Genomic DNA, 230,686 nt, shown 5'->3' on the forward strand with positions numbered 1-230,686 from the left:
CATACACAATTTCACGACCGCGAAAACGCATGGTTACCTTTACCTTGTTTTTCTGGGCGAGAAACTGTTTGATTTTCCTGATCTTGAAATTAAGGTCATGCTCTTCCGTCTTGGGCCGGAACTTAATTTCCTTGGTTTCTATAACCGTCTGTTTTTTCTTTGCTTCTTGCTGCTTCTTCTTCAGTTCGTAGCGGTACTTGTCGTAATTCATAACCCGACAAACGGGCGGATCCGCCTTGTCGGCAACCTCAACCAGGTCAAGCCCCTGGTCATATGCAATATCTATTGCTTCTTTTGAACTTACAACACCGCGTTGTGACCCATCAGCATCTATTAGCCGTACCTTAGGGTAGGTGATGGCCTCGTTGATCTTTACCTTAATTTCCTGCTGCTGTGGAAGTCTTCTGCCTCGCTTCTTAATGTCCGTTCCTCCAATTAAATTATTCTGTCATGCCAAGGTATCAGGCTTTTACCTCTTCGCATTCCTTGTGTACAAAATCAACAAACTGTTGGGGCTGCATCGGCGGAAGGTTTTTCCCGTTGCGCATACGCACGGTGATCGTTCCTTCCTCTTTTTCCCTTTCGCCGACAATGAGCATATAGGCAATTTTTTTCAGCTGTGCTTCGCGTATTTTGTAATTCAGTTTCTCGTTCCGCAGATCCTTGCCAATGCGAATGCCTGCTTTACGCAACTGATTAAACACCCGTTCACAGTACTCACCCTGGTCATCGGTAATATTCATTATCCTGGCTTGCTCAGGAGCCATCCACAGCGGGAAAGCACCCGCATAATGCTCAATAAGAATGCCAATAAAGCGCTCCAGTGAACCCATCAACGCCCGGTGAATCATGATCGGCTGATGCTCTGCCCCATCTTCTCCAGTGTAGGTCATCTCAAAACGTTCAGGCAGATTGAAGTCAACCTGAATGGTGGAGCATTGCCAGGAGCGGCCAAGCTGATCCTTGATCTTGATGTCAATCTTGGGACCGTAAAAAACACCCTCTCCCGGGTCGATGGAATACTGGAGTCCTTTCTTTTCCAGTGCCTGTTTAAGTGCATCAGTGGAGAGCTCCCAGTGTTCATCGGAGCCCACATATTTTTCAGGCCGCGTTGAAAGGTATACATCGTATTCATCAAAGCCAAACGTTTGAAGAATACGCAGATTGAGGTCGATTATATTGAAGATTTCCTCTTCGAGCTGATCGGGCCTGCAGAAAATATGCGCGTCATCCTGGGTGAAGCCCCGCACCCGCATAAGGCCGTGAAGCGCGCCGGTTCGCTCATATCGGTATACCGTCCCGAGCTCACACCAGCGTATGGGGAATTCTCTGTAGCTATGCTTGTTGGAATTGTACACACCGATATGAAACGGACAGTTCATCGGCTTCAGCTGGTACTTGACCTCGTCAATCTCCATGGCTGAGTACATATTCTCGCCGTAGAAATCGAGGTGACCGGAGGTTTTCCACAGATCCTGACGGGCGATGTGCGGTGTATAGAGCAGTTCATAGCCATGGCGATAATGCTCTTCCTTCCAGTAATCTTCGATCAGCTTTCGCAGCAAGGCACCTTTGGGCTGCCACAGGATAAGGCCGGGACCGATCTGGTCCTGAATAGTGAACAGTCCGAGTTCCTTGCCAAGTTTTCGGTGGTCCCGTTTTTTTGCTTCCTCCAGCTGGTTCAGGTACCGTTTTAGCTCTTTCTTGTCGGTAAAGGCCGTACCATATATACGGGTGAGCATCTGCTTGTGTTCGTCACCTCGCCAGTACGAGCCGGCAACACGCAGCAGTTTAAACACTTTCAACCAGGACGAGTCCGGTATGTGCGGTCCCCGACAGAGGTCAACAAAAACATCCTGCCGGTAGATGGAGACGGTATCCTCTTCCATCTCTTCGAGCAGTTCAACCTTATATTGCTCCCCCATTTCCTTGAAGAGCTCGATGGCCTGTTGCCGGGATATCACTTCGCGGGTGAATGGCAGTCGTTCGGCCACGATGGAGGCCATTTGTTGCTCGATGGCCTCGAAATCTTCGGGGGAGAAGGCTTTCTCTTTGTCGAAATCGTAATAGAAGCCGTCTTCAATGGCAGGCCCGATGGCCACTTTCACCTCATTGCCGTAAATCCGTTTGACGGCCAGGGCCATGATATGGGCGGCTGAATGGCGAAGAATATCCAATCCCTGTTCAGAATTCACGATGATCGGTTCGAGCGAGGCATCGCTGGTCAGCGAAGTGTGCAGGTCGGTCGGTTGACCGTTGCATAGGGCAGCTATGGCCTGTTTGCGCTGCTTATTGGAAATCAGGTCTTTCAGGGCGTCCGCAATGGTTACTCCCTGATCGAAATGTTTCTGCTCTCCGTCTGAAACCGAGACTGCTATCTGTGTCATTCTTGCCTTTAAATAGGAAAGGCTAATGATCAGGGGACATATCTATCCTCTGCATCCTAGCCTTTATTATTTTGGTAGGCGCGGGCGGGGTCGAACCGCCGACTTCTACCACGTCAAGGTAGCGCTCTCCCACTGAGCTACGCGCCTACATCAAAAAGTATGTTTTAGGGCTTAGATCCAAGCCATCTGAGAAAAACTGTAAATAAATACCTGCAATCATATGGTCTGTCAAGAAAAAATACTTTTAAATATCATCTCCAGGTATTTTCCTCTCCCCTGTTCACCGCCTGCGCAGGCCGGTGGTGAGGGTCAGTCTAGAAGGATTGCCGTGTCTCAATCGCCCTGCCAAGAGTGTGCATATCCGCATACTTGATATCCATGCCCATTGGTATCCCGCAAGCGAGCCGGCTCACCTGTACCTTTCTGTCCCTGAGCTGCTCGGCAAGGTAGGCGGCGGTTGCCTCGCCGGGCACTGTCGAACTGGTGGCGATCATCACCTCTTGAATAGCACCGGTGTCGATTCTCGCCAATAACTCCCGTACCTTTAACTCATCAGGCCCGATGCCGTCCATAGGGGACAGGGAGCCGTGCAGAATGTGGTACACTCCTTTAAACGCCGCGGTCTTTTCAATGGCTAACAGGTCACCGGGCTCTTCCACCACGCAGACCATATCATTTTTTCGTCGTACATCGCTGCAGATATCACACGGATCTTTTTCCGAAAAGGTATAGCAGACGCTGCACAACCGGATGGATCGATGCAGTTCATGCAGTACCTCTGCCAATCGACGGGCATCGGCGGCTGGTTTTCTGAGGATATAGAGTGCGAGCCGGGTGGCGGTTTTTTCCCCTATTCCGGGAAACCGCCCCAATTCCTTGATCAGCCTTTCGAGTGCCGGCGGTACGACGTGCATATCCGCTGCCTAGAGCAGACCGGGGATGTTGACCCCGCCGGTCAATTTAGCCATTTCCGCCTTGGCAGCTTCCTTTGCCTTCTGCAACCCGTCGTTCACTGCAGCGGCCACCAGGTCTTGCAGCATCTGCACGTCGTCGGGATTGACTATGCCCGGCTCGATCTGTATGTTCACCAGTTCGCTGTTCCCGTTGATTACAGCCGTCACCATGCCGGCTCCGGCTACACCGGTAACAGTCGTTTTGCCAAGTTCTTGTTGGACCTCGTTTAATCTGGACTGAAACTGCTGGGCCTGTTTCATCAGGTCGCTCATATTCATGGTACTCAATACCTCCTACTCTTCTGGCGATGATTCTGCCGCGGCGTTCTTCCCGCCGGGCGATTCATCGGTTTTTTTCCGGAAACGCGGCCCGATTCGAATATCACCAACCTGACCGTTAAATATCTCCACTGCGGTCAATACCAACGGATCATTGGCCAGTGCCCGGCGTTCCAGCTGGGGCTTTTTTCCATTCTCCGAGGAAATATCACATTCCTGTCCTTCTGGGACATCAAAACGAAGGGTAAGGTTTTCCTGGAAGAAATCAAGCACGTATTCGGCCAGCGGCTTAATATATTTTTTCTGCCGGAGCAGGCTGCAGTCAATGGAGTCCTCAAACTGGACAACCAGCTCCTCTGCGACCTTTTTCGCTCCTGCCGCGCGCTGCAGCGAAGCGGCCATCCACGGCTGGCGGTCCCGCACATAGGCAATGAACCCGTCCCAGTCCCGCCGTACATCCTTTTTCCTTGCCAACGGTCCAGGCCGGACATCATCATGACCAGCCGCATCCCCCGGCTGATCCTGCTCCACCCGACCCTGTTCCGGCTTGACGTCCTCTGGCGGTGGGTCGAGGGGCTGCCGGACAATTTCCGTCTCTGCCGGCGGCGGTGTTTCTGGCTGACTCGCAGGAGCAGCAGTGTCTTGCGGTCTCTCCACAGACCTGGTCGCCCCGGATTGAGGCGCAGATGGTTGCTCGGGCGCTGGCGGGGCAGTGGGTGGCTGGGGCGACGACAAAGGTGGGGGTGGTGAAGGAACTGTCACCTCCCGGGGCAAAGGCGCTGGAGGGTCGTCCGGAACGTATCCGTCGATCATGCGGTCCAGACGGACAAGGAGATCACCCACCGGCGTGATGGCGCCTACCTGAAAAATCCTGATGAACGTCAGTTCAAGTGCAAGGCGAGGGTGGGCAGAAAAATGGGCCTGTTCAATTCCTTCCAGAAGAAGGTTGAAGATGGCGGTAAGCGTTTCCAGGCTCTGCTCGGCCACACTGTGTCGCATACGCTCGAGATCGTCTTCCGGCAGATCAAAAAAATCCTCTCCAGGGTTGATCTTGTAGATGACCAGGTTCCTGAACCAGGCAAGGAGTTCATTGCTCAGGCGCTTGAAATCCATGCCCTGGGTGTAGATATTTTCCAGTTGGGCAAAAACGGCCCCGAGGTCGCGCTGCAGCATGGCATCGGTCAAGTCAGCGATGGTCTGGTTTTGCACCAGGCCAAGCACTTCGACCACATCCTCGACCCGCACCTGGGTCCCGCAGTAACTGAACACCTGATCGAGCAGGCTCAATCCGTCGCGCACGCTGCCTTCCGCTTCACGAACAATCATCTCCAGGGCGGCCGGTTCGATCTCAGTCTCTTCTTGTCGGGCCAGTCGTTGAAAATGTTCGCTCAGCTCGACCCGGCTGATACGCTTGAGTTCATAGCGCTGACAACGGGATAAAATAGTCAGCGGCACCTTGTGCAGCTCGGTGGTCGCAAACATGAAATACACATGTTCAGGGGGCTCTTCCAAGGTCTTCAACAGCGCGTTGAAGGCCTCGGTGGTCAGCATGTGTACTTCATCGATGATGATGATCTTGTAACGGGAACTTGTCGGTAGAAAACGAATCTTATCCTTGAGTTCGCGGATCTCCTGGATACCGCGGTTGGAGGCTCCGTCGACCTCTTGCAGGTCAACACTGCCGCCTTCGTTTATCTGCAGGCAGGAAGTGCAGCTGTTGCATGGCTCCGTGTCACCCTCACGGTTCTCACAGTTCAACGCCTTGGCCATGATACGGGCCAGGGTGGTCTTGCCGGTGCCTCGTACACCGCTGAAAATCAGGGCATGGGCAACTCTGTTCTGCGCAAGGGCGTTTTGTAACGTCCGCACAATCGGCTGTTGGCCGACAACTTCGCTGAATAATCGAGGGCGATACTTTCTGGCAAGAACGAGGTAGGACAAATCGACTTCCTGGATAATATGATCATTACCAAGCCATCAAAAAAAAGATAGCCAGGCACCCCTGTAACACACAAAGAGTTTCACTACCGCTGCTTCCTCCCGGACCTGACGGAGTTCGTGAGTCTTTGTTGCACAGGACCCGGCTATCAAACCTGCGATCATATGACTGGCGAAGAGAATTGAGAATGGAATAGCTAGGGCACTCGATGGCAGAAGTTCTGCGCCCCGCTTTTCTCTTCGAGTCTGGGCTATATACTATTCACATACCGTGTCGTCAAGGAAATTCACACATTCTGATGGATTTCCAGGTTGCCGCTTCAGGAAAAAATGCTCGTGCCACAGCATCTCCGTTGAGACTGACGACTCCTGTGAACAGCAAAGGCCCTTCAGCGAAAACGACTGAAGGGCCTTGTGTTTGGCGGAGAGGGTGAGATTCGAACTCACGGTACTTGCGTACACACGCGTTCCAGGCGTGCACCTTAAGCCACTCGGTCACCTCTCCATATTTTTTGCGAGCATCTCTATGCTCGCCTTCACTCGATCAAACGGTGCCCTTATCTATACTGTGCGGGAAAAATTTACAACAGAAATTAACGGCGCTTTCGAAAAAAATTCGTTAACAGCGCCCCGCATTCCCTGGCCATCACTCCTGATGTAACCGAAAAAACGTGGTTAAGCTTTCCATCTGTACCAATGGTGTAACGGGAGTGAAGCGCACCCGCTTTGGGGTCAGTCGCGCCGTATACCACCCTTTTCACCCGCGCATGCACCAGTGCAGCCGCACACATGGCGCACGGCTCCAGAGTGACATACATGGTCATGCCCGGAAAACGGTAATTACCGACACGTCGGGCTGCCTCGCGGAGGGTGCGGATCTCGGCATGACCGACAGGGTCAAGCGCAGATACGCAATTGTTGCCGCATGCAGCAACAATGCGGCCATGAGCATCTATCAGCACAGCTCCAACAGGCACTTCATCCATATTTGCAGCCGCTTGAGCGCAGACAATAGCCTCCTGCATGAATTTCCTGTCTATGATGTCGGCGGTATTTTGCATAAAAATATCCCAAACGGAGAAACATTCCTTTACTTTTCCACAGGGCTGACCTTATAATTACAAAAAAGATATTACGAATACAAAACTGAAACAGACAGAAGGCACCGGACATGAACAAACAGAAAGTATCTGTACTCGCCTACGAAGAACATTCCGGAGTGAAGGACAACATTATCGAGGCCTTGGCTTCCACCTCCAACATCACGTTTCAGTACGATCAGCATTCCTTTCAGAGGGAGATAGCCAAAAAACAGTATGATGTCATTTTTATGGATGTCATCCCTTCCAACGGCTACACCTTCGAGTTACTGAAAACAACTCAGTCCCAGACTCCCTATACCCCGATAATCATCACCTCCACCGAAGAGAAAGCAGAACTGATTGTCGAGGCTATACGCCAGGGGGCCTATGATTTTATCGCTCCTCCGTTTTCCAAAACCAGAATACAGCTGGTCGTGGAAAAGGCAATCAAACAACGGGAACTGGAAAACGAAATAGCCTATCTGCGTAGAAAGCAAGATATCATCTATAACTTTGATGCCATTATCGCCGAATCACCGAGCTTCCAATCGGTGATTACCAGCCTCAAAAAATTCGCCCTTGCCGACTCCACCATTTTAATTACCGGTGATACCGGAACCGGCAAGAGTTTTCTCTCCGGTACTATTCATTACAATTCTCCTCGCCGGCAGCACCCGTTCATAAAAATCAACTGTGCAAACATACCCGAGTCACTGCTGGAAAGCGAACTGTTCGGCCATGAAAAGGGTGCCTTCACCAGTGCGGAAAAACAGCGGATAGGAAGATTTGAACAGGCAAACGGCGGGACCATCTTTCTCGATGAAATAGGAGAAATTCCTCTTGAAATCCAAGCCAAACTGCTGCGGGTCATAGAGGAAAAATCTTTTGAGCGCGTTGGCGGCAACAAAACCATAAAAGTCGATGTGCGGGTTATAGCCGCCACCAACAAAAACTTGCCGGAGCAGGTTGCGGAAAACAAGTTTCGTGAAGACCTCTACTACCGGATCAATGTCCTGCCGGTTAAACTCCCTCCATTACGTGAACGGCCGTTATGCATAATTCCAATTGCGGAAAAATTGCTGAGCAAGGCAGCGGCCTCTATGAAACGGACAGTCAAGGGATTTTCACCCGATGCCCTCGACCTCCTGAAAAACTACGATTGGCCTGGCAATATCCGTCAACTTGCCAACACCATCGAACGAGCCCTGATCCTGGAGGAAACTGATGTTATCAACCTTCAGTCCATCCAGCTACCTGATGCAAATGGTTTTCAACCGCGGAATACCCGATCCGGCGAGTCCTTGGAAGATCAGGAAAAAGAGATCATTCTTCAGGCACTGGAAGATAATCTGTGGGTGCAGAAAAACGCAGCCAGGAGTCTTGGCATCAGTCCACGCGCCCTTAACTACAAGGTGAAGAAATTTGCGATTACTCATCCCAACTGGCGCAGGAACAAGAGCGGGCCTGATACTCAGGTCAGGTGACCGCCGGTGCTGGACATGGTCAGATTCCCATCTTTCACCCCTTTCAACGCCATGAGACGGGCTGCAAGCTCTTTGACCGTTGAGGCCTTGCCCTTGACGATGGTGACCTCAAGACAGTTATGGTGATCCATGTGTACGTGGGTCGTCGATGTAATGAGGTTATAATAGTCGTGTTGCAGCTCGGTAATCTTTTCCTGCAGCTGTGATTTATGGTGGTTGAAAACCAGGGTGACCACCCCTACCACTTCACTGTCTTTTTTCCACTCCTCGCTGACCTGAGTCTTGCGAATCAAATCCCGAATGGCCTCTGACCGGTTGGAATAACCTCGCTCCTCAATATAAGTATCAAACCGGGCAAGGAGTTCCTCTTCAAGCGATATCGAAAAACGTTTCAACATGATGGTGGGGCTCAATTGTCTTTTTCAAGCTCTTTTAAGCGTTCCAGGAGCGAAAGAGCTTCATTGCGGATTTTTTCCGGCACATCGGTTTGCATGGAGACATCTTTAAAATATTGTTTGGCGCTTTTTACTTTCCCCTTGTACAGGGAGTATTTACCCAGGTAGAAGCGGCTCACATGCGGCTGTCCCAGCTCGGCATACACGCGACCGAGCTCGTAGTATATCTGTGCACTCTGCGGCATTGCCCCGGCCACCCGGGTAAAAAGATCCTTTGCTGTTCGCGGATTTCCCAGCCGGTGTTCCACTTGGGCAAGCTGCCACACCCCGTACATGTCAAGAGGATTTCTCTCGACGATGGGAATGAGGACATCCCTGGCTTGTTTATAATGTCCGTTTTCGGCAAGGATTGCGGCGCGGTCGATATCGAGAATGGTCCGGCCAGGGAACGCCTCCTCCACCTTTGCCAGCGACTCCAGCGCCCTTTCGGGGTTATGCTCATCTGAGGCGAGCAGAGCCAGGCCGTAATTGGCCATGACTCTCTGAATTTCCACTTTGCTGGTGGCCAGCGTGTTGGCGCAATAAATTCGTAGCTTTTCCGGTTCCTTGGTCTGCTGTAACACGCGATATTTAAAGCGAAGAAAGGCAAAATTATCAGTGTTCGTGTAATAATCATCCCGCTGGTGCTCATCCATTGCAACCAATGACTGCACATAATCGAGACGCGCCTCAGGATTGGGGTGCGTCAGCAGGTACTGCGGCAGTTGACCTGATCGGTAGCGTGCAATACGCCGCATGGTGCGCAGCATTCCCTCCATCGCCCCGGGGTTGCGCTGCATGCGCTGCATCCACTCAAAAGAGAGCCTATCGGCCTGCTCTTCGTCGTTCCTGCTGTACTGCAGCTGCAATGCCTGGCCGGCAGCCAGAGAACCAGTCAAAAGACCTTGGGAAAGAGCGGGAATGCCTAAGGCTAAGCTTGCAACCCCCAAGGCTAAGGTCGCCGCGCTGATCTTTCCCCCTTTGTCAAGACGCTGGGCGATATGCCTGCTTACCACATGCCCGATCTCATGCGCCAGCACACTGAGCAGTTCGTCCTCATTCTGCATGGTTTCGATCAGCCCTGTATAGAAAAAGACAAGCCCGGCCGGCGCAGCAAAGGCATTAAACTGCGAACTTTCAACAACAAAAAAATGATAGTTGAAATACTGGGGACCCACTATATCAAGCACCGATTTACCAAGCGAATTGATGTAGTGATGAATATCAGGGTCATCAAGGATGGTGAATTCGCCCCGCACCGAAAACAGCAGCTTCTCCCCAATGCGGCGCTCTTCACCAATGGTCAAAGCCGAGGCGCGCAGAGGTACAGCGGCCAGCATGGTCATACACAGTAGTGAGACTATAATTTTTTTCAATCGCAGACGTACATCCATAGTTTGCTGGAGGGCGTTAAACAGAAGATGACCACACGGTAATTGCTCTTCAACAGCAGTGCAACCGCAATCGTGCTCAACCAGAGGTGCGACTATAGCGTTGTTCCAGTCGATGAACAGCGGCCGAGCAGGGAAAAGTCAGCAGAAGATACATGCAGGCCACCGTCACCCATACCTCAATGGTCAGGTAGGTAGAGGCCATCAACTGTGTCCCCTGATAGGTGAGCTCCTGAATCGAGATGACCGAAACAATGGCAGAATCCTTAATCAAGGAGATCACCTGTCCAGCCAGGGGGGGTAATACCCGCCTGATTGCCTGGGGAAGGATGATATGGTACAGGGTCTGCCACCTTTTCAACCCCAGGGCATGGGCCGCCTCCCACTGATGCCGGGAAATGGATTCTATGCCGGAACGGATAATTTCTGCCACATAGGCACTCTCAAACACCGCCAGAGTCAACAGGGCTGAAAGAAAAGCGACAAACGAAGCACGTGGGCCAAAGCAGAACTCGAGCAAACCCTGCATGACCGGCGGCGCATCTTCCATCAGGCGTTCGACTCCCAGTATCGGCAGGATCTGATCGGCAAGAAAAAAATAAAAGATAAAAATAATGACCAAAGGCGGGAGGTTGCGCATCAGCTCGATATAACAGCGGGAGAGCAACTGCAAAAACAGACTTTTGCTGGTGCGGGCAAGGGCCATAAGCAAGCCCAGTGCCAGAGCCAGCACACTGCCCAGCAGGCTGAGACGAATGGTTACCAACAGACCGTGGGCCAGGTAATTGGACACCCACCTCCCCTGCTCCGCATCATAGCGAAAAATATACCTGGGGATAACTCCCCAGTTCCAATTATATTCAAGGCCAACGGTTATCCTGTAAACAATAAACCCTGCTGCTCCAAGCAGCAGGGCGACAAGCAGGCCGTCCAGCGGACCGATGGCAGATCGTCTGGAACGCATGGCGTTCAATTACCTATTCATTATTGCAGTTCTTTCTTCCATTGGGTTGTTTCGAACCAGTAATGATAGCGCTCGTCAATCCAGCCTTTGGAGCGCACGATCTCAATCCAATTGTTGAAAAAATTAAGGGTATCGAAATCCCCTTTGCGTACCCCGAAGCAAATGGGTTCTTTCATCAACTGCTCATTGAAGGCATGGAGAGTATCCGGCGATTCGGCGGCCATATGAGCGGGAAGCGGCTGACCACCGACCATGGCATGCACCCTGCCGTTTTTCACTTCCTGAACCGCTGCCGGTTCGTCGTCAAACAGACGCATGGTGGCCTTGGGGAAATTTGCCTTGGCAGCAACCGAGGCAGTGGATCCCAAGCGGGCGGCAATGGTTACCTCGGGCCGATTGAAATCATTGATGCTAAAGCCTTCGGTCATTTTTTTGTTCGCGAGCAGCCCCTGACTGGTGTAGTAGTAAGGCCTGGAAAAATTGATCTTCATATTCCGTTTCGGAGTCACCGTCATTCCACCAATAATCACGTCAAACTTACCAGCGACCAGCGAGGGGATGATGCCGGACCATTTGGTGGGGACAAATTCAACTTTGACCCCCATGTCCTCGGCCAGCTGACGGGCGACATCGATTTCCAATCCGACGAGTTCGCCGTTTTTATCCCGCATGGCCCAGGGTACAAAAATATCCATCCCAACCCTGATCGTGCCCCGTTGAATGATCTGCTCAATGGTACTTTCTTCGATCAACTTCTTCTGCAGTTCTCCGGCTGTTGCCGTGTACCCTGTCAGGGCCACCACACAAAAAACGATCAGCACGCCGAGAATTCCGGTTAGATGTTTCATACTCTTACCTCCTTTGTTGAGAGAGACGCGGGGATTCCCCATTTTGCCCAGTCCTTATCACCTTGCTGTATAACTTACAGAATTTGCCGAAGAAATTCATTGGTTCTTTCCTCTTTTGGCGAAGAAAAGAAGGAAGTGGTATCATTTTCCTCAACCAGACGGCCATCTTCCATAAAGACCACCCGGTCACTGACTTCCTTGGCAAATCCCATTTCATGGGTGACCACCACCATGGTCATCCCTTCGGCAGCGAGGTTGCGCATAACATCCAGCACTTCCCCAATCATTTCCGGGTCAAGCGCGCTGGTTGCTTCGTCAAACAGCATCACCTTGGGTTTAAGGGCCAATGCCCTGGCTATGGCAACGCGTTGCTGTTGTCCACCGGAAAGGCGGTCGGGATAACTGTCTATTTTCTCGCTGACCCCGACCTTTTCCAGCAGGGAAAGGGTAACAGCCGTTGCTTTCTGCTTACTGCTTTTCCGCACCAGCTGCTGGGCCAGGTTGACGTTTTCCCTCACGGTCAGGTGCGGAAACAGGTTAAATGCCTGGAATACCATTCCAACCTCACGCCGAATCTCCAACCGATGCTGTTCGTTATCATCGAGGGGGATACCATCAACGATGATCCGCCCGGAGTCGATTTCCTCCAACCCGTTCAAACAGCGAAGAAACGTTGATTTACCGGAACCGGAAGGGCCGATAACCACCACCACCTCCCCCTTTCTCACCTTCACGGTAAAGTCATCCAGCGCCTTGGTCAGACCGTCAAAGGTCTTATTCAGGTGTTCGGCAATAATGAAATATTCGTCGCTGTTGGAATCCGTTGGCTGTTGCATATCCTGGCGTAACTATGTCCGTTGGGGAAAAATATTCTCCAGCAGGGAGACCAGGCTGGAGAGCAGTAGAGTAATCAGCAGATAGATTGCCGCCACTGTAAACCATATTTCAAAGGTCATGAAGGTCTCGGCAATAATAGTTCGACCTTCCATGGTTAGATCATACACAGCGATGGTACTGACCAGGGCGGAATCTTTGATCAGGGATATTGCCTGACTGGTCAGGGGTGGCAGAATGCGTCGAATCGCCTGGGGAAGAATAATTTTGCGATAGGTATCATAAGAGGAAAGTCCCAGGCTGTAGGCAGCTTCCCACTGCCCTCTGGCCAAGGAGGTGATCCCCGCCCGGATGATTTCTGAGGCATAGGCCCCTTCAAAAAGGCTCAAGGCCAGTACAGCAGTGGCAAAACGCCCAATATCAAGGATTGGCGCCATGACAAAGTAGAGAAAGAAAATCTGCACCAGCAAAGGGGTGTTGCGTATGATTTCCAGATATACTCTGGCAACCACCCTGCCGACAGGGGACGACGACATACGCAGCAGAGCGGTAACAAGTCCGATGGCACCGGCAAGAAACAGGCTGACAAAGGTAATCTTCAACGTTACCCACAGCCCTTTTAGCAGAGGCCCGGCAACAAAACTCCCTTCCTCTACCTGTCCGATGTACTGGGGTACCTGGTTCCAGTGCCAGCTGTACGTTATGGAGTCGCCGCCTCGTATAACAAACCAAAGGGCGAGAGCGGCAACGATCAGAAAGCCGACTACATCACGGCTGATTCGTTTAAACGAACGAGAATGTTTCATCACTTTGGCAGGGCAGAAAACAGTTCAGGTAGAAGCAGGGTGAACAGACGCAGTCCATCGAACCACAACGGGCCGACCAGGTGCAGATTGTCGACAGTAGTGGGGGGCAGTAGAAAGGAACAAAGCTAACGCAGTACGGCTCCTGCCTGTTCGTATTCCAACCCGAGGTGCTGCATTGAACACCCATACTAATAATTTTCTCCTCATTTTCAAGCCCTTGTGAAAAAAAAGAGTACACTGCGCCCCATATCTTCCTGTTGCCGTCTGAATCACTGTAGAGTAGAGTGGGCTACTTGTCCGTCCATGACCGATCACATTTTATTGTATGCAATCACTGCTTTCCATACACAATCTCTCTCTGCGCTTTACCAGTGCCACAGGTATCAGCGGGGATCAATTTGCGCTGAAAAATATCTCCCTGGAAATCAAACAGGGAGAGACCCATGCTCTTGTCGGTGAGTCCGGATCAGGTAAATCCGTCACAGCCCTTTCCATCCTGCGTCTGCTCGAGGATGTCAGCAGTGTGACCAGCAGCGGACAGATTATTTTCGATGGTACGCGGATTGATACGCTGCCAACCAACCAGGTCAGGTCCTTGCGCGGCAATAAGATCGCCATGATCTTTCAGGAGCCGATGACCTCGCTCAACCCGGTCTATACAGTTGGTAACCAGCTGCTCGAGCCGTTGATGCAGCATCAGCAGCAGTCAAAAGCTGAAGCCTATCAGCGAGCCGTGCGCCTGCTGGACCGAACCGGTATCCACGATCCGGCAGGCCGGTTCAACAGTTACCCTCACCAACTCTCTGGCGGTCAGCGACAGCGGGTTATGATTGCCATGGCCCTTGCCTGTCGGCCCAAACTGCTCATAGCCGACGAACCGACCACCGCCCTGGACATAACCATCCAGGAACAAATTCTCGACCTCATTCAGGATCTGCAGCAGGAATACAACATGGCGGTGCTGCTGATCACCCATGATTTGCCGATGGTCAAACAGCGAGCTGATACGGTATCCATCATGCATCGAGGAGAAATTGTTGAGCAGGGGGGGACCAATACTATTTTTCAACACCCAGAAAAATCCTACACCCAACACCTGCTGCAGGCTATTCCAACGGCAAAGCGTGAGCAGCGCCCTGCTACCGAGCCTTTGGTTGAACTCAAAAAAATAACCTGTCATTTTTCCCTTAACACGGGATGGCGTGATCGACTGAAGCGAAAGCGAAACGTTATCACAGCGGTTGACGGTGTCGACCTGACCGTTGAGCGGAAGAAAACCCTGGGCATCGTCGGCGAATCGGGTTCAGGTAAATCGACCCTGGCCCTTTGCCTGCTGGGGCTGCATCGATTTACCGGTTCGGTCACCTATCATACACAACAGGGGAGCGTGGATCTGGCCAATCTCTCCAGCCACCGTTTTCGCCCCTATCGCAAAGAGTTGCAAATTGTCTTCCAGGATCCGTTTTCCTCTCTGTCGCCGCGCATGTCTATTGAGCAGATTGTCGGTGAAGGGCTTCGCGTGCATCGCATAGGCAACAATGCCGCTGATCGGGAGGCCAGAATACGTGATGCGCTCTCTGCCGTTGAGTTGGATCCTGCTGTTGCCGATCGCTTTCCCCATGAATTCTCCGGTGGACAACGCCAGCGGATCGCTATTGCCAGGGCATTGATTTTACGCCCTAAACTCCTTATTCTAGACGAACCGACCAGTGCACTGGATATGACCATCCAGCGGCAGATACTGGAGCTGCTGCAAAAATTACAAACCCAGCTCGGCATGACTTACATATTCATTACCCATGACCTGCGGACCGTTCGTGCCATAGCCGACAACATCGTCGTCATGCAGGAAGGACGAATTGTTGAAGCCGGAGCTGCTGAGGAGATTTTCACCCACCCGAAACGACGCTACACCCAGGCCCTGTTTGCCGCTGCATTTCACCAGCAGGCCCCATCCCATGGACATGCAGCATCGACAGCATCCTGTTGAGGACATCGCTGAAAACACCGCAAACACGATGAGTATTCAACACCAACACCCTACCAAGGAGGAGACATGATCTATAAAGCTGTTTTCCATATTAATATGGATGATGAGAAAGCGCTCGCTATTGCCCTGGTCAACGTGACCAACCTGTTGAAAAATGTCAATGGCAAGCCCTATGATCTGGTGGTGTTGTTTAACGGACCGGCAGTAAACGCCATGGTGGAAAAAAACTGTGTGAATCACTCAACAAAGATACTGGAGCTGCAAAAAGAATCGGTTAGCTTCAAAGTCTGCAATATTGCACTGGAAAAGTTTGAAATCAACACCCAAGAACTGGTAGCCGGTTGCGAGGTGATTGCTGCCGGCATTGTCCACCTGATAGATTTACAGAACGAAGGGTATGCCTACATCAAACCATGACGATCAACCTTCACCGGAGAGGGAATCTCCCCTTTCCGGTGATTTTCTCACCACGGTGAGTACCGGGCCGGGTGTGTACCTGATGCTCGGAAAAAACGAAGTGCTTTATGTGGGCAAGGCGATCAATCTGCGCAAGCGATTAGCGCAGTATGCCCATTTTTCCGGACCGCCGCATGCCAAAACCAGGGTTATGCTCTCCCACCTCCGACGTGCGGAAACCATTCTGACCACCACGGAAAAGGAAGCGCTTATCCTGGAAGCCTCCCTGATCAAAAAACACCGGCCGCGGTACAATGTTATCCTCAGAGATGACAAAAACTATCCGCTGATCATGGTGTCGACCGCTGAGGAGTGGCCCCGCATCAGTGTAACCCGTAAACGGCTTCGCGACGGTAACCGCTATTTCGGGCCCTATGCCTCCACCTCTGCCATGCGCTCGACCCTGAAGCTGCTCTACTCCCTCTTTCCCTTGCGTCGCTGTAAAACCTTTCGTCCCCGGGAAAGGGCCTGTCTCAATTTTCAAATGGGCCGCTGCCTGGCCCCCTGTGCCGGCAAGGTGTCGCATGCGGAATATATGCAGTCTGTTGCGGCGGTGTTGCGCATTCTCGAGGGCAAGGCAGACCAGGTTGCCACCGAACTCCAGCAGCAGATGGAAAAGGCATCAACAAACCTCTGCTTTGAAAAAGCCGCCCTTTACCGCGACCAGCTGCGGGGACTCAAACGCACCCTGGAACACCAGGCTGTGGTTGCCGAGCACCATATCGACCAGGATATTTACGGATTTTTTCGTCAGGATGCGGCCGTTGGCCTGGCGTTGCTTTTTGTCCGCTCCGGTATTATAACCGGTGTACAGACTTTTTTCATCGCCGACCCTATTGGCGACGACAGTGCGGTCGTAACAGAGGCGATGCTCCAGTATTATTCGTTCCAACGTATTCCTCCCAGGGAAATTCTGCTCCCCTTCCCTATTGAGGACAGTGAACTCGTTCGAGACCATTTTATAGACCTGCGGGGCAGTACGGTGACTCTTTCGGTCCCCCGCAGAGGCAAGCGAATGCAACTCATGCGCATGGCGGCAAGCAATGCGGAAAAACTGTTTTCCGAACAGGCAAAAAAAGAAAAAAGTTGGAACGCGCTGGCCACCACCATGCAAAAAAAGCTGCACCTGCACAACGTTCCGGAAACCATCGAATGTCTTGATATCTCCAATCTGCATGGCAAGCAGGCTGTCGGCTCCCTGGTCTGCTTCAAGAACGGAGAAAAGGCAGCCAAGGACTATCGCCATTACCGCATTCGCGGTCTTGACACCCCAGATGATTATGCCATGATGGAAGAAGTCCTCCAGCGGCGATTTGCAGCGCGCAAAAATGACCGTCCCTTGCCGGACATGCTGCTTCTGGACGGCGGAAAAGGCCAACTTGCCCGCGCCTGCGACGTGCTTGCCAAGGCAGACCTCCTTCATGCCATCGACCTGGTCGCCATTGCCAAGGAAAAACAGGAGGAAGGGGAAAAGCTCTTTCGTCCCGGCCGCAAAAACCCCATTCTGCTACCGGCCAATTCTCCGGCCCTGCTTTACCTGATGCGCATTCGCGACGAATCCCATCGTTTCGGCATCACCTTTCACCGAAAGCTCCGCAATAAGCAAACCCTTCATTCCCGACTGGATGAACTCAAAGGCGTTGGTGAAAAACGAAAAAAACAGCTTATCAGATCCTTTGGCAGTGTAAAGCGGGTTGCCGCAGCGCAGCTCGAGGAACTCGAAGCCGTTCCGGGCATCGGTCCGGAGCTGGCACAAACAATCTATACCCAGCTGCGCGAGCCCAACCATGAAACCTGACCAGAAAACAATGGCCCGCCTCAAGCCTGGCTGCATCTGCAAAGGAATTAAGCTGATCGCTCTGCTCAATGCCATCGAGGCAGGGGCGGCAACAGTTGACGAGGTGACCGCGGCAGCAGGTATTGGCGATGGCGATTGTGGTGGAAAACGATGCCGAAAAAAAGTAGCCGAGCTGCTCGCAAACCGAGAGCAGGATGATGCCTGAACCGCGCCTGGACATATTGCTCTACGCCCACGACGGCAGAGGTATTGGGCACGCCAGCCGAACCATCGCCATCGGCATGGCCCTGCGGAGGCTACACCCCGGGCTGAGGGTGCTTTTCATCTCCGGGACCCCTCACGCTCAGGAACTGCGGGGAGCCTCGCCTCTGGACTGGATCAAACTTCCCGGATACGAAACGGTGATTCGCGAGGGTATATCACGCGGCAGCAGAGGGATGTCCAACTTTGAAGACCGGGAACTGGGAACTTTGCGGGCAACCATGCTTAAACAGGTGGTCACACTCTATCGACCACGCTTGATCCTGGCCGATCATTCACCCTATGGCAAACACCGGGAACTGCTTCCTGCGTTGGAGGCTTCTCTCCCCTACGGAACCGAATGGATCCTTGGAGTACGGGGCGTTGTCGGCAATGTCCGTCAGGTTCATTCGGCTTCGGCCACCGAGATATTCAGCAAGTACTATCGAGGATTGCTCTGGTACGGCGACAGCAACGTCCTTGGTACTGACCACCGGCAACGGGTGGCAAAAGGATTTGGCTGCGATCCGGTGGAAACCGGCTATGTTGCCCGAATGGCCGAACTCGAACACAGCGCGTCCATTCCCCCATCCCGCGCCCTCTATACGGGCACTTTGGCCATCCCCTGGCTCGGTGAAAAGCCTGATGAGCTGTTTACCCTCCTGAGTAAAGTACTGCCTCGGCTGGAGGCAGGAAACGGACGATGGAAAATTTTTCTCCCCCGGAAAAGGCTTTACGCCTATGCAGGCATCGGACTGGGGGGATTGGAGGCCATTCCCGGGTGCGAACTCGCACCTTTTGGGCCGGAATATCACAAGGTACTGCTCAGCTCCAGGGTGGCGGTTATTTTCGGTGGCTACAATTCGTTAACCGATGTCCTCTATGCCGGCCTTCCTACGGTCGTACTTGAGCGAAACATGGAGGACGCGGAACAGCAGCTTCACCTCCAACGCTTGGCCCGATTTACCGACAATTACATCCTTTCCCTCCCGGAAAGAGACCTCCAGGCCGAAACCCTCTACTCCATGCTGCGCCAACAGCTCCAAAAATCGACCAGCCAGCGGCCTTTATTCCGGGTTAATCTGCACGGAGCAGGCATTGCCGCCGATTATCTGGCAACTCTCCTCTGAGCAGTATCCGCGTCCAAAGCGATCCTGGCACAGCGCTCAAGGTGCACCCACGCCCGAAGCATCCGGCACCCAGAAGGCGACGCACCATTGATTCGCTGTCATTCCCCCTCGGTCATCAGGCAAGGCATAAGGCCGGGATGTTGTGCAGCGCCTGCTATCGGGGGAGCAGGCGGTCCTGAATCCAGCTCGAAATATGATAGATCTGTTCCTGGCACACATTATGTTCCATGGGATAGGTACGATACTGCACCGAGTAGCCAAGATCGGTCAGTTCTTCGGCTGCCTGTTGCCCCAGAGCAATAGGCACCACCGGGTCCTGTATCCCGTGATGGATTTCAATGGGTATCCCTGCATTGACGGGGTTACGTTCGATGGTAGCGCTGGTTGCAAAATAGGTGGACATGGCCAGCAGTCCGCCCAGGGGCTTCGGGTAGGTTAAGGCCAACTGATAAGCAACAGCACCGCCCTGGGAAAAACCGGCCAGCAGGATACGCTCACTGGCGATCCCCCGTTCAATTTCCGCATCAATAAATGCCTGGATATGTCCAGCCGAGGTCATCAGCTGATCTGTATCCACTTTTCGATCGATATCCATGGTGAAGATATCAAACCAGGCCGGCATCACAAAACCGCCGTTCACGGTTACCGGGATCTTTGGTGCGTGAGGAAAAAGAAACCGGATTTTCAGCTCCGGGGGTAAACGCAGCTCAGGGACAATTGGTGCAAAATCACTGCCGTCCGCACCAAGGCCGTGAAGCCAGATGATGGCTGCATCGGGGTGGGCGTCGGTGGTCTGCTCGATAGCGGGCAACAAGGTCATGGATAGCCTCTCTCGTAAGGGTTGTACAGTATATTCGTTGCAAAGCTCTATTCATCGTCGTCCTGCAGGCGATATCGTCTTTTCTGCAGATGGTGCTGGAGTTCGCTGCCAGCAACCTCCTGGCGCTCACCGATTTTTTTGGCCGGATTACCGGCCCAGATCTCCCAGGCTCCGGGATTCCTTGTCAGCACTGAACCGGCGCCGATAACCACGCCGTCAGGGATGTGGGTTACCTGGTAAAGGACGAGGCTGCCGTCATGAATCCAGACGTCGCTGCCAATCCATTTATCCTGCCAGATGACGCCATGCTGCTCTTCCACGGCCAGGAGCGGTTCCCGACCCAAATGGATATGGTCGTGCGTATACACCCGGACCCTTGCGCCGATATTACACCACGGACCAACCCGGATGGAGCCGGTACAGTCGATCAGGGCGAACCGGCTGATCATCACATTGGTCTCCCTGCCAGGCGTTGTGAACACCTCCGGGGCAAGGATCAGCCGGCCGGCATGAATATGCTTGTGCGGCAACCTGACGGCCACCTCAAGAGAGCTGTCCAGTTGGGCCCGGGTGAGGGTTGTCGGTCGGAACTCCATCACTCCTGCTTAGGTGGCGGCAACCTGTAGGGATCGCTTCACAATTTCCCCCAGGTCACCGGATAAATCAGGAGAGTGGGCAAGCCGCTCAAGCTGGGCGCGGATCAATTCCTGCCGGCGCTGGCCATAGCGGCGCCACTGGGTAAAAGGTGCTGCCAATCTTGCGGCAATCATGGGATTGAGCCGGTCGAGTTCGAGCAGCACCTCGCCGAGAAAGGTATAGCCGCTGCCGTCTTCGGCATGAAACTGGGCCTGGTTAAGGCTGGAGAAGGCGCCGATCAGCGAACGGACCTTGTTGGGATTTTTCAAACTAAACACCTGATGGTTCATTAAGCCCTGCACACGGTCCAGGGTTCCCGGCAGGATACAGGCGGCCTGCAGGGTCAGCCATTTATCCATCACTAACGGGTCCTGGTGCCACTGGTCGTAAAAATCAGTGAGCAGCGCCTGTCCGTGATCATGATCACTGTTCACCACATTCTGCAGGGCCGCGATCCGGTCAGTCATGTTATCGGCTTTCCTGTACTGCTCCATTCCGGTCTGCAGATGTGCGCCGCCTTCCACCGCAAGCAGGTAACCCAAGCAGCAGTTCTTGAGTGCTCTTTTCCCGATCTGTTGGGGGGTAAACGCATACGGCTCGCTGGACTGCAGGGTTAGGTACCGGGTCCCGAATTCTTCGGCAAGTGCATCGGCGATCTGCCGGCGAAAGGTATCGCGTACAGTGAAGATGGCCACTGGGTCAACCACCTCCAGTTGCTGCCCTATCCAGTTCTCCGACGGCAGCACCAGCGCCATTGCCAGCAGGGCTGGGTCACCAGCGGAATCGTTGATCAGCGATCGCATACCTTCAATCAATGCATCATCCACGACAATCGCCTTGCCGTCTCCATAGTTCCTCAACTGCTCGAGGATGCAGGTCAACCCGAACTGCTGCGCTGCATCCCACCGCTGGAAAGGATCGGTATCGCAGGCCATCAGGAACGCTAACTCGCTGGCTGTTCGGGGGTAATCGACCAGAACCGGTGCGGAAAAATTGCGCAAAAAAGACAGCACCGGCTGTTCCTGGATTCCTTCAAAGAGAAATTCCTGCTCCTCTTCAGCAAGCGTCAGTACCACTGTGCCACTCGCATCCGCCTGTTCGCCGGAGCGGAGGCGGGGTATCATTGCCTGTCCTTTGGAGTCAAGCAAACCCATGGCCAGCGGCAGAAAAAATGGCTGCTTTTTCTTGGTTTCCGGTGTGGGAGGACAGGACTGGCGTACACGCACGGTAAAGGTTCCGGTATCAGCGGCATAGGTGGTGTCCACGTGCAGTTGCGGCGTGCCGGCCTGACTGTACCACCGCTTAAAGCGGCTGAAATCCACGTCGTTGGCATCGGCCATGGCTTGAACAAAGTCATCGCAGGTAACGGCCTGCCCGTCATGGCGGGTAAAATAGAGATCCATTCCCTTTCTGAATCCACTGCGGCCAAGCAGGGTATGGAGCATACGAATGACCTCGGCTCCCTTGTTATACACGGTAAGGGTGTAAAAGTTGTTGATCTCCACAAAGGAGGGAGGACGCACCGGATGCGCCATGGGACCGCTGTCTTCCTTGAACTGGAGGGAGCGGATGATGTTGACATCCTGAATCCGCTGTACTGCCCGAGAGCCCATGTCTGCGGAAAATTCCTGATCGCGAAACACGGTCAGGCCTTCCTTGAGGCTCAGCTGGAACCAGTCCCTGCAGGTAATCCGGTTGCCGGTCCAGTTATGAAAATACTCGTGAGCAATGACCCCTTCAATGCCATCGAAATCGATGTCCGTCGCACTCTCCGGGGTAGCCAAAACATACTTGGAGTTAAAGATGTTGAGTCCTTTATTTTCCATGGCGCCCATATTGAAATCGTCAACCGCCACGATCATGTAAGTATCGAGATCGTACTCGCGGCCAAAAACCTCTTCATCCCACTGCATGGCCTTTTTCAGGGATTGCATGGCATGGGCGCATTTATCCCGATTTCTGTCCTCCACGTAGATACGTAGCGCAACCTGACGGCCGCTGGCGGTGGTGTAGCTGTCTTCAATGCACACCAGGTCACCTGCCACGAGGGCAAAAAGATAGCAGGGTTTTTTATAGGGGTCGTTCCAGGTCGCATAATGGCGCCCGTCCTCCATTGTACCGGAATCGATCAGGTTGCCGTTGGAGAGCAGTACCGGACACTCCCTCTTGTCAGCTACAATCGTGGTAGTAAAAACACTCATCACGTCGGGCCGGTCGGGAAAACAGGTAATTCGACGAAAACCCTCGGCCTCGCATTGGGTGCAGTAATTGTCGGAAGAACGATACAGTCCTTCCAGCGCGGTATTGGCGGCAGGGTTGATGGTGTTGGTTATTTCCACGGTGAACGGCTCCTGAGGCACTTCTGGAAGAGTGAGGATACCGTTTTCAAAGGTATACGCAGTACTATCAAGGACTTTTCCCTGCAGCATCACCTGCTCAAGGGTCATCTGTTCACCGTTAAGCTGCAAAGACTGGTTGTCGCTGGAATCGGGCCTGACCATCAGCCGTGATCGTACCCGAGTCTGCTGCGGATCAAGTTCAACATGAAGATGCACCTCATCGACGAGGTAGGGTGGCTTGGTATAATCTTGCAGAAATATTTCTTTTTTTTGGGTGGTCATAAATTCGTCCTGTGTGGTGATAGGCAACATATTGATAACGCTAGACCATGATCATTTTTTACAAAAAAGGCAATGAATAGTCAGCAGGTATCTGGTATCACTAGCCCGTGGGCAACAATCGCCCGAACCGGCAAGGTGCGGCCGCAGATCGTTGTCTGGAGAACGTATTGCAATCTACCCGCGAGATCCATCCCCCTTCAAAACCCTGCGTATGACTTCGAGTTGTGACCAACGAGCGGATGTGGTGATTATCGGCGGAGGCCCCGGCGGCCTGGCCTGCGCCCGCGAACTGGCGGGACACGGCAAGCAGGTGGTCCTTTTGGAACGCAAACCGGTTATTGGTCCCAAAGTCTGTGCCGGCGGCATTACCTGGAGCGGCCTGTTGCAGCACGTACCGCCTGCACTTATTGAGCGTTCCTTTCCGGTCCAGCATATATATACCCAACTGCAGCATATTCAGGTAACCGAGCCTCAGCCCATTATCGCCACCATCAGCCGTCGTAAAACCGGCCAATGGATGGCTGAAAGGGCCCGTACGGCCGGCGCTGAAATTTTTACCTCCTCCCGGGTACGGCATGTTTCCGACAAGGTCGTCACTGTTCGACGCGGAGCGGAGCAGATCACCATCGGCTATGGCCACCTGGTTGGCGCAGATGGAGCAAATTCCCTTGTTCGTCGCTTTCTGCAACTGCCCTCCACCCGTATGGGCATCGGACTCAACTGTACCCTGCCCCTGCGCCGTCAGGAAATGGAGTGGCACCTTCTCCCAGGCCTGTTCGGTTCGGGGTATGCCTGGATATTCCCCCACCAGGAGACTATTTCCATAGGTGCTTACGTCGATAAATCAGAAATTTCAGTTAAAAAGCTGAAGCAAAACCTCGTCACCTGGGCCGCTGCCAGAGGGGTCGTTGTTCCCGAGGATCGCATCCGAGCCGGGCTGGTCAACTACGACTACCGTGGATATGCCTTTGACAACTGCTGGCTCGTGGGAGAGGCGGCAGGGCTCGTCTCGGGTCTCACCGGGGAGGGCATCTATCCAGCCATCGTCTCGGGACAGGCAGTGGCCAGGAAAATTCTCGATCCCGACTATCCTGCCGCAGAGGTGGAACAGATGGTGCGCAAGCAGCAGCGCCACCACCGGGTTATTGATCTTGCTCAGAGAGCGCCCGTGCTTTGCGGCCTGCTGATGAACCTGCTGGTCCTGCTTTTGCGGTGGAAATTACTTGATTTCCGTATGCTTGAAATGGCAGATTAAGGCTTTTACCCCTGTCTCATTTGGCTTTTCTCGAATACTGCAGTTACATATGAAACCTGGAAAAAATACAATCATCTACAACCTGCTCTTCGTACTGGTGTGCGGAGGACTCTTCCTCTTTCTTTATGCCGCACCGCCGGAGACCACTCCGCACCTTCCGACAGACGATGCTCATGCACCATTTATGACCATGGATAAAAAGGCCGCGGAAAAACAATGCGGCGCCTGCCATTCCCCTGATGCCACGGCTCCGTTGCCGGAGGACCACCCGCCGACATACCGGTGTCTTTTCTGCCATAAGCGTACCAGCAACTAACCCCATGGAAACACGAAACGTCTACTATATTTCCGGTTCCACCGCCCTCCTGGCAGAAGACATGGGACGTGCGCTCCTGGCTCAATTTCGTGATCTTCGCTTCAAAGAGGAACGCATTCCCTTCATCCACACCCCGGAAGAGGCAAAGGAAACACTCCAGAAAATTCTGAGCCAGTCACAGGGCAGCAAGCCACTGGTCTTCTGCACCATCATGGATCCGGCAACTCGTGACATTTTCGATACCGACCAGGTTATCTACTTTGATATTTTCCTGGAAAAACTGGAACAGCTGGAAAATGTCCTGCAAAGCAAGGCACGGCGAGAACCTGGATATTCCCGCCATTTTACCATCTCACGCATGAATAAGCGGGTGGATGCCATACACTACTCTCTGGACCACGACGACGGCACCAAGACCAAGGAATATGACAAGGCGGAAATTATCCTGGTCGGCGTGTCGAGAACAGGGAAAACGCCGGTCAGCATCTATATTGCCACCCATATGGAGATGAAGGCGGCAAATTTTCCCCTTACCGCCGACCACCTTAATCAACACGAGCTGCCCAAGGACATCGTGCGCAACCGTAAACGGGTCATCGGATTGACCTCATCACCACGCTACCTGCACCAGATTCGGGAAAAACGCTACCAGGGTTCGAGTTATGCCAGCCTGGAAAACTGCACCAAAGAACTGCAGCAGGCACGCCAACTGTTCACCCGCTACAACATAAGGTCGATCAATGTCGAAGGCCGTTCCATCGAGGAGCTGGCCGTGCAGGCGGTACAGAACATCGGCAAGGCGAAACGCAACCAGCGAGGCTCACGCCTCAAGCCGATCCCATAAGGCGGCTGTCCGTATGTTTAGCCTGATCAACACAATACCCTGGTTACCGCTCTGCCTGTTCTGTATCCTCGTCGGTTGTGCACCCTTTACCCCTGAACCGCACCTGGTGGAAAAGCTCAGGATGCTCCTGGAAGGAAACCTGCACAAACCATTGGATATTTTTGACTTACTTTTTCATAGCGCACCTTTTCTTCTGCTTGCGCTCAAAGGTGTTGGTACGCTCCGATCATCCAAAAAATGATTGCGGTACCGCCCCACATCTACCTTGAGGAACTTTCATGTTTGCCTGGATAACCAGTCCTGAAGCCTGGGTAGCATTGGCGACCCTGACATTGCTGGAAATCGTTCTCGGGATCGACAACATCATCTTTATCACCATCCTGGTGAGCAAGCTCCCGGAGGCCCAGCGTGCCTTTGCCCGCAACCTCGGCCTGAGCCTGGCAATGCTTACCCGCCTGGCACTGCTCTTTTCCATCGCCTGGGTAATGGGCCTGACCGACCCCCTGTTTACGATCTTTCAACAATCCATTTCCGGCCGTGACCTTATCCTTGTCGGTGGCGGCCTGTTTCTGTTGTTCAAAGCAACACACGAAATCCACAGCAGCCTGGAAGGTCCCGACGAACGTAGCGGACTGACCGGAACAGCCACTCTCGGTTCCATGCTGATACAGATCGCCCTGCTGGATATTGTCTTTTCTCTGGATTCGGTTATCACAGCCGTGGGCCTTGCTGACCATGTCTCGATTATGGCTATTGCCATTGTCGTAGCCGTGGGAGTGATGCTCCTCTCGGCACGACGCATCGGTGAATTTGTCGACGCCCACCCGACCATCAAGATTCTGGCCCTTTCCTTTCTCCTGCTGGTAGGGGTTACCCTGATTGTCGAAGGCTTCGACATCCATGTGCCCAAGGGATATATTTATTTTGCCATGGCTTTTTCGGTGGGAGTGGAGATGCTCAACCTGCGGATGCGAAAAAAGAAGCAGCAACCGGTCAAGCTGCACAAACAGCTCAGCGAATAATTGCTGCTTCCACTCCGCTCTTGGCAGCTGCTTATTTGACCATTTTCCACGGATCAATTATGATGATCGCCGCCAAAGGCAACCGGGAGGCAAATCACAGACCGCACAGAGGTAGAGTATTGTCCGCTGTTTTCGCCGGCCTGCTCCTTTCAGCCTGTCTGGCCTGCGGCTGCAACTGTCAACAATCAACATTGGAGAAATCTGTGTCGTATTCACCAGAACTATTGGCCCTGCTTGATGACCCCAAGATCGTCAACATGCTTTTTCACCCACGTACCGTTGCCGAAACCGCCCCTCCGGGCAATGCCATCAACTTCAATGCCGAGGTGGAGGAAAACCTGCGCATCGGCTGTCGCATTTTTCCGGTTGCCAAGGATGCCCCGATCATTATTTTCTTTCACGGCAACGGCGAGATCGTTCCCGATTACAACGATATCGGTCCCATGTACCAGCAGCAGGGCCTGAATTTTGCGATTGCCGATTACCGCGGGTACGGCTGGAGCGACGGTACGCCCCTGCTCAGTACCTTTCTTGACGATGCAAATACCGTCTTTGTCCAGCTGTCTCGCTGGTTTCGAGAAAACGGATACACCGGCGAGCTTTTTGTTATGGGACGTTCCATGGGCAGTGCCTGCGCCATTGATATCGGCATCAATCACGGTGACGACCTTTCCGGGATGATTATTGAGTCTGGGTTCGCCTTGCCCCTGCCGCTGACCAAAACCCTGGGCATCGATCTGGAAGCACTGGGCATCCACGAGGGCCAGACCTTTGACAATGCTGGTAAAATAGAGCAATTCGAAAAACCGACCCTGATTCTCCACGGTCAGCTTGACCAGCTCATACCTGTGTGGCAGGCAGAAAAACTCCATTCCCTGTGCGGCGCGAAAACCAAAGAGCTGCGTATGGTGCCGGGCGCTGACCACAACACCCTGATGGCCGTTTCCGGTGTACTCTACTTCCAGGAAATCAAAAGATTTATTGATAAGCTGACCGGCGCTACCCCGGACTGGCGCGAACGAAGAAAGGCGTTTAAAGCCGCACAGCAGGCAGCGAAATAAGATGGCGCCGAAAAGGAAAGATTATCTCTCGTGGGATGAGTATTTTATGGCAGTGGCCCTGTTGTCGGGGCTGCGCTCCAAAGATCCCAATACCCAGGTCGGCGCCTGCGTGGCCAACTCGGAGAACAAGATTGTCGGCGTGGGGTATAACGGTTTTCCCTGGGGCTGCTCAGATGATGAGCTGCCCTGGGACCGCGAGGGAAATTTTCTGGACACCAAATACCCCTACGTATGCCACGCCGAGCTCAACGCCGTGCTCAACTCCATAACCCGAGATCTGCGCAACTGCCGAATATACGTCGCCCTTTTCCCTTGCAATGAGTGCACCAAAGTCATCATACAGGCGGGTATCCGAGAGATTATCTACATGTCAGATAAGTACCGGGATACAGAGTCGGTGAGAGCCTCAAAAATCATGCTGGAAAAATCCAATACCCACTACCGGCAATTCGTGCCCGAGCGCAACTCCATCCTGCTGAACTTCAGCTACGACGAGTAGAAAACCACGGCAGCAAGAAGGTTCGCCGCCTCCCCTGATTCCCTTTTCCGTATGGTTCGACATGCCCCACAGCCCAGCTCAGTCCACCACCATCTCTACTCCTTATATCGAACTCTATAAACTGCTCAAACGGGAAAACCTGGCAGCGAGCGGCGGCGAGGCCAAATTCCTCATCAGTGAGGGCATGGTGCTGGTGAACGGCGAGGTAGAAACCAGGAAGCGAAAAAAAATCATTCCCGGTGATACGGTGACGTGCCACGGCGAGACCTTCGCCGTCAGGCAGGCGGGAACCTCTGCCTGACATCCTGGGGATGACCGGCAGAGGCGGTACAACGCGCTGAACTCAGGTGGTGAGCTTTCGCTGAGCTTCCAGGTAGCGCGCTTCTGTCCTTTCAAGAATTTCCGCAGGCAGCCTGGGCGGAGGCGGCTGCTTGTTCCAGTCCAGGGTGGAGAGGTAGTCGCGAAGGTACTGCTTGTCAAAACTCGGCTGGCCTTTTCCTTCCGCATATTCATCCAGCGGCCAGAATCGAGACGAATCCGGGGTCAGAACCTCATCGATCAGGATCAGTTCCTCGCCGTCCATGCCCAGCTCAAATTTGGTATCTGCGATGATTATGCCTTTACTCCGGGCATACTCCGCCGCCTTTTCGTAGAGTTCGGTGCTGACGACCGCCATCTTTTCTGCGATTTCCTTTCCCACGATTTCCTCCATCTGCTCCAGGGAAATGTTCTCGTCATGCAGCCCCTGTTCGGCTTTGGTGGAGGGCGTAAATAACGGCTTGGGGAACTTGCCCGACTCAACCATTCCTTCAGGCAGGGCAAAACCGCACACGGTTGTGTCCTGCTGGTAGGCCTTCCAGAATGAGCCGGAGAGGTAGCCCCGTACGATGCATTCTATGGGCAACACTTTGGTGCGTTTGACCAGCATGGAGCGGCCTTCCAACTGATCCCGGTACTGGTGGCATACCTGTGGGTATTCGTCCACTTCGGCGGAAAGCAGGTGGTTGGGAACAATATCCCCCAGCAGCTTGAACCAGAAGAGGGAAATTTGGGTCAGGACCTTGCCCTTGCCGGGAATGGGATCGTCCATGATGACGTCATAGGCGGAAATTCGGTCTGTAGCCACCATCAGCAATTTATCCGGGTGACCTGGAATTTCATACATATCCCTGACTTTTCCTCGATGAAGCAGAGAAAGCTCCGGACAGTCGGTGGTAATAATGGCGTTGCGCATGCGTATACTCCTACGTGAAAATTGAATTCAAAACAGACCAAACGAGTAATACTGTTTTGCAAAAAGAAAAGAGCCAGGCCCGTCTTTTCCGCACGGTCAGGAAAAATATATCTCCAACCTCCAGGGCTCAGATTTTTTCTTTAAAAAGCTCTCCCTGGGATCGCTTGACAAGCAAACATAGCAGCTTATCTTACCCTTTAAAAGGAAAACCCATGTCGAATAAAGGAGATACCGATGCCTATCATACGTTTTGCAGAGCGTCCCCCCTTCAGAAATCCCTGGGCAGAATTCGAGCGCATTCGCCAGGGGCTTGATGAGCTATCACGAAATTACGGCGACCGGAGCCCAACACAGGACAGCTCCAATGTCTATCCTGCACTGAACATCTACGAACAGACCAACAAGCTGGTGCTCACTGCCGAGATACCCGGTGTTTCTCCCGATGATCTTGACCTCTCGGTGGAAGGCGAGACCCTGACCATCAAAGGCAAGCGAAGCGAACACCCAACAGACAAACCGGTATCATTTCACCGTCGGGAAATCGAAGCCGGTACCTTCAGCAGGGCCGTGTCGCTGCCGGTAAAAGTTGACCTGGAAAACCTGACGGCCCGCCTGGTGGACGGCATACTCACCATCACCCTGCAGAAAGCCACCCAGGCAACCCCCAAGAAAATTCAAATTGTCGCGGAATAAGGAGGGGACCATGGCCAGTTCCGATCTCAAGATGCAAAGCAAAACGCCAAGTGCAACGCAGGGAGAAACAACCAAGTCAGAAAACTATTTCTCTCCGCTCGTCAATATCTACGAAACGCCTGAGGCCGTGACCGTTGTCGCGGATATACCGGGCGTGCAAAAGGAGGATGTTGAGATCGCCCTTGACGAGAACATCCTCACCATTCATGGACAAATGAAAACCCCGGCGCCAGAGGGCCGATTATTGTTGAAAGAATATGAAATCGGGCACTTCATGCGTCGATTTACTGTCGCAGAAACCATTGATCAGGGAAATATTCAGGCCTCGCTGGCCAATGGGGTGCTCAAGGTGATCCTGCCCAAGGTCCTGCCGGCCAAGCCGAGAAAAATCGAAGTGCAGATGGGCTGACCAGCCGTCTGCAGCCGGTGTGGCAACGCACAGCGAGGTGTCTCTAATGCCGCTTGCGTTGCCGCCGCGCATTAGTTCTACCGTTTTTCTCCGACCCTGCTTATACAGATCAGCGAGAGGGGCTGCTGGCAGGAATGGTTCGTTCTGGGCAGCGGGTATTGGAATATTCGACCAGTTCGGCATTCAGCGAACCAATGAGAATCTTTGACTCAATCTCCACCGGAATGCGGCATTGGTCGTCCGTCAGCCAAAATACCGTATCGCCGTCTTTATCGTACAGTCCCTTGAATTCCATGGCCGGCTTGACCTTGAGGGTTGGCACCTCTCCGAAGATTGATCGTCTCGGCTCCCTGCTCAGCAGCGAAACAGCGACCTGGTGCCGTTTTTTGTCGACAAAGGCGGGAACGATCCGGTCACGCCCACGCTCAAGCCGCAGGGCGCGGGTGATAAAAAAGGCGGAAAATTCATTGTAGACCGTGCCGTCAACCTGGAACATCTCTTCGGGTTGCTCGTTTTTCCGGTAGACCACCTGCAGCGCCTCCTGGTTGTACACTGTCAGCCGCCTGGTTTCCCGTTTGCTTCCGTGACCTTCCTGCTGGAGGACCTCGTACCTGGTGGGTAATTTGCGCTCTCCGGCAATGGAGGTGGTAAAGGTGTCGTCTACAGGATATATAAGCTTGAACAGTCCATAATCCGTCACCCGTACCCGGACAACGTAACCGTCGCCCTGCTTCTCGACCGCAATATACAGGTCGCCTATCTTGGGCCCGCCGCTCCAGGAGACAGTAAAACGCATACGTTCACTGCCTTCAAAGATAGTGTTCAGGATCTCTGGATGAAGGTCGTGCATCTGTGTTTCAACTGGTTTGTTCTCTGCGTCCGCTGCGATGGCCGGCCCACTGGTGGCTGGAAGCGCCAGAGTACAGACAAGCAAGAGCCAGATTACCCGGAGGTAGCCAGTGAGAGCCATGTCGCAACAAAAAGGGTCAGAGAAATAATTCCATTCATCGAAAAAAATGACATCCGTATGCGGGACAAATCCGTCGGACTGACAATCGCATGCTGGTAGAAAAGGGCAAGTCCGGTGGCCCCGATTCCCGCATAATAGAATATGTTGAGCCCTGTTTGTATGCCTGTCAAGGTAAACAGGACAAATGCCAGGAAATGAAAGAGCACGGCAATACGAAAACTGTTCTTTCGCCCGAAAATTGAGGGCATGGAAAAGAGCCCGACCGATTTGTCGAAATCAGCGTCCAGGCAGGCATAGATACAGTCAAAACCGGCTACCCAAAACAGCACGCCCAGGCTGAGCACCCACGGGTATCCGCTGAGATTTCCGGAGACCGCCACCCACCCGCCAAGAGGCGAGAAAGCCAGCGCAACGCCGAGCACCACATGACAGAGCCAGGTAAAACGCTTGGTCAATGAATAAAACAGTGTCAGTCCCAGAGCAACCGGGGAGATCAGCAGCGCAGTGGTATTGAGCATGGCGCAGGCGAAAAAAAACAGACCGCCGGAGGCAATGACCATGGCCCACGATTCAGTGAGCGATACTTCACCTGCAGGAATGGCCCGCTCCGCGGTTCGGGGATTGGCGGCATCAAAGCGTCGATCCGCAATCCGATTGAACCCCATGGCGCAGGTACGCGCTCCGACCATGGCGATGACCACCCACAACAAGGTCCACCACCCGGGAACGCCTCGTCCGGCGAGAAAGGCGCCGATCAGGGCAAAAGGCATGGCAAACACCGTGTGCTTGAACTTGATCATCTCAAGCAAAACAGTAAGCTTTTTCAGCATCACTCCTCTCCTTGCCACCGCGAGTAGGTGTGTTCGGCCAGGCCGAGCAGATCGCAGATTCGGCCGGTATAATTATCAGCCATCTCGGCAAAGGTGGCGGGCTTGGCGTAAAAGGCGGGCATCGGCGGACACAGAATTGCGCCGGCATCATGCACCTTCAGCATATTGTGCAGATGGGTCCGGTTAAACGGGGTCTCGCGTACCGCCAGAATGAGCGGGCGTCGCTCTTTGAGGGTAACGTCGGCGGCCCGATGAATCAGATGCGTTGAATGTCCGGCAGCAATGGCTGCCAAGGTGCCCATGGTGCAGGGCAAGACCACCATGGCGTCATAGCGGGCTGAACCCGAGGAGGGGGTGGCAGCAAAATTATCGGCTGAAAACCACTTGCCGACCCACGGCAGCTCCTGCGGTTCCTTGCCCAGCTCGTGGCGCAGCACCTGCTCACCGGCGGGGGAGATCACGCCATGTACCTGCACCTGCTGCCGCTGGAGCTGCTGCAACAGGCTCGGGACATACAACATCCCGCTGGCGCCTGTTATTCCCAGCAGAATACGCTCGATGTGCATTTCAGTTCTTTATACCTATATAGATGGAAACAATACCAAAGGTGAGCGGCTTGCGGACAACCTCGCTGAATCCTGCTTCTCGCATCATGGAGAGCAATTCTTCCGGCTCATAAAAAGCGGCAATGGATGAAGCCAGGTATTCATAGGCCTCTTTATCGCCGGATACCAGGCCGGCCACCGCCGGCAACACCTTATTGAGGTAGAAACTGTATACCGGTTTGACGACCGGGTTGCTCGGCCGGGAAAACTCGAGAATAAGGAGTTTACCCGTTGGCTTGAGCACCCGGTGCATCTCTTTGAGTCCTTTCAGGGTCTGGGAAAGGTTGCGCACTCCAAAGGCCACCGTGCATCCCCAGAAGGCATTGTCAGCGGCTGGAATCTCCTCGCCATCTCCGCAGACCGGGGTTATGCGCTCCTTGCGCTTGTCAGCGGGCAGGGCTTTTTTCCCTGCAAGCAGCATGTCCCTGCAGAAATCGATGGAGACCACTTCCCTGGCAGGCGCCTGGCGGGCAAGCTCAAGCGATAGCGGCAAAGTACCAGCGCACAGGTCCAGGACCGCACCATCGGGAAACTCGCTGAGCAGCCGGGTTGTTTTCCAACGCCAGTACCTGTCGATCTGGAAAGAGAGCAGGGAGTTGAGCAGATCGTAACGGCTGCTGATCGAGGAAAATTTTTCCCTGACAAACTTTTTCTTCTCCTCTGGAGCATCAATATTCTGCATAAACTGTTAGACGTATAGTATTGAAGTTAAGCGCTAATCAGCTGAAAAGCTGAAGCGGCAGCGCTGCCGGGGAGGCTTCCTTACGCTGTATAAGGTAGGAAAAAAACAGTTCCAGCCCTTCCCGCTTGGAGGGGGAAAGATCATGCTGGATACCACGAAGGTACCCTGAGCAGAGTTCGCAGTCCATGGGGATGCGCATTGCCACCCGATTGCAGATTTCAGCCATTCGCTGCTGTCCGCGGCGGCGGCAATCAATAAAGGTTTCCCTGATGGCTCGGGCTTCCTCCGGCTGCCGCTCAAGGTACTCCCGCCGAACCGCACACACGGAAAAGACAAAGGGCAGTCCGGTTTTTTTAAACCAGGCGTCCGAGAGATCAAGCTGGATGGGGTATCGGTTTTCATAGCGCAGGCGCAGGGCGTCGTCGCCGATGGCCAGCACAGCGGCAATGTTGTCCTGAGAGGTGTAAACGCTCAGGGCATCGCCGGTAACATACAGGGGCCGTACCCCGTAAAATTCCTCGAGAATAATCTGGTTCAGCCGTACTGAGGTGGCCGACTGTCCGGTGAGGACAATCCGTTTACCGCCGAGCTGTTCAGGCTGCATGGTGGAAAAGAGGTACACACTGCCGACCGGGCCGGTGGCGCTGATGGAAAGGTCATCCAGGATACGGTAAGACTGCGGGCGAACAGCATACTCGTAGCAGCTGACAAAGCCCATATCGATCTGTCCAGCCTCCAGCATGGCGTTGAGCTCGCTGGGCTGCCCCTCGATGATCTGCCAGGAGGCGGGACAGTCTGTTTCTTTCCACATTTCGTACAACGGCGCGGTATTGATATAGTTGACCATGCCAATGCGAGCCATTACTTGCCTCCCCTCTCGTCTATGCGTGTCGGGTTTATCCGGCTGCCCATGCCTACCAGGTGTCGATAGACAGCAGCAGCGTCCTTCATTTCTCCGGGCAGCGGCACGGCCAGCAGTTCGGCTTTCCTTCCCTCGGCAAGGGTGCCTGTCAGCCGATCAACGCCTAGGGCCTCTGCCCCGCCACGGGTGGCCATGGCAAAGATATCCTGGGGATCAAGGAACGGATGATCCCGCTGGAGCAGCTGCATCTCCCTCCAGATGGAAAGTTCAGGGTTGCTTGCCAGGCTGTCCGTGCCAAGGGCCGGTAGTATTCCGGCATCCAGATAGTGCTGCACCGGCGCGCGGCCCACGCCGAGAAAACGATTGCTCCCGGGGCACAGGCATACCTTGGCTCCGGCAGCGGCCAAAAGAGCGGTCTCCTCTTTACTGACATGCACGCCATGGACGCACAGGGTACGTTCATTGAGCAGGTCCAACCGGGCAAGGTAGGTTACGACGCCGCCTTCAACGGTTGCAATCTCCTGGAGAAAACCTTCCTCCCAAAATCCCCGCTGGACAAGGAAATCCACTATTTCGCCGCTGCCATGGGTAATCATTTCGATTTCTGCGACAGTCTCGGCAACATGGATAGGCAGTACTGCGCCCTGCCTTTCAGCCCGCTGTTTCAAGTGGCGAAGCAGATCTCTATGGGTTGAATAGACAGCATGCGCAGCGCACAGGGTTGACGCTGTTTCGGCATCTAGGCGTGCCAGGTTTGCCGCCAGAAATTCGTCGCTGAATCCAAGATACTCCCGGTAGGCCAGCAGGGTACCGCCAAAAGAAGACTGCAATCCATTGCCGATGGCGGTATTGCCGATATCAGCGACCACGCTCACTCCTGATGCGTATTGCGCGTCAAGCACCTGTGCGGCAGCCTTGCTGACATCCTCGCCAACCGCTCCGAGCCGGTCGCGCAGGGTAATCAGATCAAGGATCCAGCCGGTAAAGGAAGCCGGCGGGGTCCCCTGGCCAAGCTCGGCCAGATGGGAAAGCTCCAGATGAATGTGGGCATTGACCAACGGCGGGGTGATGGCCATTGCCCCATGGTTGGTCCTTTTTGCTGCAGGATAATCCGCAACCAGGCGTTCCTGTGTGCCGACGGCAACGATACGGCCTTCACTGCAGGCAACGCCTCCCCTTGCAAACGGTTTGCCTGCTACCGGAACAACCCAGTCGGCTACATGGATATGTACAGGAACCTGTGCCACCCGTCAAACCGGTGTATAGTCCATCAGCCGTTGTTGCGGAGTAAATCCGGCATCCTTGACCAGGTGGATGATCTCCTGCTCGGAGAGCCGGAAATGCACACCCGCCGCGGCAACGACGTTCTCTTCAATCATGGTCGAGCCAAAATCATTGGCACCGAAAAACAGGGAGACCTGGGCGATTTTCGGCCCCTGAGTCACCCACGACGCCTGAATGTTGGCAAAATTATCCAGGTAAATCCGACTGAGTGCCAACATCCGCAGGTAGGTGAAGGAGGAGGCCTTGTCGATCCGCCTGGTTTCCGCCAGGGGCGTGTTATCCGGCTGAAAGGTCCAGGGAATAAAGGCGGTAAATCCGCCGGTCTCGTCCTGAAGGTCACGCAGACGGCGCAGATGCTCGAGCCGTTCTTCAGCGGTCTCCACATGGCCGAACATCATGGTAGCGGTGGTCCGTAATCCAAGCCGGTGCGCAGTAGCCATCACCTCGATCCACTGGTCGGCATCGCATTTTTGCGGAGCCAGCTCTCGCCGAACCCGATTGGAGAGTATTTCCGCCCCTCCGCCGGGAATGGAGTCCAGCCCGGCAGCCATCAATCGCCGAATAACCTGTTCAATGGAAAGTCCGGACAGCTGGGCAAAATGATACACTTCGGGCGGGGAAAAACCGTGGACATGAATACCGGTCTGCTTCATGACCTGCAGCATCGCTTCATAATATTCAAGCGATTTGTCCGGATGCAGCCCCCCCTGGAGCAGGACCTGGGTTCCGCCCAGCGCCTGGGTCTCCTTGATCTTCTCGGTCAGTTCGTCAAAGGAGAGCAGCTGACCGCCCTCTTCCTCAGGGGCTTTGAAAAAAGCGCAGAATTTACAGGCCGAGACGCAGATATCGGTATAGTTGATGTTCCTGTCAATGACATAGGTAACCACCGGTGCAGGGTGCAACCGCTTCCTGACGCAGGTAGCCAAAAAACCGAGCTGATGGAGGTCCGCCTTCTGGTCAAGCAGTTGAAAGTCCGCATCGCTGATGCGTTCGCCATGTTCGATTTTGTGCTGGATGGTCGACAACATAACGGTCCCCACGATTAAAAGGTGGCCAGCACCTTGTACAAGGTGTCGCGCTCGATGGGGGTTCGCCCGGCCTCCTGAATAAGACGAATCAGGGTCTTATGACCAAGGGCCTGGGCGGTTTCCGCACCGGCCATATGGGTAATAACCTCTTCCTTGACGGTCCCGTCCATGTCGTCCGCTCCAAAGGAAAGGGCGACCTGGGCCAGTTTGGGACCGATCATCACCCAGTAGGCCTTGATGTGGGGAAAGTTATCCAGCATCAGCCGGCTGACGGCAATGTTTTTCAGGTCATTGATGCCGGTGGTGTTGCTATGCTCGGACATGGCGGTATTCTTCGGATGAAAAGCAAGAGGAATAAAGGCCAGAAAACCGCCCGTATCATCCTGAAGCCTGCGCAGCGCGTCGAGGTGCTCCAACCGTTCATCAATTGTCTCGATATGGCCATACAGCATGGTGGCGTTGGTACGCAGTCCGTGCTGATGGGCGGTCCGGGCAACCTCCAACCACTCGTCGCCAGGCAGCTTATGCTCACAGGTAAGGGTGCGAATGCGGGGGCTGAAGACCTCTGCGCCGCCTCCGGGCAGAGAACCAAGACCGGCATCCTTAAGGATTTCCAGGGTCTCGCCCACGGATTTTCCGGCCAGGGTCGCCAAATGGTGGATCTCCACACAGGTGAACGCCTGGATATGCACCTCCGGCCTGACCTCCTTGATCGCCTGCAGCAGTTCCAGGTAGTAGCTGAACGGCAAATCAGGATGGATGCCGCCCACCATGTGAATCTCGGTAATGGGTTCGTCCAGCCGCTCCCTCACCTTTTCCCGCACATCCTCGGCGGTCATCTCATAGGCCAGCGAATGACCCTTTTCCCTGCCAAAAGCACAAAACTTGCAGAGATTGGTACAGACGTTGGAGTAGTTGACATGCTGGTTGTAGATGAAAAAGGCGTCGTTGCCGTTTTTGCGCTCACGGACGATATTTGCCAGATAGCCCAGGGCAAGGATATCAGGGGACTGGTACAGCTCTTGTCCGTCCTCCAGGGTTAATCGTTCCTGATTCCGGACCTTTGCCAAGATCCGCCCCAAACCCGCTTGTTCAATATAGGCGTCCATTTTCTTTTCCTGATGGCAAGCCATCTCCATTTTTTCCAAAAAATAAGCCCCTTGACAGTGGCAAGGGGCTCAAATTTCACGATATGCAGCGATGGTTAGTCGAGGAAGTAACGTAATTTCTCCCTGCGGCTGGAGTGTCGCAACCTGTTGAGCGCTTTCTTTTCTATCTGGCGTATCCTTTCTCGGGACACATTAAAGCGCTTTCCTATCTCTTCCAGGGTATATTCCGCCTTTTCCCCGATGCCGAAGCGCAGGCGAATGATTTTTTCTTCCCGCTCTGTCAGGGTGGACAACACCTCAGTCACCCGGTGGGCGAGTTCTCTGTTCTGCACAGCATCGTAAGGAGATTCCGATTCCTGGTTCTCAAGAAAATCGCCCAGCGTGGAATCATCATCACCAACCGGCGTCTCCAGCGAGATCGGTTCCCGCGAAGCCTCGAGAATGGCCAGGATCTTGTCCATGGGCAGATCGGTCATCTTGGAGATTTCCACCGGGGTCGGCTCACGGCCCAGCTCTTTTAACAACGAATAAAAGGCCTTGAAAAATTGGCTGCGCAGCTCAAGGAAATGGACGGGCAGCCGAATGGTCCTGGTTTTATCCAGGATGGCCCGGGTGATGGCCTGCCTGATCCACCAGGAGGCATAAGTGGAAAACTTGTTCCCCTTCTTGTAGTCAAAACGGAAGACCGCACGCATCAACCCCAGGTTGCCTTCCTGAATGAGATCGGCAAGGGTCAGGCCCTGGTGCATATACCGCTTGGCAATGGAAACCACCAGCCGCAGGTTTGCCCGGATCATACAATCCTTGGCCACCTCAATGGACCGGTTGTAGGCCTCCAGCTTGGTATTCAGCTCAAACAGTTCACGCACTTCCTGGTGGTTGCGACTGGCAACGTTCACGCAGTGGCGCATGTAGTTGAGCTGTTGCTTCTTTGGTTTGAGCGTCGGGTCGCGTCGCTGCCAGAGGTCTATCCGCTCCACCAGCATCTGGATTTCCTTAGTGCCGGAGGTGTCCTCGCGGATGGCGGCGATAATGGCGTCAAAGCCTTCGCGGATGGTTTTGGAATACTTCGCTTCCTCCTCCGGAGTAAGCAGGTCGAACTGCCCCATTTCCCGGAGATAGGTAGTGGTGGTTTCTTCCGACTCGTGTTCTTCGCTTTCAGGAAGCGAAGTGTCGTTTGCGTTATCGTCTTCAGCGGATTTCTTGCCAGTCCACTCTTCCCCGGAAAGGGTCTTTTTCTTGCCTGAATCTTCCTGGGTAACGATTTCTATATTGTTTTCCCCTAGAAAATCGAATAATTCTTCAATGGCCCCCGGATCTTTTATTTTTTCAGGAAGTAATTCGTTGAGGTGCTGAAAAGTTATACAGCCCTCGTCCTTACCAGCTTCAAGAAGGTCATTTTTGATACCTGCGAGCACCTGCCTTCTCCCTCCACAACGGATATATAGAAATGATGATCATCGAAAAAAGCACAAAGAAAATGCTAATCTAATACCATGCCACAAAAAAATCAATCCCTGATGCCACAGATTCCGATCTTTTCGTGATTGCCTGCGCCAACAGGGCAAATTCACGGAATAAAACCTGCCTCTCAAGGAGACGCAATGCACAGAAAATCAGACACCGACCATGCCAGTCACTCTCCGGTCATGAGCCGAAGGGCGAGCGGTTTATTGCTGCCGATCTTTTCCCTGCCGGCCGAGCATGGCATCGGCGACCTGGGCACGGCCGCTTTTCGCTTCATTGATTTTCTTCATCAGGCAGGACAGAGCTACTGGCAGATATTGCCCACAGGCGCAACCGATCCTGCCTGCGCCAACTCACCCTACATGAGCCCCTCGGCCTTTGCCGGCAATCCGCTCCTCATCAGCATCGAATCACTGGTTGCCGACGGCCTGCTTTCAGCTGCCGATGTTCCTACTATAGGCACTTCCGAATACATTGTCGACTACGACCAGGCAACCCGTTTCAAACGGCCGCTGCTGCGCCTGGCCTGGGAACGCTTTTCCAGTGAGGCCCCGGCTACCGTTCTCAAAAATTTTACCCGCCAGCATCCGTGGGTCACGTCCTACAGCCTCTTCCAGGTGCTCAAGCAGCATTACGACCATGCCCCATGGTTCCAGTGGCCTCACGATGTGCGCAAGGCCGAGCCACAAACCCTGGCAGCCGTCACCGCTGAAAACGCAACAGCAATCGGGTACCACACCTTTGAACAGTACCTCTTTTTCCGGCAATGGGAACAGTTGCACACCTACGCTGCCAGCCGGGGAGTACAGATCATTGGCGATATCCCCATCTATGTAGCCGAAGACAGCGCCGATGTCTGGGCCAACCAGTCCATCTTCCAGCTTGACCCGCGTACTTCGCGGCCTACTCATGTTGCCGGTGTGCCGCCGGATTATTTCAGCGATACCGGCCAGCACTGGGGCAACCCGCTCTACCGTTGGAAAACCACCGACCGTGCAGCCAAAACAGCCCTGTGGCAGTGGTGGGAGGCACGGCTCCGCCACAACTTCAGCCTGACGGATATCATCCGCATCGACCATTTCCGAGGTTTTGAAGCGTACTGGTCGATACCGGCCGACGAAAAAACCGCCATCAACGGCAAATGGGTCAATGGGCCCGGGGTAGAGTTTTTCAAGGACATGGAACGTGCCATCGGCTCCATGCCCATCATCGCCGAAGACCTGGGGGTCATCACGCCGGCCGTGGAAAAGCTCAGAAAAGACCTGGGCTTTCCCGGCATGCGCATCCTGCTCTTTGCCTTTGACGGCAACACCGACAACAGCTACCTGCCCCACAACCACACCCGGGACAGCGTGGTTTTTACCGGCACCCACGACAACGATACCGCTGTCGGCTGGTTCCTGAGCCCGGATGTCCCTGAGCAGAACAAACGGCAGGCCAAACAGTATGCCAACCAGAGCGATCCGCAGGCCGGCATCTTTCATCGCGACATGATCCACCTGGCCCTCTCCTCGGTGGCTGATACCGTGATCATTCCCCTGCAGGATGTCCTCGGCTTTGGCAACGACTGCCGCATGAACACCCCCGGCACCAGCGAAGGCAACTGGCAATGGCGCTGCGCCCCGCGTTTTCTTACCCAGGAACTGGCCGCGTGGCTGCACGAACAGACCAGTGCTTTCGGTCGTCTCGCCCTTTCCTCCTCTACCAGCAAAAAAGCATGAATATCCTCCTGCTCAACGGCAGCCCACGCACCCAAGGCAACACAGCCGCCCTGCTCGACGCCGTCCTTCAGGGCATAAACAGCAGTGGACGCACAGGCGAGCTACTCTCCCTGGCCCATCTTAAGATTAACCCCTGCATTGGCTGCGGCAACTGCGAACAAACCGGAGAGTGCATCTTTGACGACGACATGCAATCCCTGTATCGCACCATTGCCGAGAGTCAACGGATTGTGATCGGTTCGCCTATCTATTTCTATTCGGTAACCGCCCAGGCCAAGGCCTTTATTGACCGTTGCCAGGTCTTCTGGAGTCGCAAGTACCTCCTGGGCCGGTCAATCAACGGGCCGGATGCACGCAAAGGGTACTTCCTCAGCGTAGCCGCAACCGGCGGAAGCAAAATCTTTGACGGAGCCCAGCTCACGGTCCGCTACCTTTTCGATGCCATGGACTGCAGCTATGCAGGCGAGGTTTTTGTCAAAGGAGTGGATGCAAAGGGGGCGGTGCATCAGCAACAGGACAAGCTCGACCGGGCCTTTGAGCTGGGGCAGCAGCTGTGCCTGAAATAAATACCTCCTGCCACTGAAATCCACTTGACAAAGAACAACGAATTCTTTAAATAAGCCCAACTTTCTTTCACGCCACAACGGCCCCATCGTCTAGTGGCCTAGGACTCCGGCCTCTCACGCCGGCAACAGGGGTTCGAGTCCCCTTGGGGTCACCACATAGCGAAAAAGGAGAAAGCCTGGCTTTCTCCTTTTTTTTATTTCCGCACCTCCTTCCCCGCCCCACCTCTGGGAACAAACAACTTTTTACTAACGCCCTCTTTTCCTAAATAAATCCATACTATTACAGAAAAAAAGCCTTGGAATGATCGAAGGATATCTGCTATCGATGAGGGAGCATAAAGAAGAGGGCTAACTGCCTTGACTCTCTCTGATTGAAAGTTGTGCAGAATGAAACTGGAGTCTGTCCCCTAATAACGTAACACCGCAAGCCTATAGTGAATTGCCGGTTAAATGTTTCCAAGGGCAATGAGAATTAACAAGCAAGTACAACGAGCTGAACTTGCCCCTGTCCATCGCCGAACTTGCCCCATCGAAGCGGCAGTCACCACTAGAATCCTGACCTCTGAAAAGCAACAGAAAGCATCTGTATATGGATTTAATAATTATAATTCAGCACTGCCGCTAGGTATATATACCCACTAATAAATGGGTACAGTTGTCAATTGACGTGCCGCAAAGTGGTACTATTTTTTTCTTAGTGGCCACAGTTCTATAAGTGCTTCTTGATTAGATATTAAAAACTTAAACGCCAATTTACAGTGTAAACATCTTATTAATGTTTAAGTGATAACATATCAGTTGCCTCATAGAAGTGTGTGGTCGGCTAAAGCATTGTAAAGGATATTTCCAAAAGGATGATAGGCTACATAGTCGAGCCGTGAATTGAGAATTCCCCTGACCAGCGACCAGCAAGGGTAGAAATTAGTTTTATGGTAATAATTAGCCAGGAAGTATCCTTCCAAGTTCTGTAACTATGACAAGGCCCATATTATTAAAGGTGAATACCTTTGATTTTTGGAGGTAAACATGAAGAGTGCATCGCTTGTTTTTGCTTTTTTAGCAACATTACTGGTATATCAAATTGTATTTGCGCGAACTGAAATAGTAGGATCCTATGAAAACGGATCACATGGAGGGAATAAAGAAGTTCGATATTTTGCGGTATTATTTAATGGTGACTTTACGAGAGAGAACATGAAAAATGCAGCCCTCGAAGGAGCACGCTATGTTGATCATCAAAACAAGACCCATTCAATTAATTTTCACCGTACGGTTAGTGTTGACTCATACAATCATTTGGTGATTGGTTATACCTCTGCTCCTAAAACGTGGAACTGGACTGCAATAAAAATAATAGGTTGCTGTAATAGCGAATGGAGAAACGACAGGGGCGAGACAGGTTATAGCGATGGCTGGGTGGTAAAAGGCGGAAAATATCGTTATCAGTACGCAGATAACGATGGTGGTGATGTTGTATATGTTATGAAACATTATAATAGAGACTGACTATCACTAAGAACTAACTGAACCTACGTCCAAAATTGGTGATACCATTTCGGCACTACCATATCAAATATAAAGAGCCAGATACTTCTGTGATACCGATGCTGCCCAGTAACGAGAATTAATACGTCACAAAAACCTAACATTAAACAGGCAGCCTGCGACCATACCTTCTCCAAGAGCATCTCAATATGGTGAGGCTCGCGTAGATTTGATGCATCTATCCCGCTGAAATAGGATAGAAATGGTAAGGTCAACCACCCCAGAAATCCTAAAACTTAGGACCATTCCTGTTCAGGTGAAGCCAGCATAAAATGAGAAAAATCTTTACGGGCCGCACACGGGCCCGAGATGTGTTCCCTGGGCACCTGAAATGTCCTCTAATGTCTCAAGTCGACCCAATCAGGCCTAAATTCACCTGAAAGGTAGCATCCGGTGCGGCCGATCACGCCGGCAACTGGGGTCGAGTCCCCCTGGCTCACAAAATAAAAAAGAGGAAGCCAGGCTTCCTCTTTTTTATTGCTTTCCCCTCCCCTATCCTCCCTCTTTGCCTGCAATCCTTCCTGGAACAGACAACTTGCCCTAACACACATATTTCCCCCTATTAAACGGTTCATTTACAGAATCAACACTGAGACCTATCCCCTCTCATTACTGTCTTTTTTTGTCGGTTAACGAGGGGCGTCTGCGCAGCCGAAGCTGCACAGACGCTCTGACCATCAGGAAACAGGAACCGAGGTTACCATGCCCATGAGTGGCCAGATCACCGTAACGGCAAGCCAGGTTATCAGCATCAACAGAATACTTGCCGGTATGCCATACAGTAAGAATTCACCTGTGGTAAACTGGTTGGAGTTGTACGCAATGGCGTTTGGTGCCGCCCCGACCAGGAGCAGAAACGGCATCCCAGCAGTAATCAGGGATGCAAACAGGATCACTTCTCCGGATACGCCAAGATAAGGTGCGATCACCAGGGCCACAGGAAGAGAGATAGCGATCGCCGCCACGTTCATGATAAAGTTGGTCATTATCATCACGAAAAAGGCCATGCCGAGGATAAAGATAATCCCGGGAGAGTTCTTGAAAAGCTGCAGCCAGTTTACTGCCATCCATTTGGCCGCACCGGTTTCCCACAAACAAAACCCGATGGACATGGCGCCGGCAAAGAGAAGGATAATATTCCAGGGAATCTCTTCCAGGTCATCGATATCCAGAATTTTGAAAGCAAAAAAGATGATAGTGGAACTGAGCATAATCGCGGTCTTATTAAACCCTGCAAAGGCGGGAACAAAGTTTTTAAGCGCGATAACCAATATGGTTGCCACCACGATAACCACGGTGCCGATTTCGTCTCGAGACCAGGCCCCAAGTTCGCTGTACATACGCTTTGAGCGTTCTTTTAACCCCTTGATACGCGCCTTTTCCGGTTTGCAAAAGATCATAAAGAATCCCCAAAGCAAGGCAACCATAAGAGAAAAGGGGACAGAACTATTTAATAAAGGCAAGATCTCTCCTATAGATCATGACTATCAAAATTATTCTTGGAAAAAGATAATTCCAGACAATCTCAGCGATGTTCAGGAATAATCTTGGACTGTGGATGGACAGGAATAGTTACAAGCTACTCATCTCACACAAAAGTTAACCTTGGCAATGCCTATTTCTCTATAAATAGGCATTTTTACCCATAGGCAAGCCTGTCTTTCAGTGGTAACTATATAGAACAAAAAAATATTTTAGCTGGGGGGAAATAAAAAATGAAAAGGATTGTTATAACTGCAGGATTCTTTTTTCTTTTGGCACCAATAGCAGAGGCTGATATTGTAATGTATGAGTTTAGTGGTGTAGGGGACAGGTTGTATGAATATACGTATGATGAAAATGGAGTCTCCCAAACGTCCGTAAACAGTTCTTCAAGGTTTGGAGTAACTATTAACAAAACAGATACTTTTCACGGGATCTTCACTTACAACACTGACGCACAAGTAACAAAAATCGTCAATGGTGATACCTACGCATCGTTCGACACTTCCGGCTCACGCCTAGATATCAATTTTGACTTTGGCCACTACTCTACAGAAGAATTAGAAAACAAACATTTTCTTATTGGTAATAATATTACATCTCTTCCTCTATTAGGCGAACCTGATATGCTCAAGTTTGGTGGAAATAATAAATTTTCTGAACCTGACCAAATTTGGCATTCTATGGGAGTTTCTTTTTTCGATAGGTCAGCTAAAGTTTTTGACAACTACAATAATGTGCCATCAGAAATATCATTAGATTCTTTTAGTGACGCATATGTAGAGTTTAGAATTTTTGAAAAAAGCATAGGTAGTACGGGTGATAATTACTTTAGAGGCAATATAACATCACTTGAAGAGATATTCTCAGTAACTGAATCTAAAGATTATCTAACTGACGTCATTACCCTTGGTAGTACCTTCTCTTTTGACTACTTGTGGGAAATGGGAACAGAACCTACTGAGTGGAATTTTGATTTCCTTGTATTCAATGGTACTGAATGGGAAACTCTTGGCTGGAATCTCAATTTTGAAGGTAGTAGTGAGGGGTGGCAATCAGCGTCGTTTTACGTCCCCACATGGGCACGCGGAGAAAATGCACAAATAAAATTTCAGGTTTTTGATTGGGGACAAAACACTGACCCAACTGTTTACTTGAAAAATATTGAAAGTATACCCACCCCCGAACCAACTACCATGCTTCTCTTCGGAATAGGTATTGCTAGTCTGGCTGCAGTAGGCAGAAAAAGAAAGTAATTTTTTCCGTTTAACTGGAATCGAGAGGCAGGGCTTAGCGGCTCTGCCTTTTTTATTGCCCGTGACAAGGTCAAGGAAGCCTAAGGACTCGGCAATTTAGGACTATTCCTGTCCATCGCTGAATTTGACCCAGCGAATCGGCAACCGCCACTCCTGCTCTCACCTTCTGAAGAGCAACAGGAACAAGGTAAACCCCGATTAAATTTTCCTTTCGAAGGCTTGCCAAGGGAAATCTTTCTATATCGGCTACCACCGTCCACAATGGGTCAGCATTGGTTCTTGGTTAATATGAACCACCAAGTTTGGTGCATATGCACCACATTCTCCACTTCCTCGTCAACTTGTTTAACTTGCAGCTTTACCGGTTGCATGGACAAGTCTCTGAATTTACTAACAGGCCTACTGCTACAATTTATATTTTCAGCACAGGTGTATTTTTTGCCTGTTGTAACATTGGAACAGTTGAAATGTTCTAACTGTACAATCAAAAAATTTCGTATCTGTAGAATTTACTAGACATGTTCTATCAACAAAAGGAGGAAGACATGAAAAGTATATTTCGACTAGCGGTAGCTTGTATAGCGGTGCTGGGAGCCACAACTGTGCAAGTACAGGCAAAGAGCATCACCACGTTATATGATTGTGATAATGTAGGGAATACCGGGGGCAACGTTTACTTTGACATAGAAGTCTTGAACCCTGCGGGTATTACAATTGAGAAGTTGTTTGTAAACACTTCAACTACATCCCAGACAGGAGAAATTAATGTCTACGCTCGACCTGGGACTTATTCTGGATTCGAGAGGGATGAAACAGGATGGAGAAAGGTCAGTTTCGGTACCGGATCGTTAATGGGCTACAATAATCCATCCGAGTTTGATGTCTCGGACTTTTTTCTTAGACCTGGTGTTGTTGGCGTTGCTATCGAATCTGAACGTGACGTTTGGGCGCATCATTATACAGATGGAGATGGTTCGAACCAATTTTACAGTAACTCCGACCTTTCATTAACTTTAGGTAGCGCCTCGAATATTGGTTTTGCATATGGAGATCTTTCATTTTTTTCCCCTCGAGTTTGGAACGGAACCATCGAATATAGGGCTGGGACGATTCCCGAACCCTCCACCATGCTCCTTTTTGGTACAGGTATTGCCGGACTCGCTGCAGTGGGTAGAAGAAGACGTAAGTGATATAATTCTACATGTTCTGAATCATTCAAGGCAGGGCTTCGGCTCTGCTTTTTTATTGCTCTTGGCAAGGTCAAGGGTTTCTAGGAACTCGGTAATTTGACCTTATTCCTGTCCATTTCGGAAATAACTCCTGATGAAGGTAAATTGAACCGGATTTCAGTGCCGAAAACGGCAGTAAATAGGCCTTTTGCGGTGTGACTTAACCTTACTAGCATTTCTTGCAAAACATTAAACTGGTCCTGCAGCCTCTATTTTCCTGCTTGTTTTCAAATGATAGAGGGGCATCGTCCTCTTCTTTTCTTTTTTCTCGTTGATACGGCAATATTGCCAGCCAGAGCGCCTCACCACATGCTTTTGTGTTAGAAGCATATCGGCGAGCCGACCAAAGGCCTAGGAAATCGAGTTATATTTGTCGAAGATGTAGAGCCGAAGACGTACCTACCTGTCTCAGTCATGGACAGGAAGCATCATAAGTTTCATGATTGCTGAATTGATAAGGATTGCCAGTTCGAACATCTGCCAAAGCGGTGAAAGGAATCACTACGTGACATAGTAGACGCACTAAATCTATGTGTAGCTTGGCCATATTGAGATGGTCATGGATAGTCTCAACCCATAAATATCGTTTTCGATGGTAAGATTTGGAGCTAACCGTGTGTCGGGGTACAGAGTATACCTTGGGGTAAGCTTAACTCTTGCAATTCAGCGAAAAATCTTATTTTTATAATTTGGCGGGAGCCTTTTGCTTCGTAGATACAGGAAATTTGCGTAAAAATCCTGCTTTTTGAAGTGATTGACCTTGCCAATTTTAGTCTCTACCAACGGCAGTAAATGCATCCCTATTTTACCATATGATAAACACATCAATTCTGCGCGAGCTTCACAATATTGAACTGCTCAAAAACACGGCCTCGTCGCGAATTATATGCTTGTTGTTAGACAGTGTTTGATTGCTAAAGATAAGCCGAAATTGAGTTTCGGTAATTAAATTCGACAAGAACCCATTAAACTCGTAAAATTAACATAGTATTAATTTTTTGATTCCTCTTCCCTAAAGTGGCCACATGAAAGCTATTGCCTCATTTTTGATTATAGGATTTTTTTTCTTTTGTACTCCTAACGTACATGCAAGCCTTTTTGATGAGTTGAGTGGTGATCAGCAGCAGGCCGTTCTGCAGAAATTAAAAGGTCATTTACCTGGAATGATTGAGTCAGATTCAGGTCTAAAAGGTTATGCAGATGCAATGGTTACTCATATCCCTGATCTAGCAACCAGTTTGGGTGCTTTAAGTGGCGGGCATTATGACCCCATCATAACTCAATCCCTTACCTTCGGTGTAGATAGTCTAGCCTCAGCATGGGCCGGCACTTTTGATGAAGGCCTAGGCCAAGATACTTTTAAATATATCTACAGCAAAAAGAGCAGTGTTAAAAATGTAGTCCTAGCCATGATGGACGAAAAAAATAGCTGGGGTGATGTCAAGGATGTTGTTTGGGTAGAAATAAAAAATAACCTGCGAGATGATTTAAATGCATTTGCAGTAGATGCTGCTAAAGGAGCTTTTAACTGGGTTATCGGTGGGGGAAAGACACTTGGGTTTACTCCTGCAGATTTGTACATCTTGGCAATACAAGCTGAAATGATCTTTATTGATGTCGAAACAAGAAGATTTAAAGAAAAGACATTTCATGAAATTTATTATCCTTATTATGAGGCTAGAGAAACTGGTGCTAATCCATACTCAGCTTGGGAAACAATCATTTATGATAAAAAAGCAAACACCACAGGATGGAGAACCACTTTTGTCTTAGGAGATATGCCAGATAGTGATATCAAAGCCCTTTTTGAGAAGTGTTACAATTCTGGCGTTTACAATGATAATTTGTATCAATTTATGAAATATTCTCTTGAGAAAGATATACAAAAAAAGCAAGCAGATCTGGCTAAAAATCTTGAGAAGTCGGGCAGTAAATTCAAAAATGATTTGAACGGCTTTTATGACAAAGTTAAGGGGAAATTAAATGAACTTGTAAGTGAAGAAGTAGAAAAAATTACTAAGCAAATAGATAAAGAAATAGAAAATGATAAAGAACTAAAGAAACGTTACGAAGAATCACTTGAAAAAGCAGGTATACTACTTGATAAAATTGAAATTGATGATGATAAACGCCAACCAGCTTGTGAAAGTTACGCTAAACAGCAGGAAAGAAAAAACGACGCAACACGTTCTAAAAATGAAAATGAGTGGGCCATAGATGATCTCGAAAAGAATCTAAACAACCTAGAGCAGTGCCAGGAAATTAATACTGAAAGTCAATCGATTAACAACGATCTAGATAAACTGAAAGCTTTATTGAACAAGTCTGCTCAATCGTGGGAAGAATTGAAACAAGCTGTAACAGAAGTCTGTGCTGAGGCAAGTCTTGTTTCAAAAAGTCGAGAAAAGAGCAAAGCAAGACAGGCGCTCAACAATGCCATCAAGCTTAGAAAATCCGCTGAACAACTAGTGAGATCAAAGAGGCAGCAGGAGCAGAATATCGCAGAACAGTTAGGTTCATTATCTTTTCGTATATCACGGTTTGATAAAAAATATCGAGGGAAAGGGAGTAACGTAAAAGAGAATCTCGAGGAAAAATTGCATGAAGCTCGGGAGGCTTTCAACCTTATAACTAAATGGGAAGAGGCGGAAAAACAGTATCAGGATGCAGAAAAAAGGATGGAAAATAATCGTACTAAAGCGGTGAACCTAAGCCTTTCGATTGATAAGAACTACATAGAAATTAACGACATTTTAAATGAAGGCGGTTTATCTGACTCTCTATTTTCTTTATTTTCATCTGAGTCAAGTACATTCAAGTGGGGGAGTAAAGCCCAATCGTTACTTACAAAAGCTAGGATAAGACAACAACATCTTGCTTCCTGTGACGAGGTCATTCAACTCCTTGTTACTCAAGAGAGGAAGCAATTACGTGGTCGACACTCACTAACACACACAATTCAAGAGCTTTTTCCCGATATCCTCGATTCCTCGACCAGTCGATCAAAAAAAAATGAGGAAGAGGATGATGAGTGGACGTTGTCAGATACTCAAGACTTAAAGAAAAGATACAAGAGAGCGAGTGCTAAATGCAACTATACTAAGAATGCTGTTGATAGCATTGCAATGTTAACTGATCTCAGCGAACTGCAAAAGAAGCAGACGGATATCACTTATATTGATTTGTTTCTGGGCAAGATAAATACTTGTATTGCCGGTGCATTGGCAGCTTTTGATAGGAAGTTTTTAGACAAAGAGAAAAGCGGGGAGGAGCAAGACGCTTCTGATAAGCCAGACAAAAAACAAGAAGCAGAAAAATACTGTAAAGAGAGATTACCTGGAAGTGTTCCTGCTGTTGATAACAAAGGGAATTTGCTTCTTTCATCAACCGCTTCATTTCGGTGTAAATGTCCTGATGACGCAATAAAGCATAATAATAAGTGCGTTCGTTGCAGCGTGTTAAAACAAAATTTTGATAATGCGATAAGGGCTAAGCGAACGGAAAATGCCTTGGAAATTTTAAAGGAATCTTTTCATTGTGATTGGGTCCAAAAACGAAATGATAAAACAAGTCTGACAGAGAGGGAACTTTGTCCAGACATGAATACTGTTTATCTCCTTGATGAAGATGATAATGCGCAATGTGTTCCATGTAGTCAACTTGAGGTTGATTTTGAAAATGCACTAGATGGAAATGATTATGAATATGCAAATACCCTGGCATCTTTAGCAACACAATGTAGTTGGTCAAACAACGCTGAAGATAAAATATCACAGGACAAATCTCAAAAGCAGTGTAAGCAGAGCCTGCCTGGCAGTGTGGTGGTTCGATCCGGCGGAGTTGAAACGTGTCGATGTCCTGCAGGGACAGTAAAGTTGAGCGATCAGAATAATCACAATGCTTGTGTTTCCTGTAGTGATCTGGAGCGTGACTTTAATGCCATCCTCGCTGAGGGTGACTTGGAGTACGCAGAGACAATCTTAGAGTTTGCAGACGGTTGTGGTTACTGGGTAACTAATGGTTGGTCAAAGCTTAAAAAGGTCAAAGGGTGTCCACCAGGTAGTATTAAACTCAGTGATGAGCACGGCAATAATCAATGTGTTTCTTGCGAAACACTGAAGCAGGATTTTCAGGCAACACTTAGTCAGGGTGATTTTCTATATGCTGAAGAATTACTCGATCTATCATCGGATTGCGGCTGGGTTGGCTACGGAAAGGAAGCCTTACGAAATGCCCAAAAATGCCCTCAAAATACCGTCAAATTAAGTGATGGAAGTGGATCAAACCAATGTGTACCATGTGATACACTCTACGCTGATTACAAGGTCGCTCGCGGACAGGGCGATCATCAATATGCTGATTCCTTACTTGATTTGGCATCAGAATGTGGCTGGAGTAAGCAAGCAGCTCAGCAAATCGGACAGGCACAACTTCAAGCAGAGCTGAATCAGAAGTGCAATCAACAGATGCAAGGGAGTCATGCCGTAATAAATGGTGATCGTTATAATTGTTACTGTGATGAAGGCATGCTTGAACTTACGTATGGTAATGGCACCAAAGTTTGTAAAAGCTGTGAACAAATACGGTTGATGGTCAACGATGCCTTAAGGAAAAATGATGCCAATACTGTAAGGGGTTTGATTCAAGGGGCAAGACATTGTGACTGGTATGATCAGGCAGTAGGAATCGTTGCAGGAGTGCAAAACAGTCAACCTGCGCCATATCAACAGCAACAACAACCTTCTAAACAGAGTAGTCCTCTTACTGGTACATGGGATGTCATCACTAAAGATCTTACTCCTTATCAAGGGCCAGCGTGGAAGAATATGGATGGAAGTATATCCAGCAAAGGTGTGACATTAGATTTTTCAGGACCAGCTGGGATCATTATTTTAAGTCAAAGTGGTAATTCAGTCCGAGGTCAATGGCGTTCTCATGGTAAGAGTTCGCAAATCAGCGGTAACTTGAATGGTAGCAATCTCACATTATGTTTTCACATGCCAGATGGAAAAACATGTGTTGGCTTAAGAGTTGATTTTAACAATTTGACGATGAGTGGCATAGGCAGTAATGGTAGTCATCAGATTCGGTGGACACTTAACAAAAGAAAATAAAAGGCTTTGCCTGATACCGACTATTTTTTGGAGAATGATCTTGAAACAGAAATAATTGAAAGCACTACCATTTATATTACTAGGAATTACTTTATGCTTCTTAATCGTCGGATGTCAACCGGTAAATACGACAGTAGTTGGTACAACACGTACGCAAATAAATTCCAAAGATGTGGTCGTGTATTCAACAGCACCACCAAATTATGAAGTTATAGCATTGATTGAAGCATCAGATGATACTGGATGGACAGCTGCTGGTTCTCAGGAAAATGCGATTAATAAAATGAAAACACAGGCCGCTAAAGTCGGCGCTAATGGTGTAATCCTAGAAAAAATAGACACAAGACACCCTACGTTTAATGGCGTGACATGGGCAGTGAAGACTGCCATAGGAAAAGCTATTTATGTTCATCCGGGAAGAATTTATAATGAGTTGCCGGTCGCCCCGCAGGCCGTTTCCTCCCCGTCTAGTACTTCTAGCAAGCCAGTGCGAAGGTGGAAAAAACCCGTTTATTAATGATTTTAGGTCAACTCAAGATCAAATAACGATAGTGAGTTGAAATCCTGCAAGAACAAGCACACAACATATAGCTGTCAACAAGACCAAAACTTACGGAAAAGGGTGATGAAAATATCAAGAGCAACCTCAATAATTATTGTGAAACAACTCACATCCGTCTGTATAACAGTGTCAATTGTGTTCGTAGCAGTACATGCCTTTGCGCTGACTGCTCAAGAGCAATATGAGCGTGCCCAGCAATTCCATGAACAGGGGAATGATGTGCAAGGGTGCGCATGGCTTGAAAAAGCCGCAAATCAAGGTCATAGAGACGCACAAAACAAAATTGGCGTATGCTATCAGAATGGTTACGGCGGAACAAAAAGTTTGCAAAAAGCAGCGTTTTGGTATGCTAAGGCTGCGGAACAGGGTGACTATTCGTCCATGAGCAATCTAGCAGGAATGCTCGCCTCAGGCGACGGAGTCCCTCGAGACTGTCGCCTGGCCGAACAGTACTTCCGCCGGTCGGCAGACAAAATCGGCCAATCTTCTTTCGGACTAGGGTTGATGTACCAGCAGGGGTGCGATTCGATCGCCCCGAATATCAACCAAATGGCAAAATATTACGAAAAATCGGCGGAACAGGGATATAGCGACGGCCAATCGAATATTGCATATCTCTATGCAAATGGCCGGGGAGTCCCCAAAAATTTCGAAAAGGCCTGCTTTTGGGCAACGGTAGCCGCGTTGCAGGGAAACCGGCAGGGATCGGCGAATGCTGACGTTTTCTGTGCGCAGCTGTCAAGTGGCCAGGCCGCAGATGCGAAACGGCGTGCCGCACAATTCGGTATGGGAGGGACATCGTTAGGTCAAGCTCCGGCTCAGAGTTACTCCGGGGCTGAAACCAGCACGCCGGCATCCGGCGGATCGTCTTTCAAACGTCGGTGGAAAAAAGCTGAATGATAATTTTATAGTAATCTCCAACAGACAATGTGAGGTTCAATTTCATGAGATATCTCATTTTATCAGCGCTGTTTCTGGCTCTCTCAACCAAGGCATACGCCGCCAGTTGCGTTTCCGGTAACTGCGTGAATGGTCACGGCACCTATGTCTGGGACAGCGGAGCGCAATACTCCGGGGATTGGCAGAATCAGAAACGGCATGGCCGGGGAACATTCACCTACGGTAGCGGTGAGACCTATACCGGCGATTGGGTCAACAATCAAAAACACGGGCAAGGAACCTATGTCTGGCCGGGAGGTTCTCAGTTTACCGGTGGCTGGAAGAATAACAAAGCGCATGGTGAAGGTATCTACACGTTTGCAAACGGCCAGCGTGCAGCCCAAGTACTCAATATGGGGCAGCTGGTGTCTGAGAGGGCATTGAATCAGCAGGGTAGTGGCTCCCGACAGTCATCTGCCCAGCCGGCTCAGGCATCGAGTTTACCTTCGGGGAGGAAATGGAAAAGAGCTGAATAAATGTAAATGCCAATAATCATGTATCTTAAAACAACCAACTTGGGAAAAGGCACTTCCATGCACTGCTCAAAATCTCATCTGACCCAATTTGCTTTATCGACTTTATTCGTTGTTCTGTTTCTTTTTGTCTTGGTGGAAACCGGCTGACATCAAAGAGGCTGCGTTAACGTGAAAACCCTGTCGATTGTATTATTCAGCTTTGGTTCAATTATCTGCTGTTTCAACATGTACCTTTCCTATGTCGGACCTTATCTGTTTTTCCTTTTAAAAGGCCCAGACAAAGAATTGAGAATAGGATCCGGAATTCCTATGCTCGGTTCGGTCGCTATAATCATAGCACTCCTATGCTGGAGGACGACAACCTGGTTATGGGCTGGCATTTTTATGCTACTTATCGATACACTAGGCCCTTTGTGGCTAGCCGCAACAATACTCGAAGAGAAAATGAGAGGGAAAAATAGCCGGGATGACAGACAGTTATAACACTATTTCTATTTGAAGATAGCGAATCTGGTCACATGGACCAACTTGATATGTTTTCTTGTTCGAAGCTTACCTTTCAAGACGTTGCACGATTTTCAATCAATACTAAGCAGGTTTACGATTTCTAATCGAATGTTATGATTGCACGTTGACATCTCAAATTTCTGCATGCACTCCAATGCAAGAGATCTCTTATATGTAGCGAGACCCCAAATAATCCATGTGCCACCAAGTGGTATTCTTTTGGACTGTCAGCCAGTTTAATATTTTATGGTGAGCAGAGACTTTCCAATTTCAAAATAACTGACCCAAAATTGAGTAACCTCAACCTGAACGTTACCAAAGATTCTCTACTTCAGTGGAGTTGAAGCACAGCTATTTTTTCGATCATAAAACAATTTCAGTGACAGAGTTTTGTGGTTAACATTGGCATATCGAAGATCACGCATATGGTCAAAGATCCCAGCTTGAGGTGTTTCCTGTTGCTCTCAAGCGCGAGGGACTTTCCCCGCCCCTTTATGGGAAACCTACCCGTAAAGTGTTTCTATCCACTTGATGACTACAGTATTATTGACCTTTCCGAGATACCTCTGAGTTGTGGAGAGGTCAACATGGCGCACAATGACCATACTGACGATCTCTATTGGCGTGCCTGAGCGTGACGCATACGTGGTGGCATAAGAGATGGGAAAGATCCGGTCGTTCTCGCTGACGCCGATGGCCTGGACATATTGACTTAACCTTCCCAGGATTTTTCGTGGAACATAAACCGTCTCAGATTTCCTCCCATCCTTGTTGTTCTGAAGTGCCAGAGAACACTCCTGAACCTCTTGAGGGGTGAGCTTCAAGACCTCCCCAGCCATAAGTTCAAGCGTAAGACGGTTACGCTTTTCTGTGGTCCAGAAGATAGTCTCACCAATGGTGTCCTTTTTAACGATCTGCAACAGAATGGATGGATGATATTGATATGCCGTTTGAAGAAATGAAAAGAGATTGAATCGTACTAGTTCAGATAGAATAATTCAGATAAACTTACAGGTGCCAGTCTTGCTCAGGCACCTGTCAAAGCTTACCTGGACTAACAGCCTCAAGCAGCAACCGCCTTAAACCCTCTATAAATACAAGAAAAAATGTCTAGCCAGTTCTGAAAAGTCCAGCTATTGATCGCAAACGTGGGTCTCTTCATATTTCCTTTCATCGAAATCGCCGACTCCTTCCAGCATCGGCATAGTTCCCTGCATCATCTCGCCGCATTTACGCATCTGTTTCATAGCCGGATTTTTTACGATCTCCCGAGCGAATGTTATCGCCTTACTCTGGGCTTCATCACGTTTACCAGCCGCACACAGCGCTTCGACCTCTTTGCTCAACTTTTCGGACGACACCTGGATTTCCTGCAGCTGGGCCTGGTCAACCTGTTCCATACATTCCTGCATCTGCTGCATTGAATGCATCATGTTCTGCATATTACCCTGATTTATGGCTGGGGGATCAGCTGCCAAAACGGTGATTGGAATCAGAAGAAAAAAAGGGCAAGTAACGTTCTCATGGTCAACTCCTGTAGTTTGTTTTCCTACTTTGTTTTCGTCAATTAGTAGAAGGCCTCCCTGTTGGTTCTCGAGCACCCAGAGCCATCACAAATAGTGCTATTGCCGGAACCAGCAACTCCGCATAGAGGATAAGATCTGTACGTACCTCTACTTAAAATGAAGATATTATAGCTAAACTCTCTTTCCATAATCATACAATATAATGTCAAATTGTCGCCTGTATATGATACATACGTAAAATAAAAGCCACCCCTTGTATTAGGCCGCTTCAAATGCCAATACTTGTTTTGATATATCTCCACTTGTTTTTGGGGAAGGATAGCTCGACAATAAAAAAGGGTGATGAACACCATGTTTTTTCCAAAACTCTACTCTATTTTTTTGGTATTCTAAAATGTGTTCAAAAAATGGATGCTTTGATATCTCTGGTGAATAGTTAGCGTCAGAGCTTAAAAAAATTATTTTAGCATTTTCTGGTTTTTACCCCTGAAAGGGCTTTTCACGAAACAATTGGACCAGCTTACCTGAGAAATGCTTTTTAAAAGTCATGGATTTTTGAAGACTTTCCCCTCCCCTACCCTCCCTCTTTGCCCGCAATCCTTCCTGGAACAGACAACTTGCCCTAACACACATATTTCCCCCTATTAAACGGTTCATTTACAGAATCAACACTGAGACCTATCCCCTCTCATTACTGTCTTTTTTTGTCGGTTAATGAGGAGCGTCTGTGCAGCCGAAGCTGCACAGACGCTCTGACCATCAGGAAACAGGAACCGAGGTTACCATGCCCATCAGCGGCCAGATCACCGTAACGGCAAGCCAGGTTATCAGCATCAACAGAATACTTGCCGGTATGCCATACAGTAAGAATTCACCTGTGGTAAACTGTTTGGAGTTGTACGCAATGGCATTTGGTGCCGCCCCGACCAGGAGCAGAAACGGCATCCCAGCAGTAATCAGGGATGCAAACAGGATCACTTCTCCGGATACGCCAAGATAAGGTGCGATCACCAGGGCCACAGGAAGGGAGATAGCGATCGCCGCCACGTTCATGATAAAGTTGGTCATTATCATCACGAAAAAGGCCATGCCGAGGATAAAGATAATCCCGGGAGAGTTCTTGAAAAGCTGCAGCCAGTTTACTGCCATCCATTTGGCCGCACCGGTTTCCCACAAACAAAACCCGATGGACATGGCGCCGGCAAAGAGAAGGATAATATTCCAGGGAATCTCTTCCAGGTCATCGATATCCAGAATTTTGAAAGCAAAAAAGATGATAGTGGAACTGAGCATAATCGCGGTCTTATTAAACCCTGCAAAGGCGGGAACAAAGTTTTTAAGCGCGATAACCAATATGGTTGCCACCACGATAACCACGGTGCCGATTTCGTCTCGAGACCAGGCCCCAAGTTCGCTGTACATACGCTTTGAGCGTTCTTTCAACCCCTTGATACGTGCCTTTTCCGGTTTGCAAAAGATCATAAAGAATCCCCAAAGCAAGGCAACCATCAACCAGCCAATGGGAAACATGTACATGGTTAACTGGAAAAAGCTGATTTCCACGCCAACGATATCTTTATAAAATCCTATGGCAACCGCTCCACGGGCAGCTCCCAACAGGGTAATAATACTCCCGGCTCCTGCCACATAGGCCATGCCGATAAAGAGTCCTTTACCGAATCGGGTTGGTTCACCGTCTTCACTGTACAGTGCATGGATCGCCATCAGCAGGGGAAACATGGTTGCTGCCACAGCTGTATGCGCCATAAGGTGGGTCAGTGCCGCGGTCATGACAAAACAGCCCAGGTAAATCATACTGGTTTGTTCCCCGACAATGGAGAGCATTTTATACGCCAGCCGTTTGGTCAACCCGGTTTTGGTGAACACCATGCCGATAACAATGGAACCAAAAATAAAGAGTACTGATGGATCCATAAAATCCTTAAATGCTGCAGCTGGATTCCTGATCATAAACAATGCCTGCAGGGTACCGATGGCGATGGAGGTAATCCCGATGGGGACCACTTCAAAAACCCACCAGATTGCCGCCAGCCCAAAAACCGCCAGCGCCCCTTTGGCCTCGCGGGTCAACTCAAAATGCTCCCCCATCGGATCCACGGCATCAGGCCACGGTGGACACCAGTAGACAAAGGAGAATACCGCTACCCCCAACAGAATAAAAAAGATTCTCTTCCAATCCATGTGAATGCTCTTTTTCCGACTTTCCTCTGCAACCACAAGCTCACTGCTTTCAAGCACTGTTGTATCTTTTGTATGGGACATGATTATACACCTCGTTGTATTGCCCAGTGTATGGACACGCCTCTCCTGTTGCAGCACGCCCAGGGAGGGATGCCCTTTTACCGGCTTGATCGACGCCTGATTATTCAGGGACTTTTTTGCCTATAACTGCCTGGCACTACCAGGCCTTAGCTTTGAGGATTTCTTCTATCTCCTCCATGGTCTGCCGCTGTAGAATCAAGACATGTTTATCTCTGGCCTCATGGATTTTCTGTAAAAGCTCACCCATCTCCACCGGTTTTTCCAGATAGTCCTCTGCCCCGAGTTTCATGGCTTCCACACTGGATTTTACAGAACCATGCCCCGTGAGCATGATAATCTCTGCATCAGGGTGGTTTGCACGTATCCGGCGCAAGGTTTCCAGTCCATCCATACCAGGCATGGACAGGTCGAGGATGATGGCGTCAAACTGCTCGTTATCGGTCAACCGTATGGCTTCAGGCCCCTGGGTTGCAGACTTGACGGTCAGCCCGCGTAAGCTCAGCCGCTCAGAAAGGCTCTTGACAAAATCTTCTTCGTCATCAACAAGTAACACTTTTGCTTTTAATTCATTTTCCATGGTTTCTCCCTGCTGGTACCTGTCTGCTGTTAAGCAACTTTAAGTTGCGCTTTTTCATTTGCAGCTTTGATGGTTGCTGAAAGCTCCTCAATATCTACGGGCTTGTTCATGTAGGCATATGCCCCAAGGTCCATGCAGTCCTGCATATCCTGGCTTGTGCCGTGACCGGTAAGAACAATAACCTCAACATCGGGTGCTATCTCCTTGGTCCGACGCAACACCTCCACCCCATGCAGGCCCGGCATCTTCAGGTCAAGAACCATAACATCAGGCTTATCCTGCACCACCAACTCGAGGGCATCCTCACCGTTATACACGCCATAGGTTCCCACATCCCGACTGATCAACCGTTCGGAAACGGTGCGTACAAACTCTTTCTCATCGTCAACAAACAGTACCTTGGAGGGCAGCTCAAACCGTTGGCGGCGATAAATGGATTCGCTGTATTCAGGGTTTTTTTTCACCTCGACCTCCTTAACCCCTGAAACCTTTTTGGCAATGGTGCTCAACTCGCGCGATAATCTGGTAAAACTGAGCACATTGTCTTGAGCAACAAGGGTAAGTTTCCCCTCTGCGGCGTATACTTTTAACTTATGCCCATTATTGAGCAGTTGTCGTTCAACCCTGTTTTCAAGCCGCATGTCAGCCACTGCCTGTTTCGAACTGGTGGTGTGCAGCACTGCGGTCTTTCTAAATGCCTCTGTAATTTCAGCAGCAATCTGCTCCCCCTGTCTGTTAGCAACAGGAATAACCAGGTCATAAAGATCCTTATCGTAAGCCTCTTTTTGAAAGAGAAAGTCAGCACAGTTGTAGGCACAAACATCTGCAGCGTGCACTGCTTTTTTGGCCTCACGTTGAGACATTCCCAGTCCAATACCTGCATTTATGCGATTCTTTTTGCTCTCAGCGACCAATACCTTGAGCACGTGGGTGACTCGATCTGGAATAAGCAGGGTATGTACCCCTTGAAAAAGCCATTTTTCAGGCTCTGTAAGCCTGTCTGCTAACACTGAGCGAAACATGTTAAAGGCGCCTTCACGCTCTAAGGTAAACGGATTAAATACAGATGCGCGCCCATAGAGCATTCTCTTTAGTTTTTCAACATCAACACCATATTTTATGGAGGTGTCTGTCAACATATTTTCGTCCAGATATGGCTTAAGCCTCAAACGATCAACAAGTATACCTGCTACTTGCTCATAAGGAACAAACAGGCATGGAAACAGTGCAATAGACGACATGATTAATCTCCTTAAATTGAGGGAAAAACGTCTACAAAACAACTTGCTTCATCACACACATTTTATGCTGCAGTCACCATGCCCAAATGCACAATATATTATTTTCTTATTGTTATTAATCTGTTACACCTTATCCAGTCTGCCTTTCCGTTTCCGGAAGTGTAACGTATTATTTTGTAACACCATGCGGTTTTGCGCCATTTCGTATCGTTTTGTATTGCATTTTTAGCCTGCACGTACCTGACGGTATATCTCCTCAAGGGCTCCCTATTGCTACGATGATCGAAGATTCAACAAGTTGCCCGCTTCCACAAAAACACGGGGATCTCCTCTACGCCTGGCACGGTTCATGCTTGATTAATAGCATGCCCCCTTACCAACGCTCTTTTCACAACCTGGGAAAACTACCATGAGCAAACCTTTTGAACCTACAGTCGCAACCATGCTTGAAGGCATCCCCCACTCCTGCATGTTGCTGGATGCCTCGTATCGTTTGGTAGCCATGAACCGGCTGATGGAAGCGATGACAGGTTTTGGGATTGACCGGGTCAAAGGCCTACACGGTGAGTTGATACTTCGCAGCAACACTGGCAATCACAGAGGCCAGCTGTATCAGCAGGTCATGAAAGATGGAGAGGCCATCTCCGTCAGCGGCGATATCCTCAACTGTTATCGTCGAAAAATACCGGTGAGATACACGGTTTCCAGAGTGAGCGAGCCAGGAGAACAACGCAAAGGCTTGATGGTCATTGCTGAAAAGCAGGAACAGTGTGAGTGTATGGACAAGCACAGTGCCATGGAATATCAATCCAGTGAGCTAGTCGGTCACAGCCCCAAGATGCAAAAGGTTTTAGACATGCTCCCGCTCCTGTCCCAGACCGATGCCTCTGTGCTGCTGACAGGAGAAACCGGCACTGGCAAGGATAAGATAGCCGAGGTCATCCACCAGAAATCTGCCCGCAGCCGGTTGCCTTTTATCAAGGTTAACTGCGGTGCTCTTCCCGCAGGACTCCTCGAATCAGAACTTTTTGGTCATGTTAAAGGTGCCTTTACCGGCGCCACCAGAAATAAGCCAGGCATGTTCAAACTCGCTGACCGCGGCACCCTGTTTCTGACCGAAATCGGCGATATGCCGCTGCCCCTGCAGGTGAAGCTGTTAACCTTTCTTGATGACAGGAAATTCACCCCGGTAGGCGGCGACGAGGCGGTCAGCGTCGATCTGCGAATCATAGCGGCCACACACAGGCCATTACGTCAGCAGGTCAAGCAAAATACCTTCAGGGAAGACCTGTTTTACCGTCTTAATGTATTGCACCTGCACTTACCCCCGTTGCGGGATCGAGGCAGCGACATCCCCTACCTGCTTGATCATTTCCTGAAAAAAATTACCACACGGCTCAACAAAGATATCGTCGGTTTTTCTCCAGCGGCAACCCAAACCCTTCTCGCCTACTCCTTTCCAGGCAATATTAGGGAACTCAGCAATATTGTTGAGTATGCGGTCAATATCTGTCGCAAAAAAAAGATCACCATCCGGCAGTTGCCCCCCTATATCGTAGAAGCAGAGAAAATAGCCACTGCAGCTGTTCCTGAAAAAGACACAGCACCCAAACAGGCACCAGCCCCAGATATAGGAGGACAAAGCGATACCACGGCAAAGCCTTCTGCTGCCCAACCCGGCGTGACAGCGCCAGTAAGTTGGGCAAATATTGAGCGGGATTTGATTATCGAAGAACTCAAAAATAACGGTGGCAACAAAACAAAAACTGCACTGAGTCTGGGATGGGGAAGGATGAAATTATGGCGAAAAATGAAACAGTACCAATTGATTTCCTAGGAACTCCTTATGCGCAAATTATTGATGCCTATTCAAGGCGATTTTATCGCGCCCAGGTTTGACCTGGCCACTGAAGTGCTTATCGCACGCTTTGCCAATGGCAAGGTAAGCGGGAAGCCAAAATCAATTATCATGGAGCGCCCTTCAGACGAAGGGCTATGCCAGATGGCAGTGGAGGAGCACATCACGGACCTGGTTTGCAGCGGCATAGAGGAACTCCATTATAACTTTCTCGTCTGGAAACAGATTACGGTGGTTGACGGGGTCATTGGCGACTGGAAAACCGCAATGGACAAGGTCCTTCATGGTTCACTCAGGCAGGGCGATATTCTCATTAACCAGGAAACAGAGGGCCTGTCACTATGAAAGCCGTAGCGTTACAGCTGCCCAGGATGTTGCCCAAGTCCTTGAGTACCTCTCTGGACTTGGGACTCACCAATCGGAGCTACAAACAACTCCGTCTTATCCTCTTTACCATTATGCTGCTCATTTCCATGGGGCCGGTTCTGCTGGTTGGGATACTCAGTTACCGCAATTATGACCGGTTGATAAAAAATGAGGAGCATGCCCAACTGGAATGGCAGCTGGAGGGCGCCATCAAATCCATTGAACAGATGGTAGACAGCCTCAAATCAGTCGTTTTGTTTGCTGCCCGGCGAGACAGGTACACCGAATTGACAAACAGCAACAACCTCGAACAGCTCTTTGTCCGTCTCAAGCGCCAGTACCCCTATTTTGCAGACCTTGGGGTGATTGATCAGGAAGGAGTGCAGCAGGCGTATTTTGGCCCATACAACCTCGAGGGGGCGGATTATCGCGATACAGAGTGGTTCAAGGTCGTTTTTGACAGCGGCGTATACATCAGCAAAGTCTACACTGGGTACAGGCAGGTGCCACATTTCGCGATTGCTGTCAGCAACCTGGACCCGAAAACCAAAAAACTGTGGATACTCAGAGCAACCATTGACGCCAACCCGCTACAGCAGTTTGTCAACAGCACCTCAACCAGCGGTGTTGACGATCTTTTCCTGATTGACCAAGAGGGGATTTTACAGACCTCATCCAGCCTTTTTGGAGCACCGCTTTCTCTGTTTAATACCCAGTGGCAAAATAATCACCAATCCGTGCTGACGTGGAATAACGAGGAATATTTGCATACCATTAACCGTATCAGCAACACCCCCTGGTCGCTGGTGATGATGCGCAAGCATTACATGCATCAGGCAGACTGGCAGGCATTTCGTCGCCACCTCTCCTTGATTATGTTCACGTGCGCGGTGATAGCGGTAGTTGTTGTATACAGCCTGGTCACCCTCCTTTCTGCTCTGATTAAAAAAGCTGACGAGGTCCAACTGGCCATGCTCAAGGATGCCGAACACACAGACAAACTGGCCTCTGTGGGCAGGCTTGCTGCTGGTGTTGGCCACGAGATAAACAACCCCCTGGCTATCATTAACCAAAAAACAGGGCTGATAGAAGACCTGTTGTCCATGGCTGAACAGTTTGAACACAAAGACACCATTGAACAGTGTTTACAGGTTGTTAACCAGAGCGTTGAGCGTTGCAGGGCCATTACTCACCGGTTACTCGGGTTTGCCAGACGGACGGAGGTCTGCTCGGAAAAAGTTGACATCAATGATACCATCAAGGAAGTGCTCCAATTTTTGGAAAACTGTATGACCTACAGCAGAATCAAACTCGAGCTTAAACTCGGAGATCATCTGCCAGCTATAACCAGCGACAGGCTGCAGTTACAGCAGATCCTGCTCAACATCATTAACAACGCCATAGATGCCATAGGAAAGGATGGAGAGATATCCATTGTCACCTACCTGGTTGCTGGAGATATCCGGGTTGTTATCCAGGATAACGGGCCAGGAATTGACGAGAAGGCCCTTCCCCATATTTTCGAACCTTTTTACACCACCAAGGAAACAGGCAAAGGCACTGGCCTCGGCCTCTCAATAACCTATGGTTTGATTAAAAAACTTGGGGGGGACATTACGGTCCGATCCAAAATAAACGCTGGAACAGCCTTTACCCTTACCCTACCCCTGGAGAACAAGGACAATGACCAATAGTTCCATCCCCCCGATCAAAGTACTTATCGCCGATGACGAAGTGGAGTTTGCCTCCACCCTCGTCACCCGGCTTCAGCTGAGAAAATTTGACGCAACCATGGCCACCTCTGGTCAGGCCGCGCTGGATAGTGTTGCACAAGAGCACCCGGATGTGCTTGTGCTGGACCTGAAAATGCCTGACCTGGACGGTTTGGAAGTGTTAGCGCAGCTCCAGGAGCTTGAGCCAAACACCAAAGTGATCATCCTTACCGGGCATGGGTCTTTTGAGGTCGGGCTTGAAGGCATGAAGCTGGGAGCGTTTGACTATCTCATGAAGCCGATCAACCTCAACCTGCTCATAGATAAAATTGAGCAGGCTTTTGCAAGCAGCAGCTCCTCTGCTCTGCCAGCCACGAAAAAAGACCATGCAAAACAATGACTCGAACCAGTCGCGTTGCTTTGATGGTCTTTCCAGTGTGACCGCAGCGGTCACCCATGGTATGAAAAATTCTCTGTCTGTAATCAAAGAGACAGGTAGGCTTTTGGGTGAGATGGCTGGGTGGTTAGGTGAGTACACCATACCCGTTGGGGAGGCCCACAATTCATCGACCAGCAGTAATACGGAGCTGTATGCTTATCAAATCAAAAACCTTGTGCATCCCGAGATGCTCGAAAAAACGTGCAGAGCCATAAATGACCTTCCATCTGGTTCTATCAATATCAAAATGAGCTTCCACCTGTAAGACATCATCAGCCAGATTCACTGTCATATCAAAATCAAGCGTAGCGCTAATTCCCCGTAACGTTAGTTCTCCCCGCACATGAAAGTTTGGAGACGTCTGCCACTGAGGATCTAAGGGAATCACCTCGTTGAGGGTAAGAACAGCCTTGGGAAACATAGAGGTGAAGAAAAAATCATCTGATTTCAGATGCGCCTCCAGTACCGGCTGTAATGCATCTCCTTCCAGGTTGATATTGTGGATTGAGCTCATATCGACTTCAATCATGCCGCTGACAATCCCATCCTTAACGCGCAGTTCACCTTGTGATACCCCCACAGTGCCAAAATGACTGGTGGTGGGATTACGCCCCTCCCATTGTATACTACTCAGCTCATTATCGACGATAAACGTACCATCAGTGAGTGACAAAGTGGTTTGCGCATTAGCTTCCTGATCAATGCTATTACCGTCACAGGCATACCCGGCTTCTCGCCAAGCCTCAATGCCTCCTTCAAGGGCATAGACTTCCTGGTACCCAGCCCTTTGCATTTTATCAACCGCCATTTTGGCATCATAACTCCTGCTGCTTGAACCATACACCACGACTCGTGCCTGTTTATCTGGGAGAATTCTGGTTAAATCTTCCACAAAAGATACATAAAAGACACACGCATTGAGAGCTCCTGGAATATGAACCAATGCAAAATGTTCCGGAGGCAGAACATCGAGTAAAAACGCATCGGAGCGCTCTTTATCCATGGCGTGCAGATAGGATATGGGCACTGTCTTGATTATATTTTCATTTGTCATATCAAGTTCCTTTTTTTGCAGACATTCATAACAGCAAACTGCAACAGAGTCAGAGTGGCAACACGCATAGGCGCAGCACCTGCGCCTGTACTCCCCATCCTGAGGCGACATGGTGTTGTGCAGCAAATAGAGTGGTGTTGCAAGCATCCTCGATGACAATTACATTATACCCTTCATCAAAGAGATCAAGGTTTGATCAGACCACACATACCTCTGTCCAGGGATTTGGGACCTGTCCTGGTGAAAATAGAGGTAGTCTGGCTTCTTCCTCTTTTTCTGATCCTCCTTGCCCTTACGCCCTAAATCACGTGCCGCACCATATGCGGACAACGGTTCTCCAACACCTGTCTTTTCGTCATGCCACCAGAATCTACCACAGAGAAACCTTTTGAATGATTACTGTTCATCTGTTATCGAAGGAGGCGGGCGTAAACAGGATACCTGCATTTTTCGCGGCATTGTCGAGGAGGCCATGAAGGGGAAAGTTGCGCTGTCCGCGACAAACGAAATGGCCTGGTGCGGGCAATTGGTTTGCGTCACATAACCGACCTGTAACGTTCTTTTAATATACAGGGGATATATAATGAGCTGTTTGCTGTTGGAATATCGTAACAAAAGGAGAAAAGAGTGAAAAAAACATATCGACATGTAGTTGTGGTGGCTTTAACCGCTGGTTTGACTCTAACCGCCGGTTTCCCTCAGCCTGACGCGCTTGGTCAGGATTTGGAAAAACTGGTGCAAAACCAACAACAACAGCTGGATGCGCAGGCAGCTGAAATACAGCTGCTCAAGGAGCAGCTATCCCTGCTGCTGGGGAAAACAGCGCAAAACACCGAAGCGATCGCCACCAAGGCTGACAAAAAGGATGTGGAAGAGGTGGAAACCGCTAAAATGGTGGTATCAAAGAACTCAGCCGTTGATGTCACCCTCTATGGACAGCTTGACAGGGCCGGACTATGGGCCGACAATGGTGATGCCAGTAAGGTATATTTTGTTGACAACGCGAATTCAACCACACGGTTGGGGGTGACCGCCAATGCACCGGCCACCGAAGACCTGAGCATTGGCGGTAAAATTGAGTATGAAATTGTTTCCAATGCTTCGACTGCCGTTAATCAGCTCGAAGAAAGTACAGGTGCGGACATCAATGTCCGCCATACAGACGCATGGTTTGCAAGTAAACGATTTGGTACGCTGTATATAGGACGAGGTGATACAGCCACCAATGGAACCGCTGAGGTTGATCTGTCCGGTACATCGGTGATCACCTATTCGGCAATTGATGATTTCGCCGGTGGCCAGCTATGGTATGACAGCAGCACCAATGCACTCAGCGAATTGACGGTCGGTGATGTGATCGATAATATGGACGGCTTAAGCCGGCGCAATCGTTTCCGATACGACACGCCATCCTTTGCCGGGTTTGCCCTTTCCGGATCAGCCATCGAATCGGGGGCATTTGACCTTGCAGCCCGTTATGAACGAAAATTCGACGGAATAAAGCTTGCTGCAGCTGTAGGGTATGCAACCCCTGGCGACTTGAAAAGCTGGGATAAACAGTACAGTGGTTCTTTTTCCGTTCTCCATGATTCCGGACTCAACCTCACTGTTGCCGGCGGTAATCAAGACTTGAAAGAAGATAATCGTGATGACCCGACTTTCTGGTACGCCAAACTGGGGTACAGGGCAGATCTTTTTCCTGTGGGCCCATCTGCCTTTTCCGTGGACTATGGGCTCTTTAACGATTTTCAACAGAACAATGATGAAAATCAGTCTTTTTCCCTTGCCTATGTACAGAGCCTGAAGGAGTGGGGAACGGAACTGTATCTCGCCTATCGCCTCTACACCCTGGATAGGGATGATACGGATTTTGATGATGTGAATGCGGTCATGGCCGGGGCCCGACTTAAATTTTAAGGGTGGAAAAAGACATGGTCAGCATACGATATATCCTGCTGTTGGCTTGTTCAGTCGTTATCCTGGGTGGATGCGCGGGCGAGGAGTATACCTACGTGTCTGAGCGGGAGCTTAAGCCCGGTCCTGGTGTGTTTTCCGGTAAAGATGGAGGATTCACCCTGTATCGAGGCAAAGAAAGATCGGAGAATGAACAGGATAATGACCAGTTGAAGGATACAGTTGAGCAGTGACAGCACCTGGGCAGCAGTCCCTTTGCACCAATGTGCGGCGACCTGTTCTCCACCGTCTGTTTCCTATCCTAACACCATATTGTAACAGGTAAAAAATCTTTTGAATGATTGCGGGTTATCTGCTAACCATGAGAGGGCATGACCAAGGGCAATAGAACTGCATGCCCGGGAAACCGGTGGATCAGCGATCCTGATCGATCCGCTGACCAGGGAATATACGAAAGGATGTGTTTCACGCTCTCGCTCCCGTGGGTGTTTGCACGTGACTGGTATTCAGCTAAAAAACGAAGGAGGTCAAAATGGCTAATTGTTGTGACATGAAAGAAGGCGATGTGTTTGTCTGTGAGAAATGCGGACTGGAACTCAGTGTAAAAAAACCCTGCACATGTGACTCCAGCGCACCGGATAAGTGTACTGTTCCGCTGCAGTGCTGCGGTCAGGAAATGACAAAAAAATAAGTACGCCGTGCACTGCAAGGGCAAAGGCTGCAATAGTCGGACCTTTGCCCTTACTCGCAGGGAAAAGATGAACACTCTCCCTACAGTTGGATGAATAGCAATGCCTAAACGTGGTGCTCCGCCACCATTACCCACCTATGTACACCCAACTGAGGAGTCGGAGAGTGAGATTTTTTCCAATTCCCTTGGGCTTACCATAGGGATTCTCTTTTTAGTTTTTTGCTTTTTTTTCTTTCTTGCCGGAAATTCCCAGAATCAAAATCTTGCCGCCTTTCTCGGTGTTTTTTCTATTAACTTTACTTCGATAGTCCTTGAAGCTGTGCCTTTTATGCTCATTGGCACCCTTGTGGGCGGAGCTATTGAAATATTTGTGCCCATAGCGCTTACTGACCGTTTCCTTGGAAAAGGAAAGACTTACGGTGTCTTCCTGGCAGGTGGCCTGGGGTTGCTGTTTCCAACCTGTGAATGCGCCATAGTTCCCATCGTTCGGCGACTTATTCTCAAAGGAATTTCCATTCCAGCTGCTGTTTGCTTCATGCTCAGCGGTCCGATTGTGAATGTAATCGTTGCCTGGTCTACCGCCGTGGCATACACCTATAATTGGAAAATGGTTTTCCTGAGAATGGGCTGTGGTTATCTGGTGGCGGTCCTCATCGGGTTGTTGCTTACCCGTTTTTCCACCCCTGAAAAAATGATTCTGGAGAATCTTGCTGCGCAATCCTCTCGGCAATGCGGCTGCAGCAGTGATGCATTCCACCAAAGTGGGATATGGTCCAAATTGCTCCATGCCATAGGCCATGCTCGAGACGATTTTCTTCAGGTCGGAAAATACCTTGTTATTGGCGCCTTTATCGCTGCCTTTATACGAACATCTACTCCGGTTACAGATTTTGCAAACTTGTCGACGTCCCCAGGAATCCTGATCTTTCTGATGATGGTCATGGCCGTGGTCATGAATCTATGCAGTGAAGCCGATGCCTTTATTGCTGCAAGTTTCCGATGGCTTATACCGGGCAGTGCTCAACTGAGTTTTTTGGTATTGGGACCGATGCTGGATCTTAAACTCATGATGATGTACCTCAGCGTCTTTCGGAAACGAACTATTGTATTGTTATCTGTCTTAACCTTTGGTGTTGTTTACCTCCTGATGCTGCTGATAGATGCCTATCTGCCGCCATTTATCTGATGCTATTAAGAGCACTGAACATAGTACTGCTGGGTACATGGACAGCCTTTCTTGGATGGTTGCTCACTTACGGCAGAGCAGACCTGACCCGTTTACTTCACCCGCGATTATGGTGGGTTCTCGGGGTTGCTGTAGTCGTCCTGCTGGTATTTGTTGTCTCTCTCGTCCTCCCCGGTGGACAAACAGAGAAAAAACGATCTCTGGCGCTTGAGCTTCCCGGTGCCCTCATTTTGCTTACTCCGCTCATCTATTTTCTCATCGCCAAGGATGCAAGACTTGACGGCACTGCGCTGCACAACAGGATCATTCAAAATGACAGTGGTATCTTCCTTAATAACCTTCCTGCTTTTGAACTCTTTGATGATGCTTCCTCACCTGCCATGGCCTTTTCAAGAATCCTTCGAGATCCTGAAAAATATGCAGGTGAGGATGTCGAACTTATATGCCAAAGTTTTGTGAGTGAGGAACTTCCGCAAAATACCGCTATGTGTTACCGCTACATGATTACCTGTTGTGCCGCGGACGCCCTTCCTGCATTTATTTTCCTTCAACATCCACAGGAATTGACAATTGAAAATGATCGATGGATAAAGGTGAATGGACAGCTCTCCATTATCAGCAACAACAATATGGTTTTTCCCTCGGTTGAAGTGAGCGGATTTGAGTATGTTGAAGAGCCGGCCTTCCCATGGGCCATGTAGACAATTTCGAATACCTCCTTTTTTCACTGGTGCCCTGCAGGGGCAAACATTACGCCACGATACGTAGGCGAATGATCATTGAACCGTAAGCAACCTATGATCCGGATTAAGAGAGTGTACGAAAAACCAGATAAGGCTGATGGGCGCCGCATTCTTGTTGACCGATTGTGGGCGCGCGGGCTTTCCAAGGAGAAGGCAAAGGTAGACGTCTGGGCAAAAGAGATCGCTCCTTCCACAGCGTTGCGGCGCTGGTATGGACATGACCCGAACAAGTGGACCGAGTTCAAAAGCCGTTATGCTGAAGAATTACAAGCACGAACCGACCTCGTTGAGGCATTGTTGCAGGAGGTTCGAGGGAGCATGGTGACCTTGCTCTATAGTGCAAAAGAAGAGCAACGGAACAATGCGGTGGCGCTGAAGGAGTATTTGGAATCCATCATGCATGATAAGGCCTAATAACGCTCCCTTGAGCAGAAATGGTCTCCGCTTGGTTGTTCATGCACAGGGGACGTTGAGTATGAGCGCAACCCTATACGGCGAGAACAAAGGAAAAAATGCCTCTTTGAGCAAAGCAAACAGTATGATGGTTTGGAGTACCTGCGAGCTCGAGTTTCACTGCTTTTTCTGTCCTGGCTGCAGCGCTGAGGCGGTTTTTCTTGTGTGAGGCCCGGTAGAACAAGTGAAAAAAAATAGCGGTAATAGCTTTGTCCCTCTGTGCATAATCCTCTCTGCGCTTTTTCCGCAAATAACCTGGGGAAACCATGCAAACCAGAATGGATGCTACAGTGAAGCTGTTGCGTGGATTAATGCAATAGACGCTGAAGAGGACAAACTGTTGACAAGGTATGCAAAAAACATATGCACCTCCTCTTTGGAATGGATCCATACCTTCGGGCATGAGGGACCGAGCCGAGAGAGGGTGTGTAATGACCTTGTTTTGCTACGAACACATAAGGAATGTATCTATTTTCGAGACTATGTCACTTACACAGCGTACGAACCTTGCAAAGCATGGTCGCGAGAGATGTACAAACGATGTATCAGTGGAGAGGATACATGGTTTACCCATTGAAGGCAGGAGCGGAGGAGAATTTCCCGGTCACTCCTTTTTTGCAATTTTGACCTCGCAGGCCAAACTTCGCCCCCCTCTTCCTGTCCACATTGGGTCGGTCCCCTTTTACCTGCTGCGTACTGGTGTACTGTAATGCTGCTTAATCGTCACCAGCGAGGTCTGGCTATCGCTCTTTACGTGCCAGGCAGAGAAAATCAACCGTGCCTGGTGCACTGAGCAATCTGCCATGTTCAAGCGGTTCTCCCCCAGACCAACAAAGGCGGAACGCGGCGTCATAACCCGGAGCGATACCTCCGGAAAAGAAACAAAAGATGACAGGCAGGACGCACAATCATGACCATGCCGATTGACGACGCCTTTATTGCGCCAACGCTCTGTATCGTTGGTTCTATGGCAGCGCTTGAGTGAAAACCGCACTAAATTGGCCAAAGTCCTCTATGTGCGGCAGGTGCCCCAACCCCTCAAGTTCATAGAGAGAAATGGAGCTATTGCGTTTCTGGATGCGCTGCCCCAGCATGTCGTAGCGGCCAAGCTCATAGTCAACACCTGCTTTCATCCAGTTGCGGCCGGGGCCGGTTCGATCACGGGTGCCAAGGATAAGCACGGTTTGCACCTTGAGGTCTTTAAACTCCTCTACCACCGGCTGGGTAAAAATCATATCGTAGGTTAAAGCGTTTACAAAGGCCAGGGTATTCCAATCCGGCCCGTTTATCTGCCCTACAAGCGGCATGGTCAAAGCATCGTAGCGTGCATTCCATTCTCCGTCGTAATAGTTTTTTCGCTGATAGTCTTTGATCTTTTCCGATGTCCTTTTCAACTCATTGGCGTAGAAAAATCCCACATCCCTGTACTCCACGAATTGCAGGTAGTTTTCAAGACCAATGGGATTTACAAGAATCAGCTTTTCGGCAGCTTCAGGATAATCCAGGGCAAAGCGTGTGGCCAGCATCCCACCCATTGAATGGCCAACGATAACAGCCTGCTTGATGCGTAAGGATGCCATCAACATCCGGGTGTTATGGGCAAGGGCTGAAAAGGAATACTGATAATCGAGAGGTTTGGAGGATTTCCCAAATCCAATCTGATCAGGCATAAGGACGCTGTACCCCTTTTGCATTAACAGCCGGGCAGTATCCTCCCAATACGCGCCATTGAAATTTTTCCCGTGAAAAAGGACGGCCACCTTGCCGGTATTCTTTCCCGGTAGATGCATATACACCATCTCAAGCGGCTTGTTCTGCGATTGAAACCGAAAAACATTTGCTTTAAAGGGGTACGAATAACCGGTTAGGCGCGCATCATAGACTGGCTCTTCAGGAGCAGGCGTTTGGCTTTGCGCACAGCCACTGGATGCGCAGCACAACGAAAATATGGCCATTATGGCATAAAAATATTTCATTTTCCCTTTCCCGTTCTTTCACGGACAATGGGGAAGCGTTGGCCTACCCATTACCCCTGAACTATCTTTTCCATACGGGTCGCACGGTCTGTTTGCCCGGCACCTAACCATGGAGCGCAAAAGGCAGAGTGACGATCTGCCTCAACATCGGTGCCCTGCCAGAACAACCAACTCCTTCACCTACCATTTTCCCGGTTCAAACCACCCGGTATCAATAACTGAGTATCTTGGTATCCTTTTGCAGCAGCTTCTCGGCAACCAGCGGCGGTTTGGCAACCGATACCCCGTTTATCAGGTCTGTCGCTGTTTTTTCATTGTTCGGCAAATATGGTGGACATATCTCCACACTGACCCCACTGTTGACCAGGTTTTTCAGCAACATCTGCGGAGACTTGTTGTTGGGCTTCAACAGAACCTCCGAAGAGTCTTTGATAGCCAGTGAACCTGCCTTGCCACATAGAAGAACATCCACGCTAGCGCCTTGCTTCATTGTCTGGGTAGCCAACACCATGGACATCAACTGGGTAACCGGATCATCGGTTGTTACAATAACAAACAGTTTTTTCGCACTCTCGGAACCAGAGGCCAAGGCAGGCAAAGCGAGCAAACAAGTAAAAATCAACACCCTGAAATAATTATACATTTTTTACCTCACTGGAATAGGTTCGCTGAATGTTTTAGCTTAATTGCTACTAATTTCAGTACGATACCCTACGTTGTCAAGTTGAAATACACAGTCGACAACCTGGGAGAAGATGTAATACACGACATGCTCTGCAGCTCATGGCGGGAAACCAAAAAATGGACCGGATTAGATGGGGCATCACGCGGACAGCTCGTCCTAAATAGAATTTGACCTTTACCTGCATAGCTGGTCTATTGGCGGCTCGCAGGAGGTTGTGCATGCGGCCGCTTTCAAGCGTTATGCATGTCATGCATAAAGGGATGGAGCGATGATGACCAAGGTGCCTGTTTTTTAACCATGGAAAGATACCTGTTGCATCGCTGAATGTCAGACTGGGCAAGGACACGATGAGGATTTCCCGTTCGATTACAAAAAGATTGACGCTCACCACATGGGAGCGGCTGATGCGGGTGGGCACCCAGCAGCTGATGATCAGCCTTGGGGCGGTGCTTTCCGCGCTTGCGCTGGTTATTTTTCAGTTGCCGTATAATATTGCAGCGGGTGGGGTCTCGGGAATTGCGATTATTGTCAATCACGTTGTTGACCTGCCAGTCGGTCTTTTCATCCTGCTCTGCAATGTTCCCCTGTTCATTCTTGGTTTTTTCCAGCTGGGCAGATGGCGATTCATCTGGTCAAGCCTGCTGGCCACCCTCCTCTTTTCCCTGGCTGTGGAATATTTCGCTGCCGTCATGCCGGCCTGGAACTCCCAATTCCCGTTGACCGACAATTCTCTGCTCGCCTCTCTCTATGCCGGGGTACTTTTTGGCGTCGGATCAGGACTCATCTATCGCTTCGGCGGCACCATTGGGGGTACATCCATACCGGCGCGAATCATCCAGGTAAAAACCGGTTTTCCCATGAGTCAGTCGTTTCTCTTTACTGACCTGGGGATCATCCTGGTTTCTGGTTTTGTGTTCTCCATGGAGACAGCAATGCTGGCGCTGATCACCCTCTTTTTGACCGGTGTTTTCTCTGATTACATTCTCGAGGGGACAGCGCAGACAAGAACGGTGACGATTGTCAGCAATAATGGTGATCGGATCCGTCAGGCCATTGTCCACGAGTTGCACCGGGGGGTAAGCTACTGGGAGGTGGTCGGCGGCTACTCACAAGAACACCGGACCATGCTCTTTTTCACCGTACTGCGCTCACGGGTCTATGACGTCAAGTTTATCGTCTCGCGTATCGACCCGGATGCATTCATGGTCGTTGGCGTCTCTCAGCAGACCTGGGGCGGTTTCAATGCCCGACGGCTTGGGAGTTCATGAGCACGGCGGTCGAATTAGCCTGCAGCAACGACGCTGAATTTTTCCTATACAACGGTTAGATGCAGTGAAAACGTCAGGTAAAGCTGAAAGGTGTCAACCTGACGTTGCTCCTGCTTATCGCTGCTCTCCAATACGCAGAGCCCAGGTTAAGACAGCAAAATCCCCGCTCATCACCCCTTACCAGAGGCAAGGTGAATCCCCCTCTCCCAGAATGGACAACTCCTGCTTCAGGGATCTTACTCCTTCAACCCACCGATAACGCGGTTGAGTTGGGTCGATCTTTAGAGCTCCTGGGCATTTTTTCCAACGCCCTGACTGCTGTCCGAAATTTTCTGTGAAATACTTGAAACAATGGAAATGTTCTCAGTGATCCCGGCAGCAACAGTGGAACTCTGGGACACGTTTTCATTTACCTTCTGAGTACCCTGGCTGGCTCGCGCTATGTTCTCGGCAATTTCACGAGTTGTGGTAGTTTGCTTTTCTACTGCGGTGGCAATGGTACCGACGGCTTCATTTACTACAATAATGACTTGAGTGATACCGCTGATCCCGTTTCCGGTTTTCTCTGAAGTGGTCTGCACCCGATCTGCGAAAAACTTCATTGATGATATATTCGGGCGAGAGCCGCTACCATAGACGTGTCAGGACGATAGGCAGTCGAAGAAAAATGGGCGCGCTTTTCTCAACTTTTCAGGAATGATCCCTCAATGGTGACCTACCCAAAACATCATGCATTTATCCGTTCACCCAGCCCCTCTTCGTTAGGATAGTTTCGACCATCTTGCCAAAGAAACACATGAGGCTTATTTTTTCTTTATACCTCCTGTGGAATCCCCAACTCCTTTTCCAGGTTTTGCTCAATCATTTGACCTCTCCTGAGTACACAATCCGTTGGAGATAGCGCTGACAATCCTGTATTAAGCGGCAACAGGATGGCATTTTTCAAAAAAATGACCGAGACAATATATGGGTCACTTGCATTGGCAAAAATTGGCGGCAGGTATAACGTAAAAATTCCTCGGGTTTTGTCTTGGCCATGAAACAAGAGGAGAACGACCATGAGTACTGCAGGCAAACACATTTTTTTTCGCACTCTTCCGTCTCTGTTTTTTTTGATCCTTTTTTTTCTTGCAGGCACACCTGCCTTGTCCCAGGAGTATGAAGCCTTAGATAGCCTCAAAGGGCTCAATACGGTTTTTGACTACACCCATGCTTCCCCGGAGGAAGCCCTGGTGATATTCCCTGCTATCCGCGAAGTTTATCAGTCGGAGAGTGTAACATCTCTGCCCAATCCCCCTTCTGCTGTTATCGTTTTTCATGACGCAGCGGTTAAGTTTTTAACCACGGAACAGATAGGGAGTGAGCAAGAAAAGGCTACACAGAGCAAGATTAGCGAGGCTATTCGCCAATTTAAAAGAGATGGTGTCAAAATGAAGGTTTGTATGTACGCCGTCAAACTCTATGGCGTAAATCCGGACACCATCATGCCGGAGATCGAGAAGGTCAGCAATGGTTGGATTACTGCTTCAGGATACCAAGCACAAGGGTATTCCCTGATTGCGATCCCATAAAGAATATCATCTAAGTAATCCAGGTGGAGGGAACCGTGCATGAGGGAGCACATCTCCCCCCCCTGCATTCCTGCCTGATCGGCACATTCTGACAGCGCGTTCCTAAGCAGAATCAACACACCTCCTGCTCAGCAATACACAGTCGATTCCTGCCGTTCCTTTTGGCTCGATACAAGGCGGTGTCTGCCTCTTTCAACAGCGCTTCACTTGATTGGCTCTGTTCCATACGGCACGCCACACCAATGCTCACGGTCAGCGCAAGCACCGTGGAATCATCCACATAAACCGGAGCACGAGGTATCGCATCAAGCATACGTCGGGCTAAGGAGACCGCATCATCCTGAGAGGTGTGCGGAGCGAGGACAAGGAATTCTTCTCCTCCGATTCGGCCAACCATATCTGACTCCCGCAGTGTCGCCCGAAGTGTATCAGAAACGACTTGCAGAGCGCGATCTCCGACACTGTGTCCATAGGTATCGTTGACCTGCTTAAAGTGATCGATATCGAGCAGCAGAATGGATAATGGTTGCTCATAGCGGTCGGCAACCTTCAGGCAATAGTCCATCCGCTCCTCAATTGCACCTCGGTTATACAATCGGGTGAGATGATCACGAGTTGCTGTGTAATCAATCTTGTTCAATAGTTTTACCGCAACCCGGTCAGACAGCAGTATTGCCAGGAGACCGGAACACCAAATCATGAAATAGGTTACTCTGACCCGTTCGGTCAAAGTTTGAAATTCCAAATCAGCACTGGTCCTGTCGACAGAGATACTCAAACCACCCACAACCTTTTCCCTATCACCACGTCCAAAGGTATGGCAGCGGATACATTTTGGCTGGCTTTTAATGGGGTACATCATGCGAAACAGCGTCTTCTCCCCATCATTGACTTTCTCCTGGAACAATTTTCCGCCCTTTTGCAAGCTATCGAGACTCTTTTTTTCCCAAGAGTCCGGTTTTCCAGATGAGTTCACCGGGGCATAAGCCACCAACCTGATCCTGTCCTCCGATGTCCCTTCAAATTCGCTGAACAGTTTCCGCAGTACAGTAGGCGAATTAAGTAAAGTCAGCTTACGTCCTTGAGGGGTCAGCACGTCCCGATCTGGAACATCGGCCAGTTGCGGATTCGAGCGAATATCCCCTCCCTCCTCAACATAGATCCCGCCATGTCCACCGATCCAGCGACGCAGTACCTGGGTCTGATTGGCCAGTTCCTTGGCCCTAAAGGCGATAAGGTTTTCATGGTGGGCAGTCTGCTCCTTTATGGACCACACATACAAACCGGCCAGGATCGCTGACCACAGCAAAAACGCAGCGCCAAGCGATAAATGGAGCATTAACAGCTTATTCGGAGGAGAGATGAACTTCACAGGAAAAAGACAGAGAGGGGAAATAAAGAGGCCAGACATCAACCTCAGGTAGCTGTTATAACATCTTAGCCGCCGAGATATTGTTTTTCAAGCCCGGAGCAAATAAAGAGGTAATCGGGGCAGGAAAGAAGGTACCCACCGCAGCAGTACCTCCTGATGGAGAGCCCATAACCGAAAACCTGGGTAAGCTTTTGTCGAGGTCTTTTCCTGTTCATGGGGAATCCCGGGTTGCGTTGAGCGTTAATCAGGGTGTTCGCCTTTTTACACAGAAAGAAGTAACGCTGCCAACCCGGGGTATGGCATTTATTCCGGCATATTGGGCCATGTTGTTCTGACCCCTTTATAGTTTTCCAGGGTGTACTCTTTTTCATTTTTCCCTTTGATGTAGTAATCGGGCATCAAGGGTATTTTACCGATACTCGTGGCCACCACATACATGGGCTGCGCAAGGCCCGTGGTATGCCCCCGGATAGCATCGCGGATGAGTTCCGCACCTTTTTCCACGGTGGTTCTGAAATGATCGATACCTGGCGCCGGTTCGCAGTAAAATACATAATAGGGGCGAATTCGTACCTGGAGTAATTTCTGATGCAGTTCCCTGAATGTCTCAACATCGTCATTTATCCCTTTGAGCAGTACGGCCTGGTTGCCCACATTGACGCCGCAACAAAGCAAATCAAACACAGCTTTAGCTGTCTTTTCTGTAATTTCCTTTGGATGATTGCACTGGGTGTTAATCCAGATTGGGATTTTGTGGTACGGGCTCAATATTTTTTTTAAACCCGGTGTGATTCTGTGGGGCAAAACTATAGGGGTTCGCGTTCCAAATCGAATCATTTGGAGATGGGGAATTTCCCGTAATTTTTGAATAATGTATTCAATTTTTTGATCTGAAAGAATAAACGGGTCGCCGCCGGTCACCAAGACATCCCGAATCTCGTTATGCTCCCTGATCCATTCTAAGCCTTCATCCACATCCATACGAAGCTGAAGCTCCCTGTCGACAACGACCTCTTTTCTGAAACAGTGGCGGCAGTAATTGACACAGACATCTGTTACTGTAAAGGCCACCCTGTCGTGATATTGACGGGCGATGCTGTCAGGTCGAATTTCGTCTGTATCCCTATTCTCCTTCCATACCAGATAATTTTCTACGCCGAATTCATTGACAGTCTCCTCCATGGAGGGAAGAACCTGTCTGCGAATAGGGCAATTGGGGTCGTCCCGATCCATCAGGGAGGCAAAATAGGGGGATGTCCCCCACTTGGTGTTCAACGTTTCAATCGCCCGCCGTTCATCAGGGGTGAGAGTGATGAACTCTGACAGTCTTTCCAGTGTGTTGACGCTGTTTTGCAGTTGTTCAATCCATTCTTCCATCTGACGTACCCTCCCAGTATGTAGTTGTTTTGCCCTTTATCTGTCGAGATACATTGATAATTCGCGTTCGCTGACGTGGGTTCGATGTTCTTCCCATTCCTGGGTTTTTAGCGTCATGTAATTCTGATACGTTTCCTCTCCAAGGGTTTGCTGAAGAAATGAGCTGTGTTCAGCCTCAGCCAGTGCTTCAAACATGCTTTTGGGTAGAAATCGATTATCCCAAATTTTTGTTGATAGATCTTTGCTGGATATGTCGCCTGTAGCTTCTTCTCCGCAGACAATGTTCCTCCGGATCCCTTCCAGGCCCATTGCGATTAAAGTAGCCACCTGAAAATACACATTTCCAGCTGGATCCGGATTTCTGAGCTCAAGCCTGGCGCTCTGCGGGTTCGGACAGTAAGGAATCCTTACCATGGAACTACGGTTTTTCAACCCCCAGTTACAGATTATGGGAGCTTCCCGTTCGATCACATATGCTTTGTAGGAGTTGAAGGTGGAAGCCATTATTATTGATGTCTCTCTGGCATATTGCAGTATACCGCCGATAAACTGCCTGGCTACGGTGCTTAAATTGTGGGCAGCGTTCTGATCATAGAAAACATTATTCCCTTCCAGATCCTGAGCAGAAAGATGGAGGTGAAAAGCGTTTCGATTATAGCCGTCAAAGGGCTTTGGCATAAAGGTGGCTCGATATCCGAACGCTGCGGCAGTTTGCTGGGTGACATAATTAAAAAGCACAGTACGGTCTGCACCACGCAGGGGATCGGTGGGTTCCAGGTTTATTTCGTGCTGGGATGGCGTAACCTCGTGGTGAGCTTTTTCAAAGGCAATTCCGCAGTCTTTCAAGGTAGCAACGATGCTTTTTCTGACAGTTTCTCCTTTATCATGGGGACTTGACTGAAAGTAGAGGCCTTGATCTGTATGCAGGTTATGCTGACTTTTTCCGTTTTTGAGCAGAAAAAACTCATGTTCCGGTCCCAGAAGAAACCGGAGTCCAAACTCCTGCTGCGCCTCAGCTACAATATTTTTCAATATCGCTCTCGGGTCAGCCTGAGCAGGCGTATCTTTTTCATTGTAGATGTTGGCAATGAAAAACCCGATAGTTTCATCTGAAAATTTCAACACCTTAAAACTATCGGGATCTGGAAACAAAAGACGGTCACTGCTATCCACAGTCCCGTAGCCTGCAATAGAGCTGCCATCAAATCCGATACCGTTTTCAAGGATGGATTCAATATTATCTGGATTAACAGGCAGGCTCATGACCCTCCCGTTGAAATCCATGAAAAATATTTTTGTGCTATCAACCGTGGCAAGTCTTTTTTTCATCTCTTTCAGGTCAACCATAATCTGGGCATCCTTCGCGTACTTTGATTTTTTGTGTATATCCCGCAATCATTATCTCTACCTAACAGAGAATGTGTAGTGCGTAATTCTCTGGCATGGCTGAGTTGTCATCCTGTCGGTTCCCCTCCCCACCACTTCCTCTATACAATTTTTCTGGTTGAATCATCCATGAAATCATCATTCCCCAACTCCTCGTGGTGATCAAACCGCCTCGTGTTCAACGGCTTCTCGTGTGCAGTCTCGATTGCAGAGTAGAAAAAGAACTGCATTCGTAAGCCTTCACGCAACAGGTACCTGTAAAAGAAGTGGGTAAGGTCGCGGGCCAAGCCAAACAGGCATCAACGGTACTGTCTGATCCTGTTAAGTTCCTGAACAAAAAGGTCAGACCGAACAAAATGTGGGTGGTGTCCCGTGTCAGGAATCATGGTAGATTTGGCATGGGGTACCTGGTACATAAATCCCCCGGCATGGGAAAACTGGTATATAACCTGGTCTTGAGCACCATAGAGCATACTGACGGGGAGGCGTATATTGTTGAACCCTGGGTATGAATGATCAAGAAATGATCGGATCTGGTTCAAATCAGAGGCATTGGCCAAAAAACGGTCGGGAAGGAAGAGCAGATCAACGCAGGTCGACTCAGTGTAGTCATCGGCCACCGGATTCGGCGCAAACGTCGATGCCACCATTGACGGCGCAATCAACGGAGCAAAGAGCGGGACAGCCGCATAGCGGAAAACATGACCGAGTACTGGGGTGGTGGCCAGCCTGGTATACCATGAAGCACCGGAGCCGACCGGATAGACGACCCCGGCAACGAGCACGAGCCCACGATACTGCGAAGGGTAGTCGTTGATCAGCCGTGCACCGATAGCCCCGGCAAGAGAGTGGACAACAAGGATGGGGCGCTCCAGTTCAAGACGGACGATGGCCTTATGGATCAGCCGGGTCTGTTCCAGCAGCGACATGGGACCATGCCGCTCGCTATGCCCGAGCCCGGGACGATCCAGGGCGATGAGGCGATATGAGGCTGGAAGACGGGGAAAGAGGGAATGTTGCCATTGCAGTGCATTGCTCGATGCACCGTGGAGGAGGACGACGTCCTGGCTATCATTGCCCCCGGGTCTTTCCAGATAATGGAGCGCATGGCCATCGACCTCGATAAATGCTCCTTGAGGCTGACATTTTTTACGTATTTCGTGTATCTTGAACTGACTCAGTAACGCCGCTGCAGCCAATACACCAGCCGCTACTACACACAACGAGATGGCGAGCAGCTTCATCATCTCCCTCTATTGCGAATGCCTTGCTATGGAAATCACCTTGCTCCCCGACGACATATAGTCAGCAAACATCCCGATTACGCTCCACTGATGGTGGTTGTGTACTGCCCTTTTGCCCCTCATCTCCCTTCTTGTGTCCAACACTCCCACAATATACTCCGACTCCAAAATCCACCGTGCCATGCAGCACTTTATCCCACGCCTGCAGTGGATATCCCTTGCCAACGACCGATGAAGTGACTGATTGAGCGCTGCAATACCTGTCTCTGCAACAGGGAAAAGCCCATGAAACATCCATAAAAAGAATGTATGGATGGTGTTAGATTATGGCTAGGATTTTTCTTCAATATTGACATGCAGATAATAGAACGTTTAAGGTGCGTCTTTTACTTTCAAAAAACCTGATTCAATATTCATATGCCACAACCATCCTACAGCGAACTCAAGCAACGAGTTGTTGCCCTGGAAAACGAGCTCAGTGAGTTGAAAGATGTTGAAAGTCAATTTAACGCACTTTTTGAAAATAGTCCTATAGGTGTAGCCTATCATCGTATGGTTTATGACAAAAATGGCGAGCCCGTTGATTTCTACTACATTTCAGCAAACAGCAGATTTAAAGAGTACACCGGTCAGGATCCTACTGGTCGCCTGGTAACGGAAGTTTTTCCTGGTATAGAACACGATGAGAATTTCGATTGGATCGGCACCTGTGGAAAAGTTGCCCGTACCGGTGAACCGATAAGGTTCCAACAGCACTTACCCCCGGTTGATCGCTGGTATGACATCATGGTGTTTCAAGACAAACCAGACCACTTCGTTGTCTCCTTTCTGGAAATAACAGAGCAGAAGCAGGCGGAAATAGCCATGCATCAGAGCCAAAAACTGGACGCTATAGGTCAGTTGGCCGGAGGCGTGGCTCACGATTTCAACAATATGCTTGGTGGTATCATTGGTGCTGCTGAATTACTCAATCACTACTTGCCAGAGGAATCTACCCCGAAAAAATATCACCGAATAATTCTTGAATCTGCCACAAGGGCGGCTAACCTGACAGAGCAATTACTCACTTTCTCCCGCCATTACGACCCTGCCTCTACCGTCATTAACCTCCACGAGATTATTGAAGATGTGGTTTTATTGCTCATCAATACGATTGATAAACGTATTGATATTCATCAAAATCTTACAGCTGCCTCCAGTACCGTCATAGGCGACCCTGCGTTGCTGCAAAATATCTTTCTTAATCTCGGCATCAACAGTACCCAGGCTATGCCGGAGGGGGGCACGCTCAGCATCCAATCTCAGGTTACCCTGCTCGATACTGTTTATTGCGAAACATCGTCGTTTGATCTTCAGCCGGGGTCCTTTGTTGAGGTAGAGATTCGTGATACCGGCTGCGGTATTTCCTCCGATCATCTAGACAAAATATTTGAGCCTTTTTTTACAACCAAAGAACAGGGCGAAGGTACAGGGCTGGGTCTCTCGTCAACCTACGGATCAATAGTAAAACATAAAGGGGCCATCACCGTCTATTCGGAGATAGGACACGGCACGATATTTCGGGTGTATCTGCCATTAGTGGTTGTTGATGTTGCCACGCAAACGCGCTTGAAAAAACCCATTTCCGGAACCGGTAAGATTCTCGTTGTAGACGATGAGGAAGTTATGCGCCTGACGGCTAAGGCAATTCTTGAACGTCTCGGCTATGAGATAATCCTGGCTGAAAATGGTCAGGAGGCACTGCAGCTGTTTCAGGAGGATGCCGCTTCTTACAGCCTGGTCCTTTTAGACATGGTTATGCCGGTGATGAGCGGCCGCGACTGTTTTTTTGCTCTCAAAAAACTTGATCCTAAAATTCCCGTTTTACTTTCATCAGGCTTTTCCCATGAAGAAGATCTCGCAGCATTAAAAGCAAACGGGCTCGATGGATTCATCAAAAAGCCCTATCTCAGCAACAGCCTCAGTCACGCTGTAAGCAAAATAAAGCGATAGGGTGTTCCCCCCCACAGGCTACGGATCAGGAGCTGAAGCTCTGCAGCCGTGCCCCCATCAGTGCATAGAAAAACAGCAAACGCAATAGAACACAACCAACTCCTGGAAGGCAAACCGCCCTGCCGAGCATCCCTTATTGTCCCTCCTGGTTCAGGTTACCGAGGGCACTCCCTATTAATACCACCCTATTTTTCTCTCATTGTGCTCTTGGTTTCCAGCTATATAATTACCTTAGTTTAAAAAGGGTGTGCTGTGCGATGCACATGCCTTTACGCTTACCCCTGGTGAGGGAATTGAGCCTTTCCAATTGTTTTCCCTGTTATACAAGGCTGATATTGTGGATAATCCAACACCGAGCACCCCCCGAAGAAACAGCGGCAACAACGCGGATGGCCAGAGAGCCAATGTATTACGGCTTCCCCTGTCCCTCCTCTCTGCATATGGTTTTATGGCCTTTCCGTTGGCAGCGGGTTTTATTGTTCTTCAGGTAATGGTGCCGACGCATTATGCGGAAACAACCGCCTTGAGTCTCTCCACCATTGGAACGATTATGCTGCTTGCCCGGCTCTGGGACACGGTAACCGATCCGCTCATTGGCTATCTTTCTGATAAGACCCCGCAAAAGCTTGGCCGCCGCAGAATCTGGATTGTCGGCAGTGTCCCATTGATCTGCCTGTCGATCTATTACCTGTTCAACCCCAGGCCTGATGTGGGCATTGGCTACCTGATCTGCTGGACTCTGATAATTTATGCGGCTGGCACCATGGCCATTGTGCCGATGAACGCATGGGGGGCCGAGCTTTCTCCCGATTACCGCCAACGCAGCAGGATCACTGGAGTCCGCGCTGCCTTTGGCCTGACGGGGACCATGGCGGCCCTCATGGTTCCGGCACTGCTGGGCCAGGAGGGCTCTGGAGATTTGGAACTCACCCTGCAGATTAATTCCTGGCTGGCAATCGGAACCCTGCTAGTTGCCTCCGTAGTGCTCTTTTTGGTCCCTGATAATAATCCTACCTTTTTACCCAAAACCCAGGTGAAGGACGCCTTCCTGCTGATAGCGCGGCCATCGCCGTTTCGCCAACTGATTATCAGTTTTCTGAACAACAGTGCTGCAAATGCGGTGCCTGCCACCCTGTTTCTGTTCTACGTTACCTATGTCCTGAAAGTTCCCGACATGGCTGGTCCGTTGCTTTTTCTCTATTTTATCTGTGCGGCGGTCTCTGTACCGTTCTGGATCTGGATATCGGGATATTTTGGTAAACATCGGACCTGGCATTGGTCAATAATCATTGCCTGCCTGCTCTTTTTCTGGACGCCTTTTCTAGGTGAAGGCGACCTTTTAGTCTACATGCTCATCGTGATAGGAACCGGCATTACCACAGGTTGCGACCTTATTATCCCCTCATCAATGAATGGTGACCTGGTTGAGTGGGATACCGCTCAACATGGCTGTCGAAGACCAGGCATGCTCTTTGCAATTTGGGGGACAACCACCAAGCTGTCCTATGCGCTGGCCATAGGCATTGCCTTTCCGCTGCTGGATTTTTTTGGTTTCTCCGCAGGGATTGACAACACCCCCGGAGCAATAACCGCTCTGGCAATCTTGTATGGCGGACCTTGCATCGGCTTCAAAATGCTGGCTTTGTATGCTATGCGCGATTACCCCATTACGGAGGCGGTGTATCAAAAAATACTTCAAAAAAACCAGACCAACTCCTGAACCATGGACCTCCCAGTTCACCACTGCAAAAAAAGCTGCACCCCTTTCAACCTGATTAAAGGTCTATGCATCGGCTGTGTGCTCAGCTTGCTGTATGGATGTTCTCCCCTACAAATGGTCAATGTCCTGACGCCAGACGGTGCGGAGAAGGTGCAACGCAATATTGCCTATGGAATGAAGGCCAGACAACAGCTTGATATCTACCTCCCTGCTCAGCCGGATGAGGACAGCCCAGTGCTGGTCTTTTTCTATGGCGGAAGTTGGCGCAGTGGAGCGCGAGGCGATTACCAGTTTGTCGCTCAAAGTTTAGCCTTGGGTGGCTATACGACAGTAATCCCGGATTACCGTACATATCCGGAGGTGCGGTTCCCCGTCTTTATGGAGGACGGAGCCATGGCTGTGGCCTGGGTTCTCGACAATATAGGGAAACCGGAGGAAGGTGTCATCCTCATCGGTCACTCTGCCGGGGCCCACTTGGCTTCACTCCTGGCACTTGATCCGCAGTACCTGCAGGCCTACGACGTGAACACCACTCACATCAAAGGTGTTATCGGGCTCGCCGGTCCCTATGCATTTGACCCGCTTGCCTACCGAAAGACCCGACCGATATTCAGCGGCCTGGCCGATGTTGACAACTCCAAGCCGATAACACACGCCTGCGGCAATAACCTGCCGCTGCTGCTGCTCCATGGGGAGGATGATGGCCTCGTTGTTCCGGAAAATTCACTCCAGCTACACAGGGCGCGAGAGCAATGCGGTATGGACTCCACCTATATCGAACTTGAGAAAGTTGGTCATTTCGATATACTCCTGGGCTTATCGGCTTCCTTCGCTGATCGGGCTCCGGTGCTGGAACCGATACAACACTTCATTGGGAGTCTACGATAGGCCTTTTACCAGTTCCCCTCCCCACTTTTCACCTCTACCCCGGGATTGTCTCGAAGACAGGGAAATATGCAAATTCTTTTTCTACTCCCCCCCTCCGGAAATCTTGCCGTTACCGACAAAAAACTTTGAGTGATTGCAGATTATCTGCTATCCAGGGAAGGATAAACCAGCAACAGAACAGCAAAGTGTGCGTTCCCCTAGACCTGCATCGCTGTGCGATACTGTTTCCGGAGAGCAGAAAAATTCATCCATCACAATTCCCACTAGGGTATTACGGACCATGATTACTTCAATAATCTGGAAAAAGCTTCGAGACGCTTTCACCGACCTTTTGCCAATTGTTCTGGTCATCGGCTTTTTCCAGATTGTTGTGCTCAGGCAACCTTTGCCCCAAATGGGGGAAGTACTTTTTGGAGCGCTCCTGGTGGTAGCCGGGCTCAGTCTGTTTGTTCAGGGATTGGAAATGGGCCTGTTTCCCATCGGTGAATCACTGGCACGAGCCCTCGCCAAAAAGGGGAGTCTTTTCTGGCTCCTCACTTTTGCTTTTGCATTGGGTTTTTCAACTACCGTTGCAGAACCTTCTCTTATTGCTATTGCTGAAGAGGCTGCGGAAATAGCCGGCGAAGGAGGGCTCATTGCCCCGGAAATGGAGTCGCTCGAGCAATACGCTTTCGGACTGCGCATGGCGGTCGCCTTTTCAGTGGGACTTAGTATTCTTATCGGTGTTATGCGTATCCTCCTCGGCTGGCCTCTCCATTACCTGATTATCTGCGGCTACGCATTGGTTATGCTAATGACGGTCATTGCCCCAAAAGAAATCATTGGCATTGCCTACGATGCCGGCGGGGTGACAACCTCAACCATTACGGTACCACTGGTCGCCGCTTTAGGAGTAGGTCTTGCGTCTTCGATTAAGGGGCGCAGTCCCCTGCTCGATGGTTTCGGCCTGATTGCGCTGGCGTCTCTGCTGCCGATGATTTTTGTCATGGGCTATGGGCTTATTGTTTTTTGAAAAGAGCCCCTGACCACGGAGCGTGTTGACATGGATTTTCTTGTTGATTTTGGAACGACCTTTTTAAGCACCTGCAGAGATGTCCTTCCTATTGTTGTCCTTATCGTCGGGTTCCAGGTGCTGGTCCTTCGCGTACCGATTCCACGCTTGCGCCGTCTCATTGTCGGCGGTGTTTTTGTTGTTATCGGCCTTGCGCTCTTTTTGGAAGGTCTTGAAAAAGCACTTTTTCCGCTGGGCGAAATCATGGCTACCCAGCTCTCTGATCCAGACTTTATTTACGGTGTAGGCGCGGTATTTACCGAGGCTGACTGGAAGAAATACGGATGGGTATATCTTTTTGCTGCCATGATCGGTTTTGCAACAACCATTGCCGAGCCATCCTTGATTGCTGTGGCCTACAAGGCGAATGAAGCTTCGGCAGGAACAATCAGTCAATGGGGGTTGCGCATCACTGTCGCCTTAGGGGTGGCCTTTGGCATCAGTCTTGGGTGTTTTCGTATTATTACCGGCACTCCACTCTATATGTACATCCTGGCCGGTTACCTGATCGTTGTGGTGCAGACCCTTTTTGCTCCTAAAAACATTATCCCGCTCGCCTATGATTCCGGCGGGGTGACCACCTCGACAGTTACAGTTCCGCTGGTGGCCGCTCTTGGTCTTGGTCTTGCCTCTACCGTACCGGGGCGAAATCCTGCCCTGGACGGTTTCGGCCTGATTGCTTTTGCGAGTTTATTCCCGATTATAAGCGTTATGGGCTACGCTCAGCTGATGGAGTGGTCCGTTAAACGAAAAAAAGTGAAAACAATTAATGGAGAGAGCTGATGCGCTTTAAACTTATTTTAGCCTCAGTCAAAACGGATATAACCGACCAGGTTGTTGATGCAGGAAAAGAGGCCGGTGCCACCGGGGCAACCATAATCCCGGCAAGAGGGACTGGCATCCATGAGGCAAAAACATTTTTCGGCCTTTCACTGGAGGCACAGACTGACATCATTATGATGCTGGTTGAGGAGCATCTTGTTGCCACCATTCTCGATGCAGTAAAAAAAGCAGGCGAGTTTGGTGAACCGGGAACAGGTATAGCCTTTGTGCTTCCTGTGGAGCATGTAGTCGGACTTGAGAGCCAGATGGAGAAATTCAAAGAAAGAGTGCGTAACAGCTATTTCTAACTTTTAGGAATCTTTTACTACGTGGAGAAACGCAAGATGGAAAGCAAACCCCCAATAGTTCGGGCCAAAGACGTCATGCAAAAGAAAATTGTCTCGATCGACGGGATGGCAACGGCAAAAGAAGCCGCAGCGATGATGCGTTCGCAAAACGTCTATGCCCTTTTGGTCAACAAGCGAAACGATGACGACGCCTGGGGAATAGTTGTGTACCAGGATTTTATAAAGGGTGTGATGATACCGGGACGAACCTCGGAAGAGGTGAATGTCTATGAAATTATGTCAAAACCTGTCATTACGGTGCCTGCCGACATGGATGTCCGTTATGTTGCCAGGTTACTGTATAGAGCCGGTATCAGGAGAGCTCCTGTGGAAGAAAAGGGGGAAATGGTCGGTGTTATCTCTCTCTCTTCGCTGATCCTTGACAATGAACTGTTCTGATTCACACACCAGGCTTAATCAGTGGACAGTGTGAATGCCCGGGCACGATACACAGGTGCGCCAGTTTTTTACAGGGATCTTTTTTTGATCAGGCAAAAAGTAACACACGGAAGAAATCAAGGGCAGAGGTGACGGTTACCAGGAAGGGGAAAGGAAACGAACATACCGGCCGGTGTCCGGAAGAAGGATGCCGTCAGCAAGAGAGTACACAGGACCTGTCCTCCATCGCTTTAATTTGCAGAGGAGCTGATTGTACCTATATTCTACTGGTAAGAATCCCTGCAACACCATACCTGGGAGGCACAGGTTGATCTATCGTGCGTTAATTTTTGATGATGATCGAATAGTTAGAAGGTTGCTATGGCATTACTTTGATAAACGCGAGTATGAAGTCTTCACCTTTCCACACCCGAAGGCCTGTCCACTGATTGACACGGCATCTTGTACATGCCCCCTCAACACTTCATGTGCGGACATTATCCTGACAGATTTGGAAATGCCCTACATTAAGGGCTTGGCATTTCTAAAGCATCAGATTCATAAAGGGTGCAAGGTTAACAACTTGGCCCTTATGTCCGGCAATCTTGATGAGTCCAGCTATCATCAGGCCACAACAAACGGAATAAAAATATTCCACAAGCCTTTCTCCATCAATGAAATTGACGCCTGGGTGAAAGAGCGTGAAGCGGCAATCGATTTGCATCGCCGCCTCATTGACTTCCATGAAATAGTATAAAATATCAGTGGAACAGATAAACACGGTGGAAAAGCATCGTATTCAGTTTTTTTCCGCTTGCCCTACAGTGACACCACCACTGCACACCTGATTCGGTGACTCCTCAAAACCGTATCTGGTGGCTGTGGTTTTTTTCGCGGCACCACCCCATCGAGCTTTTCAGCAGCCCAGAGGTGGCCAAACAGATATAGGTTGAAACAGTGTCGTGATTGCCTTGAAACAGTACGCCCCTTTCAAGCGAGAAGAAAGGAAAATGCGTATAGTATAACCAGACTTAGCTGCCATGTCCCCTGAACAACCGAATAAAATTTCATCAACCGCAAGGAGCAAGGACATGTTTGAATCTGCAGAATTGGGACATAAAATAAAAAAATCAGATTACAAAAAAGAGGTCCCTGCACTGCGGGAGGCCCTTCTCAACGTGCAGTTGGAATTGACTGAATCGGCCGATTTCCAGGTGATTATTCTGGTGGGAGGCTTGGACGGTGCAGGTCGCAGTGCCACCGTGAACCTGTTGAACGAATGGATGGATCCTCGCCACATTCAGACCCACGGTATGGGCGAACCAACAGACGAAGAACTGGATCGACCCATGATGTGGCGGTTCTGGAGAGCATTGCCGCCAAAAGGCAAAATCGGTCTTTTCCTGGGGTCGTGGTACACCTGGCCAATGCTCAACAGGGCTTTCGGCAGAACCGATGATGCGGATTTGGCGCAAAGCCTGGACCGGGCAAAAAAACTGGAAAAAATGCTGGTGGATGAGGGGGCACTGCTTATTAAACTATGGTTTCACCTTTCCAAGGAAAAACAGAAAAAACGTCTGAAATCCCTGGAAAAGAATCCAATCACACGTTGGAAGGTCACCAAAAGGGATTGGAAGCATTTTAAAATGTACGACCAATTCCGTGAAGTACATGAGCAGGTTATTCGTCATACCTCTACCGCAGAAGCCCCGTGGTTGATCATTGAAGGAGAGGATGCACGCTATCGCAACCTGACAGTAGGGAAGCTTCTCCTCAGCGCTATACGCGATCGGCTGAACCACAAGACTCACCCTCCACAAAAAATCCTCGCACCGCCCCTTTTGCCCCCCATTGATAACCTGCATGTGCTGAAAACATTGGATATGTCGCAGACCCTCATCAAAGCAGACTACAGGGAGGAACTGAAAAAGTACCAGAGGAAACTCAATCTGTTGACCAGGGATCCAAAGTTCAAATACACCTCTGTACTGATTGTTTTCGAAGGCAATGACGCGGCAGGCAAGGGAGGTGCTACACGTCGCATTACCGGGGCGCTTGATGCACGCATGTATCAGGTTATTCCCATTGCGGCCCCCACAGAAGAAGAACGCGCCCAACCCTACCTCTGGAGGTTCTGGCGGCACCTGCCCCGAAAAGGAAGGGTAACCATCTTTGATCGGTCGTGGTATGGCCGTGTCCTGGTGGAACGGGTGGAGCAGTTCTGCGCTGAAGCCGACTGGATGAGGGCATACGGGGAAATCAACGAGTTTGAAGCTCAACTTGTCCGACATCGTCTCGTTGTGGTCAAATTCTGGCTGGCCATTTCCAATGAAGAGCAGTTGCGAAGATTTAAGGACAGGGAGCAGACGGGCTTCAAGCGATATAAGATCACCGAGGAGGACTGGCGTAATCGGGAGAAATGGGGCGAGTATGAACTGGCGGTTTCCGATATGGTTGATCGGACAAGTACACTCCACGCCCCCTGGACCCTGGTGGAGGCCAACAGTAAATATTTTGCCCGCATCAAAGTACTGAAGACCCTGTGCGAAAGAATAGAGGTCAAGCTCAAGGAGTTGTACGAAGAAGGCGTTGATTACCTGGAAAAGCCGAAAAAAGGCAAGTAAGCGGACAGGACAGAGCGCAGCGGTTGCGGTATATTGTGCGGTTGGCAGCTGTGAACCGGGGTCCCCTTGAGAGGAGGTAATTATGCAAGAGTACCATCATGATTCCTTTTCACCGGACATGCTCGCTTTTTCGTTCTGCTCCCTGCGAGAGGGAATATATACTGTAATCCGCTTTTTGATCCGATGGAACCCCCGCACATACAACCATGTGAGCAGGAGGGAAACACTGACATTGAAGCTAAAAACAACGCCAAAAAGGGCAGTGTTTGATAATCCATTGAAATAAATAACAAAATAAGTGGGAAGTGAACATACTGCGCCTTGAAAAAGGTACAGAATATACGAGTGTCTTCCTGACCACGCCAGAGGCTTCAACAGCTCGTTTACCCAGCTATTTTCAACGAAGCGCCAAAGAGGTTTTATAAGAGCAAAGAGATGCAGCAGCGGGAGGCTGTAGACCATATACTGATAGGTAGGCGGAAATTTGTATCCACTTAAGCGTAAGGCGTTACCGTCAAGATGAAAGACCAGGCCGCAAAGCAAACAGGTAATGGCGAAAGACAGCAGTAGCTCTCTTGGCTTGATGTTGTGTTCTTCAATCTGAAAAATTGCTCCGAGTAAAAAAAATATGGTGTAAAAAGCAACATGTCCATAATCGGAGAAAATGTAGGTGGTGTCTGGATAATGATAAATGGTGAGCGAATAGAAGATGAGCATAAAAACCAGGAAAAATATCCTCATGCGCACAAAGAATCGATGGGCCATCATAAAGGGCAAAAACAGGATCATTGAAAAATAGACCCGCATATACCACAGGCTGCCGTTGTAGCCGTATATGTAGTCCCACAGGTTGCCCTGAAGATGCACATCTTTGATAGTGCTCAGGCTTACGCCAACATCAGGAACAGGTCGATTGCCAGTGAAGAAAAACCAGCAGTATACCGCAAAGAGCAGTAGAAGGCTCACTGCGACATAGTGGGAATAGAGCCGGATAAATTGAAAAATGATCTTTTTTGAGGTTCCGATAAACCCTGACAGATGGAGCAGGTAGCCTGAAAGAAAGAAGAAAATGGGAATATCTACAAAGTATGCCAGCTGCCGCACAATATCCGGCGTAAACTTGGCCAGCGACCAGTACACCGTATGGATATTGATAACGGAAATCATCATCAACCCCTTGACCACATCTATATAGCTGTCCCGTTTTTTCATAGACAATGCTGATTCAGTGCAGGTGGAAACCGCGCACCCTTACAGGTACCTCCTTGGCTGATGGGGTGAAAGCACGTACGTAAGCTCTACTGAGAAATCGAGCAAAGCTCACCAGAGAATGGTCCTATTGTCCCGGAAACGAATACCACTCAAGCCCATTGTAAGCAGCCAGCTCAAAACAGCAACGTCTTTGCCGCGTGAATCGGTAAGATTCAAAACGCTCTGTTTCGGTTGAATAATAGGAGTGTTGAAGAACAGATGAATACCGATATCCGGTGACAATCCGGGTAGTTTGACCTATAATATACGAAACTGTCACTTGCGGTTAACAAAGAAAACGTGACGTTTTCTCAGAAATTTTCCCACAACAATAACGCTTAATTTCGCTGATTGAACAGGGGGAGTGCAGACATGCAATCAATAGAGATAAAAGATATCATTGTCCCGATAGATGAATACGCCACAGTTTCTCAGGATGCCACATTGTATGACGCCATACAAGCTTTGTCCAAGGCAAAGCTCGAATTTGACCAGTCAAGGGACAAGCACAGGGCTATTCTCGTTTTGGATGATGATAAAAATGTTATAGGAAAACTCAGCCAAATAGATGTTATTCGCGGCCTGGAGCCGGGCTACAAGAATCTGGCACAATTCCCTAAAATTAAACACTGGGCATTAAGCAAGGAAACGGCATCCAACATCCTGAAGGACCTGCAGCTTTGGCAAGAACCACTGACGGACCTCTGTAAAAAATCCGCCTCCATCCATGTAAGCGATATCATGCACACTCCCAAATCCGGGGAGTATGTCAGCCAACATGCAACCCTTGATGAGGCCATGCATCAGCTGGTCATGGGACAGCATCAGTCACTACTCGTTGTAAATGTTGAAAACCAAAAAGTTATCGGTATACTCCGCTTGACGGATGTGTTCAGTACTGTCGCCGGCATCATCAACCAGTGTGCAACCTGAGCGGGTGCCATTATACCTCGCTGTGCGCCCTGCACGGTGAGGTATAATGGAACAACAGGGAAACAGGGCAGCTTAGCCTTTGACACAAGAGTGCGGGCACCCCTTCCCCGCCCCTCCAAGACGCCCCATCGGGGCCCCTTTAGCTGTGGCGGCAACGTCTTTGAGATACTGCGGCGGTATTACCACCAGCGTTTCCGCCTTAGTCTGTGCCATTCCAAAACGCTCGCAGGTGCAGTAGAAGGTCACAAAATGAACCCCATGTGATAGCGATTTCCGTCCAATCTGCCAAGGGATAACCGTCTACCCTTCCACTTGTTTTTCCATACCTTTCTGATTGCAATCATTCATAAGCTGCTTATTTTTGTATCTGCGGATTGCCTTTTCCTGTAATACAAAACTTGGGAGCGCAAAATGTTTGAACTAAAAAAAATAGCGGCAGATACAGTACCATCAGCTCTTGAAATGGCGCAGCGATACCGGTTGTTGAATGAACCTCAAGCGGCAGAAAGCATTTGTCGCGACATTCTGGAGGTTGAGCCGGAAAATCAACAGGCGGCGATAACCCTGCTCCTCGCCTTAACGGATAACTTTGTTAATGCAATAACGCCTGCCTTTACTCAAGCCAAAGAAGTTGCAGAGGGACTTACCGAACCCTCTGCGAAAGCGTATTATAAAGGCATTATCTATGAGCGAAGAGCCAAGGCACACTTGAAGATTGGCGGTCACAATGCTGGGGAAATGGCGTATTCATGGCTGGAAAAAGCCATGCAGGCCTTTGACGAAGCAATGAGCGGTCCCAATCAGGAAAACAGAGACGCTGTTTTGCGTTGGAATGCCTGCGCGCGTATCATGAATGAGTATCAAAACGAGCAGCAAGGGGCAACAGCTGAGCGGGAAGGCCTGCTTGACAGTTACGAAACGCCTCATTGACAAGGGCCGTTTTCAGTCCGCTCCCTTGTCGGAGGGAATGAGAGCCCTTTTCACCTTCCGACAAGGGGGCAGCTGGCTTGTGCTCGTGTTTGCGCCAGAACAGGCCGGAAAAAAAATATTGCTCAGCTCTCACCATCCCCCGATTGCCCATAAAAGAAACAGCACTCAGCCGGTTCCACCACCCCGGTTGAGTGCATCCCGTGTACACCCTGGGCCTGACCAAGGGCCGTCTCCTTTGGGCAAAAGCGGCCGGACCTCAACCTCACACTCCCTTTTTTTCAAAAACAACAAACATAGCCAGGCCCACAGCTATAAAGGCAAGTATGACGACCCAGGGGGAGAGACCAAGAACTTCAGGGAGACGCAACTTGCCGTAATCGCCCCAGGCTAGCACAGTCCTGGATAAAAACGGAAAGGCTTCGGCGTACGCAGCTGCCCCGAAAAGCATACCCACAATCGCCCACAAGGCATGGAGACGGCCTTCGGCAAGGGCACCCACAGAGGTACCAGGGCAGAATCCGGCAATTGCCCAACCTATGCCGAAAAGGGTCCCGCCAACGGCAATGGCTCCGATACGGGTCGCCTTGACACTGAAGCTGATTAACCCCAAGCTGTGGCAGGCATAGATGCCAACCATGCCGACGAGAACCGCACTAAACATAAACTTAATAATGGTCATATCCCGAAACAGCATAAAACCTACTTGCCGCTCAAAACGCAGTACCTCGCCTTTCTGAAGAAGAAAGCCAAACACAACGCCTGTCAGTAACCCCAGTAGCAATTCCATGCTTCACCTCCTTTTCCTGTACACCAAACGGGCAGATACTACGCCAGAAAGAATAAAAAATACCAGAGCGACCAAGCCGCTGACAGCCAGCTGCATATTCCCCGACAGACCATGGCCGCTTGGACAGCCTCCGGCGAGCCGGGCACCGAAAAGGAGTATGGCCCCCCCAGCGAACGCCCCGACAGCGCGTATAAATGCACTATCGCCAAAACGCTCCCTCCAGATCGGGGGGACGGTTTCGTACTTGACGCTCTTCCCGAGACGCGCAGAAAGCAAGGCGCCGAAAAAAATGCCAACCACCACCATCATTTGCCAGTCCACCTTGATCCTGGTTTTTAAGAAATAAGCATTGTCAGCAGTATGCTCGGGCACTACTGCCTGTTCTGCCAGACCGGCAAGACGTACAAAAGTGGTTGAGGCTCCCAGGTATTTGGGTTTTTCCAGAACCATCGTGGTGACCAGCACGGTCAGGGTTGCCAAGACGCCAACCAGGGCGCCGGCCAGGTAGGGGCTCCAGCGTCCTGCTGATAGTAGGGATCTCATCTTCCCTCCTCCTGCATGAAAGTAATTGTTTCTTTGCATCCTGTGGACACTTATGCATTCAAGGATACAGGGTTCGGTTCGGCAAAGGGCAATCAGGCTGCTTACCAATCAGCAGACTGCTCCTCTGTTGCTAAGGGTATTGCATGCCCTTCAACAGTCAAGAGCTACAGCGTGGTGCATCCTGCAGGCCAGGCTGCCAAGCTGAGCAAACAAAGAACTTCTCTCTACTGAAATAGCGCAGCCCCAGCCTAGGCATAATCGTACTCTTGCGCCGCCCACCTTTTACTTCATTTTCTGCTGCTCATCAGGCGCGTCCCCAAAAATCGCTGTTGGTAGAGGAACCTGGTTACCATCTGCCGGTGGGCGGGCATCGGTTGCCAAAAAAGGAGGCGATCTCTATGGATTTATCTGCATGGAAATGGTAACAACCATCTTGGTGAACCTCTTTTTTTACCGAAAAATCACCTATCAGGAGGCATACATGCGCACACTACTGTTGTTCATTGCCTTGACCGCGGCCGTTCCGGTTCCCCTTCTGGCCGGAATAATCAGTGATGACACCGAGGGATGTCTTGGCTGCCACGAACTGGTAACCCCGGGAATTGTGGCTGACTGGAAAAAAAGCCGGCACTCACACATAAGCCCGGCTGAGGGCATGGCCAAACAGCCCCAGGAAAGAAGGATATCTGCAGAAAAAGTAAGCGATACCCTCATGCCAACGGTGGTCGGCTGCGCCGAATGCCATACCATGAACGCAGAAGCACACCCAGGAAGCTTCGAGCACAACGGCTACATAGTGCATGCGGTGGTATCGCCTGCCGATTGTGCTACCTGCCATCCGGTTGAGGTCAATGAGTACGACGATAACCTTATGAGCCAGGCCTATGGCAACCTCATGCACAATCCGCTTTACCTGAAGATGGTCGATGTGGCCAACGGACTGCACGAATACAGTGACGGTGTCTTCACCTACCACGGAAGCGATGAAGCCAACAATGCCGATTCCTGCCTCTCCTGTCATGGTACCGACGTCAAGATCACCGGAACCGCAACCCGGGAAACCATCATGGGCGAAATGGATTTTCCAATCCTGACAAACTGGCCGAACATCGGCGTCGGACGGCTGAATCCCGATGGCACGGTCGGATCCTGTTCCCCCTGCCATGCCCGGCATCACTATTCAATCGAGGTTGCCCGTAAACCCTACACCTGTGCACAGTGCCATAAAGGCCCGGATGTTCCGGCCTATAAGGTCTACTCGGTCAGCGTACATGGCAATATCCAGAAATCCATTGATAAGCAGTGGAATTATGAAACGGTACCGTGGACAGTGGGCACCGATTTTACCGCCCCCACCTGTGCCACCTGCCATATTTCCCTGGTGGTTGACGAAGAAGGCGAGGTGTTGGTTGAACGGTCACACCGGATGAATAATCGGCTGCCATGGCGCATTTTCGGGCTGCCTTACGCTCACCCCCACCCGATTGAAGCTGATACCAGCTCCATCATCAACCAGGCCGGACTCCAGCTGCCCACAGAACTCACCGGCGAGCCGGTGAGCAAATTTCTCATCACTGCCGAGGAAATGGCTGAACGACAGGAGACCATGGCTCGAGTCTGTCTTGGCTGTCATGGCCGCCAATGGGTTGACGGCCATTTCGACCGACTCGAAACCTCCATTGCCAGCACCAACCATATGACCCTCCAGGCGACGAATATGATCACCGAGGCCTGGGAAGATGGCCTGGCCGGACAAAATAATCCCTTTGACGAGGCCATCGAGGTCGAGTGGACGGAACAGTGGCTGTTTTTCGGAAATTCGACCCGGCTGGCCAGCGCTATGGGTGGTACCGATTACGGCGTATTTGACCGAGGGCGCTGGTGGCAGCATAAAAACCTGCAAAACATGCGGGAACGACTGCTGCAACTGCGTGACCGAAAAAAAAGATCGGCTGCGGAGTAAGTTGATTTGTCGAACAGCAAGGGGGGCGTTCTGTAGGACAGCCCCCTTGCTGCTTTTACGGAGCTGGTCGTAAACTTGCTTTTCCTGATACACGCGCATGTGGAGGAAAAACACTTATCGGCCAGAACATCGGACAAAGGGAGCATCTTCGACATATATCTGTGTTTGATGGTTCGGTCCTGCCCTATCATGCCGATCAAGCTCGAGCGAGCAAGGTGCATCCTGCAGACTTTGTTCGCCCATGTGCGTTTACGGGTTCTGCTCTCGCTCTGGCTCATCCCCAGCAGGCAAGCCGTATCCGCTGTCCTTGCTGTCCGCAAGACTGCATTAAATCTGCAACTGTGAGCCGACGTCATCTGCGGTGATGCTGTCTTCGCGTTATGGCGCACCGCTTCCCCTCGAATGCCCTCAAAAAAGGTTCCAACAGAACAATTTTCCCTCTTGACCCTCTTTTTTACAGGCCTCTTTCAATTTTTCATCTAAGATGGACAAGCAGTAGCTGCCCATTCCTGAAAGATGAATAATCACCATATGGCCCGTCGCTTTGAGACGGCAGCCTGCCGGTAATACTGATAAACCCACGGATAATTCCTTACTATGCACTCCTCAAACAAAAGAAACTCTTTTCTCTGTCCGAATTGCAGAAAATTAATCAGCCGCTCAGCAAAGGTATGCCCCACTTGCGGGCTAAAACACCCGGGTTCGTGGTGGACAAACAATATATTCACCCGAAAGACCTACGAGAATGAGCAGTTGCTGAAGACAGTTCTTGCGATCAATATTGCCATGTTTATTCTTTCCCTGGTTATCGATCTTCAACCAGGAGCTTTTTCCGGCAGCCCCTTCCGTTTTCTTTCCCCAAGCAACAAAAGTCTGCTTATTCTCGGCTCTTCGGGAACGATCCCGCTGTTTGAGCTCCACCGCTGGTGGTCGCTGGTTTCAGCCAATTATCTGCACGGCAGCCTGATGCATATTCTTTTCAACATGATCGCATTCCATCAGCTTGGCCCGCTGATAATTCGTGAATACGGCACCAGCAGAATGGTTGCTATCTACACCCTGAGCGGTGTTGGCGGGTACCTTGTTTCCGCTCTCTTTGGCGTGCCTTTCACCATCGGGGCCTCTGCATCGGTATGCGGACTGATAGGCGCGGCACTCTACTATGGAAAGAGTCGGGGGGGAACATACGGTAAAGCCATATACAGTCAGATCGGCGGCTGGGCAGTGGGCATATTTATTTTTGGCTTCCTGGTGCCGGGGATCAACAACTCCGGTCATGCCGGAGGAATGGCGTTTGGCGCCTTAATCGGCTTGCTGCTTGGCTACAGGGAACGTCTACCGGAAAAGCCTGTACATATGCTGCTCAGCATGCTCTGTGTTGTCGTGACCGGCATGGTGTTGGCGTGGTCGCTGCTCAACGGCCTTGTATATGTGCTGAGTTAACCCCTCGCCAGCCCGAGTCTTCTTTCATATCTTACGCGTTCTCCCCTGCACATGCGAATCAGCTGCGGATTCAAGGTAGGGAAAAACAAACCTTCAGGGTAAAGCCAAAATGATATATGCTCGTTCTCTTCCCCAGCCCAAATCGCTACATGGGAGGCAGTGGCATGTTCTGCACCGGATCATTTTCTCCATTTTTCTCCTTTCTGTCATTTTTTTGACCCTGCCCCACACCGCTTCCACTGCCCAATGCAGCAGCAGTACTCATGCAACCCCTTTTCAAGGAGAACCGCAAACCAGCTTTATGGCAGAAGCAGAAATATACTGCATTGTGGCATGTAATGATTTGACAATACAGAAAAATATACTGGTGATAGACTGGATCGACCCCACAGGTGTGCTCCGCGGACAAACCGTGGATGACAATATAGCTCCTGACAGCTCTGGAAAAATACAAAAAACATACCGACTGAATTTGCCTAAAAAAGGGCACGTTTCTCGCATGTTGACTGGTTCACGCTACGGTGACGAAATGTATGGTACCTGGACCTACCGCATCCTGCTTAATGGTACCGACATGGGAGAAAACCACTTTGTGATTCATTAACCAGACAGGAGAAGAATGAAAAGATTAGCCTTCACTCTATTAGCGACAAGCTGCTTATTGGCAGCAGGTGGGTGCAGCGATGGAAATGTAACCACCGAGGAGGTGTTATCCGCCTGCGGAGGCATTGCAGGAACCTACAGCGGCTCATACAGCGATAATTCCTGCCATGGCGACCACACCCAGGGCTCTATTTCCAATTTTCAGATCAGTGACGGCTGCACATCAGAGATTCAAGGATTTATCATCAGTGCCAACGGGAGCATTACCGGTATCGACGAAACCGGCAACTCATTTGACGTCCGCGCTGAAACTCCGCCGGGTTCCACCTGCGGCGGCCTGAGCGGAAGCTGTACCCGCACCGGCGAAAAATCATACCACTGCAACTACACCTGGGATCAGGGAGGAGGCGGCTCGCTTGACGTCAGCCGCTTGTAAGCGATGAACGGCAATCAGTCATGTCCCTTCGCCTTGAGGATGGCTGGTTGCCGTTTCCCTAAACACCGGTTAAACACTACTCCGTATGGTCACCCTGTGAAGATCAACTGGTGATCTGTGCAGTCTGTTGTCACCCCAGTTCATTCTCCCCAGTGACGCCCCTCAAGTCTGCCAAAAAGCTGATAATGTTCCCTGGGACCGAGTACTCCCATGGTTCCCTGCCTTCCCCATAGGGGGGAGGCGGCCACATCCGGATACCTGTTCCAGTAGGCACCTGCCAGCTCCTCTTCCCGGTCCATGTTTTCAGGCCAAGTCCACTCTATTTCTGCATAAATACGGCCTTCCTGATGTCCATGGTTGCGATAATGATCAGCCGGTCCCTTGATGCCGAGCACTCCATCCTCACCCCATAGTTGATTTTCCCGAACATCAGGATAACGTCGCCAGTAGGCCTGGGCCAGTCGTCGCTCTTTTTGCAGGTCCGGTGCCAGCTTATCGTACATTGCGCGCACATAGGCCTCGGTTCGCCGTGTGTCCGGGTTAAAAGCGGGAGATTGTACCGCATGCACCCACCAGATAACCACGCTGAACAGACACACCAGAAACACGAACAATGGCTTCACCCTTTTCACGGCATGGCCTCCAGTTCCAGCCACTTGCTCCACCCACCTCGATCAATCCTGCGGACTCGAACGCGCACCGGACTTGCCGGGACCACCCAGGTTTGCCAAAACCGCTTACTGAGGTTGCCAAAATCTTTTCTTGCCCCGCGAACCTCGAGTTCGCCATCAAGTACATTATCGCCGCTGCCTGCCCGGTACTGCACAACATACTCAGCGTCGCCTGTGCCCTGCCACTCGAGATAAAACCGACCGGCGAGCTCTTCATAGCTGTAGGCACCACTGGCGGGTGGGAAGAGCCACTGCGGGCCGCTGCCGACGAGGTTTTCCCGGGCATCCTCACGCACCGGTCGCTGTACGGCTGATTGAATTTTTGCACCAAGGGCAGCTTCCAGCCCTGCAATCTGCTCTTGCAACAGTGGATACAGGTCATTGGTCTCCAAGGGATCATCGCGTAGATCATAGAGCCGTAGAGCGTTCCGGCCATCCTGATTAGTTCGCCACAGCAGTTTCACATCCCCCTGGATCGCCCCATATTCAAAATAACTGATAGCGGCGGGATCCTCTTCGCTGAATCCTCCGCCTGAAGTCATGCCGAACCATGTACCGGTGCTGGGGTTATCCAACACATTTTGGCCCTCAAGGTATGCAGGGGGAGCAATTCCCAACAGCGAAAGGATCGTGACCATTACATCGGTATGGTTGGAGCCCGAAATTTCGTTGGGCCATTCTTTTTCAGTCAATGCCTTCGGAATCCACATGAACAAGGGAACCCGGACGATTTCCTCATAGAGGTGCCCTCCCAGGTTAGTGGACGCGTGGCCGACACTTCCCCGCTCACCATGCTCATCGCCATGGTCGGCAGTGACAATAAGCAGACACCTTTTGCGTAACCCACTCTTGGTATACAGCTCCCAGAATCGTGCGAACCAGTCGTCGAACTCCCTGACGTTTGCCGCATGCAATGCACGGATGGCCTCTACATCCTGAGGTTGGAAATCGATACTCCCGGATTTGATGTGAGTAGTGGTTCGGACTGTGTCAATTCGCTGCAGGGCCGTACTGTCAGCCACCATTCCTTCAAGATCCACACCATACCCATTGCCGGGTCGATACGGCAGGTGGGTATGAAGATAGTGCTCCCACAGAAAAAAGGGGGTATGGTCCCGAGCTCTTTGAATAAGCCAAAAATACGGATCAGTGCCCACATTATCAATGCCGAGTCCCAGGTTACGATAGAGGTCCATGGTCATAAACCCCTGCAACCCCTCCACCAGATAGCCTTTATCGGCGAGCATCTCCAGGGGTAAAACCAGCTTGCGGTCAACCGACTGACCGCGTGTATGTACTCCAGCCTGAAACGGGGTCAGGCCGGAGAGCAAAGAAATCATATTGGTGCCCGTCCAGCCGCTGACAGCGCGATGCTCAATGGATCGGTGGCTGCTTTTTGCTGCCTGCAGAAGGTTAGGCGTTATGGTCTCGTTCACCAGGTCGTGGCGCAGGCTCTCCACGGTCAGAAGAATAACGCTGATACGGTTTTCCCTCTGGTACTGCAGGATCCCTTGGATCGCCAGCGTGCAAAAGAGAAGCAAGGCAAGACTAATGAAAAGATAGCGAAACCGCATTAATCGCAACCGGATAGCAAAAGATGGAAAAAACCAGGCAACTCAAAACCAAACAGCCATACCGCGCCCTTCCCACCAGCTCTACATGATACACTGCCCAAAATACTAAGGCAGCTGAAAGGGGCAGCAGCAGCCAGAAAGGAATGACAACGTTTCTATACCCTGCAAGGGGGATGATAAAAGCAAGGGTGCTCACAACCAACCAGAACAGGTAGACAAGTGCTAATCCCCAGCGCTCCATATGCCCCTCAACCAATTGGCCGTCTCCCTTCCGTTCAAATAACATTCCACCATGCCAGATAAGTCCTCCGCCAAGCGAAGCGACGGCATTGACACTCATATCCCTCAGTCCATACGTTCGCTGTGGGTGTATTCCCTGAAGTAATTCATCATGAATACCAAAGACCATAGTGGCAAGTACGGAAAAGAACAGCAGAGCCGCGCCACCAAGTCTCCAAGACATGGTATAGCGAACCAGGCAGGAAAGGGCCATGTATTCTGCCACATGGATTCTCTTCACCGGGTAGCGGCCATCAGGAATAATCAGGGCAACCAGACACAGCAGAACTCCTGTCGTTACGAGGCCCCACGTAACCTGCCTTTCTTTGGCCAGCGTATTCAACGTACGGGGAAGGAACGCAAATACCAGCAGCACCGCAGCAATAGGGAAAATCACCATAAACGAAGCAGGAAATATGCTATCGAGCAGAGAAAACAAACCAAAAAGTTGGACAAAAATAACCACAGAAATACAGCAACATGCATACAGCACAAGTTGAAAAGATAAGCTGCCTTTATTCATCAACATGCCGTTTCAGTTCAAAAAAGAGGGTATGGTGGTTTGCTCCGGCCAGGATATTTTTTCCCTGTATCGGTGACCGGTGAAGAAGTGGATTCGACTCTTTCATTGGCCCACGACGCTGGTCATAATCCAGTACAAATTACCGTGAAGGTCAGGGAGAAGACAAGGTTTCTTTTTCCTCGAACATCACATCAACTGCTCTCGCCTTCTGCATAAAATCGCAGAACAGTGAGTGCTTGCCGATTGCTTCAATCGCCTTGACTGATTTTTGGTCTCTCCTAAACACCGCTATGCGTAAAACACCAGAGTTTGACACCATGGACGATACAGCATCACATTTCCCGGCATTTCTTCACTTTCTTTTAAACCAATTTTAACCAGCTGCTAATCAATGGCTGGTAATTTTCCACTCTTCACAGGCAAACAGAAGTCCATAAAAATTCATATTGACGACATAGAAATGATTTCAAGGAGATGCTACATGAAAAAACAGATTTCAGCCGCAGTATGTTTTGGTGTTATGTTGCTGGCAACTTCGTCCACCTTTGCCGGTGAGGCGACGAAAACCACCTCAACTGAAGTGGCTTTTGAAGGCGTCGCCTTCCCTGTCACCGATGAAGAGAAGCGTCAGGTACTTGCCAGTTCGAAGGTCACGGTTAATGGAAAGAACTACCCCATTGGCTATAATGTTATTCTGCGCAGTGGTGATAAATCCGGCAACGGTACGTTTGGCCTGTTACTTGATCAATACGGCAAGCCCATAAAAAACAAAGACGGATCTGAACATGTTTCTGTCGATAATGATTTTACCTCCCTGCTGCCCATAGACAATAAACTTTTCGCTGTTTCCCATTTTGAGAGCCGGCCGGGAGCAATGTATGTCACCGAGCTTTCCCAGGATGCGGTTACCGGTAAGTTAAAAGCCGTCAGTACCAAAAACATCGATTTTTCCTCCTACGGCGGCCTCTGGGTACCCTGCGCAGGCAGCGTTACTCCATGGAATACCCACCTGGGCAGTGAGGAATACCCCAACGATGCCCGCGCCACAGAATCAGCAGCATCCATGAAGGAAATTGAGGACTACGACAAACCTATGGCCAGGTATTTCGGGGTCGACCCATACGCCGAATCCACTACAGTGGATACCTTTCGGTCGGTCTTCAAGCCCTATCGCTACGGCTATCCTACCGAAGTCACGGTAACAGCGGATGGTTCCGCAACCCCGGTCAAACATTTTTCCATGGGCCGTGTGGCCGTGGAGCTTGCCTATGTGATGCCGGACAACCGAACCACCTATATATCGGATGACGGTACCAATGTCGGCTTTTTCATGTTCGTTACCGACAAGCCACAAGATCTCTCTGCGGGCACCTTGTATGCCGCCAAATGGAATCAGGTGCACAACGGATCCGGTGGCTATGCAGAGCTGGACTGGATTGATCTTGGCCATGCAAACAACCAGGAAATCCAGGATGCCATCGAGTCAGGCATTATCTTTTCCGATATCTTCAACGTCTCTCCCCCCAAAGAAGACGGAAGCTGTGAGGCTGGTTTCACTTCAGTAAACACAACCACAGGGCATGAATGCCTGCAGATCAAGCCGGGTCAGGAAAAAGTTGCCTCCCGCCTGGAGACCAGGAGATATGCGGCCATGAAAGGTGCCACCACCGAGTTCCGTAAAGAAGAGGGCATCACCTTCAATCCGGCCACCTCCACCCTGTACGTGGCCATGTCCGAAATCGCCAAAGGCATGGAGGACAATGCAAAAGAGGACTCAGGCGGTCCCAACCACATTCGTCTGCCTAAAAACAAGTGCGGTGTGGTGTATGGCCTGACTATCAGCCCGGATGATACAATCGCCAGTGAATACGTTGCCCAAAATATGTATGGTGTGGTGAACGGTATCATGCGCGCGTATCCCAAAGATGGGGACTACGCCAACAATACATGCGATATCAACGGCATATCCAACCCAGACAATGTAACCTACATGACTGGTACCGATATCCTTATCATTGGTGAAGATACCGGTTCCGGCCACCAGAATGATGTTATCTGGGCCTATGATACCACCACCCAGGCACTTACCCGTATTCAGACCACGCCCTATGGTTCGGAAACCACCTCACCCTACTTTTATTCCAATATCAACGGGCATGCCTATCTGATGAGTGTCATCCAGCACCCATATGTTGAATCGGACATGGATAAGTTGAAAGATCCGGCCGAAGCTGCCGCATATACCGGCTATATCGGTCCACTTCCAGCAATACAGTAATACAAACAACCTATTTAGCCACGCTTGTCCCCACCCTGCTCCCCGTTGCCCTGCTGAGGCTTCGGGGAGCAGTCATTTCCACGGAGAGATCCAATGTCGCTATCATCACCTGCTGCTATTCGCCTGTGCCCTCTCGTAATCTGGGTATTGTATCTGTTCGCGTCCTGTGCAGCTTTTGCCTCCCAATGGACTGCGGAGAACGAAACCGCTTACATTCCCCCGCAATGCTATACCGATACCAAGGGGAAAGAACAGCTACGCTACAACCCCTGCTATGTCTGTCATACCCGGTCTACAGAACCCAACTACCTCAATGATCAGGACCTGCAGTTGTCCTATTCTTTTCCGGATCAGGCCCTGCGCAATCCTTGGACCAACCTTTTCAGGGACTGGCGTTCGGCAGCAGATGCAATCACCGATGCTGCTATTCTCGCTTATACAGGCACTGACAATTACCGGTCTGACGAGGGTCAATTGCTCCTTAGGGCCCAGTTGGCCACTCTCCCTCCGGAGTGGGATGCCAACAGCAACGGTCAATGGGATGGATATGTACCGGATTGTTATTTTCGATTTAACAATGAAGGATTTGACCAAACTCCCTCCGGCAAGATGAGCGGTTGGCGGGTTTACTCCGCCTATCCCCTGCCGACTGCTTCATGGCCCACCAATGGGGGACTTCAGGAGTTGGCTATCCGTCTTCCCAAAGCCTTCCGACTGGATAGGGACGGCAAAGAAAATATGGAGGTATACGCGATCAACCTGGCCATCCTCGAAGCACTGATCAGTAAGAGGGACACTATGATTGCCCCTGTGGACGAAACCCACTACCAGGTGGATCTGGACAAGGATGGTCGGCTGGCCGTGGCCAGACATATCCACTATGACTGGAATCCCCTTGCCGGTAAACAGATGACCTGGGTTGGACTGGCCGGCGTAGAGCAACAGCAAGGCAAAATCCGGCTGGCGGCTGGACTCTATCCCAAGGGGACTGAGTTCCTCCAGGCACTCCATTATCTCCAGCCAGAAAAAGAGGGCCTCCAGCTGTCGCCGAGAATGAAAGAACTGCGCTACATGGTCAAAAAGACCTGGCAGACCTATGCTGACCTAGAAGAAAGCACCCTTGCGGAGGTAAAGGAACGTGATGATTTTCCTGACCGGTTGACCCAGTTCATCGGCACTATGGAAGAAGGTGTATACAATGGCAACGGCTGGCTGCTCCAAGGGTTTATTGAAAATAGTGAAGGTGACCTCCGCCCCCAGACGTATGAAGAGACGCTCAGCTGCACAGGGTGCCACGGAGGGGTGGGTGCGCCTACGGATAGCGTTTATTCCTTTTCGAGAAAATTCACTGGCCGTAATGAACACAACGGCTGGATTGGACATAATCAACACCGGTACCAACAGGTTAAAGAGCCCAAGATCATGCTTGAAAACGGGGCGCTCTACTACGAATACAGCTACTACCTGATGTACAATGGTTCAGCGTCCGAATACAGGCTCAACAGCGAGGCCGATGCCTTATTTTTCAATGACCAAGGGCCAGTGCAACCGCAGATGCTGACCAAGCTCCATGATGACATATCCACCCTGCTTGTCCCTTCGTACAGGAGAGCGCTGCAACTTAACAAGGCTTACCTCGCTCTTGTTCGTGAGCAGAGTTTTACCCGGGGGAGGCTCGCACCTTTGGAATCGTTGAAGCCCACTGTTCTCAGTGAGGTCGAACAGGATGCAGCCACTGGCCTGCAACAGGAAACCAGTATTGCTGGCGTCTTTGGCAGGTATCTGCCTCCCGGCACGCCTGCCGGCTCTGATACGGCCCCCAGTGTGGTTGAATCATCGGTCCGGGGTGCAGCAATGGGTGGGCCGGATGGCAAGGCTTATGAAACAGATGAACATGGTATTATCCACAAAAGCCGCTATGCCTCGCCTTTTGATCATGTACACCATAGCTTTCCCCATCGTTTAACCCTGCCCACCAGAGTGATTGTTCCTCTGGGCAACAACCCGAGCTGCTACTCCTGTCACCGCCTCGATGCACCGGTTCCAGGACCGAATGTGCACATCACCGAACCGGTGAATTTCATCAGCGGGGAGGCGTCGGAAGCACTGCCTATGTCGAGAATTACCCAGAGCAGCGGACGCGACATCGGGGGGAAATGGAGTCCCGACGGCGATCGCATCGCTTTTGTGTCCAACCGGAGTGGCCGTGACCAGGTGTGGCTCATGGATGCAGATGGCAGCAACCAGGTACAACTCACCCTAGGGAGAGCCAGCCACGGATGGCCGGAATGGGACCGAAGTGGAGAGCGCATTGTCTGCTGGGGATATGATGCGGACGCAGATGAAAACCTAATAAAAATTATCAACCTTAAAAATGATACCCGGCGCATCGTCTTGCGCTCGCCCGCCCTGCTCGACCGACCGGTTTTTAGCCCCGATGGAAAAACCATCACCTGGGCCGCCAACCGTCAAAACAACTGGGACCTCTGGTTGTTGGAACTGGATAGCGGAAAAAAATTTCGCCTCACCACTGACAACAGCATGGATTCCAACCCCCTTTGGAGTCCGGACGGCAAGATACTTGCCTATAAAACCGCCCCTGCCGGCGGGGGATACAACCTCACCGGCCAGAACTTCCTGACTTTTCCTGATGGATGGGCGAATCCGGTTACCCACACCTGGAAGGGACCGGAATCGGTACAGATGAATGGATGGAGTCCGGATGGCAGCAAAATTGTATATACCGCTGAAATCGTCACCGACAGCCCCGGGTATGATCGGGTCAGTTACCTGGCAATCGCTTCCGACCTCCAGCTGCAAGATGGTGTGGCGATAGCGTTGAACCATGTCTTCCTCACTGAAGGTCATACCCTTGGCGACCGTGGCCCCCTCTTTTCTCCGGACGGCAAGCGAGCAGTCTGTTGGGCCTGGAATCAATCTTCCCGGGCAACCTTGTGGCTGTATGATTTTACCACGAAAACAACCAGGGAACTGACCCTTAACGGACCGGACATGTATCCGGTATGGTCGCCTGACGGAAGACGCCTCCTGTTTGAGTCAGCTCGAGAGGGTAACTCTGACCTGTGGGTCATGGAGGTCGATCCCGCGCAGGGATGAGCAGATACAGTTCGTTCCCCTGCACTCTTTGCATATCTCCCCGCTTACGAATCGTCCTTTGCTATGGTCCATAAGCGGGGAGGCCTTTCCTCCCCTTGCCTCTGCTCTGATAACCACCATTGCCGGCCCCTGTCTGGAAACATCTCATTATTTATTGCCTGTCACCATTGCCCACCCGCACATACCGTAGGGCATGATCAATTTCAGCAAAAAGGACCACTCTCCCTGCCCTATTGCCTCTTGCATCTGTACAGGTCAGAGCGTACTATACAGTGAGAAACGGTAATGCATCTTCGTCAGTAATCTGTCGTTCTTTTTATGCATTCTGTTGTTTTCCTAGGAGGTCTGGCCGGTGCAACATGCAAAAAATTCCTCTCGCCTCTTGAATAGCCCCAACCTGCAGCAGTATGCCCAGACCTGCGCCACTTTTTCCTGGGAAAACATTCGCACGGAGTTACTGGAACACAGCACTGCTGGCAACTGCAACATGGCGTGGCTTGCTGTCGATCGCCATGCAGTTGGCAGTGCGGGTGAAAGACCAGCCATCTGCTGGTGTGGATCCAAGGGGGAGCGCGAGGAAATTACCTACCGCAGTCTCAGCCTGGACTCTAGCCGATTCGCCAACGTCCTTGAAACGCTCCAGATAGCGGCTGGAGAGATTGTTTGCACCTTAGCCGGAAGATCGCCGCTGCTGTACACAGTCTGTTTTGGTACCTTTAAGCATCGAAATGTTTTCTGCCCGCTTTTCGCAACCTTCGGGCCTGAGCCGGTATATCAACGACTGCATCAGGGCAGCATCACAGTTCTTGTCACCACCAACGCCCTGTACAACAGAACAGTCAAACACCAGAGGGGTGCCCTTTCGGAACTCCGCCATATACTCCTTCTTGATGCAGACCAACATCAGCAGTACAATGTATGGTCGTTGCCCCGATTACTCGAATCTGCTTCACCTTCGTGGACCATCCCACCGACATCCTGGGATGATCCGGCCCTGCTCCATTTCACCAGCGGGACCACAGCCATGCCCAAGGGAGCCTTACATGTCCATGAGGCTGCCCTTACCCACTATATGACAGGGAAATATGTGCTTGATTTTCATCCGGAAGACCGATTCTGGTGCACCGCTGACCCTGGCTGGGTACTGGGAACCACCTATGCCGTCATTGCTCCCCTGCTCCATGGAATAACCACCATTTTCGATCAGGGGGAGTTTGACGCAGGGCGATGGCTGGATATCCTTCATACGGAACAGGTAGCAGTACTCTACACTTCACCAAGCGCATTGCGCCGCCTTCAGCGGGTTGATGAATCCAATTGGCAGACCAGAAATTTTCCCTATTTGCGGGCAGTGCATTGTGCCGGCGAACCACTTGCTCCAGAAACGGTCAAATGGGGGAGAGACCACTTCCACTGCAGTATCCATGATAATTGGTGGCAAACCGAAACCGGTGGGATCATGGTTGCCAACACTCCAGGCCAGCCCATTAAACCTGGTTCCATGGGAAGACCGGTTCCCGGTATAAAAGCTGCCATAGTATCGGATTCAGGAGAAGATATCTCGTCCACAGGCCGGGTTGGCATGCTTGCAATCGAAGCAGGCTGGCCTTCGATGTTCAGGGGCTATATTCACGACAGCAAACGATATGACCGATGTTTTTGCGGCCAATGGTACCTGAGCGGTGACCTGGCAGCCATAGACCTGGACGGATACTTTTGGTTCAAGGGACGCGTTGACGACATCATCAAAACGGCAGGGCATATGGTCGGTCCGTTTGAGGTGGAAGCAGTACTCGTCTCGCACCCGGCGGTTGCGGAAGCAGCGGTGTACGGTATCCCTGATGCGCTGCTCGGTGAACGGGTAGCGGCCGCGGTAGTCCTTGAACAGGGCAGTGATGCCAACGATCAATTACAGGCAGAGTTAATAGGCTATGCCAGACAACATCTTGGGCCTGCCATTGCCCCTCGAACTATCGTTTTTGTCAGGAAACTCCCTAAAAACAACGCTGGAAAAATAATGCGACGGCTGTTGCGCACGCCTGTTGGGCATGGCCCGTAATGTGCGTATGGAACAGCTTTCCCCAGGCGATCTTCCCTGCAGCAAGTGGTGCAGCTGCATTCCACCAGAGGCAAAAAAATGTCGATACGAAATCTTGATGCCCTGTTCAAGCCCTCATCGATAGCCCTTATTGGTGCAGGAAAAACCCCGCACAGTGTGGGTGCGGTGCTGGCTCGGAACCTGTTGGCCGGCGGTTTTAGCGGTAAAATATTTCCGGTAAATCCAAAGTACGAGGAGATTGAAGGATACCGGTGCTATCCTGAAATCGACAGCCTTCCGGCAGCTCCGGATCTCGCTGTTCTGGCCACTCCGCCCCATTTGCTGCCGAAAATGATAGAAAATCTCGGCAAAGCCGGTACCCGGGCAGCCGTGATAATAACCGCTGGCTACGGTCGTTCTGCAGATAACCGGGACCGTTTATGGAAAGAATCGCTCCAGCAGAGCGCCCGCCCCTCCCTGCTCCGCATGGTGGGGCCCAATTGCCTTGGCATCATGGTGCCGGGCAGCCGGCTGAATGCAAGTTTTGGTCAGATTACCCCACGCAGCGGCAACCTCGCATTTGTCGCGCAATCAGGGGCAGTCCTCACCTCGGTGCTGGACTGGGCCACTGCACGGGAAATCGGATTTTCCCATTTTGTTTCTCTGGGCGACATGGTGGATGTAGATTTTGGCGATATGCTCGATTACCTGAGCATGGATTATACGACCAAAGCGATCCTGCTGTATATCGAAGCCATTACCCACTCCAGAAAATTTATGTCTGCGGCCCGAGCGGCAGCCCGCATTAAGCCGGTGATCGTGGTCAAAAGCGGACGTTATGCAAAGAGTGCCCAGGCCGCAACAACCCACTCGGGTGCAATGGCCGGGGTAGACGCAGTATATGACGCCGCCTTCCGACGAACCGGTGTTTTGAGGGTTATGGACCTGGAGGCCCTGTTCAACTCAGTGGAAACTCTCGCTCTGGGTCAGCCGCCCAAAGGTGAGCGGCTTGCGATCCTTTCCAACGGCGGCGGCATAGGGGTACTGGCGACAGATAAACTCATCGAAAAAGAGGGACGTCTGGCTGAACTTTCCCCGGCAACCATCCAGCAGCTTGACCAGGTACTACCCTCCACCTGGTCGAGAACCAACCCCATTGATATTATTGGTGATGCCGATGGCACCCGTTATGGCAAAGCCCTGGCAGTACTCCTTGCCGACAGAGGCGTTGACGGAATATTGGTCATGAACTGTCCTACCGCGATCACCTCCAGCGAGGAAGCCGCGCAAACGGTTATCAAAGAGGTGGAGCAAAGGGCTGGCGGGGCATCGCGACCGGTTGTACTGGCAAGCTGGCTGGGTAACGGATCTGCGGAAAAGGCCAGGCAGCTCTTTCGCAGGAGCCGTATCCCCTGTTATTCAACTCCGGAAGATGGTGTTCGAGGCTTCATGCAGATGGTTCGCCACCGCCACAGTCAGGAAATGTTGATGGAAACCGTACCCGACATTTCCTCCCGTTTTACCCCGGATCGGACAGCGGCACGCACCATCATTTCTCAGGCCCTCGCCTCAGGAGAGGAATGGCTCAGTGCAACAGACGCAAAAAAAATGCTCACTGCCTACGGCATACCGGTAGTTGAGAGCCATACGGCTGCAACTGCCGAGGGGGCAGGAGAACTCACTGCCATTCTTGGTTGCCCGGTTGCATTAAAGATACTCTCCCCAGACATACAGCATAAGTCGGACGTTGCAGGGGTGCGGCTCAATCTTGAAAGCCGCGAAACAGTGACAGCAGCGGCCACAACCATGCTGAACCACATTTCCAGTCAATTTCCCCAGGCCGATATTCACGGGGTAACGGTTGAACCCATGGTGAACAGACCACATGCCCGCGAACTGCTCATCGGGGCCTTTGAAGATGAACAGTTTGGCCCGGTCATCGTTTTTGGACATGGGGGGACAGCGGTCGAAGTGATTAATGACACCGCCATCTGCTTTCCACCGCTCAATATGCGCCTTGCCCGGGAAGTGATGAGCTGCACGAGGGTATACCGATTACTGCAGGGGTACCGCAACACTGCGGCAGCGGACCTTGACGAGCTCGCTCTCACCCTGATCAAGGTATCGCACCTGATCTCCGATGTGGCAGAAATCAAGGAACTGGATCTCAATCCGCTGCTTGCAGATGAAAACGGGGTGATTGCCCTTGATGCCCGACTGCGAATCAGTGGTGTGCCCGCGGGCTCCAGCGCGCGGCTGGCCATACAGCCTTACCCCCATGAACTGGAGGAAAACATTTGTCTACCTGATGGAAAAAAGCTGTTGTTGCGTCCTGTTCGGCCGGAAGACGAAAACGGTTTTCATCGCATTTTTGCCGCTCTATCGCCAGAGGAAATACGTATGCGCTTTCTGCATCCCATGCGCAGCCTGTCACACCAACTAGCCGCCCGATTAACCCAGATAGACTATGACCGTGAAATGGCCCTGGTGCTCGAAGGGCAAAACACCTACAATATGGGCGAACTCTATGGCGGGGTACGAATTGCGGCCGATCCGGACAATGAGGCGGCCGAAATATCTATTCTTCTGCGCCAGGATATGACCGGTTCAGGGCTCGGCCCGATGCTGATGCGAAAAATCATTGAGCATGCACGGAAAAAAAAGATAGGTTGCTTGTTTGGTGAAGTGCTCACCGACAACACACCAATGCTGCGCCTGGCATCAGCCTTCGGCTTTCAGGTAAAGCCCGACCCTGAAGATGGTGGGATCAGACGGATAGAACTTGTGCTCTAGGCTTACCCAAATTATTCATGAGCATTTTAGTTATGTCGATAGCTGATTGGTTTTAATGGCATCAGTATGAAATTACAATTTTTCACTGAAAAGGACAAAATGCTCATGAGCAACCCGGGCTAGCCCAGGAGATAGCGGATGCACCCATTCAGGGTGGAGAGCTGCGGGTAATCCACTTCAGGGATGGTAACGTCAAGTTCCTTGGCAAACATATTCATCAGGTTCATGCAATCTACGGAGTCAAATGGGAACTGATCCCTGAAGCGGACGTCCGGCTGCAGTGAAGCAAGGTCTGCTTCAGGCGCTATCTTTCCGATACAGGTGAAAACCAATTCTTTCAGCTGCTGCTCATTCATCAACGCTTCCTCCCTTTGAGTGATGGGGAAACAAGTGCATGGTAAGGGTCGATCCCTGCCGTTCTGGTGTGCACCTCGGTTCCCACAGGATAATGACCTGCTCAGATTATACCTTGTTGCCGAACATGGATCCACAGATCATCATTGCATCCGGACAGGCAAACGGGGCAGCATGAGGTGCTACTCTTCCGATAACGTTCCCACCTGCCTGTTTGCCGGGGAAAATGTACCACACAGGGAAAAATCAGGCCATCTTCCTGGTGGTATCAATGTGCTGCAAGTCTTCGAGGTAGGCTTTTGATCGGTCCAGATAGAACGAAAGAGCCTTGGAAAAATTTCTGCCGACCAAGCCGTCGACAAAGACCTGGCTTATTTCCCGGTGTCTACTGAGGACCAGCTGAGAGCGATAAAAAATCAACCACTCCTCTCTGGACATTTCCTCGAGGATACCCTCAAGCGCTTTGCGGGCACGGGGACGGTACATCCAGAAATACATCAGGTCCAGCGCGTTGACGATCAGAAGTTTCTCCTGCTCGGCGGCCTGTTCACCAAGAGTTGCCATCAGCTTTTCCGGCGACTCCAGCAGCGTGAGCACCTCCTGTTCCGGAAAAAGCAGGTCCAAGCGAGAGAACACGGCAAACAGCTGGACGATTTTCACCCGGTAGGCTGCCATTTGCTGCCTGACATTCACCTGACGGTCAGCCAAGCCCTCTATCACCCCGGCCACGCAATCAGAGGCGAATTTGGAAATAATGGCCGCCCACTTCTGCAGCATTGCCGCAGGATCGGGGCTCCCGCCGAGCACAAGAAAAGAGCCAACTAATGAATTCAGCAATATGGCCAGAGGAATGGCCAGGATTGAGCGGAAAAAATTCCCTGCCGCAGCTGAACGGGGTAAGCCTCTGAAGAGATTATGGCTGGATATGTAGAGCCCGTTTGCCAGCCCCATGACAGCATAAAGCAGGACAGGGTTGGTTGAAGTGGTTATTCCCATACCTTTATCCAGCAGGAGCGTTTTGACCAGAAAATCAAGCAATGGAACAGAAAAACCTGTATACAGCAGAGAGTCCGCAATTCTGCTCCAGCTGACGAGTGAATTCCAAGGAAGAAGCGGCGATCTCCTTATCCCACCTCCGCCCAGGACCGATTGAATAATGTTTCGTGATCCGGTAATGGCAAACCAGATAACCGCCCCCAAATAGGCAAGCACCCACCAGTCCTTGGTCAGATAAAAGGTACAAAAGGCGGGAAGAAATCCCAACAGGACCTTGAGGGTGTTTCGCAGGTGCGTATTCAAATACCTCCATGAATGCTGCTGACGCTCCTTTTGGGCATGAGTGGTCAGCAGCTTGTTCAGTTCGCCATTTTCGGTCAAACCACCCAGGGTAGCAATATTAGCGGAAAGCTGTGGGTTGAAGACAAATCCGTCCAAAGTCCAGTCATGTTGCCGATTGCTGATCAGTCCTGCTATATGAGCAAAACGTGTCGTTTTTCTCCGGCCTTTGTTGATGGTCAAGGCCTGATGAAACCGTGTGTAGCTGACCCTGGTCAACAATGCCGATACCGGAAGCAGCGTCCTTCTTCCTTCTCCTGCGGCCTGCGCAAAAGCCCGCCTGGCTCGTTGAGGGAGGGTGTCCAGCACAACCAACCCCATCCCATGTCGGTGCTCTGCCTGCCCGGTTGAACCGGAACCGATACACGATTTCAAGGTACTTTTTCGATAGTAGTGATGAAATCTTTCCAAGCTGGAAAGGATACGCATCAGCCGTTCCTTTCGGTCCACCATTACCAGCAGTTCTTTTGCCCGCAGTTTTTTCTCCGGTTTTTGGTCAGGCAAGAGTTCAATGTGCTTCTTCAGGCGCAGAAGCTGCTCCTCAAAATCCCAGATAATTTCCCGAATAACCTTTTTCAAGCTAATCACATTGTCATCGGTGAGCGCCCGTTGCAGATCGCTGATCAGACGATAATGATGCCCCGGACTTTTCAAGGCAACCGATTCGGCGCCTGTAGCAGAATCAGAACGCATTCCATGAACAGCGTCTTTGAGATTGTACGATTCGATGTGGCTTATCATTCCCTCACCGACAAAGAGCAACTCCATTGTATCCTGCACCGAAAGATTACTGAGGCTGAGCACGAGAGAAGAACTAGAGTGGAGGGAGAGCAGGCGAGAAAGCAACTGGTATGGGGTGGATCGAAGCAGCGCTGGAACGCGTTCATCCGTGGATGGCTGACCAGGATTATGGATGCCCGGGTTATTCGAAGAAGTGAGAAATCGATCAACGATCGACTCCACAGTGACCCTTCGCAGTCTCTCCAGGCGCAGGCTTGCCGCCTCTCGATCAGCCTTCACCTGGCTGCCAAGCTGATCAAGCAGTGCCGGCAGGTGTTCCTTCACCCGCTGAAGATAGAGATTGTGAATAAAGCGGGAAAGGTGAACAATAGTCGGTTGCCCAGTACCGATAAATTCGAGGAACTCTACCCGTGAAAGGTGGGCAATCTCCACTCCGGATTCGCTGTTCAGGGTATGGCGGTGGGTAGCATTAAAATTTTCCAGGACGTCAAAGACGTATTGTTGCTGGTAACGGGACACCTCTTGCCCCGCCTCCATCAGCGTCTTGACCGATGGATCATCAAGAAAGGAGAGAAACGTTCGAGTATCCTTAAAGCCGTGCGGCACCCAGGTAAAGCGAGCGTATTTGTCCTGGAAATGGGCCCAGTATTCAATCCCGACCCGAACATGCACGTTGAGAATGGAAGCGGCCTCGAGCAGTTCCTCAACGACAGCCGGGGCAACATGGTTGTAGTATACCACCGTAAGGTGTCGGATACCCTTTATCCAGGCATCCATGACCAGATGGGTTGGAGACTTTCTGCCTTTGGAATTGGCGTCGTGGACCCGGTCATCAAAGGCATACTGATTCCATGCTTCCGGCATTTCCAGCAGGTGATAACGGGCAAGTTCAGCCCGTACCTTGCGGGGATTACCAGTTGAGACCATTCTGAAATCATGCGCCAGTCTCACCTGCTGCAGTTTGTCCTCCCGACAGCGCAGCAGTTCTTTCATAATCTGGAGCTGCACCCGGGCGGTATTCTTTTGTAGTGTCCCTGCCGATGAGAGAAACACCTCATCACGCAGTGATTGCAGCGCCCTCAGCCGGTCCGGGGCTTTGCCTTTATCAAACGATCCGAGAAGAACGGCAACAGCATATGCTATCCGCAGTCCCTGCGGTGCAGCCATTTCCTTAATCCCCCGTGGATGCATATTTTCGGCAAACATTGAATGCAGGGATCGGGATTGCTCGCCGCGTTCAAGCACATCGTGGACGATGTCAAGCAGTCGGTAATCCTGCTTATCAAAAAAAAGAGGGGAAAATGTCCGTTTCTTCGTCATCAGCCGTCTGTGGTTCACTGAAGTCGTCTACAAATGGAAGGGGTTCCACTGGTATACTGTTCAACCGAAGCAGGAAAAAAGCAATATCCGGGTGAAACCCAACATCTTGTTCATGGGTGGTCTATACCATTTTTCTTCGGATGTTGAAGTAAATCCTCAAGCATTGGCAACACCCTCTGCTGCTTTAAAAAAACCAGCGGAGCCGCAGTTCCAGCCGGTTACTGTTCTGCTTTTCGCCATATTCAGTACATCCCCCCCCACCCAAAAAGCTCCACCGCAATCGCAGCTCCCAGTTGGTAAATCCGGTATAGATACACTCGGGTGTGAACGAATAACTCCGGTCATCGAGGTTGATGATGGCAGTCACAGCAGGAGTGAAGTAAAGCAGGTCAAACGGCTCCTTCTGATTTAAACGTACATACAGATAATTACGTCCAGGCTGAGGGCGTCCGTACCCCTTGAGACTCGCCTCCCTGCTCCGTTCCAGTAGTTGACGGCCCAGAGCCTGCTGTAGATTGTCTCCCGCCTCTCCGACAAGCTGATAGAACCAATCCATCTCCTCTTCGCTGTAGCCGCCGCCATTATGATAATATTCGATGATGGAGGTGATATTCTGTTGCGAAAGATGACGCAGCCCAACAAGCCATGCCATTGCATCTTCCTCACTACGCTTGAGCATGCCTTCGGTGTTCAGGGTCAGGCGGGGCTGGTTTTCCGTCCAGGCCAGTTCGCCATGGATTTCGATATTGGAGGCCAGGTTTTTGGAAAAATCGATACCATACCCCGTAGGTCGACTACCGCCGGTGAGCAGGAGCAGATCGATATCGGTATCTTTCACCAGAAGATACAACTTGGCTGCCAGATTGAGCCTGTTTGCCGAGCCGAAATCGTCGTTGAGGTCGCCGGATACCGGAAGCAGCACCCCGGTCAGCGCTGTTGTCTGGAAAAGCGTGCCGCTGCTCCGGACCAGGTCGGCCTCAGCAGTGACGTATCCCTCCAGGGCGTCATCCGGGTTATTGGGATCTTTTCGACGATTAATAAAACCGACCGGATTCCAGGCATAGCCCTTGCCCCAACGATAGCTCTTTTTCCCCAGGCTCAAGCGAAGCCGTTCCGATGGAGCGACCTCGGCATAGGCAGTGAAAATATCCGCAGTATCGCTCCAGCCAAAGGTATCCTGTTGACCTGCCGCCTTGAGCAGCCACTGCAGCTTGAGCATCTCCCGGGTATAGCGGCCCTCCAGCTGCAGGCCGCCATAAAGTCGATCCAGGGTGGATTCCGAATCATCAGCCAGATTGAGCAGGCTGAATGCCGACCCCTGATTGATATGCATATGATCCCAGCGTATTTCAGCAAATCCGCCCCACTCCAGGGTCTTTTTTTCGATTTCTTCCAACTCGAAACTGAATTCCTCGGCCCTCAGACAACCGGCAGATGCCGACACGAGCAGCATAAATGCCAGGAAAGGATACAGCCAGATACCATTAACGAAGCGCATCAATCGTGGGCAGGCCATTGAGGGTAAAAACTTCGTCGCTGAACGCTCTTGGTTGCAGCTTGGCAAAAAGCATTATTGAACGGTAACCTTTATGCAACGGGCTGTCGGTCTCCAGCATGGATGGCCGAACATGCCCATTGCCGAAGTCCTTGATTTTTGAATAGTGCAGGGTCTTGATCAGCATACCGCTCACCGCGTAGCATTCGATGGTGGTCGGCAGGGTTGTCTGCTTGTCAACCAGCATCACCAATCGATCATAGGCCACCGCCGTCGACTTGGCCTTGAGTTCAAGCAGATAATGATCTCCTTTATCCTCGATGGAGGTGGCTGCATATTCCACACTGAAGTCGAGACGAAGGATATCGGAATTATTGAAAACCCCACCAACCACAGACTGGAGACTGGTGATCCGCAACGGCTTACCGACACTGGGAATGTAGAGCCACATGTTATCCCCCAGACGGAGCGTGGCCCGCCCCTTTTCGCTGGCTGGGGAGAGAAAAAGTGCCACCATTTTATCCTGGCCTTTTTTTACCGTATACAGAACAAATTCCTTTTTACTCCCATCGGGTTCTACATTGATCAACTTGCGATACATCTCGTAGGATGCGGGCTGCATTTTTTCGTCCACCTGCCGCAAAACTTCGTTGCCGTCCAGGGCGAAACCGTTCCCGGCCAGCAACAACAAGGAGCCAAGCAAATAAGCAACAAGAGATACGCTCTTCATGAAAATTCTCCTCCCAAAGGTGCTACACATGACGCAGTGCGTTGATGGGGTCCATTTTGGCCGCCTTCCATGCCGGCTGCAAACTACCGACGACTGCCACCGCAATTACAATGGCCACCACCATCACCACATCGCTCATGGCGATGGTGGGGGCGAGGAGCAGGTCCTTCTGGCGGCCGAAATCAAAACTGATACCCGAGAGATTCATTCCCGCAATGGCCGCCAGGCTGACGGCCAGACCAATCGCCGTGCCCAATATGCCGAGGAGTAACCCCTCAGTCATGAACAGGGCCATAATTCGTCCTGGTTGGGTGCCGATAGCGGCGATCGTACCTATTTCATTGATGCGCTCGTAGACCGACATGATCATCACGTTCATAATGGAGACCAAAACGATGGCCACCAGCATTACTTTGATAAAGAGGGTCATCAGGTCGATCATGTTGGCGATCTTGGAAAAGGGAGAAAGTTTTTCCCAGGAATGGATTTCAAACACCGGTTTATTCTGCTTGTTGCGCAAACTACCGAGGCTGTGCTGCAGGTCACTGAAGACCGGTTCCAGCTGGTTCATTCCCGTGAGGCGGATGGCTATCTCACTCACCTCCTTTCCTTCGATACGTAAGAGCGTTTGGGCATCCTCCATATGGATGTAGCCGTCACGCCCGCCTGGCCCGGAAATCCCTTCCAAAATCCCGCGCACCACGAAAGGCTGCCCATTTACCGAGCCGTCCTTGTTGGTCGCCACCAGAACAATGGTATCCCCCAGTCGAACCTTCATTCCCCGGGCGATAAGCTCAGGCACCAGAATTTCCCCCTTGGCCAGCAGCCCCTGCGGATCGCCTTCGATCATTCGGTCAGCCAGCATGGGAGAAGTTTGCAGTTCCTGATCAGGATACACAGCATTAAGCCGAATATTCGTGGTTTCGTTGAAATTGCTGAACATTGCCCCCAGTTTGATCCGCATGGAATAGGCTTCTATGGCGGGATTGGCATCCAATGCCTGGCGAGCCTTCTCCACCTGCTGCGCTTTCAGATTTCGATTGAGAGGGAGGCTGTCGATGGAGGCAAGATAGCCCTTGCGGTGCACCTGCAGGTGACCGAGCATGGAATCGGTGATTTGACCGATCATCAAGGCCTTGAATGACCCGGAGACAGCAACGAATAACAGGACCGCAACCACGCCCAGGGTAATAAGAATTGAAGTGAGCAGGGTACGCCGTTTATAGCGCTGCAGATTCCTGGCTGCAATTTTTATAACCTTATACATGACTTCCTCCATCACCGAATTGACCGCTGCGAAATTGCCCATCTTCCAGGGTGTAGATGATTTCCGCATTTTTCACCACCTTGGGGTCATGGGTGGAAAAAATGAAGGTGGTGGAAAACTCATCCCGCATCTGTTTCATCAGACCAATGATGCGATTGGCAGTCTCCCGGTCCAGGTTGGCGGTTGGTTCATCGGCAAGAACCAGTTGAGCGTTGGTAACCAGGGCGCGGGCAACGGCAACCCGCTGCTTCTGGCCGCCAGAAATCTGCCCGGGATACTTGTGGGCCTGGTCTGTCATGCCCACCGCTGCCAACAACCGCTCCACCTGCTCCCTGCGTTTGACGCCAGACCAATTCTGCACCATGATGAGTGGATATTCGATATTCTCAAACACGGTTAATACCGGGATCAGGTTGAAGTCCTGAAAGATAAAGCCAATGTTTTCTCCGCGGAACCTGGCCGAAGCCTTGGCATTGAGCGTAGTGATATCCTCTCCCGCAACTTCAAGTTTGCCAGTGGTTGGGCTATCGAGACAGCCGATCATGTTGAGCAGTGTGGACTTGCCGCTGCCCGATGGGCCGACAAAGGAAACAAACGAGCCCGGTTCGATGACAAAATCCACCCCGCGAATTGCTTCGACAGTGATATCACCGCTACGGTAGATTTTTGTGAGCTGCTGTGCAGCAACAATGGCCATGGGATATTCTCCTTTGCTGATTCGATAGTATGTCTTGTCCTACCTCGTTTCACGCCGATACAAACCTTTCAGGCAATAACCATCATGTTTACATCATTTTTTCAATCTTATCCTTCCTATAGAATATCAGGGAGTTGCAGACAAACCCAAGGAATGATATACCACTAGTGGTGGTACAGGTCCAGAGGTATATTGAGGAAAAAGAGGGCGCTTGCAGCAGGCACAATCGGCGGTTAAAGCCTGCCGCGAACAATTGCAACGAGGAGTGATGGAGGAAAACCCATGCAGGCAAAAGAACGGGCTGCGATCGAATTCGGGCTGCGATGGAGCAGTGCCCAGGCAAATCACCATGACCGGGTGCATATGGAAACAGTCGATTTCTGGCGCGACATCCTCCCCGGGGAACTCGAGCGGAACCTGGCAGGATTGGATGCCGGTGAGTCCTGCCGAATGCATTTCGGGGCAGGTGAACTGGTGCCGCCGCAGGAGAAAAAACAGGTACGCACCTTTGACCAAGCCCTGTTTGACAGTTCCTCCATGGGCCGAATGGTTGTACCCCGATTGGGAAGGTTCTATCCGCAGGGTATCGCCCATGGGGGACTGGGCTGTTTTCGCCAGACACTCACTCCTTTTCGGGTGATTGACAGTACAGGCAGCACCATCACAGTTGATACCAACCACCCGTTGGCCCCCTACCCCCTTACCCTGGAGGCACGGGTACTCGTGAGAAAACGCTCAAGGACCGAGCGTGGCGGCAGCTGCAACGATCTGGCCGAGGGGCTCACAGCTGACGGACCGGGCATGCAGGCGGCTTATCCGGAAATTGCCACTGATTTCTATTCCCACTACCCTTTTTCCCGAGCCAACGAAGCACCAGATGCCCAGTTTTACCACCGCCCGCGCCTGGTTAATCACCTCGATGACATCGCGATCAACCAGATACGGCAACTCTACGGCAGACACCTCGGCCACCACACCGACATCCTGGACCTGATGAGCAGCTGGGTTTCGCATCTTCCCGATTCTCTGCACTCCCTGCGCGTGACCGGGCTGGGTATGAACAGGGAAGAACTCGAAGCCAACGTCCGCCTGGAAACACGAATTGTCCATGACCTGAATAACACCCCGATCCTGCCTTTTGCCGCGGACAGTTTTAATGCCGTCATCTGCACTGCTTCCATCGAATACCTCACCCGGCCAATAGAGGTGCTGACAGAGGTTGCCCGGGTCATCCGACCGGGAGGGATCTGCATCATCACCTTCTCCGATCGCTGGTTCCCCGGCAAGGAGATCGCCCCCTGGTCGGACCTGCATCCTTTTGAACGTTTAGGATTGGTCCTCGATTTCTTTGTGCAGACCCAAGCTTTTACCGATTTGCATACTGAAACGATCCGCGGTCTTCCTCGTCCGCACTCGGATAAATACTTCCCTGAACGAAGTACCGCTGATCCGGTTTTTGCGGTGTGGGGTACTGCTATCTGACTGCAGACTGTAATGCATTATTCTTGCCGCCGAGATAGTCGTCAATCACAGGAGGAAGAAAATGTTGAAACACCAGACAAGGACTAAAAAGTACAGGGGAGTGCACTATATTATTGATAGTGACGACAGGCCCAGACGCTATCGGCCCTGGCTGGGTGATGCTTTTTCCTTTTTCTATGATCGCATGATGCGCAAGTCCATATTTCCTAAAAAATTTCAAGCAGACATGAACAAACATTTTCAGGTGCTGACAAAGGAACTGGACGATGTACATGGGCAACGCGTCCTTGAGCTTGCCACCGGTAGCGGCAGTGTAACTGCTTTTCTCAGCAAAGATAATCATTATGTTGGCACCGACATCAGTGCAGGCTTGCTCAAGCAGGCAGCCAGGCGATTACGCCATGCAGGGTTTGCTGATGCCACACTGTACTTGGCCAATGCTGAAGATCTGCCCTTTGAGGATGCCTCCTTCACCCATTGCCTCTGTGTGTTGTCGCTCAATTTCTTCGCTGACCTGGAATCGGTCATCCAGGAAGTAAAAAGGGTACTCACCGCTAACGGCGTCTTTGTCTGTGTAACACCAATACCCGAACGCCAGCTCACCGACAGCGTGATCAGAGGGACACTGTACAGTGAGGAAACATTACAAAGCACCTTCCATCGACACGGTTTTGTTTTTATGCCCATCGCCTGCAATAACGGCGCGTTACTGTACTTTAAGGCATTCAAGCGGAATAACGGGTAAACAAGCGCATCTTGTTTCCTCTTCTGCCCTCTTCAATGCACTCCTGAGACAACTCCATCAGGCCACCTTGCAAAACATTCAAGATACCCGGCATATTTTTTTCTTTCAGGCAATTCCTCACCGAACAACTGTGGATGGCTGCTGGTGGGAACGATTTACATGTGACATTTAAACATATCCTGGGTGATGGAGGCGGAAACGGTATGCTGACACAGCAGTTTCTTCCCTGTTTTTCTCGTCTCCACGCTGCATGCAGAGCAAATGCGCCACTGTCTGCCCTGGCATTCATATGGCGCTCCCAGCTCGGGCACAAAACCGTCAGTCCTGCCGTGCCCGACCACTCCAGTCAAACCATACATCTCACCCTTCCTCGTCGTCCTTATCCGGCGCATAGAGTTCGTGAAAAGTAGCTGCCCGCATGCAGTAGCCGTCGGTGCCATCCCGGCTGTTATAGACGATATAATCTCCTGGCTGGTACGCGGATGATCCCTCTTTGGTGATGATACGTCCTGGTTGGGTTGCCTTTTCCGCCCATACCGGGGTGGTCTTCACGTATTGCCCCGGTTGCACCTGACGATAGGTCCTGGCAAAGACCTCACGGTCAACCGTGTATGTATCACCAGCGTTATGGACCAGCCAGTCTCCAGGCTTACAGGTCTGTTCGCCTCCCCATTTATGGTAGGTAAACCCTGTAGTATTCAGGTCTAGCTGGACAGCGACAACAATGGAGTGCTCTTTTTTTCGGTAACGTCGGAGGGTCTTCATTGATTGCACTCCTGGAAAAACTTGTTTTTCACTTTTTACCCATTTGATGCAGGAAGAACCACTAACGGCCCAACGGCTGTATCGCTTCGCAGATGCAGCGTGAACAGAGAGCTAAGAAAAGATCCCGCTGCAGGTCAATTCTATACAAAATATATTTCCTCCTGACGCATATGCATCTCTTTTTTATTCCCCCGCATCATTCACGCTTTCGTTCGCCCTGGAGAGCTGACAGGATATCCCACAAGGCGTACGCTGCCATCATTGCAGGATTGCAATGATGGCTTTTGAACCAGCACCACCATAAAACTATATAACAACTTTGAATAATTAGATAAAACTAAATAACATTGCATTGGCATGCAATATGCTCACTCAATAATACAGGCAGCAGTTCTGCAAGAGATAACATCCTCCAGGCTGCACATAGGATAGCCGATGTATTACACAGGTGATGCGGCTAAAGCGATTCAATTCTTCCAAGGAGATCAGTCATGAGCCAATGGTTAATTTTTCTAGCAATCATTCCCCTCTCAGCATTCCATCTTACCAAACACTTTCAATGTAAAAACAGGTGGTTGATCAATGGAATCGCCTTTGGGGCCGTGGTTGCTCCCGTCAGCTTTGGCTTTTTGCAGATGACCTATATTCCTCTTCTGGGCAAACTGCTGGGATTAATCGGTTTGATTGCCAATCTGACTCATGGATCAATCGGTTACCTCTGTCTGCTTGGCAGCGGCGTGCTTGAACTGCACACCGTTATCAGTCCCATGGAACTGGTAATGATCAACCTGGTGAATGGTGTCCTGTTTGCCCATTGCTATGGCCTGATCGGATATTCCATTGATCGTCGTCTCGAGAGCGAAGGCACAGGAGAGCATATTGTGACAGCCTGAAGTTGCTTGGCAGCCACCCTCCTCCATAGGGGTGTCTTGCTGCGCAGGCATGCAATATTCACTACTCTTTCCTGTTCCTTGCAGGTTTATTGTCGAGGTCTGCCGACAATAAGCCTGCTTTTCTTTTTTCCTCTTTCCCGCCCTTCCCTTACATTGCACCAATGACTGACGATTAAATGCCGGAAAATCAACGGAATCGCACATCGCTGTTCATCTTTACGTTTCTCCACGTACACCCTTCCAGTCTCCACTCCTGTAGCCTGCCAGGCTTTTTGAGCCATTGATTGCATTTCTGCAATGACTCCTCGGACGCATCATTGCATCCGTGCAATCCTCAGTACAGAACAAACTCCTTAATATGCTGAAATACCAACTAATATTTAATGGCACACCAAGTGCAATAAACACCTACAGCAACATGACAAAAAAGTGCGTCGAGATGATGACAATTATTATGGCCGCTAGGAGGCAGTTACCGTGACCGATTCAAACAAGGACGCAGCGGCCAAATCACAATGCTTCAGCAAGGAGGCTTATTCATGTCCGGCAAACCTATCAACCCGGAACAAATAAAAGTGTATAAGCAGGCGCGTAAAGAGGGGAAAACACAAAAAACAGCAGCGGCCATTGCCGGTATTTCCGAACGGTCAGGCCGAAGAATCGAGAAAGGTGATTTTCATACCAACGGCGCAAAAAAACGTTGCTGGAAAACACACCCGGACGCCTTTGCCGGTGTATGGAGTCATGAGGTCGTCCCGCTCTTGGAGAACAACCCGACCCTGACGGCAAGGGGACTCTTTACCAAACTGCAAAAAGAGTATCCCGGACGTTTTTCCGACAGCCAGCTCCGGACCTTTCAACGGAGGGTCAGTCAATGGAAAGCCGTTCACTATCAGTAAACGACGAGGGTTCAACAAAGGTGGCAACGACAGTTATCAACCTGACAAACGACCGGGCAAGCTTTTTGTCATCGACCGGACAAAATAAGCGGCACCTGCCAAAAACGGGCACTCCTTACCCATTCATTCTTTTCCTCCCCCTGAGGAGGTCTACTCGGAGAAGTATTCCCATGAAAAAAGAAATTCGATACGCAGTATGCATTGGCTTCGTTCTTCTCCTTACGACGTGTCTACGACCGACATTGCTCACCGCCATGGAAAACGCGGAATGTTTCGAATGTCACGCCGATGAAACATTGACAAGCGAGAGCATGGACAACGTATTGCAGGTACCTATGGAAAAATCACTCTTTGTTGACGAGGAGGAGTTTTCCGTTTCTACCCATCACCAAAACGACATCACCTGCGTGGATTGCCATTCAGATATCGACGAGCTCAACTGGGACGAAGAAATACCCCACGCCGCCGACCTCAAACCCGTGGCCTGTGGCGAATGTCACGATGAATCCACCGCTGAGTTTCAAAAAAGCGTCCACGTGCAGATGCAAGAAAAGGGTGTGTCCATGAAATGCACCGCCTGCCATGGGTACCACAATACACGGCATATGGAGGGAGCCTCTGTTATTGAACGGGAAAACAGTATCTGCCTCAAATGCCACACACCTGGGCATTATCACGACTGGCTTCCTGCAGGAGACTCTCACTTTGCCTTTGTGGAATGTGTTGTCTGCCATGCACCCGAAGTGCCACGCTATATTAATCTTCGTTTTTACGATCTGGTTACCAACACCTTTTTCGACGGGGACAAGTTATTGAAAACTTTAGGCCTCGATGCCGCAACCTTTCTGTCCACTGTCGATACCAATAACAACCAGCTCATCGATACGGATGAATTCGAGGACCTGGTCTTTATGTTGAAGCAAAAAAATATCCGTGCCATCCTCCGGGCAGAGCTGGTCGCAGATATCAATCCATTGGCGCATGCTGTCATCGGAGAGGGTGCAATAAAGGATTGTGCCACCTGCCACACAGGCAATTCCCCGTTTTTCAGCGAGGTATCCATCATTTTAAATCATCAGGATGGAACGGTGGACAGATATGGGGTCAACCGTGATGTGCTGGAAAGCTACCATGTCAACCATTTTTACCTGCTTGGCGGTACCCGAGTAAAACTCCTGGACAAGATCGGCATCTTGATTCTTGCCGCAGGGGCAATGGGTGCAGGGCTCCACCTCTTTGGCCGGCTGGCGACCATAAGATTGCGCCGTAAAAACAAGCAAAATCATTAATTCAAATCTTTCAACCTACACATACATGGAGGGAGTACCATGCATCAACCAGGAACCATCTATATACATCCTCTCCCGGTAAGACTCTGGCACTGGATCAATGCGGCCTGCTTTGTGATCTTGATCATCACCGGCTGTCAAATCAGGTATGCCGAACAACTCAATTTCATGACGTTGAGTAATGCCATCAGCATTCATAATTATGTTGGCTTCGTCCTGATAGCCAACTACTTCATTTGGCTTATCTACTATCTTGGATCCGGCAAGGTGAAGATCTATATTCCAGACCCCCGTACCCTGCTCACCCTGGCTATCCGCCAGGTTCAATACTATGGTTATGGGTTCTTTGTAGGAAAGCCCAACCCACATACCATGACAGAGGACAATAAATTCAATGCACTGCAGCAACAGGCTTACCTGGTTATCATGCTGGTTCTTCTTCCAGCGCAAATGATGTCTGGGGTGTTCCTGTGGAGGGTCAAAGGTTACGAAGAATATGCAATTCTTTTAGGCGGCATCAAGATTATTGATTCCATCCATGTGCTGCTGTTCTTCTTCTTTATCTCGTTTTTATTCATTCATTGCTACCTGGCCTCCCTTGGACACACCCCCACTGCTCACTTCAAGGCCATGGTAACCGGGTACGAGGAACATTTTCCGGCAGAACACAAATCCAGTGCCCAACCGTAAGCAAAAAAGAGAGGGAAAAGGCGGTTCTGGCAGTACCCGTTTGAGGAGAACCGCCTTGGCTGAAGGGCGGATAACTCGGGTAAACGCTTGACTTCAAATGCAAGCTCTATATATTGAAGAGAGGAGCGTTGAGGAGAAACACTCGAGATTATCTGCAGAAATAACCATACGCAGCGCCAACCGGGCACCACACCCCAGTGGGAAAGGCTGCAGTTCCCCTGAAAGCAGCTGCTGCACCCTTGAATGGCACCTGCCGGCCGTCGCGTTAGATCTGACGATGCAGAGCGTTTTGCCAAGAGGGTAACAGGCTTGCGGAGAACAATGTAAGAACCGGACACGGTTGGCACATATGCTCTGGAGGTATTTCTGATGCAGAAGAATCGATTGCCAGTTCAACACAAACGGTCAGCTTCCACTGACCCTGAAGTTTTGCCTTCCCGGGCTGAAACGCCATCCCAAGACAGTTCACGGGTCAAGCCTTCAGCTGACCAAAAAACGGCGTATCCATCGCAAGCACCGCAATTATCACAACCACAGGCTGGAAGCTGCCCGGATTCGTGTCCCAGTAATTACCACAGGAACGACAATGCGCTAAGTGCCTGCATCCTGGAATCGATTACGGATGGTGCCTTTACCGTCAACCACCATTTCGAGATAACCTCCTTTAATCGGGCGGCAGAAATAATCACCGGTTTCAGGCGCGAAGAGGTCATAGGCAGAAAATGCTATACTCTTTTCGGAGCGACCATTTCTCCACCAAACTGTGCCTTGAAAAGGTCGCTGGAAACGGGCAGGCAATACCTGGATCAAAAAACCATCATTAAAAATATTGACGGTGATGACCTCCAGCTTGCTGTCAGTACTGCCGTGCTGCGCAGTGATGATGATACCGTTATCGGTGGGGTGGAAACATTCCGCAGTATCGGAAAGCGGTGCACACCAGCGGCAAAGGTGCCACAAAAATACTGTTTTCAGAATATCATCAGTAAGAACAAACGTATTCAAAAAATATTCTCCACCCTACCGACAATTGCCGCCAGCACCAGCACCGTACTAATTGAAGGGGAAAGCGGTTCTGGAAAGGAACTCTTTGCCCGAGCGATTCATACGCTCAGCTCCAGAAAAGGGCCTTTTGTAGCGATCAACTGCGCTGCGCTCCCGGAAACCCTGTTGGAATCGGAATTGTTCGGTTATAAAAAAGGGGCCTTCACCGGCGCGGCAGGCGACAAACCGGGACGGTTTGCTCTTGCTGAGCATGGGACTCTTTTTCTCGATGAAATCGGCGATATCTCTCCGGCTCTGCAGGCAAAGCTGCTGCGGGTGCTCCAGGAAAAGGAGTATGAACCCTTGGGCGGAACCACCACTGTCAAAGCAGATGTACGAACCATCGCCGCCACCAATAAAAATCTCAAACAGCTGGTTAAGCAGAACGTATTTCGCAGCGACCTCTACTTTCGGCTGAATGTGATCCATATCGCCTTACCGCCATTTTGCAAGCGACGCGAGGACCTGCCGCTGCTGGTTCAGCACTTTATCGATAAATTTCGCCTCTCACAAAACAAGGATATTAGCGGTGCCAGCCCGGAGGTAATCCGCATACTCATGCGCTATGATTTTCCGGGAAACATCAGAGAACTGGAAAATATCATCGAACACTGTTTTGTTATGTGCCAGGATACCACGATCAATGTGGAGTGCCTGCCTGAAGATCTGCTGGCGGCTGTTAAACAAACCGAAGACCTGGAACCAACGGAGGCTGATCCTCTTTCCAATGCCGAGGCAAATGCTATCTGGGCTGCGCTCTATAAGTTCAATGGCCATCGAGGGAAAACTGCCGAACACCTCAACATTGACAAAACAACGCTGTGGCGGAAGATGAAAAAATACGAGATTCACTACCGACCTAACAAAAAAGGAAAAAGCGCGCGCCCGGAGCTGATCGAAAATACAGGCTAAGTCAGGTAGTTCCGCAGTAGCATCCACCTCCATAGCGCCTTAATTGCTCTTGGCTGGGCTCGATGGATCCATTTGGTATTTATTGAGTTCTTCCCGCAGCCATTCTCCACTGTCTTTTTCCCCATGGGGACAGCGAACGGTATATGGCCTTCCGGAAATACTGCTGCGCGATGCGATCCGTTCGATAAAGGCCTCAACGGTTGTGATTCTGCTTTTTACCCGCTCATACTTCATCGCCAGGTGTTGTTCGGCCTTGCTTGCCGAATACTCGGTTCCGTTGCGGATAAAACTGCACTCACTTGCTTTCACCCGGTCGAGGAGAAAGCGAATCCGGTCGACATCATCCGCAAGCGTCGTTCCCGGTAGCATAATGAGAAAAACAACGAAAAGCTGGCGTAGACCCATCCTTATTTCCCCTCCTGCATAGCAGCAGATGACAGATACTCTGCTTCAACCATGGTCAGACGAAACGAGGCAAACAGCGGATTGTGATCAGAGGAATCAACAGGATGAACGGTAGCGGCCAGCAATTCCAAGCCACGATAATACATATGATCAATCGGTCGATTGAAAAAAGTTGTCCGCTGGGAAAGGGCAAAAGGCACTGGCGACAGGCCAAGGTCTTCCATCAATGCCTTCAGTGCAGCAGTCCGCCCTTTGCTCCAGTCATTGAAATCGCCGGCAACTATCATCGGTCCGGAGTGGCTACGCAAAACATTGGCCAACCCGGTTAACTGCCGGCGATAGGCCGCCGTCCCAAGAGTAAAATTAATGCCATGGACATTGGCCACCACCAGCTCATCGGCTGATCCATTGAGGGCATACCTGGTAATCAATGCGGTTTTGGGTAAACTGATAAGAGGCTCGGGATGGCGTAATCCGCAGCTTTTCAGCGGAGGGACAGTTGAGGCCATAAGTACGCCGCACTCGACCCCATTGTAGCTGAAGGCGCTATTCATTCCCCAAAAGCGATGCGCACCGGCGAGCAGTTGCCTGAGCTCGCTGCCCAAAGGGGCCTCCTGCAATAACACAATATCTGCCTGACCAGTATACCGGCGAAAATCTCTGGCCCATCCGGTTTTGGTACCTTTGTATATATTCCAATTCAAGACGGAAATGCTTTCCGGATCCAGTGCCTGAGTCCTGTGAACAGGTGCGGAAAATCCGTGGGAAGGTTGCTCACAGTCACCGTCTGTACGAACCTCAACACCCGGCGCCATCCTCATTACCAGCATCTCTTCCTGAGGGATGATGGAGCAGTTGGTAAAAAGCAGACTCCCTAGCCAGAGGAGAAGGGAAATGGAAAAAAACGGTAAACGTCGTATCATTTTCAACAGTGCTCTACAATCAACAGGGACACATGCGTTGCAACGATTTGTCATTGAAAAGACCAATAGACAACAGTGCTACTATAAGGGTGCCCGCACCATTGGACAAGAGACCGTTTGCCAGGGAGTACCTTTTTCAGCACAACACCCTGAAAGAAATTTCTGGGTAGGCATGGGGTCGGTGCCCGGTGTATGATGAATATCCGCATATCACACCAAAAGACGAAGGGGAGGCTTTCCCTACAACCAACTATCTTTAAGGAGAAATAATGAATATCCTCGTACTGGAAGGCGGCGCCAGGAAAAAAGGAAACACTGCCACCCTGGTCGGATGGGTTACCGAAGAACTGATGGCCATGGGCCATACGGTACGCTCGGAGTACCTGCAGAGCAAAACCATTAAAGGCTGTCTGGGATGCGGCGAATGCAAAAAGGTCTCCGACCGGGTTGCCTGCATTCAACAGGATGATGCCCTTGCCATTTTAGACCGGATCGTCCAGTCAGACCTGGTTATCCTTACCTCGCCCCTCTATTTCTGGGGCCTTGCCGGCCCGCTCAAAAGCCTGATCGATCGGACATACAGCCTCTACACCGGCTATCACCAACCTGATCACGACTCACTGGTGAAAAACCAGCGACAGGCACTGGTCATGACCGGCGGCGGGCCCTATGAAAACAATGCTGAACCGGTCTTTGAAGCATTCAGGAAAATGCAAGCTCCCCACATGGCCCGCAATGTTGGTGAGCTCTATATCGGCGGTTGCAAGGCACCTGGCGTTCTGGACGAAACCGCCAGGGAAAAGGCTATTGCCTTTGCCCGCGAGGCAGTCAGATAAAGACCACCCCTCTCCTCTCCCCTGACCGCTTACTCGCTTACTGCGTGGCAGGAACTGGCAGTGGTGCCGCTCTCAACCAAGCCACGCCAAAAGGGAGCAGCCATTTTTTTCTGCAGTCGTGCCCTATTCCCGTTGGGTCTAGCATTGCACCAGCAAACAAATTGGTATCTTGGTAATATCAATATTTATAATATATAAAATATTAATATATATATACAAAAAAATACTGAATCGCAGAAAAAAGTACCAATTTTCCATTTCCCGCTTCTTTTTCCTGGATTTTTCCTCCTCACCGTCCTATTGTAATGAGAATTATTCCCAAAACATGTGAGGTTTTCAATGCTCCCCGGCAACTACAAGCTTTTTCATAATCGCATAAAAAAGGCCATTGAACCGGAAAAAATCATCACCGATCCGCTGCAGACCATCACTTTTGGTACTGATGCCAGCTTTTACCGCTTAATACCGAAAATTGTCATTAACGTGGAAACCGAACGAGAAGTGCAGTTGATTATCCGCGAGGCTGGCAAGCTCAAGCTGCCGATCACGTTCAGAGCTGCCGGAACCAGCCTGTCCGGCCAGGCCATTTCAGATTCGATTTTGGTCAGGCTGGGCAAAGGGTGGGACAACTACCGGGTTTTTGATGGTGCCCGAAAAATACAACTTCAACCTGGAATTATAGGTGGCCATGCCAACCAGATTCTCGCTGAATTCGGAAAAAAGATCGGTCCCGACCCTGCCTCCATTGACAGCGCCAAGATTGGCGGCATCCTGGCCAACAATGCCAGTGGGATGTGTTGCGGGGTTGAAGAAAACAGCTATCAGACGCTTCACACCATGCGAATAATCACCGCGGACGGTACCATTGTCGATACCGCCGATGACAAGAGCAAAGCTGCCTTCTGCAGGAGTCACGGGCACCTGCTCAATGCACTCACTGAGCTACGGCAAAACGTTCTCGAAGATGAGCAACTTGCCGAGCGCATCCGGTATAAATTTAAAATAAAAAATACCACTGGGTACAGCCTCAACGCTTTGCTTGATTTCTCCGATCCCTTTGAGATCATGCAGCACCTGATGATCGGTTCCGAAGGGACCCTGGGGTTTATCAGCGATGTGGTATATACAACCGTGATTGAGCATGCCCATAAGGCCAGCGCACTCATCCTCTACCCGGACGTCAACACTGCCTGCCAGGCAATCCCCATACTGCAGAAGCAACCGGTTTCAGCGGCTGAACTCATGGATCGGGCCGGCCTGGCCTCGGTTTCCGGGAAACCAGGTATGCCCGATTACCTTGAGGATCTCGGGCCGACAGTTACCGCTCTGCTGGTAGAGACCAGGGCCGAAACAGAGGTGGAACTCACGGCGCAGATACAACAGGTTACTGCCAGCATCAAGGATCTGGAGACCGTGATGCCGACGACCTTTACCTCCATCCCCGAGGAATACGGAAAACTCTGGACTATCCGCAAAGGGCTCTTCCCTGCAGTGGGTGCGGTGCGGGAAACCGGCACAACGGTTATCATCGAAGACGTTGCCTTTCCCGGAGCACACCTGGCTGATGCGGCGCTTGATCTCCAGGCATTGTTCAAGAAGTACCGCTACGATGAGGCCATCATTTTCGGGCATGCGCTGGACGGAAACCTGCATTTTGTCTTTACCCAGGATTTTTCCATTGAAAGTGAAGTGGTCCGCTACCGCCAGTTCATGGACGAAGTTGTGGAGATGGTCGTTGAAAAGTATGATGGATCGCTCAAAGCCGAGCATGGAACAGGGCGCAACATGGCCCCTTTCGTTGAAAAAGAGTGGGGTGATGCGGCGTTTGCCCTGATGAAGGATATCAAAGCCATCTTTGATCCCCACGGACTGCTCAATCCGGGAGTGATTCTCAATGATGACCTGGAAACCCACATCAAGAACCTCAAGCCCTTACCCCCTACCCATGAGTTGGTGGACAAATGTATTGAGTGCGGTTTCTGCGAACCGATCTGTCCATCCAAGAACATCACCTTCACCCCGCGCCAAAGGATAGCCGGTCGTCGCGAGATCAGTCGGCAAATGGCAGCAAATGAAAAACCGACACGGGTCAATAACCTGGTCAAATTATACCGGTATCCGGGAAAGGATACCTGTGCCGCGGACAGCCTCTGTGCCACCAGGTGTCCAGTGGGCATAGATACCGGCAAGCTGGTGAAAACGCTTCGCAGCGAGGCCAACGGAGCCTTAGCCGACAAGGTGGCGGATTGGGTGGCCGGCAACTTCGGTCTCATTGCCAAGGGCATTGATACGACCCTTGCCGGGGTGGACGCCATCCACAAGCTCACTGGCACAGAATTCATGCAGGTGGTCGCAGCAGCAATGAGAAAGGGCTCGCTGGATAAGCTGCCTCTCTGGAATAAAGAGATGCCAACCGGATCCCCCAAGCTGAAACCAGAACAGATCGACCCGAACAACCCGCTCAAGGTTGTCTATTTTCCCAGCTGCGCCAGTCGCGCAATGGGTGGTCCCGCCCGCGAGGAAACCCAACGGGATCCGCTGCCACAGAAGACATTTTCACTTCTGAAAAAAGGTGGCTACGCAGTTATTCTTCCCGAAAACTTGGGGCGGCTCTGTTGCGGGCAGGCCTTTGAAAGCAAGGGATTTATGGAGCAGGCCGACCACAAGGCAGAAGAACTCAACCAGGCTTTACTGCAGGCAAGCAACAACGGTGAACTTCCCATTTTATGCGATACCAGTCCGTGCCTGATGCGAATGCGAAACACCCTGGACAAACGGCTGCAGCTCTTCGAACCGATAGAATTTGTCCTCACCTTCCTGATGGACCGGCTGACTTTTCACCGGAAAACCGCCAAGGTTGCGGTTCACCCGACCTGCAGTACCCGTAAAATGGGATTGGAGCATCGCCTCAAGGAGTTGGCGCAACGATGCGCCACTGAGGTTGTCTGGCCCGAGCATATTTACTGCTGTGGATTTGCCGGTGACCGGGGATTTAATTTCCCAGAACTCAACAGCTCAGCGTTGGAAGGACTGCATGAGCATGTCTGCGAATGCGACGCTGGCTATTCAACCAGCAAGACGTGTGAAATTGGTCTTTCACTCCATGGCGATATCCCCTATCGCTCGATATTGTATTTGGTTGATGAGGCAACCGAACCGACCGCGTAAACCAACAACGGGCACCTTCAAGGTGCCCGTTATTCGATCTCTCAACGTCTTTTCCGCTACATCAGCAGCTCAAGACCAGCAAAAAAATAATCAATCTCAAACGCTGCAGTTTCAGGCGCATCAGAACCGTGGGTGGCATTGGCCTCCAACGAATCACCGAACTCTTTGCGAAGAGTTCCCTCGGCAGCGTCGGCCGGGTTGGTGGCGCCCATCAGATCACGCCACTTCTGAATTGCGTTGTCTGCTTCAAGCACCATCACAATGCAGGGGCCACTGGACATGAAGTCCGTGAGTTCACCGAAAAATGGTCGTTCTCGGTGTACATGATAAAACCCCTCCGCCTCTTTCTTGCTGAGCAGCAGTTTTTTCAACCCCACGATGGTAAACCCTTCCGCATAGATACGATCAATTATCTTTCCGGCATTGCCGGCGGCAAAAGCGTTTGGCTTGATAATGGCAAATGTTTTTTCCATGGGTAAGATCCTCTTATAGCTCCGGTTATCAATTCAATGTGCAAACAACCTCTCATTTACGATCGAGAGCTATACCATGATCTTTGCGATTGTGGCAACAGTGGATCAACAATTGATTCGCCGCTGGCCTGCAAAACCGTTTCCTACTCCTGGTCACCCAACAGCGCGAACTGCCCATCCTTGACCGTCAGCATGAAAAAGTCATCCAGCGCGAGGCCACTGTGATCTTCAGGGGAAAAATTAAAAATACCGGCAGTCCCTATCATGCCGCGTATGGATTCAATAGCCGCCCTCACTTTTTCACGATCATCGCCACCCTGCTCCATGGCCTTGGCAAGGATAGTCATGGCGTCATAGGTATGTCCGCCAAAGGTGGATACCGGTTCATTGAACTTCTCCACATAGGCTCTGGTATATTTCAATAGAAAATCCCGCTGCGGGCCTTCAGGCAGGCTTTCGGCGACCATCAGCTTGCTTGCCGGAAAAATAATCCCCTCGGCTGCAGCACCTGCGGCCTCGACATACTTGATGTTGGCAAAGCCATGGCTCTGAAACAGGGGAACATCCCAGCCTGCCTGCCGGATGTTCCTGGCTACAATGGATTGGGCCGGAACGATGGACCAGTTGATGACGGCCTGGATCGCGGAGTTAGCTTTTAACTTTGCAACCGCTGCCGAAAGGTCGGTGGCCTTTTTGTCGTAGACCTCCATGGCAACAATTTCGATCCCATATTCCGGAGCAATCATTTCCAGTTGCTTTTTACCGGCCTTGCCAAAGCCTGTGTTGCCGGCCAGCACAGCAATGGTAGAAATGCCCATGTCCTTCATGGTCATATAGATCCGACGCGCTGCCAAACTGTCACTGGGTGCAGTCTTGAACACATAAGACGCTACCGGATTAACAATCAGCTCGGCCGAAGCGCAGGAAATAAGAATCGTCTTTCCCTGCTGACAGATCTTTTTAATTTTCAGGGTTTCTCCGCTGGTCGAAGGCCCGATAATGGCAAAAACCTTTTCCTCTTCAATAAGCTGGCGCGCAAAAGATATGGCTTTTTCCGGACTTCCTCCGGAATCTTTCACGATCAACTCGATCTGCTTGCCGTTGATGCCGCCGTTGGCATTAATTTCATCCACCAGCATCCGCAGCGAACGGCTCTCCGGGCCACCTAAAAAAGATGCCGGACCGGTTTCAGCGAGAATTGCTCCGATTTTATACGTCCCGGCAGCCATCGCCCCACCCGCCCATACCATGGCACACAGGAATACCAGGCAGACTCCCAGAAAAACCAATTTTCGTCCCTTTATTCGCATCACTTGCCTCCTCTTTACGCTTGTTTGCTCGTCACTGCAGAAGCTGCAGAGACGCCAACCCGCCAATGGCTGACGGCCTTAACCAATTTGATTCTACTGCCTGCCCCTGAAGACCGATTGAAGATCAGCAACTCAACCATCTGGCAAACAACATAAATCCAACCATTTATTCCAGAAAGCTCCACGCAAGTCAACCTTTCCCGCTTGCCGGCGCTTTTTGATGCTTTTCAGCAAACAGCGCATTGCAATGTAGGGAGGAGGAATATTTATTGCCAATGTGGTAGATTGCCAGCTAATGGTGACCTTTTTTTCCTTGTTCCTGAAGCAGTAAAGGTCCAGCGTCACTGACTCCAGTCCTGCTGCAGAGGTAGACTCATGCTCTTTCCCCGCCGCTCAACCAGACAGTTTATTCGCGAAGCATGGCGAACGCCGTCTTTTTCTCTAGGCAACTGGATCCACGGTTATGTGTATGGCCGCTGGGTATACCAGTATATCAGCATAGGCAAAGGCACCCATCCGCTTGCTCGACTCATCTGGCCAACGACTGTTTTCTTTTCTCGCCTGAAATCACTGTTTCCGAAAAGAAAAAGGGGGCAACCGGAGATCACCTTCAGCGACACCTACCATGGCAAAGTCATTGCAGTGGAAGAGGCAAAAAAACTGGTCACCGTCAACCAGACGATAACGGTCACCGATTTGGAGCAGGTGATCCCCTACCAAAGAGCACGTAGTATCATTTTGCATAACCCCGAACAGATTGTTGTTCTTGATTGCCCATGCAGGATGGCGAGTTCCTCCCCCTGTTCTCCGATCGATGTCTGCCTGATCATCGGCGAACCCTTTGCCTCCTTTGTCGCAGAACACCACCCCCACAGATCCAGAAGAATAAACCGGGCTGATGCCCTTGATATTCTTGAGCAGGAACACCGACGGGGACATGTGCAGCACGCCTTCTTCAAGGAAGCGATGCTTAACCGCTTCTATGCCATCTGCAACTGCTGCAGTTGCTGCTGTGGAGCTATTTCTGCATGGAAAAACGATATCCCGATGCTGGCTCCCTCAGGCTACGCGGCCTCAATAGATGGGGAGCAGTGCACGAGTTGCGGCACCTGCATCGACCACTGTCCATTTGAAGCAATATCCTTTACCGCAGGATCAGTTGCCCAGATAGCGTTCGATCGCTGCCTGGGCTGCGGCGTATGTGTCGACGCCTGTTGCTTCAACGCTATCAGCCTGAAAAAAGATCCGGAAAAAGGAGAGCCATTGGTGATTGACGCGCTCCTGGGACATTCAGTAAAACGGGTATAACCATCACCGTTCATTGCGCCTGGACAAGTTCAACCAGCCAGGGCAGCGTATCGGTCACATCCCCCTGAAAACAATAGTCCACCCCACTGTCTCTGGAAGAAGACAGCAGATTGGTCAGGGCGTGTTCCTGGTTGAATTCGAAAACCATCCCCCCCTGCCGCTTAACCAGTACCGGAATGTCGGCTGCTGGATACACTTGGGCGGAAGTGCCGATAACCAGCAGCAGATCGGTTTTTCGGGCGATAGCCATGATCCGCCTATATTCGCGCACATCCTCTCCATAGAGTACCACGTTGGGCTTTAGAGGAAAAGTGCACTTGGGACAGGCTACATAGCTGCTTGCCTGATAATGTTTTTCCTCAACCGGCACCTGGAAACGACAATGCAGGCAATGCAGGTGTTGGTGATCCCCATGCATTTCGATGACCTGGCTGCTCCCGGCCTGCTGATGCAGGCGATCAACATTCTGGGTAATGATCGCTTTGAGCACACCAATCTGCTCCAATTGTGCCAGGGCAGAATGCGCAGGATTCGGTTCTTTTCCCCAAATGGTCCGCCCGAGTTCGCGGTAGAGTTTCCATGCTTTTTCAGGGTGCCGCTCAAAGACATCCAGGGTTGCATATTCTTCCGGAGCAAATATGCTCCACAGTCCGCCAGGGCTACGAAAATCCGGAATGCCGGATGGTACGGATATTCCGGCACCGGTAAGGGCAACCGGGTACGTAGCCGAACAGAGGGCGGTTACGGCCGCTTCCTGGTGACTACTTCGGGTAAATGGAAAAATCCTTTGCATAATCCTGCCTCCTTTGCAGGCTATAAGCGACAAAACGGGGCATCCAGGAGCTAAAAAATACATTTTTACGAAAAAAAAGAATATTTTTTTCCTTTTCTCTGGAAAAAATGCGCGTTGTTTCGTTCACTGTAGGAAAAACATATTCATTTTCAACATATTACACCGCATAAAAAAATGGAACACTTCCTGCTAGGGTAATAATAAAATATGTATGGAGGTAATTCTATGATAGTTTTCGCATGCACTCCCTATTTCAAGGAGTTGATTCACAGCTCTGATAAACGATCAACCACGCTGCTTTTTCAGACCGCCTGTCAGGTACTGGCACCGCAATTGGACAAGGTAGATGGCGCAGAATTCTGCAAGGCGCTTGGGGTGACGGATGATTATATCCCGCTGTTTTACAGCTACACCAAAAGTCGTCAACATCCACATGAAAGGGAAGCACGACGTTCTGTTTCTCAACATTGAGTGCGCCGCCTCTCTATAAATCTTTACAAGAAGCAGTACACTCCGCCCACCGTGTGAACACACCAGATATGGCCTGTTGATCAGGCAAAAAAAAAGCGTTTCAAGACCAGGTCTTGAAACGCTTTTTTTCGATTTGTGGGGTGAGCGATGGGACTTGAACCCACGACCTCCGAGGCCACAACCCGGTGCTACCACCAGCTGAGCTACGCTCACCACTGAACGTCAGGCTATATACCCTTAAGCAGCCTTTTTGGCAAGCAGAAAGTAACGCTCACACCTCTTTCTGGCAATGTTTACAGACCTTGGCCCGACTTTTTATCAGTTCAGCACAGTATGGGCACTCCCGTAAAAAATGACTGCCCAGAATCCTACTAATAGCCAGATTCACGCTCTGTTCAAGGTCAGTGTCCCGAAAAGAAAAATTGCGTAAAGGTTCAATACATTCAGTATCATTGAGGGCAACCAGCAGATCGGCTGCGCGCTGACGATCTTCCTTTTTCGCCTGTTCATCGAGCAGCAGAGTTAATACCGGCTGCAGATCACCTTTCTCCACACAGGTTTCAAGAGCGGCAACGGCCTCTCGCTCCGCCTGGTATCGAGCGCTCTGCTGCTTCATTCCCTCTACATCAACGATGCTTCCTTTAAAGGCATTATTACCGGCAACCATCATGTTGTAGGTTTCCTTGGAGTTGGGAATCTCCATATAGCGATAGGAGCCGACATGTCCATACTGGTCTTCGATGTACTTCCAGCCTTTGACAAAGAGTGGACACTCATCATTGAGGCAGATAAACAGGTATTCCGATCCCCAGCCAAGCCCGTCACCAACATGTACAGGTGGAGCATGACAGAGTTTCAGCTCCTCTTTACAATGAGGACAGGTGTGTTTTTCCTTAAGATATTTCAATGCAGTAGACAACATGGAGAATAACGCTCCTTGATCAAAGAATGGTTAGCTTCCTATCCGACGGCGTCACGGAGAACCGATTTTCTCTGGATGACCTTCAACTCCGGGCAACAGGTTTGCCTGACACCGGTTGGCGTATAGGGTTTAACAACACACAAGAATGACTTGCGGATCAAAGTAACCATTGGCTTTCGGTTGGTCAACAAGGCAGATCAAATCATTTTGCCCAGGACCTTGTCCACCGCTTTTGCCTGCTCCATCCTTGCGCGCAGAAAAGAGTCGCTGAAATGTCGGGCGTTGCCGGTAATCATAGAACATAAACTGTCGATGTCTCCTTCATCGGCCAGTGCCATCGTTTGCTGCAGGTTGCGGAGAAAATCTATCACAATCTTGTTCCCCGCCCCTGATGTAGACAGTATTTCAGCGTAGGTTCGAGGATTTTGTGAGTGAACCCTGGCCATGGCCAGAATGGGATAGAGCGAGGTCAGGGTACTGTGGCTGGCAATTTCTTCACTGCTGATGGCATTTTCCTGCAGGGTCATGGCCAGAGCAACGGAAATGGCAGTGGGTAACTTTTGACCGACCCCCATCAAAAGATCATGCTTGTTGGGCGAATCATGATAGATATCTGCCCCGTGTTTATAGAGAAAGGCCTCAAATTCGCTGCAAAACAGCCCACTTCTGGATGTCCGAACCACCACTGCATTCTTATCCTTCATCGTAGCGGCCTGGGGCCCCCACAGATTATGCACCAGCATAACCTCAACGGTCTCCGAGGTTGTCTCCAGGGCCGTATTGACGGTTTTTTCCGATTCGCCTGCCAAAAGGATCAGGGCTTTGTTGGGAGCGATCATCGGTCCGTACCTGCGGACCGTTGCCGTGGTAACGGATATGGGGACGCAAATAACCACCACATCCACATAGCGAATCATTTCCTCTGGACGGAGCGACGTTGAACGACCGCTTAAAAAGACCTTGTACCCTTCGCTCTCAAGACGATCGGCAAACCACTTGCTCATTGCGCCGGTTCCGATAAAGCCGAAGGAACGGATGTGTTTGGTTCGCATGTCTATTCTGGGAAAACTTCCCAGCACCCGAATAGCACCGGGTTGTTGAATAACCCTGGTTTCTATATGCTGCAGTGCACTGCTCATCGCATCGGTGCTGACATGCCCTTCGGCTTCAATATATATCTGCAGCTTCTGGGTTTTTATGTCGTTTTCCGAGCGCATGTCAAGGATGTTAATTCCACGCTGGGAAAGTTCCTGGAGGATATCGACAAGCAAACCGACACGATCATCAAGGGGGACGGTGACAAATGTCGTTGCATCATACCCGGTTGGTTTGGCCAGCTGATGAGCAAAAACAGCAAAGCGTGTACGATTGTGGGGCGCAACCTCGCGTTCGAGAATATGCAGGCCGTTTGCCGTCAGATTGTCCACTGTATCAATAAATCCCACATCACTCCGCTGCTCACGAAGCATTGTTTCCATGATGGCGTGGGTATCGCCGACCTGCATCCGGTCAACATCAGGGAGGAACCGGTCGATAAAATCCGCACACTGGCTGAAAACCTCGCTTCTCCCTACCAGCAACGTGAGGGAGTTAATCGCGGTATCCGGTTGGACGGTCCCCAGCGACAGGTCAGAATGAATAATCACATTGTCCACCCAGTACCCTGCCTGCAGAAGGTCGAAAATCCGAAAGGAATGTTTATTCTCTCCCTCACGGGTGTTATAAATGGGCAATATAGCGCAATCCACATCGTGATTGACGAAAGAGGAGATCACTTTCACCGCACTTGAATGGATACGCAAGACGGCGTCATCAGCATATTTTTTTGCTGCTTTCCAGGATAGGGATTGACGGGGGCCAAGGGTGGCAATGGTGAGCATGGAAGAACCCTATAAAATGTACATGGCGAACAGACGTCCCGGCAAAGGGCGCGCCCTGCGAGAGTAGAATCCGGAGAAGGATCCGGCACCGGCATGGATAACACTGGTCTAGTCTCCAGCCTGGTGCAGGCTACAACTGGATCATAGTATAAGATTTTCTAAAAATAACAAACCCTATTAGTTCCACATGGCACGCCCTTCCCAACCTTCGACGGTTACAGAATATCTTTCCGCACTCAAACAATCGGAGCAATTCGGCCCGCAGGTTGTTGCCCACCAGACCAGCCCGGCATGCGAGGGGAAGTATGTCAAACCGACAATTCTCTCTTCACCCCTCCAGCGCATGCTCGAAGCCGATGGTATCACAGCTCTCTATTCCCATCAGACCGAGGCGATCCAACACGTTCTGAACGGACGTGATGTGATTGTCTCAACCGCCACGGCATCCGGCAAAAGCCTAATCTACACCCTGCCGGTCTTTGAGCGCATCCTCACCGACCCAGAGGCCAAGGGTCTTTTCCTGTTTCCTCTGAAGGCCCTGGCACAGGACCAGTTGAAGACCGTAACCGGCCTGTACACCAACCTGAGCTCCCCGCCCCTGCCAAAGGACAAGATCGCTGCCATCTACGACGGGGATACCTCCAGCTATCGCCGCAAAAAAATACGAGAATTGCCACCGGGGATCGTGATTACCAATCCGGATATGCTGCATCTCTCGCTGCTCCCCTACCATGATTCCTGGGCTCACTTTCTCTCCCGCCTTGCCTATATCGTCATTGACGAGGTACACACCTACAGGGGCATTTTCGGCTCCCATATCGCCTGGGTACTGCGTCGGCTCAACAGGCTCTGTGCACGCTATGACTGCCACCCGACCTACATCATGACCTCGGCCACCGTCGGCAACCCCGCAGAACTGGCACGCAACCTGACCGGAAAAAATTGTCTCTGCATAGAGGCTTCAGGGGCGGCACAGGCTACCAAGCATACCCTGCTGCTTAATCCGTTCGACTCAGCAGCTGGCGCTGCAACTTCCCTGCTTGAGGCGGCCGCGCACAGAAAACTTCGAACCATTATTTACACCCAATCAAGGAAAATGACGGAGTTGATCACGGTCTGGACAGCACGCCGTTTAGCAGATCAGCAGCAGCGAATTGCCTCCTACCGGGCGGGCTTTCTCCCCGAAGATCGCCGGCAGATTGAAAAAAAGCTGGTTTCCGGCGAATTACTGGGCGTGATATCCACCTCTGCTCTGGAGTTGGGAATCGATATCGGATCGCTCGATATCTGTATAATGGTCGGCTATCCGGGATCAATTATGGCAGCGCGGCAACGTGCGGGAAGAGTGGGCAGAAACCATCGTGATTCACTGGTCATCCTCATCGGCCATGAAGATGCCATGGATCAATTCTTTATGCGTCACCCGGAAGAGTATTTTGACCGCGACGTTGAATCAGTTACCCTCAACCCGAGCAACCACCTGATCACGCAGCAGCACCTTGTCTGCGCTGCTGCCGAGTTCCCGCTTCATCATGACGAAAAGTTTCTCCAGGAATTTGCACTCCACGGTATCCTGGACACGCTGACGGCAGAGGGTGCATTGCTGCAGTCCGCAGACGGCAACACCTGGTTTGCAGCCCTGAAATACCCGCAACGTCGGGTAAATATCAGAGGCGGCGGCACGCCGTTTCGCATCCTGCTGTCTTCCAGCGGGGAAACACTGGGGGAGATTGATGGGTTCAGGGCCGCCAAGGAGTGTCACCAGGGCGCCATTTATCTCCACATGGCGCGAAGCTACCTGGTTGATCGATTGGACTGGGAAGAAAAATGTGTGCAGGTCACTGCCAAAAACGTCAACTATTTCACCCGGGTGCTGACCACCAAGTCCACAGAAATCCTGGAAACGCTCTTACACGATCGGGTAGGCGGCATCGAGGTCGGGTTTGGGCGATTACGGGTAACCGAACATATCACCGGCTTTCTTCGTATCCTTTCCGGGAGCATGCAGGTCATTGGCAAACACCCGCTGGAACTTCCACCTCAGATTTTTGAAACAGAAGGATTCTGGCTTGTGCTGCCTCCGCATATTCAACGGGAATGTGAACATCAACGCCTGCATTTCATGGGCGGTATTCATGCCATGGAACACGCCTTGATCGGGATGATGCCGCTTTTCGTACTCTGCGACCGCAATGATATCGGAGGGATTTCCCATCCATGGCATGACCAGCTCCAACACTCGGCTGTATTTGTTTATGATGGCCATGCGGGTGGTATGGGACTTAGCCGGGAGGCCTTTTCCCTGATGAAAAAACTGCTGCTGCAGACCAGCAGGGCCGTGAAGTCCTGCGCCTGCGAGGCTGGCTGCCCCAGTTGCGTCCACTCGCCAAAATGCGGTTCCGGCAACCGTCCCATTGACAAGCATGCCTGCATAACGATCATGGAGGCCATTCTCCATCCCGCAGCGAGCTTCTTGCCAAGCGTCGCCCCCCTGCAGTGTGTTGTTCCGTTCCCTGTTAGCGGCGGTGGTGATGAGCCGGCATGTCCGCTGCCGAAAAATTACTGTGTTTTTGACGTGGAGACCAGACGATCCGCCCAAGAGGTTGGCGGATGGCATCGAGCAGCCGGCATGGGCTTAAGCGTTGGCGTGGTCTACGACAGCAGAAAAGACGTGTTCCTCCATTTTACCGAAGACAACGTAAGTGACCTGGTGGAGTCCCTGTTTACCTACGACCTGGTTGTGGGATTCAACAACAAGCGCTTTGATAACAAGGTCCTGTCTGCCTATACTTCAAAAAGCCTGGCCAGACTTCCCTCTTTCGACATCCTGGAAGTAATATACAACCAGCTTGGTTATCGTCTCAGCCTCGATCACCTGGCCGAACAGACACTGGGAAGGCACAAACAGGGCAGTGGACTACAGGCACTGAAGTGGTTCAAGCAAGGGGAAATGAAAAAACTGGCTGCCTATTGCCAGGAAGATGTGCAGCTCACCAACGATCTGTTTCTCTTTGGGTTCCGGCAGCAGTACCTGCTCTTTCAAAACAAAGCTAAACAATCGGTACGGCTGCCGGTGAATTTTCAGCGGGTGGTGCTCAAGCTCCTCGGCCAGTCTCCGCAGGAAGATTATGGCCAGACAAGGTTTCCATAAATCCACCCCTGTAATTTGGGATGACTTACCTGGATCCATTCTCCCTTGGTGCTCACCTTTTTCAGGATTACATCACGAAAGACCGACCCTGCCTTCTCGAAATTGGTGCCAGGGCCAGTGCGTACATTTCCTTCCTCAACCTTGACAATCACATACGAAGAGCTGGATATCAGGGTATCGAAAATCCACCCTTTGTCGCCTTCAAAATCCTCGACTTTGACCCACTGGCCTTTCCTGGATAAAACCTGCAACGGGTAATTGGCAGGCAGCTGGTAGATCACCTCATAATTCGTTCCAGGGCCGGAGCGCAGATTGACGCCATCCTTGGCAACACTCACAAAATCTGCTGCTATACCGATGGCAACCGTTGCCCCTACAAATATAAAGGCCATGAAGGCCGACAGGAACGTTTTTGCGACAACTTTGTGTTTCATTGTACTCTCCTTTTAATCTATCACCTGTTCATCAGTGCGATGCATCACATCCTTTCCGCTCAGCAGAATAAAAAATTCCTGGTTACCTTTGGTCCCACACACTGGAGAAGGAACGACGTTGACGGTTTCCAGTCCGAGTGCGGCAGCATGGTCAATGACCATGTCAATAGCCTCCTGATGCAGAGCCTGGTCTACCACCACGCCACCAGGGGCAATTTTTTCCTGAGCAAGTTGAAATTGCGGTTTTATGAGTGCCAGAATCATGACCGAATCCTGAAAAAATTGCAAAATCGGGGCCAGCAAGGCATTGAGCGAGATAAAGGAAGCATCAATGACGCATAGATCCACAGATTCGGGGATCTCTCTGCTGGTCAGGAAACGGGCATTGGTCCGTTCAAGCACCACAACCCGTGGATCCTGGCGAATTTTCCAGTCAAGGATACCGTATCCGACATCCACACAGTACACGCGACGGGCATCATTTTGGAGGAGGCAGTCGGTGAATCCCCCGGTTGAGCTGCCAATATCCAGGCAGACATACCCTCCCGGATCGATGCCCAAATGGGCCAAGGTCGGTGCAAGCTTGTCTCCACCTCGGCTGACAAACCTCCTGGTATGAGTACGACTGATCTTTGCCTGTTCCTGGTGCTGGCTGGCGGGATTTTCACGTACAATTCCGTTAACCCTTATTTCACCTGCCAGGATAAGCTGTTGCGCTTCACCCCGGTTTGCTGCCAGATGCCGTTGTACCAGCAGGGTATCAAGTCGTTGTTTTCTTTTTCCCACCTGATCAAGTCCGGCGGCCTTTCCCTGGCTTAAAGGTTGGCAAGTCGACTTTTTGCCTGACCGGCTTCAGGACTGCTGGCGTAATCATTGATAAGCTTTTTATAGATTATCTTGGCCGTCTCATGGTCGGTAAGCTTCTCAAACGACATCCCCTGCTTCAACAGGGCCTGGGGAGTAAGAGCACTTCTGGCATGGTTGGAGATAACTTTTTGGTAATCAAGAATGGCCAGATCATACTCCCCCTGGAAAAAAAGGCTCTCCCCCATGTAAAAAAGGGTTTCCGCAGCCCTGGTTCCCTGCGGATTTTCCGACAGCACCTGCTCAAAGCCCCGGTAAGCGTCCTGATATTTTTTTGCACGATACTGCTGCATGGCCTGAGAAAACGGCTCTGCGGTTGCGTCCGGAACGGCAATGGTTTCCACCTCTGCAGGCGAGGATTGCGGTGCTGGGCTCACGCTGCTGGTGCTGGCCGGCTGGGGAGCAGATCCGCCATCGACAACTGTTGCGTTTCCCACTTTGACTTTCTTTTTCACCGGCCGGACTTGGACACTGGGCATCCCACTACCTGCTGCTGCTGCCACAACCGTCTGCCTTTTGGCCTCTTCAGCCCTGCGCGCGGCTTCTCGGGCTCGTTGCTGTGCTTCTTGAACGCGCTGCTGCTGTTCCTTTTCAAAAGTAGAACGTAAAAAAGCCACCTGCTGCTCCAGAGCCGTAATCTTCATCTCAGTCTCAGCCATTTTCGTCTGTTGCTCTGTTTGCATAGCCTCAATGGCGGCCTGAAGGTTGGCGATATCCTCTTTGGCCTGCTCCTTGTACAGGCTTGTCTGATGCGCACTCTCTTCAATCATCGACTGCAAGCGCAGCGTTTCGCTTTCTACCTGGTCAATCTTGTTTACGGAACTGGCCTGGCGTTTCTGCACCTGGTTGACAGTGGTGTTCTTCACATCATCAACCTTTTGATTCACGGCGCGAAGTTGATAGTTCAGTTCCCGCACCTCATCCTGCGTCGCACATTGAGTCAGCAGCAGCAAAGAACAGCCTGCCACAGTAAGATTTCGAACAATTTTCATGGATGCTCCCTTTCTTTGGCTCTCGATACCGGTTATGGAAAACCACCCGTTTTACTCAGCTGCATTTCAGTGGCCTACTGCCGTAGGAACACTACATGCCTCAGGGGTAAAACCTTGGACAATATTGTTTTGAACACCGTTGTTTCTCGCTGCTATCAGCGGGACTGCGCCTGTAGCTGGACGGTGTTTTCCTCCCTTGCGCGGGGCTCAGCGAACCGCAGGTGACCACCGCGGATAGGCTTTGTTCCCTGTAAACGGAAAAAGAACCCGCAATCCTTTTCCGTTTCTCCCAATTGCACAGATGTCCGACTTACCGTTGCGTTTCCGGGAAAATGCCAGCATTTTTCCGTCCGGTGACCAGGTAGGTGATTCATAATCTCCCCAGGCACTGGTTAACTGACGTACGTTACCTCCCTGCGGATCCATGGTAAACAACTGATTATGTCCGTCAACAAGACCGGAAAAAGCAATAAGGTCACCTTTGGGCGACCATACTGGTTCACTGTTCTCGGAGCCTGCACTGGAAAAGGTCAGCCGCTGCTCTCTGTCGCCGTTGGAATCCATGGTATAAATCTGGGGCCTTCCACTCCGGTCAGAGACAAAAACTATTTTTTTTCCGTCAGGGGCAAATGAAGGAGAGACATTGATCCCGGATCGAGAGGTCAATCGCTTGAGAATTTTTCCTCTCCTGTCGAGACGGTACAGGTCTGGAGCCCCATCCTTGCTCAGTGTGAGGACCATGGATTGGCCATCGGGAGCAAAGGCCGGAGCAAGATTCATCCCTTTTCTTCTGGACAGGGACCTGGTAATCTCACGCTGACGCAGATCAGTAATATAAAGGTCCTGGTTCCCACGGTGGTAGGTGGTATAGGCGAGAAAATTGCCGTCCGGGGTAAAACGCGGTGAAACAGCCAGGTGGCGATGCTTGGTCACCTGTCGTTGATCGCGACCGAGAATATCGGCCACATAGACCTCTTTTCTTCCGGTTGCATCGGAAATGTAGGCAATGGAGGTTCTACTGATACCAGGTTCACCGGTAAACTCTTCGATGAGGGCATCGGCAAGCCGAAGAACCATGTCATCCTGCTGCATGACCGTTCCCCGGTATCGCCTGCCGGCGAGCAGGGCGTTTTCCGTGACATCCAGCAACCGCCCTTCGATGACCATGTCCTCTCCAGATTGCGAATATTTGCCGACTACCGTATAGTCGACCCCCAGTGCGCGCCAATCAACATTCTCCATCCCTGCATAGCGACTGGAGTCGACCAGTTCAATAAAACCATGAATTTCCAGCGCCCGACCAATCAGTTCGGCCATCTCCATCCCCTGTTTCCGCCCTGCAGCCCCCCCTGCTTCAGCAAAAGGCGGTACAGCAACGACTACTTTGCGCACGTCAGCAGCGGTAATATCAAGGTAAACCCGCTCAGCATGGACATTTGCAGAGAACCAACAGAGGATAAACAGCAGGGTGACAACGGTTGAAATCGAATGGTATAAACGGTGCATATCTCTTTTTACGGGGGATAGAATTACATTTCAAGGTTGCCTGGACGAAAACGCAGGCCAACCTCAATGGTACGTTCCTTCATCAGATTGGGAAACCTCGGCATGGGCGCCGCACTATGCAGGGTTTTTACCACGAGTTGGTTAAAAAACGCATCTTTGGATTTTTTCTCCACAGTAGTGCTCAGCACCTGGCCGTTCTGGTTGATGACCACCACTACCCGGGCTTCCAGGCTGGGGTCCCATTTGCGCATTTCCGGCAGCACCCAGAATCCCTGTATGTGCTGATAGAGCGCGGCATAGTACTGCTGCGCAACAACGGATTGCACTTTACTTCGCCCTGAATTTCCAGACTTTCTCGACGGTACAGCGCTTTGTGATTGGGTTACAGCTCCTTGTCGCCGATACATCTCAGCCAGGGCCTGGCGAGCATCGCGCGCTGCCCTATCCGCCTCTTTTCGAGCCTGCTCTGCTCTTGCCAAGGCCGCTGCCTTTCGTTGACGTTCTTGCTCAAGTCGTTCCTGACGCTGCCGTTCCAGGCGTTGCTGTTCCTTCTCACGAAGGGCAGCAGCCCGCTCCTCTCGTGCCTTTTCCTCTGCCAGTCGCGTGTCTGCCGCCTTTTTTATTTTTCTTTTCAGCGGCTTAACCGAAACTGGTTGCGCTGCCACCACCGGTTCAGGCGGAACCTCAGGTTCCAGGGGAACGGCAACAGGCTCAAGAGCCTCTTCCACCGGTTCAGGCTCAGGCGGGAGGGAAGGCTCTTGTTCCACCGGAGGTTGCTGCTGAACGGCGGGCGCATCCTGGGTTTGCGCAGGCGGCTCCGGAAGCGAAACCAGGTCAACAATCACCGCCTCATCAAGCAAGGGTCGCTGGCTGAGCAGGTCGGGGGCTATCAGCGACCACCCAAGAACACCCAGGTGGAGTCCAACGGCAACCAGTACAGCAAAACGCCAACGATTGTCGTCCTTTTGCTGATGGGAATAAAAATCAGATTCCGTGATGTTAACAGCCATTTGGCAGCCGGATCAGTCTTTCTTGTCAGCAGGAACGGTAATCATCCCCAACTTGGTGAAACCAGCCGATCGAATATCCGCCATGGTCGCGACGACAAAACCATAGGGAACGCTTTTATCGGCACGAAGATATACTGGCTGCTCCCGTTTTTCTTCCGGGAGCTGCGACAGCTGCTGCACCAATAGTCCCTGGTTGACCTTCACCTTACCCAGGTATAACTCGCCCTGCTCATTAATGGAAACCAAAACCGGTTCTTCCTGCTGGCGGAGCGCCTTGGCTGTGGTCGCCGGCAGATCCACCTCCAGCCCCTGGGTCATCATGGGTGCGGTAACCATAAAAATAATCAGCAGCACCAGCATGACATCAACCAGGGGGGTCACATTGATTTCTGCGACAAAGCCCCTTTTGTTTTTAGATCCTACAGGTCCCATTCCCATGTCAGCCCCGTGCAAAAATGTCGCGTTCGATGAGGTTGAGAAAATCGGAACTGAAATGTTCAATACATGATTCCGACTCGGCAAGTTTGTTGGAATAATAATTATAAAAAATAACTGCCGGTATAGCCACAGCCAATCCGGCAGCAGTGGCCACGAGAGCCTCGGATATACCCGGTGCGACAACTGCCAGTGAGGCGGAGCCGCGTTCGCCGATATCCTTGAACGATGTCATGATTCCCCAGACCGTACCGAACAGACCGATAAATGGAGTGGCAGAGCCGGTGGTCGCCAGAAAGGAAAGAAATCTCGACATCCGGTCACTTTCCATCAGTTGCGCCTTTCGCACCGAGCGCTTCAGGTTCTCCATGGTGGCCATCTGCATATCAAGGGTTGCAGCACCCTCTCCAGCGGCCTGAGCCTCACTGATTTTTTTCAGCTCGGCATAGCCGGTAATAAATACTGCAGCTTCGGGACTTTGCGGAAAAGTCTGTGCTGAGTTGTAGGCCTCGTTCAGGGTTTTGCAGTTCCAAAATACGTCGAGAAAATCAAGTGATGCGTTATGAGACCGTTTGAACATCAGGTGTTTCATAATGATAATCGACCAGGAAACAACGGAAAAAATGAGCAGGGTTATCATGACAAGCTTGACCATGAGGCCCGCATTCAGCATCATTTCAATAATTGACAAAGTCACAGCGTACCTATTTTTAAATTCACTAAGGATTAAACACTCAAGATCACGAACCGGCGAGTTTCTCCGATCCTTCTTTTCAGGCAAAGAGTGTGCCTGAAAAATGAGGGCAGCTCATGACCGATGGATTGACAGTACAGCCTGCTGTCCTCTTGCGGGCGGTTTACTCGATACGGGTAACTACAGGTTAAACAAGGAATAATCAGCACCAGCCATCATTAAAAACACAAGATCAAATTATAAATGAAAACAATAATTCTGTCGACCTCGTTCTAAGGATGGTGTAGAAATATTTTCCAGGTGCGTCAGCATGACCAGTACCCTGCGGCATATATGCTTCCAGGGTTTTATCATACACTCACAGGAGGAATCAACAATGCCTGAATCCCTTTTCGATGTCGTGATTATTGGAGCCGGACCTGCAGGAATACAGGCAGCTATTCATGCATCGAGAAAAAAAACCCGGGTACTTATGCTCGGTCGCATAGAAAATTCTGCTCTCTACGGCGCACACATAGAAAACTATGCCTTTGTTCCGGGAGTGTCCGATGGCTGCGACATTCTGCGCGCCGGTGTGAAACAAGCCCTCTCCTTTGGCACGGAAACCTCGCACGAAGACGTATTGAAAATCTCCCGCAGGGACGATGAATGCTTTGATGTGGAGCTGGAAACCGGACGAACGGTCACCAGCCGCAGCTTGATTTTCGCCATGGGTGTCGCAAAGAAGAAACTGAACGTTCCCGGGGAAAAGGATTTTTCCGGACGCGGAGTCAGCTATTGTGTTGACTGCGACGCCAACTTCTACCGCGGAGCGACCGTGGCGGTTACCGGCGACAGAAGCGCTGCTGTTGACGGGGCCTTGACCCTGCTGGATTATGCTGCAAAGGTGTACCTGATAGCCGGCGACCTCGATGTTTCCAAGGAACTCGCAGATAAACTGCATGCAAGCGACGTCGAGTTTATCGATAGTGCCATTCAAGAAATCAATGGAGAGCACGCCGTAGGCTCAGTCAGCCTGGAAAACGGCCAAACCCTTGATACCGAGGGCGTATTTATTGAGCTCGGCTCCAAGGGGGCCCTTGAACTGGCCACTCAGGTGGATGTGCAGCTTGATCTGGAGACATTCAAGTATATCGCAACCAACAAGCAACAGGAAACCAACATTGCCGGAATCTATGCGGCCGGCGACATTGTCGGTCCTCCATACCAGATGGCAAAGGCTGTCGGTGAAGGATGCGTGGCCGGTATGGCAGCCGCTACCTATGCCCGGGCACAGAAAAGAAAGGAAACTGCTTAGCCCTGCACATATTTCCCTCTTCGGCATGCCGCCCTATAGCGGTTGCGGACTGTCGAAGAGGGCGTGTTTTTCCCCCTGCTGCGGAATCCTTTCGCCCGCTTCCCCTATTTCTCCATTTGCTGCTGTTCCTTTAAAGCCATCAGGTATCGAAAAATCTCCCTGCTATGGCGGGGGTTTCTGGTTTGAACGAAAAGATAGGCCAGCCTGAGCACCAGTGAACGATCCACATCAGGCAACGTATGGGCTATATCGTCTATCAGCTGGGAGTGCCACTGCTCTGACCACTCCATTGCTTCAGCTTGGCAACGTTTCTTTTCTGCAAGCGCTTCGTTAATCAGGCTATCGCGCCAATACTCCACCTCATGCAGCTGTTTGTTTTTTGCCAACGCGGCCCCTTTCTGAGCAGAGAGGAAGGCATACGTATCCTCAAGAGGGACATCTCTGAGCAACTTGGTGATATATTTAAGCTGCCTTTTTTTTGCCCCTCCCTTCAACGCTCCGGCTTCCTTGAGCAGCACACGTACCTCCTCCGAAACGGGACATCGGTCAATGAGCGGCAGCGGCAAGGTAGCCAATTCACCTACCAGTTTTTCCACTTCCTTTATCCGCCGCTTTTGCTCCGATCTGCTTATCTGCACTACTATCCCTCCGTCAATGTGCCTTTCGGCCGGCAGAGCTGCTGCGCCAAGAGCCGCGTCTCTGCGAACCAACCATGTTTTTTCTCAGCAAAAGCGTCGCTCGTTACTGCCCTTGCAGGAGGTGAACCACCCTGTTCAATATCTGATTGGCGGTCCCCTCTTTAGAGAGCAGTGGCACTCCTGTACACCCGGTACGATCAATAAGGGTAACCTGGTTGGTATCGACATCGAATCCTGTTGTTTTACCAAGAATGTCATTCACCACGATCAGGTCCAGGTTTTTCTGTCGTAATTTGCGTTCTCCCTCTGCCTGATGGTTTTCGCTCTCCGCCGCAAATCCGACCAGGAGCTTCTGCCCGGCCATTTCTTTGCCCAGCCGTGCAAGAATGTCGGTATTCCGGACCAACTCAAGAACAAAATCATCAGCATGTTTTTTGATCTTATGTTCTCTGGCTGTTGCGGGCCGATAATCTGCCACTGCTGCCGCTTTGATAATGACCGTTGCCTCGGCGGCATGGTGGAATACAGCCTTTTCCATTTCTGATGCGGAGCGTACGTTGATGCACTCCACCTCTGGAGGGACCGACAAATTAACCGGGCCACTAATTAAAGTAACCCGCGCTCCTCTTCGTACGGCTGCTCTGGCCAACGCGTAGCCCATCTTACCGCTGGATCGATTGGTCAAATAACGGGCCGGATCAATTGCTTCCTGTGTTGGACCGGCAGTGATGAGCAGATGCTGCCCATGCAGATCGTCAGGGGAAAGCGCCTGAAGCAGCTTTTCCCTTGCGGACTGCCAATCGGGCAGTCTGCCGTCACCAATTTCACCGCAAGCCAGCGAACCGCTGTCAGGGGCTACAACATGGTAGCCATAGACCTTCAGCCGGGTGATATTTGCCTGGGTTGCAGGATGCATAAACATGTTGGTATTCATCGCCGGACAGACGACCACCGGTTTTTGCGCAGCCAACACGGTGGTGGAAACAAGGTCATCGGCCACCCCATGACTCAAACGGAAAATGGTCTGAGCGGTTGCCGGGGCAATCAGCAGAATATCATGATCCCTTGAGAGGTTGATATGGGACATGACCCCCTCGGGATCCTCTTCATACATGTCGTGGTAGACCCGATTGCCGGACAATGCGGAAAAAGTGAGCGGTGAGATGAACTGCCGCCCGGCATCGGTCATCATTACCGTTACCAGTGCCTCTTCCTTGACCAGTTCACGTACCCATTCAGCCGCCTTGTATGCAGCAATGGATCCGGTAACGCCCAGCAGAACGCGTATGCCATGAAGGCCGGGATTGTTGAGGCTCACTAATTCCATCATAGCCATTTACTGTAGTGATATGTCAATAAAGGTTCGCTGTTATCTCCTCAACAGCCTGAAGAGATGTCAACGGGAGGAGGATGTCAGGTTGTTTCTAGCGCAGCACCAAGCGCAAAGAGCACTACCGTACCACCCCAGCCAGTTGGGAGTGGTACGGTACGATGCAACCGGATCGGCAGGGACAGTCCTGACGATGCTATTGGGTCACGGCCTCGCCAAAGGGATTGAGGGAGGAAGCTGCCGTTTCGTCTATAGTCACATAAAAGGTCAGCTTGGTTTTGGAAAGCGGTCCCCCTTCACTAATGACCATCATGCAGGTCTTGTTTGGTTTCACAAAGGCAAGCATGATATCCTTGGAAGAGGTTTCTCCAACCTGCTTCCATTTATTATCCTGCATGGATTCTACCATGTAGTCTCTCAAGGAAAGGACGGCCACCTTGCCGGTGTACACATACACACCACCCCTGAACGACTCAGTTTTGATCCCCATGGAACTTTTTCGGTCCCACTCAAGTTCGGTCGGTAAAACAATGTCCTGAATGTCGCCGGCAAACCCCGGAACCGGGGGAAGGGTATCCGGACTTTGCCCCTCTGTTGAGGTCACCGGAGCTTTGTTCGTAGCACAACCGGTCATTGAGAAAACAGACAACAGCCCTGCCATAAGCAAAATGCCAATAAGTAGACTTTTCTTCATTCAGTCAATTCCTCCGCTCAAAAGATGAAAATCGGGCCTGCCTCGCAATCGGGTCGAAGAGGCAAGCTGCCATGGGCAACGTAGTACATGAAAATATTTGGTTCTAAAAAAATAAGGTTTTAATGTCAATAAACATTCACTATGCTAAATAGGTCTTTTTTATTTGAGACCGCTCTGATATCGTAGCGCACGATCACCGCTACTGGTAATCCGGCACCCACTCCAGCACATTTTAACGCTTAAAGACGAACACAGCCTTCCTACGCCCAAGCCTCCAACTGTTGACACTTCATCGATGCAATCTTCCCCGACTACCGATAATGCCTTACCGGCAGACCTTGCCCTCATTGACACTCACTGCCATCTGGACATGAACGCCTATGCCCACGATTTGGACAACGTTCTTGCAGAAGCCGAAAAAAACGGTGTGCGAAGAATTGTCACTATCGGCATAGACCTTGCCAGCTCAATCGCCGCGGTTGAGTTGACGAAAAAATATGCCCAGGTGTATGCAACTGTAGGTGTTCACCCGCATGAAGCTGCTTCGGTCAGTACCGGCGTACTCGACAAACTGGCACAGCTTGCCGATTCTCCAAAAGTCGTCGGCTATGGAGAAATCGGCCTGGATTACGTCAAGAATTACGCTCCACGAAAAATCCAGCAACAGGCCTTTAGTGCTCAGTTGGATCTTGCCGTGCAGCTCAACCTACCGGTCATTATCCATGACCGAGAAGCACATGGTGACACCATGGGCCTGCTGGCGGCTCACGGGCCCTATCCGCGCAGGGGGATCATGCACTGCTTTTCCGGAGATGTTACTTTGGCACGTCAGGTAATAGAGATGGGATTCCTCATCTCCATCCCGGGTATCGTCACCTTTAAAAACGCCACAACGCTGCAAGAGGTCGTTCGTCAAACCAGCATCGAGCACCTGATACTGGAAACAGATGGACCCTTTCTCGCTCCGGTCCCTTTCCGCGGCAAACGCAATACCCCTGGAAAAATGCTTCACACTGCACGAATGATTGCAAAGCTGAAAAATATGCCGCTGGAATCGGTGGCAGAAATCACCACCGGCAATGCAGTTTCCCTTTTTCGCCTGCCGGACGAAGAGCAAACAAATGATTAAACAGAACCTTGAAGCGATACGGCAGCGGATTGATGCGTACGCACGTGCTTGCAACCGTGATCCGCATTCCATTGAACTGGTGGCTGTCTCCAAGCGAAAAGACAGTTCGCTTATCCGCCAGGCCTATGATAGCGGCCAACATATTTTTGGAGAAAATTACCTGCAGGAGGCTGCTGAAAAAATACCGCACCTGCCGGCAGAGGCCCGGTGGCACTTTATCGGCCACCTGCAGAGCAACAAAGCCAAACAGGCCGTTGCCCTCTTTGACGTGATTGAAACAGTCGACCGACTGAAATTGGCCACCCTGATCGACAAGCATGCCCGTGCGCTAGGCCGAAAGATTGGCATACTCCTGCAAGTAAATATCGGACGGGAACCTCAAAAAGCCGGAGTTCTGCCAGAAGATGCCGAATCCCTGCTGCGGGAGATCAACAGCTCCACCCAACTAGGTGTACTGGGGCTGATGGTAATCCCACCCTGGGCGCCCGACCCTGAAGCGAGTCGCCCTTTTTTCCAGGCGACCAGGGAACTCGCCTTGAACCTTGCTGCAAAGCAGCTTTTTTCAGACAATACCCGCGTTGCACTCTCCATGGGCATGTCGGCCGACTACCACATTGCCATTGAAGAGGGAGCGACACTCATTCGCATAGGAACAGCGCTCTTCGGTGCAAGAGACGCCAACAAGGAGAAGTAGATGAACATTACCATGATTGGGACAGGCTATGTCGGTTTAGTCACCGGCACCTGTTTTGCTGAATTCGGTCACACGGTAACCTGTGTAGACAATGTAGAAGAAAAAATCGAAAACCTCAAACAGGGAAAAATCCCCATTTATGAACCGGGGCTAGATACCCTTGTAAAGAAAAATGTCGAAGAGAAGCGCCTTCGTTTCACTACCGACCTGGCGACTGCAGTTCCTGAAGCTGACGCGGTTTTTCTTGCCGTAGGCACCCCCAGCTCCCGGCGAGGCGACGGCTATGCTGACCTTACCTATATCTACCAGGCCGCCAAAGACGTAGCCGCCCACCTCCAGGGCTATACGATTGTGGTTGATAAAAGTACGGTACCCGTCGGAACCGCCCGCCAGGTCAACCGTGTTATCCGGGAAGCAAACCCAACGGCCGACTTTGACGTTGCCTCCAATCCTGAATTCCTGCGAGAGGGCGCTGCCATTGCCGATTTTATGCGCCCAGACCGGGTTGTGATCGGCGTTGAAACCGAGCGCGCTGAAGAAACCCTGCGAGAAATTTACAAACCTCTCTATATTCGAGATACGCCGATTGTCAGTACCACCATCGAGACCGCCGAGCTGGCAAAATATGCTGCCAATGCCTTTCTCGCGGTGAAGATCAGCTTTATCAATGAAATTGCTAATGTCTGTGAAGCGGTCAATGCCAATGTTACCGATATCGCCAAAGCTATCGGCATGGACGGGCGGATCGGCAGTAAGTTCCTCCACCCGGGACCAGGTTATGGCGGCTCCTGCTTTCCCAAAGATACCCTGGCACTGATGCGTATCGTCCAGGAACATGGAGAAAACGTCAGGGTTGTTGAAGCGGCGGTTGAGGTCAATTCCGCGCAAAAAGCGAGGATGGTCAAAAAAATACGGGAAATGGTCGGCGGCTCAGAGGCAGGCAAGACCATAGCCGTACTCGGCCTTACCTTTAAACCGGAAACCGATGATATGCGCGATGCACCTGCCGCGACCATCCTTCCAGCTCTGCTGGAAAAGGGGGCCAGAATAAAAGCGCATGACCCGAAAGGGATGGAGGAGGCAAAGCAGTATCTGCCATCTGGTATTGAATATGTGGACAATGCCTATGCGGCTGCTGATAAGGCTGACTGCGTAGTCCTGATGACCGAGTGGAACCAGTACAGAGCTCTTGACCTGGAGAGAATAAAGGAAACTATGAACGCACCGGTATTTGTCGACCTGCGCAATGTCTATGAACCGGAAAAAATGCGGGAAATGGGCTTCCAGTACATTGGCGTAGGGAAAAAATAGTTTGTTCTCTCTCTTTCCCTAGTCTATAAAAAAAGGCCTTCTCGCAAAGAGAAGGCCTTTATACTTCTACATGGCTACATGGCGTAACGCCCTGCAAAAACCCTTTTCGACAGGAGTACTGCTTGCCAGCAATGCTCCTCAATGGTGCGGAGAGGTTTTATCCCCGACGTCGCGAAGCCCTCTTGGCGGCCTTCAGCGGGTTGATTCGAACCTTCACGACCTTTACTTCAGGTTTTGAGTGGGTTGCGAAATTACAGATGCCAAGGCGCCATTTTGCACCAGGATGAGCATATGTATTGCAAAATTTATTATCTTCCACCTCAACGATCCGCTCGCACCCTTCACACTGTTCAACAATCGGCTCAAACATGTCGCTGCTGAACTTGGCTGTATTATTTGTCTGCATATTGCCAACTCCTGAAAAAATATAAACTTTTTCTTGAACCAAGAAAAAAACTTACCTACAATATCATTAGATGTGACCTGTGGTCACCTATCCGACCGAAATTAGATTTTATAAAGGCAATTCCGCTTTCTGTCAACACCATAAGTTGATCAACCTTAAAAAATACCAAGATGTAGTCCGGAGAGCAATCAATGCCCATTTATGTTTGGAAAGGAACTAACAGTTACGGGGAGAAACGGAAAGGCGAGTTGGAGGCTCCCGACGAAAACTCAGCATTGGCACAACTCAGGCGCCTGCGTATCGATAATGTCAAAATTAAAGAAAAACCAAAGGACCTGCTGGAAAGCATCCCGATCTTTCAACCAAAGGTTACTGGAAAGGATGTTGTTATATTCACCAGGCAGCTCTCAACCATGATCGATGCCGGTCTTCCCCTGGTGCAATGCCTGCAGATTTTAGGAAAACAGCAAAGCAATACAACTTTTAAAAGAATTATCAATGAAATCCAGGTGGATGTGGAAACCGGTACCACACTGGCCGATTCCATGCGGAAGCACCCCAAGGTTTTTGACAATCTTTATTCCAACATGATTGAAGCCGGAGAGCTGGGCGGTATCCTGGACACCATCCTCTCCCGTCTCGCCGTCTTCAAGGAAAAGGCCATGGCCCTCCAGAAAAAAATCAAAGGGGCGATGACCTACCCTGCTATCTGTCTGGGTATTTCGCTGATCATCCTGGTGGTCATCCTGGTGTTTGTTGTACCGGTATTTGACAAGATGTTCCAGGAATTCGGCTCCGCCCTCCCGGCTCCGACCCAGATGGTTGTGAACATGAGTAATTTTTTCAAGAGTAACTTTTTCCTCATAGTCATTGTTGCTGTGGTCATAAGCTGGATTGTGAAACGGATTTACAATACGGAAAAAGGGCGCCTGAAGATTGACGCGCTCCTACTCAAGTCGCCGGTGATCGGCACCCTGCTTCGACGGGTCGCGGTCTCAAAATTCACCCGAACCCTCAGCACCATGCTCCAGAGCGGGGTACCCATTCTCGAAGCACTGCAGGTCGTAGGCCGGACATCAGGTAACAAGGTTATTGAACGAGCGGTTTTTCGTGTGGCTGACAGTATTGCCGAAGGACGCCCCATTGCCGAACCGCTTGAAGAGTCCGGAGTCTTTCCCAACATGGTGGTGCAGATGATCAATGTGGGTGAATCCGTAGGAGCACTTGACACCATGCTGGAGAAAATTGCTGATTTTTATGATGAGGAAGTGGATCAGGCGGTGGAAAACCTTACAGCAATGATCGAACCGTTTATGATGGTCTTTCTCGGCGGCATGATCGGTGGTCTGGTCGTGGCCATGTACCTGCCTATTTTCAAGATGGCCAGCGTTGTGTAATCAGGGGCATGGTGGAAGCCAACACATTGTACCTTCTCGTTTCTGCAAAGAGGTTTTTTACTGGTCAGCCCGAAAACCACCTGTTTTTCTTCGGGAAAGGGGGTATACAATCAACTCGCTGTTTGCCTGCACAGGAAACAGTTTTTTTACAGATACGGCGTTGACGCTATGATCGTAGCTTTCAAGTGCATTGGTGTTCATCGTCTGCTTATTTAACCATTTGGAGAATGCTTTCATGGGAGAGATTGTCGATATAGTCGCTCGGGAAATATTGGACTCACGAGGGAACCCAACAGTAGAGGTAGAAGTGTATTTAGCGACCGGCGCCGTCGGTCGCGCTGCAGTCCCATCCGGGGCCTCCACAGGAACACGGGAAGCATTGGAACTGCGAGATACCAAGAAAAAACGCTATGGCGGCAAAGGGGTACTGCAGGCGGTTCAGAATGTCAACTCCACCATCGCTCCGGCACTGCTGGGATATGAATCTTCCAACCAGGTGCTGATCGATTCGATTATGATTAATCAGGACAACACCGCCTACAAAAAGAAACTCGGAGCCAATGCCATACTGGGGGTAAGCCTGGCAGTCGCCAAGGCTACCGCCGCCGAACTGGAACTCCCCTTATACAACTATCTTGGCGGCGTTAATGCAAAAGTGCTCCCCGTACCAATGATGAATATTCTTAATGGTGGGGAACATGCAGACAACAACGTCGACATTCAGGAATTCATGATCCTCCCTGCGGGAGCGAAAAATTTCGCTCAGGCCCTGCGCATGGGCACGGAAACCTTTCACGCGCTGAAAGCCGTGCTGAAAAAGAAGGGATTGCAGACCGCTGTCGGCGATGAGGGAGGGTTTGCACCTAATCTTCGCTCCAACGAAGAGGCAATGGAAGTAATCCTGGAAGGGATCGTTCAGGCCGGGTACAAACCCGGCAAAGACATCTACATCGGCATTGACGCTGCAGCTAGTGAATTTTATAACGCTGACGAAAAAAAATATATCCTGGCAGCAGAAAAAAAGTCTAAAAAAACGTCTGAGCAGATGATCGAGTTCTATAGCAAGTGGGTAAAAAAATATCCGCTGATTTCCATTGAAGACGGCCTGGATGAATCCGATTGGGACGGCTGGAAACTGCTAACTCAAGAGCTTGGTGACCGCATCCAGCTGGTGGGTGATGACATTTTTGTAACCAACACGACCATTCTGAAAAAAGGAATTGACCTCGGGGTGTGCAATTCCATCCTGGTTAAACTCAACCAGATCGGTTCCCTGACCGAAACCATTGATGCAGTCGACATGGCGCATCGGGCATCCTACACGGCTGTCATCTCGCATCGATCCGGTGAAACGGAAGATGCCACCATCGCCGATCTGGCGGTTGCTCTCAATGCGGGACAAATCAAAACCGGCGCCCCTTCCCGAAGTGATCGCGTGGCCAAATACAACCAACTGCTGCGCATTGAGGAAGAGCTTGGGGATGCCGCCCAATTTGCTGGAATATCGGCTTTTCATTTTCTTGCAGATTGAGGATTGACAAGTACGGGTAGGCCTGCCTACTATATAAGAAGCACCTACAGATTAACTTAACTTATTGTATATTCGCTTCATTTGGGGGTGAAAAATGACATTAACCAAGGCCGATTTAGTACAGCAGGTATATAAGTCGCATCCGTCTCTGACAAAATCACAGTCCACAGCTTCGGTAGAGGCTTTTCTCAAGTTATCTAAATCATCACTCATTGGTGGCCAGGACCTTCTGTTGAGTGGGTTTGGCAAATTCAACATTAAAGATAAAAAGTCAAGACGAGGAAGAAACCCTCAGACCGGGAACGAACTCATTCTCGACGCACGCCGGGTTGTCACCTTTAAACCGTCGGGAATATTGCGCTCGCGAATTAATTCCGCGTAGTACTTTTTCTGGCGGTAACACCAGTTCGGCCATGGTTGATTATGGGGCATCACTCCTGATGCCCCATTTCTTTGTCTTTCCTATTGCTCCTACAGTACAGCGTGCATTCCACACTTGAATATACAGTTATAGCCACCGCAGATCTCGCTTTTCAGTCTTCACCACTGCAGCACCTGCTTGCCGATCCCATCGATGAGGCCCTCTGCCAATCGATTAAGGAATATGGGCTTATACAACCGTTGTTGGTACAGGCTGACAACAGTGGTCGCACCTGGATAGTGCTCTGCGGCACTAGACAATTGCGTGCTGCCAGGAAGGCGGGAATCTCGCAACTCCCCTGTATGGTTCTGGATGCGAATGCGCTGCCATGGCAGAAATATGCACTCATCGCCCTCCATGCTCATCAGGGAAGCATTGTTGCCAGTCCAGTTGAGGACGCCTTGCTGATAGCCGAAGCCCAACAAACCCTGCCTGAAACCGAACAGTTTTCTTTATTGAAATTATTGGGCTACAAACCCAATCGACATCAGCTCAATGACCTGCTTGCTCTGCTGGATATGGACGATACCGCCATCGAGGCACTGCATGCAGGGCTGATATCAGTCAAAACAGCGAAAAAAATCCGTCTCCTTTCTCATCCCGACCAGGCAACCCTGATCGATGTCATCACCACCTTTCACTTTGGCGGATCCAAGCAGCAGCAGTGCGTGCAAATGGTGGTTGAGTTGAGTCGACGCAGAGGTTGTTCCACTCAGGAAGTCATCGACAGTGTAAAAACGGAAAAGAGCAGGGATGCCAAAAATATCCCCCAGCAAGGAAACAAGCTGCTAGAACGACTGCAACAGGAGTATGCACCAGCCTACTCCGCTGCTGAAAAATCTTTTCAAGAATTTGTCAACTCACTCAACCTGCCTGAACATTTTCAACTGCGTCATAGCCCGGCGTTTGAAAAGGATAGCTGTGAGTTGATCATTACCTTTGCCAACACCTCGGCACTCCAAGCCTCTATCAAGGACCTGCAGAGGAGAATCCCTGCACCGAATTACCCCTCAAGGAAGCCGACGAATTCCATGAAAAAGGAAATCTCCTCCCACCCGGTCGATTGACCATTCTGCAAAAAAATCCTCCACACGCTCGTCTACTGAAAAGCCAGTGAGCAAGGGGGTGCCGGCATCACCAATAAAAAAGGGTGCGTAGAAAAGAAAGACCTCATCAACCATGTTGGTCTGGAGCATTGCCCCGTGAATAGTTGCCCCGCCCTCCACCAGCACAGAGGTTATGCCTGAGCGGCCCAGATGATTAAGCACAGCCTCAATCTCCACTCGTTCATTTCCCTCTTCCCCCACAGGAATGACTCTGACGCCCTGTTGCGCAAGCACTCGCCTTTTGTTGTCAGCAACGCCGTGACAACAATATACCCAGGTTTCTGCCGCTGACTGTTGGTGAACGACCGTAGCCCTATCGGATATGCGCAGCGTGGAATCCAGGATCACTCTTAGGGGGTCTCTCCCATCCGCGCCGGCTCGACGCGTTGTCAGGCTCGGGTCATCAACTACGACCGTATCGATACCGACCAGGATCGCATCATAACGGTCGCGTAGGCAATGAACCCTCACTTGAGCATCATCCCCGGTTACTTTGCCGCCACTTCCTGCCTTGTAGGAAATACGTCCGTCAAGGCTTAGCCCTGCCTTCATCACCACCCAGGGGAGACCGGAAACAACATGTTTAAGGAAGGGATAATTCAACGCCCTGCACTCTCTTTCCAATACCCCGCAGGACACCTCAATGCCGGCTTCACGAAGCCTGTCTATCCCATTGCCGGCCACATTCGGATTGGGGTCCTGCATACCGATAACGACCCTGCCTATAGCACCGCTGTGCACAATTGCTTCCGTACATGGCGGTGTTTTTCCGGTGTGATTGCACGGTTCCAGGGTCACATACATGGTGGCGCCTGTAACCTTTTCCGTCATGGCCTGCAGGGCGTTGACCTCTGCATGGGGAGAACCAGCGCGCCGGTGATAGCCCCTGCTGACAATGGCTCCATTGCTGACAATCACAGCACCGACAGCGGGGTTGGGGGCAGTCCTTCCCCACCCTCTTTTTGCTTCCTCAATGGCATGAGCCATAAAAAAGGTATCTTTCTCCTGCATGGCAAACCTCTTGGCAAGAAATCCAAAAAAGCAGATCAGTCCTGTTCCCTGCTGTTTCCAAGAAAATGTTTCAACTCTTCCATAAACTCGTTCACATCCTTGAATTGCCGATATACCGAAGCAAAGCGGACATAGGCGACTTCGTCTAACGCAGGCAGGGCTTCCATCACCCACTCACCGATCTGGCTGGTTGGCACTTCTTTACCTCCTGCGTCCTGGAGCCGAAGTTCAATGGCATCAACAAAGACGTCGATATCCGTCATACTGACAGGCAGCTTTTCACACGCTTTTTCCAGCCCGGCAACAATTTTTCCCCGATTCCAGGGTTCGCGTCTCCCGTCCTTTTTCACGAGCATAGGCAACATGAGTTCTATACGCTCATAGGTTGTAAACCGTTGTTCACAGGAAAGACAGGCCCTTCTTCTCCGGATGATGGTCTTATCCTTGTTGACCCGCGAATCAATAACTCTGTTTTCCAAATGACCACAATAGGGACATTTCATGGTACCCTCATCAGTAAGCTGGAACGAAAAAACCGGTAGCTTGATAAAGCATACCGGTTGGAGGAATCAAAAACGATGAAATGCGGACAACCGCTCAGGACTACTCCAGCATTTCTACACGACGCAGGTGACGTCCACCGCTAAAAGGGGTCTTGATCCATATGTCTACAATATCAAGCGCAAGGGACATCCCCGTCACTCTGCCGCCCAAACAGAGAACATTCGCATCATTATGCTCCCGGCTCATACGTGCGGAAAAGGGATCAGTGCACAATGCCGCACGGATTCCAGGAAGACGATTGGCGGCGATGGACATGCCGATACCTGTTCCACAGACCAAAATTCCTTTCTCGGCATCACCACTATCGACGGCTCTGCAAACTGCTTTGGCAAAATCGGGGTAATCTACGGACTCGGTCGAATAACAGCCAGCATCGATCAATTGAAGGCCGTTGTCCATGAGGTGAGTCATGATTTCCTGTTTGAGCTCATACCCACCGTGGTCGCAGCCAATGATAATTTTCACAGCGTTCTCCCCGGCTTGTGATCAGCCTGTAAAGGCCTTCATGGCGACAACGCCATTGGTTCCGCCAAAACCAAAGGAATTGGAAAGAGCGATCTGCGGTTTGGCCTCACGAGCAGTCAAAGGCACATAGTCAAGATCACATTCTGGCGAAGGCTCATGCAGATTTATGGTTGGCGGGATAATACCGGTATGCAGCGTCAACGCTGTGAACACCGACTCTACTCCCCCGGCACCGCCAAGCATGTGGCCAGTCATGGATTTGGTCGAACTGATAGCCAATTTATAGGCGTGTTCTTGAAAAACAGTTTTGATGGCCAGGGTTTCACACCGATCATTCAATGGAGTGGATGTTCCGTGAGCATTGATGTAATCAATGTCCTGAGGGCGCAGGCCAGCGTCTCTGAGCGCCATGGCCATGCAACGGGCAGCCCCTTCACCATCTTCGGGTGGTGCTGCAATATGGTAGGCATCACTGGTCTGCCCATAGCCAATAATCTCGGCATAGATTCGTGCACCGCGGCGAATGGCAGACTCCATGTCCTCAAGCATCAACATGCCAGCCCCCTCAGAGATGATAAAACCGTCTCGATCCTTATCAAAAGGACGGGAGGCAGCGGCTGGATCATCATTTCGCGTTGACAGAGCTTTCATCGCACTGAATCCGCCAACTGCGAGCGGGCAGATAACCGATTCCGCACCTCCGGTTATTGCAGCATCACAGTCACCATAGGCTATGTGGCGAAAGGCCTCGCCAACGGCATGAGTACCGGCGGCGCAAGCTGTAGTCTGCGTCAGATTCGGTCCCTTACTCCCGAGCCGCATGGAAATATGACCAGAGGGCATATTGGGTATAACCCTCGGGATAAAAAACGGGGTGATTTTGCGTGGTCCGCGATCAAGCAATACCTGATGGTACTGTTCAATGGTGGGCAAGCCCCCCATGCCGCAACCGGTAATCACCCCGATTTTTTCACAATTTTCGTCGGTAATAGAAAGGCCGCTGTCCTTCCAGGCCATCTCCGCAGCAGCTACGGCGTATTGAACAAACAGATCAAGATTCTTGACCTGTTTTTTCTCAAACCATTTCTCTGCTTGAAAATCCGTCACTTCCGCAGCAATCTGCGATGCTTGATCGCTCGCATCAAAACGGGTAATGGGACCAATACCTCCTTTCCCATTAATCAGTGACTCCCAGGTTTTTTCAGTACCTGTTCCGAGCGGGGTGACGAGACCAACACCTGTAACAACGACCCTTCTTTTCACTACCTTGTCCTTCCTAGCTTTGAATCTTTGCTACAAAATCAATAGCATTTTGTACGGTGACGATCTTCTCTGCTTCTTCATCAGGAATTTCTACATCAAATTCTTCTTCCATGGCCATGATCAACTCAACCAGATCAAGGGAATCGGCGCCAAGATCATCAACAAAGGATGCACCGGGCACAACCTTTTCCTTGTCAACGCTTAACTGTTCAACAATGATATCAATCATTTTTGCTTCAACTGCCATTGTATTCTCCTAAATGAAATTTTCTTGTAGTATAAATTTAAAACAAATAGTAACTGTTTACGCAGAGTCAATAGCGGGCAGTCACTAATTACCCATATACATGCCGCCGTTAACATGAAGCGTTTGGCCGGTAAAGTAATCGCCTCCTTGGGATACAAGAAAGACAACGGCTGCAGCGACATCTTCCGGTTGGCCAAGACGGCCGAGCGGAATCTGCGCCTTTATGGCATCCTGCACTTCACTTTCCAAGTCGTCAGTCATATCGGTTACAATGTATCCGGGTGCCACACAATTCACAGTTACATTTCGTGCAGCCAGTTCCCTGGCCATGGACTTGGTCAACCCGATAAGCCCGGCTTTAGCCGCACCATAGTTGACCTGACCGCCATTGCCAAGAAATCCTATAACAGAGCTGATGTTGACAATTCGCCCCCATCTTTTTTTCATCATGGGCCGCATGGCGGCCTTACTGCAATGAAAGGCCCCTTTCAGATTGGTGTCGAGTACGTCGTCCCAATCCGACGCCTTCATTCGCGCCATCAACCCGTCTCGCGTGATACCGGCATTATTCACCAGTACGTCGAGACTACCATAGTCGTCGATCAACGCTTTTATACTTGATTGAGCAGCCGCCGCATCCGCCACATTGAAACCGGTTATGAATCCCTGTCCACCTGCTTCGGTAACTCGTGCAAGGGTCTCTTCAGCTGCAGCGGGATTGGCAACATAGTTGATACCAACAGTAGCTCCCTGGCGAGCAAGTTCGATGCATATGGCACGCCCGATGCCTCGACTCCCGCCGGTGACAAGGGCTATTTTCCCTTTAAGACTCACTTTTCACCTCCCGAATGCGTTGAATGAGCGCTGGTAGGACTTCATAGAGATCGCCGACAATACCATAAGTGGCAAAATCAAAAATCGGTGCTTTCTCGTCGCGGTTGATGGCAACCACGATATCTGAAGACTGCATCCCGACGGCGTGCTGTACCGCCCCGGAAATACCGCAGGCGATATACACTTTGGGATTTACCGTTTTTCCGGTCTGGCCCACCTGGTGCGGATACGGAATCCATCCTGAATCAACGGCTGCTCGACTGGCTGCGACAGCACCGCCAAGTTCCTCAGCCAATTCTCTTATCAGTTCAAACCCTTTTGCGGAATCAAGCCCCCTCCCGCCGGCAACGAGGGTTTCCACCTCCTGGATATTAGCCTGTTCGTCCTTGCTGACAACAGTCTCAATAACCTCAATTGTGGAAACACGGGCAGCCTGTGGGATTTCTACCCGTTCAACCGTACCGGTCCGGCCGGTATCAGGCTCCAGCGCAGCCATGACTTTCGGCCGCACCGTTGCCATTTGCGGTCGAGTATCGGGGCATTCGATAGTCGCCATGATATTTCCGCCGAATGCAGGTCGGGTCTGCAGAAGCATACCGTCACTTTCTCTGATCTCAAGACGGGTGCAATCGGCAGTTAGGCCGGCATCGATCAGGGTGGCGACAAAAGGTATGACCGAGCGGCCTATGGCTGTTGCTCCGGCGAGGACGATTTCCGGTTTAACCTTGCGAATGACCTCTTCAAGGACGTACCCGTACACATCTTCACGGAATTCTTCGAGGGACGCATCTTCGGCAAGCAAAACCCTGTCAGCACCGCCGGCAATGAGTGAATCCGTGCTGGCTTCAATATCTTTTCCCAGGACGATCACGCTTAGTTCTACGCCGCGGGCATCGGCGAGCTTACGGCCAATACCGAGCAATTCATAGGTGACAGGAGCGATGGTTCCATGACGAAACTCGCCAAACACCATTACGCCTGACCACTGGGCAAAATCGGCTTGCACCTTTTTGTCCGCAACCTCGATGGAAAGCGCCTCAACTTCACAATTCTCAACGCATGCCCCGCAGAGGGTGCAATTTTCATCGACAACCACACAGTCGTCTTCAACATGGATTGCGTTGAACGGACAGGTTGACTCACAGATTCCGCAAACTATGCATTTATCGCAGTCTATCTTCAGCATGGGATTGTAATGGGTATAAGTAAAGACCGGAATCGGTCAGATTGCGATGCTAGAAATGAGCCTTTAATCGCTGCACCAGCTGATCCACTTGTTCGTCAACCGTACCAGAGAAAATGGTACGATCCCCCCGGGCTTCAGGTGAAAAAACGCGGACAACTTTGGTAGGTGAACCAGCCAGACCTATATTTTCGGGCTCGGCATGAATGGCCTCGGCCGAGAGGGTGGTGATCCCTGCTTTTTTCGCCTTCATTTTTCCCTTGAGCGACGCTACACGGGGCTCATTGATATCCTTGACAACTGTTAACAGGGCTGGCAAGGGTACTTTGACCACGTCAAATCCGTCATCCATCATGCGTTCAACGGTAATGGATTCTGTTGACGACTCACGAGTTTTCTGCACACAGGTAACAAATGGGACACCAAGCCTGCAGGCAATGCCCGGCCCTACCTGCGCGGTATCGCCATCAATAGCTTGTTTGCCGCACAGGACAAGGTCTACATCTCCGAGAGTGGCGATAGCCTTGGCCAAAGTATAGGCGGTTGCCCAGGTATCAGCACCGGCAAAAGCACGGTCGGAAACGAGTACAGCGTTATCTGCTCCGCAGGCAATTGCCTCACGCAGCATTTCTTCGGCCTGCGGGGGGCCCATGGTGATGACATGCACACTGCCGCCATGTTGCTCCTTGATAGCAACGGCCTCTTCGAGTGCATGCCGATCGTACGGGTTCATTATCGATTCGATCCCCTCCCTTGCCAGGGTATTGGTCTCGGGATCGAGTCGGACATCCTTGGCGTCAGGGACCTGCTTGATACAGACTACTATGTTCATGAGCTTACTATGCGGAATATTCTTTGTTCAGTTCCTGGCCTACCACATTACGCTGAATCTGGTTGGTCCCCTCGTAAATCTGGAGGATTTTAGCGTCACGCATCATCTTCTCCACCGGATACTCCTTCATATACCCGTATCCACCGAGTACCTGAACCGCATCTGTGGTCACCTTCATTGCCATGTCGGTTGCAAAGACCTTGCACATGGAGGAAGCTTTGGACATATCTTTGGGATTACTGTCAATATGGCGGGCAGCTGCATATACAAGCGCGCGAGCGGCCTCCAGTTGGATGGCCATGTCAGCGAGGATATGCTGCACAGCCTGAAAAGAAACGATTGGTTTACCGAACTGCACCCGCTGCTTGGCATACACTACAGCTTCATCAAGAGCTGCCTGTGCAAGCCCTACGCCAAGAGCAGCGATACCTGGTCTGGAAATATCCAGCGTCTTCATGACAGTGATGAAACCAGTGCCCTTCCTGCCCACAAGACGATCCTTGGGTATCCTGCAATCCTTGAGGATCAGCTCCCTGGTTGCGGAAGAGCGAATCCCCATTTTATCTTCCTTTTTCCCGTAAGAAAACCCGGGATCTCCGTCTTCCACAACAAAGATGGAAGCACCTCGAGCACCTTTTCCAGGATCTGTCAGCGCAATAATGGTATAGATTTCGGCTTCTCCGCCATTGGTAATCCATTGTTTGGTGCCATTGAGTACCCACTCGTCACCGTCAAGCACTGCCGTTGTCTGGATACCGGAGGCATCACTCCCAGCATTAGCCTCGGTCAGGCCAAAAGCGGCATAGCGTTCCCCAGTGGCTATGGAGGGAAGGTACTTTTGCTTGAGTTCTTCACTTCCGGATATGAGTACAGGAAAAATACCCAGCGCACTGGCGGCAAAACTAGTGGCGACCCCGACACATCCCCTGGCCAGCTCTTCCATAGCCAAGGCAATATCAAAACATCCGCCGCCAAATCCGCCATATTCTTCAGGAACAAAGATGCTGAACAGATCAGCTTTGGCTATATCCTTTAGAATCTCGCGAGGAAATTCATTTTTTTCGTCAAGTTCAGCACGAACAGGGATTATTTTCTCGTTGGTAATTTCCCTGGCGGTATCAACGATCATCTGTTGTTCTTCAGTTAAAAAATACTCCACGAGTTTCTCCTTGATATGTTACCAGCGCATAAGTAATGATGCCCACGTCAAGCCGGCACCAAAAGTACACAGCAGGACAACGTCATCTTGTTTGATCCGTCCCTGCCTGTTGGCTTCGTCCAGTGCTATAGGAATGCTGGCGGCAGAGGTGTTACCATATTTTTCTACATTGATAAATATTCGTTCATCAGCAATCCCCAATCTGCTCTGCAATTTGTTCAGAATACGGATATTCGCCTGATGAGGAATAAGCAGATCGACGTCATCGATGGTCAGCTGATTTTGTCGCAGGACTTCGTCAACAACATCATTCATTGCACGAACGGCATGTTTGAAAATATCGCTGCCGTTCATTCGTATCAATGCTCCCTCCCAGTCCTCTGGCTGCAGGTTTGTATTCTGGCTTTCCGGACCGTCCATATGCAGCAGGTGCCACAGGTTGCCGTCGGAATGCAGCTTACTGCCGAATATACCCCGGCCGTTGGTATCCCCGCCAAGTACGGCCGCACCTGCCCCGTCGCCGAAGAGCACACAGGTATTTCTGTCGTTCCAGTCCACTCGGGTTGACAGTGTCTCCGACCCAATAACAAGCACCTTCATTTGCGGGTTGCTCTGGATATATTTACTTGCCAGATCGACTCCATAGGTGAACCCTGTGCAAGCGGCGTTGATATCATAGGCAAAGGCATTGACCGCTCCGATTTCTGCCTGAACAAAACAGGCCGTAGAAGGCATTATCTTCTGCGGAGACAGAGTGGCAACGACAATCATATCGAGATCCGAGGCGTCAACCCCGGCCATGGCGAGGGCTCGTTCACCGGCTTTAGCGGCGATTCGATAATTTTCTTCTCCCTTGCCGGATATTCTTCGTGTTTTTATACCCGTTCTGGTGGTAATCCATTCATCAGAGGTATCCACCATCTGCTCAAGCTCTGTATTGCTCAGTTGCTTTTCCGGCAGACAGGATCCCGTGCCCAGTATTACAGCTCTATTCATTCTTGTGCCTCAGTCAGACCTTGGAGCTGCCAAGTGCCTGTACGATTACATCATTGACTCGGTGGCCCACCATTTCGGAAGCAACCTTGATTGCGTTTCTGATGGCTGTGGCATTGGAAGAACCATGACAGATGATTCCGGTCCCATTGATACCGAGCAGGGGTGCGCCGCCGTATTCGGCATAATCCACCTGTTTTTTAAAGGCTGCGAACGCTTTGCGGATAAGCAGGTAGCCTATTTTTGCTCGCAGGGTCCTCATAATTTCTTTTTTCAGCATCTGCATGGCTGCATCTGCGAGCCCTTCACTGATCTTCAGCGAAATATTCCCCACAAAGCCGTCGCACACGATAACATCAACATCCCCTTTGTAGACATCCCGGCCTTCAACATTGCCGACAAAGTTCAAAGGCCCATGCTGCAGCAGTTCGTAGGTTTCCTTGACAAGAGCATTGCCTTTACCGGTTTCTTCACCGATACTGAGCAGGCCCACTCTCGGGGAGTGAATATCAAGCAATAAACTGGAACAGGATGAGGCCATGACGGCAAACTGGTAGAGATGCTGAGGACGGCAATCCACATTAGCCCCGATATCCATCAACATGACCGGCCGTTGCAACGTTGGGAAAAAACTGGCAATTCCTGGCCGGGATACTCCCCTGAGCCTGCCGAGTTTACGTACTCCTGCAGCAAGTGTTGCCCCGGAATTGCCAGCCGATACTACCGCATCAGCCTCGCCTGATCTGACCAGATCAAAGGCGACCATCACACTGGCATCTTTTTTCTTTCGGACAGCATCAACAGGCGATTCATCCATACCGATGACACTGGGGGCATGGATAACCGACAACTTGTCGGCGGCGTCGCTGTTTTTGCCTGCCACCTTTTCGATTTCCTGCTGCAGGTAGTCTTCTGCACCTACCAGGACAACCTTCAGGCCTTGGTGCTCCTTGGTGGCTGCAATTGCTCCTTGAATGAGCATTTCCGGACCATGGTCGCCTCCCATGGCATCAAGGGCTATACGCACAAATATCGCCTAGTTGAGTTCATCCTCTAACTGAATAATTTGCTTCCCTTTGTACACCCCGCAGCCACCACAGAGCTGGTGGAGCATTTTTGGTTCTCCACACTCAGGGCAGGTGCTGACAGAAGGACGATTCAGTCCATCATGTGCTCTTCGTTGACGGGTACGGGATCGAGAATGTCTTCTTTTCGGTAAGGCCATGGTTATTCTCCTTAAACAATATACACTATTTTTTTCAGCTGAAGGCTGGAGCCGACAGCTGAATATCACTTGTTTTTTTTAAGGCGGGAAAGCACCGCAAACGGCGAGTCGGCAAACTCTCGCTTACAATCGCACGGGGTACTATTATTCAAGGACGCACCGCACTGACTGCATATCCCTTTACATCGCGGGGAGCAGAGTTTCTTCAGCGGCAACGCCAGCAACAGCTGTTGACGCAACACATCATCCACATCAATGACTGGTTCGTCCAGAATGACCGTATCCATTTCCTGAGCGGTACATTCCATCTCCTTCACCTGCCACCTGTCGTTGTCGCCCGCCTCAAATAGTATCTGAAAAGACAGATCAATGGGATAGGGAAACGCATTGAGGCAGCGGTCACACTCGACAACCGGTGTGGCCTGCAGAGTGCCCTGCATTTCCACTTGAAAATCATTCTTCTTTTTCAGCAGCAGATGAACGTGGCTCTCCCCCTGAAAAGATCGGATTTCCGGCTGTTGTAAACCCTTAATTTCTTGTAGTTCAAACTGATTTCCATGGGGCGAAATCTCGTTGAAGCGAAGGCGCATGATACACTACCCCGTGGCAACAAAGGTATTTTTCGTCAAAACCGATTTATATACACGAAAAACGACGAGAAAGCTAACGAAAAATAAGGAAAAGTGATGTACTTCCTTTGGTGGCAACGTCCCTACTCGGCTGTATCGATGGCTATTCTTCTTCAGCGACGGCAGATGGCCGAACCTGCCAGGGGATACCTGGTGGCAGGCGAGCTGATGGTGCTAAGGAGTGGCAGGAGAAGGCTCGACTTCGATTTCACTGATTTTTTTCTCAATGTCCTTCACCAGTTGTTCATACCCATCAGCCTGTATGATCTGTTCAAACTGTTCTTTGTAGTTGCGCACCAGGCTGACCCCTTCAACAACCACATCATAGACCATCCACTGATTGCCATTAAGGATCATGATATAGGAGACAGGTATAGTGGTTCCCTGATCGATGAGCACGGTCTGCACTTCGGCGCGACTGCCGCGAATGCGCTGTTTTACATACTCAACCTGCTGGCCGGCATACTCTTCGATCTTGCCGATATAGGCATGCTGCAACAGCCGGGTAAAAACATCTTCAAACTCATGACGCTGCTCACTGGTCAACGGTTGCCAGTGCCTTCCCAGGACCCGTTTAGACATCTCTTCAAAATCAAATCGTTCCCTGGCCACATCGATAATACGCTGACAGATATCGCATTTGGCTGCATTCTGCTCCTGCCCGTCGCGAAGTATCGCTGTCACTTTTTCAATAAACGGCCGCAGTTGTTCGGTTGGGTCTGGATCCTCTGCAGCAAAGCAAGACGTAACAAAGATAGCACCACAGGCAAGCACTCCAAGAAGGAAAAGGCACATGCGCTGGCCAGTAAATCCGCGCACCACTCCACGGAGCTGACCAATCATTCTCCTCAGGTCATGTTTTAGTTCGTTCATGGCAGATCGTTTGCTAGAAGTTGAGGTCCACATTAAAATCGGAATGGTCACGAAGCTTGAGACGATTTTGAAAGTAACTGTTGCGCAGCGCTACATAGGGATCAAAACTCAGCCGCCGCAGATCCTCATACGCATTAAGGAAGAGGGACAGTTTATTGATCTCCTTGACACCGTAAATGGTAGCCAGAGTCCAGAAATCATCTGACCAGAAATAATAGGGTGCCAGAGTGAATGCATCGACTACGGTCCCGGTAAAATCGCGCAGCGTCGAAGGTCCGTAAAAAGGAATAACCACATAAAATCCATCGCCAACACCCCATAAGGCAAGTGTTTCGCCCAGCGATGATTCAATCATCGGTATGCCAAACTCCCTGGTCGCAGGGTCGCCAAGGCCAAAAACACCGGCAACGGTGTTTATCAGAAATCGAGACACTACCCACATCGACTCCTCAAAGCGTCCCTGGAGGATACAGTTGACAAATCGAATGGGTTCTTCGAGGTTTCGAAAGAAATTCCATATACACCCTCGGATATCAGCAGGAAGCACGGTACTGTACCCGCTCGCCACCGGCTTGAGCAGGTAGGTGTAGGCTGAATCGTTGAATTCAAACATCAACCGATTAAAGGGTTCAATAGGATCAGCTACCTGGGTGATTGCAAAGTCATCCTCATAGAATTCGTCATCAAGAAAATCGACCTCCTTAGCTCCTGCCGCTGGTATCGAACAAGAAAGAAAAGCGAGCATCGCAACTGCGCCGATGAGTGAAAGGATACGGTTGCCCATGCCAGTTATTTCACCTGCCCGAATGCAAATTTAGAGATTAGGGATTCAAGGTCCACCGAGGATTCCGTATCCACTATTACGTCACCGGGTTGATACAGCTCCTCATCGCCGCCAAGGGAGATCTGCAGATACTTGTCGCCGATAATCCCTTGGGATTTGACGGAAACGATAGAATCCATGGGAACTTTGATGGCGTTGTCCAACTGCATTGTCACGACAGCCAAACCGTCCTTGCTGAGCCGCATTCCTTTCACTGACCCGACGCTCACTCCGGAAATCTGCACGTCTGCTCCTGCTTTGACCCCCGAAACATTATGAAACTCGGCATCAATATCGTATCGCTGGACACCGGCAAGCAATGGCACCTCTCCCAGTTGCAAAGCCAGCCAGCCAAAAGCCACGAAACCGATGACGAGAAACACACCTACCAGTATATCAAACCGAGAATATCTCATTGGTCCTACCTCGCTGTATTGTCTACTGTAACACCCAGGGTTTTCATGGCAAATTCCTGGATAAAGGGTTTGGTGGAAGATGCGATCTCCTCCACATCGCTAAACACGTCAACTTGCCCTTTGTTCAACAAAATAATCTGATCTGCCAGCTCAAAAACCTGAGGGATATCATGGCTCACAATAATAGCAGTATACTTCAGCCGTTGCTGAACGCTGGAAAACAGGTCATAAATTTCTCGGGTCATAACCGGATCAAGACCTGTTGTCGGCTCATCGTATAATACAATCTCGGGCTCAAGCTGCAAGGCCCTGGCAAGGCCGACCCGTTTTTTCATCCCTCCGCTAAGCTGAGCGGGAAACTTCATTTCATGTCCTGTCAACTCAAGCTGCGCGAGGGTTGTTTCTATTTTCTCGCGAATCTCTTCCTCTGTCATGCTGGTACGCTCACGCAACGGCAAGGCGATGTTTTCGTACACGGACAGTGAATCAAAGAGAGCGGCCCCTTGAAACAGCACCCCAAACTGCATCCGCAACTGTTGAAGCGCCTTGTACCCCATCCTGGTTACGTCCTTGCCGCCGATGAGAATCGAGCCGCTATCAGGCCGCAGCAGACCGAGTATCAGCTTTAAGATGACACTTTTCCCCTGCCCGCTCCCCCCGGCTATGACAGTCGTTTTTGCGGTGGGAATGGAAAAATTGACACGGTCAAGGACAAAATGTCTTCGATCGCGCGAGCCAAAACTCTTGACCACATTCTCAAATCTGATGGCATGCTCATTTACAACAGTGGTGGGGTTATCCATGGCTCCTATTACTCAAAGAAGAATGGCAGTAAGCAGGTAATCAAAAATAAGTATGGAGATAGAGGACATGACCACGGCCTGGGTCGTTACTTTACTGACACTCTCAGCACCAAATCCTGCGTCACGGATCTGTTGAACAAAATAGCCTCTGCCTGCGCATATCCACACAACCAGCAGGGCAAAGACAAAAGACTTGATAACCCCAAGTCGAATATCGTGATTGGTTACACTCTGCTCCATTCCAGAAAAATACGAACCTGCATTAACACCCATGAGCTGTACACCCGCAAGATACCCACCGAAAATGCCGACCACATCAAACACTGCGGTCAGCAATGGAACCGTAATGATCGTGGCCAGCACCTTGGGAGCGACAAGGTAGCGAAAGGGATCGATAGCCATACACTCCAGGGCGTCGATCTGCTCGGAAATCCGCATGATGCCTATCTCGGCACACATGGCTGAACCTGCTCTTCCTGTTACCATTAGTGCCGTCAACACCGGGCCCAACTCCATAATCAGGGTAAGCGATACCGCTGAACCGAGCATTCCTTCTGCACCAAACTTGCTGAGAGAATATACTCCCTGGAGTCCCAGGACCATTCCGGAGGACAGGGCTGTAAAAAAAATAACCGTGAGTGACCCAGCGCCAATAAATCGCATCTGCTTCACCAGCTCCCTGGCCCTAAACGGTCGTTGCCAGATGCTTGCCAGTGAAAAGAAAAGAAAAAGCCCCATCCTGCCGAGGTCTCGAAGCAGGTATATGCACCTATCTCCGATGGTTCCAAAAAAAGACCAGAAGAGCGTCGTCGGCGGTGATGCTGGATTATCTCTATTGTCCATAAGCGTATTGTCGCACAGGAGAAGGTCTGGAAAAATATGAATCAGAGGTCCAAGATACAGGAAAAGAAATTTTATGCACTCTGTTTGTGCACAGGATGGAGGTTACCCATTAGCAGTGTCAACTTTATCTGCCTGGGCAACAAGCGAGAATTGTTCAAGAAAATCTTCAGCAACCCCAATAGGGTCATCGGAAGCATACAGCACCATTGTCTGGAGAAACATAAAACTGTCATCTTCCATGTCGGTAAACTCAACAGCAACCCCGTGGTCTTCCACCCGTATGATTTTTGCACAAATTCTGAGTATAAGACTGGAGTGGAGCCCCTGCTCGCGCAACTCAATCAGACATTTGGTGTTGACCGCTAGAGCAAGCCCCTCACATTCGACAAACAATCCCCCCATACTGAGGTTGCGGGCAATATACTCGCCTACAACCACCTCATCAACGACCAGCTTTACGGTGCGGGAAAAAACCACACGGGTAAAGCGACGTTTTTCTGGGCGAAGCGTCAATGGAAGGGAATTTTTCATAAGGGGTTTCTCTGCACGAACAAAGTTTCACCTAAACTTAATATAAACAGCTGCAAAGAAAAAGCGATAATTAGTGCACCCTACCATACAATGCACAGAAAAACACGGGCAGCCGATAGCCTCCCGATGTTTCTCCCCCATGCCTTCATTCAGGCATATTGCTTACCATTTATTGCGAAACCACTCCTGCACGTAATGGATATGTTCGCGCATGGCCTCTTCGGCCGCGTCAGGCTGCCTGTTGGCAATGGCTTCATAGACCTTGGTGTGCGCTGCAAGAACAATATCTATATTATTGGGGTCATCCCACAAGTGGCTCAGATTACGTTTGATCCCCAAAAAGAGCAGGTCGTAAAAATTACGCATCAGGTGTATCTGCACAGGATTTTTGGTGGCAAAAGTCACGGCCATATGAAATGCAGCGTCAGCCTCATTCCCCAACTCCCCGGTCTTTACGTTCTCTTCCATCTCCTTGAGCGCTCTTGAGAGGCTGAGAACGTCTTGAGGAGTTGCCCGCAATGCCGCCATTCTGGCGGCATTGCACTCCAGGCCCAGCCGAACCTCAAGCAGATCATGAATTGTGACATCATCCACTTCGAGAATAGTCGCCAGGGGATTTTTTTTGTCCCCGTCCGGAATCGTTACAAAAGTGCCCTGCCCCTGGCGGTGTTCAAGCAGCCCGAGGGTCACCAACTTATTTATTGCATTGCGAACAGTGGTTCTGCTGACCTCCAGGCTACTGGCCAACTCTCTTTCCGGAAGCAGCTGCTCCCCAGGTTTCAACTCCCCACGATAAATAAGTTCTCGTATCTGTTCAAAAACCTGATCAGATATCCGTTTAGGTTTAATCGGGCGTAGATTCATAGGTTCCTCAGGATAACGATTCTGCATACAGTTCTATAAAGTGTCGCACCGGCACGGCATCACCCTGCTGCGACAACATATCTGAAATCTGGATCATACAGGCCGGACATCCAGTGGCTACCACATCACAGTCGGTTGCTGCAATGGCATTTCTTTTTTTCAAGCCTATACTGCGCGAAATATCATAGTATTGCACATTAAAGCTCCCTCCCATGCCACAGCATATGTCAGCCCCGGCCATCTCCACCAACTGGTACCCTGCAGTCGCTCCAATCAGTTGCCGTGGTTCCTTGAACACCCCGAGCGACTTTTTCAAGTGACACGGATCATGGTACGTCACCAGTTTTCCCGACCCATCGGTTTCAGCGGAGTCGCTGACCCCAAGCTTGTGAACAAGAAGTTCACTGATATCCATGGTTTTAGCAACCATGTCTTCAAGTAGTTCCTGATCAGCGGGCTCCAGGTCAGTGAGCATCTCCGGCCAGATCTCCTTTATGGTCGAGGTGCAGGTACCACAGGCGGTAACCAATACATCAAACTGCTGCCCCCTGTAAAGATCGAGGGTATGCAGGGCCAGTTTTTTCATCGTGGCGACGTCACCTGAGGCGATAGCCGGAATCCCGCAACAGCCCTGCCCTTTGGGAAGGTAAATACCAACCCCGTGGTGATCGAGCACCTTGAGTGTCGCCCTTGCTATCTCGGGAAACACCTTGTCAATCACACATCCGGTAAAGATTGCAGCCCGTAAACCGGATGCACCTGCAGACGTTGACAACTGCGGCACCTCTTTGTGGAACGGTTTGTCCGCAAGGGTCCGAAAATGCCGGTCACCAATGAGCGGCGAACCGATGGTTGCACAGGAGGTGCCGACAACCTCGCTCGCCTTGCGGGTAAATATCCGCTGAAACTTTGCCCCCCACTCCAGTAAGCTGTCAAAAAGCCCAGGCTTGGCAAGCAACGCGCGAAAAATCACCTTTTTTATCGGCGAAAGACCGGAATATCCCGTCAATATGGTACGGGCCTTGAGAAAAATTTCTGAAAGTTCAACTCCTGAAGGGCAATTGGCCTGGCACGATCCGCAAAGAAGGCATTTTTGCAGCCTCTCCCTGGCGCCATCGATATCGGTCAACATCGCCTCCATGAGGCCATCGACCAGGGCGAGTTTTCCACGAGCAACATCCGCTTCCTTACCTGTCTGCGCGTACACCGGACAGACCGCCTGACACATTCCGCATCGCATGCAGACCACCACCTGATCTTCCAACTCTTTCATCAGGCGGGCAAGTTTATTAATTTCCGACATGACTACCTCCCCAGCACCTTGCCCGGATTGAGTATGTTTTTAGGATCCAGGGCAGCTTTAATCTTCTTGGAGTAGGCGATGGTTGCTGCGGATGTTTCCTGAACCAGATATTTGGATTTCATCGTCCCGGTACCATGTTCGCCGGAGATGGTGCCATCCAGATCCAGGGCTTTCTCAAAAATCTTGTCAATGGCCTGCTCGACCCGCTCCCACTCCTTGCGATCACGTTTATCAGTGAGAATGGTCGGATGCAGGTTGCCGTCGCCCGCATGACCAAAGGTGCCTATCAACAAGTCGTAATCAGCGGCAATTTGATCTACCGCCTGCACCATAGCGGGAATTTTAGAGCGCGGAACCGTGGCATCCTCCAGCACCAGTGTCGGCCGTAATTTTGCCAGCGAGGAAAGCGCTGCGCGCCGTGCCGCCCAGATGGAATCACGCTCACTGTCATCGGTCGCCACTTTCAAATCGTTAGCCCCCATTTCATCGCAAATACGCCGCACGGTTTCTGCATCATCCGCAACCTGACCGGGATGGCCATCCACCTCTATCAGCAGCATAGCTGCCGCATCTACCGGCAGCCCAACCTTGCTGAAGTCCTCAACAGCCCTGATGGTCACGTTATCCATGAACTCAAGGGTAGCAGGCACCACCTTGGAAGCGATTATGCGTGAGACAGTTTCCGAGGCGCGATGAATACTATCAAATACCGCCAGCATGGAACGGCGATCCTGCGGCGGTGGGATAAGTTTAAGGGTGATGGTGTTATACACACCCAGCGTCCCTTCTGATCCGACCAGCAGCCCACCCAGGTTATATCCGGAGGCACATTTTACCGTCCGGGCACCGGTCTTGATCAACTTTCCTGTAGTATCAAAGAAATCCATGGCCATTACATAATCAATGGTCACCCCGTATTTTAGTCCCCGCAATCCGCCAGCGTTTTCCGCCACGTTACCGCCAAGGGTTGAAATGGCCTGACTCCCGGGATCTGGCGGATAAAACAGACCGGCTTTTTCCACCTCGGCCGCAAACTGGGCGGTAATCACTCCGGGCTGCACCACGGCAAGCAGATCTTCCTGGTTCAACTCAATGATTTTGTTGAGCCCGGTGGTCAGGAGCACAACACCCCCTGGATCAGGTACAGTCCCACCGCTGAGATTACTCCCTGCGCCGCGGACGGTAATCGGCAGGCTGTTTTCGTTGCACAACGCAACCGCCTTTCCCAACGATTCGCTATCAACAGGACGCAGCACATAATCCGGCATTACCTGCTCGGTGGGGGCTGAATCATACGAATAGGTAAGCAGGTCAGCCTCCTCATGAAAAACATTTTCGCTGCCCAGTACCTCTTGAAACTTTTTCACAACACTCTGCCGGCTCATACGCGGCTCCTCCTCGTTCTCTTGTCAAATAATTGGACTAAGGGGTGCAATTAATTGGTATTACCAATTATTAAATTTCAACCAACATCCCGACAAATAGCCGGCACGGAAAAACAGAATTACCGTACTAATATCACGTTATTTTTATTTATCAAGTTTTTTCTTGACGCACAACAAACAGGATGATAGTAAATTGGTTATACCAATAGAGGCCCTGTTTTTTCAGGTCCTCTGCACCTGAAATCCGAGGAGGGATTTCATTTTATTTCCTTTCCTAACTCCAGGAGGTTGTTCAATGAAACGGATATTTATGGCCATGTTAACCTTTGGTTTGGCATTAGGCTTAGCCGCCAATGCCGCGGACGCCGCCAAGCGTGAGAAGTTCGGCATTGATGAAAGGCACAAAGAAGCCAAACGGGTAAATTTCAAACCTTCCGAGGAAAAAATCCGCTGGAAGATGGTTATGCCCTGGTCCAAAGGACTGCTTTTCTACGATATTGCCGTCCATTTTGCAGACAGCGTTCGTCTGGCTTCTGCAGGAAGGCTGGACATCAAGCCGTTTTCGGCGGGTGAACTTGTTCCTGCAGGCCAGGTTTTCGATGCCGTAAGTAAAGGTTCCGTACAGATGGCCCACGCCTCTCCGCTGTACTGGAAGGGAAAAAACGAAGCCTTTGTCGCTTTTGCTTCAGTTCCGTTCGGAATGGACGCAGAGGCATATAATATCTGGATGACCCAGCGCGGCGGCCAGGAAATGCTCAATGAACTGTACAAACCATATGGGCTGGTAGCCTTCCCCGCAGGGCAGACCGGCCAGGAGATGGGTCTCTTCTCCAATAAGCGCGCTACCAAGATGGAAGATTTCAAAGGTATGCGAATTCGTACTCCGGGCTGGTATATGGACATCATGAATAACCTCGGCGCTTCCGTCAGTCCCCTTCCCGGCGGTGAAGTCTATCTTGCCCTTGAGCGTGGCGTAATCGACGCAGCTGAATATTCAACTCCGGCAATCAACTATCCAATGGGCTTTGATGAAATCACCAAGTACGCTCTTCAGCCTGGAGCCCACCAGACTGCTTTCCAGTGCGATGTCATTATCAATGAAGAGGCGTGGAATGAACTGCCGGAAGACCTGCAGTGGATTGTCAAAATGGCTGCTGCTGAAACGCATGCCTGGGCCTATGACTGGATTAACTCGCTGAACGCCGATGCCATGAAGAAATTTAAGGAAAAGGTGGAAATCGTCAAGCTTGAGCCGGAAACCCTGATTGAGTTCCGCAAGACCACCAAGACCTATCTTGATGAACTCAAGAGCAAGTACCCGGATGTCAAGAAAGTTCTTGAATCCCAGGAAGCCTTCCTGGAAGATTATGCCGAATGGCGCGATGCTCGCAGCGGCGTAACTCCCTGGCCGTACGAAACGTACATCTCCGGTAGGACAACTGAATAAACCGGGCTCTGCAACTCCCCTTGCCTCCAGTCTTCGAGGCAAGGGGAGATATCCGCCGAACCCATAGCCCCCGTGTATTGAGGTGCGTTATGTTACAACGGTTATCACGATGGATAGACAGAGGCATCACCCTGCAGGGGGAGTGGACATCGCTGCTCATCCTGCCGCTGCTGCTTGTTGTCATATACGAAGTACTCATGCGGTATGGTTTCAACGCACCAACAGTTTGGGGTTTTGAGGCCACTACCTTTCTTTACGGTCTCCACTTCATGTTTGGTGTTTCCTATACCGATGTCACCGGAGGCCATGTGCGGGTCGACATCTTTACCCAGTCAGCCCCTAAAAAAATCCAGGCCCTGCTCGGCGCATTGACCACCCTGTTGTTTTTCCTGCCGGTCATGGCTTGCCTTACCTGGTATTCCATTGAGTTTGCCACGGCATCGGTCATGGACTTGGAAAAAAATCCGACTAGCTGGGCGCCGCCCATCTATCCCATAAAAGTCATCATGGCAATATGCCTACTTTTCCTGCTGCTCCAGGGCATCTCCAACCTTATCCGTGATCTCTCCACCCTCATGGGAAAGAGCGATGCTGAAACCAAGGAGGCATAAATGAGCCCTGAATTTCTCACCATTGCCATGTTCTGCACCCTTATCGGTGCCATTATTCTCGGCCACCCCCTGGCATACACCCTGGCTGCCGTGGCCACGCTCTTTGGCCTGATCGACAACGGATTTGATATCTCCGGCCTTTTCTTGATGTTTGCCAACAATACATGGGGGTTGATGAACAATTACGTGCTGGTGGCTATCCCTCTGTTTATCCTCATGGCGCAATTGCTTGACCGTTCCAAGGTATCAGATTCGCTTTTTGAAGCACTCTACATTGTTCTCGGTTCCATCAAAGGCGGACTGGGACTGGCTGTAGTTGTCGTCTGCACCGTGTTTGCCGCCACCACCGGCATCATCGGCGCATCGGTTGTTGCCATGGGCCTTTTGGCAACTCCCGCCTTGTTGCGCAAAGGCTATCAGAAAGATCTCACCTCAGGCATTATCTGTGCGGCCGGAACACTTGGCATCCTTATTCCTCCAAGTATCATGATGGTTGTATACGGCGGGTTGACCGGCCTGAAAGAAACCAGCGTGGGCAACCTGTTTGCCGGCGCAATTTTACCGGGTTTACTGCTTGCCAGTCTCTATTTTTTCTATATTTTCGTCCTCTGTAACCTCAAACCGGAGCTTGGTCCACCAATCTCCAAGGAAGAGGCCGGTCAATGGTCGGCAGCCCAAAAATGGGGTATGACCCTGAAGTCGTTGATTCCTCCACTGGCATTGATCCTGGCCGTCATGGGGACCATCCTGGCCGGCGTGGCGACCCCTACGGAAGCTGCCGGACTTGGAGCCCTCGGCGCCATGGTGCTCGCCCTGCTGAACCGCAAACTGAATTGGACAGTCATCAAAGAATCAAGTCATGCCACGCTGAAAACAACAGCAATGGTCATGATGCTCTTTATCGGCGGTAAATTTTTCAGCACGGTATTCCTCTCCATGGGCGGAGGGGACGTTGTAGCCGACCTGCTGATAGGCAGTGGACTCAACCGGTGGACGGTGCTCCTGATCATGATGGCCATTGTCTTTCTGATGGGCATGTTCATTGACTGGGCCGCAATTCTGCTGGTAACGGTTCCAATCTTTATGCCCATCGCCATGGAGCTTGAATTTGATCCGCTCTGGTTTTCAATCCTGATGTGTGTCAACCTGCAGACATCCTTCCTGACCCCGCCTTTCGGCTATGCCCTGTTCTATTTTAAAGGTGTTGCTCCAGCAGGATATTCCATGATGCACATTTATAAGGGCATTCTCCCTTTTGTCCTTCTGCAGATTTTGGGATTAATCACCCTCTGCCTATTCCCAAGCATCGTTACCTATCTGCCCGACCTGTTTTTCGGTAACTAGCTGCTCACCTGTTGCTGGGGTAAAAAAGGGAGGTTTTCCACAACCTCCCTTTTTTTCACTCACTTCGGCTCCCCACCAAGAAGATTTCGTTGGACCAGGCCCAAACCTTACATCTACAGCAAATTACCGCACGTGACCTACAACACTCCTCCTTTTCTGCACGTTGACCCCACTACCAGCTTCAACCTGGGATTTTAGCTCCCTCGCCGAGGCCGTAAGCCAACTTCCTCAGCTCAGGAAATGCCAGTACGCTGTGATTGTTGATAGCATTCACCCGATCGTGCCTTTTTAGCGGGCAATCCACCTTAGGCCATGGCAGGGAAATCTGGTGTACCCTGCATGCAGGCAGCTCCTGAACAAGAGCGCAGGTAGGTCACCTTCCTTTTAAGAGGGATCAATCAAGGCAAGGGATGAGAGGCATCTTTGCAAGGCTCTTGGGAGCTACGACTTTTCCGAAGCCAAACCTGTTGAGCGTGCCTCCCCTGAGTCAGGATCGAAAATGGTCAAACCCCTGATAGGCTATGGCCTGCTCGGTTTGCCGACCAAACTCATCTTCGGAAAGGAGCACAACTCCATCACCGGAACGAATATTTCCGATTCGAAAAAGTTGAACTCCGCATTGGCGACCGACCTTTTCTATGGTCGGCAAAGCCTCCGCAGGAGCAGTAAACAGTAACTCATAATCTTCCCCTCCACTCAGGGCAAAGGAAAGCGGACGAGCATTGAGGATGTCGGCAGCCTTGGCAAGCGCCTCGCTGACGGGTAGCCTGGCGGCAATGATTTCACCCCTGACACCGGAGCGCTGGCAAAGATGGGCCAGATCTGTCGCCAGTCCGTCGGAGAGATCCATCATTGCATTCACCTGCCCGGTTGCAGCCAGTTGCTGTCCGAGCTTCACCCGGGCTTGGGGATCAAGATGAGCCGCCAGCAACGAAGCAAACGCTTTGTCGGTTTCGGCGAGTCCTCTGGAAAACAGCGCCAGTCCAGCAGCAGCCTGTCCGAGGTACCCGCTGACCCAGAGATCGTCATCATTCTGTGCATTGCTGCGGTAGAGTACCCGCTCACGCAGGATCTCGCCGATGACTGTTACCGTAAAGCTGAATCCTCCTGGGCAACGGACCGTGTCCCCGCCAACCAACAGTGCACCATAGTCTCTGCACCCCTGAGCCACCCCATTGGAAAAAGCCGTAAACCACTCTTGGTCGAAAGATTCCGGTAAACCTGCAGAAAGAAGTATAAAACGCGGTGCACCACCCATAGCGGCGATATCACTTACATTGACGGCGATCGATTTACGCCCGACCTGCTCAGGCGGGTGCCATCGGCGATCGAAATGAACTCCCTCCACCAGGGTATCCATGGTCAACAACCATACTGTCTGTCCATCTTTCTCAATAACGGCACAATCATCGCCTACACCCAGCACCACGCCTTCGCCCTGATGGGGCGCATTGCTGGTGATGTGGGCAATAATATCTCGCTCATTCACAAGGACTCTCCTGACATGGGTAATTATCCTGAAAGTAGGACTGTACGAAACGTTTGGTCTGCCGCCCGTCAACGCACGACAACAGCTCATCCCCCAGTTGCTGAAGCTGCCGGAAAGAGGAATGCCTGAGGAGCCACTTTATGGTGGGAATGACTGCCGGGCGCATGGACAGTTCATCGACTCCCAGGCCGAGCAAAACCAAGGCGCACAGGGTATCGCCCGCCATCTCTCCGCAAACAGAGACAGGAATTCCCTGGGCATGCCCGGAATCGACGGTCTGCTTAATCATGCGCACTACCGCCGGATGATAAGGATCATACATATGGGCTACATGTTGGTTACTGCGATCAATGGCCAGGGAGTATTGAATAAGATCGTTTGTCCCAATGGCCAGGAAATCGACCTCCCGGGCAAATACATCGGCCAAGATGACTGCGCTGGGCACCTCCACCATCACCCCAAGTTCAATGGCTTCATCAACCGCCACTCCTTGCTGGAGCAGCTCTTGTTGCACCTCACGCAAAACGGTTTTAACCTGAAGCAATTCTGACAACGAAGAGACCAGCGGCAACATTATTCGCAGTCGTCCGTACACCGAGGCCCGTAAAAGAGCCCGCAACTGCAGAGTAAACAGCTCCATTTCATACAGCGAAAACCGAATTGATCGCAGACCGAGAGCAGGATTACGCTCCGGATCAAGTTGTTCATGATGCTCGCGGAGATGGTCGAGGAACTTATCCCCGCCGACATCGAGCGTCCTTACCGTTACCGGATGCGGGGCCGTGGTCTCCAGCAATTGACGGTAGGTGCGAAACAGGTCTTCTTCATCGGGTTGTTGCTGATGTCGAAAATAATCAAACTCACTGCGGAACAAACCGATCCCTTCACCACCATAGCGAAACACTGACTCCATTTCCTCGGTCATTTCAATATTCGCACTGAGGCGAACGCTGTAACCATCGAGGGTCTCTGCAGAAAGGTGCACATAAGGGGCGAGGGCATCAACGACGCTTCCGCTGAGTCGGGCTTTCTGCTCGTAGGCCTCTATCTGTTCCGGATATGGCTGAAGGATGACTCTTCCGGAGTTACCATCAAGAATAATCCTGTCGCCAGTGGCAACGGAACCGGTAATATGGGTCAGCCCGATAACTGCGGGAATATTGAGCGACCGGGCAACGATAGCGGTATGCGAGGTAATACCGCCCCTTTCAGAGAGAAAACCAAGAATTTTCTCTGAATGGAGCTGCATGGTATCCTCGGGAGAAAAGTCATTAGCCACAACGATAACCGGTTCCTGTGCGTTGACCAGTTGATATGGCTGACGTCCAAAAAGAATGCCGAACACCCTGTCCGCGACATGCTTGATATCGGCATACCGCTCCTTGATATACGGATCGGCGATTTGGTCAAATCGGTTCTTTATATGATTGAGTGATTGAGCAAGAGCCCACTCGGCATTGACATTGTTAGAGCGGATAAAATCAATGGTCTGATCATATATCATCCGGTCCTTGAGCATGAGGATGTGTGAATCTATAATCGACAGGGCATCGGCCAGGTCGTCGGCAAAATCTTCGCGCAACCTGATAAGCTCAGCTTCGGCCTGAGAGACCGCCTGGTGAAATCTGGAGACTTCTTGCGGAATGTGGTCCGGGGGAAGATGATAACGGCCAGCCCGGCATGTTTGTCGTTTAATGACCACCACCCTGCCGCTGGCAATACCCGGGGATACGCCAATCCCTTGAAGAATGTTGGTACGGTCTGCTGGCTTTGGGCTGCTCGGCTTGTCAGCTCTTGAATTGTTCATCTGTATCAAGGATCTTTTTCAGCTGTGAGTACATCGCCTACAACCTGCAGGGCAGCTTCAGACCGGCCACCGATCAGTCGTACTTCAACCACGCTGCCTTTCACCAGCGCCATACTGAGAACATCAAGGATTGAAGCACAGTCGGCTTCTCGCCCCTGATAAACGAGCCGTATCTCCACCTCATACTGCAGGGCGATCTCTGCCAGACGGGTTGCAACTCTCCCATGTACTCCTTTGGCGTTGGCGACCTTATACTCAGCGGTTACCAGCTTCATTTTATTCTGCGAATGCCGGGCCGATTTTCGGTATGTTTGTTCAGCTTATTTTCCGTTTCAGGCAAGGGGGGGACCTCTCCACTCGTTTCCGGTGCAAAATCGAGAGCCTGTATAAATCGTCCGTTGCCGCCCATGGTAAATGTTTCCTCTCCTGTGAACTGTGGCGTCCGCAGGGTCCAGGTCACTTGCTGCGGAGGTACACTCAAAAACTGCATGGTCAGATGCCACCATTCCTGCTTGCGGGTATCGTCTCTTTCTATCTTGGTCACCACAGCATAGGTGACAAACTGCGGCTCTTCTCCGGCAACGATGACGATATCCCCTACCGCTGTTGTCGACTTGAGCGGCAGGATTTTTTTCAATTCAGCAACGAGCTTTTCCATAACTGTAACGGTTGGGTAATGCCGGTTTCCAGGAAGACGGGGAATCTAGTCTTGCCGGGGATGGCAGTAATTGATATCAGGATTAATTATCGGATGGACTGTACAATAAATCAAGTTCCAGCACCAGGTCTTGTTCCCGGGCAAAAAGTCGTATTCCCTGCGAACGAACCCCGTCCAGGCTTGCAAAAGCAGGGGTTATCAACCGCTTGATAAGCAGATCCTGCTGGGTGGGATTCAATCCATAGGTTTCACCTAAAGCTCGGACCCCCCAGGTAAGCAGATGATTCAACCCCTGATTAACTTTGTCGATGCGGGCATAGAGCACCAGGTTATTGTTCTGGGAAAATCCATTATCCACTTTCATAAAAGCAGCGTCCCGCACCAGCGCTTTTTTTCTGGTATCGAGGAACTGACGAATCTGTTTGATATGATCGGCAATAATCAACCACTCTCCCACCACCGCATAGGTCGGTTGAATAAGGCCTCTGGCCATGATGAGAGACACCGCCTCCACCTCGCCCAGTCGGGTCACGGTTGTCGGCACCTGTCCCAACTGCTGTCTGAGCAGTTTTTTCATCTCCTGTGGTTCCCGCAACTGCAGCTGCAGGCAGATCATCGGAACGGTAGCAAAAGAGGCTGACGGCACTTCGTTAATGTAAAAACCGAATTGGCTGCCTAGCAGAGAGGTAAAGCCTACAAAATCTACCCCGGTGTGTTCATAGAACTTTTGCGCCACGAAGAACATGGCAGTTGCTCTCTTCAGGGTCGGTGCCTGGGAAAGGACAGTCCAGATGGTGGAAACATCCAACCAGTTGGTCCAAAAATAAACCGCTGCCCCGGAGACGACCTGCCGCAAATGGGGGCTAGGTTCAGGAGGAGCCAGTCGATACTGTTGGAGGATGCTGTCAGGCTTGCCGGCATAGCCCTTGAGCACCATGCGCAGCGTAGAATGTTTTCCGGTTCGGCGCTGAGCGATGATCAACCGCTCCTGGTGCCGATAGGACCACGTTCCGGCCGATTGACTGGTCACCCCCTCCCAGGTCGACAGCACGCCGGGCAGGTTGAGATAGAGCAAGAGATCATCAGCGCCTCCCCGCTGCCTACGGAACTGCCGGTATCCCTGATCCTGGTCGAGGGTGAGTCCTGGACGCAGCAGCCTGTCCTTGCTCAGGCGGACGCACCGCTCCACCGCTGAAGCGGAGAAAGCACACACCAGGCTTCTTTCCAGCGCAGCATAATAAATTGTCCGGCCATTCTCCATTCGTCCTGCAGTGATGGTTTCCCCATGATAGGTACTGTGGCTGAATGTCACCTTGCCTGGTAGAATTCCGGCAAAAAAAGTTCCCGGCGCCACCGGCACTTTCGACTGCGCGACAAATACCAGATTACGCAGGATAAATGCCTCAGGACTCAAGGATATCGCATCGTCTGCGGGCAGCAGCGCCAATGCCGACTGACGGCTGAGAACGAGGCGAGTTAGCGGATGACTTGCCAGGGAATTAAATATTTCCACCCCCTGAAGAATCTGTACCTCCAGTTGCCGGTCCAATTCAAACTGACCTAGCGCATCCGCTACCTCCGCATCAGTCAGCTGTTGCCCAAAGGGAGAACCTTTAAAGGTCCTGATGGTTTTTGCCAGGTTTTTGACCTTGAGCAGGGCAAGACTGTCACAGGGGACAAGTTCCGCAGGGTCGGGGAGCGACCGTAAATTGGAGGTCAGCAAATAGGTTGCACCACTCAGGGCCAGCAACAGCAGGAAGGCAACCAACACATTTCGAGGCACAAGTCGGTTATTTAACGACATGATTTTTGCTTTCAACCAATGGAGCCGTCCGCTGCCTGTAAAAGACATCGGGTACAAACGTGAAATACCTGCAGCAAAGAGACATGAACCGGCCATGCAGGCCGCACCGCACGGAATCAGTGATCATACTGCATTCTCCGGTACTGCACGGCCTCAGCAACATGGGCAACTTCAAGCTGTTTTTTTCCTTCGAGATCAGCAATGGTTCGGGCAATTTTCACTATCCTGTAATAGGCACGGGCAGATAAACCGAGTCGGGTTATGGCACCCTCTAACAGGTTACGGGAAGAATCGTCAAGACTGCAGTATGTTTTTATATGCCGTGTCTGCATTTGAGCATTGCAGTAGATGCCTCGTTCGCTCTCAAGCCGTTCAAGTTGGATTGCACGTGCACCGTTGACCCTTTTCCTGATCTGTGCCGAAGTTTCACCGGGGATTTCTCTGGTGAGCTTATCCATGTCCACTGCCGGAACATCCACATGCATGTCAATACGGTCCAGAAGCGGACCAGACAGACGGCTTCGATAGCGCTGTACCTGCTGTGGAGTACAGGAGCAATCGCGAACCGGATCACCCAAATGACCGCACGGGCAGGGGTTCATCGCTGCTACAAGCATAAATCTTGCAGGAAAATGGAGACTCATGGTGGCACGAGAAATGGTTACATGCCCGTCTTCCATTGGCTGCCGCAACACCTCGATCACGTTCTTACGAAATTCAGGCAGCTCATCTAAAAAAAGAACCCCGTTGTGCGCCAACGATACCTCGCCGGGCCGCGGTACATTGCCCCCACCTATCAAGCCGGCATCAGAAACCGTGTGATGGGGAGCCCGGAAGGGTCGACTGGCCATGAGCGGCACCTCTGGCGGCAGGTTTCCGGCAGAGGAATAGACTTTGGTTGTTTCCAGGGCTTCTTCCAGGGTGAGGTCTGGCAGGATGGCCGGAAGCCTTCTCGCCATCATTGTTTTGCCGGTCCCAGGAACGCCGCTGAGCAGGATGTTGTGCCCTCCTGCAGCGGCAACCTCCAGGGCCCGCTTGACATGTTCCTGTCCCCTCACTTCACTGAAGTCGGCTTCATAGCGGTCGGGAGCAGTAAAAAACTGCTCCAGATTCACCGCTGCAGGGGCAATATCCAGTGCACCGGTCAGAAACTCCACGGCCTGATCGATGCGCTCGATCCCTATGACCTGGAGGTCGCCTACTACCGCCGCCTCCGCAGCATTGGCAGCAGGAACCAGAAACCGCCGAATTCCTCTATCCCTTGCAGCAAGCGCCATGGACAATATACCCCGAACCGCCTTTACCGAACCATCAAGGGAGAGTTCTCCGACAACAGCTGTTCCGGAAAGGACATCGCCCTGGAGCAGCCCGGCAGAGGCAAGAATACCCAAAGCTATCGGCAGATCATATCCGGCGCCCTCTTTCTTGATCGAAGCCGGGGCCAGGTTGACGGTTATCTTCCGTGGAGGAAAATCATATCCACCGTTCTTGATTGCCGCTTTCACTCGATCTTTGGCCTCCCTCACCGCCCCCTCGGGAAGTCCCACCGTGGAAAAAGCTGGCAGGCCCTGCGCGAGGTCCACCTCTACCTCAACCAACAGGCCGTTTACCCCGACCACCGCACCACTCATTACCTTGGCAAGCATCTCATCCCCTGTACTTCGCCTCCATTGCTGGTGTATACTCCCCGTTTTTGCGGGCATAAATATAAAAAGGAGGCAGCAGATCGCACTGTTCTCCCCCGTTTTTGACCGCTTCCATCAAAACCAGCCGGGCACTCTGTTCTCCGGGGTACGAGTAGACCGGTTGTATCCGTTTGACCGTCAATCGCTGACGGGCAAGCTCGGCCAGCAACTTGCCGGTGTAGATCGCCGGATAGATAAAAGCGACCCTTTTCCTGTTTTTGACTGCAAAAGCGGCAGCGCGAACAAAATCCCGTAATTTCCCATTGACCTCATGACGGGCAATGCTCACGGTCTGGTGCCGATTTTGTCTGCCACCCGATCGTTTGCCGTAGGGAGGATTACATACCACCAGATCAAATGACTCAGGCTGGAGATACTGCCCTATCTGCACGGCATTGCCAGCGATCACGGAAAAACGATCCTTATACCCGTTAATGGCGACATTTTCCTCGACCAGTTCGACCATCGAGGGCTGCAGTTCCAGACCCCATACCCGAACAGCGGCATGACGATAGGCTATAATCAGTCCGATAACGCCGCAACCGCAGCAGAGATCAAGCACCCGCAGGTCGCTTTTGGTGAACTGACAAAAATGTGCCAACAGCACCGCATCTATGGAAAAACGATACCCCTGCTCATACTGGTTGCATTGTAAATGCCCATGAAATAGAGTGTCGCAAGTTTTTTTCATCTATCTAGTCTATACTGAATCAGCTGCGGCAAGGTGTGCCATCTTCCTGTCACCAGCTTTATTCTATACCGCATTGCGCAAGGAACAAAGGCTCCAATGGATATTTTTATCAAAACTCACTTCTCCGGTGGTCATCACCTCCGCGATTATCCGGGCTCCTGCGAAAAACCCCATGGCCATAACTGGAAGGTCAAAGTAACGGTGCGTGCGGACCAACTGGACAAGCTCGGCATGGGCATTGATTTTACAATCCTGAAGCAGCACGTGAACACCGTCATCGACACCCTCGACCATTGCGATCTCAATGCGCACCCTGCGTTTGCCGAGCACAACCCTTCCTCGGAACATATTGCCATGTACATATTCAGAGAACTCAAACCTACATTGCAAACCGACAGATACCGACTGCATGCGGTTGAAGTCAGTGAGACCGATACCAGCGGGGTGATTTACTACGGCGATTAACCCCAACCCTTGTATCAGTGACAGTCTGAATGCTGTTTTTTTACCATTCCCTGTTCTGCAACGATACATCCGGACAGGGAGGGAAAGACGCAGGCGCGCTCAAAGGCTCTGGGCTGCGCACCAAGGTGGGACACCTGCTCAAATGGCAAGGTACTGCTCCACACTCTTTTTATCATTGCCTTGCCGTCATACATTTGTGTACCAATCGTGAACCTTGATTAATTCAGGTCCAAAGCCACACAAGAAAGCATCATCACCACTTTTCTCATAATCAACCAGGATAAGGAGCACCCCAATGCCCGATATACACTCTGCACGCATTGCCGTCATCGGCCTTGGTTATGTTGGCCTGCCGTTGGCGGTCGAATTCAGTAAGCGGTATGCCACCGTGGGATTTGACCTCAAACAGGAACGGATTGATGAACTCAAGCGCGGCATTGATTCCACCCTGGAGGTGCCCAGCGAAGAATTGCAGCAGGCGGGTGGACTCAGCTACACGGCCACGATTGATGACCTGCGAGACTGCAACGTATACATCGTCGCCGTCCCCACCCCCATTGACAGCAATAAACGGCCCGATCTGAGCCCGCTCCAAGGTGCCTCAAAAACCGTTGCCGCCGTGTTGGCCAAGGGAGATGTGGTCGTCTATGAATCAACTGTCTATCCAGGTGCAACAGAAGAGGTATGCATCCCGTTGCTCGAACAACTTTCAGGGTTGGAATATAACCGCGACTTTTTTGCCGGCTACAGCCCGGAGCGTATCAATCCTGGAGACCATGAGCACCGGCTACCGACCATTATGAAGGTAACCTCCGGATCCACCCCGGCAATTGCCGAATTTGTCGATGACCTCTACGCTTCGATTATCACTGCCGGGACGTTCAAAGCAAGCTCCATCAGGGTTGCCGAGGCGGCCAAGGTCATTGAAAATACCCAACGCGACGTCAACATCGCCCTGATCAATGAGCTGGCGCTCATTTTCAATAAACTTGACATCGATACGCTGGAGGTACTGGAAGCAGCCGGAACAAAATGGAACTTCCTCCCTTTCCGTCCTGGCTTGGTCGGCGGTCACTGCATTGGCGTAGACCCCTACTATTTGACCCATAAGGCTCAGGAGGTGGGATACCACCCGGAAATGATTCTGGCCGGCCGCCGTCTGAATGATGGCATGGGCAGATACATTGCCTCCGAAGTTATCAAGCTGATGCTCAAAAAACGTATTCACGTGGCCAATGCAAAAATACTGGTACTCGGACTGACCTTTAAGGAAAACTGCCCTGACCTGCGCAACACCAAGGTAACGGACATCGTTTACGAGCTGGAAAGTTACGGCGCGGAAGTGGATGTTCATGACCCGTGGGCTGACAATGGAGAAGCAAGTGCCCGCTACAGGATCTCGATGATCGATCACCTGCAGGCGGAACACTACGACGCGGTTGTCCTGGCCGTGGCCCATCGTCAATACACGGAACTCTCCGCTGATGCTGTGCAAGGCCTGTGCAAACAGAACGCCGTTATCTACGATGTCAAGCACGCCCTCCCCACTTCAATCGTCGACGGCGCCCTTTAGGCAGTCGACTTGCGGTCACCCCATTTGGCGGCAGCCCATACTGCGGGCTGCCGTCGAATAAGTTATATTCCACAGCGCCTGCAGAATCTGTATCTGCACGGGGCAACGTAATCGGTCTATCTCGGCCTCACATCCGCACTCAAAAATAAGAACAGGGATCTCTTGCCATCTCGCTTGTCGGACAATTGAAAGCGGTACCGGCTTTTTTCCTGTGTTGGTCACATGCCAGGGAAATTCGCCCCCCCTCTCCGAGGTAAAGTCCCCTGTCCAAGGGGCTTAGCACAAGAGAAAATATTATCTTTCAACGTCATATTTTTTTAACATTCTCTCCTTATTTTTTACACATTTCTATGCGACTATATACGGACATGAGAGGGCAGACAGGGGAGCCCGCCGCTCACGCACGCAGGCAGTGCCCTGAGAACTGCCTGCTGTCACTGATGCAGATAAAAAAAACACCCTTTGCCAGACGTTCGCCTAATTGAGCAACACATCCTCGAAAGAATGCTGCAGTTGTTAAGCACTTTTCTGCCACACACCCTTTTTACCGACAGATTACCTCCTCAATGAGCACACCAAACGAAACGCATCATCGTAACATTTACCTCTTTTTACTTCTCTCTTTGCTGGCGGCTTTTCCCCCCTTGTCTACCGACATGTACCTTCCTGCGCTCCCCCTGTTGCAGGATACCTGGCAGCAACCCATGACCGTCATCAACATGACTCTGGCGGGTTTCTTTATCGGTTACTGTATCAGCCTGCTCCTGTATGGCCCTCTTTCAGACCAATTTGGACGAAGACCGCCACTGCTGGCGGGGATAGCACTCTATATCGGAGCAAGCGTGTTGTGTGCCTTTTCCGGTAATGCCATACTCTTGATTATTTTTCGCATTCTTCAGGGGGTGGGTTCGGCATCTGCCTCGGTTATTGCGATGGCCATTACCAAGGATGTGTATCAGGGCAACGAACGGCAGCGAATTCTCGCCTATATGGGAATTATCATGGCTTTGGCACCGATGCTGTCGCCAATTTTTGGCGGCTGGATCATGACCTGGCTGTCCTGGCACTGGGTATTCATCACCCAGGCAGCAATTGGCGCAATTGCCTGGATGGGCGTATTTCGTCTGGAAGAACCGATGCAAAAGCGCTCAGCGGGGAGTCTTGCCAAATCTCTTGGAATGTATGGAGCGCTGCTGAACAATAAAAAATATTTCGGACTGGTCCTGCTCTTTTCCATGGCGGCCTTGCCCCATTTTTCATTCATCGGTTCAGCTGCAGATATTTACATAGGCAGGTTTGGTCTTTCTGAGCAGATGTTCGGCTATTTTTTCGCGTTGAACGCCATGGCTATCATGGCCGGTTCTTTTGCCTGTACCAGGCTGCAGAAACTGATCGATGCGAGAGGGTTGCTGACTGTCAGTTTCGCCGGTTTGCTGACTGCAGGAACACTCATGTTTGCCAATATTATCTCAGGTCCGTGGGGTTTGACCATTCCCATGGCCCTTGCATCATTTTCATTCGGCCTCAGCCGTCCTCCCAGCAACAACATGGTGCTGGAGCAGGTGGAGCGTGGCGCTGGCGCCGCGTCCTCTCTTTTGATCTTTGTGTACTTCATTGTTGCGGCCTTTTCCATGTGGTTCATATCACTTGAATGGCAGGACAAGGTAATGACCATCGGTGTGCTTGCTATGACCAGCGGTGGGGTAGTGTTAGCCATATGGACATTTCTTCCCCACTTCACCCATCTTTCAAGCAGAAAAATTTCTGTAGAAGGTACAGCGAGCAACCAAAATTAAGTCACTGGATGGTATACCCAAAGGTCCTTTCTGGACGGGAAGGAAAGAGCCAAAACATGACCAGCGTCGCTCCAGGGTATATTTGGTGTACCATATGGTAAATATGAGCATGAAGAAGCAGAACAGATACCTGATTTCAAGAAAGTACAGCTGAAGCTAACCTGTAGCTCTCTTTTGCCGGTGAATCTCAGGCGCGAAATCGTTACACTTCCTTTGCCTACAGGCTCGGCAACAGAATACTGCGTTGACCGGGCTGTGGATTCATTCAAAACCTCATCGGCCAGCGTTCACAGGGCAGCGCACATGACCGCTTTCCTGCCAACCGTCTGCCAGGTAGGCTTCCAGTTCCTCAGCACCGTAGAGCACGGCACTGTGCAGGATGCCATCACTGACCACGTCAGCTGCAATGCCCCAAACCAGGCGAGATTGGCAAGCAACCAGGCGTGCGGAAAAAAATCCCCCTACAGCCGGAGCGGGAGGGTCGGATCGGCTGCACTGTCAAAAAAACATTGCTGCTCATCAGACCAAAAGAGCTCTACCTGCCGCTCAGTCAACTGCGACGCCCATTCCAGCATCAACGGACCCTGCCGCACCTGATAGAGGATCAGCAGCCCGGCCTCGAATCAGTCGATTGACATTTTTCGTCATGGTGCACTTCTCGAGGTTATGGTCCGTCACTCGTCAAACAGCGCCAGTTAAGTGAGAGGCTACGATGACCCTGGAGTCTGAGCCTTGATTCCTCCCGGCTACAGCCACCTTACGCCCTCAATCAACTGGTAATGTGCTCAACACTCCGTGCCAGAAATCGGTCAGGTATATTTGCCCCTCAAGCGATTCGCCACCGTGACAATGGCGCAGATTTTCTCAAAAACATTCATGCCTCAGACAGCGGCTTGACGAGCCTCCTCAAGCCATTTGTCCCAGACGGTGCGATTTTTTTCTATCCACTCCTGGGCATGACGCTCGATGTCTTTTTGCGATTTTTCACCGTCCTGCATTTTCGTGTTTTGCTCATTCACGTCTTTGAGAGGAATGGAAAATACTTCAAAAAATCGTTTAGCAGCAGGATTTTCAGCCATAAATTGTTTATTGGCCACTATGCGAATATCAGCGGCAATAAAACCGAGTTTGACCGGGTCGCTTACAGCACCAGTCACACCACTGGCCACCATACGGTCGGTATCGTTTTTCTGTGCTTCACGGGGAATAATCTCAGGTACGTTTATCCAGACAACATCTTTTCCGGGGAGCAGCTTGAAAATGGTCCAGTTCGGAGCCCAAGTATAGAAAAAAATCGGCTTACCTGCTTTATGGCGGGCAAGGGCGTCAGCCATGCTCGCAGTATATGCGGCCTGCACCTGATTAATGTGATCTTCCAGCTCATACACGTTTAAATGATGATCAATCGTTTCCGCACAGGCCCACCCTGATTCGCACGACATGAGATCGGCCTTGCCATCATTGTTTATATCAAAATGTGCCTTCACTTCCTGGCGTTTAAAATCATCAAGCGAGGTAATGTTGAATTGATCAGCTGCGGCTTTTGAAATCAGGTATCCCTGCATGCCGCCATTTTTCATCACGTAGCCGACAGTATCCGCCTTATCGTAAAAGTTTTTCGGCATCTGAGTATTGTGCATGGGGAACCAGCCGTTGGCCCAATAATCAACGTCGCCAAGGGCGAGGGCCTGGTAGAACATGGTGTTCTGGAGTTCCTTGGGTTTTGCAACGTCGTAGCCCAGCTCCTTGAGACCAGCCCGAACAATAGCCTCCTGAAAGTACCCGGTATTCCAATTTCCTCGAGCAGGAGCGACTTTCACCCCTTTTCCCGGCAAAGTATCCATTGCCACCACCGGTGTACAAAGAAAACTGGCAATAAACAATGCATGCAGCAATGCTTTCATTATTTGTCCTCCATAGTTTGTTATTTTGTTACCTGATAGAGACAGATTTTACACAGCGACCCTTCCTGTTGAATATAATCGGAAACATTTTCTTCCATTAGTTTCCACTCACCCTTATTTTCAACGGCTTGGATAGCCGCGCCGTACTTCTCCTCCTGCCAGGCTTGATCACGCACGGTAAAACAGATATACCCACCGGGTTTGACTACCCGGATCAGCTCGTGAAAGGCCCCTGGTCCAATGTGGCCACACGTAAACGTGCCGACACAAATGGCTGCATCGTAGTGGTCATCCGCCAAATCCAGAACGCTTGTGAGATCCGCATGGATCAGCGAATTATACACCTGCTTTTCTTTCGCCTTGTTGAGCATGGATTTGCAATAATCAATACCATCAATGTTGGCATACCCCAATTCACGCAGACACTCTCCGACCAGACCGGTACCACAACCGGCGTCCAGCAAGCGAGTCGAACTAGGCTCTGTATACCTGTTGAGCATCTTGCTTGCTGCCAATGGTGCGACATAGGCCAATTCATCTATCAGGTCATGGTCGTAATGCTCTGCCCATTCATGATAGGCCGCCATTAACTCTTCCTTGCTCGTAGCTTTAAGTACGCGCTCATGGATATCTTTTCGATTCTTCATAGATTTCTTTCAATAGTGACAAAGTTGGGTGGTCTCTGCGGTTGACACTGAAATGCTGTTAATTTTGTATTGAATAAAACAGTATGTGTAATCATATTTTATACATACTGTTTTGCTCAAAAATGTCAAGACGATCCTGATCAGGTGCTGCTGCCAATGGAGAAAAATCTTTCTGTGATCAAACAAAGAAAAGAACACCGACACCGTCTCGTCGGCAATGCCGACAGCATCTACGTTCTGAGTGAGATATATCTGAAGCGAGAATGTGGTGATGCCTGAAAAAATAGTCCATCGAATAAAACAAGATCACTTCCGGTTACCGGTGTCCAACAAACAAACCAGGTAATCCCAGGTGACTATCGTAGGCATCCACTACCAGTTGCTTAAACTGAAAAAACAGTTTTATGGAAAAAAGTAAATTGTCGAAAATGACTGAAGAGCAGAGAGAGCCTGCACTATCTATCCCGACCTCTGTCAACATCCGTTTTTTACGGGGACTGTCGAACTCCCTGCACACGATCTGCTCACTGACAGCGAACCTTTTCACCAAACACAGACAGATCGTCGATATCCCGGGTTTGCACTCAGGTGTACATATATCAATCCACTTCCACCCAAACCCCGACGCTATTAAAGATGACTGGAGTTAAATCTGCATCTTCAAAGTTTTCACCACCCCATTCTTCAGAAGATGAATTTGCAAATATTTCATGCCACTCTTCTTCGGTTGCCACTCTGCCGGTGTGGGGATTCATTAACATCGTCATGGTCATGCCTCCTCTATTAAACTTGCATCCACGCTCCTAAATCGCATCGACAAAATCATCTGCGGTGAATTGGCTCACTTGGTCTGTAAGAGGTGGCTCTATCGCCAACGTATGCATCATCTCAAGAACTGGAAAAGCCGTTTTTCCCAGGTCCGTGAGGCTATATTTATCCGTGGTGGAACTTCTGGATATACAGTCCTCACCATAAGTGCACTCCGTTCCAATTCCTTCAACTGCTGAGTGAGCATTTATTGTCTCATATCCCCTCACCAGCCGCGGTAAATATCCATTGGACGCGAAGAAAAAGTATTCTTTGAGGCTTTACAATACCATACTCATTTACCGCCCCCCCTTGTATCGTCGAACTGATGTTTTATCATCTTTGACAGAGGGATATCGTTCATACCATATCCAGCTACAGTGATTGGAGGTGTGGCCATGGAGTGTTGTTCGGAGGTATCGTGGTACTCGAACATGCCCGCTCCGGTGAGAAGATGAAGGGATTGGTTTCCTTTCACGGTGGGCTGACGACCATGATACTATGCAAAATACTCATTGTTCACGGAACGGCTGATGCTGCTTTCAGCATGGATGACGTTGCTCCTCTTGCCGAAGAGTAGGAGGATGCTGACATATCCCATTAGATGGTAACCTTCGCCGGTGCTCCCCATGCCTTCACCGTCTTTGACTCACCACTTTACGGAGAAGACCCAGACAAAAAATCATGGCGACAATTCGCCAGCTTTCTTGGAGAAGTGTTCGAATAACTCAGGCCAGTGAAATTGAAGTGTAGTAGTGAAATGCCCTATCTGGATGCAACGGTCGGTACGGGTGATCTTATACCGTACCCAACCATAAATTAAGCCTTAGGGTGTTCTTTTTACCTGCATCCTTCTGAGAAAGCGCAAAATGCGCGCTCCCACTAGTGAGGTGATAGCAACAATGTCATATACATCTAAACCATCTGCCGAATGTCGCGTAACGACCTTTGATGATTTTGTGCAGTTAGTTGATTATTCTTTTATGGATACCTTGAATGCCGACCCAGATGCCGACGGAGATGGCGATGATCACCGTGCCCGTCAGGTGTTTTCCGGTCATTTCGTACCTGTGACACCTACGCCGCTTGCAGATTCGGAATATGTAACCCATAGCAGCACTTTTTTTAATGAACTTGGGTTAAGCGACGAGCTAGCGTTTGACCCTCAATTTCGCCAGGTTTTTTCTGGTGACCTCTCTGCTGTGCATGAGCCTATGCGTCAGGTAGGCTGGGCGACCGGCTATGCATTGTCGATTTACGGCACCGAATATACCCAACAATGTCCATTTGGTACTGGCAATGGTTATGGCGATGGTCGGGCGATATCTGTATTTGAAGGAATAATAAATGGGCAGCGCTGGGAAATGCAATTAAAAGGTGGCGGCTCAACGCCTTATTGCCGTGGTGCCGACGGGCGTGCAGTACTACGTTCAAGTGTGCGTGAGTTTCTAGCGCAAGAGTATATGCAGGCTTTAGGTGTTCCCACATCGCGCTCTTTAACCCTCTATGTTTCTAAATCTGAGACCGTTACCAGGCCTTGGTATTCTCAAAACTCCCACACCACCGATCCTGATATTATGGTGAGCAATCCAGTGGCTATATCAACTCGAGTTGCGCCATCTTTTTTGCGCGTTGGTCAGCTAGAATTATTTGCCCGCCGCGCACGCAGCAATGCTCATCCAAATGCACTAGAAGAGTTGCGCATGATTGTATCGCATTTAATCGAACGAGAATACAAAAGCGACATTAATCAAGACCTTGTTTTTGAAGATCAATTGATTGAGCTGGCCAAGCTATTTCGCCGGCGTCTTACTTTACTTGTGGCCAATTGGATACGGGTCGGTTACTGCCAGGGTAATTATAATAGCGACAATTGCGCTGCTGGTGGCTTTACCCTCGACTATGGACCATTTGGATTCTGTGAAATATTTGACCCTAAGTTTCAACCTTGGACAGGCGGCGGCGAACACTTTTCATTCTTCAATCAGCCACTCGCAGCGGAAGCGAATTACCACATGTTTTGGAAAGCTGTGAGACCCCTACTCACAGAAAATACTGAAGAAATAAAAAATTTCGATCAAGTACGCCATGGCTTTGCAGATTCAATGCAAAAACAACTTCAAAAAATGTGGGTGGCCAAACTTGGTTTGGCTGAATTTAACCCACAGGTATTTAAAAAATTAATGCAGCTAATGACCAACTCAGAGGTGGATTACACTATTTTTTTCCGTGAGTTATCCTATATACCAGAGGATGTTTCAGCATTGAAAAAGAGCTTCTACGTTAAAACTTCACACCAACTCGATGAGCAATGGCAATCTTGGCTAAACAGCTGGCGAGAGCTCGTCGTTAAAGACGGCAATTTGGTGGAGATATCAGCAAATATGAAACAGACGAATCCCAAATACGCATGGCGAGAGTGGTTGATTGTCCCCGCCTACCAGCAAGCCATGCAGGGTGACTATACGTTAGTTAAAGAGTTGCAGGAAGTACTTAGCTATCCATATGATGAGCAATCACAAAAAGTTGAAGATAAATACTATCGCCTAAGGCCTAAGGTGTTTTTTAACGCTGGCGGTGTGTCGCACTATAGCTGTTCATCTTGATTTTGAAAAAAACTGAAAAAGTGGAATATAGTTTGCCCTGCCGGCATGGTTAACAAGTCAACGCTGCCGGACTCGCTAACGCGCCTGAACCTCTGCTTGGTAATGTTAGCATATCGAAGGTCAGAACATCTTACCAGTGGCTCTATTTGATCTTATTCCATCGCCGAGTTTGATCCACCGAGTCGGCAACCACCACGTTGACTCCTCCCCTTTGAAGATCATCGTCAACTTACGGTATTGTCTTACTTGCCATTCTGCATAAATAACGGTCTGATTTTAGCCAGCTTCTCAGGTGTGCCGACTACATAAAGAATATCACCTACATAAAATGGGGCATCCACTTCAGGATTGGAAAAGGTTTTAGAATCGTGTCGCACAGCAAGAACCGTCACACCATGTTTTTTTCGTAATTCAAGATCAAGCAGTGTGTTGCCCACCATCGGTGAATTCTTCTCAATGCGGATGGAAGCAACCTCAAACTCAGGGAGGTGGAGATCAATATTAGAGAGCAAGGATGATTTCCCAGGGAGCTTACGGAACATCTCATATCCGTCAGATCTGAGTTGAATGACAAGCTTGTCTATTTCATCCATTGGGACAAGATAATTGGCCAAAACACGTGAAAATATTTCTACCGATGTTTCAAATTCTTCAGGAATCACTTCATTGGCGCCTAAATCATAGAGCGGTTTCATTTCCGTGAGATATCTTGTACGCACAATGAGGTGCGCTTTATCGGTCAGATTTCGGACAGTTTCAACAATTTCTCGGGTGGCGGTAGGGTCGTTGATGGCTACAACAACCACTCTCGCTCCATCAATATCAGCATGCTGAAGGACCTCTTCATGAATGGCATCGCCTTTTTTTAGGTCAAATGGAGAGATATGACTGGTTTCTTCACATAAGTTTTCAAACTCCGCTCACTGTAAAATAAGGAGAAAGATGTAAAACAAACATGTTAAACTCAAAAACAGAAAATGATTGCTCCTGTGAAACCTGGCAATGTTGCGGAGTGTAGTGCTTTTTACTCTTGATAAATGTTTTCAGCATGTTAAAAGCGTGCTCTTCAACCACATGTTCGAGCGAAAAGATCAGGCTGAAATCAGAGCCTATTCCAGGGATCGGTGAACTAATAAGTTCGGTGTATTGATATGAAAAATGAAGTAATTCATAAGCTTGGCCTGCGTCATCTTCAGTTGGAAGATTATAATACTGTTCGGGAACTGGGGCTCAAGGTTTATAAAGGACTCACGGAACCATGGTCATTAGAAGAATTTAGCAATCTTATCAGTCGATTTGGAGAAGGTCAGGTCTGTATTGAAGACAATGGACGTCCCGTTGCTATTGCCCTTTCAGTAATTGTTGACTTTACATTATTAGGAAAAACACATACTTATATTAAAGTGACCGGAAATGGTTCTTTTAAAACACATGATCCTGAAGGCGATTATCTTTATGGTATAGACGTTATAGTTGATCCAGATTACCGGGGCATGCGGCTTGGCAGAAGATTATATGATGCTCGAAAAGATCTTGCAGTAAATCTCAATCTTAAAGGAATTTTATTTGGAGGAAGAATTCCCGGGTATATACAATATGCCGACAAAATGTCGGCTCAGGAATATATTGAAAAGGTCAAGAATCTTGAACTTGTTGACAATGTATTAACTTTTCAACTCTCTAACGATTTTCATGTCAGAAACCTGTTACCCAATTACTGGGCTGAAGATCATCAATCTGGCGGTAACGCGGTTTTGCTTGAATGGTTGAATATTTATTATGAGGAAAAGACAAGGCTGATTGGAGGTACCAAGTCTATCGTTCGTCTTGGGGTGGTGCAGTGGCAGATGCGGCGCTTCTCATCCTTTGATGAATTCATGCAGCAGGCGGAATTTTTCGTTGACACCGTTTCAGATTATCAGGCTGATATCGTCCTTTTCCCCGAGTTGTTTAATGCACCTTTAATTCATATGTACGAAGGGTATAATCCCGCTGATGCCATGCGTATGCTGGCTGAATTTTCTAAAAAGCTCCGCCAGTCTATGACGGAGATGGCTCTTACCTATAATATCAATATAGTTACCGGAAGTGTTCCTGTGCTTGCAGATGACGGTAGGCTAAGTAATGTCAGCTATATGTGCCGCAGAGATGGCACGTGGGATAGTCAGGAGAAAATACATATAACGCCGGATGAGGAAAACCATTGGGGATTTATCGGAGGCGATGAGCTTAAAGTCTTTGATACAGATGTCGGCAAGATTGGGATATTAATATGCTATGATGTGGAATTTCCCGAGCTGGCAAGACTTCAGACAGAAAAAGGCATGAAATTATTGCTTGTCCCTTTCTGGACAGATACTCAAAATGGTTACCTCAGGGTAAGGCGTTGTGCTCAAGCCAGAGCAATTGAGAACGAATGTTATGTAGCCATATCTGGAAGTGTTGGCAATATTCCTAAAGTAGAAACCATGGGGATTCAATATTCCCAGTCTGCAATATTTACACCTTCAGATTTTTCTTTCCCTCATGATGCCGTGGCATCCCAGGCGACTCCCGGCATTGAAACGACACTTATAACAGATCTTGATATTGATCTGTTAAAAGAGCTACGCAAAAAAGGCAGTGTAAGAAATATGGAAAGCCGGAGATCAGATCTTTATAATCTGGTATGGATTAAATAATGAAAAGTGTCATTATTGAAAACACCTTATGGTGTTTTGCTATCTTTTCATCAATACAGATAACTTAGTAAGAATCACCTCAAAAAATTCAGTTATAATGCTAAAACATCCATCGAGATGCTTTTTTTTCATTCATCCGGTAAAAAGGCATAGCTGAAAAAGCTTAGCAAGAGGAGTCTTATGCCGGTACAACTACCGTACGGTGATTGATGGTGTGTAATTCTACACGAAGGCCGTATACATCCTCAATTAATGAAGCTTCAATTTTGTTAATTGCTGTGCAGGCATGTATTTGTCCTTTTTTGAGCAAAATAGCAGTGTCAGCATAACGAAAGGCGGTATTCAGATCATGCATGGTCAGCACAACACTTAAGCGGTGCTCAGTTGCAATCCGATGGATAAGTTTCATTATTTCAGCCTGGTTTTTCAAATCTAGTGCGCTAGTCGGTTCATCTAGAAGCAGCAGTTCTGGTTCCTGAACGATCGCTCTGGCTATGCAGACCTTTTGCAACTCTCCTCCGCTTAACTGATCTATATGGCGCAATGCAAGGTGTTCCAGATCTAGTTGATACAGGGCAGAGGATACTATGCTTAAATCCTTTTTGTCTGGAGAAAATCGAACATGCGGTTTACGTCCAAGCAGAACAGCATCAAATACCGTGAGCCGTGCCACTTCGTTTTTTTGTGCCACATAGCCGATACACTTGGCTCTTTTTTTGGTGTTCATATGCAGAACCTGCTGTTCTTCCACAAGGACCACACCTGTTGCTGGTCTAAGCAATGTCCCAAGGCACTTTAAAAGCGTTGTTTTGCCCACACCGTTTGGCCCTAATATGGCAAGAATTTCCCCGGCTTTTACGGAAAAATTAATATATTGTAAAATATTCTGGCCGTTATATGCAAAAGACAGGTCGTGTACTGCAAGCCGATTCATCCGCGTCCACCTTGAAGAATGAGCCAAAGAAATACCGGCGCGCCGAGAAAGGCAGTAAGCACAGATACGGGCAATATATGAGGTGCCAGAAACATTCGTGCAGCAGTGTCGGCAAGAAGCAAAAGCAGGCCACCCCCAAGTATAGAAGCTGGCAGCAGATAGCGGTGATCTGCACCAATAATACGACGAACAATGTGTGGGACGACCAGGCCGACAAATCCGATGATACCAAGAAAAGCAATGGTGACCGAGGTGAGCAGCGTTGCCGTCAACATACCGATAAGCCGGATTCGTTCAACGCGTACGCCAAGCCCCTGCGCAGTTTCGTCACCAGCCTCCATTGCGTTGTAATTCCAAGCGTTTATACAGAAGTATATGCAGCATACCCCTGAAATCGATGCCATGAAATAGAGTTCCTTCCACGAAGCTCGTGCTGTATCTCCAAAACTCCAAAACACCATTGCTGCAAGTTGCACGTCATCGGCAAAATATTGGAGAAACATGGTTCCGGCTGTAAACAGTGAGCCAAGGGCTACACCTGTGAGGATCATTAATTCCGGTGTTGCTCCGCGCAAGCGGGCTACCCCGATGATGACTCCGGCAGTGGCCATACTGGTGATAAAGGCCATGCCCGTGGTCAGGTATGGATTGGAGATGGCAACTGCCCCCACATTTGATGAACTCATGGTTCCGCCACCCAGCAACATTACCGAGAGTGCTGCACCAAACGCAGCAGCGTGTGAGATGCCAAGGGTGAAAGGGGAACCAAGTGGATTGCGAAGAATTGACTGCATTACTGCCCCGGAAGCTGCGAGTCCTGCGCCCGCAACTAGAGCGCTTAAGGCTTGTGGAAAACGAATATTCCAGATAATCGCATGGAAACGCTGGGAATCAGGAAGTCCGCACAGGGTGCGTGCTACATCTATGAGGGGGAGGTTAGCGCTTCCCAGTGATAAGGCAACAACCAGATTGATACCTAGTCCGAACAGCAGACAGAAGAGGCAGACCAACTTCCATCTGGTATATTTGATATATTCTTCGGGATGCAGGTTGCGGTCTAAATGCATAGGTTATTGCAGAGGTATTTTTGAAAAAACCATACCGCCAAAGGCTTTGTTCAGTTCTGAGTAAACCGGTTTACCCACCAGAAAAGAGTAAATTTCATCTGCTTTCTTTTGAGGATCGACTTCTGCAAATCGTTCAGGGTAGAGCACTGCGCCAATGTAATAGCTGTTGGCTAGGATTGACCCGTAATTCGCTGTATACCAGTTGTAGGGTAGTAATCCGTAAAGTTGCCCTTCTTTTAGTGCGTAAAGCTGCTGATAGGCTGGATCTGTTTTTAGCTCATAAAGGCCGCCGGATTTGCCACCCATTTGCAGTGTGGAAAGGTCCAGAAACAGGACATCAGGATTCCACATCAAAATGCTTTCTTTAGAGACATTAGAATGTGTTAACTCCTTTCCTCCAGGGCCAAAACCGGTGGTAACGTTTTTTGCGCCGACAAAGGAAAAAGGTGGGTAAAGCGGTTCCGTTGATTGATATCCATGGGGACCTTTATGTGCGATCCCACCAACATAAACACTGGGACGTTTTTCTTCAGGGATGTCTTTGGTGCGTTCTGTCAACTCGTTGATCGCTGTCTCACAATAGCTAACAATTGCCTCTGCTCTCGATTTTTTGTCGACAACGTCGGCCATAATTCTCAGTGAGTTATACAGATGGCGACGATTTTTACCTAGATCACCATACTGGAGTACAATCACTGGAATGCCTGTTTTAGCCTGCAGTTCAACTGGATTATATCCCATGGTGGAATAGGTTTTAAAGATTACCTGCGGTTGCGGTTCAAGTCCGAGAATCAATTCTGGATTGTCGTGCCCGCGAAACTCCCCAAAAATAGGTAGTTGTTTAAATTCTGGGTGCGCCAGAGCGTATGGTCTTGCGTCAAATTTGCGGCGTTTGCCTTCCATATCGTCAACGGCAACCGCCATGTGTTGTGCCTGCAAATAGGTCAGCAGACGCAGGCATCCCGGGCCTGAACAGATAACCTTGTCGATCTTATCTGGCAGTGTAACGGTTCTTCCTGAACCGTCGGTGATAGTGCGAGCGGCACCCGCCATTGGCAGGAGAAAATGGAGAACTAGGATCTGGAAGTAAACGAGAAAGCAGTATACTTGTCTCTTTTTCATGGATAAATCCTGTGTGTCATGGGTTGTACTGGGAAAGCAACAGTGTTACGATATTTATAATCGTAATACTGGGCTAACCTTGTCGTCAATATTGAACCATTTTTTTACCCATATTTTTTTACACCACAGATTGTATATCGTGCCACCAAGTGACACTGGAGGAGATCGAATGAAAAGTCAGGACTACCAGGAAATTATCGAATTAGTACCAGTAGGCATAATAAAAAATGCGATAAAAAGCCCTTCTCTTGCAGCAGGAAAAGATGGCCTCAGCCAAACAGAGCGGATGGACCGATGGAGAACTCGTGAGTTGGAGATACAGCAATCTGTCAGTGAGCTGATTATCCACCCTGAATGGGTGGAACTTCTTGACGGGATTGATTCCTTTTCACACATACTTGTTTTGTACTGGCCACATCTTCTTGATCCGCAACAGCGCAATCTTAAAAAAGTACACCCAATGGGGAGAAGAGATGTTCCGCTTCAAGGTATCTTTGCCACATGCAGCCCTGCCCGGCCTAATCCTGTGCTTGTTTCGGCAGTTCCCCTTAAAGCACGGAATGGAAATGTGGTTGAGGTAACTGGCCTTGAGGCAGTGGATGGCAGTCCCATCATTGACCTTAAGCCCTATTCAAGACATTATCTCCAGGTAAGTAACCTTAAACCAGCTGATTGGATGGACAAACTCCATAACGAAATGAAACTTTGACAAAGGATTCTGATTAGTCATAGAGCTCTGGTTTTCGACTAGTGCACAGTACAGTTCAAATGTTCCATGAGCATCTCAAAACTGCCACGTTACGCATAGTTGATGCGTTTATCATGGCCCAAAAGGAGCATCACCTATCCCGTAGCCAAAGGCTAGAAATATCAAGGTCAAGCACCCCATAAATCCTGCAACTTAGGACTATTCCATCGCCGAATTTGACTCACCGAATTGGCAATCATCATTTCGACTCCTCCCGCCTGAAGAGCAACAGGGAGTATGTAAAACAGAGGTGCTGGAAGGATATTCAAACCTTTGATATGGCAATGAAAATAAGTAATTATGTAGAAAATGGAAAACACGCTCTCTGTGAGATTTTACAGAAGGAGACGGTATAAGACAAGGTTGAAGTCTACACAGAACTACCGATTAGTAGGTCGACATGTTTACACTTGTGGGTAAAGCTGTCATCAGCATAGCAGGATGGAGCTACTTCCTGTTGTTACCTCAATCTTGATCACCCTTACTCGCCTATGATCTTCACCAACACTCTTTTTTTGCGCCGACCATCAAACTCCCCATAAAAAATCTGCTCCCAGGTACCGAAGTCGAGCTGGCCATTGGTAATGGCCACCACCACCTCACGCCCCATGATCTGGCGTTTCATGTGCGCGTCGGCATTATCTTCATACCCGTTATGGCGATACTGGCTGACTGGCTCATGTGGGGCAAGTTTCTCCAACCATACCTCATAGTCATGATGCAAGCCTGACTCATCGTCATTGATAAACACCGAGGCAGTGATATGCATGGCATTGACCAGTACCAGTCCTTCGCGAATTCCACTTTCCCCCAGGCACGCCTCCACCTGTGGGGTGATATTGATAAATCCTCGCCTTGACGGCACCTCAAACCAGAGTTCTTTTCTGTAACTTTTCATCTGTTTTCCATTGCCATTGTGTTTCACGTTCATTGAAGCGACCCTTTCTCCGGCTGCTCCACCATATCGATTTCCTCACAACAGGGGACCTCACCGGTCTGCCTGGCAGAATACAACTTTACCACCCTTCAGGACCACTAGCTGCCACCTATCCGCAGGGTGGACCGCCCGCCGTCTACACCGAGAATCTGTCCGGTAATCCAAGATGCTGCCGGCGAGAGGAGAAAAACTGCCATTTCCGCGACATCCTCTACCGTACCAAGGCGGTGCAATGCATGAGCAGAGGTAATCGCCTGGGTTATTTTTTCATTTTTCAGTATCTTGTCCGAAAGAGAGGTTTGAACCAGAGAGGGAGCTATGGCATTGACCCGAATAGCTGGAGCGAGTTCAGCTGCAAGAGACAAAACAAGACCGTTGACGGCTCCCTTGGCCATACCCATAGAGGTGTGCATGGGAAACCCCTGCTGAGCTGCCACACTGGAAAAAAGGACAATCGCAGGCTTTTCATCACTTTTCTTCATACTGGAAAGAGCAGCTTTGATCGCCAGCGCTGCACCCATGGCGTTGACCGTGAAGTCATGTATATACCCTTCTCCGTCCAGGCGCCTAATGCTGCCAAGGTTGATGGTACCGACCGCATAGATCAAACCATCGCAAGGGGAAGCACTCTCCTCTGCGACCCGATGGAAAAGCTCAGGATCCCTGACATCTCCGTCGGTATATCCAGCACCCAGTTCGTCGGCAAGTCTGGTCAATCGCTCCTTATTGCGAGCAACCAGGTGGAGGGAATGTCCTCGGGAGTGCAATTTTCTCGCTATTTCAGAACCAATTCCCCCTGACCCGCCATAAATTATATACGTACCAGCCATGCTGTCTCCTCCCTCATTATGGTAAAGGCAAAGATCTATACTGTGCATGCCGGAGCATTCTTTTGCCCCTTTTCAGTTTAAGCAGTTACACCCAGCAGTCAACGGTGGAGCACGACTCATTCGATGTTTCCCACGGGCGCACCGCCCATCGCCGACCTCACCATCGCCGACCTCATTCACCACCTTCACTGCAGACTGCAAAAACGGGCACTTCATCACCTGGTCAAGCCGCGCCTCATCCAACTCCTCTTTTGTCCTGTTGCCGAACAAATGCGCCAAGCAAACGCGATCAAACTTCACCCTGCCATAGAAACGATGAATGTCGCGATCAGCAGCAATAGGTATTTTCGATTTGACAAATAGGTCTTGTTTGAAGATAGTGGCGATGCGATTTGGCAGGAGAAATACCTTCACGGATGCCGTGGAAACGGGAGACGGCTGTGGTACGTACATCAAAAGGAAGAGACGCAACAATGGCCAGTGGCGGCCCGCTGCTTATGTGGTTGGAAAGGCTCTCTCGATGGTTTCTTGCCGGCGTCATGCTGGTGGCCGGCCTCCCCAAACTCACCTCCCCCGCGGCCTTTGCCGAAGTAATCGGTGCTTACGGCCTGCTTCCCGATTCCCTGCTGCTGCCGGCAGCCATCCTGTTACCTGTAACAGAACTGGCAGCCGCCGCGCTGCTGCTCATCGGCAGAACCGCAGGGCTCTGGTTGACCACTCTACTCATGGTGCTGTTCATTGCCGTACTCGGTTACGGCATCCATCTTGGGTTGGATATCGATTGCGGTTGTTTCGGACCGGAAGACCCGGAGCACCATGCCTTCTCCGGGCTGCGGACTGCACTGCTTCGCGATGTACTCTATTGTATACCGATAGCGTTCTGCCTGTGGCGGACCTATCACTTCCCCTTTTTCTTTTCTGGAGAACGAAAATGACGCGGTTATCCTGTAGTCTGCTGTTGATTGCCTCCCTGTGCATTAGCACCCATGCCTTTGCCTTTGGTACCTCAAAATTTGAACAAGAGGTGAAAAATGAAACTTTGGCAGTCACACTGGTGCGTGAAGTGCAACAGGGCGGGTACGACGTTATCACTACCGAAGAACTCAATAAGGCCATGACAGCAGGAGAGGAGATGCTGATCATCGACACCATGCCCTATGAGGCCAGTTATGCCAAGAACCATGTTCCCGGGGCCAAACAGTTTCTCTTTCCGATTCCGGATATGCTCGAATGGGATACTGAGGCCACTGGCGGTAAAACCATGGAAGAGTACAAGGCTCTCCTCGGCCCTGATATGGAGAAAAAAATTGTAGTCTACTGCGGGTTCGTTAAATGCACCAGAAGCCATAATGGGGCTCTGTGGGCGAAAAAACTAGGGTATACCAACGTGTTTCGTTACCCTGGCGGTATTTTCGCCTGGAAAGGTGCGGATTATGCTGTAGATAAGGTGCAATAACGTTGCGGTTACCGTTGCCTCTGTCTCAGGGTAACGCCACAGAGGCAACGCACCACTACTCCTTATTTCTGGAAATCAAGCATGGATCTGAGGAAACTGGAAGTTTTCTGCAAAATTGTCGAGTTAAAGAATTTTACCCGAGCTGCCGAGGTGCTGCTTGTTTCACAACCAACGGTGAGTGAGCATGTTCGCGGCCTGGAGAACGAATTGGGCCAAAAGCTGTTCAATCGCCTGGGCAAAGAAGTGGAAATAACCCCTGTTGGCGAGATTCTCTACCAATATGCTCAGAAAATTCTTCGGACACGGCAGGAAGCTTTACAGGCAGTCGCACAGTACAAGGGCAGTCTGGCAGGTAAAATATCGCTGGGGTGCGGTACCATTCCCGGAACCTATATCATGCCGAAACTGATTTCCAGTTTCAGGGCACTGCATCCCTCCATTACGGCAATAATGCGTATCACCAGTTCACGCATTATTGCCGATAAAGTCATGGTCGGAGAACTTGAATTCGGCATTGTAGGTGCCCGGTGGAATGAACAGAAACTGACATGGTTAGAGATTTACAGCGATGAACTGACCCTGGCTGTCCACCCGGAGCATAGGCTGCTCAGTGCATTTGATCAAGTGCCGGTGCAGACCTTACCTTCATTGCCCTTTATCCTCCGGGAACCGGAATCCGGTACCCGCAAGGTGTTTGCCGCCATTCTCGAAGAAGAGGGCATAAGAGAGAGTGATCTGCAGGTGGTGGCTGAAATCGGCTCTACCGCCGCAGTCAAGGAGGCGGTGAAAGCCGGAATTGGTGTGTCCATTCTCTCCAGCCGGGCGGTTCAGGAAGACCTGGAATGCGGAAGGCTGGCAACGCTGTCTATCCAGGGGCATGACCTGCAGCGCCCCTTTTACCTTGTTCTGCGGAAAAACCGGGAACTCTCTCCCGTTGCCGCCGCCTTTGTGCAATACATTCAAGATGCTAGCCCATCTGGCAGGACTTGATCGAAGACCTGTTGCAATGTTCGGGGAGAGGGTAAGCGGCCGTTCCCTCAAAAAAGATCGGTGGCAGGAAAATCATCAGGGAACTGTTCACTCCACCACGATCCCTCCGGCAAAGGAAGGGGAAACAGAGAGAAGGCAGCGTCTTTTTTCCCTGTAGACGTCAGTGAGCGATATCGGCATAGGCGGCACCAGTCTGTCGGAGGAGATCATCGGGAGCCAGCTCCAACTCAAGACCACGCCTGCCGCCGCTGACATAGATGGTCGAAAATCCAGAGGCCGACTGATCGATGACCACAGGCAACCGCCGTTTCTGACCGAGCGGACTGATCCCCCCCAGGACATAGCCGGTGGCCCGTTCCACTGTCTCCGCATCAGCCATGACTGCCTTCTTTTCCCCGGTCGCCCTGGCCAGTCGTTTGAGGTCCAACTGCTTGGTCACCGGCACGACCGCGACCATCAACTGACCGGAGGCTGATTGCACCACCAGGGTCTTGAAAACCCGTGCCGCTGCCACCCCCAGCTTATCAGCAGCTTCAGCACCAAAGGAACTGTAGCAGGGGTCATGCACATACTGATGAACCTGATGGGTGATCCGTGCTTTTTTTACCGCATCCACTGCCGGCGTCATGTTGTTCATCCTCCATCGATCCGTGCACACTGGTGCAATCATCCTGTTCCTGAAACGGTGACACCTGAGAACCTGAGCCAGACTACTCTTCAGTTATTATTAACAAAAACCGGTATGCCTTTCAAAACTCAGGAAACTCAGACTCACCAGCTCTCTGCGCGACGTCCGGGAACGGTACATCTGCTGCGCTGGCAACGAATGCATTCTCTACACAATTACGTTACCGCCTCGTCGTTCCACCATGCGTGAACGCTCACAAATTCAAGCTGTTGACAGAACAGGTTTCGGTTCGAGTCTGTCTCCATCAGACCAGGGCCTTCACGCCTTACCCCAGAGGATAAACCACTATATACCTTGTAATTTCGGTGATCAAGCGTAGTGTGTATCTCAGGTTATTCAACAACACGATATACTACAACATTTTTCCGGTCAGAACAAAAAAAGCAGGTCTTATGGTACCGATTATCTCTCTTTTCATGGTGGTGACTATTTCCATCCTCATTACCCGGATAGCAACCGTGGCCCTTACCCAGACCGGCCTGGCTCGAGAATCAGCCAAATTTCAGGCCCGCTCGGCATTCACCGGCGTGGGGTTTACCACCAGTGAGTCGGAAAAGGTGGTCAACCACCCTGTACGGCGTCGAATTCTACTGCTGCTGATGCTGCTCGGCAATGCCGGTGTGGTTACGGCTGTTTCCTCACTGATTATCTCCTTTGTCAACCTCAACCAGACTGATCACCTGTGGCTCAAGATGGTGCTGCTGGTCTCTGGGCTGGTGCTCCTCTGGTCACTGGCGGCAAGCAAATGGCTCGATCAACGACTTTCCGCCCTCATTTCCTCTTTTCTCCATCAGCATACCCAGCTCCAGGCCCACGATTTTTCCAAACTGCTTCACCTGGCAGGAGAGTACCAGATAACCGAACTGTTCATTGGCAACGACAGTTGGATGGCAGACAAAACTATCGGTACCCTGGGGCTGCGAAACGAGGGACTGATTGTCCTGGGCGTTGTACGGCGGGACGGCAGCTATATCGGCGCACCTGATGGGCGCACCCTGCTCTCTCCAGACGACACGGTCATCATCTATGGTAGGGCTGGAGGGATTGCCGACCTTGACCGCCGCAAAGACGACGACGTAGGCAGGGAAGGTCACCTCTTCCATAAGGCAGAACACCAGTTGCTCAAGGAAAAAGAGCAAGAAAACAGCAGCCAGCAGCCCACTTCGTGAAGCAATTACCCTTCTCTGGAGCCCCACATGCAACTTACTGACATCCGCAAGCTAAAACGATTCAAAGATATCGTCGCTATCCTGGCAAAGTATGGATTTGATGAACTGGTCCAGCGTCTGGAAATGCCGGGCGCCGACTACCTGCGCAGCATCCACCCGGTCGATCCCCAGGAAAGCTTTGCAGTTCGGTTCAGAAAAGCGCTGGTTGAACTTGGTCCGACATTTGTCAAATTCGGTCAGCTGCTCAGTCTACGCCCCGACCTGATCCCTTCGGATCTCACCCGCGAACTCGAATCCCTGCAGGATGATGTTCAGCCCGTGGATACCGAACTGATTATCCCGATCCTCGAAGAGGCATACGAAAAACCGCTCAAGAAAATTTTCACCGTGTTCGATGTTGAACCGATTGCCGCCGCCTCGATGTCTCAGGTATACAAAGCCGTCCTCGCTGAGTCAGGTGATTTTGTTGCGGTAAAAGTCAGACGCCCCGAAATCGAAGAAGACCTCGTCTCGGACCTGCAACTGCTGGCTGCGGCTGCCACTTTTCTTCACGAACAGTTCGAGGACCTGCGGGCCTATAATTTTCCCGAGTTGATCGACGTTGTCCGTACCAATGCTATGCGGGAAATCGATTTTACCAACGAACGAAATAATATGCGCATAGCCCGCTCCTTTGCCGCAGATAATACCGAGGTCTACATCCCCAAGACCTATGACCAGATGTGCCGCCCTCATATCCTGGTGATGGAATTCATCCTGGCGGAACGTTTTCAGGAGGTCGTTGCAAACTATTCTCTAAGGGAGAGGGAATGGATAGCCAGACTCGGCCTGAAGACCGCAGCAGCGCAATTTCTGGAAGATGGTTTTTTTCACGCTGATCCCCACCCGGGGAACCTGCTCATCATGGATGATCAGCGGCTCTGCCTGATTGACTGGGGACTTGCCGGCCGCCTCACTGAGCAGGACAGGTTTCTGCTGATCGAAATGCTCCAGGCTATTGCCGAAAAGGATAGCCATGCGCTGGTTGCTGTTTTACTGCGCATGAGCAATACAGTCAAGGATACCTCCAGTACCGGCGCTATGGAAAGGGATCTGCTGGGCCTGCTTGATCGGTTTACGGCAGGAGAGTCGAAACTGACCGATCTGGGCAAGATGCTCATGGAGATGCTGGCGCTTGTCGGGAAACACCAGCTTACTTTGCCCACTGACTATGTTGTCATGATTCGGGCCCTGGTCATTGCCGAGGGGTCGGCGCGCCAGGTTTACCCAGAACTTGACGTTATTGCCGAATTGGGCAGTTATGTGCATAGATTGGCCCGGCGCCGCTACCGGCCGGAAAAAATATGGAAAACCATTCGAGGATCTTTTGTCGAATTCTGGCTCGCCCAGCAGGATATCCCCCGGAGGATCGAACAATTTGCCGCAAAGGCCGAGCGGGGGGACCTGGGACTCAACCTGCGCCTGGAAAAAATAGAGCGCCTGATGGCTGTCGTTGAAAGCGCTTCCAACCGGCTCACGGCCGGCATCATTACCGGTGCACTGATTATCGGCTCCTCCATGATCATCACCACCGGGGTTGGACCTTTCCTGTTCGGTTTTCCGGCGCTGGGGGTGATCGGCTACGTTCTTTCGGTCATGCTCGCCGTATGGATTCTCTACACTATTCTTCGGAGGAAATAATGGTAGCCCGCCTGACCGCCACTGCTATCCCATCTTGGTCCCCCTTACGCTTCAACCCCCATAGCACTCCGGAGTAAACCATGCGCGTCCGTCTCTTTCACCTGTGGGAATCCATACGCACCAGTTTCTGGTTCATACCGGCATTGCTGATTGTCTGCGCCGCCTTGTTCGCGTTGAGCATCATTGCCCTGGACCGGCAGATCGGCTGGCAGCCCGAACAATTCTGGGGGTTCATGTATGCTGTGGATCCCGACGGCGCACGCTCCATCCTCTCAACTATCGCTGGCTCCATGATGACCGTTGCCGGAGTGACCTTTTCCATCACCATCGTGGCCCTCAACCTGGCCGCCAACCAGTTCGGTCCCCGGCTGCTCAGAAACTTCATCGGTAATCGAAAAACCCAAATGGTGCTCGGTGTCTTTCTGGCCACTTTTATTTATTGCCTGCTTGTCCTCCGGTCCATCCACACCTTTGGCGAAACCTTTTTCGTTCCACACCTGGCAGTGACTATCGGTGTTGTTCTGGCAGTCATGAGCGTCGGCGTGCTGGTCTTTTTCATTCACCACATAGCCCAATCCATCCAGGCCGATAGAGTGGCCGCGGAAATTGGCAGAGAGCTGGAACAGAACATTCAGCGCATTTTCAGCGCTGAGGAACGAATAGAGGCAGACGTTGACCATACAGGAGAGGCGGGGCAGCATATGGGAGCCGCTCATTTTTCCTACCTAGAGCCAGTCAAAGCAGTCAAAAACGGGTACCTGCAGGCTATCGATTATGACAGTCTTCTTGCACTGGCCCAAGAGAAGGATTACGTCATCCTTTTCCGTACCAAGCCGGGAGCGTATATCTGCAGAGGCCAGGAAATTGCAGCAACCCGCAGCGACAACAAGGTCCAACCGGAACACAACCAAACGATAGCTGAAGCTTTTCTTACAGGCGAGCAACGCACACCTGAACAGGACGTAGAGTACTCGATCCATCAGCTGGTGGAGGTAGCGGTTCGCGCTCTGTCTCCCGGCACCAATGACCCATACACTGCCATCACCTGTATCGACCTGCTCAGTTCCTCACTCTGTCTGCTTGCCCAGCAAACCTTTCCTTCCCCCTACAAATGCGATGACAATAATATTGTTCGCCTGATTGCTGTCCCCCCCAGCTTTACCGGTTGCCTTAATGCCGCTTTCGACCAGATTCGACAGTATGGAAGTGAGAGTGTGGCGGTAACCATCCGCCTGATGGAAGCGCTGGAGATAATCGCAGCCCAGGCCTGTACAGACGAACAAAGGAATGCAGTTGAACGTCAGGCGACCATGATATGGACGGTCAGCAAACGCCTGATCCCGGAAAAGAACGACCAGGATGACCTGCGCAACCGATACCAAAACATACACCAATCACTCGACCACAAGATATAAATACCTTTTTTAACACTTTTCTCCTGACCCTTTTTTTAGGTGTGCATGCGAGCGCTGACATCAAGCTCCCGAAAGGGAAACGTCCCTCCAGCGACATCGCGGCAGTACACCTGCAGCACGTCTTCAATCACCGGAAAGGCCAGCTGGGCCCACGGGATATCCTCCAAGGAAAAAAGTTCCACCTCCAGGCTCTCTGCTCCCGGACCAAAATCAGGGTCAACCAGCTGGGCACGGAAAAAAAAGTAAACCTGCTGTATATGTGTGATATTAAACAGAGCATATGGCTGCAGCTCCTTCAACCTGGCACAGGCTTCTTCCATGGTCTCCCGTTGCGCCCCCTGGCGGAGTGTTTCGCCATTTTCCAGGTAACCTGCCGGCAGGGTCCACCAGTTCTTGCGCGGCTCGATGGCACGACGACAGAGCAAAATGGAACCGTCCAGCTCGGGAATGGTGCCGACCACCACCCTTGGATTTTGATAATGGACGGTTCCACACTGACCGCATACAAACCTCGCCCTGTCATCCCCCGCCACTTTGCTCCATCTCACCGGGTGACCGCATTCGCTACAGAATTTCATATACTCTCCGGCCGGTTACCATATTTTTTGCCTCACAAGCTACACCTTAACCTTTTCCGACCTGCAATCAAGCCCATCCGTGCGGAGCCGAGCTTTTTTCGTTTACATTGGAAAAGCGGTAGGTTAAGCTCCTAGAGGATTGTGCCCTGAGCCATCCGCCATCCACCCCAGTGCATCAGGCCGCCTGGCCTTCTCTCCACTGCCGGCTGCGATGCACCCTATCGCCAAGGAGGCATGCGCATGGACATTGTTCTTCTGTCCCGACTACAGTTTGCGTTCACGGTTATGTTCCACTACATCTTCCCTCCGCTCACCATTGGCCTTGGATTGATCATCGCCTACCTGGAAACACGCTATTATTTCTCCAGAAAGGAGATTTTCGCCACCGCCTGCCGGTTTTGGATCAAAATTTTCGTTCTGAACTTTGCCATCGGCGTGGCCAGCGGGATTGTAATGGAATTCCAGTTCGGCACCAACTGGGCAACCTATTCACGATTTGTCGGCGATGTCTTTGGCAGTGCCCTTGCCGCTGAAGGGGTCTTCGCCTTTTTTCTTGAATCCGGCTTTCTCGCGGTGATCGCCTTTGGCAGGGAACGAGTCCGTGCCGGTTTTTTCCTGTTCAGCGTCTATATGGTCGCCCTGGGGTCCATTTTCTCCTCCATATGGATCGTTGTTGCCAACAGCTGGCAGCAGACTCCGGCCGGACACCACATTGTCGACATTCTCCGTCCCGATGAAACCGGTACAGCGGTGCCATGGATCATTGACGGTGTTGTCCAGCGCCGGGCGGAAATCGTTGACTTCATGGCCCTGGTGTTCAATCCTTCCACACTGCACCGATTGAGCCATGTACTCCTCGGCTGTGCCGCAGTTGGGGCTTTTTTTGTCCTGAGCATATCCGCCTACTACATGTTGACCAGAAAACACCTGGAATTTGCCCGCCATTCCTTTAACGGAGCGCTGGTGATGGGGCTGATTGCCTCCCTGGGACTGGCCGCTGGAGGACATTCCCAGGCACAAAATGTCTATACCTACCAGCCGGCAAAGCTGGCGGCATTTGAAGGCCATTACGACACCGGCAGAGGCGACCTGAACCTCATCGGCTGGCCTAACCCGGCGGAAGAACGAATCGATTTTGGTCTCTACATTCCCGGCGGCCTCAGCTTCATGGTATTTGATGACCTCACCTTCAGCAAGCAGGTTGTCGGTCTTGACCGTTTCAAGCCAGAGGATCGGCCGCCGATTTATATCCCCTTTTTCTCCTGGCGCATCATGGTCGGTTTTGGCGGGGCGATGATCCTGCTGTGCAGCCTGGGCCTGTACTACAATCTGAAAAAGTCCCTGGTAGAGCAACGCAAACTCCTATGGATCTTTGTCTTTGCCATCGGCTTTGTGATTACCGCCAACCAGGCCGGCTGGATCGCTGCCGAGGTGGGACGACAGCCATGGACCGTGCACCCGCCGATTGTATGGAATGATGACGAAACGGACCTGTTGACCGCAGCCGACGGCCTGTACCACTATGACGAATCCCTTGGTCTGCGGACCACCGATTCTATCAGTGCTGCCGTCAGTGCCGAAGAGGCCAAACTCTCTCTGCTCCTGTTTTCCCTGCTCTATCTGGCGCTGCTCGCTGTCTGGATCATGGTGCTTGATCACAAGATCCGTACCGGTCCCGCTCCTGTATCTGATGCAGGCAAATCCGACAGGTCGGGTATTCGCGGAGCTGCAATTGACAGGCAGCATGCCCGACTGAACAACGATCAATAAGGGAGGCACCCAATGAATCCTGAACTCCTCAGTATCGTCTGGTTTATCCTGCTCAACGTCCTGCTGATCGGCTATGCCATTCTCGATGGATTCGACCTGGGGGTGGGCGTGATCCATCCGTTTGTCGCAAAGACCGACACTGAAAGACGCCTGGTCATGAATAGCATCGGCCCGCTCTGGGATGGAAACGAGGTGTGGCTGGTGACCTTTGGCGGCGCCCTGTTTGCCATGTTTCCCGATGCCTATGCATCCATTTTCAGTGCCTTTTACCTCCCCTTTGTCTTGTTGCTATTCGCCCTGATCTTTCGCGCAATATCTCTGGAATTTCGTTCCAAACGGCAACACAAGGTATGGCGTACCTTTTGGGATTTTCTTTTTTTTCTCGGCTCCACCCTCGCCGCCTTCCTGTTCGGGGTTGCTGTTGGTGCGTTGATGCAGGGGATCCGCCTGTCTGAACGCGGTGATTACCTGGGAACGTTCAGAGAGATGCTTTCCGGTTTCAGCCTGGCCGTCGGACTGTTTACCGTTGCGCTCCTGGCCATGCACGGCTCCATTTACCTGTACATGAAAACAGAAGACGAACTCCAGCAGCGCCTATACGGGTGGATGAAGGCAACCTTTGTCTGCTATGCAGCCCTTTTTATTGTCGTCACCCTCTGGTCAACCCTCTTTATCCCGGCCTCGCTCAAGCACTTTTGGACCTATCCCGTACTCTGGGCCGTTCCCCTGCTCAATGTCCTGGCCATTGTCAATATACGCCGCGCCATCGGGCGTCAGCAACCATTCTATGCCTTTTTGAGCAGTTGCGGCAGCATTGCAGCGCTGGTCCTTCTTTTCAGCGCCGCCCTCTACCCCAACCTGGTTCCAGCCAGCAACATCTCTGCCCATAGTATTACCATTTTCAACGGGGCCTCCAGCCCACTGACCCTGACCATCGGCCTGATAATCGTGGCGATTGGCATGCCGCTGGTCCTCTCGTATACGGCTCTGCTCTATTGGACGTTCAGGGGCAAGGTCAAATTGGGAGAAAATTCCTACTAATTTCATGAAATATCTTTTCAACGGACAGGGCGCCCAACAGCCTGTCCGTCGGGTAAACGCCCCTCTCAGGCGGGAGAAAAACAAAAAAGGCCTATTATGCAATAACATATCGAGCTCTACAACAAAGCACCGTGAAACACGGTTTCCGCGGAATGCCTATATATTCCTTGGAGGTTAATCCTATGCAATCGAAACAGTTTCCTGACCTTGAACAGTTGGCAGATCTTTCAGCAATGGACAGCCAGGGAGAGAAGCACCTCTTCGCTACCCTGTGGGCAAAGCAACGAACAGTACTGGTGTTTATCCGCCATTTTGGCTGAATTTTCGCCCGTCAGCAGGTCGCTGAACTGGCAGAACACCTTCCACGCTTCGCAGAAGCTGGCGCACAAGTGGTGGTAGTGGGAAATGGCCCTCCCGAAGACATACCCGATTTCGCCGACCACACCGGCTACCGGGAACACATTGTTACCGACCCGAGCCTTTCCAGTTTCGTTGCCTTGGGGTTTACCCGCAAGCTTTCCGGAATTCTATCGGTGAACGCCTTGATGGGCGGTTTGAAGGCACTTGGCAAGGGACATCGGCAAAAAGGGATCAAAGGCGACGCCATCCAGCTTGGCGGCGTTGCAGTCGTAGCTTCGGGCCCGGTGCTGTATTACTATTACCGTAGCACGCAGGCGGCCGACCATCCTCCGATCGAAAAATTGCTTGCCGCCTGCGCCACCGAGAAACCACTGTGGACAGGCAGTTAGCCGGGGCGTTGCTGCGGTAGGGTCTACCCGCCTGGATCAATGCACTCTTTTTGTATACGGCGTAATGCAAGCGAACAAACCGGCAGGTAGGCACCGGCCCACCACGGCATGGTAAAGGATAACCGGCATCGCTCCGCACCCAATGCTTGCACATGATGACCGGTTGCCTCCACCCGACCGATGCGCCAGCTCCAAAACTCGCCGGCGGTGAACCGGGTAATAGTAAAAGGCAGCCATATGCCCAAGCTGGTACGCACACGCCCAGCGCTTGCAGCAGTAATGCACTGATCAGGGCATTGGACCGCCACTACTGAAGGACCCCAAATCGGCCATTGGCGAGTGTCGGTAATGATCTTCCACACTACTGCTGCAGCAACGGCATACTCCCTGCTGACGGTTAATTGGTTCGCTGCATACCTTATCATGCTGTTCATCTCCTGGGATATAGAGGCTACGGGAGCATGAGAAACGATCCGGGGATGCCCCCCCCCTCACTCCAAGACAATGCAGGAGCTGGATACAATCGCCATGCGGATCATTACCCTCTGCTACTCTAACCATCGACCGGAAAATCTCCAACAAACCCTGCCGCTGATGGCGGCGCACGACACGGTTGTGCTCGAAGAGCCTCCGCATCCCCGGTTCGAGGAAATGCTCCGGGGCGAGGCTCCTGTCGAAGAAATGGTGCTGGAGATGGATGTGGAGTATCCTTCTTTTATTCGTCGTTCCTACAGGGCGCTGCAGCTCCAGGCAGCAGAAGGCAAGACCATCGTCCAGGTGGAACCCTATCTGGAAGAGTTGGAGAAGATTCATTTCTTTTTCGCCGACGGACATACACCTTCGGAGCTGGAGAGCAATACCGATCAGGCTGAAGTCTATGCCAGCGAACGTGAGACCACCAGGCTGCTGATAGAGTATTACAAGGCTTCCCGCGCGGATGAATTTCCAGCGCTGCTTCAGGCAATCAGCGCTTTTGCCAAGGCAGATGCACAACGTTTCAGGCTGCGGGACCGCCTGCGGGCTGACCGCCTGCTCCTGCTCGCGACTACATCGCGCTCAATGTTTATTGAGGCCGGGGCCATGCACCGCTACCTGTTCCTGCTGCTGCTCAAACACTGTCCAACTGGGTACAGGATCCGCGCACGCTGGATTGAGCAGGAGCTTATGGTCAAACTGAAGCTGAAGGGACAACTCATGGGGCCGGGGGATATGCTGACCCTTGCCTACATGTTCCGGACGCCCTTGGAAAAAAAACGGGAGACCCTGTTGTGCGCACGGGCGTTGATTCATGCAAAAATCGTCCATAAAGAGGAGATAAGCGACTCCAGCCAGGATTATCCTCACCTCCGAAATGACCTGCGCACCATTGGTCTGGTCAAGAGGCTCAGCCTGGAGGAGTGTTCCGAGCTCTATAGGGAGATAAACCCTCTGCCAACCCTGGAGGCGGAGCAAGCGGTTGCGCTGTACCTGCAACGCCGGCGCTGATCCGGCCAGCAAAGGCCGGGGAGCGCTCTTCTAGCGAGGTTGTGCTGCCCGGACAATCATTCTGGCAAGATCAGACAGCACAAGGTGATGCAGGGGAAGCACGGCGTACCAGTACACTCTTCCCCACACCCCCTTGGGAATAAAATGAGCGGTCTGTACCAACTGCTGCGGTTGGACATCGAACTCCAACCATCCTTGCCCGGGAAGCTTCATCTGGGCATAGAGCAACAAGCGTTTGCCCTCTCGGATATCGGCAACCTTCCAGAAGTCGAGGGAATCCCCTACCCTTAACTCGCCTTCCATGCGTCGACCACGGCTCAGACCATACCCTCCAGCCAGTTTGTCAAGCAGGCCTCGAAAACGCCACAGGAAATTATACCTGAACCAACCAGTCTTGCCACCGATGGAACATGCCGCACGGAAAACAGCCTCCTGTTGTTCACCGTGATCATATGCAACGATGCGCACATCGCGAAAAATCGAATTGCTCGGGTCATCAAAATCCTTGATATCACACGCCTGCTGGGCACTGCTGTCACACCATCGGCTGACCACATGGTCCTGACCGAGTTCTTTCATGGCCTGGCGCACGGTCTCTGTAAAAGACAAAGGCACTATATGGGGGTAATATTCGGCGGCATTGGTGTTTTGCAGCACTGTTTCACTTTTCAGGCCTTCGACCAACGCAGATGCAAGCTTGTATGGAATGGGAGTGAAAAGAATCAACCAATAGGAGGAAAGTTTGGGAGAAAGCACAGGCACTGGCAGGAGAATACGCTTCAGCCCCATAACCTGGGCGGCCTGTTGCATCATCTGTTGAAAACTCAACTCCTCACTGCCAATATCGACCATCAGGTTGCCATCGAAGTCCAAGCTAATGGAGGACTCGAGGTAGGCCAGCACATCGCTTATCCCTATAGACTGGGTTTTTGTACGAACCCAGAGGGGGGTGATCATGACAGGCAGTTTCTGGGTAAGATTACGGATAATCTCAAAGCTGGCGCTCCCTGATCCAATAATCACTCCGGCCCTGAGCCAGATGGTCTGAATTTTGTCAGCACGCGCACTAAGAACCTCACCAGTCTCTATTCGGCTGAGCAGGTGTTTGCTGGCATCCTCCTTCACCCCAAGACCGCCGAGATAGACGATCCGGCGTACACCGGCGGCAATACAGGCATCTCGAAAATTTTCAGCACTGACCCGGTCCAATTCTCGATAGTCCTTATCCGCCCCCATGGAATGAATGAGGTAAAACGCTGTATCAATACCCTCCAGGGCACCAGCAAGGGATTCCCGCTGAAATGTATCTCCCTCATAAACGTCCACCTGATCGGCAACGGCAACCTGGACCTTGCTTCGGTTGCGGACCAGCAAACGCAGCTCGTAGCGTGCGGAATCGAGCAGAGAGAGGGTGAGTCTTCGACCAATATAACCGGTGGCTCCGGTTATAAGAATTTTCTTGGCAGGCATAGGCTCAGGGATGGTTGCGCAGCCGCAATTCAATGGGATGCGGGTTCAGGTACTGCTGCTGCTTGAGGTAGGAGTCGTTGTATTTCCGTACATAGTGGTTCATGAGGGTTATGGGGACGATCAGCGGCAGGTTGTGCTGCTTGAAATTGTCGATAACCTCCAGGAGTTCCTGCTTCTCATCTGCAGAGAGGAGTTTTTTAAAATAGCCCATCATATGGAGCAGGACATTGGCGTGCTTTTTCACCGTCGGCTTCAACCGCATGGCCTCCATGAGTTGCTCCTGATAGGCAATAATCAACTCTTCGGTGTCAAGGCTTCCGGCCTTGGCAATCACCCTCCCCAGCTCCCGGTAATGTTTCTCGCTGTGCGCACGGAGCAGCATTTTATGCTCGGTGTGAAAAGCCACCAGTTTTCCCGGTGAGGGGTCTGTCACTGTTGAGCGCCAGCGCCGGTAAACAAAAACCGATTCGATGAAATTCTCCCTGAGGAGCATGTCGTGGAGCCGCCCCTCCTCCTCCACCGGCAGGAGAGGAAAATGTTCCATAAAGGCTCTGGCAAATAGGCCGACCCCGACATTACGGGGGCTGTTATTCTTCCCATACACCTTGACTCGCGCCATGCCGGAAGAAGGAGATTTACTCTTAAAGATGAAACCGCACAACCCTTCCTCCTCCAGTTGGCGCACACGCTTTTCAGCCCAGGTAAGCATCCGCTCTGTGTGGTCCACGCCGGTTTTGGTAGTCAAAAGGCGAGGAGCATCAGGGTCGCCGACCAGACGCATTGTCTCACGAGGAACCGGTAACCCGCACTCAACTTCGGGACAGACCGGAACAAATTCAAAATAGTTGGAAAGGGTGTCTGTAATGTAGCGATCGCGCGCATGTCCCCCGTTATAGCGAACCTGATTGCCAAGCAGGCATGAACTGATGCCGATTCGAATTTTTTCCGTCTCATAGTTGTGCATGCTTTTCTCCTTGGGTGGTGCAGTTGTCGGCACCGCTATTTCTTTTTTGGTGGAAAGAGACGATCGGCTGATCGTCGTTCCGGCACCTGGCGCTGCGCTGTTTCACCGCTGTTCCATTGTTGCGAAACATAGAGGTTGCAGTAGCAGGATCCATACTCTTCTACATCCGGGCCACGATATGCACAGGGACAGATAATATCCCGGTCCGCTTCACGATCCCCTGAAGCCAGCCGACACGGACAGGCCATGTAGCCGTACCGATCCTTATTGGTCAGCAGGCCGCGCAGCAAATCAAACGTCCTTTCTTTATCCTGATTGAAATAATAGCCTTTGGGCTCGTTGATGCCGCGCAGCCGATCGAAGAGTTCATCCACCTCCGTCCGCACCCCTATGGTTTCCTTAATTTCCTGAATCTTATAGCCGGTAATAACCTGTTCACCAATACGGATGGTCGGAAAAGAACACAGAGGGTTGAGTTCACGTAATTCATCGAGTAAGGCTTCCTGCTCTGTGCCTTCCAGGAGATCAGCATCAACGAACTGATGAGCAACACCCAGGGAAGCGAGCATCTGCTTAATGGCAGCACAGTAGCTGCAGGTGGTGAGGCTGTAGAGTTTGATGGCCTTCTCTTCCATAACGATATCCTCTGGCTACATGATTGAAAAAACTAAATTTGCTCAAGAAAAGTGTCCTGCTGATTTACTGATGGGAGACAAAAATAAGTTCGTCGACAGGGAATCCCAGAGATGCGGCTTTGTCTATCAGCGCTGCCTGCTGCTTTTGGCCAAGGGCTTTCTCCCCCGCAAGCAGCCACAGGTATTCCCTGGTCGGTCCGCAGACTAATGCATAGCTGTAGGCATCCCGATCTATATCCAGAATGATGTATGAGCTGTAGAACGGACCAAAAAAACTCACCTTGAGGTGTCCCGTATCTGCCGCACCGACGAACTTCGCCTTTCCGGTCACCCGCTTCCATTGGCCCTTCTCACTGGAATACCCCTGATTGACTACCTGGATGACGCCTTGCTCAACCAAGGAGTACTCAGCACTGACATGACTGAGCCCGCGTTCAAACGAGTGATCAAGCCGGGCGATTTCATACCAGGTTCCCAGATAGCGATCGATCTCAAACGAGGTAATCGGCACCACTTTGTCGGGTATAGCTGTGCAGCCACCCAACAGCAACCACACAAGCGAGGCAATATATCGCATTGCTTTGCCTCCGGACAAAACAGCTGAGCACCATGCGTGCCCAGAAAAAAGGGTATTAGGATTGCTGATCAACGGTAACAATCCCCAGGTACCCGTCGACGGTCAGGCGGTCCCCTGTGGTGACCAAATCGGTGACATCTGGAATACCGGTTATGCAGGGTATACCGTACTCCCTGGCTATAATAGCCCCGTGAATCAGCATTCCTCCTCTCCTTTCGACAATGGCCGCGGCCAGTGGCGCGACAAAGGTCATGTTGGGGTCAATGCTGTCAACAACCAGGATTTCACCAGCCTGAAAGGAATGCAATTCTTCGGTTTTCAGAATAACACGGGCCACCCCTTTGGCAACCCCTTTTGCTGCCGGCTGGCCTACCAGCTGCCGTGCCCGGACGCGACTGACGCTGACGGGCGATTCTGCTTGAGGACCATGATGGGCGACGGGGAGTGACCTCCGTCGACCGGCGAGCAGGTCTGCCACTTCTGCAGGTGTAGCACTTGCAGCAAGGGCTACGCCTCGCACGATGAGCCGATGCCGCCCCTCGATGACCGCAGCCTCAAGCTGCTGCTCAACCTTTCCCAGATAGATGTTGTCATCATCGCGAAGGCGGTAGCTGGCCCTAGCCAGTTCCAACAGTTCTTCTCCGCTGAAAGGATAGCCGGATTGTCCCATATGGTGAAGAAAACGGCGTTCTCCCTCATCCCGGCTGAACGTGGGAGGGTGCGAGGCATGCCGTGGGAGTCGGGCATACTCGAAAATCAGCTTGGTCAACAACCTGTTGCTGCTCGCCTCCTTTTGCCCCTTACCAGCAAGAAGTAAACCAAACCGTTCCTTCAGCTCTTTGATCTGCCGACGAAACTGCGGGTGCCGGACGCCTTCTATACCGGACTGTTCAAGCTCCCTCCTGAGTTGCTCATCCTCTCGCACATGGTCAGCAAGCCGCTGCAGCAGGGTATTACGATGGGTACTGAGCATCTGTTGACTACTGAGTAGCTGGATAAACTCATAGGGATCTTCAGGCGTCAGCAATTCGTTGTAGATTTCTCCAAAAAGTCGAACACCGTGAGCAAAGGGAATACACTCCTGCCAGTAGACATCAGTCCAGTGGGACGTGCGCGACAAGCGATGTTCAATGGCTGCGGCAAGGGCATGATCATCGAGGGTGGCGGGGTCACATCGCGCAAAGGCTGCAGCCTCCCGCTCCATTGCCGGCAGCACCTCTTCTTCAATCACTCTGCGCAGCTCAATCAGGTTGTCATAGCTACGGTGAAGACTAAGGTACCAGGGGCGTTTATCTCCTTGTTCAGCATCAGCCAAGGTCGATATAGGTCGAGCCTGCAGGATCTCCAGCTGTCCCTGACTAAACGTCCATTCCACATCGAGCGGATATCCGAAGTAGTGCTCAAGCCGTTGACACTCTTTCCACAGCCTGTGCAATCGGTCCTGGTCCAAAGGCGGCTTTTCCGTATCCGTAGGCGGGATCTCCTCCAGGACAATTTTCCCGGCTATGGCAGCGGTTTTATTCCTCCGATTCGCCGGTGCACCCCATTCCATGACCTTCCCGCTTGATCGGTCGAGAAACCATCTATCAGGTTCAATCCTGCCATCAACCAACCCCTGGTTCAGGCCATAAACAGCTTCCACTACCATCTGATCGGAACCCATCGGATCGCGGGTAAAACATACTCCCGAGACCTCGCTTTTCATCATCTGCTGGACCACCACCGCCATTCTGCTTGTCTCTACCGTCAAACCGAGTTCCTGTCGGTACAACAGCGCCTTATCAGACCACAGCGAGGCCCATACCTTTTTCACCTGACGAATCACCTGGTCAACAGGCACATTGAGCAAAGATTCATGAAGCCCGGCAAAAGAACCGCCGAGCTGATCTTCATCGGTGGCAGACGAGCGAACAGCAACCTGCCCGCCGCCAAAGACCTTCTCCAGATACCTGGTCATCTCCTGGTGGAGTTCCGTGGGCAGGGGGGCGGCCAGGAAAAGGGCCTGAATACGCAAGGCCGTGTCCCAGATCTCTTCCCACCGCATATCACCGAGCTGTTTGCGGTTGAGGGCAAGCGCGATTTTTTCGCGCAGCCCTTGGCTGTCAAGCATGCAATCATAGGCCTCACCAGTGATACAGACGGTTGTCGGCACCCTGCTGCCGGCCTGCATTAAAGTAAGCAGGCCCTTACCCTTGCCGCCGATCTGCGAGACAGGCTGCGTATGCTCACGCTCAAGCAAAAATATCCTTTTCATCGCCCAGGTGGTACTCCATCACATTCTGAAACCGATTCACCAGCAGGTAATGTCGAACCTGCACCTGCATAAGGACGGTGGCTGGAGAGGCGAGAAAATCCTCCAGGTAGGGGTG

At 50.8% G+C, this 230,686-nt stretch carries 218 protein-coding genes, 4 tRNA genes, 1 other RNA gene and 2 pseudogenes (2 of these 225 running past the window's edge); 99 read left to right on the top strand and 126 right to left on the bottom strand.

Features of this window, described 5'->3' with window-relative positions; all coding sequences use genetic code 11:
* The 9 genes from infC to tadA form a co-directional block, all read right to left on the bottom strand.
* Positions 1-436 carry the 5' portion of a translation initiation factor IF-3 gene (infC, locus tag ACZ52Z_RS04335; protein ID WP_464270756.1) on the bottom strand. 125 nt of this gene lie to the left of the window's left edge, so the window shows 436 of its 561 coding nt (coding positions 1-436); the start codon lies at positions 434-436; the stop codon falls past the left edge of the window.
* A 25-nt stretch (positions 437-461) separates the two neighbouring features.
* Positions 462-2,387, bottom strand: a complete 1,926-nt coding sequence (gene thrS / locus ACZ52Z_RS04340) for a threonine--tRNA ligase (protein ID WP_464269529.1) — start codon at positions 2,385-2,387, stop codon at positions 462-464.
* A 72-nt stretch (positions 2,388-2,459) separates the two neighbouring features.
* Positions 2,460-2,534 (bottom strand) — tRNA-Val (locus ACZ52Z_RS04345).
* A 167-nt stretch (positions 2,535-2,701) separates the two neighbouring features.
* Positions 2,702-3,301, bottom strand: a complete 600-nt coding sequence (gene recR, locus ACZ52Z_RS04350; RefSeq protein WP_464269530.1) for a recombination mediator RecR — start codon at positions 3,299-3,301, stop codon at positions 2,702-2,704.
* 9 nt (positions 3,302-3,310) lie between these two features.
* Positions 3,311-3,619, bottom strand: a complete 309-nt coding sequence (locus ACZ52Z_RS04355) for a YbaB/EbfC family nucleoid-associated protein (protein ID WP_464270757.1) — start codon at positions 3,617-3,619, stop codon at positions 3,311-3,313.
* A 15-nt stretch (positions 3,620-3,634) separates the two neighbouring features.
* Entirely contained in the window at positions 3,635-5,560 is a 1,926-nt protein-coding gene (gene dnaX, locus ACZ52Z_RS04360) for a DNA polymerase III subunit gamma/tau (protein ID WP_464269531.1), read from the bottom strand.
* Between the two features lie 46 nt (positions 5,561-5,606).
* Positions 5,607-5,705, bottom strand: an RNA gene (ffs, locus tag ACZ52Z_RS04365) — signal recognition particle sRNA small type.
* A gap of 271 nt (positions 5,706-5,976) precedes the next feature.
* Positions 5,977-6,062 (bottom strand) — tRNA-Ser (locus ACZ52Z_RS04370).
* Between the two features lie 88 nt (positions 6,063-6,150).
* On the bottom strand, positions 6,151-6,618 hold the full coding sequence (gene tadA, locus ACZ52Z_RS04375) for a tRNA adenosine(34) deaminase TadA (RefSeq protein ID WP_464269532.1): 468 nt from the start codon (positions 6,616-6,618) through the stop codon (positions 6,151-6,153).
* Between the two features lie 110 nt (positions 6,619-6,728).
* Between tadA and ACZ52Z_RS04380 the strand changes: the two genes are divergently transcribed.
* Positions 6,729-8,123, top strand: coding sequence for a sigma-54 dependent transcriptional regulator (locus tag ACZ52Z_RS04380; protein ID WP_464269533.1), 1,395 nt, complete (start codon positions 6,729-6,731; stop codon positions 8,121-8,123).
* Here the strand turns inward: ACZ52Z_RS04380 and nikR are convergent.
* The 6 genes from nikR to ACZ52Z_RS04410 all read right to left on the bottom strand — a co-directional run bounded on the left by nikR (position 8,111) and on the right by ACZ52Z_RS04410 (position 13,400).
* Positions 8,111-8,521, bottom strand: a complete 411-nt coding sequence (gene nikR / locus ACZ52Z_RS04385; protein ID WP_464269534.1) for a nickel-responsive transcriptional regulator NikR — start codon at positions 8,519-8,521, stop codon at positions 8,111-8,113. The two genes, ACZ52Z_RS04380 and nikR, sit on opposite strands and share 13 nt — an antisense overlap.
* Before the next feature lie 11 nt (positions 8,522-8,532).
* On the bottom strand, positions 8,533-9,951 hold the full coding sequence (locus tag ACZ52Z_RS04390; RefSeq protein ID WP_464269535.1) for a M48 family metalloprotease: 1,419 nt from the start codon (positions 9,949-9,951) through the stop codon (positions 8,533-8,535).
* 76 nt (positions 9,952-10,027) lie between these two features.
* Complete coding sequence (locus ACZ52Z_RS04395; RefSeq protein WP_464269536.1) at positions 10,028-10,912, bottom strand: amino acid ABC transporter permease; 885 nt, start codon at positions 10,910-10,912, stop codon at positions 10,028-10,030.
* A 20-nt stretch (positions 10,913-10,932) separates the two neighbouring features.
* A complete protein-coding gene (locus tag ACZ52Z_RS04400) occupies positions 10,933-11,760 on the bottom strand; it encodes a transporter substrate-binding domain-containing protein (protein WP_464269537.1) in 828 nt (275 codons plus the stop codon).
* Between the two features lie 74 nt (positions 11,761-11,834).
* Complete coding sequence (locus ACZ52Z_RS04405; RefSeq protein ID WP_464269538.1) at positions 11,835-12,596, bottom strand: amino acid ABC transporter ATP-binding protein; 762 nt, start codon at positions 12,594-12,596, stop codon at positions 11,835-11,837.
* 12 nt (positions 12,597-12,608) lie between these two features.
* Positions 12,609-13,400, bottom strand: a complete 792-nt coding sequence (locus ACZ52Z_RS04410) for an amino acid ABC transporter permease (RefSeq protein ID WP_464269539.1) — start codon at positions 13,398-13,400, stop codon at positions 12,609-12,611.
* A 325-nt stretch (positions 13,401-13,725) separates the two neighbouring features.
* Between ACZ52Z_RS04410 and ACZ52Z_RS04415 the strand changes: the two genes are divergently transcribed.
* The 5 genes from ACZ52Z_RS04415 (at position 13,726) to ACZ52Z_RS04435 (ending at position 19,014) form a co-directional block, all read left to right on the top strand.
* Entirely contained in the window at positions 13,726-15,390 is a 1,665-nt protein-coding gene (locus tag ACZ52Z_RS04415) for an ABC transporter ATP-binding protein (RefSeq protein WP_464269540.1), read from the top strand.
* A 66-nt stretch (positions 15,391-15,456) separates the two neighbouring features.
* On the top strand, positions 15,457-15,807 hold the full coding sequence (locus ACZ52Z_RS04420; RefSeq protein ID WP_464269541.1) for a DsrE family protein: 351 nt from the start codon (positions 15,457-15,459) through the stop codon (positions 15,805-15,807).
* A complete protein-coding gene (gene uvrC / locus ACZ52Z_RS04425) occupies positions 15,788-17,644 on the top strand; it encodes an excinuclease ABC subunit UvrC (protein WP_464269542.1) in 1,857 nt (618 codons plus the stop codon). The genes ACZ52Z_RS04420 and uvrC overlap by 20 nt, the downstream gene beginning before the upstream one ends.
* A complete protein-coding gene (locus tag ACZ52Z_RS04430) occupies positions 17,634-17,849 on the top strand; it encodes a (2Fe-2S)-binding protein (RefSeq protein ID WP_464269543.1) in 216 nt (71 codons plus the stop codon). The genes uvrC and ACZ52Z_RS04430 overlap by 11 nt, the downstream gene beginning before the upstream one ends.
* Entirely contained in the window at positions 17,839-19,014 is a 1,176-nt protein-coding gene (locus tag ACZ52Z_RS04435; protein WP_464269544.1) for a hypothetical protein, read from the top strand. Before ACZ52Z_RS04430 ends, ACZ52Z_RS04435 begins: the two co-directional genes overlap by 11 nt.
* A 154-nt stretch (positions 19,015-19,168) precedes the next feature.
* On the opposite strand, the gene ACZ52Z_RS04440 is transcribed toward ACZ52Z_RS04435, so the two are convergent.
* From ACZ52Z_RS04440 to pepN, 3 genes are read right to left on the bottom strand one after another with little or no spacing between them, the layout of a single operon-like run.
* Complete coding sequence (locus ACZ52Z_RS04440; RefSeq protein ID WP_464269545.1) at positions 19,169-19,834, bottom strand: alpha/beta hydrolase; 666 nt, start codon at positions 19,832-19,834, stop codon at positions 19,169-19,171.
* 47 nt (positions 19,835-19,881) lie between these two features.
* Positions 19,882-20,430, bottom strand: a complete 549-nt coding sequence (locus ACZ52Z_RS04445; protein WP_464269546.1) for an acyltransferase — start codon at positions 20,428-20,430, stop codon at positions 19,882-19,884.
* A 9-nt stretch (positions 20,431-20,439) separates the two neighbouring features.
* On the bottom strand, positions 20,440-23,091 hold the full coding sequence (gene pepN / locus ACZ52Z_RS04450) for an aminopeptidase N (RefSeq protein ID WP_464269547.1): 2,652 nt from the start codon (positions 23,089-23,091) through the stop codon (positions 20,440-20,442).
* A 211-nt stretch (positions 23,092-23,302) separates the two neighbouring features.
* On the opposite strand from pepN, the gene ACZ52Z_RS04455 reads away from it, so the two are divergent.
* From ACZ52Z_RS04455 to ACZ52Z_RS04490, 8 genes are all read left to right on the top strand, one after another.
* Positions 23,303-24,346, top strand: coding sequence for an NAD(P)/FAD-dependent oxidoreductase (locus ACZ52Z_RS04455; RefSeq protein ID WP_464269548.1), 1,044 nt, complete (start codon positions 23,303-23,305; stop codon positions 24,344-24,346).
* Positions 24,347-24,395: 49 nt separating this feature from the next.
* Positions 24,396-24,662 (top strand): hypothetical protein, encoded by a 267-nt coding sequence (locus ACZ52Z_RS04460; protein WP_464269549.1) that lies wholly within the window; start codon positions 24,396-24,398, stop codon positions 24,660-24,662.
* Between the two features lie 4 nt (positions 24,663-24,666).
* Positions 24,667-25,506, top strand: a complete 840-nt coding sequence (locus tag ACZ52Z_RS04465; RefSeq protein ID WP_464269550.1) for a pyruvate, water dikinase regulatory protein — start codon at positions 24,667-24,669, stop codon at positions 25,504-25,506.
* Positions 25,507-25,519: 13 nt separating this feature from the next.
* Positions 25,520-25,747, top strand: coding sequence for an RND transporter (locus ACZ52Z_RS04470; RefSeq protein ID WP_464269551.1), 228 nt, complete (start codon positions 25,520-25,522; stop codon positions 25,745-25,747).
* 37 nt (positions 25,748-25,784) lie between these two features.
* Positions 25,785-26,528: a TerC family protein gene (locus ACZ52Z_RS04475; RefSeq protein WP_464269552.1), complete on the top strand. Its 744-nt coding sequence runs from the start codon at positions 25,785-25,787 to the stop codon at positions 26,526-26,528.
* A 203-nt stretch (positions 26,529-26,731) separates the two neighbouring features.
* Complete coding sequence (locus ACZ52Z_RS04480; protein WP_464269553.1) at positions 26,732-27,589, top strand: alpha/beta hydrolase; 858 nt, start codon at positions 26,732-26,734, stop codon at positions 27,587-27,589.
* A gap of 1 nt (position 27,590) precedes the next feature.
* Complete coding sequence (locus ACZ52Z_RS04485; RefSeq protein WP_464269554.1) at positions 27,591-28,088, top strand: deoxycytidylate deaminase; 498 nt, start codon at positions 27,591-27,593, stop codon at positions 28,086-28,088.
* A gap of 61 nt (positions 28,089-28,149) precedes the next feature.
* Positions 28,150-28,389, top strand: a complete 240-nt coding sequence (locus tag ACZ52Z_RS04490; RefSeq protein WP_464269555.1) for an RNA-binding S4 domain-containing protein — start codon at positions 28,150-28,152, stop codon at positions 28,387-28,389.
* Positions 28,390-28,431: 42 nt separating this feature from the next.
* Here the strand turns inward: ACZ52Z_RS04490 and ACZ52Z_RS04495 are convergent, their stop codons facing one another.
* Positions 28,432-29,322 (bottom strand): phosphoribosylaminoimidazolesuccinocarboxamide synthase, encoded by an 891-nt coding sequence (locus ACZ52Z_RS04495; protein WP_464269556.1) that lies wholly within the window; start codon positions 29,320-29,322, stop codon positions 28,432-28,434.
* Between the two features lie 234 nt (positions 29,323-29,556).
* On the opposite strand from ACZ52Z_RS04495, the gene ACZ52Z_RS04500 reads away from it, so the two are divergent.
* Both ACZ52Z_RS04500 and ACZ52Z_RS04505 read left to right on the top strand, forming a co-directional pair.
* The gene (locus tag ACZ52Z_RS04500; RefSeq protein WP_464269557.1) at positions 29,557-30,015 is read left to right on the top strand and encodes an Hsp20/alpha crystallin family protein; all 459 of its coding nucleotides are present in this window, start codon (positions 29,557-29,559) and stop codon (positions 30,013-30,015) included.
* A gap of 10 nt (positions 30,016-30,025) precedes the next feature.
* A complete protein-coding gene (locus ACZ52Z_RS04505) occupies positions 30,026-30,424 on the top strand; it encodes an Hsp20/alpha crystallin family protein (RefSeq protein WP_464269558.1) in 399 nt (132 codons plus the stop codon).
* A 109-nt stretch (positions 30,425-30,533) separates the two neighbouring features.
* Here ACZ52Z_RS04505 and ACZ52Z_RS04510 read toward each other — a convergent pair whose 3' ends face one another.
* From ACZ52Z_RS04510 to ACZ52Z_RS04550, 9 genes are all read right to left on the bottom strand, one after another.
* On the bottom strand, positions 30,534-31,394 hold the full coding sequence (locus ACZ52Z_RS04510; protein ID WP_464269559.1) for a DUF3108 domain-containing protein: 861 nt from the start codon (positions 31,392-31,394) through the stop codon (positions 30,534-30,536).
* Positions 31,367-32,224 carry a UbiA-like polyprenyltransferase gene (locus ACZ52Z_RS04515; RefSeq protein WP_464269560.1) on the bottom strand — a complete coding sequence of 286 codons (858 nt, stop codon included), beginning with the start codon at positions 32,222-32,224 and terminating at the stop codon, positions 31,367-31,369. The genes ACZ52Z_RS04510 and ACZ52Z_RS04515 overlap by 28 nt, the downstream gene beginning before the upstream one ends.
* Positions 32,224-32,790 (bottom strand): UbiX family flavin prenyltransferase, encoded by a 567-nt coding sequence (locus tag ACZ52Z_RS04520; protein ID WP_464269561.1) that lies wholly within the window; start codon positions 32,788-32,790, stop codon positions 32,224-32,226. The genes ACZ52Z_RS04515 and ACZ52Z_RS04520 overlap by 1 nt, the downstream gene beginning before the upstream one ends.
* 1 nt (position 32,791) lies before the next feature.
* On the bottom strand, positions 32,792-33,511 hold the full coding sequence (ubiE, locus tag ACZ52Z_RS04525; protein ID WP_464269562.1) for a bifunctional demethylmenaquinone methyltransferase/2-methoxy-6-polyprenyl-1,4-benzoquinol methylase UbiE: 720 nt from the start codon (positions 33,509-33,511) through the stop codon (positions 32,792-32,794).
* A 37-nt stretch (positions 33,512-33,548) separates the two neighbouring features.
* Positions 33,549-34,373, bottom strand: coding sequence for a menaquinone biosynthetic enzyme MqnA/MqnD family protein (locus ACZ52Z_RS04530; protein WP_464269563.1), 825 nt, complete (start codon positions 34,371-34,373; stop codon positions 33,549-33,551).
* Positions 34,373-35,620 (bottom strand): amidohydrolase family protein, encoded by a 1,248-nt coding sequence (locus ACZ52Z_RS04535; RefSeq protein WP_464269564.1) that lies wholly within the window; start codon positions 35,618-35,620, stop codon positions 34,373-34,375. The genes ACZ52Z_RS04530 and ACZ52Z_RS04535 overlap by 1 nt, the downstream gene beginning before the upstream one ends.
* Positions 35,621-35,623: 3 nt before the next feature.
* Positions 35,624-36,685: a cyclic dehypoxanthinyl futalosine synthase gene (gene mqnC, locus ACZ52Z_RS04540; RefSeq protein ID WP_464269565.1), complete on the bottom strand. Its 1,062-nt coding sequence runs from the start codon at positions 36,683-36,685 to the stop codon at positions 35,624-35,626.
* 14 nt (positions 36,686-36,699) lie between these two features.
* A complete protein-coding gene (gene mqnE, locus ACZ52Z_RS04545; RefSeq protein WP_464269566.1) occupies positions 36,700-37,794 on the bottom strand; it encodes an aminofutalosine synthase MqnE in 1,095 nt (364 codons plus the stop codon).
* A gap of 95 nt (positions 37,795-37,889) precedes the next feature.
* Positions 37,890-39,212 carry a sigma-70 family RNA polymerase sigma factor gene (locus ACZ52Z_RS04550; RefSeq protein WP_464269567.1) on the bottom strand — a complete coding sequence of 441 codons (1,323 nt, stop codon included), beginning with the start codon at positions 39,210-39,212 and terminating at the stop codon, positions 37,890-37,892.
* A 186-nt stretch (positions 39,213-39,398) separates the two neighbouring features.
* Here ACZ52Z_RS04550 and malQ point away from each other — a divergent pair, with 186 nt between their 5' ends.
* From malQ to ACZ52Z_RS04570, 4 genes are all read left to right on the top strand, one after another.
* Positions 39,399-40,982, top strand: coding sequence for a 4-alpha-glucanotransferase (malQ, locus tag ACZ52Z_RS04555; protein ID WP_464269568.1), 1,584 nt, complete (start codon positions 39,399-39,401; stop codon positions 40,980-40,982).
* The gene (locus tag ACZ52Z_RS04560; RefSeq protein ID WP_464269569.1) at positions 40,979-41,548 is read left to right on the top strand and encodes a flavodoxin family protein; all 570 of its coding nucleotides are present in this window, start codon (positions 40,979-40,981) and stop codon (positions 41,546-41,548) included. The genes malQ and ACZ52Z_RS04560 overlap by 4 nt, the downstream gene beginning before the upstream one ends.
* A 79-nt stretch (positions 41,549-41,627) precedes the next feature.
* Positions 41,628-41,703, top strand: a tRNA-Glu gene (locus ACZ52Z_RS04565).
* 871 nt (positions 41,704-42,574) lie between these two features.
* Positions 42,575-43,054 (top strand): hypothetical protein, encoded by a 480-nt coding sequence (locus ACZ52Z_RS04570; RefSeq protein WP_464269570.1) that lies wholly within the window; start codon positions 42,575-42,577, stop codon positions 43,052-43,054.
* 716 nt (positions 43,055-43,770) lie between these two features.
* Here ACZ52Z_RS04570 and ACZ52Z_RS04575 read toward each other — a convergent pair.
* A pseudogene (locus ACZ52Z_RS04575) lies at positions 43,771-44,523 on the bottom strand (SLC13 family permease); the annotation flags it as partial.
* Positions 44,524-44,808: 285 nt separating this feature from the next.
* Between ACZ52Z_RS04575 and ACZ52Z_RS04580 the strand changes: the two are divergent.
* The 6 genes from ACZ52Z_RS04580 to ACZ52Z_RS04605 all read left to right on the top strand — a co-directional run bounded on the left by ACZ52Z_RS04580 (position 44,809) and on the right by ACZ52Z_RS04605 (position 54,151).
* Positions 44,809-45,831 carry a PEP-CTERM sorting domain-containing protein gene (locus ACZ52Z_RS04580; protein ID WP_464269571.1) on the top strand — a complete coding sequence of 341 codons (1,023 nt, stop codon included), beginning with the start codon at positions 44,809-44,811 and terminating at the stop codon, positions 45,829-45,831.
* Positions 45,832-46,376: 545 nt separating this feature from the next.
* Complete coding sequence (locus tag ACZ52Z_RS04585; RefSeq protein ID WP_464269572.1) at positions 46,377-47,021, top strand: PEP-CTERM sorting domain-containing protein; 645 nt, start codon at positions 46,377-46,379, stop codon at positions 47,019-47,021.
* A gap of 1,064 nt (positions 47,022-48,085) precedes the next feature.
* Positions 48,086-52,174: a hypothetical protein gene (locus tag ACZ52Z_RS04590; RefSeq protein WP_464269573.1), complete on the top strand. Its 4,089-nt coding sequence runs from the start codon at positions 48,086-48,088 to the stop codon at positions 52,172-52,174.
* Positions 52,175-52,229: 55 nt separating this feature from the next.
* Positions 52,230-52,691: a hypothetical protein gene (locus tag ACZ52Z_RS04595; protein WP_464269574.1), complete on the top strand. Its 462-nt coding sequence runs from the start codon at positions 52,230-52,232 to the stop codon at positions 52,689-52,691.
* Positions 52,692-52,799: 108 nt separating this feature from the next.
* Positions 52,800-53,636, top strand: coding sequence for a tetratricopeptide repeat protein (locus ACZ52Z_RS04600; protein ID WP_464269575.1), 837 nt, complete (start codon positions 52,800-52,802; stop codon positions 53,634-53,636).
* A gap of 44 nt (positions 53,637-53,680) precedes the next feature.
* Complete coding sequence (locus ACZ52Z_RS04605) at positions 53,681-54,151, top strand: MORN repeat-containing protein (protein ID WP_464269576.1); 471 nt, start codon at positions 53,681-53,683, stop codon at positions 54,149-54,151.
* 1,010 nt (positions 54,152-55,161) lie between these two features.
* On the opposite strand, the gene ACZ52Z_RS04610 is transcribed toward ACZ52Z_RS04605, so the two are convergent.
* From ACZ52Z_RS04610 to ACZ52Z_RS04630, 5 genes are all read right to left on the bottom strand, one after another.
* Positions 55,162-55,578: a hypothetical protein gene (locus ACZ52Z_RS04610; protein WP_464269577.1), complete on the bottom strand. Its 417-nt coding sequence runs from the start codon at positions 55,576-55,578 to the stop codon at positions 55,162-55,164.
* A gap of 213 nt (positions 55,579-55,791) precedes the next feature.
* On the bottom strand, positions 55,792-56,100 hold the full coding sequence (locus ACZ52Z_RS04615; protein WP_464269578.1) for a hypothetical protein: 309 nt from the start codon (positions 56,098-56,100) through the stop codon (positions 55,792-55,794).
* A gap of 843 nt (positions 56,101-56,943) precedes the next feature.
* A complete protein-coding gene (locus ACZ52Z_RS04620) occupies positions 56,944-58,386 on the bottom strand; it encodes an SLC13 family permease (RefSeq protein WP_464270758.1) in 1,443 nt (480 codons plus the stop codon).
* 217 nt (positions 58,387-58,603) lie between these two features.
* The gene (locus ACZ52Z_RS04625) at positions 58,604-59,044 is read right to left on the bottom strand and encodes a response regulator (RefSeq protein ID WP_464269579.1); all 441 of its coding nucleotides are present in this window, start codon (positions 59,042-59,044) and stop codon (positions 58,604-58,606) included.
* Between the two features lie 29 nt (positions 59,045-59,073).
* Entirely contained in the window at positions 59,074-60,285 is a 1,212-nt protein-coding gene (locus ACZ52Z_RS04630) for a response regulator (protein WP_464269580.1), read from the bottom strand.
* 409 nt (positions 60,286-60,694) lie between these two features.
* Between ACZ52Z_RS04630 and ACZ52Z_RS04635 the strand changes: the two genes are divergently transcribed.
* From ACZ52Z_RS04635 to ACZ52Z_RS04650, 4 genes are read left to right on the top strand one after another with little or no spacing between them, the layout of a single operon-like run.
* Positions 60,695-62,122, top strand: coding sequence for a sigma-54 interaction domain-containing protein (locus ACZ52Z_RS04635; RefSeq protein ID WP_464269581.1), 1,428 nt, complete (start codon positions 60,695-60,697; stop codon positions 62,120-62,122).
* A 9-nt stretch (positions 62,123-62,131) separates the two neighbouring features.
* Positions 62,132-62,488: a hypothetical protein gene (locus tag ACZ52Z_RS04640; RefSeq protein WP_464269582.1), complete on the top strand. Its 357-nt coding sequence runs from the start codon at positions 62,132-62,134 to the stop codon at positions 62,486-62,488.
* The gene (locus ACZ52Z_RS04645; protein WP_464269583.1) at positions 62,485-64,203 is read left to right on the top strand and encodes a sensor histidine kinase; all 1,719 of its coding nucleotides are present in this window, start codon (positions 62,485-62,487) and stop codon (positions 64,201-64,203) included. The genes ACZ52Z_RS04640 and ACZ52Z_RS04645 overlap by 4 nt, the downstream gene beginning before the upstream one ends.
* A complete protein-coding gene (locus ACZ52Z_RS04650; RefSeq protein WP_464269584.1) occupies positions 64,193-64,621 on the top strand; it encodes a response regulator in 429 nt (142 codons plus the stop codon). The genes ACZ52Z_RS04645 and ACZ52Z_RS04650 overlap by 11 nt, the downstream gene beginning before the upstream one ends.
* A gap of 163 nt (positions 64,622-64,784) precedes the next feature.
* Here ACZ52Z_RS04650 and ACZ52Z_RS04655 read toward each other — a convergent pair whose 3' ends face one another.
* Complete coding sequence (locus ACZ52Z_RS04655; protein WP_464269585.1) at positions 64,785-65,714, bottom strand: YceI family protein; 930 nt, start codon at positions 65,712-65,714, stop codon at positions 64,785-64,787.
* Positions 65,715-66,341: 627 nt separating this feature from the next.
* On the opposite strand from ACZ52Z_RS04655, the gene ACZ52Z_RS04660 reads away from it, so the two are divergent.
* The 5 genes from ACZ52Z_RS04660 (at position 66,342) to ACZ52Z_RS04680 (ending at position 70,662) form a co-directional block, all read left to right on the top strand.
* Positions 66,342-67,631, top strand: a complete 1,290-nt coding sequence (locus tag ACZ52Z_RS04660) for a porin (protein ID WP_464269586.1) — start codon at positions 66,342-66,344, stop codon at positions 67,629-67,631.
* A 14-nt stretch (positions 67,632-67,645) separates the two neighbouring features.
* Complete coding sequence (locus ACZ52Z_RS04665; protein WP_464269587.1) at positions 67,646-67,861, top strand: hypothetical protein; 216 nt, start codon at positions 67,646-67,648, stop codon at positions 67,859-67,861.
* 558 nt (positions 67,862-68,419) lie between these two features.
* Positions 68,420-69,505: a permease gene (locus ACZ52Z_RS04670; protein WP_464269588.1), complete on the top strand. Its 1,086-nt coding sequence runs from the start codon at positions 68,420-68,422 to the stop codon at positions 69,503-69,505.
* Positions 69,505-70,206 carry a TIGR03943 family putative permease subunit gene (locus ACZ52Z_RS04675; RefSeq protein WP_464269589.1) on the top strand — a complete coding sequence of 234 codons (702 nt, stop codon included), beginning with the start codon at positions 69,505-69,507 and terminating at the stop codon, positions 70,204-70,206. Before ACZ52Z_RS04670 ends, ACZ52Z_RS04675 begins: the two co-directional genes overlap by 1 nt.
* Positions 70,207-70,302: 96 nt before the next feature.
* Entirely contained in the window at positions 70,303-70,662 is a 360-nt protein-coding gene (locus ACZ52Z_RS04680; protein WP_464269590.1) for a DUF488 domain-containing protein, read from the top strand.
* A 1,004-nt stretch (positions 70,663-71,666) separates the two neighbouring features.
* Here ACZ52Z_RS04680 and ACZ52Z_RS04685 read toward each other — a convergent pair.
* Both ACZ52Z_RS04685 and ACZ52Z_RS04690 read right to left on the bottom strand, forming a co-directional pair.
* Positions 71,667-72,677 (bottom strand): alpha/beta fold hydrolase, encoded by a 1,011-nt coding sequence (locus tag ACZ52Z_RS04685; RefSeq protein ID WP_464269591.1) that lies wholly within the window; start codon positions 72,675-72,677, stop codon positions 71,667-71,669.
* A 211-nt stretch (positions 72,678-72,888) separates the two neighbouring features.
* On the bottom strand, positions 72,889-73,320 hold the full coding sequence (locus ACZ52Z_RS04690) for a DsrE family protein (protein WP_464269592.1): 432 nt from the start codon (positions 73,318-73,320) through the stop codon (positions 72,889-72,891).
* A 389-nt stretch (positions 73,321-73,709) separates the two neighbouring features.
* On the opposite strand from ACZ52Z_RS04690, the gene ACZ52Z_RS04695 reads away from it, so the two are divergent.
* Entirely contained in the window at positions 73,710-74,630 is a 921-nt protein-coding gene (locus tag ACZ52Z_RS04695) for a YitT family protein (protein WP_464269593.1), read from the top strand.
* A 281-nt stretch (positions 74,631-74,911) separates the two neighbouring features.
* Here ACZ52Z_RS04695 and ACZ52Z_RS04700 read toward each other — a convergent pair whose 3' ends face one another.
* Entirely contained in the window at positions 74,912-75,232 is a 321-nt protein-coding gene (locus ACZ52Z_RS04700) for a hypothetical protein (RefSeq protein ID WP_464269594.1), read from the bottom strand.
* A 456-nt stretch (positions 75,233-75,688) separates the two neighbouring features.
* Between ACZ52Z_RS04700 and ACZ52Z_RS04705 the strand changes: the two genes are divergently transcribed.
* Complete coding sequence (locus ACZ52Z_RS04705; RefSeq protein ID WP_464269595.1) at positions 75,689-76,201, top strand: DsrE family protein; 513 nt, start codon at positions 75,689-75,691, stop codon at positions 76,199-76,201.
* Positions 76,202-76,313: 112 nt separating this feature from the next.
* Here the strand turns inward: ACZ52Z_RS04705 and ACZ52Z_RS04710 are convergent, their stop codons facing one another.
* The 4 genes from ACZ52Z_RS04710 to ACZ52Z_RS04725 form a co-directional block, all read right to left on the bottom strand.
* Positions 76,314-77,540 (bottom strand): diguanylate cyclase, encoded by a 1,227-nt coding sequence (locus ACZ52Z_RS04710; protein ID WP_464269596.1) that lies wholly within the window; start codon positions 77,538-77,540, stop codon positions 76,314-76,316.
* 336 nt (positions 77,541-77,876) lie between these two features.
* The gene (locus ACZ52Z_RS04715) at positions 77,877-78,950 is read right to left on the bottom strand and encodes a KamA family radical SAM protein (protein ID WP_464269597.1); all 1,074 of its coding nucleotides are present in this window, start codon (positions 78,948-78,950) and stop codon (positions 77,877-77,879) included.
* 36 nt (positions 78,951-78,986) lie between these two features.
* Entirely contained in the window at positions 78,987-80,297 is a 1,311-nt protein-coding gene (locus ACZ52Z_RS04720; protein WP_464269598.1) for a glutamine synthetase family protein, read from the bottom strand.
* A 338-nt stretch (positions 80,298-80,635) separates the two neighbouring features.
* Positions 80,636-81,583, bottom strand: coding sequence for an alpha/beta fold hydrolase (locus tag ACZ52Z_RS04725; protein WP_464269599.1), 948 nt, complete (start codon positions 81,581-81,583; stop codon positions 80,636-80,638).
* A 414-nt stretch (positions 81,584-81,997) separates the two neighbouring features.
* Between ACZ52Z_RS04725 and ACZ52Z_RS04730 the strand changes: the two genes are divergently transcribed.
* From ACZ52Z_RS04730 to pap, 9 genes are all read left to right on the top strand, one after another.
* Complete coding sequence (locus ACZ52Z_RS04730; protein WP_464269600.1) at positions 81,998-83,572, top strand: hybrid sensor histidine kinase/response regulator; 1,575 nt, start codon at positions 81,998-82,000, stop codon at positions 83,570-83,572.
* Between the two features lie 337 nt (positions 83,573-83,909).
* On the top strand, positions 83,910-85,292 hold the full coding sequence (locus tag ACZ52Z_RS04735) for an MFS transporter (RefSeq protein ID WP_464269601.1): 1,383 nt from the start codon (positions 83,910-83,912) through the stop codon (positions 85,290-85,292).
* A 114-nt stretch (positions 85,293-85,406) separates the two neighbouring features.
* Positions 85,407-86,180, top strand: coding sequence for an alpha/beta hydrolase (locus ACZ52Z_RS04740; RefSeq protein ID WP_464269602.1), 774 nt, complete (start codon positions 85,407-85,409; stop codon positions 86,178-86,180).
* A gap of 280 nt (positions 86,181-86,460) precedes the next feature.
* Entirely contained in the window at positions 86,461-87,192 is a 732-nt protein-coding gene (locus ACZ52Z_RS04745; protein ID WP_464269603.1) for a DUF1538 family protein, read from the top strand.
* Positions 87,193-87,222: 30 nt separating this feature from the next.
* Positions 87,223-88,014, top strand: coding sequence for a DUF1538 domain-containing protein (locus tag ACZ52Z_RS04750; protein ID WP_464269604.1), 792 nt, complete (start codon positions 87,223-87,225; stop codon positions 88,012-88,014).
* Positions 88,014-88,361 carry a P-II family nitrogen regulator gene (locus tag ACZ52Z_RS04755; protein ID WP_464269605.1) on the top strand — a complete coding sequence of 116 codons (348 nt, stop codon included), beginning with the start codon at positions 88,014-88,016 and terminating at the stop codon, positions 88,359-88,361. The genes ACZ52Z_RS04750 and ACZ52Z_RS04755 overlap by 1 nt, the downstream gene beginning before the upstream one ends.
* 36 nt (positions 88,362-88,397) lie before the next feature.
* Positions 88,398-88,799, top strand: coding sequence for a CBS domain-containing protein (locus ACZ52Z_RS04760; RefSeq protein WP_464269606.1), 402 nt, complete (start codon positions 88,398-88,400; stop codon positions 88,797-88,799).
* Between the two features lie 307 nt (positions 88,800-89,106).
* Positions 89,107-89,535, top strand: coding sequence for a response regulator (locus ACZ52Z_RS04765; RefSeq protein ID WP_464269607.1), 429 nt, complete (start codon positions 89,107-89,109; stop codon positions 89,533-89,535).
* A 334-nt stretch (positions 89,536-89,869) separates the two neighbouring features.
* On the top strand, positions 89,870-91,402 hold the full coding sequence (gene pap, locus ACZ52Z_RS04770; protein WP_464269608.1) for a polyphosphate:AMP phosphotransferase: 1,533 nt from the start codon (positions 89,870-89,872) through the stop codon (positions 91,400-91,402).
* A 96-nt stretch (positions 91,403-91,498) separates the two neighbouring features.
* Here the strand turns inward: pap and ACZ52Z_RS04775 are convergent, their stop codons facing one another.
* On the bottom strand, positions 91,499-92,614 hold the full coding sequence (locus tag ACZ52Z_RS04775) for an acyltransferase family protein (RefSeq protein ID WP_464269609.1): 1,116 nt from the start codon (positions 92,612-92,614) through the stop codon (positions 91,499-91,501).
* Between the two features lie 411 nt (positions 92,615-93,025).
* Between ACZ52Z_RS04775 and ACZ52Z_RS04780 the strand changes: the two genes are divergently transcribed.
* Both ACZ52Z_RS04780 and ACZ52Z_RS04785 read left to right on the top strand, forming a co-directional pair.
* A complete protein-coding gene (locus ACZ52Z_RS04780) occupies positions 93,026-93,586 on the top strand; it encodes a CBS domain-containing protein (RefSeq protein ID WP_464269610.1) in 561 nt (186 codons plus the stop codon).
* A gap of 411 nt (positions 93,587-93,997) precedes the next feature.
* Positions 93,998-94,516, top strand: a complete 519-nt coding sequence (locus tag ACZ52Z_RS04785; RefSeq protein ID WP_464269611.1) for a hypothetical protein — start codon at positions 93,998-94,000, stop codon at positions 94,514-94,516.
* 262 nt (positions 94,517-94,778) lie between these two features.
* Here the strand turns inward: ACZ52Z_RS04785 and ACZ52Z_RS04790 are convergent, their stop codons facing one another.
* A complete protein-coding gene (locus ACZ52Z_RS04790) occupies positions 94,779-95,303 on the bottom strand; it encodes a DUF6691 family protein (protein WP_464269612.1) in 525 nt (174 codons plus the stop codon).
* 3 nt (positions 95,304-95,306) lie between these two features.
* Positions 95,307-95,846: a YeeE/YedE thiosulfate transporter family protein gene (locus ACZ52Z_RS04795; RefSeq protein ID WP_464269613.1), complete on the bottom strand. Its 540-nt coding sequence runs from the start codon at positions 95,844-95,846 to the stop codon at positions 95,307-95,309.
* Between the two features lie 481 nt (positions 95,847-96,327).
* On the opposite strand from ACZ52Z_RS04795, the gene ACZ52Z_RS04800 reads away from it, so the two are divergent.
* The 4 genes from ACZ52Z_RS04800 (at position 96,328) to ACZ52Z_RS04815 (ending at position 100,291) form a co-directional block, all read left to right on the top strand.
* A complete protein-coding gene (locus ACZ52Z_RS04800; protein WP_464269614.1) occupies positions 96,328-97,809 on the top strand; it encodes a multiheme c-type cytochrome in 1,482 nt (493 codons plus the stop codon).
* Positions 97,810-98,562: 753 nt separating this feature from the next.
* Positions 98,563-99,252, top strand: coding sequence for a rhomboid family intramembrane serine protease (locus ACZ52Z_RS04805; protein WP_464269615.1), 690 nt, complete (start codon positions 98,563-98,565; stop codon positions 99,250-99,252).
* A 109-nt stretch (positions 99,253-99,361) separates the two neighbouring features.
* Positions 99,362-99,856, top strand: a complete 495-nt coding sequence (locus tag ACZ52Z_RS04810) for a hypothetical protein (protein ID WP_464269616.1) — start codon at positions 99,362-99,364, stop codon at positions 99,854-99,856.
* 15 nt (positions 99,857-99,871) lie between these two features.
* Positions 99,872-100,291 (top strand): hypothetical protein, encoded by a 420-nt coding sequence (locus ACZ52Z_RS04815; protein ID WP_464269617.1) that lies wholly within the window; start codon positions 99,872-99,874, stop codon positions 100,289-100,291.
* Positions 100,292-100,431: 140 nt separating this feature from the next.
* Here the strand turns inward: ACZ52Z_RS04815 and ACZ52Z_RS04820 are convergent, their stop codons facing one another.
* The 3 genes from ACZ52Z_RS04820 to ACZ52Z_RS04830 are packed head-to-tail and all read right to left on the bottom strand — an operon-like array spanning position 100,432 to position 103,281.
* Entirely contained in the window at positions 100,432-100,923 is a 492-nt protein-coding gene (locus tag ACZ52Z_RS04820) for a hypothetical protein (RefSeq protein WP_464269618.1), read from the bottom strand.
* Positions 100,920-102,536, bottom strand: coding sequence for a sulfatase-like hydrolase/transferase (locus ACZ52Z_RS04825; RefSeq protein WP_464269619.1), 1,617 nt, complete (start codon positions 102,534-102,536; stop codon positions 100,920-100,922). The genes ACZ52Z_RS04820 and ACZ52Z_RS04825 overlap by 4 nt, the downstream gene beginning before the upstream one ends.
* The gene (locus ACZ52Z_RS04830) at positions 102,511-103,281 is read right to left on the bottom strand and encodes a VanZ family protein (protein WP_464269620.1); all 771 of its coding nucleotides are present in this window, start codon (positions 103,279-103,281) and stop codon (positions 102,511-102,513) included. Before ACZ52Z_RS04830 ends, ACZ52Z_RS04825 begins: the two co-directional genes overlap by 26 nt.
* A gap of 538 nt (positions 103,282-103,819) precedes the next feature.
* On the opposite strand from ACZ52Z_RS04830, the gene ACZ52Z_RS04835 reads away from it, so the two are divergent.
* From ACZ52Z_RS04835 to ACZ52Z_RS04850, 4 genes are all read left to right on the top strand, one after another.
* On the top strand, positions 103,820-105,616 hold the full coding sequence (locus ACZ52Z_RS04835) for a PhoX family protein (RefSeq protein ID WP_464269621.1): 1,797 nt from the start codon (positions 103,820-103,822) through the stop codon (positions 105,614-105,616).
* A gap of 93 nt (positions 105,617-105,709) precedes the next feature.
* Positions 105,710-108,733 carry a hypothetical protein gene (locus ACZ52Z_RS04840; protein ID WP_464269622.1) on the top strand — a complete coding sequence of 1,008 codons (3,024 nt, stop codon included), beginning with the start codon at positions 105,710-105,712 and terminating at the stop codon, positions 108,731-108,733.
* 352 nt (positions 108,734-109,085) lie between these two features.
* Complete coding sequence (locus ACZ52Z_RS04845; protein ID WP_464269623.1) at positions 109,086-110,792, top strand: AMP-binding protein; 1,707 nt, start codon at positions 109,086-109,088, stop codon at positions 110,790-110,792.
* A gap of 78 nt (positions 110,793-110,870) precedes the next feature.
* The gene (locus tag ACZ52Z_RS04850) at positions 110,871-113,564 is read left to right on the top strand and encodes a bifunctional acetate--CoA ligase family protein/GNAT family N-acetyltransferase (RefSeq protein WP_464269624.1); all 2,694 of its coding nucleotides are present in this window, start codon (positions 110,871-110,873) and stop codon (positions 113,562-113,564) included.
* A 119-nt stretch (positions 113,565-113,683) separates the two neighbouring features.
* On the opposite strand, the gene ACZ52Z_RS04855 is transcribed toward ACZ52Z_RS04850, so the two are convergent.
* From ACZ52Z_RS04855 to ACZ52Z_RS04880, 6 genes are all read right to left on the bottom strand, one after another.
* Entirely contained in the window at positions 113,684-113,920 is a 237-nt protein-coding gene (locus ACZ52Z_RS04855; RefSeq protein ID WP_464269625.1) for an acyl carrier protein, read from the bottom strand.
* Positions 113,921-114,164: 244 nt separating this feature from the next.
* Entirely contained in the window at positions 114,165-117,314 is a 3,150-nt protein-coding gene (locus ACZ52Z_RS04860) for a hypothetical protein (RefSeq protein ID WP_464269626.1), read from the bottom strand.
* Between the two features lie 184 nt (positions 117,315-117,498).
* Positions 117,499-118,812 carry a hypothetical protein gene (locus ACZ52Z_RS04865; protein WP_464269627.1) on the bottom strand — a complete coding sequence of 438 codons (1,314 nt, stop codon included), beginning with the start codon at positions 118,810-118,812 and terminating at the stop codon, positions 117,499-117,501.
* Positions 118,799-119,539 (bottom strand): outer membrane lipoprotein-sorting protein, encoded by a 741-nt coding sequence (locus ACZ52Z_RS04870; protein ID WP_464269628.1) that lies wholly within the window; start codon positions 119,537-119,539, stop codon positions 118,799-118,801. The genes ACZ52Z_RS04865 and ACZ52Z_RS04870 overlap by 14 nt, the downstream gene beginning before the upstream one ends.
* Before the next feature lie 22 nt (positions 119,540-119,561).
* Entirely contained in the window at positions 119,562-120,806 is a 1,245-nt protein-coding gene (locus ACZ52Z_RS04875) for an ABC transporter permease (RefSeq protein ID WP_464269629.1), read from the bottom strand.
* Positions 120,799-121,503: an ABC transporter ATP-binding protein gene (locus tag ACZ52Z_RS04880; protein ID WP_464269630.1), complete on the bottom strand. Its 705-nt coding sequence runs from the start codon at positions 121,501-121,503 to the stop codon at positions 120,799-120,801. The genes ACZ52Z_RS04875 and ACZ52Z_RS04880 overlap by 8 nt, the downstream gene beginning before the upstream one ends.
* Positions 121,504-121,785: 282 nt before the next feature.
* On the opposite strand from ACZ52Z_RS04880, the gene ACZ52Z_RS04885 reads away from it, so the two are divergent.
* A complete protein-coding gene (locus ACZ52Z_RS04885; RefSeq protein ID WP_464269631.1) occupies positions 121,786-122,985 on the top strand; it encodes a methyltransferase domain-containing protein in 1,200 nt (399 codons plus the stop codon).
* Positions 122,986-123,046: 61 nt separating this feature from the next.
* Positions 123,047-123,730 (top strand): class I SAM-dependent methyltransferase, encoded by a 684-nt coding sequence (locus tag ACZ52Z_RS04890; protein WP_464269632.1) that lies wholly within the window; start codon positions 123,047-123,049, stop codon positions 123,728-123,730.
* Positions 123,731-124,090: 360 nt separating this feature from the next.
* Here ACZ52Z_RS04890 and ACZ52Z_RS04895 read toward each other — a convergent pair whose 3' ends face one another.
* Positions 124,091-124,495, bottom strand: a complete 405-nt coding sequence (locus ACZ52Z_RS04895) for a hypothetical protein (RefSeq protein WP_464269633.1) — start codon at positions 124,493-124,495, stop codon at positions 124,091-124,093.
* A 491-nt stretch (positions 124,496-124,986) separates the two neighbouring features.
* On the opposite strand from ACZ52Z_RS04895, the gene ACZ52Z_RS04900 reads away from it, so the two are divergent.
* The 5 genes from ACZ52Z_RS04900 (at position 124,987) to ACZ52Z_RS04920 (ending at position 130,222) form a co-directional block, all read left to right on the top strand.
* On the top strand, positions 124,987-125,388 hold the full coding sequence (locus ACZ52Z_RS04900; protein WP_464269634.1) for a hypothetical protein: 402 nt from the start codon (positions 124,987-124,989) through the stop codon (positions 125,386-125,388).
* Positions 125,389-125,927: 539 nt separating this feature from the next.
* The gene (locus ACZ52Z_RS04905) at positions 125,928-126,287 is read left to right on the top strand and encodes a hypothetical protein (RefSeq protein ID WP_464269635.1); all 360 of its coding nucleotides are present in this window, start codon (positions 125,928-125,930) and stop codon (positions 126,285-126,287) included.
* Positions 126,288-126,457: 170 nt separating this feature from the next.
* Positions 126,458-127,576, top strand: a complete 1,119-nt coding sequence (locus ACZ52Z_RS04910; protein WP_464269636.1) for a cytochrome c3 family protein — start codon at positions 126,458-126,460, stop codon at positions 127,574-127,576.
* A gap of 39 nt (positions 127,577-127,615) precedes the next feature.
* The gene (locus tag ACZ52Z_RS04915; RefSeq protein ID WP_464269637.1) at positions 127,616-128,266 is read left to right on the top strand and encodes a cytochrome b/b6 domain-containing protein; all 651 of its coding nucleotides are present in this window, start codon (positions 127,616-127,618) and stop codon (positions 128,264-128,266) included.
* 369 nt (positions 128,267-128,635) lie between these two features.
* Positions 128,636-130,222, top strand: coding sequence for a sigma-54 interaction domain-containing protein (locus ACZ52Z_RS04920; RefSeq protein ID WP_464269638.1), 1,587 nt, complete (start codon positions 128,636-128,638; stop codon positions 130,220-130,222).
* Between the two features lie 39 nt (positions 130,223-130,261).
* Here ACZ52Z_RS04920 and ACZ52Z_RS04925 read toward each other — a convergent pair whose 3' ends face one another.
* Positions 130,262-130,627 (bottom strand): DUF5329 family protein, encoded by a 366-nt coding sequence (locus ACZ52Z_RS04925; protein ID WP_464269639.1) that lies wholly within the window; start codon positions 130,625-130,627, stop codon positions 130,262-130,264.
* 2 nt (positions 130,628-130,629) lie between these two features.
* Positions 130,630-131,550, bottom strand: a complete 921-nt coding sequence (locus ACZ52Z_RS04930) for an endonuclease/exonuclease/phosphatase family protein (protein ID WP_464269640.1) — start codon at positions 131,548-131,550, stop codon at positions 130,630-130,632.
* A gap of 269 nt (positions 131,551-131,819) precedes the next feature.
* Here ACZ52Z_RS04930 and ACZ52Z_RS04935 point away from each other — a divergent pair, with 269 nt between their 5' ends.
* Both ACZ52Z_RS04935 and ACZ52Z_RS04940 read left to right on the top strand, forming a co-directional pair.
* Positions 131,820-132,386 carry a flavodoxin family protein gene (locus tag ACZ52Z_RS04935; protein WP_464269641.1) on the top strand — a complete coding sequence of 189 codons (567 nt, stop codon included), beginning with the start codon at positions 131,820-131,822 and terminating at the stop codon, positions 132,384-132,386.
* 339 nt (positions 132,387-132,725) lie between these two features.
* Positions 132,726-135,554 (top strand): FAD-binding and (Fe-S)-binding domain-containing protein, encoded by a 2,829-nt coding sequence (locus ACZ52Z_RS04940; RefSeq protein ID WP_464269642.1) that lies wholly within the window; start codon positions 132,726-132,728, stop codon positions 135,552-135,554.
* Between the two features lie 56 nt (positions 135,555-135,610).
* Here ACZ52Z_RS04940 and ndk read toward each other — a convergent pair whose 3' ends face one another.
* Complete coding sequence (gene ndk, locus ACZ52Z_RS04945; RefSeq protein ID WP_464269643.1) at positions 135,611-136,027, bottom strand: nucleoside-diphosphate kinase; 417 nt, start codon at positions 136,025-136,027, stop codon at positions 135,611-135,613.
* Positions 136,028-136,170: 143 nt separating this feature from the next.
* Complete coding sequence (locus ACZ52Z_RS04950) at positions 136,171-137,337, bottom strand: ABC transporter substrate-binding protein (protein ID WP_464269644.1); 1,167 nt, start codon at positions 137,335-137,337, stop codon at positions 136,171-136,173.
* A 375-nt stretch (positions 137,338-137,712) separates the two neighbouring features.
* On the opposite strand from ACZ52Z_RS04950, the gene ACZ52Z_RS04955 reads away from it, so the two are divergent.
* On the top strand, positions 137,713-138,645 hold the full coding sequence (locus ACZ52Z_RS04955) for an ATP-binding protein (protein ID WP_464269645.1): 933 nt from the start codon (positions 137,713-137,715) through the stop codon (positions 138,643-138,645).
* Between the two features lie 10 nt (positions 138,646-138,655).
* On the opposite strand, the gene ACZ52Z_RS04960 is transcribed toward ACZ52Z_RS04955, so the two are convergent.
* Complete coding sequence (locus ACZ52Z_RS04960) at positions 138,656-139,438, bottom strand: SIR2 family NAD-dependent protein deacylase (protein ID WP_464269646.1); 783 nt, start codon at positions 139,436-139,438, stop codon at positions 138,656-138,658.
* Positions 139,439-139,663: 225 nt separating this feature from the next.
* Here ACZ52Z_RS04960 and ACZ52Z_RS04965 point away from each other — a divergent pair, with 225 nt between their 5' ends.
* Positions 139,664-139,909: a hypothetical protein gene (locus ACZ52Z_RS04965; RefSeq protein ID WP_464269647.1), complete on the top strand. Its 246-nt coding sequence runs from the start codon at positions 139,664-139,666 to the stop codon at positions 139,907-139,909.
* Between the two features lie 136 nt (positions 139,910-140,045).
* Here ACZ52Z_RS04965 and ACZ52Z_RS04970 read toward each other — a convergent pair.
* The 3 genes from ACZ52Z_RS04970 to ACZ52Z_RS04980 all read right to left on the bottom strand — a co-directional run bounded on the left by ACZ52Z_RS04970 (position 140,046) and on the right by ACZ52Z_RS04980 (position 142,711).
* Positions 140,046-140,122, bottom strand: a tRNA-His gene (locus tag ACZ52Z_RS04970).
* 58 nt (positions 140,123-140,180) lie between these two features.
* The gene (locus tag ACZ52Z_RS04975) at positions 140,181-140,831 is read right to left on the bottom strand and encodes a zinc ribbon domain-containing protein (protein ID WP_464269648.1); all 651 of its coding nucleotides are present in this window, start codon (positions 140,829-140,831) and stop codon (positions 140,181-140,183) included.
* 197 nt (positions 140,832-141,028) lie between these two features.
* The gene (locus ACZ52Z_RS04980; RefSeq protein WP_464269649.1) at positions 141,029-142,711 is read right to left on the bottom strand and encodes a prephenate dehydratase domain-containing protein; all 1,683 of its coding nucleotides are present in this window, start codon (positions 142,709-142,711) and stop codon (positions 141,029-141,031) included.
* A gap of 187 nt (positions 142,712-142,898) precedes the next feature.
* Here ACZ52Z_RS04980 and ACZ52Z_RS04985 point away from each other — a divergent pair, with 187 nt between their 5' ends.
* On the top strand, positions 142,899-145,862 hold the full coding sequence (locus ACZ52Z_RS04985; protein ID WP_464269650.1) for a DEAD/DEAH box helicase: 2,964 nt from the start codon (positions 142,899-142,901) through the stop codon (positions 145,860-145,862).
* On the opposite strand, the gene ACZ52Z_RS04990 is transcribed toward ACZ52Z_RS04985, so the two are convergent.
* From ACZ52Z_RS04990 to tolQ, 7 genes are all read right to left on the bottom strand, one after another.
* Positions 145,838-146,296, bottom strand: a complete 459-nt coding sequence (locus tag ACZ52Z_RS04990) for an SH3 domain-containing protein (RefSeq protein ID WP_464269651.1) — start codon at positions 146,294-146,296, stop codon at positions 145,838-145,840. The two genes, ACZ52Z_RS04985 and ACZ52Z_RS04990, sit on opposite strands and share 25 nt — an antisense overlap.
* 12 nt (positions 146,297-146,308) lie before the next feature.
* Entirely contained in the window at positions 146,309-147,082 is a 774-nt protein-coding gene (locus ACZ52Z_RS04995) for a TlyA family RNA methyltransferase (protein WP_464269652.1), read from the bottom strand.
* 29 nt (positions 147,083-147,111) lie between these two features.
* Positions 147,112-148,152 (bottom strand): tetratricopeptide repeat protein, encoded by a 1,041-nt coding sequence (locus ACZ52Z_RS05000; RefSeq protein ID WP_464269653.1) that lies wholly within the window; start codon positions 148,150-148,152, stop codon positions 147,112-147,114.
* Between the two features lie 207 nt (positions 148,153-148,359).
* A complete protein-coding gene (locus ACZ52Z_RS05005; RefSeq protein ID WP_464269654.1) occupies positions 148,360-149,658 on the bottom strand; it encodes a protein TolB in 1,299 nt (432 codons plus the stop codon).
* 23 nt (positions 149,659-149,681) lie between these two features.
* Positions 149,682-150,668 carry a cell envelope integrity protein TolA gene (gene tolA, locus ACZ52Z_RS05010; RefSeq protein ID WP_464269655.1) on the bottom strand — a complete coding sequence of 329 codons (987 nt, stop codon included), beginning with the start codon at positions 150,666-150,668 and terminating at the stop codon, positions 149,682-149,684.
* 12 nt (positions 150,669-150,680) lie between these two features.
* Entirely contained in the window at positions 150,681-151,100 is a 420-nt protein-coding gene (gene tolR / locus ACZ52Z_RS05015; protein WP_464269656.1) for a protein TolR, read from the bottom strand.
* A 7-nt stretch (positions 151,101-151,107) separates the two neighbouring features.
* Positions 151,108-151,800 (bottom strand): protein TolQ, encoded by a 693-nt coding sequence (tolQ, locus tag ACZ52Z_RS05020; RefSeq protein WP_464269657.1) that lies wholly within the window; start codon positions 151,798-151,800, stop codon positions 151,108-151,110.
* A 373-nt stretch (positions 151,801-152,173) separates the two neighbouring features.
* On the opposite strand from tolQ, the gene ACZ52Z_RS05025 reads away from it, so the two are divergent.
* Entirely contained in the window at positions 152,174-153,094 is a 921-nt protein-coding gene (locus tag ACZ52Z_RS05025) for an NAD(P)/FAD-dependent oxidoreductase (RefSeq protein ID WP_464269658.1), read from the top strand.
* Between the two features lie 104 nt (positions 153,095-153,198).
* Here ACZ52Z_RS05025 and yjgA read toward each other — a convergent pair whose 3' ends face one another.
* The 3 genes from yjgA to ACZ52Z_RS05040 all read right to left on the bottom strand — a co-directional run bounded on the left by yjgA (position 153,199) and on the right by ACZ52Z_RS05040 (position 155,756).
* Positions 153,199-153,732 carry a ribosome biogenesis factor YjgA gene (gene yjgA / locus ACZ52Z_RS05030; RefSeq protein ID WP_464269659.1) on the bottom strand — a complete coding sequence of 178 codons (534 nt, stop codon included), beginning with the start codon at positions 153,730-153,732 and terminating at the stop codon, positions 153,199-153,201.
* A 103-nt stretch (positions 153,733-153,835) separates the two neighbouring features.
* Positions 153,836-155,062, bottom strand: a complete 1,227-nt coding sequence (coaBC, locus tag ACZ52Z_RS05035; protein WP_464269660.1) for a bifunctional phosphopantothenoylcysteine decarboxylase/phosphopantothenate--cysteine ligase CoaBC — start codon at positions 155,060-155,062, stop codon at positions 153,836-153,838.
* Positions 155,063-155,258: 196 nt separating this feature from the next.
* Positions 155,259-155,756 carry a hypothetical protein gene (locus ACZ52Z_RS05040; RefSeq protein WP_464269661.1) on the bottom strand — a complete coding sequence of 166 codons (498 nt, stop codon included), beginning with the start codon at positions 155,754-155,756 and terminating at the stop codon, positions 155,259-155,261.
* 295 nt (positions 155,757-156,051) lie between these two features.
* On the opposite strand from ACZ52Z_RS05040, the gene ACZ52Z_RS05045 reads away from it, so the two are divergent.
* From ACZ52Z_RS05045 to ACZ52Z_RS05055, 3 genes are read left to right on the top strand one after another with little or no spacing between them, the layout of a single operon-like run.
* Entirely contained in the window at positions 156,052-156,885 is an 834-nt protein-coding gene (locus tag ACZ52Z_RS05045) for a TatD family hydrolase (RefSeq protein ID WP_464269662.1), read from the top strand.
* Positions 156,878-157,579, top strand: coding sequence for a YggS family pyridoxal phosphate-dependent enzyme (locus ACZ52Z_RS05050; RefSeq protein WP_464269663.1), 702 nt, complete (start codon positions 156,878-156,880; stop codon positions 157,577-157,579). Before ACZ52Z_RS05045 ends, ACZ52Z_RS05050 begins: the two co-directional genes overlap by 8 nt.
* The gene (locus ACZ52Z_RS05055; protein WP_464269664.1) at positions 157,580-158,890 is read left to right on the top strand and encodes a UDP-glucose dehydrogenase family protein; all 1,311 of its coding nucleotides are present in this window, start codon (positions 157,580-157,582) and stop codon (positions 158,888-158,890) included.
* 157 nt (positions 158,891-159,047) lie between these two features.
* Here ACZ52Z_RS05055 and ACZ52Z_RS05060 read toward each other — a convergent pair whose 3' ends face one another.
* Positions 159,048-159,296 (bottom strand): PxxKW family cysteine-rich protein, encoded by a 249-nt coding sequence (locus ACZ52Z_RS05060; RefSeq protein WP_464269665.1) that lies wholly within the window; start codon positions 159,294-159,296, stop codon positions 159,048-159,050.
* Positions 159,297-159,487: 191 nt separating this feature from the next.
* Here ACZ52Z_RS05060 and ACZ52Z_RS05065 point away from each other — a divergent pair, with 191 nt between their 5' ends.
* Positions 159,488-160,693: a type II secretion system F family protein gene (locus tag ACZ52Z_RS05065; RefSeq protein ID WP_464269666.1), complete on the top strand. Its 1,206-nt coding sequence runs from the start codon at positions 159,488-159,490 to the stop codon at positions 160,691-160,693.
* A 57-nt stretch (positions 160,694-160,750) separates the two neighbouring features.
* Here ACZ52Z_RS05065 and ACZ52Z_RS05070 read toward each other — a convergent pair whose 3' ends face one another.
* Entirely contained in the window at positions 160,751-160,894 is a 144-nt protein-coding gene (locus tag ACZ52Z_RS05070) for a hypothetical protein (protein WP_464269667.1), read from the bottom strand.
* A gap of 34 nt (positions 160,895-160,928) precedes the next feature.
* Here ACZ52Z_RS05070 and eno point away from each other — a divergent pair, with 34 nt between their 5' ends.
* The 3 genes from eno (at position 160,929) to ACZ52Z_RS05085 (ending at position 163,712) form a co-directional block, all read left to right on the top strand.
* A complete protein-coding gene (gene eno / locus ACZ52Z_RS05075) occupies positions 160,929-162,224 on the top strand; it encodes a phosphopyruvate hydratase (RefSeq protein ID WP_464269668.1) in 1,296 nt (431 codons plus the stop codon).
* 94 nt (positions 162,225-162,318) lie between these two features.
* Entirely contained in the window at positions 162,319-162,606 is a 288-nt protein-coding gene (locus ACZ52Z_RS05080) for an integration host factor subunit alpha (RefSeq protein WP_464269669.1), read from the top strand.
* A 101-nt stretch (positions 162,607-162,707) separates the two neighbouring features.
* Entirely contained in the window at positions 162,708-163,712 is a 1,005-nt protein-coding gene (locus ACZ52Z_RS05085) for a ParB/RepB/Spo0J family partition protein (protein WP_464269670.1), read from the top strand.
* Here the strand turns inward: ACZ52Z_RS05085 and ribD are convergent.
* The 22 genes from ribD to ACZ52Z_RS05195 form a co-directional block, all read right to left on the bottom strand.
* Positions 163,656-164,762, bottom strand: coding sequence for a bifunctional diaminohydroxyphosphoribosylaminopyrimidine deaminase/5-amino-6-(5-phosphoribosylamino)uracil reductase RibD (gene ribD / locus ACZ52Z_RS05090; RefSeq protein ID WP_464269671.1), 1,107 nt, complete (start codon positions 164,760-164,762; stop codon positions 163,656-163,658). The genes ACZ52Z_RS05085 and ribD overlap by 57 nt on opposite strands.
* A 35-nt stretch (positions 164,763-164,797) precedes the next feature.
* Positions 164,798-165,265 (bottom strand): transcriptional regulator NrdR, encoded by a 468-nt coding sequence (gene nrdR, locus ACZ52Z_RS05095; protein WP_464269672.1) that lies wholly within the window; start codon positions 165,263-165,265, stop codon positions 164,798-164,800.
* Between the two features lie 100 nt (positions 165,266-165,365).
* On the bottom strand, positions 165,366-165,791 hold the full coding sequence (rpiB, locus tag ACZ52Z_RS05100; protein WP_464269673.1) for a ribose 5-phosphate isomerase B: 426 nt from the start codon (positions 165,789-165,791) through the stop codon (positions 165,366-165,368).
* 21 nt (positions 165,792-165,812) lie between these two features.
* Positions 165,813-167,054 (bottom strand): beta-ketoacyl-ACP synthase II, encoded by a 1,242-nt coding sequence (fabF, locus tag ACZ52Z_RS05105; protein WP_464269674.1) that lies wholly within the window; start codon positions 167,052-167,054, stop codon positions 165,813-165,815.
* 13 nt (positions 167,055-167,067) lie between these two features.
* On the bottom strand, positions 167,068-167,301 hold the full coding sequence (gene acpP, locus ACZ52Z_RS05110; protein ID WP_464269675.1) for an acyl carrier protein: 234 nt from the start codon (positions 167,299-167,301) through the stop codon (positions 167,068-167,070).
* 84 nt (positions 167,302-167,385) lie between these two features.
* Entirely contained in the window at positions 167,386-168,135 is a 750-nt protein-coding gene (fabG, locus tag ACZ52Z_RS05115; protein WP_464269676.1) for a 3-oxoacyl-ACP reductase FabG, read from the bottom strand.
* Positions 168,125-169,321 carry an FAD-binding protein gene (locus ACZ52Z_RS05120; RefSeq protein ID WP_464269677.1) on the bottom strand — a complete coding sequence of 399 codons (1,197 nt, stop codon included), beginning with the start codon at positions 169,319-169,321 and terminating at the stop codon, positions 168,125-168,127. Before ACZ52Z_RS05120 ends, fabG begins: the two co-directional genes overlap by 11 nt.
* Positions 169,322-169,370: 49 nt before the next feature.
* Complete coding sequence (locus tag ACZ52Z_RS05125) at positions 169,371-170,150, bottom strand: electron transfer flavoprotein subunit beta/FixA family protein (protein ID WP_464269678.1); 780 nt, start codon at positions 170,148-170,150, stop codon at positions 169,371-169,373.
* A gap of 7 nt (positions 170,151-170,157) precedes the next feature.
* Positions 170,158-171,309 carry an acyl-CoA dehydrogenase family protein gene (locus ACZ52Z_RS05130; protein ID WP_464269679.1) on the bottom strand — a complete coding sequence of 384 codons (1,152 nt, stop codon included), beginning with the start codon at positions 171,307-171,309 and terminating at the stop codon, positions 170,158-170,160.
* An 18-nt stretch (positions 171,310-171,327) separates the two neighbouring features.
* On the bottom strand, positions 171,328-172,305 hold the full coding sequence (locus tag ACZ52Z_RS05135) for a beta-ketoacyl-ACP synthase III (protein WP_464269680.1): 978 nt from the start codon (positions 172,303-172,305) through the stop codon (positions 171,328-171,330).
* Positions 172,306-172,318: 13 nt separating this feature from the next.
* Positions 172,319-173,329, bottom strand: a complete 1,011-nt coding sequence (gene plsX / locus ACZ52Z_RS05140) for a phosphate acyltransferase PlsX (RefSeq protein ID WP_464269681.1) — start codon at positions 173,327-173,329, stop codon at positions 172,319-172,321.
* A 9-nt stretch (positions 173,330-173,338) separates the two neighbouring features.
* Positions 173,339-173,527: a 50S ribosomal protein L32 gene (gene rpmF, locus ACZ52Z_RS05145; protein ID WP_464269682.1), complete on the bottom strand. Its 189-nt coding sequence runs from the start codon at positions 173,525-173,527 to the stop codon at positions 173,339-173,341.
* Positions 173,528-173,592: 65 nt separating this feature from the next.
* Positions 173,593-174,117 carry a YceD family protein gene (locus ACZ52Z_RS05150; RefSeq protein WP_464269683.1) on the bottom strand — a complete coding sequence of 175 codons (525 nt, stop codon included), beginning with the start codon at positions 174,115-174,117 and terminating at the stop codon, positions 173,593-173,595.
* A gap of 213 nt (positions 174,118-174,330) precedes the next feature.
* Positions 174,331-175,029 carry an MlaC/ttg2D family ABC transporter substrate-binding protein gene (locus tag ACZ52Z_RS05155; RefSeq protein WP_464269684.1) on the bottom strand — a complete coding sequence of 233 codons (699 nt, stop codon included), beginning with the start codon at positions 175,027-175,029 and terminating at the stop codon, positions 174,331-174,333.
* Between the two features lie 13 nt (positions 175,030-175,042).
* Complete coding sequence (locus ACZ52Z_RS05160) at positions 175,043-175,813, bottom strand: MlaA family lipoprotein (protein WP_464269685.1); 771 nt, start codon at positions 175,811-175,813, stop codon at positions 175,043-175,045.
* A 5-nt stretch (positions 175,814-175,818) separates the two neighbouring features.
* Positions 175,819-176,268, bottom strand: coding sequence for an outer membrane lipid asymmetry maintenance protein MlaD (gene mlaD / locus ACZ52Z_RS05165; RefSeq protein ID WP_464269686.1), 450 nt, complete (start codon positions 176,266-176,268; stop codon positions 175,819-175,821).
* A gap of 5 nt (positions 176,269-176,273) precedes the next feature.
* Positions 176,274-177,071: an ABC transporter ATP-binding protein gene (locus tag ACZ52Z_RS05170; RefSeq protein ID WP_464269687.1), complete on the bottom strand. Its 798-nt coding sequence runs from the start codon at positions 177,069-177,071 to the stop codon at positions 176,274-176,276.
* Positions 177,072-177,083: 12 nt separating this feature from the next.
* Positions 177,084-177,914: an MlaE family ABC transporter permease gene (locus ACZ52Z_RS05175; protein WP_464269688.1), complete on the bottom strand. Its 831-nt coding sequence runs from the start codon at positions 177,912-177,914 to the stop codon at positions 177,084-177,086.
* 102 nt (positions 177,915-178,016) lie between these two features.
* Positions 178,017-178,445, bottom strand: coding sequence for a PilZ domain-containing protein (locus ACZ52Z_RS05180; protein ID WP_464269689.1), 429 nt, complete (start codon positions 178,443-178,445; stop codon positions 178,017-178,019).
* A gap of 162 nt (positions 178,446-178,607) precedes the next feature.
* Positions 178,608-179,309 (bottom strand): FadR/GntR family transcriptional regulator, encoded by a 702-nt coding sequence (locus ACZ52Z_RS05185; RefSeq protein ID WP_464269690.1) that lies wholly within the window; start codon positions 179,307-179,309, stop codon positions 178,608-178,610.
* Between the two features lie 7 nt (positions 179,310-179,316).
* Positions 179,317-180,612 carry a (Fe-S)-binding protein gene (locus ACZ52Z_RS05190; RefSeq protein ID WP_464269691.1) on the bottom strand — a complete coding sequence of 432 codons (1,296 nt, stop codon included), beginning with the start codon at positions 180,610-180,612 and terminating at the stop codon, positions 179,317-179,319.
* Between the two features lie 2 nt (positions 180,613-180,614).
* Positions 180,615-181,997, bottom strand: coding sequence for an FAD-binding oxidoreductase (locus tag ACZ52Z_RS05195; RefSeq protein ID WP_464269692.1), 1,383 nt, complete (start codon positions 181,995-181,997; stop codon positions 180,615-180,617).
* A 295-nt stretch (positions 181,998-182,292) separates the two neighbouring features.
* Between ACZ52Z_RS05195 and ACZ52Z_RS05200 the strand changes: the two genes are divergently transcribed.
* The 3 genes from ACZ52Z_RS05200 (at position 182,293) to ACZ52Z_RS05210 (ending at position 185,399) form a co-directional block, all read left to right on the top strand.
* The gene (locus tag ACZ52Z_RS05200; protein WP_464269693.1) at positions 182,293-183,444 is read left to right on the top strand and encodes a TRAP transporter substrate-binding protein; all 1,152 of its coding nucleotides are present in this window, start codon (positions 182,293-182,295) and stop codon (positions 183,442-183,444) included.
* A gap of 89 nt (positions 183,445-183,533) precedes the next feature.
* On the top strand, positions 183,534-184,055 hold the full coding sequence (locus ACZ52Z_RS05205; RefSeq protein ID WP_464269694.1) for a TRAP transporter small permease subunit: 522 nt from the start codon (positions 183,534-183,536) through the stop codon (positions 184,053-184,055).
* On the top strand, positions 184,056-185,399 hold the full coding sequence (locus tag ACZ52Z_RS05210; protein ID WP_464269695.1) for a TRAP transporter large permease: 1,344 nt from the start codon (positions 184,056-184,058) through the stop codon (positions 185,397-185,399).
* Positions 185,400-185,886: 487 nt separating this feature from the next.
* Here the strand turns inward: ACZ52Z_RS05210 and thiL are convergent, their stop codons facing one another.
* From thiL to ACZ52Z_RS05245, 7 genes are all read right to left on the bottom strand, one after another.
* Entirely contained in the window at positions 185,887-186,888 is a 1,002-nt protein-coding gene (thiL, locus tag ACZ52Z_RS05215; RefSeq protein WP_464269696.1) for a thiamine-phosphate kinase, read from the bottom strand.
* Entirely contained in the window at positions 186,881-188,695 is a 1,815-nt protein-coding gene (gene ptsP, locus ACZ52Z_RS05220; protein WP_464269697.1) for a phosphoenolpyruvate--protein phosphotransferase, read from the bottom strand. Before ptsP ends, thiL begins: the two co-directional genes overlap by 8 nt.
* Before the next feature lie 5 nt (positions 188,696-188,700).
* Entirely contained in the window at positions 188,701-188,970 is a 270-nt protein-coding gene (locus ACZ52Z_RS05225; RefSeq protein WP_464269698.1) for an HPr family phosphocarrier protein, read from the bottom strand.
* Positions 188,967-189,353 (bottom strand): hypothetical protein, encoded by a 387-nt coding sequence (locus ACZ52Z_RS05230; protein ID WP_464269699.1) that lies wholly within the window; start codon positions 189,351-189,353, stop codon positions 188,967-188,969. The genes ACZ52Z_RS05225 and ACZ52Z_RS05230 overlap by 4 nt, the downstream gene beginning before the upstream one ends.
* A gap of 82 nt (positions 189,354-189,435) precedes the next feature.
* Positions 189,436-191,157, bottom strand: a complete 1,722-nt coding sequence (locus ACZ52Z_RS05235; RefSeq protein WP_464269700.1) for a hypothetical protein — start codon at positions 191,155-191,157, stop codon at positions 189,436-189,438.
* 116 nt (positions 191,158-191,273) lie between these two features.
* Positions 191,274-192,803 carry a YifB family Mg chelatase-like AAA ATPase gene (locus ACZ52Z_RS05240; protein WP_464269701.1) on the bottom strand — a complete coding sequence of 510 codons (1,530 nt, stop codon included), beginning with the start codon at positions 192,801-192,803 and terminating at the stop codon, positions 191,274-191,276.
* 1 nt (position 192,804) lies between these two features.
* Complete coding sequence (locus tag ACZ52Z_RS05245; protein WP_464269702.1) at positions 192,805-193,533, bottom strand: tRNA1(Val) (adenine(37)-N6)-methyltransferase; 729 nt, start codon at positions 193,531-193,533, stop codon at positions 192,805-192,807.
* 96 nt (positions 193,534-193,629) lie between these two features.
* On the opposite strand from ACZ52Z_RS05245, the gene queD reads away from it, so the two are divergent.
* From queD to ACZ52Z_RS05260, 3 genes are all read left to right on the top strand, one after another.
* A complete protein-coding gene (queD, locus tag ACZ52Z_RS05250) occupies positions 193,630-193,998 on the top strand; it encodes a 6-carboxytetrahydropterin synthase QueD (protein WP_464269703.1) in 369 nt (122 codons plus the stop codon).
* A gap of 295 nt (positions 193,999-194,293) precedes the next feature.
* Positions 194,294-195,571, top strand: coding sequence for a Vi polysaccharide biosynthesis UDP-N-acetylglucosamine C-6 dehydrogenase TviB (gene tviB, locus ACZ52Z_RS05255; RefSeq protein ID WP_464269704.1), 1,278 nt, complete (start codon positions 194,294-194,296; stop codon positions 195,569-195,571).
* Positions 195,572-196,137: 566 nt separating this feature from the next.
* Positions 196,138-197,367, top strand: coding sequence for a multidrug effflux MFS transporter (locus ACZ52Z_RS05260; RefSeq protein ID WP_464269705.1), 1,230 nt, complete (start codon positions 196,138-196,140; stop codon positions 197,365-197,367).
* 273 nt (positions 197,368-197,640) lie between these two features.
* Here ACZ52Z_RS05260 and ACZ52Z_RS05265 read toward each other — a convergent pair whose 3' ends face one another.
* Positions 197,641-197,763 carry a hypothetical protein gene (locus tag ACZ52Z_RS05265; protein ID WP_464269706.1) on the bottom strand — a complete coding sequence of 41 codons (123 nt, stop codon included), beginning with the start codon at positions 197,761-197,763 and terminating at the stop codon, positions 197,641-197,643.
* Positions 197,764-197,810: 47 nt separating this feature from the next.
* Here ACZ52Z_RS05265 and ACZ52Z_RS05270 point away from each other — a divergent pair, with 47 nt between their 5' ends.
* Positions 197,811-198,002, top strand: a complete 192-nt coding sequence (locus ACZ52Z_RS05270; RefSeq protein ID WP_464269707.1) for a hypothetical protein — start codon at positions 197,811-197,813, stop codon at positions 198,000-198,002.
* A 246-nt stretch (positions 198,003-198,248) separates the two neighbouring features.
* Here ACZ52Z_RS05270 and proX read toward each other — a convergent pair whose 3' ends face one another.
* The 5 genes from proX to ACZ52Z_RS05295 form a co-directional block, all read right to left on the bottom strand.
* Positions 198,249-199,271 carry a glycine betaine/L-proline ABC transporter substrate-binding protein ProX gene (gene proX, locus ACZ52Z_RS05275; RefSeq protein WP_464269708.1) on the bottom strand — a complete coding sequence of 341 codons (1,023 nt, stop codon included), beginning with the start codon at positions 199,269-199,271 and terminating at the stop codon, positions 198,249-198,251.
* Positions 199,272-199,291: 20 nt separating this feature from the next.
* Positions 199,292-199,918, bottom strand: a complete 627-nt coding sequence (locus tag ACZ52Z_RS05280) for a class I SAM-dependent DNA methyltransferase (RefSeq protein ID WP_464269709.1) — start codon at positions 199,916-199,918, stop codon at positions 199,292-199,294.
* Positions 199,919-200,234: 316 nt separating this feature from the next.
* Complete coding sequence (locus ACZ52Z_RS05285; protein ID WP_464269710.1) at positions 200,235-200,465, bottom strand: hypothetical protein; 231 nt, start codon at positions 200,463-200,465, stop codon at positions 200,235-200,237.
* 52 nt (positions 200,466-200,517) lie between these two features.
* Positions 200,518-200,685 carry a hypothetical protein gene (locus ACZ52Z_RS05290; RefSeq protein ID WP_464269711.1) on the bottom strand — a complete coding sequence of 56 codons (168 nt, stop codon included), beginning with the start codon at positions 200,683-200,685 and terminating at the stop codon, positions 200,518-200,520.
* Between the two features lie 116 nt (positions 200,686-200,801).
* Entirely contained in the window at positions 200,802-200,933 is a 132-nt protein-coding gene (locus ACZ52Z_RS05295; RefSeq protein ID WP_464269712.1) for a winged helix-turn-helix transcriptional regulator, read from the bottom strand.
* Positions 200,934-201,146: 213 nt separating this feature from the next.
* On the opposite strand from ACZ52Z_RS05295, the gene ACZ52Z_RS05300 reads away from it, so the two are divergent.
* Positions 201,147-201,305, top strand: coding sequence for a hypothetical protein (locus ACZ52Z_RS05300; RefSeq protein ID WP_464269713.1), 159 nt, complete (start codon positions 201,147-201,149; stop codon positions 201,303-201,305).
* A gap of 322 nt (positions 201,306-201,627) precedes the next feature.
* Positions 201,628-203,331, top strand: coding sequence for a protein adenylyltransferase SelO (locus ACZ52Z_RS05305; RefSeq protein WP_464269714.1), 1,704 nt, complete (start codon positions 201,628-201,630; stop codon positions 203,329-203,331).
* Positions 203,332-203,573: 242 nt separating this feature from the next.
* Here ACZ52Z_RS05305 and ACZ52Z_RS05310 read toward each other — a convergent pair whose 3' ends face one another.
* Positions 203,574-204,026, bottom strand: a complete 453-nt coding sequence (locus tag ACZ52Z_RS05310; RefSeq protein ID WP_464270759.1) for a cation:proton antiporter regulatory subunit — start codon at positions 204,024-204,026, stop codon at positions 203,574-203,576.
* A pseudogene (locus ACZ52Z_RS05315) lies at positions 204,000-204,218 on the bottom strand (NAD-binding protein); the annotation flags it as partial. The pseudogene ACZ52Z_RS05315 and the gene ACZ52Z_RS05310, both read right to left, overlap by 27 nt.
* Before the next feature lie 264 nt (positions 204,219-204,482).
* Between ACZ52Z_RS05315 and ACZ52Z_RS05320 the strand changes: the two are divergent.
* Positions 204,483-206,012 carry a GNAT family N-acetyltransferase gene (locus ACZ52Z_RS05320; protein ID WP_464269715.1) on the top strand — a complete coding sequence of 510 codons (1,530 nt, stop codon included), beginning with the start codon at positions 204,483-204,485 and terminating at the stop codon, positions 206,010-206,012.
* Positions 206,013-206,190: 178 nt separating this feature from the next.
* On the opposite strand, the gene ACZ52Z_RS05325 is transcribed toward ACZ52Z_RS05320, so the two are convergent.
* The 3 genes from ACZ52Z_RS05325 to ACZ52Z_RS05335 are packed head-to-tail and all read right to left on the bottom strand — an operon-like array spanning position 206,191 to position 209,135.
* A complete protein-coding gene (locus tag ACZ52Z_RS05325) occupies positions 206,191-206,946 on the bottom strand; it encodes an ABC transporter ATP-binding protein (RefSeq protein ID WP_464269716.1) in 756 nt (251 codons plus the stop codon).
* Positions 206,943-208,013 (bottom strand): FecCD family ABC transporter permease, encoded by a 1,071-nt coding sequence (locus ACZ52Z_RS05330; protein ID WP_464269717.1) that lies wholly within the window; start codon positions 208,011-208,013, stop codon positions 206,943-206,945. The genes ACZ52Z_RS05325 and ACZ52Z_RS05330 overlap by 4 nt, the downstream gene beginning before the upstream one ends.
* A gap of 3 nt (positions 208,014-208,016) precedes the next feature.
* Entirely contained in the window at positions 208,017-209,135 is a 1,119-nt protein-coding gene (locus ACZ52Z_RS05335) for an iron ABC transporter substrate-binding protein (RefSeq protein ID WP_464269718.1), read from the bottom strand.
* Between the two features lie 169 nt (positions 209,136-209,304).
* Here ACZ52Z_RS05335 and tsaA point away from each other — a divergent pair, with 169 nt between their 5' ends.
* The gene (gene tsaA / locus ACZ52Z_RS05340) at positions 209,305-209,844 is read left to right on the top strand and encodes a tRNA (N6-threonylcarbamoyladenosine(37)-N6)-methyltransferase TrmO (protein WP_464269719.1); all 540 of its coding nucleotides are present in this window, start codon (positions 209,305-209,307) and stop codon (positions 209,842-209,844) included.
* Positions 209,845-210,364: 520 nt separating this feature from the next.
* On the opposite strand, the gene ACZ52Z_RS05345 is transcribed toward tsaA, so the two are convergent.
* Positions 210,365-210,781: a secondary thiamine-phosphate synthase enzyme YjbQ gene (locus tag ACZ52Z_RS05345; protein WP_464269720.1), complete on the bottom strand. Its 417-nt coding sequence runs from the start codon at positions 210,779-210,781 to the stop codon at positions 210,365-210,367.
* A gap of 137 nt (positions 210,782-210,918) precedes the next feature.
* Complete coding sequence (locus ACZ52Z_RS05350; protein ID WP_464269721.1) at positions 210,919-211,650, bottom strand: SDR family NAD(P)-dependent oxidoreductase; 732 nt, start codon at positions 211,648-211,650, stop codon at positions 210,919-210,921.
* Between the two features lie 123 nt (positions 211,651-211,773).
* Here ACZ52Z_RS05350 and ACZ52Z_RS05355 point away from each other — a divergent pair, with 123 nt between their 5' ends.
* The 4 genes from ACZ52Z_RS05355 to ACZ52Z_RS05370 all read left to right on the top strand — a co-directional run bounded on the left by ACZ52Z_RS05355 (position 211,774) and on the right by ACZ52Z_RS05370 (position 214,096).
* Positions 211,774-212,013: a hypothetical protein gene (locus ACZ52Z_RS05355; RefSeq protein WP_464269722.1), complete on the top strand. Its 240-nt coding sequence runs from the start codon at positions 211,774-211,776 to the stop codon at positions 212,011-212,013.
* Positions 212,014-212,090: 77 nt separating this feature from the next.
* Positions 212,091-212,585 (top strand): MauE/DoxX family redox-associated membrane protein, encoded by a 495-nt coding sequence (locus ACZ52Z_RS05360; RefSeq protein ID WP_464269723.1) that lies wholly within the window; start codon positions 212,091-212,093, stop codon positions 212,583-212,585.
* The gene (locus ACZ52Z_RS05365) at positions 212,582-213,106 is read left to right on the top strand and encodes a rhodanese-like domain-containing protein (protein ID WP_464269724.1); all 525 of its coding nucleotides are present in this window, start codon (positions 212,582-212,584) and stop codon (positions 213,104-213,106) included. The genes ACZ52Z_RS05360 and ACZ52Z_RS05365 overlap by 4 nt, the downstream gene beginning before the upstream one ends.
* Positions 213,107-213,187: 81 nt before the next feature.
* Positions 213,188-214,096 carry a selenium metabolism-associated LysR family transcriptional regulator gene (locus ACZ52Z_RS05370; RefSeq protein WP_464269725.1) on the top strand — a complete coding sequence of 303 codons (909 nt, stop codon included), beginning with the start codon at positions 213,188-213,190 and terminating at the stop codon, positions 214,094-214,096.
* 160 nt (positions 214,097-214,256) lie between these two features.
* Here ACZ52Z_RS05370 and ybaK read toward each other — a convergent pair whose 3' ends face one another.
* Entirely contained in the window at positions 214,257-214,724 is a 468-nt protein-coding gene (ybaK, locus tag ACZ52Z_RS05375; RefSeq protein WP_464270760.1) for a Cys-tRNA(Pro) deacylase, read from the bottom strand.
* A 452-nt stretch (positions 214,725-215,176) separates the two neighbouring features.
* Between ybaK and ACZ52Z_RS05380 the strand changes: the two genes are divergently transcribed.
* The 3 genes from ACZ52Z_RS05380 (at position 215,177) to ACZ52Z_RS05390 (ending at position 219,048) form a co-directional block, all read left to right on the top strand.
* A complete protein-coding gene (locus tag ACZ52Z_RS05380) occupies positions 215,177-215,953 on the top strand; it encodes a potassium channel family protein (protein WP_464269726.1) in 777 nt (258 codons plus the stop codon).
* 27 nt (positions 215,954-215,980) lie between these two features.
* Complete coding sequence (locus tag ACZ52Z_RS05385; RefSeq protein ID WP_464269727.1) at positions 215,981-217,633, top strand: ABC1 kinase family protein; 1,653 nt, start codon at positions 215,981-215,983, stop codon at positions 217,631-217,633.
* 80 nt (positions 217,634-217,713) lie between these two features.
* Positions 217,714-219,048: a DUF2254 domain-containing protein gene (locus tag ACZ52Z_RS05390; protein WP_464269728.1), complete on the top strand. Its 1,335-nt coding sequence runs from the start codon at positions 217,714-217,716 to the stop codon at positions 219,046-219,048.
* Positions 219,049-219,083: 35 nt separating this feature from the next.
* Here ACZ52Z_RS05390 and ACZ52Z_RS05395 read toward each other — a convergent pair whose 3' ends face one another.
* Complete coding sequence (locus ACZ52Z_RS05395) at positions 219,084-219,626, bottom strand: NUDIX hydrolase (RefSeq protein ID WP_464269729.1); 543 nt, start codon at positions 219,624-219,626, stop codon at positions 219,084-219,086.
* A gap of 240 nt (positions 219,627-219,866) precedes the next feature.
* Between ACZ52Z_RS05395 and ACZ52Z_RS05400 the strand changes: the two genes are divergently transcribed.
* From ACZ52Z_RS05400 to ACZ52Z_RS05415, 4 genes are all read left to right on the top strand, one after another.
* Positions 219,867-221,396 carry a cytochrome ubiquinol oxidase subunit I gene (locus ACZ52Z_RS05400; RefSeq protein ID WP_464269730.1) on the top strand — a complete coding sequence of 510 codons (1,530 nt, stop codon included), beginning with the start codon at positions 219,867-219,869 and terminating at the stop codon, positions 221,394-221,396.
* A 12-nt stretch (positions 221,397-221,408) separates the two neighbouring features.
* A complete protein-coding gene (gene cydB, locus ACZ52Z_RS05405) occupies positions 221,409-222,437 on the top strand; it encodes a cytochrome d ubiquinol oxidase subunit II (RefSeq protein WP_464269731.1) in 1,029 nt (342 codons plus the stop codon).
* A gap of 182 nt (positions 222,438-222,619) precedes the next feature.
* Positions 222,620-222,757: a hypothetical protein gene (locus ACZ52Z_RS05410; protein WP_464269732.1), complete on the top strand. Its 138-nt coding sequence runs from the start codon at positions 222,620-222,622 to the stop codon at positions 222,755-222,757.
* A gap of 27 nt (positions 222,758-222,784) precedes the next feature.
* A complete protein-coding gene (locus ACZ52Z_RS05415; protein WP_464270761.1) occupies positions 222,785-223,186 on the top strand; it encodes a peroxiredoxin-like family protein in 402 nt (133 codons plus the stop codon).
* Positions 223,187-223,209: 23 nt separating this feature from the next.
* Here the strand turns inward: ACZ52Z_RS05415 and ACZ52Z_RS05420 are convergent, their stop codons facing one another.
* Positions 223,210-223,611, bottom strand: a complete 402-nt coding sequence (locus tag ACZ52Z_RS05420; RefSeq protein ID WP_464269733.1) for an SRPBCC family protein — start codon at positions 223,609-223,611, stop codon at positions 223,210-223,212.
* A 103-nt stretch (positions 223,612-223,714) separates the two neighbouring features.
* Here ACZ52Z_RS05420 and ACZ52Z_RS05425 point away from each other — a divergent pair, with 103 nt between their 5' ends.
* Positions 223,715-224,671, top strand: coding sequence for a hypothetical protein (locus ACZ52Z_RS05425; protein WP_464269734.1), 957 nt, complete (start codon positions 223,715-223,717; stop codon positions 224,669-224,671).
* A 30-nt stretch (positions 224,672-224,701) separates the two neighbouring features.
* On the opposite strand, the gene ACZ52Z_RS05430 is transcribed toward ACZ52Z_RS05425, so the two are convergent.
* From ACZ52Z_RS05430 to ACZ52Z_RS05455, 6 genes are all read right to left on the bottom strand, one after another.
* Complete coding sequence (locus ACZ52Z_RS05430) at positions 224,702-226,141, bottom strand: SDR family oxidoreductase (RefSeq protein WP_464269735.1); 1,440 nt, start codon at positions 226,139-226,141, stop codon at positions 224,702-224,704.
* Between the two features lie 4 nt (positions 226,142-226,145).
* Entirely contained in the window at positions 226,146-227,105 is a 960-nt protein-coding gene (locus tag ACZ52Z_RS05435; protein ID WP_464269736.1) for a YbgA family protein, read from the bottom strand.
* A 35-nt stretch (positions 227,106-227,140) separates the two neighbouring features.
* The gene (locus tag ACZ52Z_RS05440) at positions 227,141-227,740 is read right to left on the bottom strand and encodes a ferredoxin-thioredoxin reductase catalytic domain-containing protein (protein WP_464269737.1); all 600 of its coding nucleotides are present in this window, start codon (positions 227,738-227,740) and stop codon (positions 227,141-227,143) included.
* 64 nt (positions 227,741-227,804) lie between these two features.
* Entirely contained in the window at positions 227,805-228,317 is a 513-nt protein-coding gene (locus tag ACZ52Z_RS05445) for a lipocalin family protein (protein ID WP_464269738.1), read from the bottom strand.
* 55 nt (positions 228,318-228,372) lie between these two features.
* Positions 228,373-230,571: a PEP/pyruvate-binding domain-containing protein gene (locus ACZ52Z_RS05450; protein WP_464269739.1), complete on the bottom strand. Its 2,199-nt coding sequence runs from the start codon at positions 230,569-230,571 to the stop codon at positions 228,373-228,375.
* On the bottom strand, positions 230,549-230,686 hold the final stretch of the coding sequence (locus ACZ52Z_RS05455; RefSeq protein ID WP_464269740.1) for a pyridoxamine 5'-phosphate oxidase family protein. It continues 336 nt past the right edge of the window; only the last 138 of its 474 coding nucleotides appear in the window; its start codon lies off the right edge, out of view; it ends in the stop codon at positions 230,549-230,551. Before ACZ52Z_RS05455 ends, ACZ52Z_RS05450 begins: the two co-directional genes overlap by 23 nt.

The organism is Desulfogranum aggregans, from assembly GCF_055398265.1.

Coding starts and splice junctions, on each gene's coding strand:
- thrS (WP_464269529.1), bottom strand. CDS start 2,387: ATGACACAGATAGCAGTCTCGGTTTCAGACGGAGAGCAGAAACATTTC.
- recR (WP_464269530.1), bottom strand. CDS start 3,301: ATGCACGTCGTACCGCCGGCACTCGAAAGGCTGATCAAGGAATTGGGG.
- ACZ52Z_RS04355 (WP_464270757.1), bottom strand. CDS start 3,619: ATGAATATGAGCGACCTGATGAAACAGGCCCAGCAGTTTCAGTCCAGA.
- tadA (WP_464269532.1), bottom strand. CDS start 6,618: ATGCAAAATACCGCCGACATCATAGACAGGAAATTCATGCAGGAGGCT.
- ACZ52Z_RS04380 (WP_464269533.1), top strand. CDS start 6,729: ATGAACAAACAGAAAGTATCTGTACTCGCCTACGAAGAACATTCCGGA.
- nikR (WP_464269534.1), bottom strand. CDS start 8,521: ATGTTGAAACGTTTTTCGATATCGCTTGAAGAGGAACTCCTTGCCCGG.
- ACZ52Z_RS04390 (WP_464269535.1), bottom strand. CDS start 9,951: ATGGATGTACGTCTGCGATTGAAAAAAATTATAGTCTCACTACTGTGT.
- ACZ52Z_RS04395 (WP_464269536.1), bottom strand. CDS start 10,912: ATGCGTTCCAGACGATCTGCCATCGGTCCGCTGGACGGCCTGCTTGTC.
- ACZ52Z_RS04400 (WP_464269537.1), bottom strand. CDS start 11,760: ATGAAACATCTAACCGGAATTCTCGGCGTGCTGATCGTTTTTTGTGTG.
- ACZ52Z_RS04405 (WP_464269538.1), bottom strand. CDS start 12,596: ATGCAACAGCCAACGGATTCCAACAGCGACGAATATTTCATTATTGCC.
- ACZ52Z_RS04410 (WP_464269539.1), bottom strand. CDS start 13,400: ATGAAACATTCTCGTTCGTTTAAACGAATCAGCCGTGATGTAGTCGGC.
- ACZ52Z_RS04415 (WP_464269540.1), top strand. CDS start 13,726: ATGCAATCACTGCTTTCCATACACAATCTCTCTCTGCGCTTTACCAGT.
- ACZ52Z_RS04420 (WP_464269541.1), top strand. CDS start 15,457: ATGATCTATAAAGCTGTTTTCCATATTAATATGGATGATGAGAAAGCG.
- uvrC (WP_464269542.1), top strand. CDS start 15,788: ATGCCTACATCAAACCATGACGATCAACCTTCACCGGAGAGGGAATCT.
- ACZ52Z_RS04430 (WP_464269543.1), top strand. CDS start 17,634: ATGAAACCTGACCAGAAAACAATGGCCCGCCTCAAGCCTGGCTGCATC.
- ACZ52Z_RS04435 (WP_464269544.1), top strand. CDS start 17,839: ATGATGCCTGAACCGCGCCTGGACATATTGCTCTACGCCCACGACGGC.
- ACZ52Z_RS04440 (WP_464269545.1), bottom strand. CDS start 19,834: ATGACCTTGTTGCCCGCTATCGAGCAGACCACCGACGCCCACCCCGAT.
- ACZ52Z_RS04445 (WP_464269546.1), bottom strand. CDS start 20,430: ATGGAGTTCCGACCGACAACCCTCACCCGGGCCCAACTGGACAGCTCT.
- pepN (WP_464269547.1), bottom strand. CDS start 23,091: ATGACCACCCAAAAAAAAGAAATATTTCTGCAAGATTATACCAAGCCA.
- ACZ52Z_RS04455 (WP_464269548.1), top strand. CDS start 23,303: ATGACTTCGAGTTGTGACCAACGAGCGGATGTGGTGATTATCGGCGGA.
- ACZ52Z_RS04460 (WP_464269549.1), top strand. CDS start 24,396: ATGAAACCTGGAAAAAATACAATCATCTACAACCTGCTCTTCGTACTG.
- ACZ52Z_RS04465 (WP_464269550.1), top strand. CDS start 24,667: ATGGAAACACGAAACGTCTACTATATTTCCGGTTCCACCGCCCTCCTG.
- ACZ52Z_RS04470 (WP_464269551.1), top strand. CDS start 25,520: ATGTTTAGCCTGATCAACACAATACCCTGGTTACCGCTCTGCCTGTTC.
- ACZ52Z_RS04475 (WP_464269552.1), top strand. CDS start 25,785: ATGTTTGCCTGGATAACCAGTCCTGAAGCCTGGGTAGCATTGGCGACC.
- ACZ52Z_RS04485 (WP_464269554.1), top strand. CDS start 27,591: ATGGCGCCGAAAAGGAAAGATTATCTCTCGTGGGATGAGTATTTTATG.
- ACZ52Z_RS04490 (WP_464269555.1), top strand. CDS start 28,150: ATGCCCCACAGCCCAGCTCAGTCCACCACCATCTCTACTCCTTATATC.
- ACZ52Z_RS04495 (WP_464269556.1), bottom strand. CDS start 29,322: ATGCGCAACGCCATTATTACCACCGACTGTCCGGAGCTTTCTCTGCTT.
- ACZ52Z_RS04500 (WP_464269557.1), top strand. CDS start 29,557: ATGCCTATCATACGTTTTGCAGAGCGTCCCCCCTTCAGAAATCCCTGG.
- ACZ52Z_RS04505 (WP_464269558.1), top strand. CDS start 30,026: ATGGCCAGTTCCGATCTCAAGATGCAAAGCAAAACGCCAAGTGCAACG.
- ACZ52Z_RS04510 (WP_464269559.1), bottom strand. CDS start 31,394: ATGGCTCTCACTGGCTACCTCCGGGTAATCTGGCTCTTGCTTGTCTGT.
- ACZ52Z_RS04515 (WP_464269560.1), bottom strand. CDS start 32,224: ATGCTGAAAAAGCTTACTGTTTTGCTTGAGATGATCAAGTTCAAGCAC.
- ACZ52Z_RS04520 (WP_464269561.1), bottom strand. CDS start 32,790: ATGCACATCGAGCGTATTCTGCTGGGAATAACAGGCGCCAGCGGGATG.
- ubiE (WP_464269562.1), bottom strand. CDS start 33,511: ATGCAGAATATTGATGCTCCAGAGGAGAAGAAAAAGTTTGTCAGGGAA.
- ACZ52Z_RS04530 (WP_464269563.1), bottom strand. CDS start 34,373: ATGGCTCGCATTGGCATGGTCAACTATATCAATACCGCGCCGTTGTAC.
- mqnC (WP_464269565.1), bottom strand. CDS start 36,685: ATGTTGTCGACCATCCAGCACAAAATCGAACATGGCGAACGCATCAGC.
- mqnE (WP_464269566.1), bottom strand. CDS start 37,794: ATGGACGCCTATATTGAACAAGCGGGTTTGGGGCGGATCTTGGCAAAG.
- malQ (WP_464269568.1), top strand. CDS start 39,399: ATGCACAGAAAATCAGACACCGACCATGCCAGTCACTCTCCGGTCATG.
- ACZ52Z_RS04560 (WP_464269569.1), top strand. CDS start 40,979: ATGAATATCCTCCTGCTCAACGGCAGCCCACGCACCCAAGGCAACACA.
- ACZ52Z_RS04570 (WP_464269570.1), top strand. CDS start 42,575: ATGAAGAGTGCATCGCTTGTTTTTGCTTTTTTAGCAACATTACTGGTA.
- ACZ52Z_RS04580 (WP_464269571.1), top strand. CDS start 44,809: ATGAAAAGGATTGTTATAACTGCAGGATTCTTTTTTCTTTTGGCACCA.
- ACZ52Z_RS04585 (WP_464269572.1), top strand. CDS start 46,377: ATGAAAAGTATATTTCGACTAGCGGTAGCTTGTATAGCGGTGCTGGGA.
- ACZ52Z_RS04590 (WP_464269573.1), top strand. CDS start 48,086: ATGAAAGCTATTGCCTCATTTTTGATTATAGGATTTTTTTTCTTTTGT.
- ACZ52Z_RS04600 (WP_464269575.1), top strand. CDS start 52,800: ATGAAAATATCAAGAGCAACCTCAATAATTATTGTGAAACAACTCACA.
- ACZ52Z_RS04605 (WP_464269576.1), top strand. CDS start 53,681: ATGAGATATCTCATTTTATCAGCGCTGTTTCTGGCTCTCTCAACCAAG.
- ACZ52Z_RS04615 (WP_464269578.1), bottom strand. CDS start 56,100: ATGCAGAACATGATGCATTCAATGCAGCAGATGCAGGAATGTATGGAA.
- ACZ52Z_RS04620 (WP_464270758.1), bottom strand. CDS start 58,386: ATGGATTGGAAGAGAATCTTTTTTATTCTGTTGGGGGTAGCGGTATTC.
- ACZ52Z_RS04625 (WP_464269579.1), bottom strand. CDS start 59,044: ATGGAAAATGAATTAAAAGCAAAAGTGTTACTTGTTGATGACGAAGAA.
- ACZ52Z_RS04630 (WP_464269580.1), bottom strand. CDS start 60,285: ATGTCGTCTATTGCACTGTTTCCATGCCTGTTTGTTCCTTATGAGCAA.
- ACZ52Z_RS04635 (WP_464269581.1), top strand. CDS start 60,695: ATGAGCAAACCTTTTGAACCTACAGTCGCAACCATGCTTGAAGGCATC.
- ACZ52Z_RS04640 (WP_464269582.1), top strand. CDS start 62,132: ATGCGCAAATTATTGATGCCTATTCAAGGCGATTTTATCGCGCCCAGG.
- ACZ52Z_RS04645 (WP_464269583.1), top strand. CDS start 62,485: ATGAAAGCCGTAGCGTTACAGCTGCCCAGGATGTTGCCCAAGTCCTTG.
- ACZ52Z_RS04650 (WP_464269584.1), top strand. CDS start 64,193: ATGACCAATAGTTCCATCCCCCCGATCAAAGTACTTATCGCCGATGAC.
- ACZ52Z_RS04655 (WP_464269585.1), bottom strand. CDS start 65,714: ATGACAAATGAAAATATAATCAAGACAGTGCCCATATCCTATCTGCAC.
- ACZ52Z_RS04665 (WP_464269587.1), top strand. CDS start 67,646: ATGGTCAGCATACGATATATCCTGCTGTTGGCTTGTTCAGTCGTTATC.
- ACZ52Z_RS04670 (WP_464269588.1), top strand. CDS start 68,420: ATGCCTAAACGTGGTGCTCCGCCACCATTACCCACCTATGTACACCCA.
- ACZ52Z_RS04675 (WP_464269589.1), top strand. CDS start 69,505: ATGCTATTAAGAGCACTGAACATAGTACTGCTGGGTACATGGACAGCC.
- ACZ52Z_RS04680 (WP_464269590.1), top strand. CDS start 70,303: ATGATCCGGATTAAGAGAGTGTACGAAAAACCAGATAAGGCTGATGGG.
- ACZ52Z_RS04685 (WP_464269591.1), bottom strand. CDS start 72,677: ATGAAATATTTTTATGCCATAATGGCCATATTTTCGTTGTGCTGCGCA.
- ACZ52Z_RS04690 (WP_464269592.1), bottom strand. CDS start 73,320: ATGTATAATTATTTCAGGGTGTTGATTTTTACTTGTTTGCTCGCTTTG.
- ACZ52Z_RS04695 (WP_464269593.1), top strand. CDS start 73,710: ATGAGGATTTCCCGTTCGATTACAAAAAGATTGACGCTCACCACATGG.
- ACZ52Z_RS04700 (WP_464269594.1), bottom strand. CDS start 75,232: ATGAAGTTTTTCGCAGATCGGGTGCAGACCACTTCAGAGAAAACCGGA.
- ACZ52Z_RS04705 (WP_464269595.1), top strand. CDS start 75,689: ATGAGTACTGCAGGCAAACACATTTTTTTTCGCACTCTTCCGTCTCTG.
- ACZ52Z_RS04710 (WP_464269596.1), bottom strand. CDS start 77,540: ATGCTCCATTTATCGCTTGGCGCTGCGTTTTTGCTGTGGTCAGCGATC.
- ACZ52Z_RS04715 (WP_464269597.1), bottom strand. CDS start 78,950: ATGGAAGAATGGATTGAACAACTGCAAAACAGCGTCAACACACTGGAA.
- ACZ52Z_RS04720 (WP_464269598.1), bottom strand. CDS start 80,297: ATGGTTGACCTGAAAGAGATGAAAAAAAGACTTGCCACGGTTGATAGC.
- ACZ52Z_RS04725 (WP_464269599.1), bottom strand. CDS start 81,583: ATGATGAAGCTGCTCGCCATCTCGTTGTGTGTAGTAGCGGCTGGTGTA.
- ACZ52Z_RS04730 (WP_464269600.1), top strand. CDS start 81,998: ATGCCACAACCATCCTACAGCGAACTCAAGCAACGAGTTGTTGCCCTG.
- ACZ52Z_RS04740 (WP_464269602.1), top strand. CDS start 85,407: ATGGTCAATGTCCTGACGCCAGACGGTGCGGAGAAGGTGCAACGCAAT.
- ACZ52Z_RS04745 (WP_464269603.1), top strand. CDS start 86,461: ATGATTACTTCAATAATCTGGAAAAAGCTTCGAGACGCTTTCACCGAC.
- ACZ52Z_RS04750 (WP_464269604.1), top strand. CDS start 87,223: ATGGATTTTCTTGTTGATTTTGGAACGACCTTTTTAAGCACCTGCAGA.
- ACZ52Z_RS04755 (WP_464269605.1), top strand. CDS start 88,014: ATGCGCTTTAAACTTATTTTAGCCTCAGTCAAAACGGATATAACCGAC.
- ACZ52Z_RS04760 (WP_464269606.1), top strand. CDS start 88,398: ATGGAAAGCAAACCCCCAATAGTTCGGGCCAAAGACGTCATGCAAAAG.
- pap (WP_464269608.1), top strand. CDS start 89,870: ATGTTTGAATCTGCAGAATTGGGACATAAAATAAAAAAATCAGATTAC.
- ACZ52Z_RS04775 (WP_464269609.1), bottom strand. CDS start 92,614: ATGAAAAAACGGGACAGCTATATAGATGTGGTCAAGGGGTTGATGATG.
- ACZ52Z_RS04780 (WP_464269610.1), top strand. CDS start 93,026: ATGCAATCAATAGAGATAAAAGATATCATTGTCCCGATAGATGAATAC.
- ACZ52Z_RS04785 (WP_464269611.1), top strand. CDS start 93,998: ATGTTTGAACTAAAAAAAATAGCGGCAGATACAGTACCATCAGCTCTT.
- ACZ52Z_RS04790 (WP_464269612.1), bottom strand. CDS start 95,303: ATGGAATTGCTACTGGGGTTACTGACAGGCGTTGTGTTTGGCTTTCTT.
- ACZ52Z_RS04795 (WP_464269613.1), bottom strand. CDS start 95,846: ATGAGATCCCTACTATCAGCAGGACGCTGGAGCCCCTACCTGGCCGGC.
- ACZ52Z_RS04800 (WP_464269614.1), top strand. CDS start 96,328: ATGCGCACACTACTGTTGTTCATTGCCTTGACCGCGGCCGTTCCGGTT.
- ACZ52Z_RS04810 (WP_464269616.1), top strand. CDS start 99,362: ATGATATATGCTCGTTCTCTTCCCCAGCCCAAATCGCTACATGGGAGG.
- ACZ52Z_RS04815 (WP_464269617.1), top strand. CDS start 99,872: ATGAAAAGATTAGCCTTCACTCTATTAGCGACAAGCTGCTTATTGGCA.
- ACZ52Z_RS04825 (WP_464269619.1), bottom strand. CDS start 102,536: ATGCGGTTTCGCTATCTTTTCATTAGTCTTGCCTTGCTTCTCTTTTGC.
- ACZ52Z_RS04835 (WP_464269621.1), top strand. CDS start 103,820: ATGAAAAAACAGATTTCAGCCGCAGTATGTTTTGGTGTTATGTTGCTG.
- ACZ52Z_RS04840 (WP_464269622.1), top strand. CDS start 105,710: ATGTCGCTATCATCACCTGCTGCTATTCGCCTGTGCCCTCTCGTAATC.
- ACZ52Z_RS04850 (WP_464269624.1), top strand. CDS start 110,871: ATGTCGATACGAAATCTTGATGCCCTGTTCAAGCCCTCATCGATAGCC.
- ACZ52Z_RS04855 (WP_464269625.1), bottom strand. CDS start 113,920: ATGAATGAGCAGCAGCTGAAAGAATTGGTTTTCACCTGTATCGGAAAG.
- ACZ52Z_RS04860 (WP_464269626.1), bottom strand. CDS start 117,314: ATGACGAAGAAACGGACATTTTCCCCTCTTTTTTTTGATAAGCAGGAT.
- ACZ52Z_RS04865 (WP_464269627.1), bottom strand. CDS start 118,812: ATGCGCTTCGTTAATGGTATCTGGCTGTATCCTTTCCTGGCATTTATG.
- ACZ52Z_RS04870 (WP_464269628.1), bottom strand. CDS start 119,539: ATGAAGAGCGTATCTCTTGTTGCTTATTTGCTTGGCTCCTTGTTGTTG.
- ACZ52Z_RS04875 (WP_464269629.1), bottom strand. CDS start 120,806: ATGTATAAGGTTATAAAAATTGCAGCCAGGAATCTGCAGCGCTATAAA.
- ACZ52Z_RS04880 (WP_464269630.1), bottom strand. CDS start 121,503: ATGGCCATTGTTGCTGCACAGCAGCTCACAAAAATCTACCGTAGCGGT.
- ACZ52Z_RS04885 (WP_464269631.1), top strand. CDS start 121,786: ATGCAGGCAAAAGAACGGGCTGCGATCGAATTCGGGCTGCGATGGAGC.
- ACZ52Z_RS04890 (WP_464269632.1), top strand. CDS start 123,047: ATGTTGAAACACCAGACAAGGACTAAAAAGTACAGGGGAGTGCACTAT.
- ACZ52Z_RS04895 (WP_464269633.1), bottom strand. CDS start 124,495: ATGAAGACCCTCCGACGTTACCGAAAAAAAGAGCACTCCATTGTTGTC.
- ACZ52Z_RS04900 (WP_464269634.1), top strand. CDS start 124,987: ATGAGCCAATGGTTAATTTTTCTAGCAATCATTCCCCTCTCAGCATTC.
- ACZ52Z_RS04905 (WP_464269635.1), top strand. CDS start 125,928: ATGTCCGGCAAACCTATCAACCCGGAACAAATAAAAGTGTATAAGCAG.
- ACZ52Z_RS04910 (WP_464269636.1), top strand. CDS start 126,458: ATGAAAAAAGAAATTCGATACGCAGTATGCATTGGCTTCGTTCTTCTC.
- ACZ52Z_RS04915 (WP_464269637.1), top strand. CDS start 127,616: ATGCATCAACCAGGAACCATCTATATACATCCTCTCCCGGTAAGACTC.
- ACZ52Z_RS04920 (WP_464269638.1), top strand. CDS start 128,636: ATGCAGAAGAATCGATTGCCAGTTCAACACAAACGGTCAGCTTCCACT.
- ACZ52Z_RS04925 (WP_464269639.1), bottom strand. CDS start 130,627: ATGGGTCTACGCCAGCTTTTCGTTGTTTTTCTCATTATGCTACCGGGA.
- ACZ52Z_RS04930 (WP_464269640.1), bottom strand. CDS start 131,550: ATGATACGACGTTTACCGTTTTTTTCCATTTCCCTTCTCCTCTGGCTA.
- ACZ52Z_RS04935 (WP_464269641.1), top strand. CDS start 131,820: ATGAATATCCTCGTACTGGAAGGCGGCGCCAGGAAAAAAGGAAACACT.
- ACZ52Z_RS04940 (WP_464269642.1), top strand. CDS start 132,726: ATGCTCCCCGGCAACTACAAGCTTTTTCATAATCGCATAAAAAAGGCC.
- ndk (WP_464269643.1), bottom strand. CDS start 136,027: ATGGAAAAAACATTTGCCATTATCAAGCCAAACGCTTTTGCCGCCGGC.
- ACZ52Z_RS04950 (WP_464269644.1), bottom strand. CDS start 137,337: ATGCGAATAAAGGGACGAAAATTGGTTTTTCTGGGAGTCTGCCTGGTA.
- ACZ52Z_RS04955 (WP_464269645.1), top strand. CDS start 137,713: ATGCTCTTTCCCCGCCGCTCAACCAGACAGTTTATTCGCGAAGCATGG.
- ACZ52Z_RS04960 (WP_464269646.1), bottom strand. CDS start 139,438: ATGCAAAGGATTTTTCCATTTACCCGAAGTAGTCACCAGGAAGCGGCC.
- ACZ52Z_RS04965 (WP_464269647.1), top strand. CDS start 139,664: ATGATAGTTTTCGCATGCACTCCCTATTTCAAGGAGTTGATTCACAGC.
- ACZ52Z_RS04975 (WP_464269648.1), bottom strand. CDS start 140,831: ATGTTGTCTACTGCATTGAAATATCTTAAGGAAAAACACACCTGTCCT.
- ACZ52Z_RS04980 (WP_464269649.1), bottom strand. CDS start 142,711: ATGCTCACCATTGCCACCCTTGGCCCCCGTCAATCCCTATCCTGGAAA.
- ACZ52Z_RS04985 (WP_464269650.1), top strand. CDS start 142,899: ATGGCACGCCCTTCCCAACCTTCGACGGTTACAGAATATCTTTCCGCA.
- ACZ52Z_RS04990 (WP_464269651.1), bottom strand. CDS start 146,296: ATGAAACACAAAGTTGTCGCAAAAACGTTCCTGTCGGCCTTCATGGCC.
- ACZ52Z_RS05000 (WP_464269653.1), bottom strand. CDS start 148,152: ATGAAAATTGTTCGAAATCTTACTGTGGCAGGCTGTTCTTTGCTGCTG.
- ACZ52Z_RS05005 (WP_464269654.1), bottom strand. CDS start 149,658: ATGCACCGTTTATACCATTCGATTTCAACCGTTGTCACCCTGCTGTTT.
- tolA (WP_464269655.1), bottom strand. CDS start 150,668: ATGGCTGTTAACATCACGGAATCTGATTTTTATTCCCATCAGCAAAAG.
- tolR (WP_464269656.1), bottom strand. CDS start 151,100: ATGGGACCTGTAGGATCTAAAAACAAAAGGGGCTTTGTCGCAGAAATC.
- ACZ52Z_RS05025 (WP_464269658.1), top strand. CDS start 152,174: ATGCCTGAATCCCTTTTCGATGTCGTGATTATTGGAGCCGGACCTGCA.
- coaBC (WP_464269660.1), bottom strand. CDS start 155,062: ATGATGGAATTAGTGAGCCTCAACAATCCCGGCCTTCATGGCATACGC.
- ACZ52Z_RS05040 (WP_464269661.1), bottom strand. CDS start 155,756: ATGAAGAAAAGTCTACTTATTGGCATTTTGCTTATGGCAGGGCTGTTG.
- ACZ52Z_RS05045 (WP_464269662.1), top strand. CDS start 156,052: ATGCAATCTTCCCCGACTACCGATAATGCCTTACCGGCAGACCTTGCC.
- ACZ52Z_RS05050 (WP_464269663.1), top strand. CDS start 156,878: ATGATTAAACAGAACCTTGAAGCGATACGGCAGCGGATTGATGCGTAC.
- ACZ52Z_RS05055 (WP_464269664.1), top strand. CDS start 157,580: ATGAACATTACCATGATTGGGACAGGCTATGTCGGTTTAGTCACCGGC.
- ACZ52Z_RS05060 (WP_464269665.1), bottom strand. CDS start 159,296: ATGCAGACAAATAATACAGCCAAGTTCAGCAGCGACATGTTTGAGCCG.
- ACZ52Z_RS05065 (WP_464269666.1), top strand. CDS start 159,488: ATGCCCATTTATGTTTGGAAAGGAACTAACAGTTACGGGGAGAAACGG.
- ACZ52Z_RS05070 (WP_464269667.1), bottom strand. CDS start 160,894: ATGAACACCAATGCACTTGAAAGCTACGATCATAGCGTCAACGCCGTA.
- eno (WP_464269668.1), top strand. CDS start 160,929: ATGGGAGAGATTGTCGATATAGTCGCTCGGGAAATATTGGACTCACGA.
- ACZ52Z_RS05080 (WP_464269669.1), top strand. CDS start 162,319: ATGACATTAACCAAGGCCGATTTAGTACAGCAGGTATATAAGTCGCAT.
- ribD (WP_464269671.1), bottom strand. CDS start 164,762: ATGCAGGAGAAAGATACCTTTTTTATGGCTCATGCCATTGAGGAAGCA.
- nrdR (WP_464269672.1), bottom strand. CDS start 165,265: ATGAAATGTCCCTATTGTGGTCATTTGGAAAACAGAGTTATTGATTCG.
- acpP (WP_464269675.1), bottom strand. CDS start 167,301: ATGGCAGTTGAAGCAAAAATGATTGATATCATTGTTGAACAGTTAAGC.
- ACZ52Z_RS05120 (WP_464269677.1), bottom strand. CDS start 169,321: ATGCTGAAGATAGACTGCGATAAATGCATAGTTTGCGGAATCTGTGAG.
- ACZ52Z_RS05125 (WP_464269678.1), bottom strand. CDS start 170,150: ATGAACATAGTAGTCTGTATCAAGCAGGTCCCTGACGCCAAGGATGTC.
- ACZ52Z_RS05135 (WP_464269680.1), bottom strand. CDS start 172,305: ATGAATAGAGCTGTAATACTGGGCACGGGATCCTGTCTGCCGGAAAAG.
- rpmF (WP_464269682.1), bottom strand. CDS start 173,527: ATGGCCTTACCGAAAAGAAGACATTCTCGATCCCGTACCCGTCAACGA.
- ACZ52Z_RS05150 (WP_464269683.1), bottom strand. CDS start 174,117: ATGCGCCTTCGCTTCAACGAGATTTCGCCCCATGGAAATCAGTTTGAA.
- ACZ52Z_RS05155 (WP_464269684.1), bottom strand. CDS start 175,029: ATGAACGAACTAAAACATGACCTGAGGAGAATGATTGGTCAGCTCCGT.
- ACZ52Z_RS05160 (WP_464269685.1), bottom strand. CDS start 175,813: ATGGGCAACCGTATCCTTTCACTCATCGGCGCAGTTGCGATGCTCGCT.
- mlaD (WP_464269686.1), bottom strand. CDS start 176,268: ATGAGATATTCTCGGTTTGATATACTGGTAGGTGTGTTTCTCGTCATC.
- ACZ52Z_RS05170 (WP_464269687.1), bottom strand. CDS start 177,071: ATGGATAACCCCACCACTGTTGTAAATGAGCATGCCATCAGATTTGAG.
- ACZ52Z_RS05175 (WP_464269688.1), bottom strand. CDS start 177,914: ATGGACAATAGAGATAATCCAGCATCACCGCCGACGACGCTCTTCTGG.
- ACZ52Z_RS05180 (WP_464269689.1), bottom strand. CDS start 178,445: ATGAAAAATTCCCTTCCATTGACGCTTCGCCCAGAAAAACGTCGCTTT.
- ACZ52Z_RS05185 (WP_464269690.1), bottom strand. CDS start 179,309: ATGAATCTACGCCCGATTAAACCTAAACGGATATCTGATCAGGTTTTT.
- ACZ52Z_RS05190 (WP_464269691.1), bottom strand. CDS start 180,612: ATGTCGGAAATTAATAAACTTGCCCGCCTGATGAAAGAGTTGGAAGAT.
- ACZ52Z_RS05195 (WP_464269692.1), bottom strand. CDS start 181,997: ATGAGCCGGCAGAGTGTTGTGAAAAAGTTTCAAGAGGTACTGGGCAGC.
- ACZ52Z_RS05200 (WP_464269693.1), top strand. CDS start 182,293: ATGAAACGGATATTTATGGCCATGTTAACCTTTGGTTTGGCATTAGGC.
- ACZ52Z_RS05205 (WP_464269694.1), top strand. CDS start 183,534: ATGTTACAACGGTTATCACGATGGATAGACAGAGGCATCACCCTGCAG.
- ACZ52Z_RS05210 (WP_464269695.1), top strand. CDS start 184,056: ATGAGCCCTGAATTTCTCACCATTGCCATGTTCTGCACCCTTATCGGT.
- ptsP (WP_464269697.1), bottom strand. CDS start 188,695: ATGAACAATTCAAGAGCTGACAAGCCGAGCAGCCCAAAGCCAGCAGAC.
- ACZ52Z_RS05225 (WP_464269698.1), bottom strand. CDS start 188,970: ATGAAGCTGGTAACCGCTGAGTATAAGGTCGCCAACGCCAAAGGAGTA.
- ACZ52Z_RS05230 (WP_464269699.1), bottom strand. CDS start 189,353: ATGGAAAAGCTCGTTGCTGAATTGAAAAAAATCCTGCCGCTCAAGTCG.
- ACZ52Z_RS05235 (WP_464269700.1), bottom strand. CDS start 191,157: ATGTCGTTAAATAACCGACTTGTGCCTCGAAATGTGTTGGTTGCCTTC.
- ACZ52Z_RS05240 (WP_464269701.1), bottom strand. CDS start 192,803: ATGCTTGCCAAGGTAATGAGTGGTGCGGTGGTCGGGGTAAACGGCCTG.
- ACZ52Z_RS05245 (WP_464269702.1), bottom strand. CDS start 193,533: ATGAAAAAAACTTGCGACACTCTATTTCATGGGCATTTACAATGCAAC.
- queD (WP_464269703.1), top strand. CDS start 193,630: ATGGATATTTTTATCAAAACTCACTTCTCCGGTGGTCATCACCTCCGC.
- tviB (WP_464269704.1), top strand. CDS start 194,294: ATGCCCGATATACACTCTGCACGCATTGCCGTCATCGGCCTTGGTTAT.
- ACZ52Z_RS05260 (WP_464269705.1), top strand. CDS start 196,138: ATGAGCACACCAAACGAAACGCATCATCGTAACATTTACCTCTTTTTA.
- proX (WP_464269708.1), bottom strand. CDS start 199,271: ATGAAAGCATTGCTGCATGCATTGTTTATTGCCAGTTTTCTTTGTACA.
- ACZ52Z_RS05280 (WP_464269709.1), bottom strand. CDS start 199,918: ATGAAGAATCGAAAAGATATCCATGAGCGCGTACTTAAAGCTACGAGC.
- ACZ52Z_RS05290 (WP_464269711.1), bottom strand. CDS start 200,685: ATGACGATGTTAATGAATCCCCACACCGGCAGAGTGGCAACCGAAGAA.
- ACZ52Z_RS05295 (WP_464269712.1), bottom strand. CDS start 200,933: ATGCTCACTCAGCAGTTGAAGGAATTGGAACGGAGTGCACTTATGGTG.
- ACZ52Z_RS05305 (WP_464269714.1), top strand. CDS start 201,628: ATGTCATATACATCTAAACCATCTGCCGAATGTCGCGTAACGACCTTT.
- ACZ52Z_RS05310 (WP_464270759.1), bottom strand. CDS start 204,026: ATGAAACCGCTCTATGATTTAGGCGCCAATGAAGTGATTCCTGAAGAA.
- ACZ52Z_RS05320 (WP_464269715.1), top strand. CDS start 204,483: ATGAAAAATGAAGTAATTCATAAGCTTGGCCTGCGTCATCTTCAGTTG.
- ACZ52Z_RS05325 (WP_464269716.1), bottom strand. CDS start 206,946: ATGAATCGGCTTGCAGTACACGACCTGTCTTTTGCATATAACGGCCAG.
- ACZ52Z_RS05330 (WP_464269717.1), bottom strand. CDS start 208,013: ATGCATTTAGACCGCAACCTGCATCCCGAAGAATATATCAAATATACC.
- ACZ52Z_RS05335 (WP_464269718.1), bottom strand. CDS start 209,135: ATGAAAAAGAGACAAGTATACTGCTTTCTCGTTTACTTCCAGATCCTA.
- tsaA (WP_464269719.1), top strand. CDS start 209,305: ATGAAAAGTCAGGACTACCAGGAAATTATCGAATTAGTACCAGTAGGC.
- ACZ52Z_RS05345 (WP_464269720.1), bottom strand. CDS start 210,781: ATGAAAAGTTACAGAAAAGAACTCTGGTTTGAGGTGCCGTCAAGGCGA.
- ACZ52Z_RS05350 (WP_464269721.1), bottom strand. CDS start 211,650: ATGGCTGGTACGTATATAATTTATGGCGGGTCAGGGGGAATTGGTTCT.
- ACZ52Z_RS05355 (WP_464269722.1), top strand. CDS start 211,774: ATGTTTCCCACGGGCGCACCGCCCATCGCCGACCTCACCATCGCCGAC.
- ACZ52Z_RS05365 (WP_464269724.1), top strand. CDS start 212,582: ATGACGCGGTTATCCTGTAGTCTGCTGTTGATTGCCTCCCTGTGCATT.
- ACZ52Z_RS05370 (WP_464269725.1), top strand. CDS start 213,188: ATGGATCTGAGGAAACTGGAAGTTTTCTGCAAAATTGTCGAGTTAAAG.
- ybaK (WP_464270760.1), bottom strand. CDS start 214,724: ATGACGCCGGCAGTGGATGCGGTAAAAAAAGCACGGATCACCCATCAG.
- ACZ52Z_RS05380 (WP_464269726.1), top strand. CDS start 215,177: ATGGTACCGATTATCTCTCTTTTCATGGTGGTGACTATTTCCATCCTC.
- ACZ52Z_RS05385 (WP_464269727.1), top strand. CDS start 215,981: ATGCAACTTACTGACATCCGCAAGCTAAAACGATTCAAAGATATCGTC.
- ACZ52Z_RS05390 (WP_464269728.1), top strand. CDS start 217,714: ATGCGCGTCCGTCTCTTTCACCTGTGGGAATCCATACGCACCAGTTTC.
- ACZ52Z_RS05395 (WP_464269729.1), bottom strand. CDS start 219,626: ATGAAATTCTGTAGCGAATGCGGTCACCCGGTGAGATGGAGCAAAGTG.
- ACZ52Z_RS05400 (WP_464269730.1), top strand. CDS start 219,867: ATGGACATTGTTCTTCTGTCCCGACTACAGTTTGCGTTCACGGTTATG.
- cydB (WP_464269731.1), top strand. CDS start 221,409: ATGAATCCTGAACTCCTCAGTATCGTCTGGTTTATCCTGCTCAACGTC.
- ACZ52Z_RS05410 (WP_464269732.1), top strand. CDS start 222,620: ATGCAATCGAAACAGTTTCCTGACCTTGAACAGTTGGCAGATCTTTCA.
- ACZ52Z_RS05420 (WP_464269733.1), bottom strand. CDS start 223,611: ATGATAAGGTATGCAGCGAACCAATTAACCGTCAGCAGGGAGTATGCC.
- ACZ52Z_RS05425 (WP_464269734.1), top strand. CDS start 223,715: ATGCGGATCATTACCCTCTGCTACTCTAACCATCGACCGGAAAATCTC.
- ACZ52Z_RS05430 (WP_464269735.1), bottom strand. CDS start 226,141: ATGCCTGCCAAGAAAATTCTTATAACCGGAGCCACCGGTTATATTGGT.
- ACZ52Z_RS05435 (WP_464269736.1), bottom strand. CDS start 227,105: ATGCACAACTATGAGACGGAAAAAATTCGAATCGGCATCAGTTCATGC.
- ACZ52Z_RS05440 (WP_464269737.1), bottom strand. CDS start 227,740: ATGGAAGAGAAGGCCATCAAACTCTACAGCCTCACCACCTGCAGCTAC.
- ACZ52Z_RS05445 (WP_464269738.1), bottom strand. CDS start 228,317: ATGCGATATATTGCCTCGCTTGTGTGGTTGCTGTTGGGTGGCTGCACA.
- ACZ52Z_RS05450 (WP_464269739.1), bottom strand. CDS start 230,571: ATGAAAAGGATATTTTTGCTTGAGCGTGAGCATACGCAGCCTGTCTCG.